At 42.7% G+C, this 230,686-nt stretch carries 225 protein-coding genes, 2 tRNA genes, 1 other RNA gene, 2 pseudogenes and 1 other annotated feature (2 of these 231 only partly in view); of the genes and pseudogenes, 194 read left to right on the top strand and 36 right to left on the bottom strand.

Annotated elements, in window-relative coordinates:
• From ptsP to I2C87_RS04895, 25 genes are all read left to right on the top strand, one after another.
• A protein-coding gene (gene ptsP, locus I2C87_RS05015; RefSeq protein ID WP_195324141.1) for a phosphoenolpyruvate--protein phosphotransferase crosses the window boundary here: on the top strand, positions 1-848 show its 3' portion. It extends 886 nt beyond the left edge of the window; the window shows 848 of its 1,734 coding nt (coding positions 887-1,734); the start codon falls outside the window, past its left edge; it ends in the stop codon at positions 846-848.
• A gap of 386 nt (positions 849-1,234) precedes the next feature.
• Positions 1,235-3,136 carry a 1,4-alpha-glucan branching protein GlgB gene (gene glgB / locus I2C87_RS05010; RefSeq protein ID WP_120702147.1) on the top strand — a complete coding sequence of 634 codons (1,902 nt, stop codon included), beginning with the start codon at positions 1,235-1,237 and terminating at the stop codon, positions 3,134-3,136.
• Between the two features lie 117 nt (positions 3,137-3,253).
• The gene (locus I2C87_RS05005; RefSeq protein WP_195324140.1) at positions 3,254-4,396 is read left to right on the top strand and encodes a glucose-1-phosphate adenylyltransferase; all 1,143 of its coding nucleotides are present in this window, start codon (positions 3,254-3,256) and stop codon (positions 4,394-4,396) included.
• Entirely contained in the window at positions 4,386-5,522 is a 1,137-nt protein-coding gene (glgD, locus tag I2C87_RS05000; protein WP_195324139.1) for a glucose-1-phosphate adenylyltransferase subunit GlgD, read from the top strand. The genes I2C87_RS05005 and glgD overlap by 11 nt, the downstream gene beginning before the upstream one ends.
• Complete coding sequence (glgA, locus tag I2C87_RS04995; protein WP_195324138.1) at positions 5,522-6,949, top strand: glycogen synthase GlgA; 1,428 nt, start codon at positions 5,522-5,524, stop codon at positions 6,947-6,949. Before glgD ends, glgA begins: the two co-directional genes overlap by 1 nt.
• Before the next feature lie 245 nt (positions 6,950-7,194).
• Complete coding sequence (locus I2C87_RS04990; RefSeq protein WP_195324137.1) at positions 7,195-13,122, top strand: ZmpA/ZmpB/ZmpC family metallo-endopeptidase; 5,928 nt, start codon at positions 7,195-7,197, stop codon at positions 13,120-13,122.
• A gap of 272 nt (positions 13,123-13,394) precedes the next feature.
• Positions 13,395-13,595, top strand: coding sequence for a F0F1 ATP synthase subunit C (locus I2C87_RS04985; protein ID WP_006596628.1), 201 nt, complete (start codon positions 13,395-13,397; stop codon positions 13,593-13,595).
• A gap of 32 nt (positions 13,596-13,627) precedes the next feature.
• On the top strand, positions 13,628-14,344 hold the full coding sequence (gene atpB, locus I2C87_RS04980; protein ID WP_048789648.1) for a F0F1 ATP synthase subunit A: 717 nt from the start codon (positions 13,628-13,630) through the stop codon (positions 14,342-14,344).
• 15 nt (positions 14,345-14,359) lie between these two features.
• Positions 14,360-14,854: a F0F1 ATP synthase subunit B gene (gene atpF, locus I2C87_RS04975; RefSeq protein ID WP_061563777.1), complete on the top strand. Its 495-nt coding sequence runs from the start codon at positions 14,360-14,362 to the stop codon at positions 14,852-14,854.
• Positions 14,854-15,390, top strand: a complete 537-nt coding sequence (locus I2C87_RS04970) for a F0F1 ATP synthase subunit delta (RefSeq protein WP_061563778.1) — start codon at positions 14,854-14,856, stop codon at positions 15,388-15,390. Before atpF ends, I2C87_RS04970 begins: the two co-directional genes overlap by 1 nt.
• A 15-nt stretch (positions 15,391-15,405) precedes the next feature.
• Positions 15,406-16,911: a F0F1 ATP synthase subunit alpha gene (atpA, locus tag I2C87_RS04965; RefSeq protein ID WP_195324136.1), complete on the top strand. Its 1,506-nt coding sequence runs from the start codon at positions 15,406-15,408 to the stop codon at positions 16,909-16,911.
• Positions 16,912-16,926: 15 nt separating this feature from the next.
• On the top strand, positions 16,927-17,808 hold the full coding sequence (locus I2C87_RS04960) for a F0F1 ATP synthase subunit gamma (RefSeq protein WP_195324135.1): 882 nt from the start codon (positions 16,927-16,929) through the stop codon (positions 17,806-17,808).
• 88 nt (positions 17,809-17,896) lie between these two features.
• The gene (atpD, locus tag I2C87_RS04955; protein ID WP_195324134.1) at positions 17,897-19,303 is read left to right on the top strand and encodes a F0F1 ATP synthase subunit beta; all 1,407 of its coding nucleotides are present in this window, start codon (positions 17,897-17,899) and stop codon (positions 19,301-19,303) included.
• Positions 19,304-19,316: 13 nt separating this feature from the next.
• Complete coding sequence (locus I2C87_RS04950) at positions 19,317-19,736, top strand: F0F1 ATP synthase subunit epsilon (protein ID WP_125335373.1); 420 nt, start codon at positions 19,317-19,319, stop codon at positions 19,734-19,736.
• 87 nt (positions 19,737-19,823) lie between these two features.
• Positions 19,824-20,054 carry a DUF1146 family protein gene (locus tag I2C87_RS04945; RefSeq protein ID WP_195324133.1) on the top strand — a complete coding sequence of 77 codons (231 nt, stop codon included), beginning with the start codon at positions 19,824-19,826 and terminating at the stop codon, positions 20,052-20,054.
• A 66-nt stretch (positions 20,055-20,120) separates the two neighbouring features.
• A complete protein-coding gene (gene murA, locus I2C87_RS04940; protein WP_006596619.1) occupies positions 20,121-21,404 on the top strand; it encodes a UDP-N-acetylglucosamine 1-carboxyvinyltransferase in 1,284 nt (427 codons plus the stop codon).
• Entirely contained in the window at positions 21,394-21,582 is a 189-nt protein-coding gene (locus tag I2C87_RS04935; RefSeq protein WP_006596916.1) for a DNA-directed RNA polymerase subunit beta, read from the top strand. The genes murA and I2C87_RS04935 overlap by 11 nt, the downstream gene beginning before the upstream one ends.
• 105 nt (positions 21,583-21,687) lie before the next feature.
• A complete protein-coding gene (locus tag I2C87_RS04930) occupies positions 21,688-22,500 on the top strand; it encodes a DNA/RNA non-specific endonuclease (RefSeq protein ID WP_195324173.1) in 813 nt (270 codons plus the stop codon).
• 166 nt (positions 22,501-22,666) lie between these two features.
• Complete coding sequence (locus I2C87_RS04925; RefSeq protein WP_195324132.1) at positions 22,667-23,386, top strand: matrixin family metalloprotease; 720 nt, start codon at positions 22,667-22,669, stop codon at positions 23,384-23,386.
• A gap of 2 nt (positions 23,387-23,388) precedes the next feature.
• Entirely contained in the window at positions 23,389-23,760 is a 372-nt protein-coding gene (locus tag I2C87_RS04920) for a hypothetical protein (RefSeq protein WP_195324131.1), read from the top strand.
• Positions 23,761-23,842: 82 nt separating this feature from the next.
• Entirely contained in the window at positions 23,843-25,750 is a 1,908-nt protein-coding gene (locus tag I2C87_RS04915; protein WP_195324130.1) for an ABC-F family ATP-binding cassette domain-containing protein, read from the top strand.
• Between the two features lie 204 nt (positions 25,751-25,954).
• Positions 25,955-26,311, top strand: a complete 357-nt coding sequence (locus I2C87_RS04910; protein ID WP_195324129.1) for a hypothetical protein — start codon at positions 25,955-25,957, stop codon at positions 26,309-26,311.
• Between the two features lie 4 nt (positions 26,312-26,315).
• Positions 26,316-27,191: an XRE/MutR family transcriptional regulator gene (locus I2C87_RS04905; protein WP_195324128.1), complete on the top strand. Its 876-nt coding sequence runs from the start codon at positions 26,316-26,318 to the stop codon at positions 27,189-27,191.
• 21 nt (positions 27,192-27,212) lie between these two features.
• On the top strand, positions 27,213-28,391 hold the full coding sequence (locus I2C87_RS04900; protein WP_048717216.1) for an MFS transporter: 1,179 nt from the start codon (positions 27,213-27,215) through the stop codon (positions 28,389-28,391).
• A gap of 108 nt (positions 28,392-28,499) precedes the next feature.
• Complete coding sequence (locus I2C87_RS04895) at positions 28,500-29,687, top strand: MFS transporter (RefSeq protein WP_195324127.1); 1,188 nt, start codon at positions 28,500-28,502, stop codon at positions 29,685-29,687.
• Positions 29,688-29,981: 294 nt separating this feature from the next.
• Here the strand turns inward: I2C87_RS04895 and I2C87_RS04890 are convergent, their stop codons facing one another.
• From I2C87_RS04890 to murT, 3 genes are read right to left on the bottom strand one after another with little or no spacing between them, the layout of a single operon-like run.
• Positions 29,982-30,272 carry a LapA family protein gene (locus I2C87_RS04890; protein WP_048717218.1) on the bottom strand — a complete coding sequence of 97 codons (291 nt, stop codon included), beginning with the start codon at positions 30,270-30,272 and terminating at the stop codon, positions 29,982-29,984.
• A gap of 9 nt (positions 30,273-30,281) precedes the next feature.
• The gene (gene gatD / locus I2C87_RS04885) at positions 30,282-31,070 is read right to left on the bottom strand and encodes a lipid II isoglutaminyl synthase subunit GatD (protein WP_195324126.1); all 789 of its coding nucleotides are present in this window, start codon (positions 31,068-31,070) and stop codon (positions 30,282-30,284) included.
• The gene (gene murT, locus I2C87_RS04880) at positions 31,070-32,410 is read right to left on the bottom strand and encodes a lipid II isoglutaminyl synthase subunit MurT (RefSeq protein WP_195324125.1); all 1,341 of its coding nucleotides are present in this window, start codon (positions 32,408-32,410) and stop codon (positions 31,070-31,072) included. Before murT ends, gatD begins: the two co-directional genes overlap by 1 nt.
• A 182-nt stretch (positions 32,411-32,592) precedes the next feature.
• Between murT and cdaA the strand changes: the two genes are divergently transcribed.
• The 11 genes from cdaA to whiA all read left to right on the top strand — a co-directional run bounded on the left by cdaA (position 32,593) and on the right by whiA (position 42,078).
• Positions 32,593-33,441 (top strand): diadenylate cyclase CdaA, encoded by an 849-nt coding sequence (gene cdaA, locus I2C87_RS04875; RefSeq protein ID WP_048717224.1) that lies wholly within the window; start codon positions 32,593-32,595, stop codon positions 33,439-33,441.
• On the top strand, positions 33,438-34,178 hold the full coding sequence (locus I2C87_RS04870) for a YbbR-like domain-containing protein (RefSeq protein ID WP_195324124.1): 741 nt from the start codon (positions 33,438-33,440) through the stop codon (positions 34,176-34,178). Before cdaA ends, I2C87_RS04870 begins: the two co-directional genes overlap by 4 nt.
• A gap of 27 nt (positions 34,179-34,205) precedes the next feature.
• Positions 34,206-35,561: a phosphoglucosamine mutase gene (gene glmM, locus I2C87_RS04865; protein WP_195324123.1), complete on the top strand. Its 1,356-nt coding sequence runs from the start codon at positions 34,206-34,208 to the stop codon at positions 35,559-35,561.
• A 42-nt stretch (positions 35,562-35,603) separates the two neighbouring features.
• The gene (locus I2C87_RS04860) at positions 35,604-36,917 is read left to right on the top strand and encodes an Ig-like domain-containing protein (protein WP_195324122.1); all 1,314 of its coding nucleotides are present in this window, start codon (positions 35,604-35,606) and stop codon (positions 36,915-36,917) included.
• 192 nt (positions 36,918-37,109) lie between these two features.
• A complete protein-coding gene (locus I2C87_RS04855; RefSeq protein ID WP_006596603.1) occupies positions 37,110-37,241 on the top strand; it encodes a DUF4044 domain-containing protein in 132 nt (43 codons plus the stop codon).
• 45 nt (positions 37,242-37,286) lie between these two features.
• Positions 37,287-38,600: a GTPase ObgE gene (gene obgE / locus I2C87_RS04850; RefSeq protein WP_129268828.1), complete on the top strand. Its 1,314-nt coding sequence runs from the start codon at positions 37,287-37,289 to the stop codon at positions 38,598-38,600.
• A 23-nt stretch (positions 38,601-38,623) separates the two neighbouring features.
• Positions 38,624-38,785: a hypothetical protein gene (locus I2C87_RS04845; protein ID WP_048717230.1), complete on the top strand. Its 162-nt coding sequence runs from the start codon at positions 38,624-38,626 to the stop codon at positions 38,783-38,785.
• Positions 38,786-38,801: 16 nt separating this feature from the next.
• Positions 38,802-39,179, top strand: a complete 378-nt coding sequence (locus I2C87_RS04840) for a RidA family protein (RefSeq protein ID WP_125335397.1) — start codon at positions 38,802-38,804, stop codon at positions 39,177-39,179.
• A gap of 111 nt (positions 39,180-39,290) precedes the next feature.
• Positions 39,291-40,187, top strand: coding sequence for an RNase adapter RapZ (gene rapZ / locus I2C87_RS04835; protein ID WP_195324121.1), 897 nt, complete (start codon positions 39,291-39,293; stop codon positions 40,185-40,187).
• Entirely contained in the window at positions 40,184-41,161 is a 978-nt protein-coding gene (locus tag I2C87_RS04830; protein ID WP_195324120.1) for a YvcK family protein, read from the top strand. The genes rapZ and I2C87_RS04830 overlap by 4 nt, the downstream gene beginning before the upstream one ends.
• A complete protein-coding gene (gene whiA, locus I2C87_RS04825; protein WP_195324119.1) occupies positions 41,158-42,078 on the top strand; it encodes a DNA-binding protein WhiA in 921 nt (306 codons plus the stop codon). The genes I2C87_RS04830 and whiA overlap by 4 nt, the downstream gene beginning before the upstream one ends.
• Positions 42,079-42,115: 37 nt before the next feature.
• Here the strand turns inward: whiA and I2C87_RS04820 are convergent, their stop codons facing one another.
• Positions 42,116-43,084 carry an NAD(P)/FAD-dependent oxidoreductase gene (locus I2C87_RS04820; protein ID WP_195324118.1) on the bottom strand — a complete coding sequence of 323 codons (969 nt, stop codon included), beginning with the start codon at positions 43,082-43,084 and terminating at the stop codon, positions 42,116-42,118.
• Between the two features lie 206 nt (positions 43,085-43,290).
• On the opposite strand from I2C87_RS04820, the gene gla reads away from it, so the two are divergent.
• From gla to rpsU, 3 genes are all read left to right on the top strand, one after another.
• Positions 43,291-44,160 (top strand): aquaglyceroporin Gla, encoded by an 870-nt coding sequence (gene gla / locus I2C87_RS04815; protein ID WP_195324117.1) that lies wholly within the window; start codon positions 43,291-43,293, stop codon positions 44,158-44,160.
• 81 nt (positions 44,161-44,241) lie between these two features.
• Complete coding sequence (locus tag I2C87_RS04810; RefSeq protein ID WP_195324116.1) at positions 44,242-44,553, top strand: hypothetical protein; 312 nt, start codon at positions 44,242-44,244, stop codon at positions 44,551-44,553.
• A gap of 147 nt (positions 44,554-44,700) precedes the next feature.
• Complete coding sequence (gene rpsU, locus I2C87_RS04805) at positions 44,701-44,877, top strand: 30S ribosomal protein S21 (protein ID WP_000048054.1); 177 nt, start codon at positions 44,701-44,703, stop codon at positions 44,875-44,877.
• Positions 44,878-44,978: 101 nt separating this feature from the next.
• On the opposite strand, the gene mscL is transcribed toward rpsU, so the two are convergent.
• Entirely contained in the window at positions 44,979-45,359 is a 381-nt protein-coding gene (gene mscL, locus I2C87_RS04800; RefSeq protein WP_195324115.1) for a large conductance mechanosensitive channel protein MscL, read from the bottom strand.
• A gap of 240 nt (positions 45,360-45,599) precedes the next feature.
• Between mscL and dnaG the strand changes: the two genes are divergently transcribed.
• The 11 genes from dnaG (at position 45,600) to lepB (ending at position 58,098) form a co-directional block, all read left to right on the top strand.
• A complete protein-coding gene (gene dnaG, locus I2C87_RS04795) occupies positions 45,600-47,387 on the top strand; it encodes a DNA primase (RefSeq protein ID WP_195324114.1) in 1,788 nt (595 codons plus the stop codon).
• Between the two features lie 2 nt (positions 47,388-47,389).
• Entirely contained in the window at positions 47,390-48,502 is a 1,113-nt protein-coding gene (rpoD, locus tag I2C87_RS04790; RefSeq protein WP_048689399.1) for an RNA polymerase sigma factor RpoD, read from the top strand.
• A gap of 345 nt (positions 48,503-48,847) precedes the next feature.
• Positions 48,848-49,177 (top strand): metal-sulfur cluster assembly factor, encoded by a 330-nt coding sequence (locus I2C87_RS04785; protein ID WP_006596590.1) that lies wholly within the window; start codon positions 48,848-48,850, stop codon positions 49,175-49,177.
• 155 nt (positions 49,178-49,332) lie between these two features.
• Positions 49,333-50,040 (top strand): ABC transporter ATP-binding protein, encoded by a 708-nt coding sequence (locus I2C87_RS04780; protein ID WP_006596589.1) that lies wholly within the window; start codon positions 49,333-49,335, stop codon positions 50,038-50,040.
• Positions 50,041-50,049: 9 nt separating this feature from the next.
• Positions 50,050-50,850, top strand: a complete 801-nt coding sequence (locus tag I2C87_RS04775; protein ID WP_048717241.1) for a hypothetical protein — start codon at positions 50,050-50,052, stop codon at positions 50,848-50,850.
• 76 nt (positions 50,851-50,926) lie between these two features.
• Positions 50,927-51,274: a transfer-messenger RNA gene (ssrA, locus tag I2C87_RS04770) on the top strand.
• A 132-nt stretch (positions 51,275-51,406) separates the two neighbouring features.
• A tRNA-Ser gene (locus tag I2C87_RS04765) sits at positions 51,407-51,494 on the top strand.
• Positions 51,495-51,623: 129 nt separating this feature from the next.
• Positions 51,624-54,725 carry a DNA polymerase III subunit alpha gene (locus I2C87_RS04760; RefSeq protein ID WP_195324113.1) on the top strand — a complete coding sequence of 1,034 codons (3,102 nt, stop codon included), beginning with the start codon at positions 51,624-51,626 and terminating at the stop codon, positions 54,723-54,725.
• An 84-nt stretch (positions 54,726-54,809) separates the two neighbouring features.
• Entirely contained in the window at positions 54,810-55,823 is a 1,014-nt protein-coding gene (pfkA, locus tag I2C87_RS04755; protein WP_023026651.1) for a 6-phosphofructokinase, read from the top strand.
• 60 nt (positions 55,824-55,883) lie between these two features.
• Positions 55,884-57,389: a pyruvate kinase gene (gene pyk, locus I2C87_RS04750; RefSeq protein ID WP_195324112.1), complete on the top strand. Its 1,506-nt coding sequence runs from the start codon at positions 55,884-55,886 to the stop codon at positions 57,387-57,389.
• Between the two features lie 151 nt (positions 57,390-57,540).
• Entirely contained in the window at positions 57,541-58,098 is a 558-nt protein-coding gene (gene lepB / locus I2C87_RS04745) for a signal peptidase I (RefSeq protein ID WP_006596584.1), read from the top strand.
• 90 nt (positions 58,099-58,188) lie between these two features.
• On the opposite strand, the gene I2C87_RS04740 is transcribed toward lepB, so the two are convergent.
• Positions 58,189-59,382: a cation diffusion facilitator family transporter gene (locus I2C87_RS04740; RefSeq protein WP_195324111.1), complete on the bottom strand. Its 1,194-nt coding sequence runs from the start codon at positions 59,380-59,382 to the stop codon at positions 58,189-58,191.
• 198 nt (positions 59,383-59,580) lie between these two features.
• Between I2C87_RS04740 and pcrA the strand changes: the two genes are divergently transcribed.
• The 3 genes from pcrA (at position 59,581) to I2C87_RS04725 (ending at position 64,313) form a co-directional block, all read left to right on the top strand.
• Complete coding sequence (gene pcrA / locus I2C87_RS04735) at positions 59,581-61,866, top strand: DNA helicase PcrA (protein ID WP_154852456.1); 2,286 nt, start codon at positions 59,581-59,583, stop codon at positions 61,864-61,866.
• Positions 61,867-62,234: 368 nt separating this feature from the next.
• Positions 62,235-63,509 carry a DUF2130 domain-containing protein gene (locus I2C87_RS04730; RefSeq protein ID WP_195324110.1) on the top strand — a complete coding sequence of 425 codons (1,275 nt, stop codon included), beginning with the start codon at positions 62,235-62,237 and terminating at the stop codon, positions 63,507-63,509.
• A 33-nt stretch (positions 63,510-63,542) separates the two neighbouring features.
• Positions 63,543-64,313: an alpha/beta fold hydrolase gene (locus I2C87_RS04725; RefSeq protein WP_195324172.1), complete on the top strand. Its 771-nt coding sequence runs from the start codon at positions 63,543-63,545 to the stop codon at positions 64,311-64,313.
• A 34-nt stretch (positions 64,314-64,347) separates the two neighbouring features.
• Here the strand turns inward: I2C87_RS04725 and I2C87_RS04720 are convergent, their stop codons facing one another.
• Positions 64,348-65,664, bottom strand: coding sequence for an FAD-containing oxidoreductase (locus tag I2C87_RS04720; RefSeq protein WP_195324109.1), 1,317 nt, complete (start codon positions 65,662-65,664; stop codon positions 64,348-64,350).
• Positions 65,665-65,844: 180 nt separating this feature from the next.
• On the opposite strand from I2C87_RS04720, the pseudogene truB (I2C87_RS04715) reads away from it, so the two are divergent.
• The 17 genes and pseudogenes from truB (I2C87_RS04715) to I2C87_RS04640 all read left to right on the top strand — a co-directional run.
• Positions 65,845-66,006: pseudogene (gene truB, locus I2C87_RS04715) on the top strand (tRNA pseudouridine(55) synthase TruB); the annotation flags it as partial.
• Positions 65,963-66,271, top strand: a complete 309-nt coding sequence (locus I2C87_RS04710; protein WP_229046209.1) for a hypothetical protein — start codon at positions 65,963-65,965, stop codon at positions 66,269-66,271. The pseudogene truB (I2C87_RS04715) and the gene I2C87_RS04710, both read left to right, overlap by 44 nt.
• Entirely contained in the window at positions 66,271-66,384 is a 114-nt protein-coding gene (locus I2C87_RS10155; RefSeq protein WP_324250045.1) for a DUF4176 domain-containing protein, read from the top strand. Before I2C87_RS04710 ends, I2C87_RS10155 begins: the two co-directional genes overlap by 1 nt.
• Positions 66,385-66,428: 44 nt before the next feature.
• Entirely contained in the window at positions 66,429-67,190 is a 762-nt protein-coding gene (locus I2C87_RS04705; protein ID WP_120702099.1) for a hypothetical protein, read from the top strand.
• A 165-nt stretch (positions 67,191-67,355) separates the two neighbouring features.
• A complete protein-coding gene (gene truB, locus I2C87_RS04700; RefSeq protein ID WP_120702098.1) occupies positions 67,356-68,252 on the top strand; it encodes a tRNA pseudouridine(55) synthase TruB in 897 nt (298 codons plus the stop codon).
• 4 nt (positions 68,253-68,256) lie between these two features.
• Complete coding sequence (locus I2C87_RS04695; RefSeq protein ID WP_195324108.1) at positions 68,257-69,174, top strand: bifunctional riboflavin kinase/FAD synthetase; 918 nt, start codon at positions 68,257-68,259, stop codon at positions 69,172-69,174.
• 127 nt (positions 69,175-69,301) lie between these two features.
• Positions 69,302-69,703: a Spx/MgsR family RNA polymerase-binding regulatory protein gene (locus I2C87_RS04690; RefSeq protein WP_040803090.1), complete on the top strand. Its 402-nt coding sequence runs from the start codon at positions 69,302-69,304 to the stop codon at positions 69,701-69,703.
• Position 69,704: 1 nt separating this feature from the next.
• Complete coding sequence (locus tag I2C87_RS04685) at positions 69,705-69,983, top strand: UPF0223 family protein (protein ID WP_023026658.1); 279 nt, start codon at positions 69,705-69,707, stop codon at positions 69,981-69,983.
• Positions 69,973-70,746, top strand: coding sequence for an inositol monophosphatase family protein (locus I2C87_RS04680; RefSeq protein WP_195324107.1), 774 nt, complete (start codon positions 69,973-69,975; stop codon positions 70,744-70,746). Before I2C87_RS04685 ends, I2C87_RS04680 begins: the two co-directional genes overlap by 11 nt.
• On the top strand, positions 70,743-72,047 hold the full coding sequence (locus I2C87_RS04675; RefSeq protein WP_195324106.1) for an RsmF rRNA methyltransferase first C-terminal domain-containing protein: 1,305 nt from the start codon (positions 70,743-70,745) through the stop codon (positions 72,045-72,047). Before I2C87_RS04680 ends, I2C87_RS04675 begins: the two co-directional genes overlap by 4 nt.
• Before the next feature lie 130 nt (positions 72,048-72,177).
• Positions 72,178-73,044, top strand: coding sequence for a phosphate ABC transporter substrate-binding protein PstS family protein (locus I2C87_RS04670; protein WP_195324105.1), 867 nt, complete (start codon positions 72,178-72,180; stop codon positions 73,042-73,044).
• A 17-nt stretch (positions 73,045-73,061) separates the two neighbouring features.
• Positions 73,062-73,973 carry a phosphate ABC transporter permease subunit PstC gene (gene pstC / locus I2C87_RS04665; protein ID WP_048717261.1) on the top strand — a complete coding sequence of 304 codons (912 nt, stop codon included), beginning with the start codon at positions 73,062-73,064 and terminating at the stop codon, positions 73,971-73,973.
• The gene (pstA, locus tag I2C87_RS04660; protein WP_006596570.1) at positions 73,963-74,847 is read left to right on the top strand and encodes a phosphate ABC transporter permease PstA; all 885 of its coding nucleotides are present in this window, start codon (positions 73,963-73,965) and stop codon (positions 74,845-74,847) included. The genes pstC and pstA overlap by 11 nt, the downstream gene beginning before the upstream one ends.
• An 11-nt stretch (positions 74,848-74,858) precedes the next feature.
• Positions 74,859-75,662: a phosphate ABC transporter ATP-binding protein PstB gene (gene pstB / locus I2C87_RS04655; protein ID WP_048689960.1), complete on the top strand. Its 804-nt coding sequence runs from the start codon at positions 74,859-74,861 to the stop codon at positions 75,660-75,662.
• A gap of 36 nt (positions 75,663-75,698) precedes the next feature.
• Positions 75,699-76,457 carry a phosphate ABC transporter ATP-binding protein PstB gene (pstB, locus tag I2C87_RS04650; protein ID WP_048717263.1) on the top strand — a complete coding sequence of 253 codons (759 nt, stop codon included), beginning with the start codon at positions 75,699-75,701 and terminating at the stop codon, positions 76,455-76,457.
• Positions 76,458-76,471: 14 nt separating this feature from the next.
• Positions 76,472-77,125, top strand: coding sequence for a phosphate signaling complex protein PhoU (phoU, locus tag I2C87_RS04645; protein ID WP_006596567.1), 654 nt, complete (start codon positions 76,472-76,474; stop codon positions 77,123-77,125).
• Between the two features lie 131 nt (positions 77,126-77,256).
• Positions 77,257-79,800, top strand: a complete 2,544-nt coding sequence (locus tag I2C87_RS04640; RefSeq protein ID WP_195324104.1) for a M1 family metallopeptidase — start codon at positions 77,257-77,259, stop codon at positions 79,798-79,800.
• A 54-nt stretch (positions 79,801-79,854) separates the two neighbouring features.
• Here the strand turns inward: I2C87_RS04640 and I2C87_RS04635 are convergent, their stop codons facing one another.
• Entirely contained in the window at positions 79,855-80,397 is a 543-nt protein-coding gene (locus tag I2C87_RS04635) for a biotin transporter BioY (RefSeq protein ID WP_195324103.1), read from the bottom strand.
• 209 nt (positions 80,398-80,606) lie between these two features.
• On the opposite strand from I2C87_RS04635, the gene I2C87_RS04630 reads away from it, so the two are divergent.
• From I2C87_RS04630 to I2C87_RS04610, 5 genes are all read left to right on the top strand, one after another.
• On the top strand, positions 80,607-81,203 hold the full coding sequence (locus I2C87_RS04630; protein ID WP_195324102.1) for a hypothetical protein: 597 nt from the start codon (positions 80,607-80,609) through the stop codon (positions 81,201-81,203).
• A 112-nt stretch (positions 81,204-81,315) separates the two neighbouring features.
• Positions 81,316-81,990, top strand: a complete 675-nt coding sequence (locus tag I2C87_RS04625; protein WP_023022847.1) for a response regulator transcription factor — start codon at positions 81,316-81,318, stop codon at positions 81,988-81,990.
• Complete coding sequence (locus tag I2C87_RS04620; RefSeq protein WP_195324101.1) at positions 81,980-83,353, top strand: sensor histidine kinase; 1,374 nt, start codon at positions 81,980-81,982, stop codon at positions 83,351-83,353. Before I2C87_RS04625 ends, I2C87_RS04620 begins: the two co-directional genes overlap by 11 nt.
• A 249-nt stretch (positions 83,354-83,602) precedes the next feature.
• Positions 83,603-83,989 (top strand): VOC family protein, encoded by a 387-nt coding sequence (locus I2C87_RS04615; RefSeq protein WP_195324100.1) that lies wholly within the window; start codon positions 83,603-83,605, stop codon positions 83,987-83,989.
• A 209-nt stretch (positions 83,990-84,198) separates the two neighbouring features.
• The gene (locus I2C87_RS04610; protein ID WP_229046207.1) at positions 84,199-85,569 is read left to right on the top strand and encodes a polysaccharide deacetylase family protein; all 1,371 of its coding nucleotides are present in this window, start codon (positions 84,199-84,201) and stop codon (positions 85,567-85,569) included.
• A 309-nt stretch (positions 85,570-85,878) separates the two neighbouring features.
• Here I2C87_RS04610 and I2C87_RS04605 read toward each other — a convergent pair whose 3' ends face one another.
• On the bottom strand, positions 85,879-86,967 hold the full coding sequence (locus tag I2C87_RS04605; protein WP_129268872.1) for a DEAD/DEAH box helicase: 1,089 nt from the start codon (positions 86,965-86,967) through the stop codon (positions 85,879-85,881).
• Position 86,968: 1 nt separating this feature from the next.
• Positions 86,969-87,946, bottom strand: coding sequence for a Gfo/Idh/MocA family protein (locus I2C87_RS04600; protein ID WP_048717272.1), 978 nt, complete (start codon positions 87,944-87,946; stop codon positions 86,969-86,971).
• Between the two features lie 207 nt (positions 87,947-88,153).
• On the opposite strand from I2C87_RS04600, the gene udk reads away from it, so the two are divergent.
• From udk to I2C87_RS04575, 5 genes are all read left to right on the top strand, one after another.
• Positions 88,154-88,789, top strand: coding sequence for a uridine kinase (gene udk / locus I2C87_RS04595; protein WP_048691384.1), 636 nt, complete (start codon positions 88,154-88,156; stop codon positions 88,787-88,789).
• Positions 88,790-88,855: 66 nt separating this feature from the next.
• A complete protein-coding gene (locus I2C87_RS04590; RefSeq protein WP_140813885.1) occupies positions 88,856-89,527 on the top strand; it encodes a YoaK family protein in 672 nt (223 codons plus the stop codon).
• A gap of 150 nt (positions 89,528-89,677) precedes the next feature.
• Complete coding sequence (locus tag I2C87_RS04585; protein ID WP_195324098.1) at positions 89,678-90,175, top strand: GAF domain-containing protein; 498 nt, start codon at positions 89,678-89,680, stop codon at positions 90,173-90,175.
• Positions 90,175-91,851, top strand: a complete 1,677-nt coding sequence (gene dnaX, locus I2C87_RS04580; RefSeq protein ID WP_195324097.1) for a DNA polymerase III subunit gamma/tau — start codon at positions 90,175-90,177, stop codon at positions 91,849-91,851. The genes I2C87_RS04585 and dnaX overlap by 1 nt, the downstream gene beginning before the upstream one ends.
• A gap of 38 nt (positions 91,852-91,889) precedes the next feature.
• Positions 91,890-92,102, top strand: a complete 213-nt coding sequence (locus tag I2C87_RS04575) for a DUF3272 family protein (protein ID WP_048690913.1) — start codon at positions 91,890-91,892, stop codon at positions 92,100-92,102.
• A 1,217-nt stretch (positions 92,103-93,319) separates the two neighbouring features.
• On the opposite strand, the gene birA is transcribed toward I2C87_RS04575, so the two are convergent.
• Both birA and I2C87_RS04565 read right to left on the bottom strand, forming a co-directional pair.
• A complete protein-coding gene (birA, locus tag I2C87_RS04570) occupies positions 93,320-94,261 on the bottom strand; it encodes a bifunctional biotin--[acetyl-CoA-carboxylase] ligase/biotin operon repressor BirA (protein WP_048717280.1) in 942 nt (313 codons plus the stop codon).
• A gap of 29 nt (positions 94,262-94,290) precedes the next feature.
• On the bottom strand, positions 94,291-95,292 hold the full coding sequence (locus I2C87_RS04565) for a LacI family DNA-binding transcriptional regulator (protein ID WP_195324096.1): 1,002 nt from the start codon (positions 95,290-95,292) through the stop codon (positions 94,291-94,293).
• A gap of 141 nt (positions 95,293-95,433) precedes the next feature.
• Here I2C87_RS04565 and I2C87_RS04560 point away from each other — a divergent pair, with 141 nt between their 5' ends.
• From I2C87_RS04560 to I2C87_RS04500, 13 genes are all read left to right on the top strand, one after another.
• Positions 95,434-96,600, top strand: a complete 1,167-nt coding sequence (locus I2C87_RS04560) for a galactokinase (protein WP_195324095.1) — start codon at positions 95,434-95,436, stop codon at positions 96,598-96,600.
• A gap of 9 nt (positions 96,601-96,609) precedes the next feature.
• Positions 96,610-97,269, top strand: coding sequence for an HAD family hydrolase (locus tag I2C87_RS04555; protein ID WP_195324171.1), 660 nt, complete (start codon positions 96,610-96,612; stop codon positions 97,267-97,269).
• Positions 97,266-98,738: a UDP-glucose--hexose-1-phosphate uridylyltransferase gene (gene galT / locus I2C87_RS04550; RefSeq protein WP_195324094.1), complete on the top strand. Its 1,473-nt coding sequence runs from the start codon at positions 97,266-97,268 to the stop codon at positions 98,736-98,738. Before I2C87_RS04555 ends, galT begins: the two co-directional genes overlap by 4 nt.
• Before the next feature lie 64 nt (positions 98,739-98,802).
• Positions 98,803-99,801 (top strand): UDP-glucose 4-epimerase GalE, encoded by a 999-nt coding sequence (gene galE / locus I2C87_RS04545; protein ID WP_195324093.1) that lies wholly within the window; start codon positions 98,803-98,805, stop codon positions 99,799-99,801.
• A 129-nt stretch (positions 99,802-99,930) separates the two neighbouring features.
• Positions 99,931-100,515 carry a DUF1307 domain-containing protein gene (locus I2C87_RS04540; RefSeq protein WP_126404078.1) on the top strand — a complete coding sequence of 195 codons (585 nt, stop codon included), beginning with the start codon at positions 99,931-99,933 and terminating at the stop codon, positions 100,513-100,515.
• A gap of 112 nt (positions 100,516-100,627) precedes the next feature.
• Positions 100,628-100,921, top strand: coding sequence for an ABC transporter (locus I2C87_RS04535; protein WP_129268908.1), 294 nt, complete (start codon positions 100,628-100,630; stop codon positions 100,919-100,921).
• A 163-nt stretch (positions 100,922-101,084) separates the two neighbouring features.
• Positions 101,085-102,368, top strand: a complete 1,284-nt coding sequence (locus I2C87_RS04530) for a PTS transporter subunit EIIC (protein ID WP_195324170.1) — start codon at positions 101,085-101,087, stop codon at positions 102,366-102,368.
• The gene (locus I2C87_RS04525; RefSeq protein ID WP_195324092.1) at positions 102,355-103,215 is read left to right on the top strand and encodes an alpha/beta hydrolase; all 861 of its coding nucleotides are present in this window, start codon (positions 102,355-102,357) and stop codon (positions 103,213-103,215) included. Before I2C87_RS04530 ends, I2C87_RS04525 begins: the two co-directional genes overlap by 14 nt.
• A gap of 168 nt (positions 103,216-103,383) precedes the next feature.
• A complete protein-coding gene (locus I2C87_RS04520) occupies positions 103,384-103,833 on the top strand; it encodes a MarR family winged helix-turn-helix transcriptional regulator (RefSeq protein WP_195324091.1) in 450 nt (149 codons plus the stop codon).
• Positions 103,834-103,851: 18 nt separating this feature from the next.
• Positions 103,852-104,706 (top strand): SDR family oxidoreductase, encoded by an 855-nt coding sequence (locus tag I2C87_RS04515; RefSeq protein ID WP_195324090.1) that lies wholly within the window; start codon positions 103,852-103,854, stop codon positions 104,704-104,706.
• On the top strand, positions 104,699-105,427 hold the full coding sequence (locus tag I2C87_RS04510; protein ID WP_195324089.1) for an ABC transporter ATP-binding protein: 729 nt from the start codon (positions 104,699-104,701) through the stop codon (positions 105,425-105,427). The genes I2C87_RS04515 and I2C87_RS04510 overlap by 8 nt, the downstream gene beginning before the upstream one ends.
• Positions 105,420-106,940, top strand: a complete 1,521-nt coding sequence (locus I2C87_RS04505) for an ABC transporter permease/substrate-binding protein (RefSeq protein WP_195324088.1) — start codon at positions 105,420-105,422, stop codon at positions 106,938-106,940. The genes I2C87_RS04510 and I2C87_RS04505 overlap by 8 nt, the downstream gene beginning before the upstream one ends.
• A gap of 225 nt (positions 106,941-107,165) precedes the next feature.
• Positions 107,166-108,104: an AEC family transporter gene (locus tag I2C87_RS04500; protein WP_195324087.1), complete on the top strand. Its 939-nt coding sequence runs from the start codon at positions 107,166-107,168 to the stop codon at positions 108,102-108,104.
• A gap of 48 nt (positions 108,105-108,152) precedes the next feature.
• Here the strand turns inward: I2C87_RS04500 and I2C87_RS04495 are convergent, their stop codons facing one another.
• Entirely contained in the window at positions 108,153-108,485 is a 333-nt protein-coding gene (locus I2C87_RS04495) for a glucuronide permease (RefSeq protein WP_195324086.1), read from the bottom strand.
• A 12-nt stretch (positions 108,486-108,497) separates the two neighbouring features.
• Positions 108,498-109,061, bottom strand: a complete 564-nt coding sequence (locus I2C87_RS04490) for a TetR/AcrR family transcriptional regulator (protein ID WP_195324085.1) — start codon at positions 109,059-109,061, stop codon at positions 108,498-108,500.
• Positions 109,062-109,197: 136 nt separating this feature from the next.
• On the opposite strand from I2C87_RS04490, the gene I2C87_RS04485 reads away from it, so the two are divergent.
• The 6 genes from I2C87_RS04485 (at position 109,198) to I2C87_RS04460 (ending at position 115,540) form a co-directional block, all read left to right on the top strand.
• Positions 109,198-110,100, top strand: a complete 903-nt coding sequence (locus I2C87_RS04485; RefSeq protein WP_195324084.1) for a cation diffusion facilitator family transporter — start codon at positions 109,198-109,200, stop codon at positions 110,098-110,100.
• A gap of 112 nt (positions 110,101-110,212) precedes the next feature.
• Positions 110,213-111,307: a ferrochelatase gene (gene hemH, locus I2C87_RS04480; RefSeq protein ID WP_195324083.1), complete on the top strand. Its 1,095-nt coding sequence runs from the start codon at positions 110,213-110,215 to the stop codon at positions 111,305-111,307.
• An 89-nt stretch (positions 111,308-111,396) separates the two neighbouring features.
• Positions 111,397-112,434 carry a zinc-binding dehydrogenase gene (locus I2C87_RS04475; RefSeq protein WP_195324082.1) on the top strand — a complete coding sequence of 346 codons (1,038 nt, stop codon included), beginning with the start codon at positions 111,397-111,399 and terminating at the stop codon, positions 112,432-112,434.
• 243 nt (positions 112,435-112,677) lie between these two features.
• Entirely contained in the window at positions 112,678-113,442 is a 765-nt protein-coding gene (locus tag I2C87_RS04470; protein WP_195324081.1) for a nucleoside phosphorylase, read from the top strand.
• A 31-nt stretch (positions 113,443-113,473) separates the two neighbouring features.
• Positions 113,474-114,856, top strand: coding sequence for a TrkH family potassium uptake protein (locus tag I2C87_RS04465; RefSeq protein ID WP_195324080.1), 1,383 nt, complete (start codon positions 113,474-113,476; stop codon positions 114,854-114,856).
• A 9-nt stretch (positions 114,857-114,865) separates the two neighbouring features.
• The gene (locus I2C87_RS04460) at positions 114,866-115,540 is read left to right on the top strand and encodes a potassium channel family protein (protein WP_048717318.1); all 675 of its coding nucleotides are present in this window, start codon (positions 114,866-114,868) and stop codon (positions 115,538-115,540) included.
• On the opposite strand, the gene I2C87_RS10200 is transcribed toward I2C87_RS04460, so the two are convergent.
• Entirely contained in the window at positions 115,452-115,640 is a 189-nt protein-coding gene (locus I2C87_RS10200; RefSeq protein WP_239681785.1) for a hypothetical protein, read from the bottom strand. The two genes, I2C87_RS04460 and I2C87_RS10200, sit on opposite strands and share 89 nt — an antisense overlap.
• 239 nt (positions 115,641-115,879) lie before the next feature.
• On the opposite strand from I2C87_RS10200, the gene I2C87_RS04455 reads away from it, so the two are divergent.
• From I2C87_RS04455 to I2C87_RS04440, 4 genes are all read left to right on the top strand, one after another.
• Complete coding sequence (locus I2C87_RS04455; protein WP_195324079.1) at positions 115,880-116,644, top strand: CPBP family intramembrane glutamic endopeptidase; 765 nt, start codon at positions 115,880-115,882, stop codon at positions 116,642-116,644.
• 135 nt (positions 116,645-116,779) lie between these two features.
• The gene (gene rexB / locus I2C87_RS04450; protein ID WP_195324078.1) at positions 116,780-120,058 is read left to right on the top strand and encodes an ATP-dependent nuclease subunit B; all 3,279 of its coding nucleotides are present in this window, start codon (positions 116,780-116,782) and stop codon (positions 120,056-120,058) included.
• Positions 120,055-123,738 carry a helicase-exonuclease AddAB subunit AddA gene (gene addA, locus I2C87_RS04445; protein ID WP_195324077.1) on the top strand — a complete coding sequence of 1,228 codons (3,684 nt, stop codon included), beginning with the start codon at positions 120,055-120,057 and terminating at the stop codon, positions 123,736-123,738. The genes rexB and addA overlap by 4 nt, the downstream gene beginning before the upstream one ends.
• Positions 123,735-124,040, top strand: coding sequence for a DUF4298 domain-containing protein (locus I2C87_RS04440; RefSeq protein ID WP_048717326.1), 306 nt, complete (start codon positions 123,735-123,737; stop codon positions 124,038-124,040). The genes addA and I2C87_RS04440 overlap by 4 nt, the downstream gene beginning before the upstream one ends.
• Before the next feature lie 318 nt (positions 124,041-124,358).
• Here I2C87_RS04440 and I2C87_RS04435 read toward each other — a convergent pair whose 3' ends face one another.
• Entirely contained in the window at positions 124,359-124,529 is a 171-nt protein-coding gene (locus I2C87_RS04435) for a DUF3042 family protein (RefSeq protein WP_003002781.1), read from the bottom strand.
• An 83-nt stretch (positions 124,530-124,612) separates the two neighbouring features.
• On the opposite strand from I2C87_RS04435, the gene miaA reads away from it, so the two are divergent.
• From miaA to I2C87_RS04385, 10 genes are all read left to right on the top strand, one after another.
• On the top strand, positions 124,613-125,503 hold the full coding sequence (gene miaA, locus I2C87_RS04430; protein ID WP_048717327.1) for a tRNA (adenosine(37)-N6)-dimethylallyltransferase MiaA: 891 nt from the start codon (positions 124,613-124,615) through the stop codon (positions 125,501-125,503).
• Positions 125,490-126,740 carry a GTPase HflX gene (hflX, locus tag I2C87_RS04425; protein WP_129822156.1) on the top strand — a complete coding sequence of 417 codons (1,251 nt, stop codon included), beginning with the start codon at positions 125,490-125,492 and terminating at the stop codon, positions 126,738-126,740. The genes miaA and hflX overlap by 14 nt, the downstream gene beginning before the upstream one ends.
• Positions 126,724-127,344 (top strand): cystathionine beta-lyase, encoded by a 621-nt coding sequence (locus tag I2C87_RS04420; RefSeq protein WP_416385291.1) that lies wholly within the window; start codon positions 126,724-126,726, stop codon positions 127,342-127,344. The genes hflX and I2C87_RS04420 overlap by 17 nt, the downstream gene beginning before the upstream one ends.
• 10 nt (positions 127,345-127,354) lie before the next feature.
• The gene (gene rnz, locus I2C87_RS04415) at positions 127,355-128,284 is read left to right on the top strand and encodes a ribonuclease Z (protein WP_195324075.1); all 930 of its coding nucleotides are present in this window, start codon (positions 127,355-127,357) and stop codon (positions 128,282-128,284) included.
• Between the two features lies 1 nt (position 128,285).
• The gene (locus I2C87_RS04410; protein ID WP_195324074.1) at positions 128,286-129,041 is read left to right on the top strand and encodes an SDR family NAD(P)-dependent oxidoreductase; all 756 of its coding nucleotides are present in this window, start codon (positions 128,286-128,288) and stop codon (positions 129,039-129,041) included.
• A 10-nt stretch (positions 129,042-129,051) separates the two neighbouring features.
• On the top strand, positions 129,052-129,762 hold the full coding sequence (locus I2C87_RS04405; protein WP_195324073.1) for a class I SAM-dependent methyltransferase: 711 nt from the start codon (positions 129,052-129,054) through the stop codon (positions 129,760-129,762).
• A 1-nt stretch (position 129,763) separates the two neighbouring features.
• The gene (locus I2C87_RS04400; RefSeq protein ID WP_195324072.1) at positions 129,764-130,168 is read left to right on the top strand and encodes a GNAT family N-acetyltransferase; all 405 of its coding nucleotides are present in this window, start codon (positions 129,764-129,766) and stop codon (positions 130,166-130,168) included.
• Positions 130,169-130,580: 412 nt separating this feature from the next.
• Positions 130,581-131,285 carry a hypothetical protein gene (locus tag I2C87_RS04395; protein ID WP_229046194.1) on the top strand — a complete coding sequence of 235 codons (705 nt, stop codon included), beginning with the start codon at positions 130,581-130,583 and terminating at the stop codon, positions 131,283-131,285.
• A gap of 307 nt (positions 131,286-131,592) precedes the next feature.
• Positions 131,593-132,753, top strand: a complete 1,161-nt coding sequence (locus I2C87_RS04390; protein WP_195324070.1) for a hypothetical protein — start codon at positions 131,593-131,595, stop codon at positions 132,751-132,753.
• Between the two features lie 621 nt (positions 132,754-133,374).
• Positions 133,375-134,733, top strand: coding sequence for a hypothetical protein (locus I2C87_RS04385; protein WP_195324069.1), 1,359 nt, complete (start codon positions 133,375-133,377; stop codon positions 134,731-134,733).
• A 221-nt stretch (positions 134,734-134,954) separates the two neighbouring features.
• Here I2C87_RS04385 and I2C87_RS04380 read toward each other — a convergent pair whose 3' ends face one another.
• A complete protein-coding gene (locus tag I2C87_RS04380) occupies positions 134,955-136,940 on the bottom strand; it encodes a Cna B-type domain-containing protein (protein ID WP_229046191.1) in 1,986 nt (661 codons plus the stop codon).
• A gap of 577 nt (positions 136,941-137,517) precedes the next feature.
• Here I2C87_RS04380 and recJ point away from each other — a divergent pair.
• The 5 genes from recJ to I2C87_RS04355 all read left to right on the top strand — a co-directional run bounded on the left by recJ (position 137,518) and on the right by I2C87_RS04355 (position 142,735).
• A complete protein-coding gene (recJ, locus tag I2C87_RS04375; RefSeq protein ID WP_195324068.1) occupies positions 137,518-139,731 on the top strand; it encodes a single-stranded-DNA-specific exonuclease RecJ in 2,214 nt (737 codons plus the stop codon).
• Entirely contained in the window at positions 139,731-140,324 is a 594-nt protein-coding gene (locus I2C87_RS04370; protein ID WP_195214001.1) for a TipC family immunity protein, read from the top strand. The genes recJ and I2C87_RS04370 overlap by 1 nt, the downstream gene beginning before the upstream one ends.
• 156 nt (positions 140,325-140,480) lie before the next feature.
• Entirely contained in the window at positions 140,481-140,993 is a 513-nt protein-coding gene (locus tag I2C87_RS04365) for an adenine phosphoribosyltransferase (protein WP_003002788.1), read from the top strand.
• A gap of 101 nt (positions 140,994-141,094) precedes the next feature.
• A complete protein-coding gene (gene metA, locus I2C87_RS04360; protein ID WP_195324067.1) occupies positions 141,095-142,039 on the top strand; it encodes a homoserine O-acetyltransferase MetA in 945 nt (314 codons plus the stop codon).
• Positions 142,040-142,048: 9 nt separating this feature from the next.
• Complete coding sequence (locus tag I2C87_RS04355; RefSeq protein WP_195213999.1) at positions 142,049-142,735, top strand: DnaD domain-containing protein; 687 nt, start codon at positions 142,049-142,051, stop codon at positions 142,733-142,735.
• A 37-nt stretch (positions 142,736-142,772) separates the two neighbouring features.
• Here I2C87_RS04355 and add read toward each other — a convergent pair whose 3' ends face one another.
• Entirely contained in the window at positions 142,773-143,792 is a 1,020-nt protein-coding gene (gene add / locus I2C87_RS04350) for an adenosine deaminase (RefSeq protein ID WP_195324066.1), read from the bottom strand.
• A 138-nt stretch (positions 143,793-143,930) separates the two neighbouring features.
• On the opposite strand from add, the gene yghU reads away from it, so the two are divergent.
• The 7 genes from yghU to rfbB all read left to right on the top strand — a co-directional run bounded on the left by yghU (position 143,931) and on the right by rfbB (position 150,413).
• Positions 143,931-144,722 carry a glutathione-dependent disulfide-bond oxidoreductase gene (gene yghU, locus I2C87_RS04345; protein WP_048717349.1) on the top strand — a complete coding sequence of 264 codons (792 nt, stop codon included), beginning with the start codon at positions 143,931-143,933 and terminating at the stop codon, positions 144,720-144,722.
• An 81-nt stretch (positions 144,723-144,803) separates the two neighbouring features.
• Complete coding sequence (locus I2C87_RS04340) at positions 144,804-145,493, top strand: tRNA (adenine(22)-N(1))-methyltransferase (protein ID WP_048717351.1); 690 nt, start codon at positions 144,804-144,806, stop codon at positions 145,491-145,493.
• Positions 145,480-146,277, top strand: a complete 798-nt coding sequence (locus I2C87_RS04335) for a Nif3-like dinuclear metal center hexameric protein (RefSeq protein WP_048717353.1) — start codon at positions 145,480-145,482, stop codon at positions 146,275-146,277. Before I2C87_RS04340 ends, I2C87_RS04335 begins: the two co-directional genes overlap by 14 nt.
• Before the next feature lie 6 nt (positions 146,278-146,283).
• Entirely contained in the window at positions 146,284-147,393 is a 1,110-nt protein-coding gene (locus I2C87_RS04330) for an NAD(P)/FAD-dependent oxidoreductase (protein ID WP_195324065.1), read from the top strand.
• Between the two features lie 241 nt (positions 147,394-147,634).
• Complete coding sequence (gene rfbA / locus I2C87_RS04325) at positions 147,635-148,504, top strand: glucose-1-phosphate thymidylyltransferase RfbA (RefSeq protein WP_048717356.1); 870 nt, start codon at positions 147,635-147,637, stop codon at positions 148,502-148,504.
• Positions 148,504-149,097 carry a dTDP-4-dehydrorhamnose 3,5-epimerase family protein gene (locus I2C87_RS04320; RefSeq protein ID WP_195324064.1) on the top strand — a complete coding sequence of 198 codons (594 nt, stop codon included), beginning with the start codon at positions 148,504-148,506 and terminating at the stop codon, positions 149,095-149,097. The genes rfbA and I2C87_RS04320 overlap by 1 nt, the downstream gene beginning before the upstream one ends.
• A 269-nt stretch (positions 149,098-149,366) precedes the next feature.
• Positions 149,367-150,413, top strand: coding sequence for a dTDP-glucose 4,6-dehydratase (rfbB, locus tag I2C87_RS04315; RefSeq protein WP_023026717.1), 1,047 nt, complete (start codon positions 149,367-149,369; stop codon positions 150,411-150,413).
• Between the two features lie 82 nt (positions 150,414-150,495).
• Here rfbB and I2C87_RS04310 read toward each other — a convergent pair whose 3' ends face one another.
• Both I2C87_RS04310 and I2C87_RS04305 read right to left on the bottom strand, forming a co-directional pair.
• A complete protein-coding gene (locus tag I2C87_RS04310) occupies positions 150,496-150,897 on the bottom strand; it encodes a DUF6556 family protein (protein WP_229046189.1) in 402 nt (133 codons plus the stop codon).
• 102 nt (positions 150,898-150,999) lie between these two features.
• The gene (locus I2C87_RS04305) at positions 151,000-151,563 is read right to left on the bottom strand and encodes a hypothetical protein (RefSeq protein WP_195324062.1); all 564 of its coding nucleotides are present in this window, start codon (positions 151,561-151,563) and stop codon (positions 151,000-151,002) included.
• Positions 151,564-151,801: 238 nt separating this feature from the next.
• On the opposite strand from I2C87_RS04305, the gene I2C87_RS04300 reads away from it, so the two are divergent.
• The 6 genes from I2C87_RS04300 to rpmA all read left to right on the top strand — a co-directional run bounded on the left by I2C87_RS04300 (position 151,802) and on the right by rpmA (position 156,071).
• Positions 151,802-152,944, top strand: coding sequence for a cysteine desulfurase family protein (locus I2C87_RS04300; RefSeq protein ID WP_195324061.1), 1,143 nt, complete (start codon positions 151,802-151,804; stop codon positions 152,942-152,944).
• A gap of 21 nt (positions 152,945-152,965) precedes the next feature.
• On the top strand, positions 152,966-154,186 hold the full coding sequence (gene thiI / locus I2C87_RS04295; protein ID WP_195324060.1) for a tRNA uracil 4-sulfurtransferase ThiI: 1,221 nt from the start codon (positions 152,966-152,968) through the stop codon (positions 154,184-154,186).
• A gap of 74 nt (positions 154,187-154,260) precedes the next feature.
• Positions 154,261-154,860, top strand: a complete 600-nt coding sequence (locus I2C87_RS04290) for a hypothetical protein (protein WP_195324059.1) — start codon at positions 154,261-154,263, stop codon at positions 154,858-154,860.
• Positions 154,861-154,966: 106 nt separating this feature from the next.
• Positions 154,967-155,053, top strand: a sequence feature (ribosomal protein L21 leader region).
• 33 nt (positions 155,054-155,086) lie between these two features.
• On the top strand, positions 155,087-155,401 hold the full coding sequence (gene rplU / locus I2C87_RS04285) for a 50S ribosomal protein L21 (RefSeq protein ID WP_003007734.1): 315 nt from the start codon (positions 155,087-155,089) through the stop codon (positions 155,399-155,401).
• Between the two features lie 15 nt (positions 155,402-155,416).
• Entirely contained in the window at positions 155,417-155,761 is a 345-nt protein-coding gene (locus tag I2C87_RS04280; RefSeq protein WP_006596492.1) for a ribosomal-processing cysteine protease Prp, read from the top strand.
• Positions 155,762-155,777: 16 nt separating this feature from the next.
• Positions 155,778-156,071 carry a 50S ribosomal protein L27 gene (gene rpmA / locus I2C87_RS04275; RefSeq protein WP_003002805.1) on the top strand — a complete coding sequence of 98 codons (294 nt, stop codon included), beginning with the start codon at positions 155,778-155,780 and terminating at the stop codon, positions 156,069-156,071.
• An 85-nt stretch (positions 156,072-156,156) separates the two neighbouring features.
• Here rpmA and I2C87_RS04270 read toward each other — a convergent pair whose 3' ends face one another.
• The 3 genes from I2C87_RS04270 to I2C87_RS04260 form a co-directional block, all read right to left on the bottom strand.
• A complete protein-coding gene (locus tag I2C87_RS04270) occupies positions 156,157-156,471 on the bottom strand; it encodes a tyrosine-type recombinase/integrase (RefSeq protein ID WP_229046186.1) in 315 nt (104 codons plus the stop codon).
• 117 nt (positions 156,472-156,588) lie between these two features.
• The gene (locus I2C87_RS04265; RefSeq protein WP_195324058.1) at positions 156,589-157,119 is read right to left on the bottom strand and encodes a hypothetical protein; all 531 of its coding nucleotides are present in this window, start codon (positions 157,117-157,119) and stop codon (positions 156,589-156,591) included.
• Positions 157,120-157,498: 379 nt separating this feature from the next.
• Positions 157,499-158,152, bottom strand: coding sequence for a hypothetical protein (locus tag I2C87_RS04260; protein ID WP_195324057.1), 654 nt, complete (start codon positions 158,150-158,152; stop codon positions 157,499-157,501).
• A 510-nt stretch (positions 158,153-158,662) separates the two neighbouring features.
• On the opposite strand from I2C87_RS04260, the gene I2C87_RS04255 reads away from it, so the two are divergent.
• The 6 genes from I2C87_RS04255 to proC all read left to right on the top strand — a co-directional run bounded on the left by I2C87_RS04255 (position 158,663) and on the right by proC (position 164,238).
• Positions 158,663-159,565 carry a LysR family transcriptional regulator gene (locus tag I2C87_RS04255; protein ID WP_048690250.1) on the top strand — a complete coding sequence of 301 codons (903 nt, stop codon included), beginning with the start codon at positions 158,663-158,665 and terminating at the stop codon, positions 159,563-159,565.
• A gap of 3 nt (positions 159,566-159,568) precedes the next feature.
• Positions 159,569-160,030: a signal peptidase II gene (gene lspA, locus I2C87_RS04250; protein ID WP_195324056.1), complete on the top strand. Its 462-nt coding sequence runs from the start codon at positions 159,569-159,571 to the stop codon at positions 160,028-160,030.
• Positions 160,020-160,910, top strand: coding sequence for an RluA family pseudouridine synthase (locus I2C87_RS04245; RefSeq protein ID WP_140813919.1), 891 nt, complete (start codon positions 160,020-160,022; stop codon positions 160,908-160,910). Before lspA ends, I2C87_RS04245 begins: the two co-directional genes overlap by 11 nt.
• A gap of 142 nt (positions 160,911-161,052) precedes the next feature.
• A complete protein-coding gene (gene proB, locus I2C87_RS04240) occupies positions 161,053-162,162 on the top strand; it encodes a glutamate 5-kinase (RefSeq protein WP_195324055.1) in 1,110 nt (369 codons plus the stop codon).
• 12 nt (positions 162,163-162,174) lie between these two features.
• The gene (locus I2C87_RS04235; RefSeq protein WP_195324054.1) at positions 162,175-163,419 is read left to right on the top strand and encodes a glutamate-5-semialdehyde dehydrogenase; all 1,245 of its coding nucleotides are present in this window, start codon (positions 162,175-162,177) and stop codon (positions 163,417-163,419) included.
• Between the two features lie 3 nt (positions 163,420-163,422).
• On the top strand, positions 163,423-164,238 hold the full coding sequence (gene proC / locus I2C87_RS04230) for a pyrroline-5-carboxylate reductase (protein ID WP_195324053.1): 816 nt from the start codon (positions 163,423-163,425) through the stop codon (positions 164,236-164,238).
• Between the two features lie 34 nt (positions 164,239-164,272).
• Here proC and I2C87_RS04225 read toward each other — a convergent pair whose 3' ends face one another.
• The gene (locus I2C87_RS04225; RefSeq protein WP_195324052.1) at positions 164,273-165,796 is read right to left on the bottom strand and encodes an ATP-binding cassette domain-containing protein; all 1,524 of its coding nucleotides are present in this window, start codon (positions 165,794-165,796) and stop codon (positions 164,273-164,275) included.
• A 319-nt stretch (positions 165,797-166,115) separates the two neighbouring features.
• Between I2C87_RS04225 and hemW the strand changes: the two genes are divergently transcribed.
• The 24 genes from hemW to merA all read left to right on the top strand — a co-directional run bounded on the left by hemW (position 166,116) and on the right by merA (position 189,718).
• Positions 166,116-167,246 (top strand): radical SAM family heme chaperone HemW, encoded by a 1,131-nt coding sequence (gene hemW / locus I2C87_RS04220; RefSeq protein ID WP_195324051.1) that lies wholly within the window; start codon positions 166,116-166,118, stop codon positions 167,244-167,246.
• A gap of 3 nt (positions 167,247-167,249) precedes the next feature.
• Positions 167,250-168,008 carry an acyl-ACP thioesterase domain-containing protein gene (locus I2C87_RS04215; RefSeq protein WP_048716761.1) on the top strand — a complete coding sequence of 253 codons (759 nt, stop codon included), beginning with the start codon at positions 167,250-167,252 and terminating at the stop codon, positions 168,006-168,008.
• Entirely contained in the window at positions 167,990-168,694 is a 705-nt protein-coding gene (locus I2C87_RS04210; protein ID WP_229046184.1) for a hypothetical protein, read from the top strand. The genes I2C87_RS04215 and I2C87_RS04210 overlap by 19 nt, the downstream gene beginning before the upstream one ends.
• Positions 168,684-169,454: a TIGR01457 family HAD-type hydrolase gene (locus I2C87_RS04205; RefSeq protein ID WP_195324050.1), complete on the top strand. Its 771-nt coding sequence runs from the start codon at positions 168,684-168,686 to the stop codon at positions 169,452-169,454. Before I2C87_RS04210 ends, I2C87_RS04205 begins: the two co-directional genes overlap by 11 nt.
• On the top strand, positions 169,447-170,070 hold the full coding sequence (locus I2C87_RS04200) for a TIGR01906 family membrane protein (RefSeq protein WP_195324049.1): 624 nt from the start codon (positions 169,447-169,449) through the stop codon (positions 170,068-170,070). Before I2C87_RS04205 ends, I2C87_RS04200 begins: the two co-directional genes overlap by 8 nt.
• A gap of 17 nt (positions 170,071-170,087) precedes the next feature.
• Positions 170,088-171,047, top strand: a complete 960-nt coding sequence (locus I2C87_RS04195) for a CPBP family intramembrane glutamic endopeptidase (RefSeq protein ID WP_195324048.1) — start codon at positions 170,088-170,090, stop codon at positions 171,045-171,047.
• A 430-nt stretch (positions 171,048-171,477) separates the two neighbouring features.
• Positions 171,478-172,479 (top strand): hypothetical protein, encoded by a 1,002-nt coding sequence (locus I2C87_RS04190; protein ID WP_129269012.1) that lies wholly within the window; start codon positions 171,478-171,480, stop codon positions 172,477-172,479.
• A gap of 62 nt (positions 172,480-172,541) precedes the next feature.
• Positions 172,542-173,387, top strand: coding sequence for a CPBP family intramembrane glutamic endopeptidase (locus I2C87_RS04185; RefSeq protein WP_129269014.1), 846 nt, complete (start codon positions 172,542-172,544; stop codon positions 173,385-173,387).
• Positions 173,388-173,505: 118 nt separating this feature from the next.
• Positions 173,506-175,338, top strand: coding sequence for an excinuclease ABC subunit UvrC (gene uvrC, locus I2C87_RS04180; protein WP_048716782.1), 1,833 nt, complete (start codon positions 173,506-173,508; stop codon positions 175,336-175,338).
• A gap of 95 nt (positions 175,339-175,433) precedes the next feature.
• The gene (locus I2C87_RS04175; protein WP_129269016.1) at positions 175,434-176,270 is read left to right on the top strand and encodes a metallophosphoesterase family protein; all 837 of its coding nucleotides are present in this window, start codon (positions 175,434-175,436) and stop codon (positions 176,268-176,270) included.
• Between the two features lie 79 nt (positions 176,271-176,349).
• Positions 176,350-176,955 carry a nitroreductase family protein gene (locus I2C87_RS04170; RefSeq protein ID WP_048788949.1) on the top strand — a complete coding sequence of 202 codons (606 nt, stop codon included), beginning with the start codon at positions 176,350-176,352 and terminating at the stop codon, positions 176,953-176,955.
• Positions 176,956-177,091: 136 nt separating this feature from the next.
• Positions 177,092-178,498 carry a dipeptidase PepV gene (gene pepV / locus I2C87_RS04165; protein WP_129269018.1) on the top strand — a complete coding sequence of 469 codons (1,407 nt, stop codon included), beginning with the start codon at positions 177,092-177,094 and terminating at the stop codon, positions 178,496-178,498.
• 52 nt (positions 178,499-178,550) lie between these two features.
• Entirely contained in the window at positions 178,551-179,144 is a 594-nt protein-coding gene (locus tag I2C87_RS04160; RefSeq protein ID WP_129269020.1) for a uracil-DNA glycosylase family protein, read from the top strand.
• 33 nt (positions 179,145-179,177) lie between these two features.
• On the top strand, positions 179,178-179,669 hold the full coding sequence (locus tag I2C87_RS04155; RefSeq protein ID WP_129269022.1) for a prolyl-tRNA synthetase associated domain-containing protein: 492 nt from the start codon (positions 179,178-179,180) through the stop codon (positions 179,667-179,669).
• 20 nt (positions 179,670-179,689) lie between these two features.
• Complete coding sequence (locus tag I2C87_RS04150) at positions 179,690-179,971, top strand: rhodanese-like domain-containing protein (RefSeq protein WP_129269024.1); 282 nt, start codon at positions 179,690-179,692, stop codon at positions 179,969-179,971.
• A 98-nt stretch (positions 179,972-180,069) separates the two neighbouring features.
• A complete protein-coding gene (locus I2C87_RS04145) occupies positions 180,070-181,326 on the top strand; it encodes a DUF6574 domain-containing protein (RefSeq protein WP_129269026.1) in 1,257 nt (418 codons plus the stop codon).
• A gap of 80 nt (positions 181,327-181,406) precedes the next feature.
• A complete protein-coding gene (locus tag I2C87_RS10055; RefSeq protein WP_229046182.1) occupies positions 181,407-183,200 on the top strand; it encodes a TcaA second domain-containing protein in 1,794 nt (597 codons plus the stop codon).
• 10 nt (positions 183,201-183,210) lie between these two features.
• On the top strand, positions 183,211-183,975 hold the full coding sequence (gene ldcB, locus I2C87_RS04135) for an LD-carboxypeptidase LdcB/DacB (RefSeq protein ID WP_195324047.1): 765 nt from the start codon (positions 183,211-183,213) through the stop codon (positions 183,973-183,975).
• Positions 183,976-184,702: 727 nt separating this feature from the next.
• Positions 184,703-185,326: a hypothetical protein gene (locus I2C87_RS04130; protein ID WP_195189789.1), complete on the top strand. Its 624-nt coding sequence runs from the start codon at positions 184,703-184,705 to the stop codon at positions 185,324-185,326.
• Between the two features lie 106 nt (positions 185,327-185,432).
• Complete coding sequence (locus tag I2C87_RS04125) at positions 185,433-185,897, top strand: hypothetical protein (RefSeq protein ID WP_195189790.1); 465 nt, start codon at positions 185,433-185,435, stop codon at positions 185,895-185,897.
• 11 nt (positions 185,898-185,908) lie between these two features.
• On the top strand, positions 185,909-186,481 hold the full coding sequence (locus I2C87_RS10050) for a hypothetical protein (RefSeq protein WP_229046180.1): 573 nt from the start codon (positions 185,909-185,911) through the stop codon (positions 186,479-186,481).
• Between the two features lie 86 nt (positions 186,482-186,567).
• Entirely contained in the window at positions 186,568-187,173 is a 606-nt protein-coding gene (locus I2C87_RS10045; protein WP_229046177.1) for a hypothetical protein, read from the top strand.
• A gap of 483 nt (positions 187,174-187,656) precedes the next feature.
• On the top strand, positions 187,657-188,049 hold the full coding sequence (merR, locus tag I2C87_RS04115) for an Hg(II)-responsive transcriptional regulator (RefSeq protein ID WP_049522735.1): 393 nt from the start codon (positions 187,657-187,659) through the stop codon (positions 188,047-188,049).
• Positions 188,050-188,077: 28 nt separating this feature from the next.
• Entirely contained in the window at positions 188,078-189,718 is a 1,641-nt protein-coding gene (gene merA / locus I2C87_RS04110; protein ID WP_001031935.1) for a mercury(II) reductase, read from the top strand.
• Between the two features lie 308 nt (positions 189,719-190,026).
• Here the strand turns inward: merA and I2C87_RS04105 are convergent, their stop codons facing one another.
• From I2C87_RS04105 to I2C87_RS04080, 6 genes are all read right to left on the bottom strand, one after another.
• Positions 190,027-190,200: a hypothetical protein gene (locus tag I2C87_RS04105; protein WP_195189792.1), complete on the bottom strand. Its 174-nt coding sequence runs from the start codon at positions 190,198-190,200 to the stop codon at positions 190,027-190,029.
• A gap of 102 nt (positions 190,201-190,302) precedes the next feature.
• On the bottom strand, positions 190,303-190,743 hold the full coding sequence (locus I2C87_RS04100; protein WP_195324046.1) for a hypothetical protein: 441 nt from the start codon (positions 190,741-190,743) through the stop codon (positions 190,303-190,305).
• A 10-nt stretch (positions 190,744-190,753) separates the two neighbouring features.
• Positions 190,754-191,935 carry a MobV family relaxase gene (gene mobV, locus I2C87_RS04095; protein ID WP_195324045.1) on the bottom strand — a complete coding sequence of 394 codons (1,182 nt, stop codon included), beginning with the start codon at positions 191,933-191,935 and terminating at the stop codon, positions 190,754-190,756.
• Between the two features lie 173 nt (positions 191,936-192,108).
• Positions 192,109-192,591, bottom strand: coding sequence for a hypothetical protein (locus tag I2C87_RS04090; RefSeq protein WP_195324044.1), 483 nt, complete (start codon positions 192,589-192,591; stop codon positions 192,109-192,111).
• Positions 192,592-192,595: 4 nt separating this feature from the next.
• Positions 192,596-193,420 carry a phage replisome organizer N-terminal domain-containing protein gene (locus tag I2C87_RS04085; RefSeq protein ID WP_195324043.1) on the bottom strand — a complete coding sequence of 275 codons (825 nt, stop codon included), beginning with the start codon at positions 193,418-193,420 and terminating at the stop codon, positions 192,596-192,598.
• A gap of 9 nt (positions 193,421-193,429) precedes the next feature.
• Complete coding sequence (locus I2C87_RS04080) at positions 193,430-193,711, bottom strand: DNA-binding protein (RefSeq protein ID WP_195324042.1); 282 nt, start codon at positions 193,709-193,711, stop codon at positions 193,430-193,432.
• 162 nt (positions 193,712-193,873) lie between these two features.
• On the opposite strand from I2C87_RS04080, the gene I2C87_RS04075 reads away from it, so the two are divergent.
• Both I2C87_RS04075 and I2C87_RS04070 read left to right on the top strand, forming a co-directional pair.
• The gene (locus tag I2C87_RS04075; RefSeq protein WP_195324041.1) at positions 193,874-194,425 is read left to right on the top strand and encodes a helix-turn-helix domain-containing protein; all 552 of its coding nucleotides are present in this window, start codon (positions 193,874-193,876) and stop codon (positions 194,423-194,425) included.
• Positions 194,426-194,486: 61 nt separating this feature from the next.
• The gene (locus tag I2C87_RS04070) at positions 194,487-195,647 is read left to right on the top strand and encodes a tyrosine-type recombinase/integrase (RefSeq protein ID WP_195324040.1); all 1,161 of its coding nucleotides are present in this window, start codon (positions 194,487-194,489) and stop codon (positions 195,645-195,647) included.
• 104 nt (positions 195,648-195,751) lie between these two features.
• Here I2C87_RS04070 and I2C87_RS04065 read toward each other — a convergent pair whose 3' ends face one another.
• The 3 genes from I2C87_RS04065 to I2C87_RS04055 all read right to left on the bottom strand — a co-directional run bounded on the left by I2C87_RS04065 (position 195,752) and on the right by I2C87_RS04055 (position 198,217).
• Positions 195,752-195,994, bottom strand: coding sequence for a type B 50S ribosomal protein L31 (locus tag I2C87_RS04065; RefSeq protein ID WP_023023047.1), 243 nt, complete (start codon positions 195,992-195,994; stop codon positions 195,752-195,754).
• Positions 195,995-196,215: 221 nt separating this feature from the next.
• Positions 196,216-197,100, bottom strand: coding sequence for a hypothetical protein (locus I2C87_RS04060; protein WP_195324039.1), 885 nt, complete (start codon positions 197,098-197,100; stop codon positions 196,216-196,218).
• A gap of 178 nt (positions 197,101-197,278) precedes the next feature.
• Entirely contained in the window at positions 197,279-198,217 is a 939-nt protein-coding gene (locus I2C87_RS04055; RefSeq protein WP_125329718.1) for a DHH family phosphoesterase, read from the bottom strand.
• A gap of 175 nt (positions 198,218-198,392) precedes the next feature.
• Between I2C87_RS04055 and I2C87_RS04050 the strand changes: the two genes are divergently transcribed.
• The 10 genes from I2C87_RS04050 (at position 198,393) to I2C87_RS04010 (ending at position 207,130) form a co-directional block, all read left to right on the top strand.
• A complete protein-coding gene (locus tag I2C87_RS04050; protein WP_023026746.1) occupies positions 198,393-198,836 on the top strand; it encodes a flavodoxin in 444 nt (147 codons plus the stop codon).
• Positions 198,837-198,969: 133 nt separating this feature from the next.
• Positions 198,970-199,242 carry a chorismate mutase gene (locus I2C87_RS04045; RefSeq protein ID WP_195324038.1) on the top strand — a complete coding sequence of 91 codons (273 nt, stop codon included), beginning with the start codon at positions 198,970-198,972 and terminating at the stop codon, positions 199,240-199,242.
• Between the two features lie 9 nt (positions 199,243-199,251).
• Complete coding sequence (locus I2C87_RS04040) at positions 199,252-200,463, top strand: chloride channel protein (RefSeq protein ID WP_195324037.1); 1,212 nt, start codon at positions 199,252-199,254, stop codon at positions 200,461-200,463.
• Between the two features lie 117 nt (positions 200,464-200,580).
• A complete protein-coding gene (gene rplS / locus I2C87_RS04035) occupies positions 200,581-200,928 on the top strand; it encodes a 50S ribosomal protein L19 (RefSeq protein WP_003003254.1) in 348 nt (115 codons plus the stop codon).
• Between the two features lie 43 nt (positions 200,929-200,971).
• A tRNA-Arg gene (locus tag I2C87_RS04030) sits at positions 200,972-201,043 on the top strand.
• Positions 201,044-201,243: 200 nt separating this feature from the next.
• Entirely contained in the window at positions 201,244-201,891 is a 648-nt protein-coding gene (locus I2C87_RS04025) for a DUF443 family protein (protein WP_195324036.1), read from the top strand.
• A 587-nt stretch (positions 201,892-202,478) separates the two neighbouring features.
• A complete protein-coding gene (locus I2C87_RS10040; RefSeq protein WP_229046175.1) occupies positions 202,479-202,640 on the top strand; it encodes a hypothetical protein in 162 nt (53 codons plus the stop codon).
• Positions 202,641-202,654: 14 nt separating this feature from the next.
• Entirely contained in the window at positions 202,655-202,786 is a 132-nt protein-coding gene (locus I2C87_RS10120) for a hypothetical protein (RefSeq protein WP_267471999.1), read from the top strand.
• Between the two features lie 523 nt (positions 202,787-203,309).
• A complete protein-coding gene (locus I2C87_RS04015) occupies positions 203,310-205,904 on the top strand; it encodes a TrlF family AAA-like ATPase (RefSeq protein WP_195324035.1) in 2,595 nt (864 codons plus the stop codon).
• 413 nt (positions 205,905-206,317) lie between these two features.
• Positions 206,318-207,130, top strand: a complete 813-nt coding sequence (locus I2C87_RS04010; protein ID WP_006596458.1) for a PrsW family glutamic-type intramembrane protease — start codon at positions 206,318-206,320, stop codon at positions 207,128-207,130.
• Positions 207,131-207,173: 43 nt separating this feature from the next.
• Here I2C87_RS04010 and mnmE read toward each other — a convergent pair whose 3' ends face one another.
• Positions 207,174-208,547, bottom strand: a complete 1,374-nt coding sequence (mnmE, locus tag I2C87_RS04005) for a tRNA uridine-5-carboxymethylaminomethyl(34) synthesis GTPase MnmE (RefSeq protein WP_195324034.1) — start codon at positions 208,545-208,547, stop codon at positions 207,174-207,176.
• Between the two features lie 162 nt (positions 208,548-208,709).
• Here mnmE and rpiA point away from each other — a divergent pair, with 162 nt between their 5' ends.
• From rpiA to I2C87_RS03960, 9 genes and pseudogenes are all read left to right on the top strand, one after another.
• On the top strand, positions 208,710-209,387 hold the full coding sequence (rpiA, locus tag I2C87_RS04000; RefSeq protein WP_040803071.1) for a ribose-5-phosphate isomerase RpiA: 678 nt from the start codon (positions 208,710-208,712) through the stop codon (positions 209,385-209,387).
• 126 nt (positions 209,388-209,513) lie between these two features.
• Positions 209,514-210,725, top strand: a complete 1,212-nt coding sequence (locus tag I2C87_RS03995) for a phosphopentomutase (RefSeq protein WP_006596455.1) — start codon at positions 209,514-209,516, stop codon at positions 210,723-210,725.
• A 1-nt stretch (position 210,726) separates the two neighbouring features.
• On the top strand, positions 210,727-211,269 hold the full coding sequence (locus I2C87_RS03990) for a DUF1697 domain-containing protein (protein WP_195324033.1): 543 nt from the start codon (positions 210,727-210,729) through the stop codon (positions 211,267-211,269).
• 12 nt (positions 211,270-211,281) lie between these two features.
• Positions 211,282-212,091, top strand: coding sequence for a purine-nucleoside phosphorylase (locus I2C87_RS03985; protein WP_195324032.1), 810 nt, complete (start codon positions 211,282-211,284; stop codon positions 212,089-212,091).
• Between the two features lie 5 nt (positions 212,092-212,096).
• Positions 212,097-213,356 (top strand): annotated as a pseudogene (locus tag I2C87_RS03980) (chloride channel protein).
• Between the two features lie 415 nt (positions 213,357-213,771).
• Positions 213,772-214,482 carry a purine-nucleoside phosphorylase gene (deoD, locus tag I2C87_RS03975; protein ID WP_040803271.1) on the top strand — a complete coding sequence of 237 codons (711 nt, stop codon included), beginning with the start codon at positions 213,772-213,774 and terminating at the stop codon, positions 214,480-214,482.
• Complete coding sequence (locus I2C87_RS03970) at positions 214,482-215,240, top strand: hypothetical protein (protein WP_195324031.1); 759 nt, start codon at positions 214,482-214,484, stop codon at positions 215,238-215,240. The genes deoD and I2C87_RS03970 overlap by 1 nt, the downstream gene beginning before the upstream one ends.
• A 10-nt stretch (positions 215,241-215,250) precedes the next feature.
• Positions 215,251-215,982 (top strand): NAD-dependent protein deacylase, encoded by a 732-nt coding sequence (locus I2C87_RS03965; protein WP_195324030.1) that lies wholly within the window; start codon positions 215,251-215,253, stop codon positions 215,980-215,982.
• A 126-nt stretch (positions 215,983-216,108) separates the two neighbouring features.
• Complete coding sequence (locus I2C87_RS03960) at positions 216,109-217,074, top strand: hypothetical protein (RefSeq protein WP_195324029.1); 966 nt, start codon at positions 216,109-216,111, stop codon at positions 217,072-217,074.
• A 30-nt stretch (positions 217,075-217,104) separates the two neighbouring features.
• Here the strand turns inward: I2C87_RS03960 and I2C87_RS03955 are convergent, their stop codons facing one another.
• Together I2C87_RS03955 and I2C87_RS03950 are read right to left on the bottom strand one after the other, a co-directional pair.
• Positions 217,105-218,037, bottom strand: coding sequence for a hypothetical protein (locus I2C87_RS03955; protein WP_195324028.1), 933 nt, complete (start codon positions 218,035-218,037; stop codon positions 217,105-217,107).
• Between the two features lie 9 nt (positions 218,038-218,046).
• A complete protein-coding gene (locus tag I2C87_RS03950) occupies positions 218,047-218,955 on the bottom strand; it encodes a LysR family transcriptional regulator (RefSeq protein WP_048689847.1) in 909 nt (302 codons plus the stop codon).
• 141 nt (positions 218,956-219,096) lie between these two features.
• Here I2C87_RS03950 and I2C87_RS03945 point away from each other — a divergent pair, with 141 nt between their 5' ends.
• From I2C87_RS03945 to I2C87_RS03890, 12 genes are all read left to right on the top strand, one after another.
• Positions 219,097-220,464 carry a DUF6688 domain-containing protein gene (locus tag I2C87_RS03945; protein ID WP_195324027.1) on the top strand — a complete coding sequence of 456 codons (1,368 nt, stop codon included), beginning with the start codon at positions 219,097-219,099 and terminating at the stop codon, positions 220,462-220,464.
• 191 nt (positions 220,465-220,655) lie between these two features.
• The gene (locus I2C87_RS03940; protein ID WP_195324026.1) at positions 220,656-221,462 is read left to right on the top strand and encodes a dihydroorotate dehydrogenase electron transfer subunit; all 807 of its coding nucleotides are present in this window, start codon (positions 220,656-220,658) and stop codon (positions 221,460-221,462) included.
• Between the two features lie 10 nt (positions 221,463-221,472).
• A complete protein-coding gene (locus I2C87_RS03935) occupies positions 221,473-222,411 on the top strand; it encodes a dihydroorotate dehydrogenase (RefSeq protein WP_195324025.1) in 939 nt (312 codons plus the stop codon).
• A 373-nt stretch (positions 222,412-222,784) separates the two neighbouring features.
• Entirely contained in the window at positions 222,785-223,477 is a 693-nt protein-coding gene (pyrF, locus tag I2C87_RS03930) for an orotidine-5'-phosphate decarboxylase (RefSeq protein ID WP_006596444.1), read from the top strand.
• 386 nt (positions 223,478-223,863) lie between these two features.
• Entirely contained in the window at positions 223,864-224,493 is a 630-nt protein-coding gene (gene pyrE / locus I2C87_RS03925) for an orotate phosphoribosyltransferase (protein WP_195324024.1), read from the top strand.
• Positions 224,494-224,555: 62 nt separating this feature from the next.
• The gene (locus tag I2C87_RS03920) at positions 224,556-225,425 is read left to right on the top strand and encodes a GNAT family N-acetyltransferase (protein WP_229046170.1); all 870 of its coding nucleotides are present in this window, start codon (positions 224,556-224,558) and stop codon (positions 225,423-225,425) included.
• 39 nt (positions 225,426-225,464) lie between these two features.
• Entirely contained in the window at positions 225,465-226,976 is a 1,512-nt protein-coding gene (locus tag I2C87_RS03915) for a glycosyltransferase family 39 protein (protein WP_195324022.1), read from the top strand.
• Between the two features lie 25 nt (positions 226,977-227,001).
• Positions 227,002-227,658, top strand: coding sequence for a uracil-DNA glycosylase (locus I2C87_RS03910; RefSeq protein ID WP_195324021.1), 657 nt, complete (start codon positions 227,002-227,004; stop codon positions 227,656-227,658).
• A 20-nt stretch (positions 227,659-227,678) separates the two neighbouring features.
• Complete coding sequence (locus I2C87_RS03905; RefSeq protein ID WP_195324020.1) at positions 227,679-228,143, top strand: NUDIX hydrolase; 465 nt, start codon at positions 227,679-227,681, stop codon at positions 228,141-228,143.
• Positions 228,144-228,154: 11 nt separating this feature from the next.
• On the top strand, positions 228,155-229,423 hold the full coding sequence (locus tag I2C87_RS03900; protein WP_195324019.1) for a dihydroorotase: 1,269 nt from the start codon (positions 228,155-228,157) through the stop codon (positions 229,421-229,423).
• 53 nt (positions 229,424-229,476) lie between these two features.
• Positions 229,477-230,316, top strand: coding sequence for an SGNH/GDSL hydrolase family protein (locus I2C87_RS03895; protein WP_195324018.1), 840 nt, complete (start codon positions 229,477-229,479; stop codon positions 230,314-230,316).
• Positions 230,288-230,686, top strand: partial view of a YpmS family protein gene (locus I2C87_RS03890; protein WP_195324017.1) — the 5' portion only. 258 nt of this gene lie beyond the right edge of the window; only the first 399 of its 657 coding nucleotides appear in the window; its start codon is at positions 230,288-230,290; the stop codon falls past the right edge of the window. Before I2C87_RS03895 ends, I2C87_RS03890 begins: the two co-directional genes overlap by 29 nt.

Below are 230,686 nucleotides of genomic sequence, written 5' to 3'. Positions count from 1 at the left end.
TCTACCGTACAGAATTCTTGTACATGGATTCTCAAGACTTCCCAACTGAAGATGATCAATACGAAGCATACAAAGCAGTTCTTGAAGGTATGAACGGTAAACCTGTTGTCGTTCGTACAATGGATATCGGTGGGGATAAAGAACTTCCTTACTTCGATCTTCCTAAAGAAATGAACCCATTCTTGGGTTACCGTGCTTTGCGTATCTCTATCTCTGAAACTGGTAACCAAATGTTCCGTACACAATTGCGTGCTTTGCTTCGTGCATCTGTTCACGGTAAATTGCGGATCATGTTCCCAATGGTTGCTTTGTTGACAGAGTTCCGTACAGCTAAAGGTATTCTGGAAGAAGAAAAAGCGAAATTGGTTGCTGAAGGTGTTGCCGTTGCTGACGACATCGAAGTAGGGATCATGATTGAAATCCCAGCTGCAGCGATGTTGGCTGACCAATTTGCCAAAGAAGTTGATTTCTTCTCAATTGGTACAAACGACTTGATCCAATACACAATGGCTGCTGACCGTATGAACGAACAAGTTTCATACCTTTACCAACCATATAACCCATCGATCCTTCGTTTGATTAACAATGTGATCAAAGCAGCTCACGCTGAAGGTAAATGGGCTGGAATGTGTGGTGAGATGGCTGGTGACCAAACAGCTGTTCCACTTCTTGTCGGAATGGGCTTGGATGAGTTCTCTATGTCAGCTACATCTGTCCTTCGTACACGTAGCTTGATGAAGAAACTCGATACTGCTAAGATGCAAGAATACGCTAATCGTGCTCTTACTGAATGTTCAACCATGGAAGAAGTGCTTGAACTTTCTAAAGAATACGTGAACGTAGACTAATTGATGTTAAAAATCTGATAAAAGTTATCACCTTGGAAGAGGTGGTAGCTTTTTTGTTTTAAACGTCTATTTGTTTCTTTAAATGAAGTAGCTGAAAAAAAATGGAGTTGTTGTCGTTATATCAAAACAAAAAATCTAAATTTTCTAAAAATTTTCGGAAATAGCTTTAATTACACTTATTTTTATAGTATAATATTGGAAAGATAGTTTGAAAGCTGAACAATTATGAATCTATTTTAGGAAATTTCAGAGAAATAATGGAAGTTTCAAATTCTTTTCATAAATTTTCATCGTATTATTCAAGAAAAAATCTTGAATATTTCAACTATTTATAGTAGAATAATACTAATAGGAAGCGCTTACATAAAAGCGAGAGAGGTGAGTGAATGGATACGAAACAAGCATTGTATACATTTGGAACTGGGGAGAACTTTCATCTTCAACATTATCTAGGGGCTCATAAAGAGCAAGTAGATGGTGTGGAAGGGTATAGTTTCCGTGTATGGGCTCCAAATGCTCAGGCAGTACACCTAGTAGGTGATTTTACCCAATGGGAAGAAAATGAAATTCCTATGGTGCGAAACGAAGCTGGTGTTTGGGAAGTTTTTACAACTGCACCTCAAGTTGGCGATATCTATAAGTTCCATGTTACAAGACAAAATGGCCACCGCTTGATGAAGGTGGATCCTTTAGCAGTCCGCATGGAAAAACGTCCGGGTACTGGAGCAGTCATTACGGAGATTCCTGAGCGGAAATGGAAAGATGGACTCTGGATGGCCAGACGGAGAAAACTTGGTTTTAGATCTCGTCCAGTAAATATTTATGAAGTTCATGCCGGTTCTTGGAAACGAAATGAAGATGGAAGTCCCTATTCATTTGCTCAGTTGAAGGAAGACTTGATTCCTTACTTGGTAAAAATGAACTATACCCATGTGGAGTTCATGCCAGTGATGGCTCACCCGCTTGGGCTTAGTTGGGGCTATCAATTGATGGGTTACTTTGCCTTAGAGCATACCTACGGAACACCGGAAGAGTTTCAAGATTTCGTTGAGGCCTGTCACTTGAATAACATCGGGGTGATTGTGGACTGGGTACCAGGACACTTTACCATCAATGATGATGCCTTGGCTTATTACGATGGAACACCAACCTTTGAATACCAAGACCATCATCGTGCCCACAACTATGGCTGGGGAGCTTTGAACTTCGACCTAGGGAAAAACCAGGTCCAATCCTTCCTCATCTCTAGTGTGAAGTTCTGGATTGAGTTTTATCATTTGGATGGAATTCGGGTCGATGCGGTCAGTAACATGCTTTACTTAGACTATGATAGTGGTCCATGGACACCAAATATCGATGGTGGAAATCTCAACTATGAAGGAATTCATTTCCTTAAGCGGATGAATGCTGTGATTAAATCAGAACATCCGGATGTCATCATGGTAGCGGAGGAAAGTTCATCTGGCACCAAGATCACTGGTCCAGAAGAGTATGGTGGTTTAGGATTTGACTACAAGTGGAATATGGGTTGGATGAATGATATCCTTCGCTTCTACGAGGAAGATCCTATTTATCGGAAATTTGATTTTAACTTGGTGACCTTTAGCTTTATGTATGCTTTCTCTGAAAACTTCTTGTTGCCATTCTCTCATGATGAAGTGGTTCACGGGAAGAAGAGTCTCATGCATAAGATGTGGGGAGATCGCTACAACCAGTTCGCTGGCTTGCGAAACCTCTTGACCTATCAGATTTGTCACCCAGGTAAGAAATTGCTCTTCATGGGTTCAGAGTTTGGCCAATTCTTAGAATGGAAGTCTGAAGAACAGCTAGAATGGTCCAATCTAGAAGATGACATGAACCGCAAGATGCAAGAGTTTACTTCACAGCTCAATCAATTCTACAAAGATAACAAGATGCTCTGGGAAATTGATGATAGCTATGATGGTATTGAGATTATTGATGCAGATAACCGAGATCAAAGTGTCTTGACCTTTACTCGTAAGGATAAAAAAGGAAATCATCTGCTATGTATCTTTAATATGGCACCAGTAGAGCGCAAGGACTTTACAGTCGGCGTCCCTGTTGCTGGAGTCTATGAAGAAATTTGGAATACAGAATTAGAGAAATGGGGAGGTGTCTGGAAAGAGCACAACCAGGAAGTGAAGACTCAAGAGGGATTATGGAAAGATTATCCACAAACCTTGACCTTCACCTTACCGGCTCTTGGAGCTAGTGTATGGAAAGTGAAACGAAAACTTCGTTCCAATGTGTCTAAAACAAAAAAATAGTTGTTGGTGATCTACTGATCGCAGTCTATGATCCCATTCCTAAGTCTGTAGAAGAGGCCACAGTGCCTCTCCTCAGAAGTGGGAAGAAGGTCTCGTCAATCCAAAAAGGAGTAATCAATGAAGAATGAAATGCTAGCTCTGATCCTTGCTGGTGGGCAAGGAACTCGCCTTGGAAAACTCACTCAAAGCATTGCCAAACCTGCAGTGCAATTTGGTGGACGTTATCGTATTATTGACTTTGCTTTATCCAACTGTGCCAACTCAGGTATCCACAATGTTGGCGTGATTACTCAGTATCAACCGCTTGCCTTAAACAACCATATCGGAAATGGTTCCAGTTGGGGTCTTGATGGTATTAATACTGGGGTTTCTATCCTTCAACCTTATTCTGCAAGTGAAGGAAATCGTTGGTTTGAAGGAACAAGTCATGCGATTTTCCAAAACATCGACTACATCGATAGCATCAATCCAGAGTACGTGTTGATCCTTTCTGGAGACCATATCTACAAGATGGACTATGACGACATGCTTCAGTCTCACAAAGATCACAATGCCAGCCTTACAGTAGCTGTATTGGATGTGCCTTTAAAAGAAGCTAGCCGTTTCGGAATTATGAATACGGATGCCAACAATCGAATTGTCGAATTTGAAGAAAAACCTGCAGAGCCAAAATCAACAAAAGCTTCTATGGGGATCTACATTTTTGACTGGTCTCGTCTTCGCAACATGCTAGTGGCTGCAGAGAAGAGTGACATCGATATGTCTGACTTTGGTAAAAACGTTATTCCAACTTACCTTGAATCTGGAGAAAGTGTCTATGCTTATGAATTCAATGGCTATTGGAAAGACGTGGGAACTATTGAATCTCTCTGGGAAGCAAATATGGAATACATTGATCCAAACAATGCCTTGGACAGCCGGGATCGTCACTGGAAGATCTATTCTCGTAACTTGATTTCACCACCAAACTTCTTTGGCGAACATGCCCAAATTGAAGATTCCTTGGTGGTGGATGGGTGCTGGGTAGATGGAACAGTAAAACGTTCTATCCTGTCTACGGAAGCACAAGTTCGTAAAGGTGCAGTCGTTGAAGATTCTGTCGTCATGAGTGGTGCCATTATCGGTCAAGGTGCTGTGATTAAACGTGCTATTATCGGTGAAGGAGCAGTTGTTTCAGAAGGTGTTGTCATCGATGGAACGGAAGAAGTACAAGTCGTTGGATATAACGAAAAAGTGGGGGTAGCAACAGATGAAGATTGATAAGTATTCAGCTATTTTAGGAAACACAGTAGGCTTCCATGATATGTCATCATTGACAGATCATCGTCCTGTTGCCAGTCTGCCATTTGATGGGAAATATCGCTTGATCGACTTCCCGCTTTCTAGCCTCGCTAATGCAGGAATCCGTAGTGTATTTGGTATCTTCCAGCAAGAAAACATCAGTTCTGTCTTTGACCATATTCGCTCTGGTCGTGAGTGGGGCTTGTCAACTCTTTTGAGCCACTACTATCTCGGTATCTACAACACTCCAGTAGAAAGTTCAAACGTTGGCAAGGAATATTATGAGCAACTCTTGACCTATTTGAAACGCTCTGGTTCGAACCAGACAGTCGCTCTTAACTGTGATATCTTAGTAAACATTGATTTGAACCAAGTCTTCCACTTGCACAATACCGTTGACAGACCAATCACAGTGGTCTACAAAAAGATGCATCATCGTGACATCTCTGAAGTAAATGCGGTTTTAGAAATCGATGAGACAGATCATGTGACTGGTCAAAAATTGTTTGAAGGCCAAGATCCAGAAGCTCTTTACAATATGTCGACAGATATCTTTATCGTTGATACACCATGGTTGATTGAAAAATTGGAGCAAGAGGTTCACAAAGAATATCCAGAAAAATTGCGTTATATCCTTCGTGATTTAGCAGTAGAACACGGGGCCTTCGCTTTTGAATACACTGGCTATATTGCCAATATTCATTCAGTTGAATCCTACTATCGTGCTAACTTGGATATGTTGGAAACCAATAAATTCATGTCTCTCTTCTCACCAAATCAAAAAGTTTATACCAAGGTGAAAAATGAAGAGCCAACTTACTATGCTCCTGGTTCGCAAATTAAGAATTCGCAATTTGCATCAGGAAGCATTGTCGAAGCTTTGGTACATGATTCTGTCATTTCTCGTCGTGTTCATCTACACAAGGGGGCAGAAATTCGTAGCAGTCTCTTATTCCCGGGAGTCGTTGTCCATGAGGGAGCTGTCGTAGAGCATGCGATTCTTGACAAGGGCGTCGTAGTTGAAACTGGCGTTACCATTCGTGGAACCAAAGAAGCACCTCTTGTGATTAAAAAAGGTGCTGTGATTACAGAGGATATTGGATAATGAAATTATTGTTTGTTGCCGCTGAAGGAGCTCCTTTTTCAAAAACGGGGGGCTTGGGAGATGTCATTGGGGCACTTCCTAAATCCTTGGCTAAAAAAGGTCATGATGTTCGTGTCGTCCTCCCCTACTATGACATGGTAGAGGCGAAATTTGGCGACCAAGTTGAAGATGTGCTACACTTTACTACAAAGGTAGGTTGGAGAAGTGAGTATGTTGGGGTAAAACGTATTTTTAGAGATGGTGTTACCTTCTACTTCATTGATAATCAAAAGTACTTCTTTAGAGGACATGTCTACGGAGATTTTGACGATGGGGAGCGTTTTGCCTTCTTCCAATTGGCAGCGCTTGAGATGATGGAACGTGTAGATTTCATTCCAGATATCGTCCACGCTCATGACTACCATACAGCCATGATTCCTTTCCTTCTTAAGGAAAAATACCGTTGGATTCAAGCTTACAATGGTATTAAGTCTGTCTTGACCATCCATAATCTGGAGTTCCAAGGGCAGTTTGACCCAGGGATGTTATGGGATTTGTTTGGAGTTGGATTTGAGCGATATGAAGATGGCACCCTTCGTTGGAAAGATTGCTTAAACTGGATGAAGGCTGGGATCCTTTATGCTGATCGTGTGACGACGGTTTCACCAAGTTATAGTTATGAAATCAGAACAGCTGAATATGGTTGTGGCCTCGATCAAATCTTACGCATGGAATCTGGTAAATTAACGGGGATTGTGAATGGAATCGATACAGACCTCTACAATCCTGAAACAGACCCGCTCTTGACCTATCATTTCAATAAAGATGATTTATCAGGAAAAGCAGCAAGTAAGCGAGCTCTTCAGGAACGTGTCGGACTTCCGGTTCGTGATGATGTTCCCTTGTTTGGAATCGTTTCTCGTTTGACCCGACAAAAAGGGTTTGATGTGGTGGTTGAAGAACTCCACAACCTTCTACAAAAGGATATCCAAATCGTTCTTTTGGGAACGGGAGATCCTGGTTTTGAACATGCCTTTTCTTGGTTTGCTCAAGCTTATCCAGATAAACTCTCTGCCAATATTATGTTTGATGTCCAGTTGGCGCAAGAAATCTATGCTGCTTCGGATGTTTTCTTGATGCCAAGTCGTTTTGAACCATGTGGACTATCTCAAATGATGGCTATGCGTTATGGTACGCTACCATTGGTTCACGAGGTAGGGGGACTGCGAGATACAGTACAAGCCTATAATGTGCTTGATGGCAGTGGTACTGGCTTTAGCTTTAACAACCTATCTGGTTATTGGTTGAATTGGGCTGTCGACCAAGCTTTGACAGTTTATACTCATGATAAGGATGCTTGGTACGGTCTCCAAAGAGAAGCTATGAGCCGTGATTTCTCTTGGGATACGGCTAGTCAACACTATGCGGATCTCTATCAGTCCTTATAAGATGAATGAAAACGCCTATTTTTAGGCGTTTTTTTCTTGAGGAAGTAAGAAGTTGCAACTAAAATATAGGGAATGAAATAAAGGAAAAAATCTAAGTAAAATAAGTTGCTAAAAGATACGAAAAAAGATAAGATAGATAAAGGTAAAAAATCACGGGAAGCTGGTTTAGGGAGAGTGTTGACCTTCTCCAAAAATAAATGAGACTTCCTATGATTTACAAATATTACTATGTAGGAAGTTATAGGATGAAACAAAGAAGACAAGCTTTTGAAAAGATTACCAAGTATTCGATTCGAAAATTATCCGTCGGAGTGGGTCCAGTTGCTATTGGAGCCCTTCTTTTTGCAGGAAGTGTATTAGGAGCGCCTTCTGTACAAGCTGATCAATTCACGGCAGAAGCGACGGTTCATATGGGGTATGTCACGGAAAATGAGTTGACTCCTGAGGAACAAGCGCAAGTAATTCGTGCTATTCCTGAAGAATATCAAAATGAAGATACCTTTTATCTGGTCTATAAGAAGAAAACACCTAGTCAAGGTCTACTGCCACAAACAGGGACGACCGAATTGGCGATTGCTGGCCTTAGTTTAGGGACTGCCTCTTTAGCAGTTCTTTTGCTGTCCAAAAAACACCGCAAAAAAGTAATGGGACTCCTATTAATTGGTTCCATGGGGCAAAGCCTACTCTTATCCATTGATGCCGCAGCCTTGCAAAATATTGAATTAGCAAGCTACAATCAGACTCTTTCAATTGCAAGCAGTAAAGAACTAGCAAATGGTGTCATCCAGATAGAAGGCTATGACTATGTTGGCTACCTTCGTTGTCCAGTTGATCCAAGAGCTACGGGCCAAGAACCTCATGTAAGAGTGGAGGAGAAGTTAGTATCCCAACCTGCAACAGAAGGAAAGACTCTATCGCAGGTAACACCTGAAGAGGGTCCTGCTTTTCCTATTGTGGACCAGCCAAACGTTGAAGTTTCAACAGAAACTATTCCGTTTGAAACGGTAGAACAAGCAGATCCTACTTTAGAAAAAGGTCAAACAAGGGTTCTAAGAGCTGGACAAAATGGTGAACAGACTGTTTTAACAGAAGTGAGTACGGTAAATGGTCATGAAGTTCGCAAGGTAGTTGAAAGCAAGGTTACTAAAGAACCAGTTTCACAAATTCTTGCTGTCGGGACCAAGGAGGATGTTCAACCAAGTCCACAACCTGCCCCAGTGGTCACAGCTAAGGGAACGCAGGAAGAAGGTCATGTGGGAGAAGCGTCTGTTCAGCCGGAAGTCCCAGCCTATACCGGTGTGGTGGAAGCTAAGGGAACCCAAGAAGAAGGTCATGTAGGAGAAGCGCCTGTTCAACCGGAAGCCCCAGCCTATACCGGTGTTGTGGAAGCCAAAGGGACCCAAGAAGAAGGCCATGTCGGCGAAGCCCTGGTTCAACCAGAGAACTCAGAATATACCGGTGTTGTTGAAGCTAAGGGGACCCAGGAAGAAGGCCATGTCGGCGAAGCTCCCATTCAACCAGAGACTCCAGCCTATACAGGCCTGGTGGAAGCCAAGGGAACACAAGAAGAAGGTCATGTCGGCGAAGCTCCTGTTCAACCGGAGAATCCAACCTATCAAGTAATAGAAGGGACGGTAACAGAGACAGAAACGGTGGCCCTCCCATATGCAACAGAGTATGTAACGGATGCCAATCGTTACACCGATGAAGAAAGCCTCCTTCAAAAAGGCGAGGCTGGTAGCCAGGAAATTCGCCGTGTCTATAAAACAGTCAATGGTGAGAAAGTTGGAGAGCCCCTCAGTACGACAACTGAAACTGTAAAAGCTCCTGTGACAGAAAAAATTAGTCGAGGAAGTAAGGCGATTGAAGGCCAAACAGAGGATGTTTCGTTTGAGGAAATTCCATTTAAGACGGTAACCGAACAAGATGCCACCTTGTTAAAAGGAAGCGAAAGGGTTTCTCAAGTTGGTAAGAATGGGAAGAAAAAAATCACTAAGGTCTATAAGACCATCAAGGGGGTTAAAACGGCGGATGCTCCTACTGTTTCTGAGGAAGTAGTTGAACAAGCACAAGATCAGATCATTCAAAAAGGGAGCAAAGAACTTGAAAAGCCTACCTTAACCTTGACCCAGGTCGATAAGGAAGAATTGAAGCGCAGTGCCAAAGCTACTTATCGTTTGGATAAACCAGACGGTGTGACCATCAAGTCTATCCAGGCTGTATTGAAGAAGGGCGATCAAGTGGTGAAAACTTTTGCCCTTTCTGAGACGGATTTAGCGGCTGCTTTAGCAGACTTAGACTACTACAAGGATTATACGCTCGCAACGACCATGGTCTATGACCGTGGAAATGGGGATGAAGAAGAAGTTCTTAAGGAAGAACCGCTAAGACTTGACCTTAAAAAAGTTGAAATCAAAAACATCAAGGAAACCAGTCTGATTAGCGTGGATGACCAAGGTTTTGAGACGGATAGCAGCCTCTTGACTGAAACACCGTCTGATGTGAAGCCATACTACTTAAAGGTTACCACCCATGATAATAAGGTCACAAAACTAGCCGTTGATAAAATCGAAGAAGTGACGGTAGATGGCACGACCCTCTACAAAGTAACAGCCAAAGCTCCAGATTTGGTCCAACGGACTGCAGACAACCAGTTCAGTGAGGACTATGTCCACTATATTGCCAAACCCAAAGCTCATGAAGGTGATGTCTACTACAATTTCAACGAACTTGTAAAAGCCATGCAAGCCAATCCGACTGGAACCTTTAAGATTGGTAGCAATATGAATGCAGCCAATGTCCAACCAGCAGGAAAATCTTATGTAACCAATGCCTTCAAGGGAATTTTGGAAAGTACGGATGGAAATACATTTGCCATCCATAATATCACGCGACCACTGTTTGGGAACATCGAAGGTGGCTCGGTTAAGAATCTCTTGCTTGAAAATGTTGCGATTGACCTACCTGGGACTGATCGAGTAGCCCCAATCGCAGGTATCATCAAAAACAATGCAACTGTTGAAAATGTTAAAGTAACAGGAAGTGTTGTTGGGAACAATGACGTAGCAGGGATTGTTAATAAAATTGATGGTAGTGGGAAGGTCAGCAATGTTGCCTTTATCGGGAAACTGCACGCTACTGGTAACAAAGGTGGCTATCTAGCGGGTGTTGTTGGCGAAAACTGGAAGGGTGTTGTTGAAAAAGCCTACGTTGACGCTGAAATTACTGGTAACAAAGCAAAAGCGGCAGGTCTTGTCTATTCCTCTCAAAATGGAGCAAATAACCATACAGTAGGCAAAGAAGGGGTTCTCAGAAATTCAGTTGCTAAAGGTTCAATTGAACTCAAAGAAGCGGTGCAATCTGGTGGATTACTAGGGACCAACTGGGCCTTGGGGACTATCGAAGACAACATCACGATGATGAAAGTCAAAACAGGTGAGATAGTATTTGGTCACTCAGATATAGACGCAGATGATTACTTCACCTATTCAAGAACCAAGCGCAATTACAGTGTGGAAGGCGTGAGTGAAGGGAAGAAAACCTTTAACAACTCCCGTAAAATTCCAAGTATCTCACTAGCAGAAGCTGAGCAGAAAATCGAAGCAATGGGAATCACTGCTGATAAATTCACCAGCAACAAACCTATTGAAGATACGCTCAATAACCTCGTTAACAAAGACGATCAATACAAAACAATCACGGGCTACGATGCCACTCGTGAGCTAGCTTACCGCAATATCGCTAAATTGCAACCTTTCTATAATAAAGAATGGATTGTCAACCAAGGTAATAAACTTGCTGCAGGAAGTCCTCTCTTGACCAAGGAAGTCTTGTCTGTGACCGCTATGAAGGGCAATGATTTTGTCACTGAACTAGCTGATGCCGACCACATCCTGATCCACTACGCAGATAAGACCAAAGATATCTTCAACATTACACCGAAAGTCTCTAAGGTCAAACAAGTGAAAGAGTACAGTGTAGCGGAGCTCGGTGAAGTAGTCTACACGCCGAATATGGTGGACAAAGATCGTAGTGATCTCATTAGTGCCATCGTAGGGAAATTAAGTCCTGTCGAATTGCAATCGGATCCAATTTACACACATCTTGGTAGAACTGGTCCAAACAAGGTCAATGCTATTAAGAACCTTTACCTCGAGGAGAGTTTCCAAGAAGTCAAGGACAATCTGACTCACTTTGTCAAACAACTGGTTGAAAACCAAGACCATCAATTAAACACAGATGAGGCTGCCAAACGGGCCCTTATCAAGAAAGTTGATGACAACAAGGCCGCTGTTCTTTTGGGTCTCTCTTACCTCAACCGCTATTATGGAGTGAAGTTTGATGATGTCAATCTTAAGCAGCTCATGTTGTTCAAGCCAGACTTCTATGGGAAGAATGTTGATGTCTTAGACCGTTTGATTGAAATTGGTTCAAAAGAAGACTACATCAAAGGGACTCGTACCCACGATGCCTTCCGTGAAGTTGTGGCTAAATCGACTCTTTCTGGTAACTTAAATGACTTCCTGAAATACAATATGGAGCTCTTTACAAGTGATACAGACTTGAATGATTGGTTCATCAAAGCAACCAAAGACAATGTCTATATTGTGGAACCTGAGACGACCAATCCAGCATTCGCGTCTGCTAAACACAGAGCCTATGAGGGCTTAAACAATGATGTTCACGGTAAAATGATCTTGCCACTCTTGAACTTAAAAGATGCTCATATGTTCTTGATTTCAACCTACAATACCATGGCCTATAGTTCCTTCGAGAAATATGGTAAGCACACCGAAGCAGAACGCAATGCCTTCAAAGCCGAAATTGATAAGGTGGCTAAAGGACAACAGAATTACCTCGATTTCTGGTCACGTCTAGCAACGGATAAGGTTCGCAATCAACTCTTGAAGAGCAATAATATGGTGCCGACCCCTGTCCTTGATAACCAAAACTACAAGGGCATTAGTACAGACCGTTATGGCCATACCAACAGTGGCAAAGATGTGGCTCCAATTCGGGAGTTGTATGGTCCAACCGATCGTTACCATGCGACAGATTGGCGGATGGGAGCAGTGGCGCGAATTTACGGAAATCCATATAAAGACGACTCTGTCTTCTTCATGGTGACCGATATGATCAGTGACTTTGGGGTCTCTGCCTTTACCCACGAAACGACGCACGTCAATGACCGTATGGTTTACTTGGGTGGTTGGAGACACCGCGAAGGAACAGATATTGAAGCTTTTGCCCAAGGCATGCTCCAAACACCATCCGTATCCAATCCAAATGGGGAATACAAGGCCTTAGGTATCAACATGGCCTATGAACGTCCTAACGATGGAAACCAATGGTACAATACTAATCCAAATGATCTCACTTCACGCGAGGACATTGATCGCTACATGAAGGGCTATAATGACACCCTCATGCTTCTGGATTACCTAGAAGGAGAAGCCGTCCTCAACAAAGGCAGTCAGGCATTAAACAATGCTTGGTTCAAGAAGGTTGATAAGCAATACCGAGGGGCAAACACCAAGAATCAATTTGATAAGGTGCGTCCTTTGAGTGATGAGGAAAAAGCCATCAACTTACATACAGTTGATGACCTCATCACCAACAACTTCATGACCAATCGTGGTCCTGGAAATGGGGTCTATAATCCATCTGACTTTGGTTCAGCCTATGTGACTGTACCGATGATGACTGGTATCTATGGAGGAAACACCAGTGAAGGGGCTCCTGGAGCTATGTCCTTCAAACACAATACCTTCAGACTCTGGGGTTACTATGGCTATGAAAAAAGCTTCTTAGGGTATGCTTCGAACAAGTATAAACAAGAATCCAAACAAGCAGGTCATGCGACTTTAGGGGATGATTACATCATTCAAAAGATTTCTGATGGAAAATTCAGTACCCTTGAAGACTGGAAGAAAGCTTACTTCAATGAAGTGGTGACCAGTGCCAAAAATGGAATGCAGGCTATTGAAGTTAATGGCACTACTTACAGCACTTATGAAGACTTGAAACGTGCATTTGCTGAAGCAGTTGATAAAGATAAGGCTACCCTAAGTAACGGCTCTGTTAAGTTTGACAATACGGTTTCACTGAAAGAAAAACTCTTTAAGAAATGGCTACAACAAACAGATAGTTTTAAAACATCTATCTTTAGATAGGAAGAATATACTCATCTGCTCGTCAGGTGAGTTTTTTCTATCCTTGGTAATAATGCTTCCTCTTCTGATAAAAATAATATAAATTTGTGTGAAATACAAAAATAGACAAAGTGTCTAAAGATAATGAGAATCTTTTGAACGCTAGTGGCAAGAGGAATTTTAAAAGTAGTGACAGAATTGCCGTAAAACGTTTTCTTTCTAAGCAAACATTTGACTATTATATCTTTTAGGAGTAAACTAAGGGAGTAAAATTAATTTAAGGAGAATTCATCATGAATTTAACATTTTTAGGTCTTTGTTTTGCCTGCTTCGGCGTGTCCATTGCTGAAGGATTGATTATGAGTAATCTTTTTAAAGCTGCTTCTCGTCAACCAGAGATTATCGGTCAATTACGTAGCCTTTTGATCCTTGGGATTGCCTTTGTAGAAGGTACCTTCTTCGTAACCTTGGCCATGGCCTTCGTTATTAAATAGACTTCTCTATTTAGGAAAGGAGGTGTCAAACCTTGGAAGAAAGTGTGAATCCAACCCTAAATATTGGACCAGTATCCTTTGATTTGACCCTACTTGCCATGTCTCTTGTAACTGTTTTGATGGTCTTTGCTTTTGTCTATTGGGCAAGTCGCAAAATGACCCTCCGTCCTAAGGGCAAACAAAATGCTCTTGAGATGATCTATGATTTTGTCATTAGTTTTACCAAGGGAAACATTGGAGAGCATTACATGAAGAACTATTCTTTGTTCTTGTTTTCTCTCTTTCTCTTTATCTTGGTGGCCAATAATATTGGTTTAATGGCAAAAGTCCAAACAACAAACGGTTATAACTTGTGGACTTCCCCAACGGCTAACCTCGGCTATGACTTATCTCTCTCCTTTATGATCACCTTGATCGCACATGTGGAAGGAGTTCGTCGTCGAGGCTTTAAGGAATACTTGAAGGCCTTTGCGACTCCTGGTTTTATGACCCCGATGAACCTCCTAGAAGAGGTGACCAATTTTGCTTCCTTAGCAATTCGGATCTACGGGAATATTTTTGCCGGTGAAGTATTGGCAGGCTTACTTTTAGCCTTGTCTCAACAAGCCTTTTATTGGTATCCAGCAGCCTTTATCGGAAGCATGTTATGGACAGCCTTTTCGATTTTCATTTCATGTATCCAAGCCTATGTATTTACCATGTTGTCATCCATGTACATAGGTAAAAAAATAAACGGTGAGGAAGAGTAAGTAGAGGAGTAGAAGATGGATTTAACAATTGGTACCATTATTGGTGACTTTATACTAATCGCTGGTTCCTTCCTCTTATTAATCTTTTTAGTAAAGAAATTTGCTTGGGGCAATATTACTAGTATTTTGGATGCGCGTGCTGAAAAAATTACCAATGATATTGACCAAGCAGAGGCGGCCCGTAAAAAGGCTGAGGAACTAGCTGCAAAACGCGAAGCGGAGTTGGCAGGTAGTCGTCAAGAAGCAACGACCATTCTTGAAACGGCTAAGGAAACAGCCGAAAAAAATAAGGCTCATATTCTCAGTGAAGCCAACCAAGAAGCCCTTCGCTTGAAAGAAAAAGCGCAATTAGAAATTTCGCAAAATAAAGAAGAAGCGATGAACAGTATCAAGGGAGATGTCGCAGATCTAACCGTCAACTTGGCAGGTAAATTGCTAAGCCAACAGTTGGACTCTGAAGGCCATCGCCAACTGATCGATCGCTACCTAAATGAATTAGGAGATGCCTAATGGACAAAAAGCAATTAATGGTAATTGAGAAATATTCCCAGCCTTTTGTTCAATTGGTATTTGAAAAGAATCAGCAAGATGACGTTTATGAACAACTAAGTCAAATAAAGGCTGTTTTTGAAGAAACAGGCCTTGCTGCATTTTTAGCTCATATCGGTGTAGAGGATGAAGAGAAGGCGAAAAGTCTGCGACTTTTCCAAAACTCGGATTCAGCATTACTAGACCATTTGATTGAAGTGGTTATTCTCAATCATCGTGAAGCCTTATTTTATGACATTGTCAAAGTGAGTATGGATCAAATTCAACAAGTGAGCAACTGTTTCGAAGTAACCGTTTCTTCGGTTGCAGGACTCGATCAGGCTCAAAAAGAGAAATTGATTCCTATTATTGAAAAGAAATTTGGTATCCAAGTTCGTTCGCTGAAAGAAAAATTGGATCCAGATTTGATTGGTGGTTTTGTGGTTTCAGCAAATCATAAGACCCTAGATACTAGTCTCAAACGTCAATTGCAAGTCATAAAAGCAAATTTGAAATAGAAAGTGGTGTGAATTTTGGCGATTAACGCACAAGAAATCAGCGCTTTAATTAAGCAACAAATTGAAAATTTCCAGCCAAATTTTGACGTCACGGAGACCGGAGTCGTTACCTATATCGGTGACGGGATTGCGCGTGCTCATGGCCTTGAAAATGCAATGAGTGGTGAGTTGTTGATCTTTGAAAACGGCTCATACGGAATGGCGCAAAACTTGGAAACGACGGATGTCGGGATTATCATCCTTGGAGACTTCACGGATATTCGTGAAGGAGACTCGATTCGTCGGACTGGTAAAATCATGGAAGTCCCTGCTGGGGATGCCTTAATTGGTCGGGTTGTCAATCCTCTTGGTCAACCAGTGGATGGCTTGGGAGACATCGTAACAGATACCTTCCGTCCAGTTGAAACACCAGCTCCTGGTGTTATGCAACGGAAATCTGTCTCAGAGCCCCTTCAAACCGGTTTGAAAGCCATTGATGCCCTCGTTCCAATCGGACGGGGCCAACGGGAATTGATTATCGGAGACCGTCAAACAGGGAAAACCTCCATTGCCATCGATACCATCTTGAACCAAAAGAATCAAGACATGATCTGTATCTATGTCGCAATTGGACAAAAAGAATCAACGGTTCGGACACAAGTAGAAACACTTCGCAAGTATGGAGCAATGGATTATACCATTGTCGTGACAGCATCAGCCTCACAACCGTCTCCATTGCTATTCCTTGCTCCATATGCAGGGGTTGCTATGGCCGAAGAGTTCATGTACAATGGCAAACATGTTTTGATCGTCTATGATGATTTGTCTAAACAAGCCGTTGCTTACCGTGAATTATCCCTTCTTCTTCGTCGTCCGCCAGGACGGGAAGCCTTCCCAGGGGATGTCTTCTACCTACACAGCCGTTTATTGGAACGTTCTGCCAAAGTATCAGATGAATTGGGTGGCGGTTCCATTACTGCGCTTCCAATTATTGAAACACAAGCAGGGGATATTTCCGCTTATATCGCGACCAACGTGATTTCGATCACAGATGGCCAAATCTTCTTGCAAGATAGTCTCTTTAACTCAGGTATTCGTCCTGCTATCGATGCGGGATCATCTGTATCGCGGGTTGGTGGATCAGCCCAAATCAAGGCCATGAAGAAGGTTGCGGGGACTCTCCGTATTGACCTAGCTTCTTACCGTGAGTTGGAAGCCTTCACCAAGTTTGGTAGTGACTTGGATGCGGCTACTCAAGCTAAGTTGAACCGTGGTCGCCGGACAGTAGAAGTCTTGAAACAACCGGTTCATGAACCATTAACTGTTGAAAAACAGGTTGTGATCTTGTATGCTTTGACACATGGATTCTTGGATAGTGTACCAGTTGATGATATCCTTCGCTTTGAAGAGGAATTGTTTGCCTTTGTAGAAGCACATCATGCAGATATCTTTGAAACCATTCGGACTACCAAAGATCTTCCAAGTGAAGAAACAATGGATGCAGTGATTACTGACTTTGTCAACCAATCAAGTTTCAAATAGAAATAGGAGTGGCAGATGGCAGTTTCTTTAAATGATATCAAAAATAAAATTGCATCGACAAAGAATACCAGTCAAATTACAAATGCTATGCAGATGGTATCTGCTGCCAAACTTGGGAAGTCTGAGCAAGCTGCCAAGGACTTCCAAATATACGCATCTAAGGTTCGTAAACTATTGACCGACCTCTTACATGGACACGAGGCTGAGAATGCTAAGTACCATCCATTTTTAAAGAGTCGTCCGGTCAAAAAGTCTGCTTATATTGTCATCACTTCTGACCGTGGGCTCGTGGGAGGCTACAACGCCTCTATCCTCAAGTCTGTCATGGAATTGAAGGAAGAATACCATCCAACAGGTGAAGATTTTGAAGTCATCTGTATTGGAAGTATCGGAGCAGATTTCTTTAGAGCAAGAGGCATCCAGCCGGTTTATGAACTACGTGGTCTAGCTGATCAACCAAGCTTTGATGAAGTACGGAAGATCATCACCAAGACAGTCCAAATGTATCAAAATGAATTGTTTGATGAATTGTATGTCTGTTATAATCACCACGTCAATAGTTTGACCAGTCAATTGCGGGTAGAGCAAATGCTTCCGATCATTGACTTGGACCCCAACGAAGCAGATGAAGATTATATCTTGAACCTGGAGTTGGAATCAGACCGCGATGCGATTTTGGATCAATTGCTTCCACAGTTTGCGGAAAGTATGATTTATGGGGCCATCATTGATGCTAAAACAGCTGAAAATGCTGCCGGTATGATGGCCATGCAAACCGCAACAGACAATGCCAAGAAGGTAATTGATGAATTGACCATTCAATACAACCGAGCTCGTCAGGCAACCATTACGCAAGAAATTACGGAAATTGTTGCAGGAGCGAGTGCGCTTGAGTAGTTGATTCGATGCACATTTTAACAATACAAACATAAGCTTGATGGTATGTATTCACAAGCTTAGAAACTTAATAGAATAGGAGAATGACATGAGTTTAGGCAAAATTTCTCAGGTTGTAGGTCCTGTCGTTGACGTAGCTTTTGCTGCGGGCGATAAACTCCCTGAGATTAATAATGCGCTTGTAGTCTATAAAAATGACCAACAAAAATCAAAAGTCGTTCTTGAAGTAGCTCTTGAACTTGGGGATGGTGTCGTTCGGACCATTGCCATGGAATCAACAGATGGCTTGACTCGTGGGATGGAAGTATTGGACACTGGTCGTCCAATCTCTGTGCCTGTTGGAAAAGAAACTCTTGGACGGGTCTTTAACGTCTTAGGAGACACCATTGACTTGGAAGAAGCATTTCCAGAAGATGCTCCTCGTGAATCCATTCATAAAAAAGCTCCATCCTTTGATGAGCTTTCTACTTCAGAAGAAATTCTTGAAACAGGGATCAAGGTCATTGACCTCCTTGCCCCTTACCTGAAAGGTGGGAAGGTCGGCCTTTTCGGTGGTGCCGGAGTTGGGAAGACTGTCTTGATTCAAGAATTAATCCATAATATTGCCCAAGAGCACGGTGGGATCTCTGTATTTACCGGAGTTGGAGAACGGACCCGTGAAGGGAATGACCTTTACTGGGAAATGAAAGAATCTGGCGTTATCGAAAAAACAGCCATGGTCTTTGGACAAATGAACGAACCACCAGGAGCACGGATGCGTGTTGCCTTGACTGGTTTGACCATTGCGGAATACTTCCGTGATGTCGAAGGTCAGGACGTTCTCTTGTTTATTGACAATATCTTCCGTTTCACCCAAGCCGGTTCAGAAGTATCAGCCCTTTTGGGACGGATGCCATCCGCCGTTGGTTACCAACCTACTTTGGCAACTGAAATGGGACAATTGCAAGAACGGATTACCTCAACCAAGAAAGGTTCTGTTACATCGATCCAGGCCATCTACGTGCCAGCCGATGACTATACCGACCCTGCCCCAGCAACGGCCTTCGCCCATTTGGACTCAACCACCAACTTGGAGCGGAAATTGGTTCAATTGGGGATCTACCCTGCCGTGGACCCATTGGCATCTAGCTCCCGTGCCCTTTCTCCAGATATCGTCGGAGAAGAGCACTATGCAGTGGCTTCTGAGGTCAAACGCGTCCTTCAACGCTACCACGAATTGCAAGATATCATTGCTATCTTGGGAATGGATGAATTGTCTGATGATGAAAAGACCTTGGTAGCTCGTGCCCGTCGTATTCAATTCTTCTTGTCTCAAAACTTTAACGTGGCGGAACAATTCACTGGTCAACCTGGTTCTTATGTACCGGTTGCAGAAACTGTACGTGGCTTTAAAGAAATTTTGGATGGGAAGCATGACCACTTACCTGAGGATGCCTTCCGTGGTGTCGGTTCGATCGAAGATGTGATTGCAAAAGCTAAAAAAATGGGATTCTAAGAAGAGGTGAAAGATGAGTCAAATGAACGTCCAAATCGTTACACCGGATGGACTGGTTTATGATCATCATGCCGCATTTGTATCTGTCAAGACAATTGATGGTGAATTAGGGATTTTACCTCGTCATATCAATACCATTGCGGTTTTGGCTGTAGACCAAGTAAAGGTTCGTCGAGTCGATGACGAAAAACACATTGATTGGATCGCCGTGAATGGTGGGATTATCGAAGTGGCAGATAATGTCATTACCATCGTAGCGGATTCGGCGGAACGCGCTCGAGACATTGATATTAGCCGGGCTGAGCGTGCAAAAATGCGTGCTGAAAAAGCCCTTGAAGAAGCCAAAGATCAACATTCTGTTGATATGGAGCGTCGTGCAAAAATTGCCCTTCAACGCGCTATTAACCGGATAAATGTCGGAAATCGATTATAAATACAAAAAGAAGTTGATTGGATCGACTTCTTTTTTTCGCATCTTAAGAATATGAAGGGAAACTTTGTCTTATGGTATAATAGAGGTATGATTCAAATGATTTTTACTTTTTGCAGTCACTTATTGTTTATTTCCTTTGCCTACCACCTTCTTTCAACGGTGGTTCAGTGGGAGCGTTTTTTAAAGGTAAGCGCCGATACAGCTGTGAAAATTCGACTTCTTATTTTATTCATAAGCATTAGTGTAGGCTATTTAACTAGTAGCTTCTTTATCAGTATTTACGAATTCAGTCGGCAACTGTTTAACGGGAACTTTTAGATTCTTTTTTGATGAATTTATGGTATGATAGTAGTCGTGACTGAATGAAATGGAGTAATAACGAGTATGGACAAAATTATTGTAAATGGTGGTCAAAATCGCCTAGTTGGAACTGTGAAAATCGAAGGAGCAAAGAATGCAGTTCTTCCTCTTTTAGCAGCAACTGTTTTGGCCAGTGAAGGAACAACAACTTTGACCAATGTTCCTGTTTTATCTGATGTCTTTACAATGAACAATGTCGTTCGTGGCTTGAACACACAAGTTACGTTTGATGAAGAAACCAATACAGTAGTCGTTGATGCGACGCAACCATTGACAGAAGAAGCGCCTTACAAATATGTCAGCAAGATGCGAGCTTCGATCGTCGTTCTAGGTCCTGTCTTGGCCCGGAATGGTCATGCCAAAGTTTCCATGCCAGGTGGCTGTACCATTGGAAGTCGTCCGATTGATCTCCACCTTAAAGGTCTGGAAGCCATGGGAGCGAAAATCACCCAAACGGCTGGTTACATTGAAGCAAAAGCAGATCGTCTTCGAGGAGCTCATATCTACATGGATTTCCCATCCGTAGGTGCCACCCAAAATATCATGATGGCAGCAACCTTGGCAGATGGAACGACGGTTATCGAGAATGCAGCCCGCGAACCTGAGATCGTGGACTTGGCCTCTCTGTTGAATAAGATGGGAGCTAAGGTACGTGGAGCAGGTACAGAAACCTTGACGATTGTTGGGGTGGATCGTTTGCATGGAGCGGTTCACAATGTCGTTCAAGACCGAATTGAGGCAGGAACCTTCATGGTTGGTGCAGCTATGACAGGTGGAGACGTTTTAATCGAGGATGCGATTTGGGAACACAACCGCCCTCTTCTTTCTAAGATGCAAGAAATGGGCGTTGAGGTAACGGAAGAAGAGAATGGCATTCGCATTCGCTCAGATGTTTCTAAATTGAAACCAGTGACGGTAAAAACTTTACCTTATCCAGGCTTCCCTACAGATATGCAAGCCCAATTTACTGCTTTGATGGCCATGGCTTCTGGTGAATCGACCATGATTGAAACGGTATTTGAAAATCGTTTCCAACACTTGGAAGAGATGCGTCGGATGGGCTTACATTCAGATATTATGAGAGATACGGCCCGTATCCAAGGTGGGGCTAGCTTACAAGGGGCTGAAGTAATGTCGACAGACTTGCGTGCTAGTGCAACCTTGATTTTAATGGGGCTTGTGGCTGAGGGAGAAACCAAAGTGAGCAAGTTAACCCACCTTGACCGTGGATATTTTAAATTCCATGAGAAATTGGTGGCTCTTGGAGCAGATGTACGTCGTGTGAAGGAAGATGATGATGAAAACTAAATTAAAAGCAATCGGAAAACAATTGGGAATCGTCCTATTGGTTCTTACTATCTTAGCGATTGTTTTCGCTCTTGGCTTGGTCATTGGATATGGTGTCATTGGTAATGGAAAGGATCCTTGGTCCATTCTCTCGCCAGATACATGGAAGGAAATCCTTCAGAAATTTTCAGGTAAGTAACTATTTATCAAAAAGAGGAGCTTGAGATCGTGATCCCAGGCTCTTTCCCATTCAGTAGAAACAGAGGAAACCAGTGTGGCAAACAATCAAAAGAAACCACTTAAAATGAAAAAATCAGGACAAACTCTACTGGGCTTGGTGGTGGCAGCAGCCCTTTCCATCGGTGGCTATTACTTTAGTCAACCCCAGCCAGTCGCTAGTCACTCTCAGGTTCAAACGGTTGTTACTTCGAGTCAAGAAGCAACACCGAGTAAGGAACTAGCGGAGAGTGTTCTGACAGATAGTGTTCGAGCTAAACTAGGAAAAAACATTCAATGGAATGAAGCAGGCGCTTTCATCATTAACCAGAATAAAACCAATCTGGATGCGGATGTTGCTAGTCTCCCTTATGCAGATACTAAGACAAAGACTGTAAAAGGACGAGAGATCCCAACAGTTGCCAACGCTTTGATGACCAAGGCGACTCGTCAATACCAAAAAAGAGAACAGACGGACATAGATTGGGCCCCTGCTGGCTGGCACCAAGTAACCAATTTAGCTGGAGAATATGACCATGCAGTTGATCGGGGTCATCTCCTCGGTTATGCCTTGATTGGCAACTTAGATGGGTTTGATGCCTCGATGACGAATCCTAAAAATATTGCGGTTCAAACAGCTTGGGCCAACCAAGCGCGTGACAGTTTTTCAACGGGACAGAATTACTATGAAACCCTTGTTCGGAAGGCCTTAGATAAAAATAAGCGGGTCCGTTATCGGGTGACTCTCTACTATGCTTCAGATGAAGACTTGGTGCCAGTTGGCAGTCAAATTGAAGCAAAATCGAGTGATGGCAGTCTAGAGTTTAACGTTTTTGTTCCAAATGTCCAGAGTGGGATTAGTTTGGATTATCGTACTGGAAAAGTAACAGTGCATCACTAAGCTGCGTATAAAAGAAGAAGCAGGATGAAAAGGATTCGGTTGGTTTTGCTGTCAACTGGATCTTTTTCCTTTCATGACGTCACCCTTTAGCTTATTTTAAGAAAACTGAGGTAAAATAACGTCTTCTAGACCTAAATAAAGGTCTTCCTAAGGAAAGGAGGAACTTGTGAGAACCATTATAGCCATGATTCGTTTTCTAATACGGGTTATTTGGAGTCTTGTTTGGGGCTTGTTTTGGACTCTCGCCCTTAGTTTTGCTTTGCTGGTTGCTACTTTGTTCTTTAGTGGCAAAACCGGTAGCGGAATTGATGGGGTCAGTCGCGCAGCCCAAACGGTTGTCACCCAGGTAGATGATTACTTTCATCGAGATGGTCCTCTACGGGGTCAGGGAAGTCCATCTGCTCAAGAGGACTTAGCAACAGATGGCCATACCTCTACAGGAGCAAGATGGGATCAGGCAACTGCAAAAGTTTATCTAGATCCTGAAATGGATGAGACCTTTACCCGTGCCTATGAGGAAGCTCTTGAGTCTTGGAATCAGACAGGAGCCTTCGCTTTCCAACTCGTCACCAGTGAAGAAGAGGCCGATATCCTCTTGACAGAGATGGATGATAGCACGGTTTCTGCAGCGGGTGAGGCCGAATCTCAGACCAATGTTTTAACCAATCGTTTCAAACGGGTGACCGTTCGCTTGAATCGCTATTACCTACTTAATAAGCAGTACAACTATTCCCATCAGCGGATTGTAAACACAGCTGAGCATGAACTAGGCCATGCGATTGGTTTGGACCATACTGAGGAAGAGTCCGTTATGCAGGCAGCTGGTTCCTTTTATAGCATTCAAGAGCGGGATATTGAGGCTGTTCGGCAACTATACAAGGAGTAAGAATGATCAAACGTATACTGTATATTATTCGAACCTTTCCAGAACAAGTGGCACTCTTTGTGTTTAACTCTGGAATCTTTCTATGGCTATCCCAAAAAGGGCAAGCAATTTCCCATGAATTAGGCATTCAACAGGCTTGGGAAAACTATGCTCCTGAGGGAGTCCGTCAATTTTTCGGGGACAATAAGGAAGCCGTCCAAGCTTTCTTCTCCCATTCGGCCATCACTTGGCTGATTGGCTCCATGATGATCCTGCTTGTGATTCGCTTTGTAAAGGGAGTCATCAAATGGGGCTTGCTTTTGCTGGTGATTGGCATCGGCCTTTTCCTCTCCTATCAGTACAGCCAAATGGCTTCCAACATTTCAACAATCTAAAAAGTGAGGACAGGTCAAGCGCATCTAGCGTTTGGCCTTTTCTTCAATTGTCAATTTGTCAAAAGTAAGGTACAATGAAACTATGATTATTTTACAAGCCAACAAAATTGAACGCTCTTTTGCAGGGGAGGTTCTTTTTGATAATATCAGCCTGCAAGTGGATGAACGGGACCGGATTGCCCTGGTCGGAAAGAACGGAGCCGGCAAGTCTACGCTCTTAAAAATCTTGGTGGGAGAAGAAGAGACGACTTCTGGGGAAATCAATAAAAAGCGGGACCTTTCTCTCTCTTATTTAGCCCAGGATAGTCGATTTGAGTCGTCCAATACTATCTACGATGAGATGCTCCATGTCTTTGACGATCTCAGAAAGACCGAGAAAACCTTGCGGCAGATGGAGCTTGCGATGGGGGAAAAAACTGGGGCTGACTTAGAAAAACTCATGCAGGATTATGACCGTCTATCAGAAGAATTCCGTCAGGCTGGTGGCTTTACTTATGAGGCAGATATCCGCGCCATTCTCAACGGCTTTAAGTTCGATGAGTCTATGTGGCAGATGAAGATTGAAGAGCTGTCTGGTGGGCAAAATACCCGTCTCGCTCTGGCCAAGATGCTCTTGGAAAAACCAAATCTCTTGGTACTGGACGAGCCGACCAACCACTTGGATATTGAGACGATTGCCTGGTTGGAAAACTATCTGGTCAATTATAGCGGAGCCCTTCTCATTGTCAGCCACGACCGGTATTTTCTCGATAAAGTTGCTACCATTACCTTGGACTTGACCAAGCATTCTTTAGATCGCTATGTCGGTAATTACTCCAGCTTTGTGGAGCAAAAAGAACAAAAATTGCTGACCGAAGCCAAGAACTACGAGAAGCAACAAAAAGAAATTGCAGCGCTGGAAGACTTTGTTAATCGCAATTTGGTGCGGGCGTCGACCACCAAACGGGCCCAGTCTCGGCGTAAGCAGTTGGAAAAAATGGAGCGTCTAGACAAGCCGGAAGCTGGGACCAAGTCTGCCCATATGACTTTCCATTCCGATAAGACATCGGGCAATGTCGTCCTGACAGTAGAAGAGGCAGCCGTCGGCTATGACGATCAAATCCTGTCAGAGCCCATCAATCTGGATATCCGCAAGATGAATGCGGTCGCTATTGTAGGACCAAATGGGATCGGGAAATCTACTCTTATTAAGTCTATTGTCGGGCAGATTCCTTTTATCAAGGGAGAAGCTCGTTTTGGGGCCAATGTCGAGGTAGGCTACTATGACCAGACTCAGAGTAAGTTAACCCCTCACAACAGTGTCTTGGATGAGCTCTGGAATGACTTTAAACTGACACCAGAAGTGGATATCCGCAATCGACTGGGAGCCTTTCTTTTCTCTGGGGATGATGTCAAGAAAACTGTCGGCATGCTGTCAGGTGGAGAGCGGGCGCGCTTGCTTCTTGCCAAGCTGTCCATGGAAAATAACAATTTCTTGATTCTCGATGAGCCCACTAACCACTTGGATATCGATAGCAAGGAAGTGCTGGAAAATGCCTTGATTGATTTTGATGGGACCTTGCTCTTTGTCAGCCACGACCGCTACTTTATCAATCGTGTAGCCACACAAGTCTTGGAACTCTCAGAAGAGGGCTCAACTCTTTATCTAGGAGATTATGATTATTATCTGGAGAAAAAAGCTGAGTTAGATGCTCTTGCAACAGCACAAGCAGAAGCTGTGCCTGTTTCTTCTACGGAGGAAGTCACCAGCAATGACTATCACTTGCAGAAGCAAAACCAAAAGGAACTCCGGAAAATCACTCGTCGCATTGAGCAATTGGAAGCAGAGATGGAAGTGCTGGATCAGAAAATCCAAGCCATCACCGAAACCATGCATAGCACCAACGATGCAGCTGACTTGGTTCAACTCCAAAGCGAGCTGGATCAACTAACTGTCCAGCAGGAAGCGGTCATGGAAGAGTGGGCAGAACTGTCAGAGCAGGTGGAATAGATGGAAGATTTGGGCAAAGTTTTCGTGAATTTCGAATCGGTAAAAATTATTCATTAAAAGAAGTTGCGGGCCACTGACGCTGGCGAACTCATGGAGAGCCAGTAGCAAATCGACCAGCTGACCACCGCCCAAGAAGAAGCCATGCTAGAATGAGCAGAACTAGCGGAGAAAGTGTAGTTTTCTAATTTGCATAAGGAGAACATTATGGCGACTGAAAATGATTGGTTTATGAAGCAGATTAAAGGTGTGGCAGACATGATTGGTACAACTCTGCGCCTACAGATTCAGAATTTAGATTTGGGGCAGTATGAAGATGAGGAAGGAAGACTCATCAACGGGGCTCACTATCTTCAGCAAGCTCTAGAAGAGCAGCGCTTTGCAGAGGCCATTTCTTTTGTTGAAGAGCAGATGAAACGCCTACCTCTTCATCAGTATGATCTATTGGTTGATTGGCTGATTTCTTACTTAAGACAATTAGATGTTTCCGTGAAAGAAGATCAAGGATTCTACGAAGGGTACTTGCAAGAGTTAGAAAGGCACTTAAAGGAATTTAAGTGGTAATCAAATGGAAGATTTAGGAAAAGTTTTTCGTGAATTTCGGATCAGTAAAAATTATTCGTTAAAAGAAGCTGCTGGAGAGGCCTGCTCGACCTCCCAATTATCCCGTTTTGAATTGGGGGAGTCGGATCTGGCTGCGTCGCGCTTCTTTGATATTTTGGACAATATCCATGTGACGATTGAGAATTTTATGGATAAGGCCAGAAATTTTCAACACCATGAGCATGTCGCTTTGATGGCTCAGATTATTCCACTTTACTATTCAAATGATATTGCGGGTTTTCAAAAGCTTCAAAGAGAACAACTTGAAAAAGCCAAACATTCCACCAATCCCCTCTATTTTGAATTGAACTGGATCCTGCTACAAGGCCTGATTTGCCAGAGAGATGCCAGCTACACCATGAAGCAACCTGATCTGGAAAAGGTGGCGGATTACCTCTTTCAAACGGAAGAATGGACCATGTATGAGTTGATCCTCTTTGGCAATCTCTACAGCTTTTATGATGTGGACTATGTTGCTCGCCTTGGGAGAGAAGTGATGGAGCGTGAAGATTTTTACAAAGAAATTGGTCGCCATCGCAAACTGGTCTTGATTCTAGCCCTGAATTGCTACCAGCATTGTTTAGAACACAATTCTTTTGAAAATGCCAGCTATTTTGAAGCCTATGTAGAAAAGATTATCGGCAAGAGCATCAAGCTCTACGAACGCAATGTCTTTCATTATCTCAAGGGATTTGCCCTGTATCAAAAGGGGCAAATAGAAGAAGGGCGGCAGCAAATGAGGGAAGCCATGCACATTTTTGATGTGCTGGGACTGCCAGAGCAGGTGGCCTATTATCAAGAACACTTTGATAAATTTGTAAAAAATGAATGTTCTAAATAGGACAGTGATAAAGGAGATTTAATGAACCGACATGCGGTCCAATTAATTAGTCGTGGAGCTATTAACAAAATTGGAAATATGCTCTATGATTATGGGAATAGTGTCTGGCTGGCGTCGATTGGGACTATAGGAAAGACGGTATTAGGGATCTATCAGATTTCTGAGTTAGTGACAGGGATTCTCGTGAATCCTTTTGGAGGAGTGATTTCAGACCGTTTTTCTCGTCGCAAGATTTTGATGACGACCGACTTGGTTTGTGGACTACTTTGTTTGGCGATTTCTTTTATCACAAATGATAGCTTGATGATTGCGGCCCTTATTTTTGCCAATATTGTTCAGGCCATTGCCTTTGGTTTTTCTCGACCTGCCAATAAAGCCATTATTACCGAGGTAGTAGAGAAAGAAGAGATTGTGACCTATAACGCTCACTTGGAGTTAGTCTTACAGGTTGTTAGTGTCTGTTCACCTGTTTTTTCTTTCCTAGTTCTACAATTTGCCAGTCTTCATATGACCCTCTTATTAGATGCGCTGACCTTTTTCATTGCCTTTGTCCTAGTGGCTTTCCTTCCGAAAGAAGAAGCTAAGGTGCAAGAGAGGAAACAGTTTACCGGGAAAGATATTTTTTCTGATATCAAGGATGGGTTAGACTATATCTGGCATCAGAAAGAGATTTTCTTTCTCTTATTAGTGGCTTCTAGCGTCAATTTCTTTTTTGCGGCTTTTGAGTTTTTACTTCCCTTCTCGAATCGTCTATACGGGGTCAAAGGAGCTTATGCGACCATTTTAACGCTGGGAGCTATTGGATCTATTCTAGGAGCACTTGTTGCCAATAAAATGAAATCAAGTATGAGAATTCTCCTGTTTTTCCTGATCATGGCAGGGATAGGAGTGTTCATAATGGGCTTGCCCCTTCCACCTTATCTTTCCTTTTCAGGAAATCTGGTCTGTGAATTTTTTGTGACCATTTTCGACATCCACGTTTTTACCCAAGTACAAACCAAGGTGGAAGATGATTATCTAGGTAGAGTATTGAGCACAATTTATACCTTGGCTGTTCTCTTTATGCCCATCGCCAAAGGGTTGATGACTTGGTTGCCAAGCGTCCGTATGGAATCATTTCTCTTGATTGGAGCTGGGGTTATTCTCTTTTCACTCTTGGCTCAGCTAGTAGCTAAGCAGCTTCAATCAAAAGAACAGTAGGGATCCTTTGATAAATTTGTAAACCATTATTTTTCCCAAATAGGGGACAAAATGAAAACCTCTTTCATGAACTGATACAATAGTTTCAGAAAATGAAGGAGGTTTTTTATGAATCGACATACTATCCAGTTGATTGCTCGTGGAGCAATCAATCGAATGGGAAATATGCTCTATGACTATGGGAACAGTGTTTGGTTGGCCTCGATGGGGACGGTAGGAAAGACAGTGTTGGGGATCTATCAGATTTCTGAACTTGTCACCTCCATTCTAGTCAATCCATTTGGTGGCGTGATCTCAGACCGTTTTTCCCGTCGCAAGATTTTGATGACGACCGACTTGGTTTGTGGTCTCCTTTGTTTGGGCATTTCCTTAATCAGGAATAATCGTTGGATGATTGCAGCCCTGATTGTTGCCAATATTGTCCAGGCCATTGCCTTTGCATTTTCTCGTACTGCTAATAAAGCTATTATCACAGAAGTTGTAGAGAAAGATGAGATTGTGACCTATAATGCCCACTTGGAGTTGACCTTACAAGTGGTCGGTGTCAGCTCACCTGTATTCTCTTTCCTTGTTTTACAATTTGCCAGTCTCCACGCGACCCTCTTACTGGATGCACTGACCTTTTTCATCGCTTTTGTCCTAGTGGCATTCCTTCCGAAAGAAGAAGCCAAGGTTCAGGAAAAGAAACAGTTTACGGGAAAAGATATTTTTTCGGATATGAAAAATGGACTAGATTACATCTGGCATCAGAAAGAGATTTTCTTTCTCCTCTTGGTGGCTTCCAGTGTCAATTTCTTTTTTGCGGCTTTTGAGTTTTTACTTCCCTTTTCGAATCGCCTTTATGGGGTCAAAGGAGCCTATGCGACCATCTTAACATTGGGGGCTATCGGCTCTATCATCGGAGCCTTGATCGCCAATAAATTTAAATCAAGCATGGAGATGCTTCTCTTCTTATTGATTTTAACAGGAGTAGGAGTCTTCATGATGGGCTTGCCCCTTCCGCCTCTTTTTTCCTTTTCTGGAAATTTAGTCTGTGAACTCTTTATGACAATTTTTAACATCCACTTTTTTACTCAGGTTCAAACCAAGGTAGAAGGAGACTATCTGGGCAGGGTCTTAAGCACCATTTTTACCTTGGCCATTCTCTTTATGCCGGTGGCTAAAGGTTTGATGACCTGGTTGCCAAGCGTCCGTGTAGAGTCTTTTCTCCTGATAGGAGCTGGCGTCATCCTCTTTTCACTCTTAGCACAAGTAGTCGCCAAGAAATTACAAACAAAAGAAGGTATATCAGCATGAAAAAGCATCGATTGATTTCAGATTAAAGACAAAGTTATGTTAGAAACTTTCCTTAGGTGAGTACGGGCGTCAGCGAACTTCGAAGAAGTTCCATGACTTAGTTTTGGACCTAAGGTTCCAAAACTCCCGAGTGCCGGAAACAATTGTGTTTCAGGCACTTTTCTCACAGCGGAAAGTTTCAGTATAACTTTTAGTAAGCCTAATTGAGTATCTACTTTTATTTTTTCGGCATCACCTCGGTTGTTTTATGAAAAACAGTTTGTCTACAACAAAAAAAGCACCAATTGGTGCTTTTTAGTTTTCGATTTGTTTGATTTTTTCTTCTTTTTCACCGGACATCTTTTGTCCTAGTTGTTTCTTTGCGGCTTTTAACTCATGTTTTAATGAGAAATTTTTTGGAAGGCTGACTAAGAAAGTCACCAGCGAACCGAGAAGGACACAGACCAGAATCAAAATGATGAGCGGGAGTTTAAATTGGACCAGCAAAAAGTTCACAGTCACCGTTTGCATATTGGCCAAGGAAATAATCGCAATGAGCAGTACAGAAATCAGTAGTGCAACATATTGTAGTTTTCGTTTATTCATTTTGTCTCCCTATTCTTCTAATTCAGCCTTACTTTTCACATCAGCGTATTCTTCCGCTTTTTCTAGACTTAAAATATCATCATAAGTCGCTAAGACGATGTCTTGTCCATATTTTTTCTTTAGAGCAGTTGTCACCAAGCGATAGGCCAAATTGGCGTTTCGAGATAAGATGGGACCGTGGAAGTAACTACCAAAGACATTCTTGTAATGAACCCCTTCGCAACCATCTTCTTTGTTGTTCCCATTTCCATAGATGACCTTGCCCAGTGGTTTTTCGTCCTTCGCCAAGAAGGTCCGACCTTGGTGGTTTTCAAAACCATAGTAGGTCTCGTTGAACTCTTCATTATGGATTTTGATGTCGCCAATGTAGCGATTGTTTTCTTGGTTAAGGGTATAGTGTCCCATAATACCAAGTCCCTCAATGCGCTTGCCAGAAGCTTCAATGTAGTATTGGCCTAGAAGCTGAAAGCCACCACAGATAGCAAGGACTACCCCATCGTCATGAATAAAGCGTTCGAGGTCTTCTTTTTTATCTGGTAGGTCCTCAGATACAATGGTCTGCTCGTAGTCTTGCCCGCCGCCGAAAAAGGCGATATCGTAGGCATCAGGGTCAAACCGATCTTTGAGAGAGACGATATCAACAGTGACATGGGCACCAAGCTTTTCCGCAACGTACTTGAGCATGAGGATATTGCCATTATCTCCATATGTATTCATCAGATTCCCATAAAGATGGGCAATTCTCAATTCGTATTGGTAGTTTTCCTGATCAGGGGATTGTAGTGAAGTATACGTCATTAATTCAGCTCCTTTTCAATCAGGTGTTCTTGAGCTAGCAATTCACGGAATTCTAGCATGGCTGTATAGGTGGCTAAAATATAGGCGTGAGGAGTAGCCTGTCCTTTAATCTGGGTAAAGACATCCTCTAATTTTGCATTTTCAGTAATCCGATCAGCCGGATAGCCAGTGACCCGAAGTCGCCGAGCAATTTCTGAGTGTCGCACCCCACCAGCATTGATTTCTGGGATGTCCATCAGGGTGATTTGCTCAAAGTCCGCATCCCAGATCCAGCTGGTATCGATCCCATCAGCATAGTTGGCGTTGAGAAGAACAGACAAGCTGAAGGGATACGGCGCTAGTTTGATCATTTCAATAGCCTGAGTAGCTCCAACCGGATTTTTGATCAGGACTAAGGTACATTCTTTATCCCCAATCTTAAAGGTTTCCTGACGACCAAAGACAGCCTTACTCTTATCGAAACCACGCTTAATGACGTCTGGGCTGACATCAAAATAATGGGCCACCGCAACTGCAGCGAGGGCGTTGTAAATATTATAGAGGCCCCCGATATTGATGTGGTAGTTTGTGCCGTTGATCTTAAATTGAGAAGAAGTATTGGTCAGCTCGGTCAATTCATCGACAGCAACCGTTAAAGGAGGACGGTGGAAACCACAACTTTCACAAATGTAATCCCCCAGATTTGCATAGGTATTCAACTGGTAGGTCAAGATGCCATGACATTCTGGGCAGACGATTCCTTCTGTATTGTAATGAGCGAGCTGTGGAGCAGTTTTTTCCGTATCAAAGCCAAAATATTGAACGGGATTTGGTAGAGGAAGGGTATGGAAAAGAGGACTATCCCCATTCATCAGAACAGTTGCCTGTGGCGCTTTTTTAATCCCATCCAAGATCATCCGATAAGTCGTGTAGATTTCTCCGTAGCGGTCCATTTGATCGCGGAAAATATTGGTGATCACAAACAAGGTCGGTGTGATGTAGTCACAAATCCGAGACAGGCTGGCTTCGTCAATTTCAAGAACAGCAATCGGACGACCAGAAGAACCTTTTGCGTTCAAGAAAGTAGTCGTAATCCCTGAAATCATATTGGCACCACTAGGATTGGTCACGATAGGTCCAAAAGCCTCCTGAAGAATGCCAACAGTGAGAGCCGTTGTTAGTGTTTTCCCATTCGTACCAGTGATGACTACAATTTCGTAGTTCTGGGCCAGGTGTTGTAAAATATCTTTATCAATTTGAAGGGCAATTTTTCCAGGAAGGGTAGAGCCACGTCCAAGCATACGCAAGAGGTGACTACTCATTTTTCCGGCAATAAGCCCCATACTAGTCTTAATCTTCATAATTCATATTTTATCACAAAAACCAACAGAAGGTTACAGAAAAATCTGTTGAAACATGATATAATGATGTAGAGTGGTTTGAACGCGCTATCCTTTTGATAGAAGCCTTGCTGTTGCTAGTAAGATTCTACAATTTGTTAGCCGTTCGATAAGCCTAGAAGAGAAGTGGTAGGTATGAGATTGTGAACATCCAACAACTGTCAAATCCCCAGTATTGGGCTAGTTTATTTCCCACTCCCTGGAGTGTGGTTGTCAACCTTATTGACATTGCCCTAGTGGCTTGGTTACTGTATTATTTTATCAAAGCCATTGTCGGCACTAAAATTATGATTTTGGTGCGTGGTGTCTTGACCTTTTTCTTATTTGAGTTAATTGCTAATATGATTGGTTTAACGACCATTTCTTGGTTAATCAACCAAATTATCACCTACGGGGTCATTGCTGCGGTAGTGATTTTCTCTCCGGAAATTCGGACGGGATTAGAACGATTAGGTCGAGCCACTGAATTTTTCTCGACCAACCAGATTAGTACAGAAGAAAAATTGGTTCAATCTTATGTAAAAGCAGTTGCCTATATGAGCCCTCGGAAGATTGGTGCCTTGGTTGCGATACAAGGAAGTAGAACCCTTCAAGAATACATATCCACAGGTATTCCACTTGATGCAGATGTGTCAGGTGAACTACTGATCAATATTTTTATCCCCAACACCCCACTTCATGATGGGGCTGTGATTGTCACCAATGATAAAATTGCTGTATCTTGTGCCTATCTTCCCTTAACAGAAAGCACGGGAATTTCAAAAGAGTTCGGTACACGGCACCGGGCAGCAATTGGCTTGTCTGAGGTAAGTGATGCCTTCACTTTTGTTGTTTCGGAAGAAACGGGTGGGATTTCTATCACGAGAAATGGGAGCTTTAGACACGATCTTAGTATCGAAGAATTCGAACAAGAGTTGCGTTCCTTCATTATTCCAGAAGATCAAGGGAAAAAAGATTTGAAATCAAGAATTTTTGGAGGACGTATTAAATGATTCCAAAAAGAAAAATTGCCTACATTGTGACCTCAGTCTTTTTCTCAAGTCTCTTATTCATCAATGCAACCTCTGTTAATTTCCAGAATAACAGTAGTGCACGCCAAGTGAGCTCTGAAACTTATACCAATACTCTTACCAATATTCCGATTGATGTAAAATACAACGATAGTAAATATTTTGTCAGTGGGATTAGCTCAGAAGTGACCGTCTTTCTGAAAGGGTCCAATCGTGTCGCCTTAGCATCAGAAATGCAGGCTAGTACTCGTAAATTTAAAGTGGTAGCCGATCTGAGCAATTTGAAAGAGGGTCAGCATGAAATCGCCTTAAAGGTGGAAAACTTACCTTCCGGTTTGACTGCTACCATCGAGCCACAAAAGGTCACTGCAAAAATTGGTAAGAAAAAGACGAAAAAGTTTGATGTTTCCGTCACGATACCAGACAAACAAATTGCCCCAGGTTGGAGTCTCTCACATGTTACTTTTTCTGAAGATAAGGTCTCTGTCACTAGCGACCAGGATACTTTAGCCAAAATTGATCATGTGGAAGCCATCTTCCCTGAAGGAGATCTTTTGAACAATACCTACACGGCAACCGTCTCCTTGAAGGCAGTCGATAGCGAGGGAAATGATTTACCAGTCATCATCTCTCCATCAGAACTATACATGAAGGTTGAGTTGAAACAGACAGGTTCTAGCTCGTCGTCATCCAGTTCCTCATCAAATAATAGCAATTAATAAAGATTCATCGAAAGGATTATCATAATGGGTAAATATTTTGGAACGGACGGAGTCCGTGGAGAAGCAAACGTCGAATTGACACCAGAGTTGGCCTTTAAGCTCGGTCGATACGGAGGGTATGTCCTCAGTCAACATGAAAAAGAAACGCCACTTGTTTTCGTAGGACGAGACACTCGTATTTCTGGTGAAATGTTGGAAAGTGCGCTTGTTGCGGGTCTCTTATCTGTAGGGATTAAAGTATACAAACTCGGTGTGATTGCGACACCAGGTGTAGCTTATTTGGTTCGTTCTGAAGGGGCAAGTGCTGGGGTCATGATTTCTGCCAGCCACAATCCAGCTTTAGACAACGGGATTAAATTCTTCGGGAATGACGGCTATAAACTGGATGATGACCGTGAATTAGAGATTGAAGCTTTATTGGATGCGGAGTCTGATACTCTTCCTCGTCCTAGTGCAGAAGGTCTTGGAACTGTGATGGACTATCCTGAAGGACTTCGTAAGTATCAAGAATACTTAGTTTCAACTGGAACCCAGCTTGAAGGAATGCACGTGGCTCTAGATGCTGCGAATGGTTCTGCATCTACAAGCGCCCGTCAAGTCTTTGCTGACCTAGGAGCACGTTTGACAGTTATTGGAGAAAGCCCAAATGGTCTTAATATCAATGACCAAGTAGGATCGACCCATCCTGAGGCTTTGCAAGAGGCTGTCCGAGAATCTGGTGCGGCTATTGGTTTGGCTTTTGATGGTGATAGTGACCGTTTGATTGCAGTTGATGAAAATGGGGACCTAGTTGATGGTGATAAAATCATGTACATCATTGGGACCTACCTTTCTGAGAAGGGCCTCTTAAAAGATAACACCATCGTAACGACCGTCATGTCTAATTTAGGCTTCCATAAGGCTTTGGATGCCAAGGGTATTAACAAGGTTGTGACTGCTGTCGGAGACCGCTATGTAGTTGAAGAGATGCGGAAGTCTGGTTACAATCTAGGTGGTGAACAGTCTGGTCACGTGATTGTCATGGACTACAATACCACTGGAGATGGTCAGATGAGTGCCGTTCAATTGACCAAGATTATGCAAGAAACTGGTCGTACATTATCAGACCTTGCATCAGAAGTTACCATCTATCCTCAAAAATTGGTCAATATTCGTGTTGAAAACAGCATGAAAGACAAGGCTATGGAAGTACCTGCTATTCGTGCAATTATTGAAAAGATGGAAGCTGAAATGGCTGGAAATGGTCGCATCTTAGTGCGTCCAAGTGGTACCGAACCTCTTCTTCGTGTCATGGCAGAAGCTCCGACTGATGAAGAAGTGGATTACTATGTGGATACAATTGCTGCTGTAGTCAAAGATGAAATTGGTCTTAAAGATTAAATAAAGAAGTGAACTCTCCAAGCGAGAGTTGAGGAGGTCAATATGAAATATTTACGTCGAATCATGTGGTCCATAGCCCTTGTTGCTACAGTCCTCTTTTCGAATGCCTTTGTTCAAACCATTCAAGCGTCAGAAGTCCTGTCTTATACGCAAACAGCTAGTCTGACCAAGGACAATCAAGCAGTAACCAGTGGAACCACAGTCTTAACAAACGAAAAATTGTCTGCTACCATCAATGTAGCCTTTCCAGATACACAAGCCATTCAAGCAGGTGACACCCTGACCTTGGCTTTGCCGAAAGAATTAACCTTCTATACAGCTCTCGAATTTGATGTGGTTGAAGAAGGTCAAACAAATGGTCAGACAGTCGGAAAAGCTGTTGTCAATACAGCAAACAAGACCGTAACCGTTACTTTTAACGATTACTTTGCTTCCCACCCACTCAATAAACGCGTAGTTTTGCGTTTTGATGTGAAAGTGGATCCAGAGGTTGTTACAAAAACATCCCCACTGACCTTTAAAATTGGCAATACAGATTTTTCATTAAACTACGAAAAAACGGATGGTCAAGCTGGTGACTATGAAATGAAATATGGCTACCAAGACCAAACAGATCCAACGATTGTAAAATGGCGGATTATCTTAAATGCTCGTCAAGATATCCTTCGTGGCATGGTCATTAAGGATCAATTTGGAGATGGTTTGACACTGGTAGAAGGCAGTTTCCGTGCGGTTCGCTTTAGTCCAGTAGAAGGTGGCATTAGAAATGAAGCCCATATTTTAAGTCTGCCAGTTTTAGACAATTTCAGTAAAAAAGCTGTCTTCGACAAGAATGAAGCTGGTCAGATTACAGGATTTACAATTGACTTTGGAGATAACTACAATTGGCCAATGTACATCGAATACTCTACTAAAGTAGCTCCTGGTACAAAAGTTGGTGATCTCGTTCATAACACCTTAACATGGAAAGCAACCAATTTCCCAGAGCCACGTAGCTTAACACGAGAAGTAAGATTGGAATCAGGTTCTGGAGAAGGATTGGGTGAGAAAGAACAAACGCCACCGACTTCAAGTTCTAGTTCTTCATCGAGCTCATCCTCTTCATCAAGTTCTAGTTCTTCATCGAGCTCATCCTCTTCATCAAGTTCTAGTTCTTCATCAAGTTCATCTAAGACAACAACGACATCAAAACCTTCCGATCCGACAACAACAGAAAGCAATGATATTCCAAAAACTGGGAAGAAAAAAGTCCTTCCTCGTACGGGTGAAAAGATGACGCCTGTGATTATCCTGGTTGGTATCTTGGGTTGTGCGGTTGGCTATACTGTGTTACGCTCTAAGAAGCTAACCAAATAATATTCGTTATTAAAAGGCTGGAATTTTCCAGTCTTTTTTGTTAGTTAGATGAAAAGGGATTTGAACAAGTGTGGAGGTTGAAAAATTTATTTCCTCCAAAGCTACCCTTACGTCTAGAGGTGGATGTTTGAAAAATGCCCTTATTCATGGTAAAATAGGGCTAATGAATTTATTGTAATTGAGGTAAAAAACGTGGCTTTTGGAGACAACGGAAAACGCAAAAAAACTTTCTTTGAAAAATTGACTATGCTGGTCATTGTAATTATGTTGATTGTAACGGTTGGAGCAATCTTTGCTGCAGCTTTGGGTGCACTATCCTACTAAGGGACTACCAAGCAACACTTGGTTATAAAAGGAAAACGATAAACTATGAGTATGTTTTTAGATACAGCCAAGATTAAGGTCAAGGCTGGAAATGGCGGCGATGGCATGGTGGCCTTTCGCCGTGAAAAGTATGTTCCCAATGGCGGCCCTTGGGGTGGTGATGGTGGACGCGGAGGCAATGTCATCTTCGTTGTAGACGAAGGCTTGCGCACATTGATGGACTTCCGCTATAACCGGCATTTCAAAGCCCAAAATGGGGAAAAAGGAATGACCAAAGGGATGCACGGACGGGGAGCAGAAGATCTCTATGTGCGAGTGCCCCAAGGAACGACTGTCCGAGATGCTGAGACTGGTAAGGTCATTACCGACTTGGTTGAAAATGGGCAAGAGTACATTGTTGCCCATGGAGGACGTGGAGGGCGCGGGAATATCCGTTTTGCCACTCCTAAAAATCCAGCACCTGAGATTTCAGAAAATGGGGAACCGGGTCAGGAACGCGAACTCGAATTAGAACTCAAAGTCTTGGCAGACGTTGGTCTGGTTGGCTTCCCATCAGTAGGGAAATCAACTCTTCTTAGTGTCATTACTTCTGCCAAACCAAAAATTGGGGCCTATCATTTTACAACCATCGTTCCAAACTTGGGCATGGTTCGGACGCCGTCAGGTGAATCCTTTGCAGTAGCAGACCTTCCTGGATTGATTGAAGGGGCTAGCCAAGGGGTCGGACTGGGGACTCAGTTCCTTCGTCACATCGAGCGCACCCGTGTCATCTTGCATGTCATCGATATGTCAGCCAGTGAAGGACGTGATCCTTATGAAGATTATGTTCAAATCAATAAAGAGCTTGAAACCTATAATCTTCGCTTGATGGAACGTCCTCAGATTATCGTGGCGAATAAGATGGATATGCCAGAGAGCCAGGAAAATTTGAAAGAGTTCAAGAAAAAATTGGCCGCCAATTACGACGAGTTTGATGAATTACCACAGATCTTCCCAATCTCTAGTTTGGCGCATCAAGGTTTGGACAACTTGTTAGAAGCAACAGCAGACTTGTTAGACAAAACACCAGAATTCTTGCTCTATACGGAAGAAGATATGGCACAAGAAGAAGTCTACTATGGCTTTGATGAGGATCAACCAGCCTTCGAGATCAATCGCGATGATGATGCTTCTTGGATCTTGTCTGGTGATAAGCTAGAGAAGCTCTTCAATATGACCAATTTTGATCGCGACGAGTCTGTCATGAAATTTGCTCGTCAATTGCGTGGAATGGGTGTCGATGAAGCTCTCCGCGCGCGTGGAGCCAAAGACGGAGATATCGTACGAATCGGTAAATTTGAATTTGAATTTGTTGACTAGTTAGATGTAAAGAGGAGAAGAAGATGGGAGATAAACCTATATCCTTTCGTGATAAAGACGGAAATTTTGTCTCTGCTGCAGACGTTTGGAATGCAGAAAAATTGGAAGAACTCTTTAATAAGCTGAATCCCAATCGTAAGTTACGGTTAGAACGGGAAAAATTAGCAACATCCAGTGAAAATTAGGAATCAGGAGAAGAAAATGGCAAAAACAATTCACACAGACAAAGCACCAGCAGCAATTGGACCTTATGTTCAAGGAAAAATTGTGGGCAATCTCTTATTTGCAAGTGGGCAAGTTCCGCTTTCACCAGAAACAGGTGAAATTGTTGGAGAAACCATCCAAGAACAAACCCAACAAGTATTGAAGAATATTGCTGCTATCCTTGAGGAAGCTGGAACGGACTTTGATCACGTAGTTAAAACAACCTGTTTCTTAAGTGATATGAATGATTTTGTACCTTTTAACGAGGTCTACAAAACAGCATTTTCAAGTGAATTTCCAGCACGTTCTGCAGTAGAAGTGGCTCGCTTGCCACGCGACGTCAAAGTTGAAATTGAAGTCATTGCAGAAGTATAGTCTGAATAGAGGAATGCATTCGGGAAATAAGAATGCTGGAGTGAGAGCCATCGACTGACCAACTGGAAAGATGATGGTCTCCTCCTTTTTTGTAAGGAAAAGGTGATTAGGATGACAGATACAGAAAAAACAATTCAACTGGTCATTGTGACAGGAATGAGTGGTGCAGGAAAGACTGTAGCCATTCAATCCTTTGAAGATATGGGCTATTTCACCATCGACAATATGCCACCAGCTCTCTTGCCGAAATTTATTGAGCTGATTCAATTGTCGATGGACAACAATAAGTTGGCTCTCGTTGTGGATATGCGGAGCCGGTCTTTCTTCGCAGAAATTCGCTCCATTTTGGACGAATTAGAGAACCACGAAGGAATTGATTTTAAAATTCTCTTTTTGGATGCGACCGATAGTGAATTGGTTGCGCGCTATAAAGAGACTCGTCGGAGTCACCCACTCGCAGCTGATGGGCGTGTCTTGGATGGGATTACGTTGGAACGGGAACTTTTGGCTCCGCTAAAAAACATGAGCCAAAATGTCATTGATACGACGGAATTAACTCCGCGTAATCTTCGTAAAGTGATTGCTGAACAGTTCTCTAGACAAGATAGTCAGCCTGAGTTTCGGATTGAAGTCATGTCCTTTGGTTTTAAGTATGGTTTGCCTTTAGATGCGGACCTGGTCTTTGATGTTCGTTTCCTACCGAATCCTTATTACCAACCATCGCTACGGAATCAAACGGGGCTAGATGATGATGTCTATAACTATGTCATGGATCATAAAGAATCAGAGGAGTTTTATCGTCATCTTCACGAGTTGATTGCTCCCATCTTGCCAGCATACAAACGAGAAGGCAAATCCGTATTGACGATTGCAGTTGGTTGCACAGGTGGCCAACACCGTTCAGTAGCCTTTGCAGCACGTCTTGGACGGGATCTATCGAATGATTGGACAGTTAATATGAGTCATCGCGACAAAGACCGACGGAAAGAAACGGTGAATCGTTCATGAGAAAACCAAAAATGACCGTCATTGGAGGCGGTACAGGGATTTCCGTCATCTTGGATAGCCTTCGGAAAAAGGATGTTGAGATTACGGCTATTGTGACAGTGGCGGATGATGGGGGTAGTTCTGGGGAACTTCGAAAAAATATTCATCAATTGACCCCGCCAGGCGACTTGCGAAATGTGCTAGTAGCCATGTCTGACATGCCTCGCTTTTATGAAAAAGTCTTTCAATATCGTTTTGCGGAAGACGATGGGCCACTAGCTGGTCATCCTCTGGGGAATTTGATTATTGCTGGGATTTCTGAAATGCAGGGCTCGACCTATAATGCCATGCAATTGCTGACTAAATTTTTCCATACGACAGGAAAAATCTATCCTTCCAGCGATACACCATTGACCCTGCATGCCGTCTTTATGGATGGGTCAGAGGTCGCTGGTGAGAGTGAAATCGCCCATCATGAGGGCATGATTGATTATGTTTATGTCACCAATACCTATAATGATGAGACGCCGAAAGCGAGTCGAAAAGTAGTAGATGCGATTTTAGAAAGTGATATGGTTATTTTAGGACCGGGTTCTCTCTTTACATCAATCCTTCCTAACCTAGTGATTGAAGAAATTGGACAAGCCTTGCTTGAGACAAAAGCAGAGGTTGCTTATGTCTGCAACATCATGACCCAACGTGGGGAGACAGAACACTTCACTGACAGTGACCATGTATCCGTCCTTCATAAACACTTGAAGAAGCCTTTTATTGATACTGTTTTGGTCAATATTGAAAAAGTCCCTCAAGAATACATGAACACGAATCGCTTTGATGAATATCTGGTTCAAGTGGAACACGATTTTGCAGGTTTAAAAGCTCAGGTGCCCCGAGTTATTTCAAGCAATTTCCTTCGCTTGGAAAATGGCGGAGCCTTCCATGATGGGGAAGCTGTTGTGGATGAACTGATGCAAATTGTACAGGTGATTAAATGAGTTTTACCATTAAAGTAAAAGAAGAGCTCTTGACCCGTCACCGCTTTGAGAAAAGTGAGTTATCTGCTCTGATTAAGATGTCAGGTAGTTTGGGCTTGAGTATGGGGGGATTAAGTTTGTCTCTGACAACGGAGAATGCTAAGATTGCCCGCCATATCTATGAATTAATTGTAGAGTTTTATCAGGTCAAATCAGACATTCGTCACCACCAAAAAACCAATTTGAAAAAGAATCGCGTCTATACTGTTTCTATTGATGAAAAAGTCGAAGAGATTCTTGCAGACCTGCATTTGGCTGATTCTTTCTTTGGGATTGAGACTGGGATTGACCCGAGAATCTTAGAAGAAGATGAAGCAAGTCGGGCTTATCTGAGAGGAGCTTTCTTAGCAAGTGGGACCATCAAGGACCCGGAATCAGGACGCTATCAATTAGAAATTAGCTCTGTTTATTCTGACCATGCCCAAGACTTGGCCAACCTAATGCAACACTTCTTGTTAGATGCCAAGACCATCGAACGCAAAAAAGGAGTCGTTACCTATTTGCAGCGGGCGGAGGATATCATTGATTTCCTCATCTTGGTAGAAGCTAAGCAGGCCTTGGAAGAATTTGAGTCTGTCAAGGTCATGCGAGAGGCGCGCAATGATCTCAATCGAGCCAACAATGCTGAAATGGCTAATATCGCGCGTACGGTCACAGCTAGTATGAAGACGATTAATAATATCGTTAAAATAATGGATACCATTGGTCTAGGTGGTCTTCCAGTCGAGCTTCAGGAAGTTGCTTATGTTCGAATTCAGAATCCCGACTATTCCATCCAGCAAATTGCGGATGCCTTGAAAACGCCCTTAACTAAAAGTGGTGTCAATCATCGCTTGCGGAAAATCAATAAGATAGCAGAAGAACTAGATGAACTATAAAAAAATCCTTTGAATCATTTAATTCAAAGGTTTTTTCTTATAAGCTAGTCGAGTGGACTGGTTGAACTTTCTTGTCTGGATAAATGTAGTTTATCGCATTATTTACCGCAGTCGGAGCCTCGCCTAATCCGATCGCGATTAAGTCGATTTTCCCTTCGTAGAAGCAACAATCGCCACACGCGTAGATTCCTTCGCGACTGGTTTCTTGTTTGCGATTCACGAGGATTTTATGACGTTGGAGATCCAAGCCCCATTCTTTTAATTTGCCGACTGAGGATTTGAAGCCGTAGTTGACAAAGAGTTCATCGATAGGGACTAATTGGGTTTCATCTGATTTGACCTTGGTGATTTCTAGATGGCTGGCACGGCCGTTTTCTCCGATTAACCGGCTAGGAACATGAGGAGTTTGAATAGAGACAGAAGAAGCCTTTAATTCTTCAACGCTATGTTCGAGAGCGCGGAAATTATCACGACGATGGACCAGAGTTGTCGGTGCGATTTTCTCAAAGGCCAGGGCCCAATCGACAGCAGAATCTCCTCCGCCTAGAATAGCAACTTGTTTGCCGGCATATTGTTGGATATTTGAAACATGGTAGTGGACGTTCTCGAATTCCTCAGCCCCGTCCACTTCTAAAGGACGTGGTTTAAAGGCACCACCGCCCATCGCAATAATAACAGCACGACTGAAATGCTGGCCTTTATTGGTTTCAATCAGGAAGTGATCTCCGCTTTTATGAATGTCTAAAACAGTTTCATTCAAGCAAATGTCGGTCTCGAAAGTGTTTAATTGATCGATCAACCGTTGGGACAATTCTTCCCCTGTTAGGTTGGTAAAACCAGGGACATCCAAGATTCGCTTTTCAGGATAGAGAATAGCAGGTTGACCACCTAGTTGAGGAAGGGAATCAATCAATTTCACTTTTACTTGACGCATATGGCCATAGAAGGCAGCAAAGAGCCCGACAGGGCCTCCACCGATAATAGTAATGTCATAGATTTCAGACATGAGATCTCCTTTGTGATGTGTAACTAATCCTATTGTATCATAATTCGGAGTTAAATAGAAAGTGGAGGAGAGTACAAGTATTAAAAAGGATGAATCAAGGGATTGAGATATATTTTTTAAAAATAATGTTCGGTTTATTTACAAGTGTTCGATAATCTGATAGAATAAATTATTATTATTTTTATTTATAAGGAGATTATTCAAAAATGCAATTTGATTTTTGGGTTAAAGTTGCGACCGAATTTATTGCAACAGCGTTATTGATTATTTTAGGAAATGGTGCCGTTGCAAACGTTGAATTGATGGGTACCAAGGGGCATCAAAGTGGATGGCTCGTGATTGCGATTGGCTACGGAATAGGTGTTATGATGCCAGCCTTGATGTTTGGTAACGTTTCTGGTAACCATATCAACCCTGCCTTTACGATTGGTCTTGCAGTTAGCGGACTCTTCCCTTGGGAAAATGTTTTATACTACATCGTTGCTCAACTTCTTGGGGCGATGTTTGGGCAATTGGTTGTCGTTGCGACTCACCGTCCTTACTACCTTCAAACGGAGAATCCAAACAATATCTTGGGAACATTCTCAACGATTTCTAGCTTGGATAAAGGAACTCCTGAATCACGTAAGGCTGCAACCATCAATGGTTTCATCAACGAGTTTGCAGGATCATTCGTCCTTTTCTTTGGTGCACTTGCCTTGACAAAACACTTCTTCGGCGCTGAGGTTGCTGGTCTAGCTCAAAAAGCAGCAACTGAGCAGGGAGGGATTTTTGATGCTTCTTCAACAGCTGCAAAATTGGCTTTGTCACAAGCACATGCTCCTGGTCTAGGTGTTGCTCACTTGGCACTTGGATTCCTCGTTATGGCTTTGGTGACATCACTTGGTGGTCCTACAGGACCTGGTTTGAACCCTGCACGTGACCTTGGTCCACGTTTGGTTCACGCCTTCCTTCCAAAATCTGTCTTAGGTGAACACAAGGGAGATTCAAAATGGTGGTACGCTTGGGTACCAGTTGTAGCACCAATCTTGGCTGCAATCGTTGCCATTGCCCTCTTTAGCTTCCTTTATATGTAAGATCAGAACACTTTTCGTAGGCATTACGAAAAGTGTTTTTATCTTTTGTTGAGTAAACAGTTTATATAAAAAGGAGTTGGGATGAAAGAAAAGAATTTAATAGAAGCTAATAGAAGAGCTGATCATTTTAGTTTTCTGTATTATTTGCATGAAAAGAAAGTGTTTCATTCGGAGTCACTGGCTGCTCTTTGTCAGTATCTAGTAGGATTGGAATCAGTTAGTATCGAGCAATTAAGGGATTTGCGCTGGATAGAAACTCAAATTTTGCGTCATCTGGTCTATTATTTTGATGAGAATGATCTAAGTGAAATAAGCAATCTCCCAACGAATTATTGGGAGGAAGTAGAAGCATTCGAACAAGTAGTATCAAACCTTTATGATTCTTATGAATGAAAGGAATTCTGGAAAGAATGAATCCTTGAACAGTTCTGATAAACGTTTAGCTAGTGACAAGAGGTGAATTCCTTTAACTTTTTCTTGACAATCTGTAGAATTCCGTGTAGAATAGAATAGATCTTGAACTTGAAGGGAGTGAAAAACATGTCAAAAACAGTAGTACGTAAGAATGAATCTCTTGACGATGCTCTTCGTCGTTTCAAACGCGCGGTTACTAAAGCTGGTACTCTTCAAGAAACACGCAAACGTGAATTCTATGAAAAACCTTCTGTAAAACGTAAACGTAAATCAGAAGCAGCTCGTAAACGTAAAAAATTCTAATTGAATACAAGAACAGACTTCGGTCTGTTTTTTGTTTCTCTAGAAAAATTGAAGACAAAAAAGCCGACCTTCTAGCTAGAAGATCGGATCTTTTTATCTGATTATTTGTTTGCAAGCAAGTCGCGGATTTCAGCAAGCAACTCTTCTTGAGTAGGAGCAGCAGCTTCTTCTTCAGCAGCTTCTTCTTTTTTACCAAGGTTTTGAGCTTTCTTAGCAGCTTTCACTACGAAGAAAAGAACAGTACCGATAACAAGGAAGTTGATTACAGCGCTCAAGAAGCTACCGTATGCAACACCGTTCCATGTCAATTCAGCAATTTTTTCAACACCAGCAGCTTTCAAAGCTGGGTTCAAAATAAGTGGAGTGATGATGTCGTTTACAAATGAAGTAACGATAGCTCCAAATGCAGCCCCAATAATCACAGCAACAGCAAGGTCAACAACGTTCCCACGAAGGAGAAAAGCTTTCAATTCTTTTAACATATCCTAAATATGTCCTTTCATAATAATTTTTTTACAGACCATAGTATAACCAAAAAGTTTGTCGAATTCAATGATTATGCTCAAATTTTTTAAAAAAGTTGATTTAAGCAAACTGTTGATGCTAGAAAGTATGGAAAGATTTGGAAAAATAAGATGAAAATCAACCTGAATGATTTACAATTGACAAAAATTAGTTTAAAATAGTTAATGATATTCTATGGTAAAATGGAGGCACTGTTTATGGTTGACAAACAACTGATTTCAGAAATAAAAAACAGTGTGAATATTGTAGATGTAATCGGAGAAGTCGTTCAATTGACAAAGGCAGGACGAAACTATTTAGGTCTCTGCCCTTTTCATGGTGAAAAGACGCCTTCTTTTAATGTGGTCGAGGATAAACAATTCTATCATTGTTTTGGTTGTGGCAAATCAGGCGATGTTTTTAAATTTATCGAAGACTATCGAGGTGTCTCCTTCATGGAAGCTGTTCAAATTGTTGGAGATCAGGTGGGCATTCAGGTGCAAACTCTTGCTCCATCCCAGTCCAGGGCACAACAAGCAGATGGGAAACAACCCTTTTATGAGATTCATCAAGAGGCTGCCAAATTCTATCATGCCATCCTGATGACGACAAAGATGGGAGAAGATGCTCGGCAATACCTTTATGATCGAGGGCTTGATGATGAGGTGCTTCGGCATTTTCAAATAGGCCTAGCACCAGCAGAAGGGAATTATCTGTATCAGAGTGTTTCTGGAAAGTTTTCAGAAACTATTATGGCCGAGTCGGGTCTCTTTCATATTAGTGATATGGGAACTATGTATGATGCTTTTCAAGATCGCATTATGTTTCCCTTATCGGACGATACTGGCCGAGTCATTGCTTTTTCTGGTCGACTTTGGCGTGAACAAGCTGAAGGGACAAAGCCTCAGGGGAAATATAAGAATAGCCGTAGTACGCTCCTCTTTAACAAGAGTTATGAGTTGTACCATTTGGATAAGGCCAAGCAGGTTGCGAAGAAGAACCATGAACTTTACCTGATGGAAGGATTCATGGATGTCATCGCAGCCTACCGAGCTGGGATAGAGAATGCGGTTGCTTCCATGGGAACCGCTCTGACCCGTGAACATGTAGCCCATCTAAGCAAATTTACCAAAAAGGTTATCTTGGCCTATGATGGGGATAAGGCGGGAAGGCTGGCAACAGCTAAGGCTTTAGAGGTTTTAGATAAACAGGAGGTAGAGGTTGTCCAAATTCCTGATCAGATGGACCCTGATGAGTATCTCAAAAAGAATTCACCGCAAGCTTTAGCAGACCTATTGGAAAAAACGCGTCTTAGTCGCATAGAATTTCTCATGGATTATTGGAAGCCAGACAATATTGAAAATTTGCAGGCGCAAATTGAATTTGTTGAAAAAATGGCTCCTTTAATTGCTCAGACTCCATCTGTAACGGCACAAAATACCTACATTTATAAATTAGCCGATCTCTTGGTTGACTTTGATTATTTGCAGGTTGAACAAACGGTTAATGCTAGTCGTCTTCAGATGCGGAGTCAGCGTCAGGCTCAAGGGCCAATTCAGACACAGGCTCCAGTTGCTAGTCCAACTATTGTACAGAAGCAGCTGCCTCGCCTGGTTCGGGCTGAGAATCATCTTCTTCATCGGATGAATGCTTTTCCTTATGTTTTGAATGAATATCGTCTTCGGACAGATTTTTCATTTGATACCCCTGCCTTGCAAACCTTGTACCAACTTCTTTGCCAAAATGGAGAAGTGACCTCGCAGGATTTGTCAGAGCAGACAGAGGAAGTCCAACGGGCCTGGTATCTGATGCTAGAAGAAAATTTACCGGATGAAATAGCGGATAATGAGCTGGAAGAAGTGGAAGAAACGAGAAATCGTGAGCTTCTCCGTAAAGAAAGTCAACAAATAGGAAAAAAAGTCCGAGAAGCCTCTCACAGTGGAGATGCGGATCAGGCTTTATTGGAACTCGAGCGACTAATCGCTCAAAAAAGAAGAATGGAGTAGGAATGGCGAAAGAACAAAAAGATATCACAACTTTAGATGTCCAAATTGCAGAGTTTATTCGTAGTCATAAGAAAAGTGGTACTGCAACAGATGATGAAATCAATGATCAATTGGTCATTCCTTTTACCTTGGATGCCGATGGGATTGATGATTTGTTGCAAAGGATTCAAGATGCTGGAATTTCCATCACAGATAAGGAAGGAAATCCAAGCGCGCGTGTCTTGAACAACGAAGAGGAAGAACCAGAGTTGACGGATGAGGAATTGCTTGGAAGCAACTCTGCTAAAGTCAATGACCCAGTACGGATGTACTTGAAAGAAATTGGGGTCGTTCCTCTTTTGACCAATGAGGAAGAACAAGAATTGGCCATCTTGGTGGAACAAGGTGATTTGGAAGCCAAGCAACGTCTGGCAGAAGCCAACCTTCGTTTGGTTGTTTCTATTGCGAAGCGCTATGTTGGTCGTGGGATGCAATTCTTGGATTTGATCCAAGAAGGAAATATGGGCTTGATGAAGGCCGTTGATAAGTTTGACTATACCAAAGGGTTCAAGTTCTCTACTTATGCGACTTGGTGGATTCGTCAGGCTATCACGCGTGCCATTGCAGACCAAGCCCGTACCATTCGGATCCCTGTCCACATGGTGGAAACTATTAACAAGTTGGTTCGTGAGCAACGCAATCTCTTGCAAGAATTGGGACAAGATCCAACACCAGAACAAATCGCTGAACGCATGGATATGACGCCAGATAAGGTGCGTGAAATCTTGAAAATTGCCCAAGAGCCTGTTTCTTTGGAAACGCCAATCGGGGAAGAAGACGATAGCCATTTGGGAGATTTCATCGAAGACGAAGTGATTGAAAATCCAGTAGACTACACCACTCGTGTGGTTCTACGTGAACAATTGGATGAAGTCCTCGATACTCTGACAGATCGGGAAGAAAACGTGCTTCGTCTCCGCTTCGGTTTGGATGATGGAAAAATGCGGACCTTGGAAGATGTGGGGAAAGTCTTCAACGTGACCCGTGAACGGATCCGTCAGATCGAAGCCAAAGCCCTCCGCAAACTCCGCCACCCAAGCAGAAGCAAACCATTACGTGACTTTATAGAGGATTAAAAAGATCCTGCGGATCTTTTTAACCCGAGCCCAGAAATTCGAAAGCGAGGAATGTCCAGTGGACATTTTTAACGGTCGCCTAGAAATATAAAAGCGACCCAAGTCCGGGGGACCTTTTTAACCCGAGCTAAGAAATTAAATAGCGAGGCTGGTCCGGGGGACCTTTTTAACCCGAGCCAAGAAATTCAAAAGCGAGGAATGTCCAGTGGACATTTTTAACGGTTGCCTAGAAATGGAAAAGCAACCTAGGTTCGGGTGCCCTTTTCTAGCGCCCTTTGAATCTAGGGCTTGCTGTAAATAAAAATATTCTTCATGGGGATGAACCGTGTGAAGAAGGAGTAAAGAATGAGTTATACGACAGAAGAAATCGAACAAATTAAAAACCGTATTCTTGAAAATCTAGAGCAGGTCATCGATCCTGAATTAGGTATTGATATTGTCAACCTTGGTTTGGTCTACGAAATTCGGTTTGATGGTGAAACCGGTGAAACAGAAATCGATATGACCCTAACCACCATGGGTTGTCCATTAGCAGACTTGCTGACGGATCAGATTTATGATGCCTTAACGGGAATGGAAGAAGTGACCAAGGTCGATGTGAAATTGGTCTGGTATCCAGCTTGGACGGTTGAGAAGATGAGCCGCTATGCGCGGATTGCATTGGGAATTAAATAAAATTGTTTTAAAGGAGGGGCAGATGTTCCTCTTTTTTAGTGAAGATGGTTTGGATGTCAAATAGTACGAACATTCTACCTTCTTTTACGATTATATCTTGCAATCACTTCTTAGTAAGGTTATAATAGAATCATTATTAAATTAAGGAGAAGATTATGAATCAGTACCCTTTGGTCTACTTAGACCATGTTCAAAAAGTGTATGGTAAACATATTGCCTTAGGTGATGTGAGTGTCAATATTCAACCGGGTCGTATCATTGGTTTGTTAGGACCAAACGGAAGTGGGAAAACTACCATTATTAAATTAGTGAATGGGCTCTTGCAACCAACTTCTGGTAATGTCTACATCCATGGCCAAGTACCTTCTGCAAAAACCAAACAAGTCGTTTCTTATTTGCCAGATACAACGTATTTGGATGAGAATATGAAAATTTCAGAAACCCTTCGTTTCTTCCAAGACTTCTATAAGGATTTCAATGCTCAACGTGCTTATCAACTGTTGAATGATTTACACTTGCACCCAGAGCAAAAATTGAAACAACTCTCTAAAGGGAATAAGGAAAAAGTTCAATTAATTTTGGTCATGAGCCGTGAAGCGGATTTGTACATTCTTGATGAACCTATTGGTGGAGTGGATCCTGCTGCGCGTGATTACATTCTTAGAACCATCATTCAAAATCGTCGTCCAAACTCATCAGTATTGATTTCAACCCACTTGATTGCGGACGTTGAACAAGTCTTGGATGAAGCGCTCTTTATCAATCAAGGACGTATTCTGTTGCATGAAAACACAACTGTTCTTCGCAACCAATACGGTAAATCGATTGATGAGATCTTCCGTGAACAATTTAGAATGTATTAGGAGGTTCTTATGTTTGGGAAATTAATGAAATATGAATTAAAAGCAACCTATAAGTGGTATCTCATTATTTCGGGTGTGCTTGCTATTCTCTCCATTTTTGCTGGTTTATTAGCTTCTAGTGTTATAACTGGGGCAGCGACTTATACAGCAGATACAACTTATACAATTGTGGGAATTATTGTCCTGGTTATTTTTGCAGGTTACATTGGCTTGACCTTGACCAACTATATTATTATTATTCGTCGTTTTTATAACAATATTTTTGGTCGTGAAGGTTATTTGACCTGGACATTGCCAACTGGATCTCATACTGTTTTACTTGTAAAAGTAACATCTGCTTTGATCTGGAGTATTTTCTGTTTTATTAGCTTGATTCTTTCTTTGCTTATTTTCTTAGGAGTGATCGGTCTTGCTCAACAACAGAATATCTTTGATGTGCTTGGTCCAGTGTTCGAACATATTGGGTCATCTCTTATTTGGCAAAGCTTGCTATTTCAAGTGTTAGCGACTATTTCAGGTATTTTAATGCTCTACTGTGCCATCTCACTGGGTCAGCTCTTCATTAACAATCGTATCGTGATGGCCTTCGTCTTTGGATTTATCCTTTGGGTTGTACTCAGTATCATTGGAAGATTGTTCCCTTCTATATCTATTTCAGAACTTTCAAGAACTGCAACTATGTCTTCTGATACCCTTAGTGATATCTTGGTTGTTAACTTTATTCCAGCCTATATCTATGAGCTAGTAAAAATTGTAGCTATGTACTTTACCGTTCATTATGTAACAAAATTCAAATTGAACTTGCAATAAGAATGAAAGAGGAAGGAATTCCTCTTTTTCTTTTGCCATTTTACCCAAAAAATGATACACTGGAGTATATCATTTTGGGGTCGTTACGGATTCGACAGGCATTATGAGGCATATTTTGCAACTCGTGTGGCGACGTAAACGCTCAGTTAAATATAACTGCAAAAAATAACACTTCTTACGCTCTAGCTGCCTAAAAACCAGCAGGCGTGACCCGATTCGGATTGCTCGTGTCTGATGACAGGTCTTAATTATAGCGAGATACGATCAAACTTTGTCTAGCAGTTTGATAAGAGATTAATAGACTCGCAGTTCCTAGGCTTGAGTTATGTGTCGAGGAGCTGTTAAAGCAATACATAACCTATGGTTGTAGACAAATATGTTGGCAGATGTTTGGACGTGGGTTCGACTCCCACCGGCTCCATTTTTATATATGCAAACGACAAATCCTTGTCGTTTTTTATTTCTTTAAAATCTATCAAGCAATGATATCTTGTGAGCGATTCCTAAATTTTTTGTTGACAGGAGGAGCGCTTTTCCGTATAATGGATACTAGTTTGGAAGATTACTCAAGAGGCTTAAGAGGCCGTGTTGGAAACGCGGTAGGCGTGTAACAGCGTGCGTGGGTTCGAATCCCATGTCTTCCGTTAGAGAAAGGAAAGCAGATCAGTTGATCTGTTTTTTTTTGTTAGGCAGGATTGGCAATGGGTAAGAGTGTCTTCTTTGGCGGATTTCCTGTATAATAGAAGGAAAGAACGGACGAAAAGGAGTGCAAGGTGATTACACAACTGGACACAAAATCGGTTTATACCTTTATGGACAGTTTAGTCTCTATTCGAGACTATATTCAGCGTGCCAAAGAAATGGGTTACCAACAAATTGGTCTCATGGATATAGATAATTTATATGGGGCCTACGAGTTTTTAGAAGAGTGCCAAAAAGCTGGTATCGGTGCTGTCCTAGGTCTTGATTTGGAAGTCGTGTTACCAGCGGGTCCTTTGTCTATCCGTTTGGTTGCATTAGGTAGCGTAGGTTATAAACATTTAATCAAGATTTCCAGCATGAAAATGATGGGGACAACTGACTGGTCGGCGTTTCAACACTTGTTGGATGATCTAGCCATCATCGTTCCCTATTTTGAAGGGATTGAGTATTTAGACTTGGGCCAAGACTTTGCGATTGGTGTCTTTCCAGATACTCCAGCGAAACAGTTTTCTCGTCCTGTTTTCCCCCTCCATACAGTCCGCTATTTTTCTACGAGTGATTTGGAGAGTCTTCAGATGCTCCATGCCATTCGTAATAATTGCAGTCTGAAAGAAGTGGGAGCTATTGACACTTCTATGATGTTACTGCCACCAGAAGAGTTGGAGCGGGCCTTTGCTCATAATTATCCAGAGAGTATTTCTTATCTAGAGAAGACCCTTGCGACTGTTCATTATGAGATTGATACGCAATTGAAGCTTCCTCGCTTCAATCCAGAGAAACCTGCAGTCGAGGAATTGCGTGAGTTGGCTGAGGAGGGCTTGAGAAGCAAGGGGCTGGACCAGACGGTTTACCAAGAGCGTTTGCGTCATGAATTAGCTGTCATCCATCAGATGGGCTTTGATGACTACTTCTTGATTGTCTGGGATTTATTACGGTTTGGACGAAGCCAAGGTTACTATATGGGGATGGGCCGTGGCTCAGCAGTTGGTAGTCTAGTAGCCTACGCCTTAGATATCACAGGGATTGATCCGGTTAAGAACAATCTCCTCTTTGAGCGTTTCTTGAACTTAGAGCGCTATACCATGCCAGATATTGATATTGATATTCCGGATGTCTATCGTCCCAAATTTATCCAGTATGTTAAAAATCGCTACCGCAGTCCTCATGTGGCTCAAATTGTGACCTTCTCAACTTTTGGAGCCAAACAAGCTATTCGAGATGTTTTTAAGAGATTTGGAACCCCAGAGTATGAGTTAACCAACCTCACTAAGCGGATTGGATTACGGGATACCTTAGCTTCTGCTTATGAAAAGAATGTAGCTTTTCGCCAAGCCATCCAAAGTCGCCCAGAATACCGGAAGGGTTTTGAAATTGCGAAGAGGATTGAGGGGCAACCGCGTCAGACCTCGATTCATGCGGCAGGTGTCGTCATGAGTGGAGAAGACCTCACCAATCAAATCCCGATCAAGATGGGCGAGGAGATGAATCTGACCCAATATGATGCCCATGGTGTTGAGGCCAATGGTCTGCTCAAGATGGACTTCTTAGGACTCCGAAATTTGACCTTTGCTCAACGGATGCAGGAAGCAGTAAAGGAAAAATATCAAAAGGATATTAAGATTGAGGATATTCCTCTAGAAGATCCGGTAACGATTGCTTTGTTTGCTGCGGGAAATACCAAGGGAATCTTCCAGTTTGAGCAAGCAGGAGCTATCCGTTTATTAAGACGGGTTCAACCCAACTGTTTTGAGGAGATTGTTGCGACTACTTCCTTGAACCGGCCTGGGGCTAGTGACTATATTGATAATTTCGTCAAACGCAAGCATGGCAAAGAGAAGGTCGATATGATTGATCCTAGTTTGGAAGGCATTCTAGCACCAACATATGGCATCATGCTCTATCAGGAGCAAGTCATGCAGGTGGCCCAGACCTTTGCTGGCTTTAGTCTAGGAAAAGCCGATATCCTCAGACGGGCCATGGGGAAAAAGAACGTGGCAGAAATGCATCGAATGGAAGATGACTTTATCAAGGGGGCTGTCGCGCTTGGGCACAGTGCAGAAAAAGCCAAGCAAGTCTTTGCCATTATGGAAAAATTTGCTGGCTATGGCTTCAACCGTTCCCATGCCTATGCCTACTCAGCCTTGGCCTTCCAATTGGCTTACTTTAAAGTCCATTATCCAGATGTCTTTTTTGACATTATGCTCAACTACTCTAGTAGTGATTACTTGACTGATGCGCTCCAATTTGACTTCCAAGTAGCTCCTTTGACCATTAATACCATTCCTTATAAGGATAAGTTCCAAGATCAGAAGATTTATCTAGGAATGAAAAATATCAAAGGTCTCCCAAAAGATCTATCCTATTGGATTATTGACCAACGTCCCTTTGAGAGCATTGAAGATTTTATCTTGCGCTTGCCTAGCCAGTATCACAAACTTCCTCTCTTAACGCCACTGGTAGAATTGGGCTTGTTTGACTGCTTTGAAAAGAATCGCAGAAAAGTCCTTCAGAACCTTCCTAACCTATTTGTCTTTGCGGATGAACTGGGTAGCTTATTTGGCCAAGCTAATTATTCCTGGATGGATGCCGAGGATTATAGCAAGGCTGAGAAGTATGAAATGGAGCAGAGGGTCATTGGTGTCGGTCTTAGCCCACATCCTCTGGTGGAAATTGTAGCTGCAAGTAGCAAACCGACTCGACCAATCGCCTCTTTAAGCGAAGGAGAACAGGCTACTATCCTGGTCGAAGTCCAATCGATCCGGACCATCCGAACAAAAAATGGGGAAAATATGGCCTTTTTACAAGTTTCCGACCTCCAAAAGAAGATGGATGTCACCCTTTTCCCAGATACTTATCGCCAGTATAGTGTGAAAATAAAAGAGAAGGGCTATTACTATCTCAAAGGAAAAGTGCAATCTAGAGATGGTCGTCTTCAGATGGTTTTAATGGAAGCAGAAGAAGCCACCAATCAGCGTTTTTGGATTCAATTGTTTGATCACCAAGAGGACCGGGCAGTCTTAGATATTTTAAAAGCTTATCCAGGTCCTTATCCTGTCGTTATTCGCTATGAAGAGGAGAAAAAGACCATTCAATTAAAAGGAGTTTCCGTCCAGAAAAACGAGAAGTTAGAAAATGAGCTGTCAAGTATTGCTATGAAAACGATTTATCGATAAAATCTACGGAAAATAGGAGAAATTTGAGCCTCTTTGTGTTATAATCATTTAGAATGTAAAAGAAAAAAAGGAGCAAATATCGAAATGAAACGTATTGCTGTTTTAACCAGTGGAGGAGATGCCCCTGGAATGAATGCTGCTATCCGTGCAGTTGTTCGCCAAGCAATTTCTGAAGGAATGGAAGTATTTGGTATCTATAATGGATACGCTGGTATGGTTGCTGGTGATATCCATCAATTGGATGCTTCATCAGTTGGAGATATTATTTCTCGTGGTGGAACAATGCTTCATTCAGCTCGCTATCCTGAATTTGCTGAACGCGAAGGTCAATTAAAAGGAATCGAGCAGTTGAAAAAACATGGAATCGAAGGTGTTGTCGTTATCGGTGGTGATGGATCATACCACGGAGCGATGCGTTTGACTGAACATGGTTTCCCAGCTGTAGGACTTCCTGGAACAATTGATAATGATATCGTTGGTACAGATTTTACAATCGGGTTTGATACAGCAGTTACAACTGTTATGGACGCGATTGATAAGATCCGCGATACCTCATCTAGTCACCACCGTACTTTCGTTATCGAGGTAATGGGACGTCACGCAGGGGATATCGCCCTTTGGTCTGGTATTGCTTCTGGTGCGGATGAAATTATCATTCCAGAAGAAGGCTTCGCTATCGAAGATGTCGTTGAGAGTATCAAGAAGGGCTACGAAAAAGGTCGTACACACAACATCATCGTTCTTGCTGAAGGTGTGATGTCAGCTGCTGAATTTGGTAAAGCCTTGAAAGATGCTGGAGATACAAGTGATCTTCGTGTAACAGAACTTGGACATATCCAACGTGGTGGTTCACCAACTGCGCGTGACCGTGTTCTTGCTTCACGTTTGGGTGCACATGCTGTTAAGTTGCTGAAAGCTGGTATCGGTGGCGTAGCCGTTGGTATCCGCAATGAACAAATGGTGGAAAACCCAATTCTTGGTAGTGCAGAAGAAGGTGCCCTCTTTAGCTTAACTGAAGATGGTAAGATCAAAGTGAACAACCCTCACAAGGCTGACTTGAACCTTGCAGAGTTGAACCGTAGCTTATCTTCTATTTAATATTTATTTGTTAAAATTTGTCTAAAAAGACAGTGTATTTTAAAAGGAGTCATAGAAATCATGAACAAACGTGTAAAAATCGTTGCAACCTTAGGTCCTGCGGTAGAAATCCGTGGTGGTAAAAAATTTGGTGATGATGGATATTGGGGTGAAAAACTTGACGTTGAAGCTTCAGCACAAAACATTGCTAAATTGATCGAAGCTGGAGCAAACACTTTCCGTTTCAACTTCTCACACGGTGACCACCAAGAACAAGGTGATCGTATGGCAACAGTTAAACGTGCAGAAGAAATCGCTGGTAAAAAAGTTGGTTTCCTTCTTGATACAAAAGGTCCAGAAATCCGTACAGAGTTGTTCGAAGGCGATGCTAAAGAGTACTCTTATACAACTGGTGAAAAGATCCGTGTTGCGACTAAACAAGGAATCAAATCAACTCGTGAAGTGATTGCCTTGAACGTTGCTGGTGCACTTGACATCTACGATGACGTTGAAGTTGGTCGCCAAGTATTGATCGACGATGGTAAATTGGGTCTTCGTGTTGTAGAAAAAGACGATGCAAGTCGTGAATTCATCGTTGAAGTTGAAAACGACGGTGTGATCGCTAAACAAAAAGGTGTCAACATCCCTAACACAAAAATTCCTTTCCCAGCTCTTGCTGAACGTGATAACGCTGATATCCGCTTCGGTTTGGAACAAGGTATCAACTTCATCGCGATCTCATTCGTACGTACTGCAAAAGACGTGAACGAAGTTCGTGCCATCTGTGAAGAAACTGGTAACGGTCACGTTCAATTGTTTGCGAAAATCGAAAACCAACAAGGTATCGATAACTTGGATGAAATCATTGAAGCTGCTGATGGTATCATGATCGCTCGTGGTGATATGGGTATCGAAGTACCATTCGAAATGGTTCCAGTTTACCAAAAAATGATTATCACAAAAGTGAACGCTGCTGGTAAAGTTGTTATCACTGCAACAAACATGCTTGAAACAATGACTGAAAAACCACGTGCAACTCGTTCAGAAGTATCTGACGTCTTCAACGCAGTTATCGACGGAACTGACGCTACTATGCTTTCAGGTGAGTCTGCAAATGGTAAATACCCACTTGAGTCTGTAACAACAATGGCAACTATTGACAAGAACGCTCAAACTCTTCTTAACGAATACGGACGTTTGAACTCAGATTCATTCGAACGTAACTCTAAGACAGAAGTTATGGCTTCAGCTGTTAAAGATGCTACAAACTCAATGGACATCAAATTGATTGTAACATTGACTAAGACTGGTCACACAGCACGTTTGATTTCTAAATACCGTCCAGATGCTGACATCTTGGCCTTGACATTTGACGAATTGACAGAGCGTGGATTGATGTTGAACTGGGGTGTTATCCCAATGTTGACTGAAGCTCCATCATCAACTGACGATATGTTCGAAATCGCAGAACGTAAAGCAGTAGAAGCAGGTCTTGTACAATCTGGTGACGATATCGTTATCGTTGCAGGTGTACCACTTGGCGAAGCTGTTCGTACAAACACAATGCGTATCCGTACAGTCCGTTAATCTAATCAATGAACAAACCTTGTTTTCTAAGTTTAAAGCTTGGAGACAAGGTTTTTCTTTTTAGAGCAATTTTCTGACAATTTGGGAATGTGGGCCTTTTTTATTGTCTAATAAAATGGTATAATGAAATGAGCTGAAAGGGGGGATAGGAATGTCGAAAAGGGATTTGATTCGGAATATTATCATCATTGGAATATTGGGCTTGGTACTTATTACTTTGCGCCTATTTGTTTTTCAACCATTGTGGGTATCTGATCAAATGGCCAATGCCTCCGTTAAGAAAGATGATTTAGTATTAGCGACTAAAAAGGGGAAAATTGATCGAACGGACTTGGTCCTCTACCATGTAAAAGAGAAACAATATCTTGGACGTGTCATTGCGATAGAGAGCGATGAGGTCAGCTATGTGGATGATGTCTTTTATCTGAATGGTGTAGCTACAGCAGAGCCGTATTTGGACAAGATGAAGACCAAACATTTGGCTGCCCCAAGTGGCGATTATTTTACAAATGATTTTTTCTCTAGAGAACTCAAGGGAACCAAGGCTGGAAAAGTACCTAGTAATAGTTACTTAGTCCTAAATGATGATCGCAACAATACCAAAGACAGTCGTGAATTTGGTTATATTCAAGCAGATCAGATTGAGGGTGTTGTCGATTTCAGATTGTACCCTCTAAATAAATTTGGTTTTATTAAAGAAGAAGAATAGTCCATGAGGACTATTTTTTCTTACAAAAAAGCTACTGCAGAAAGGAATTGCAGTAGCTTTTTGTTCTAGTTTAGATTGAGGGAGAGGGATCTATTTTTCCTGTTTACTTGTAATTTGGTGAAAGACCTTTTGCCAGTGTTCGTGACGTCGCCAGAGACTGGTATGGATCTGGTTATGCAATTCATAGCGAATCAACTTAGTCTTTTGACTAATGGATTCGATTTCGAAATTCTTAAAGGGAATTTGATGCTCTTCCTGCAAACGAACCAGGTCCTCTTTGTGGCTTTCTTGGCCGAATTCATTAATGAGGGTGAAGTTGTCTGCTAGGAGGGTTGAATATTCCTGCTGAGCCTGTAGGCGTTCTTCGTAGGTCTTTAACTTGAGAAGGACATTGTCCAGGATCTCATCTTCTGGGATAGAACTTGGCTCCACATGCACATCGATGTCAAAGACACCAAATTGTTCTTTGAGAAGGCGCTCGACCTCTTCAGTAATGGCATGACTCTCATAAACAGAAAGGTCAGGATTCATTTCGATGACAACATCCAGGTAAATATTGCTTCCGTAGGTCCGTCCCCGTTGGGATTTGACCCGGCTGACCTTTGGCAATTCCAGAATAGCCGCCTTGTATTTATCCAGGAGACTTTCATCAAAACCATCAGAGAGACTGAAGGAGGATTCGATGAAAATATCGTAGGCGGTTTTTAGGATAAAGAAGGTGATGACAATGGCCACCAATTGGTCCATAATGGGGTAGTTGAGAGCGCTAGCCCCAATCGCAACAGAAGTTCCCAAGGAAGTGACTACGTCAGAGAGGTTATCTTTGGCAGCTGCCTTGAGGGCCTTGGATTGGGCTTTCTTGGCTAAAGTGCGGTTATGAAGATAGACCGCAAACATGACAAGGGCTGACCCAACTCCAACAATGGCTCCTAAAGGATCAATAACAGTTGTTTCCCTGCTGAGAATTTTTTGAACCGTATCTCGTAGGACATCGAAGCCCACATAAAACATGATGATGGACGTCACCAGGCTAGCTAGATCTTCGATCTTCCAATGACCGAACCGGTGGTCACGGTCAGCTGGCTGGCGGGCTAAGCGAATGCCAATGAGAAGGGCGACGTTGCTGATAATATCGGATAAGTTATTAAAACCATCAGCGACCAAACTGGAGGAGTGAAGCAGGTGGCCTGTTGCTAATTTAGCTGCGGAAAGAATCAGGTAGGCGACAATACTGATCAGGGCTCCACGTTCGGCTAGTTTTAAATTACTTTGTGATCGATTCACTTAGACCTCCTCCAGACTTCTGTAGATTTCCTCCTAAGCGACAAACTTGGATCGTTGTTGATGAGGAAATATTCGTTCTTCTTAAGGCTTTATTATAGCTTTTTTGAGTACAAAATTCAAATGATGCCAACTGTTTCCAAAAGGAGAAAGGGCGAAAATGTGGTATAATAGAACGATTGAATGAATGAGGAGTATGAGATGAATCCTTTATTGAATGGTATGAATGATCGCCAAGCAGAGGCGGTCCAAACGACAGAAGGTCCCCTCTTGATCATGGCGGGGGCTGGTTCTGGTAAGACACGTGTCTTGACCCACCGCATCGCTTACTTGATCGATGAAAAAATGGTCAATCCTTGGAATATTTTGGCCATTACCTTTACCAATAAAGCCGCTCGGGAAATGAAGGAGCGGGCTTATCAGTTGAATCCAGCTACCCAAGATTGCTTGATTGCCACCTTCCACTCTATGTGTGTGCGCATCCTCCGTCGTGATGCGGATCACATTGGCTACAACCGCAACTTCACCATTGTCGACCCGGGTGAGCAACGGACCTTGATGAAGCGGATTTTGAAGTCCTTGAACTTGGATCCTAAAAAATGGAATGAACGGACCATCTTGGGGACTATTTCCAATGCCAAAAATGACCTGATCGATGAAGTGGCCTACGTCGCCCAAGCGGGGGATATGTATACCCAGATCGTCGCCAAGTGTTATGAGGCTTACCAAAAGGAACTCCGTCAGTCAGAAGCAGTGGACTTTGATGATTTGATCATGCTGACACTGCGTCTTTTTGATCAGCATCCAGATGTGCTGACCTATTACCAGCAGAAGTTTCAATACATCCACGTAGACGAGTATCAAGATACAAACCATGCCCAATACCAATTGGTCAAACTCTTGGCTTCACGTTTTAAAAATATCTGTGTCGTTGGGGATGCGGACCAGTCTATTTATGGCTGGCGGGGAGCAGATATGCAGAATATCCTGGACTTTGAGAAGGATTATCCTGATGCCAAGGTCGTCCTCCTAGAAGAGAATTACCGCTCGACTAAGACGATCTTGCAAGCAGCCAATGATGTCATCAAAAACAATCGTAACCGTCGACCTAAAAATCTTTGGACTCAAAATGAAAACGGGGAAGAGATTGTCTATTACCGGGCTAATGACGAGCAGGATGAAGCAGTCTTTGTTGCTAAAACCATTGAAGAGCTCAGTCGCGAAGCTGGCTACAAGCACCGTGATTTTGCTGTTCTCTACCGAACCAATGCCCAGTCACGGACCATTGAAGAAGCGCTGCTCAAGTCCAACATTCCCTACACCATGGTGGGAGGCACCAAGTTCTACAGCCGGAAGGAAATTCGGGATGTCATTGCTTATCTGAACTTGATTGCCAACCTCAGTGACAATATCAGTTTTGAGCGCATTATCAATGAACCTAAGCGGGGAATCGGGCCAGGTACAGTGGATAAGATTCGCGACTTTGCCCAAATGCAAGAGTCCTCACTCCTGGATGCTTCAGCCAATATTATGCTCTCTGGCATCAAAGGAAAGGCAGCTCAATCCATCTGGGACTTTGCCAATCTCATTCTTGATTTGAGAGAAAGATTGGACCAGCTGACCATTACAGAGCTGGTCGAAGAAGTCCTTGACAAGACAGGTTATATGACGGCCCTAACCAATCAGGGAAATTTGGAAAGTCAGGCCCGCATCGAGAATATCCAAGAGTTCCTATCTGTTACCAAGAATTTTGATGAAAATGGAGAGACCGTCGAAGACGAATCAGGTGTGGAAACCTTGAGTCGTTTCTTGAACGATTTGGCTTTGATTGCCGATACAGATGATGGGGCCCAAGAAACTTCAGAAGTCACCTTGATGACCCTTCACGCGGCTAAGGGATTGGAGTTTCCAGTCGTCTTCTTGATTGGGATGGAAGAAAATGTCTTTCCTCTTAGTCGTGCGGCTGAGGATCCAGATGAGTTGGAAGAAGAGCGTCGCTTGGCTTATGTAGGGATCACGCGGGCAGAGAAGGTTCTCTTCTTGACCAATGCTAACTCACGTTTGCTCTTTGGACGGACCAGCTACAACCGCCCGACGCGTTTCATCAATGAAATTAGCTCGGATTTATTGACCTACCAAGGATTAGCCCGTCCAGTTAATACCAGCTTTAAGGCTTCTTATAGCAATGGAGGCGGAACGACCTTTGGAAAAGGAATGAGCCTGTCACAAGCCCTTCAAGAGCGCAAGAGACAAGCAGCCCCAAGTGCTCTCACGTCATCAAGCCTCCCCTTTGGCAATAGCAACCGTTCTAGCGCCAAAGAAAGCGTCGCATGGGCCATTGGCGACATTGCCATTCACAAGAAGTGGGGCGAAGGAACCGTGCTTGAAGTATCTGGTAGTGGTAGTACCCAAGAACTCAAGATCAACTTCCCAGAAGTGGGTCTCAAAAAACTCTTGGCCAGTGTCGCGCCGATTGAGAAGAAATAAACTAAAGCCAGTAAGCTAAGTCCACTGTTTCAGATTATAAATAAGCAACATCTTTTCAGAAATCTAAAGTTATTACTGAATGAGACTATTGAAAAAAATATTTTGGAACTAGTGCAAAATAGATTGAGACTTTTCGCCGTGAGGAAAGCATCAGAAACGCATTAGTTTCTGGTGCTCGGTAGATTTGAGACGAAAGGCTCAAATCTAAGGTATGGAATCCCAAAGGGAGTCGCTACCGTCCGTCCTCACCTAAGGAAAGTCTCTATAAAAGAATGAATATTTACTTAAAACCAGCAAGCTTCGTTTGTTGGTTTTGATTTTACTGGTGGCATGATATAATATACTAAGAATAGAGAAAGAGGCATACTATGAACGAAATCAAGTGTCCCAACTGTGGGGAAGTCTTTACAGTCAATGAAAGTCAATACAGCGAACTCTTGTCACAGGTACGGACAGCAGAGTTTGACAAGGAAATTCATGAGCGAATTCGGCAAGAGTTGGCTTTAGCAGAGCAAAAGGCCCTTAATGAGCAGCAAGAGAAGTTAGCAAAGAAGGATCAAGAAATTGCTCAGTTACAAAACCAGATTCAACAGTTTGATACCGAAAAAGAATTGGCCAAAAAAGAGGTGGAGCAAACGGCTAGCCAAAGCCTGCTAGAGAAAGAAAAAGAAGTGCAAGCACTGGAGAATCAGTTAGCCACTTTGCGCTTGGAGCATGAGAATCAACTGCAAAAAGCTCTTTCTAGTATAGAGAGTGAACGGAAAGAACTGCAGCATCAATTACTTCTTCAAGAGAAGGAAAACGAACTGAACTTAGCTTCAGTTGAACGAGAATATAAGACTGAGTTAAGATTGGCTAATGAGCAAGTTGAACTGTACAAGAATTTCAAGGCTCAACAATCGACCAAAGAAATCGGAGAAAGTTTAGAAAGATATGCGGAAAGTGAGTTCAACAAGGTACGTAGTTTTGCCTTTCCAAATGCTTACTTTGAAAAGGACAACAAGGTTTCTGAACGTGGCTCTAAAGGGGACTTTATCTTCCGTGATTTTGATGAAAATGGCCTAGAATTTATTTCCATCATGTTTGAGATGAAAAATGAAGCCGATGGCACAAAAAGTAAACATAAGAATGCCGATTTCTACAAGGAGTTGGATAAGGACAGACGAGAAAAAAACTGTGAGTATGCAGTTTTGGTAAGTATGCTTGAAGCTGATGACAACTCCTTTAATACAGGCATTGTCGATGTTAGCCATGTGTATGAAAAGATGTATGTCGTCCGTCCTCAGTTCTTTATCCAGATCATTGGGCTCTTGCGCAACGCTGCCCTTAATTCCCTAAAATACAAACAGGAGTTAGCTCTCATTCGTGAACAAAATATTGATATTACTCATTTTGAGGAAGATTTGGATGCATTTAAGGTGGCTTTCGCTAAGAACTATAATTTAGCTTCTGACCACTTTAGCAAAGCCATTGATCAAATCGATAATACAATTAATAGTATGGAAAAAGTAAGAGATTTATTGATGAAATCAAAAAAACAACTTCACTTTGCAAATAATAAGCTGGATGCTGTTTCCGTTAAAAAATTGACTCGGAAGAATCCAACCATGAAGGCCAAGTTTGATGCTCTGAAAGGAGAATAATCTTTGTATTCAGCTAAGAACGCTACCTTGTCCATGAATGGGAAAACCATGGACTATGTGACATTTGGTAAAGGTAAGCAACCATTAGTGATCATACCAGGCTTGGGGGATGGGCTTCAGACCGTTAAAGGAAAGGCCCAGCTCTTTTCCCTCTCTTATCGTCTACTTGCTAAGCGCTATAAAATCTATGTTTTTTCTCGAATCAATGAGCTGAGACGGGGCTATACGACGCGAGATATGGCAGCAGATGTAGCAGAAGCAATGGAGACACTAAACCTAGATACCGCCTATGTCATGGGGATTTCACAAGGTGGAATGATTGCCCAATGGTTGGTGGCGGATTTCCCTGAAAAGGTTCAAAAGCTCATCTTAGCCGTGACCACTGCAAAACCTAGTCAACTTGCTAGAGAACGAATTGAGCATTGGCAAAAACTTAGTCAATCTGGAAATTTTAAGCATCTCATGCTGGATATTGCAAAGCATTCCTACACGCAAAAGAGTTATCAAAAGTGGCGGTTGCTTTATAATATCATGGGTCGCTTGGGACGAATGAAGGATGAGAAACGAATTGCCATTCAGTCTCAGTCTTGCCTTACTCATGATAGCCTTGAGGTCTTAAAAGAAATTCAATGTCCGACCTTGGTTCTTGGTACTCTTGAAGATGATGTGATTGGTGTGGACGGATCTAAGGAACTGGCAAAAGCGATTTCGGATTGTCAGCTCCTTATTCTAAAGCATTCTGGGCATGCTCTGTATGAAGAAAATAAAGCATTTCAAGAGGCTGTCTGTGGATTCGTAAACTAAAAAAGCTGGAATATTTTCCAGCTTTTTATGTTAGTTAAATCGCAAAGAGATCGTTTAGGTTTTCTGCCATGGTTGGGTGGGTAAAGATTTGTTTTGCGATGTAAGTATAAGGGATCTTGTTGTCCATGGCCATGGTGATTAGGTTGATAAGTTCGCCTGCAGCTTCTCCAAAGAGCGTCACTCCAAGAATTTCTTTAGTTTCTGGGTTGACCACGGCTTTGAAAGCACCTCGAAGGTCTGCATTGACGTGTCCGCGTGGCATAGCAGCAACTGGCAATTCTTTAACAGCAACTGGAAGTCCTTTGTCACGTGCTTCTTGCTCGGTCAAGCCGACTTGGGCAAGTGGAGGAGCAATAAAGAGTGTTGTCGCATAATTTCTACGAGTTTCAAGATTGTAGCTACCATCGCCTGTAAGGTAGTTGAAGACAATGCGGAAGTCATCGAGTGACATGTAGGTGAATTGAGGGCCACCATTGACATCGCCAACTGCAAAGACGCCAGGAACGCTGGTTTCCAAATGGCTGTTGACTTGGATCGCTCCACGATCAGTGACTTGGATATCTGTGTTTTCAAGACCAAGTCCAGCTGTGTTTGGCTTACGACCTGTTGCGAAGAGAAGGATATCGAAATCGAAGTCTCCCTTATCTGTGACAACCGTTAAGCTATGGTCACCATCTTTGATTTCTTGGGTATGAACGCCTTGCAAGAATTGAATACCATCTTCTTCCAGGTAGCCTTTTGCAAGAGCTGCGATGCTTGGCTCGATCCGTGGCAAGAACGTGTCCGCAGCATCCAATACTGTTACTTGGCTACCCAAGGTATTGTAGAGATGAGCAAATTCCAATCCGATTGGTCCACCACCAAGGACACCGAGGCGTTTAGGTAGGTTTTCCAAACGTTGAATACCGGTTGAATCCACAGCAAATTTACTTTCAGCTAATCCTGGGATCGGAAGGATAGTTGGCACAGCACCAGTATTAATAATAATGGTTTCAGCTGTCAATTCTTCCTTTTCATCTCCAGCTTGAATTTCGATGACCTTGTTGGAAAGGAAACGAGCTGTCGCATCGATGATGTCTACACCTGTTCCAGCAATCGTTGCGTAGTTCTTGCCATTGAGACGAGTAGTGACCGCATTTTTTTCGCTCATAGCTTGTTCAAAATCCAAGCCTTTTTCTGCTGCGACGATTAAGGTCTTAGTTGGAATACAAGCGATATTGATACAAGTACCACCATACATAGACTTGCTCTTTTCAATCAGAGCGACTTTTTTTCCTTGGCTTGATAATTTCGCTGCGAGTGTTTTACCAGCTTTACCAAATCCAATAACAATAACATCATACATTAACATATGTTACACCTTCTTTCGCTTTCTATTGTATCAAACCCATTTTAAAAAGTCTGAAATCTGCTACGGGTTTTTTTGGAAGCTCATGGGAAGTGGGAAAGAGGGACAAGAAGTCTCGTTTCATGGTATAATAAAGGGTCGGTGACTAGGGTGGTCACACATGAGTTAGAAAGAGCAAATCAGATGGACGGAATTACCAATGTAAAAAAAGAAGCGGGAATGACTTCGCATGATGTGGTCTTTAAACTGCGAAAAATCCTAGGTACCAAGAAGATTGGCCATGGGGGAACGCTAGATCCTGATGTGGTGGGAGTGCTTCCGATTGCAGTTGTTCAAGGCGCCAGATGCGAAAGACGGTAAGGCAAAACTCGTTGCTCAAGCCCATGCCATAAAGGATATCGTGTTTAATCAAGAAGTGAACGACTACTTCGACACCACCGAACCTGAAAATAAGCTAGCTCGAATCATGTTCTCTTATTACGGAGCCCTTAATGCTCAGTTAAAAGGAGACGAAACTCGTGCCCGTAGTTTGTTTGAAAGCATAGCTCATGAAAATCCAGAACTCTTTTATGTTCAGGAAGCTCAGAGATGTTTAGAAGTTGAAAACTGATGTCAGAACGTACTACTTTACCGATTGGGAGTGTTGTTCGAGTGAGAGAAGGTGTGGAACCTGTCATGATTGTTAATCATTGTTCAGATACTAAAAAGCAGAGGCAAAAATGAAACTAGGACCATTTGGATTGAGCTTATCAATAGTGGGGTAAAACATGGAAATACAATTAAAATTACGTGGAAACTCAGAAGGATTTATCCTTGAGTCAAAATTACCTGATGATGAACATTGGACTGAAAGAATTGAAATCGTTCAAGAAGAGGAAGGTTATCGTCTATATGCAAAAGATGTAGAAATTCTTGTCTTGAAAGAATCAGAATATATTTCTAAAAAGAAAAGAATAGTCGCAAGAGGGTTAAATAAGGATTTGATATATTATGAAGAAAAAAGATTTGAACATTTATGGGAACAAGCATACTGGCATGGAGTTTTTCAATTCAATTTAAATAACTATGAAATGAGGTGTGTAGGTTCAGGTAGTAAAGGAGATATTTTACCTGTCACAAAAGCTGGCATTCCGATTGCCGTTTATGCTGCAAGTAATATTGCAATTGCTGGAAAGAGAAACTTTTCTCTCTATACTGAAAATATTGACGAAATTGACAGTTTACTGATGTTTTATATAGTTGATTATATTAGGGGATATGACTTTTTAGATATTGATTCTTTATCTGCAAGATATCGTTACTTTTATCAATTCAGTGATCGCTCAGCTCTAACGAAGGAACATTTAGATATGCTTCCAGAGGCTAGAAAACCTTCTAAATTAGAGGCGTTTATCATCTATTTTTTATCAGCTTTGCTTGTTGTGGTTATCAGTTTGGTATCATTACGCTCTTGGTTCTTATTTATAGTATTACTACTGATACATTCTATTTATAATATCATAAAGAATTGGAGAAATAGAGATGAATAGTAGGGTATTTACCTATAGATTTATTATTGATGCTACATTAAAAGAAATCTTAAAAAAGTGCCAATAGCTTGATCAAAGGCATGAGAGAATGGTTTAAATGATACTGGAACGAGTTAATATAACTTTATTGACCACAACTGAAGAGAGGAAAATAGAAAGCAAGACATGAACGGTATTATCAACTTAAAAAAAGAAGCAGGCATGACCTCGCATGATGCGGTTTTTAAGCTACGTAAGATTTTAGGAACTAAAAAAATCGGTCATGGTGGGACCTTGGATCCGGAGGTTGTGGGTGTTTTACCTATTGCTGTGGGAAAGGCGACTCGCATGGTAGAGTTCATGCAGGATGAGGGGAAGGTCTACGAGGGGGAAATCACTCTGGGATATTCAACAACGACCGAGGATGCTAGTGGGGAAGTCGTAGAGCGGACCCCAGTGGAAGCCCCTTTAGATGCAACAGAGGTGGACCGCATGATTGCCCAGATGGTGGGAGAAATGGAGCAGATACCGCCTATGTACTCAGCAGTCAAGGTCAACGGACGTAAGCTCTATGAATATGCGCGGGCAGGAGAAGTAGTGGAACGCCCTGTCCGACAGGTGACGATTTATGACTTTACGCGCATCGGTGAGATTAGCTACGAGGAAGGACTAGCCCGTTTTCGCTTCAGGGTCAAATGCAGCAAGGGGACCTATATCCGGACCTTGTCGGTGGAATTGGGTCAAAAGTTGGGTTATGCAGCCCATATGTCTCATCTGACCCGAACCAGTGCTGCCGGTTTGTCACTGGATGATGCCCTGACCTTAGAAGAAGTAGCTGAAAAAGTAGGGCAAGGAGATTTGAGCTTCCTTCATCCACTTGAGATTGGTACCGGGGATCTGGAAAAAGTAGAGCTGACAGTTGAAGAAGTTGGCGAAGTCCAAGTGGGACGCTTTATTCCAGTTGAGAGCGAAGCCAGAGAGTTAGCTGCGTTTTACCAAGGGAAATTGGTAGCCATTATGGAAAAAAGGGAAGAACTTTACAAACCTCGCAAGGTTTTTCTGACAGAAAGTGTGTTACAATAAATTTATGAACATTTGTTATGTAACTAGTGAAAAAGAAATAAAAGCTCAAGCAGATACTGTTCTTGTCTTGGGCTATTTTGACGGTCTCCATCGAGGACATCAGGAGCTCTTTCGGACAGCTCGTACCATTGCTGATGATCAAGGACTTCGAGTAGCTGTTTTGACCTTTCCAGAATCTCCAAAGCTGGCTTTTGCCCGTTACCAACCAGAACTACTCCTCCACCTCCAAAACCCAGAGGAGCGCTTTAAACGAATGGAAGAACTGGGAGTCGATGATCTATATCTTATCGATTTTACCAGTGATTTTGCGGCTCATACGGCCCAAGAATTCGTTGCGGCCTACCTAACTGCACTTCGGGCGCGTGTCTTAGTGGCAGGCTTTGATTATAGCTTTGGTAGCGACAGGAAAGTTGCTAGTGATCTAGAAACCTATTTTAAGGGTCAAGTCATCGTCGTTCCACCTGTCCTAGACCAGGGAGAAAAAATCAGCTCGACCCGTATTCGGCAGGCGATTGCATCCGGCCAGGTTAAAGAAGCAGCTGATCTTTTAGGCTATCCCTTATCCAGTCGTGGCATTGTAGTCCATGGGGATGCACGGGGTCGCACCATTGGTTTTCCAACAGCCAATCTGGCGCCTATCGATCGCACCCATCTCCCTCAAGATGGTGTTTATGTCGTCGAAGTAGAAGTGCTAGGAAAACGTCACCGGGGGATGGCCTCTGTAGGGAAAAACTCGACCTTTGATGGGACGGAACTTCGCTTTGAAGCCAATATCTTTGATTTTTCAAAAGATATTTATGGACATACGATTCGGATTTTTTGGTTAGACAAGATTCGAGAAATGGTCAAATTTGACAGTGTAGAAGCCCTCGTCGAGCAACTGCATCAGGACGAGATCCTGGCTCGTCAATGGACCAGATAATTTTTGTTAGAAATTCTCCCTTAAGGGGAGAATTTTCTTTGTCTAAATTAAAAAATCACTATGCAAGCGCGGAATAATTTTGTATAATAGAGTCAGCTAAGTGTGTCCAAAAAAAGAAGAGAAGAACATGATTACATTATTTTTGTCTCCGAGTTGTACATCTTGCCGGAAGGCCCGGGCTTGGTTAGAAAAACATGAGGTTCCTTTTAAGGAACACAATATTATGACGAGTCCTTTAACAACTGAGGAGTTGCGTAATATTTTAGCTCTAACTGAGAACGGTACAGACGATATTATTTCAACTCGTTCTAAAATTTTTCAGAAGCTAAATGTTGATGTAGAGGATTTATCGATTTCTGCTTTGATCAAGTTGATTGAGGAAAATCCTAGTCTTTTGCGTCGCCCAATTATTCTAGATAAGAAACGGATGCAAATTGGTTTTAATGAGGATGAAATCCGTGCATTTCTCCCTCGAGGATATCGTAAGGAAGAGTTAAGATCTGCTACATTAAGAGCGGAGATCCATTAATATGAATAAGAATTATAGTTACCCACTCGATTTATCGTGGAGCACTGAAGAGCTTGCTTCGGTGCTTTCTTTTTTTAATCAGGTTGAACAAGCCTACGAACAAAAGGCAGATGCCCGCATCTACCTAGAAGCCTATAAGGCCTTTAAGAAAGTTGTCCCAAGTATTGGCGAAGAAAAGCGTCTGGGCAAAGAATTTGAAGAGGTCAGCGGCTACTCACTTTATCGTGCAACCAAAGTTGCGAAAGAAAAAGGGGAAGGATGGTTTTCGATTGATCAATAAATTAGAATTTGCTAAGACCATTGTCAAAGAAGCAGGAAGCTATCTTAGAGAACACCTGCATGACCAGCTAGCAATCACAGTCAAAACAAATCCGACGGATTTGGTGACTCAAATGGACCAAGAAGTGCAAGCAACCCTGGTTGGCAAGATTTTAGAAGCCTATCCAGAAGACCACATTTTTGCCGAAGAGGATGACCTTCGTGCACCTATTTGTTCCGGTAAGGTCTGGGTGATTGATCCCATTGATGGGACCAATAATTTTGTGACCCAAAAAGAAGACTTTGCTGTTATGGTTGCTTATTTTGAAGAAGGGATTGGCCAGTTTGGCTTGATTTATGATGTCATGCGGGATCATCTCTTTTTTGGTGGAAAGGATTTTGGAGTCTTTTGTAATGAGCAAGAACTGCAACCCTTTCAAAATCGTCCCCTTAGTGATTTATTAGTGGCTTCCAATGTTGGTATGCTCAAGTCCAACGCTTGGGGCATGGCGGATCTGGGGGCAGAATGCTTAGGAATTCGGGTTTATGGGAGTGCTGGTATCAGCTTTACCAAGATTTTATCCGGTGGTATTTTAGGCTACTTCAGCTATATCTGGCCATGGGACTATGCAGCAGCAGCCATCATGGGCGAGTGCCTAGGTTACTCTGTTTTGACTCTAGAAGGAAAAGAACCCAACTATGAGACCTTGGAGCCCATCATGATGGTGCCAACTTGTAAATTAGATGAGATTCAACCTTTTTTGACGAAAGGAACACACGCATGACCTTTCCTCAAGGATTTAAAGAAAAATATGATCAACTACTTGGAGAGGAGGCTGAGGCCTTCTTTCAAACCTTTGACGAGCCGGCCGTATCTGCCTATCGGACTAATCCATTAAAGGCGGAGCAAATCAGTGGAGATGACCCTATTCCAGGCATGCCTTGGAGTTACTATGGCAAGGTGTCGGGTAAATCGATTGCCCATGTCACTGGACTGGTCTATTCGCAAGAACCGGCTGCCCAAATGGTAGCCCAAGTAGCCCATCCAAAACCAGGTATGAAGGTCTTGGATCTTGCGGCAGCACCGGGTGGCAAGACAACCCACTTGCTCTCTTATTTAGACAATCAAGGACTCCTTGTTTCCAATGAAATCCACAAGGGGCGCTCCAAGATTCTGGTCGAGAATGTCGAACGCTTTGGAGCCCGTAATGTCGTGGTGACCAATGAATCAGCCAATCGCTTGGCTAAGGTTTTCCCAGCCTATTTTGATTTGATTGTTTTGGACGCACCATGCTCTGGTGAAGGAATGTTTCGAAAGCAGCCAGATGCTATGGACTATTGGCATCCTGATTATCCAGCCCAATGTGCTGGTCTCCAGAGAGAAATCTTAACAGATGCCCTCAAGATGCTTGCACCAGGGGGGCAGCTGGTTTATTCGACTTGTACCTGGGCACCAGAAGAAAACGAAGAAATTGTCTCTTGGCTCTTAGACGAATATGAGCTGGAATTGCTACCGATTGAAAAAATCAATGGCATGGTAGAAGGGATCGGCCATCCTGAAACAGCTCGGATGTACCCTCATCGTTTCAAAGGGGAAGGGCAATTTGTTGCTAAATTCCATTATCAGGGAGAGCCTGAAGTCAAGAAGATCAAGGAAGGCCGTTCCAATCTAACGGCTGAGCAGAAAAAGTTGTGGCAAGCTTTTGCCAAGGACTGCTTGGCCATGGACTTGGAGGGCCTCTACCAATGTTTTGGAGATCAGCTTTATCTATTGCCGGTTGGACTTCCTGATTTGAAAAAGGTCAAGATTGCTCGCAATGGCTTGCACCTTGGAACCTTCAAGAAAAATCGCTTTGAACCTAGCTTTGCCTTAGGCCTAGCTCTGAAGCCAGAGCAAGTGAAGAAAGCGGTCAGCTTATCAGATCAAGACTTCATCAAGTACGTAGCTGGGGAGACCATTCAACTGGAGCGGGACTATACCAATGGATGGTATCAAGTCTTAGCTGGAGGCAATGGTTTAGGCTTTGCTAAAGTAACGGGCCGTACCTTGAAAAATTTCTTTCCAAAAGGCCTGAGATTTAGATAAATTATTAGGAAATGCGGTCTTTCTATGTTATAGTGGAAATAGAGTGATTCTTGCTAGAATACTAGAAGATGACCAAGTGTTTAGAGATAAAATTTAAACGATATTTGATTATGATTCAAGGAGACTTACATTGAATAAATGCAAAAAGCTAGTCCTTGGGCTAGTAACAGTAGCACTTGCAGCTTCTCTATCTGCCTGTGCATCTTGGATTGACCGTGGAGAAGCGATTACAGCTGTTGGATCGACAGCTCTACAACCCTTGGTTGAAGGGGTAGTAGATCGTTATATTGAAGAGCATCCCGGTAAGATTGTCAATGTCCAAGGGGGTGGATCTGGTACAGGTCTGTCTCAGGTCCAATCAGGAGCTGTCGACATTGGAAATAGTGACCTCTTTGCAGAGGAAAAAGATGGCATCGATGCTTCTAGCTTGGTAGACCATCAAGTGGCAGTAGCGGGAACAGCTATCATTGCCAATAAGAATATTTCTGTAGACGATTTGACAACCGAACAATTGCGTAAGATTTTTACTGGTGAATATACCAACTGGAAGCAATTGGGTGGTGAGGATCTGGAAATTACCATTGTGAACCGGGCTGTAGGATCTGGTAGCCGTGCTGTGTTTGATGATATCATCATGAATGGGAAAGACCCAAAACAGGCTCAGGAACAAGATTCCAATGGAATGGTGAAAAACATTGTTTCCCAGACTCCAGGTGCCATTTCTTATTTGGCCTTTACCTACGTGGATGATAGTGTTAAAACCATGAAGTTAAATGGCTATGAACCAACTAAGGAAAACGTGGTGAACAATAACTGGCCAATCTGGTCTTACGAACATATGTATACCAAGGGGGAGCCAAGTAAATTGGCTAAGAAATTCTTGGATTACATGATGACTGATGAGGTCCAGCAGGAAATCGTTGGTAAGATGGGTTATATCCCAATCAATGATATGAAAGTCAGCCGTGATCTTGACGGTAACATTACGAAGAAATAAGAAGAATTAGGTAAAACATGAACGAAGTAGCAAAAAAAATGCTCGCAAAGTCCAATAATTCTCGGTTGGAAAAATTTGGTAAAACCATTACTTTCTGCTGTATGAGTTTGATTGTCTTTGTCGTAGCTTTGATTTTGATTTTTGTAGCCCAAAAGGGATTATCGACCTTCTTTGTCAACAAGGTCAATGTCTTTAGTTTCCTTTTCGGATCCACATGGAATCCATCAGGAAAAGAATTTGGGGCTTTGCCAATGATCTTGGGTTCCTTCATTGTAACCCTTTTGTCAGCCTTGGTGGCGACACCTTTTGCCATTGGTGCGGCAGTCTTTATGACAGAAGTTTCTCCTAAGGGAGCTCGCCTCTTACAACCAGCCATCGAATTGTTGGTAGGGATTCCTTCTGTTGTATACGGATTTATTGGTTTGCAAGTGGTGGTTCCATTTGTTCGTTCCATCTTTGGTGGGACAGGATTTGGGATCTTGTCAGGGGTCTTTGTCCTCTTTGTCATGATTCTTCCAACTGTGACCTTTATGACAACAGACAGCTTACGGGCAGTGCCTCGTCACTATCGGGAAGCGAGTATGGCTATGGGAGCGACTCGTTGGCAAACGATTTGGCATGTCACCTTAAAGGCGGCACGCTCAGGTATTTTTACAGCAGTTGTCTTTGGAATGGCCCGTGCCTTCGGTGAAGCCTTGGCTATTCAGATGGTGGTCGGAAACTCAGCGGTTGTTCCAAATTCTTTAACAACCCCAGCTTCCACCTTGACCTCTATCTTGACCATGGGTATCGGAAATACGGTTATGGGAACAGTTAACAACAACGTTCTCTGGTCACTTGCCTTGGTGCTCTTGCTGATGAGTTTGGCATTCAACAGCGTTATCAAATTGATCACGAAAGAAAGAGGTAAGAAGAACTATGCACGCTAAAAAAATAGATAAGATAGCGACAGGGGTTCTCTATGCAATTGCTGGAATTATTGTCACTATTCTTGCTTCTTTGATTCTCTATATCCTGGTTAGAGGGTTGCCGCATGTGTCTTGGACCTTCTTGACTAGTAAATCCTCTTCTTACCAAGCAGGGGGAGGAATTGGGATTCAGCTCTATAATTCCTTCTTCCTCTTAGTCATTACCTTGATTATTTCCTTCCCACTTTCATTAGGGGCAGGGATCTACTTGTCAGAGTATGCCAAGAAGGGCCCATTGACCAATTTGGTTCGGACCTGTATTGAGATCTTGTCTTCTCTCCCATCGGTCGTAGTTGGTCTCTTTGGTTACTTGGTCTTTGTAGTGCAGTTCCAATATGGCTTCTCGATTATTTCTGGGGCCTTGGCCTTGACGGTCTTTAACCTGCCTCAGATGACACGAAACATTGAAGATAGTTTGCAAAATGTCCACCATACACAAAGGGAAGCCGGCCTTGCGCTTGGAATTTCTCGTTGGGAAACCGTGATTCACGTGGTGGTACCTGAAGCCTTGCCAAGTATTATTACGGGTGTCGTACTAGCTTCTGGGCGGATCTTTGGGGAAGCAGCGGCCTTGATTTATACTGCTGGTCAGTCTGCCCCAGCCTTGGATTGGAGCAACTGGAACCTCTTTAGTGTCACCAGTCCGATCTCTATTTTCCGTCAAGCAGAAACCCTAGCGGTCCACATTTGGAAGGTCAATAGTGAAGGAACCATTCCAGATGCGATTGAAGTATCCGCTGGATCGGCTGCAGTCTTGTTGATCTTCATTTTGATTTTTAACTTTGGAGCGCGTAAGCTCGGTACTTACCTCCATAAGAAATTAACCTCAGCATAAAAGGAGAAGAAATGTCAAAGTACAATTGGGATGAGAAACATATCATTACTTTTCCTGAAGAAAAAGTGGTCCTTTCGACCAAAGACTTGCATGTCTACTATGGTTCAAATGAATCCATCAAAGGCGTGGATATGCAATTTGAGAAGAATAAAATTACAGCTTTGATCGGTCCTTCTGGATCTGGGAAATCTACCTATCTTAGAAGTTTGAACCGGATGAACGATACCATTGATATTGCGCGTGTGACTGGGGAGATCTGGTACGAAGGGATTGACGTTAACCGTCCAGATATCAATGTCTATGAAATGAGAAAGCATATCGGAATGGTCTTCCAACGACCAAATCCCTTTGCCAAGTCTATCTACCGCAATATCACCTTCCCCCACGAGCGGGCAGGTGTCAAAGACAAGAAGGTCTTGGACGAAATCGTCGAAAAATCTTTGAAGCAAGCAGCCCTCTGGGATCAGGTCAAGGATGACTTGCACAAGTCTGCTTTGACGCTTTCAGGTGGTCAACAGCAACGCCTTTGTATTGCCCGGGCTATCTCCGTTAAACCAGAGATTTTGCTCATGGATGAGCCAGCTTCAGCCTTGGATCCTATCGCGACTGCTCAGTTGGAAGAAACCATGCTAGAGTTGAAGAAGGACTATACTATTATCATCGTGACCCACAGCATGCAACAGGCAGCTCGTGCTAGCGATTATACAGGATTCTTCTATCTAGGTGATTTGATCGAGTATGATAAAACAGCCAACATTTTCCAAAATGCAAAACTGCAATCAACCAACGATTATGTATCTGGTCACTTTGGATAGGATTTGGCAACATTGAAATAACATAAGGATGAAAACATGACAGAACCAATTTTGCAAGTCAAGGACTTGTCGGTTTATTACAATAAGAAAAAGGCACTGAATAGTGTGTCACTGGATTTCACCCCTAAAGAAATCACGGCTTTAATCGGCCCGTCTGGATCTGGGAAGTCTACCCTGCTCAAAGCCATCAACCGGATGGGAGATTTGAACCATGAGGTGACAACAACAGGAACAGTCATTTACAATGGTCACAATATCTATAGTCCTCGGACGGATACAGTAGAACTTCGTAAGGAAATCGGGATGGTCTTCCAACAGCCCAACCCCTTCCCTATGTCTATCTATGACAATGTCACATACGGACTCATGATCAATGGGGTCAAGGACAAGCAAGTCTTGGATGAAGCAGTCGAAACCTCTTTGAAAAATGCTTCTATTTGGGATGAGGTCAAGGATCGTCTCCATGATTCAGCGATTGGTCTTTCAGGGGGACAGCAACAACGGGTTTGTGTGGCGCGTGTATTGGCAACCAGTCCTAAGATTATCCTCTTGGATGAGCCAACATCAGCTTTGGATCCGATTTCTGCTGGAAAGATTGAAGAAACGCTTTATGGATTGAAGGATCGTTATACCATGCTCTTGGTGACGCGCTCTATGCAACAAGCTAGTCGGATCTCGGATAGGACGGCCTTTTTCTTGGATGGGGACCTCATCGAGTATGATGACACCTCAAAAATCTTCTTGAACCCTGCTCGTAAGGAAACAGAAGATTATGTATCAGGGAAGTTTGGATAAGAAAGGGAAAGTAAATGTTACGTGTACAATTTGAAGAAGATTTAGAAAAGCTTCATAACCAGTTTTATGCCATGGGAAATGAAGTCTTGACCCAGATCAACCGCACGGTTCGAGCTTTTGTCACTCATGATCGTGATCTGGCACGTCAGGTGATTGAAGATGATGCGGAGATTAATGAGTATGAAGTGAAGTTGGAGCGCAAATCCTTTGAGATGATTGCCCTTCAACAACCGGTTTCTCAGGATCTTCGGATGGTGATGACTGTCTTAAAAGCTGTATCTGACGTGGAGCGTATGGGAGACCATGCGGTATCTATCGCCCGTGCAACCATCCGTATGAAGGGAGAACTTCGTAGTAAGGTTGTAGAAGAAGAAATCAGCAAAATGGGTCGAGAAGTCAAAGACTTTGTTGAAGCAACCTTGGAGCTCTACTTAAAAGGGGATGTTGAAACGGCCTATGAAGTAGCAACTCGCGATGAAAAAATTAATGAGTACTATGATCGTATTCAAGAGTTAGCAACGGAAGAAATCAAGCATAATCCTGACTTGATCATTACTGGACGTGATTACTTCCAAGTCATCAACTACTTGGAGCGTATTGGTGATTACGCTAAAAATATCTGTGAGTGGGTTGTCTACTTCGAAACTGGAAAAATTGTGGAATTATAAGAAAAGTAAGTCTGAGGTCATGATCTCAGACTTTTGTCTTTTTGTAGGTCTGGTTTTGCCCCCTCTTACCTTACAGTTAGTAGGATTTATGTTAGAATAGAAGATGAGAAAAAATGAAGAAGGAGTTACTCATGCAAGCAGTTGCACATTTTATTGATACATTTGTACCTGAGCACTACGATCTATTCTTAGATTTGAACCGCTCTAGTAAAACTTTCTCAGGGAAAGTGATCATTAGCGGAGAAGCAAAAGAGACTCGCATCTCTCTTCACCAAAAGGATTTGATCATCGAAACTGTACAAGTAGACGGGCAGGACTGTGCCTTTACAGTCAATGATGAGGAAGAGGCTGTCTTTATCGAAGTTCCTGCTACTGGAAAAGTAAACCTTACCCTCACTTATGCAGGTAAGATTACAGACAATATGACAGGAATTTATCCTTCTTACTACACAGTAGATGGTGTAAAGAAGGAAGTAATCTCTACTCAGTTTGAGAGCCACTTTGCACGTGAAGCCTTCCCAAGTGTGGATGAGCCAGAAGCCAAAGCGACCTTTGATTTGGCTGTGAAATTTGACCAAGAAGAGGGAGAAATCGTTCTTTCTAACATGCCTGAAATCGATGTGGAAAACCGTAAAGAAACAGGGATTTGGAAGTTTGATACGACTCCACGTATGTCTTCTTATCTCTTGGCCTTTGCGGCTGGAGACCTTCAAGGAGTGACAGCTAAGACCAAGAATGGAACCCTAGTCGGTGTCTACTCTACCAAAGCTCACCCATTAGAAAACTTGGACTTCTCATTGGATATTGCCGTACGTGCTATTGAATTTTATGAAGACTACTATGGCGTGAAGTATCCAATCCCTCAATCTCTTCATATCGCCCTTCCAGACTTTTCTTCAGGTGCGATGGAAAACTGGGGCTTGGTAACCTACCGTGAAGTCTACCTTCTTGTTGATGAGAATTCGACTGCCCAAAGCCGTCAAACAGTAGCTTTAGTGGTGGCTCACGAGTTGGCTCACCAATGGTTCGGAAACCTCGTGACCATGAAATGGTGGGATGACCTCTGGTTGAATGAAAGCTTCGCCAATATGATGGAATATGTCAGCTTGGATGCCATCGAACCAAGCTGGAATATCTTTGAAGACTTCCAAACAACTGGTGTGCCTGCTGCCTTGAAACGCGATGCTACAGATGGTGTTCAATCGGTCCATGTGGAAGTCAAACACCCAGACGAGATCAACACCCTCTTTGACCCAGCCATCGTTTACGCTAAGGGGAGCCGTCTCATGCACATGCTTCGCCGTTGGTTAGGCGATGATGCCTTCCGTAAAGGGTTGAAGATTTACTTTGAAAAACACCAATACGGAAATACCATCGGTCGTGACCTTTGGGATGCTCTTGGGCAAGCTTCAGGTCGTGATGTCGCAGCCTTTATGGATTCTTGGTTGGAGCAACCAGGATACCCTGTTGTCTCAGCTGTTGTAGAGAACGATACCTTGATCATCCGTCAAGAGCAGTTCTTCATCGGAGAAAGAGAAGAAAAAGGCCGTAAGTGGGTTGTTCCATTGAATAGCAACTGGACAGGTATTCCAGATACCTTGGAAACTGAAGTCTTAGAAATTCCAAACTACAGTGCCTTGAAAGCAGCTAACAGCGGAGCTCTTCGCTTCAATACAGAAAATACAGCTCACTATATCAGTGACTACCGTGGGGAATTGTTAGAAGACATCCTTGCTGACCTTGCTAACTTAGATAGCACTTCGAAACTACAAGTGGTTCAAGAACGCCGTCTCTTAGCAGAAAGTGGTCAAATATCTTATGCAAGCCTCTTGCCAGTGATTGAACATTTGACAGAAGAAAGTTCCTACTTGGTTGTTTCAGCTGTTTCGAGTGTCTTAGCTGGAATCAGTCTCTTTGTGGATGAAGGAACTGAAACAGAAGTGGCCTTCCATGAGTTGTTGAAACGCTTGAACCGTTACAATTTTGAACGCTTGGGACTGGAAGCTAAGCCTGGTGAATCAGAAGAAGACGAAAAAGTTCGTCAGCTAATGATTGCTAATATGATCAAGGCCAATGATGAAGCTGCAAAAGCACAAGCGAGCGCTATCTTCGAAGCGCACGCAGCTGATCTAGAAAAACTTGCAGCTGCCATTCGCTTGCAAATCTTGGTCAACCAAATCAAACACCAGGAAACCAAGGAACTTAGCCAACAATACCTGGATACCTATGTGAAGACAGTTGATGGAAACTTTAAACGCCAGTTGGCGGCTGCACTTTCTTATACCAAGGATAAGGAAACTTTGGAAGCTCTATTGAAAGAGTGGAAGAACAAGGATGTGGTGAAACCTCAGGACTTGGCTATGAGCTGGTACTTCAATTTCTTGCACCATGACTTTACCCAAGGTAGAACCTGGACTTGGGCGCGTGAAAACTGGGATTGGATCAAGAAAGCACTTGGTGGTGATATGAGCTTTGATAAGTTTGTCATCTACCCAGCTAACTGTTTCAAGACCCGTGAACGCTTGAATGAATACAAGGCCTTCTTTGAGCCTCAATTGGATGATATGGCGATCAGCCGTAATATCAAGATGGGAATCAAAGAAATCGCGGCTCGTATTGATCTCATCGAGCGGGAGAAAGCAGCTGTTGAAGCAGCCCTTCTAGCAACGAAATAAAGAAAAAAGCTCCTAGAGAGGAACCTGCAGGTTTGTAGGCCTCTCTAAGAGTTTTTATTTTGCTTTTTTGAAATATGGGAGATGTTTGAGATTGCGATAGAGAATAACTGCGAAAACCGTTGTCAAAGTCATCTTAATCAAATCTGGTAATACAAAAGGTAGGACGACCAGTTTTACGGTGAGATCCAAACTCTGGTGGGTAATGAGCATAAAACCTAAGGCCCCCCCAATAAAGAGAACGACTTCCCCTAAGGCGTTAGCAAGGAAGATGCGAATGGGTTGTCCCTTTTGGCCAGCGAAGATAGAAGTCACCAAAGCTCGAAGAGGGAAGAAGAAAAGGAATCCAGCAGTGGGACCGTAGAAGGCGCTGATGCCTCCGTGACCACCTGAAAAGACGGGAAGGCCAATAGCACCTAAGAGAAGGTAAATGAGAACAGAAAGAGTGGCTTCTGTAGGGCGATAGATGCTAGCAATCAAGCCGATTGCTAAAGTTTGAAGCGTGATTGGAATGGGGCCAAGGGGGATTTGAAATGGAGATAAGACAGCAATCAGTGCTGCTCCAAGGGCAATTAATGTCATTGATTCTATTTTTTTCAAAACAGTAAACCTCGCTTTATTTTTATGGTAACTATTCTACAAAAAAGAAGGCAAGCCTGTCAAGTCCTCTATTCAGCTGTGACAATTGTCTCCATCCTCATTTTAGGAAAATTTAAGAAAAAATTTAGTCACGATTAAGGAAGAATCGGTAAACTATCTCTATCTAAACAAAGGCCTTGTTTAAATAAATAATTTAAGGAATGGAAAGAATGCAAGCTTCGAATGAACAAAAGCAAGAAAGAACTGAAAAAATGATTGTCGTTAAGAAAAGTCCTAAGTGGTGGGCAACTGCTGCAGCAACAGGAGGACTCATCGTTGGGATGACTGGTGGATTTGGCTTGGGAATGTTGGCGACAGCCAATACAACTTCCCAACGCCAACAAGCAGCGGTAGCTACACAAAATAGTAACCAGCCTGCCCAAAATTCTCAAGGACAAAATGGCCAGGGGAATCATCAAGAACAAAATGGACCTTCTAACTCACAAGGTTTTGATGGACAAAATGGCGGACCAGGACAAGGACAAATGAATGGCCAACCACCACAAGGAGAGGGACCACAAGGTGGTCAAGGACAAGATGGCTTTGGTGGTGGACCAGGCGGTATGCCCCCGCAAGATGGCCAAAACGGTGGACCAGGACAAGGGAATAGGAATGGCCAACCACGACAAGATGGTGGGCCTCAAGGTCAACAAGACAAGCAACAAAATGGTAAACCGAGTAAAAAGTCCTCTAAGAAGTCCAATTCAAAAAAATCGTCTAGTAATACAAACAATTCATCAAAGGATGAGACAGGGACAGTAGGCTAAGAAAAAAGTTGAAATCGCTATCTGAATGCTACTGAATAAGGCCTTGTCATGTTATAATAGAGTAGAAAATACTCATCATCCTTGTGTGGAAGAATGAGAAGGAGAAGTACACATGATTAAGATTCTATTAGTCGAAGACGACCTCGGTTTGTCTAATTCAGTATTTGATTTTTTAGATGACTTTGCAGATGTCATGCAGGTCTTTGATGGAGACGAAGGCCTTTATGAGGCTGAAAGTGGCATCTATGACCTCATTTTGCTAGATCTCATGCTTCCTGAAAAAGATGGTTTCCAAGTTTTGAAAGAATTGAGAGATAAGGGTGTCTCCACTCCAGTATTGATTATGACAGCCAAAGAGAGCTTGGACGATAAGGGCCATGGGTTCGAGTTGGGGGCAGATGACTACCTGACCAAACCATTCTACCTAGAAGAACTCAAGATGCGGATCCAAGCATTGCTGAAGCGCTCTGGTAAGGTCAATGAAAATACCCTTTCTTATGGGAATGTAACCGTTAATCTTTCGACAAATTCTACGCTTGTTGAAGGGAAAGAAGTGGAGCTATTAGGGAAAGAATTTGATCTTTTGGTCTATTTCCTTCAAAATCAAAATGTTATCCTGCCCAAGACACAAATCTTTGATCGACTTTGGGGATTTGATAGCGATACGACTATCTCGGTTGTCGAAGTTTATGTTTCTAAGATTCGTAAGAAGTTAAAAGGAACAGAATTTGCAAAAAATCTCCAAACATTGCGTAGCGTGGGGTACATTCTGAAAGATGCTCAATAAAATAAAAAAAACTGTTAATGCGGATGACTTTTCTTATTTCATCCGCTATTTCGGACTCTTTACCTTAATTTTCTCAACCATGACCTTGATTATTATTCAAGTGATGCGGTCAAGTCTGTATACAACGGTTGATGAAAATTTAAAGATGCTGAGTAAAGATCGTTATTCTATTATTAGCTTGGCCAATCGTACCGGAAATGGGATGGGAAGAGACGAACCAGATGATGACCGACCAGAAGATGATGAACTTGGTCCCGAGAATGGCCCTAGACCATCGGTCACTTCTAATAGTACAGCCATCCTCTTGAATGATAATTTTGAAAATGTGACGACGGATAATGGTTTCCTGGATCTAAAAACAGTGACCTTTAGTCGCAGCTATTTAAACAAGATCAAGCAGATTCAAATTACCAATCATTATAAGCAGAAGGAAAGTTACCGGGCTTATTTGGTGGATATTGACCCTGATGATTATATCGATGGGGTGAAATATGCCGTGATCATGACCAATATTAGCCAGTTGGAGCAGACCAGTGAAAAACACGAGAGCCAAATCGCTTTGGTCATGATTTGCTTCTGGGGCATTTCCCTCTTTGCAAGTATCTTCCTGGCTAAAATGAGTGTGAAACCTCTCTTAGAGAGTATGAATCGGCAGAAGGCATTTGTCGAAAATGCTTCTCATGAATTGCGGACACCTTTAGCAGTTTTGCAAAATCGTTTGGAAACCCTGTTTCGAAAACCAGAGGCAACGATCATGGAATCCAGTGAGAACATCGCCTCCTCTTTGGATGAGGTTCGCAATATGCGCTTACTGACGACCAATCTCTTAAACTTAGCCCGTCGAGATGATGGGATTAAACCTGAGTTTTGTGAAATTCCTCCCTCTTTTTTCGACCAAACTTTTGCCAATTATGAAATCATTGCCGAGGAAAATGATAAAATCTTCGAGTATGAGAATCAGGTCGAAAGGAGTCTGGTGTCTGACAAGGTCCTACTGAAACAGCTGATGACCATTTTGTATGACAATGCCCTCAAATACACAGAGGAAGAAGGAAAGATACGGTTTGTCGCCCAATTCAAGGATCGCTATCTCTATCTTCGGGTAGAGGATAATGGACCAGGGATTTCAGACGAAGATAAAAAGCGGATATTTGATCGATTCTACCGAGTGGATAAGGCGCGGACCCGTCAAAAGGGTGGTTTTGGTTTAGGCCTATCCTTAGCCAAGCAAATCGTAGAAGCCTTTAATGGTACCATTACCGTTCGAGATAACAAGCCAAAAGGTGCTATTTTCGAGGTCAAACTAGCAACCAAGTCAGATAGTAAAAAGAAATCAAGTTCTAAATCAACGAAAAACAAGTAAGAGAGTGGGACAGAAATCGGTAATTCGTTAGAATTCGATTTCGTCGTCTCACCTCCGCACAGTTGAATAGGGCTGTAAAAGCTGATAAAATCAGCGTAGTAGAGCCCACTCAGCCACTGCGTCTTGCTCAATAATCCAAAGACAATTGAGAGGCTAGGACTTTTGTCCCAGCCTCTTTTTTATCTATTTCAAATAATCGCTATTTTCGTCTGACTAGTGTATAATAGTAAAAAAAGAAAGAGGTGTCGTATGGCTTCAAAAATGTTACACACTTGTTTGCGAGTGGAGAATTTAGAAGAATCAATTGCCTTTTATGCAGATGCATTTGGCTTTAAGGAATTGCGTCGCAAAGATTTTCCTGAATACAAATTTACGATTGTTTATCTTGGTTTAGAAGGGGATGATTATGAGTTGGAATTAACTTACAACTATGATCATGGTCCTTACATCATTGGAGATGGCTTTGCCCATGTTGCCTTGAGTACGCCAGACCTTGAAGCCCTTCATGCTGAGCATAAGGAAAAAGGTTACCAAGTGACAGATCCTAAAGGCTTGCCAGGAACTCTTCCAAACTATTACTTTATTGTGGACCCAGATGGCTACAAAGTCGAAGTGATTCGTGAAAAGTCCTTATAATCAGCACCATATAACTTGTAATAAAGAGCAGATGTGACTACATCTGTTCTTTTTTTCTGCTTGAAAGTTGCCGGTTCAAAGTGACAGGAGATAGGACTGAGCTACTTTAATTTTCCTTCCATATTTTAGTTTTTATTTTCTAGATTCTAGAGTTTTCTACTGTTTTTTGGTGATAAAATTGCTATAATAAGAGTATGAAGAAATCCTACTTGAAAATACTTATTCTCATCCTCCTCAACCTCCTTTTCATCGGGGGAATTTATCTTGCTTATCAGAAGATTGAGGAAGCACGCGCTATCAAAAATTATAATCAACAGTTTTCCAAAGCAATCCAGGAAGAAGAAGCAGTTGAAAAAGACAAAGATACCATTCTTCAAAAAGGAATGGTCGGTCAATCTTATGTTGCTGCCTACTACCCGAAAAATAACGAAGAACCTATCGCAGTGGTCAAAGAGAGAATTTTGGCTGACGTTGGCTCTCTTCCCCAAGAAGAAAAGAAGAACCAGCAAGCAAAAGAACTATTGTTCTATCATACCGAACGTTCAGAAGACCCATTTGTCGGGGTTCATCCTTATCAGGTGAAGAAGACCCAGTACAAGTGGAAAAACGGTAAGTTCATCAAAGATGGGATCGACAAACTTCCCCTCCTTTATCTAACGGATGAGGGGACGGTCTTCCAATTCTCCCAATTGTTTACGGATGCTGATCTAGCCAAAGAAACCCTCTTAACAGAGTTGCGCTCTCAGCTGGTCTTCCTACAGTTAGGGGAAGATCGAATTGAAGAGCTGATGCAAGCTGTCTCAGCAAGTGATATAGCAAGCTGGCAGTTCACCTACAATCAAGGTGTTCTTTCTATCACACTTCCAGTTACTATTGAGGGCATGGAAACCTTCGATATGCCCCTTTCGAAGCTCTATGATGTGATTGATTCTGCTCGCCTGAATCCTGGAGATCGGGAAGCTTATGAGGCCTACCAAACCCAACGTCACGCTAAGATGGTTGCCTTGACTTTTGATGATGGTCCAGATCCATCGACGACTCCTCAAGCCCTGGATATCCTCAACAAGTACCATGTTAAAGCGACTTTCTTTATGCTTGGGAAGAATGTCTCTGCCTATCCAGAAGTGGCTAAACGGGTCCGTCAGGAAGGACATGAAATCGGGATCCATACTTGGAACCACCCTGTCTTAACTAAGTTGCCTTTGGAGTCAGCTCAAAAAGAAATCATGGATACCAAAGAAGTGATTCAAAAGGTGACTGGAGTGCAAACGAAGATTACTCGTCCTCCTTATGGTTCGATTAATAGTGCCATTCAATATGCAGTGGATCAAGCCTTTATCATGTGGGATGTGGACACCTTGGATTGGAAGAGTCATAACACCGAAGCGATCTTAGCAGAGGTGAAAAAACAAGTCAAACCAGGATCAATTATCCTGATGCATGATATTCACCAAACTTCGATTAATGCTCTCCCAGCTGTGATTCAATACCTTCAATCGCAAGGCTACACCATTGTGACGGTTGATGAACTCTTAAACCACCAAGTGGAAAGTCATCGCCTCTATTACAATCGTAATTAAAAAAATCGTTCGTAAAAATACGAACGATTCAGATTGAAGATAAAGTAATTTTAAAAACTTTCCTTAGGTGAGTACGGACGTCAGCGAACTTCGTAGAAGTTCCATGACTAATTATTGAGCTTAAGGTCTCAATAATTCCGAGTGCCTGAAACGATTGTGTTTCAGGCACTTTTCTCACGGCGGAAAGTTTTTTTCACATTCTTAAATGACTAAAAATATAAGTTGTTTTTTGAAAATCATCCAGCTGTTTTATGTAAAACAATAGTTTGTCTACATTAAAAATCGTTCGTAATACTACGAACGATTTTCTTATTCTTCCCCTATATAGAGTTGAGCTCCCTTAAGGATCAAAGGACGAACAGGGGTTAATTTTTTCAAGCTTTTTAATTCTTCTGGATGGCTAACCAAGGTGATGACATAGCCTTCTTTGCCCATGCGTCCGGTACGCCCAGATCGGTGGATGTAGGTTTCGGCATCTCTTGGAACTTCATAGTTGACGACACATTCTAGTGAGTCGATATCGATTCCCCGCGCTACCAAATCTGTTGCCAGAAGGAGTGTCAGCTGATGATCCTTAAAGCGTTCCAGAATGACTTTCCGGAATTTGACGTTGACGTCACTAGCAAGTGAGACAGCGCTAACTTCTCGGTACTGGAGTTTTTCTTCAGCGCTCCCTAGATCGGACAAGCTATTGAAGAAAACGAGGCCACGAAAGTCTTCGACATTGGATAGTTTTCTGAGGAGTTCGACCTTTTCTCGCTTGTCCACTTCCATATAGAAGTGCTGGATATTGTCCAAGCTTTGCCCTTCTACCTGAATGGTCAGGGTATTGGGCTCGATTTGCTCTGGATCAAACTTGGTCGTTGCACTCATATAGATAAATTGATGATCTCGTGGCGCGTAGTGGCAAATCTTGTCGACAAAGTGATACTGAGAGTCGCTGAAAAGTTGGTCAAATTCGTCCAGGATGATGGTATCGACATTCATCATCTTGATTTTCTTGAGCTTGATCAACTCAAAAATACGGCCTGGAGTTCCGATGAGAATTTCGGGTCCTTTTTTGAGACGTTCGATTTGCCGTTTTTGACTAGAGCCAGAAAGGAAAAGTTGAGCACTTAGTCCAAGAGGCTCTGCCCATTGTTTAGTGACATCAAAGATTTGTCCGGCCAACTCTGTATTGGGGGAGAGGATCAGCAATTGTTGTGCTTTTTTAGGCTTTAGCTTGAGAAGACTAGGGAAGAGATAGGCCAGAGTCTTCCCAGTTCCTGTCGGGCTGACTCCAAGTACGTTCTCCCCTTGGGTGATCGGCTCAAAGAGGCGTTCTTGGATTTCAGTGAGTTGCTCAAAGCCGAGGGTTTTGAGTTGCTCTTGCCAGAGCGGTGGGAATGCTAGTGTCATATTAGTTTTCGTCCTTAAAGTGTATTCCAGCATCTTGGCGCATAGCATAGAGGGCTTGATGGACCATCTGTCCAGTTTGGAGCCAAGTCTGGTAAAGTATCTGGTCGCCTTCTGTCATCATACTAGCAAAGGCCTGGGCTTCTTCTAGCATGTTATGAGGGGCAGGAGTGATTAGAAGCTGGTAGCTGTTTCCAGAATGGTCTTGAAAAACAGCCTCGTTAACGGCTTCAATGCCACTCAGAAAGAGGGTGCCATCTGTTGTGTAGATTTCAGCAGGAAGATTGCTGGTCACATCTTTGCCGGCTTGAATGCCGATGACAAAGTCAGAATAAACCAAGTTACCATGTCCGTTCAAATCGATTGAATTAGGCAATTGCCGCGCCTGATAGGTTACTGATTCAGGTTGACCGAAGAGGCCGATTGCAAAGTAGAGGGGATAGACACCCAGATCCATAAGGGCTCCGCCTGCAAACTGGTCAGAGAAAATATTGGGAGTAGACCCTTTTAAGAACTCAGGCATCTTAGAAGAGTATTTGGCATAGGTCATGTGGCCACCCAAGATGGTCTTGTCTTTGAGAAAGTCTTGGATGGTCGCAAAGGCTTTTTCATGATAGTTGCGAGCTGCTTCAAAGAGATAGACCTGGTGCTCCTTGGCCAATTTGACCAACTCTTCCCATTCCTTGGGAGTAGTGACGGCTGGTTTTTCAAGGATGACATGTTTCTTAGCTAGAAGGGCTAACTTTGCCTGAGGATAGTGGAGTGAATTGGGACTAGCAATGTAGATGACATCCAGGTCACTATCTAAAAAGGCAATCAGATCATCATAGAGGGCCACTTGTCCATAAGGTTGGGTGAAACTACGAGCTTTCTCCAAGGTCCGTGAATAGACCGCTCTTAACTCATACTGGTCTGTTTCTTTAGCTGCAGCCAGGAAGGAATGGGAGATGGCACTGGTGCCGATGATACCGAGTTTTAGCATGGCAGCTCCTTTCAATCAGGTATTTACTGGTTTCATTATATCATGTTTCACCCTAAAAAGATGGAATGGGCCTTTCGAACTGGGACGGAAGGGGAAAGGAGATCCTTCTTTGATTTTGGATGAAAGCCATAGAAAAATGGTTCAAGTCGTGGTCAAGTGACCGCTTTTGTGATAGAATAAATAGGATTATAGAAAATGGAGAAGAAGATGCGAAACAGACCAATTATTATCGGTGTAACAGGCGGTTCTGGTGGGGGAAAAACTAGTGTTTCTCGGGCAATTTTGTCCCACTTCCCGGATGAGAAGATTGCCATGATTGAGCACGATTCTTATTACAAGGATCAAAGCCATTTAACCTTTGAAGAGCGGATTCAGACCAACTATGACCATCCTTTTGCCTTTGATACAGACCTCATGATCGAGCAAATCAATGAGTTGTTGGCTGGACGTCCGGTTGATATTCCAACATATGACTATGCAGCGCATACGCGTAGTGCTAAGACTTATCGCCAGGAGCCTCAGGATGTCTTTATCGTTGAGGGGATTTTGGTCTTGGAGGACAAGCGTCTTCGTGACTTGATGGATATCAAGATTTTCGTTGATACCGATGATGATGTGCGGATCATTCGCCGGATCAAGCGAGATATGGAAGAGCGTGGTCGGAGTTTGGACAGCGTCATCGAGCAGTACTTGGGAGTGGTGAAGCCGATGTACCATCAGTTTATCGAGCCAACCAAGCGCTATGCGGATGTCATCATTCCAGAAGGTGTGACCAATACTGTAGCCATCGATTTGATTACGACTAAGATTGAGAAGATTTTGAGCGAATCACGTGAAGGATAAGATAACAAGTGAGAGAGGTTAGGAAGTAGTGTCCCAGCCTCTTTTCCATGACAAATAGGGAGAAATATGAAAAAGTTAAGAAGGGAGTTTCACTCCAGAAGTAAGGCCTTTGCCTGCCTGCTGACTATGTGTGCGGGTTTTTCAGATGCCTACACCTTTATCGAAAGAGGAGGGACCTTGGCGGCTGGCCAAACGGGAAACGTGGTCTTTCTATCCGTTGGGTTAATCGGCCATGAAATATCTGATGTGGAGGTCAAACTAGCCACCATGTTAGCCTTTATGATCGGGATTTTTTTGATGACCGTCTTTCAGCGCTTCTTTAGTCATTCGGTTTGGCGGCTTAGTACCTTAGTTCCTTTGGTCCTGACGACCTTGGTGGCTGGCTTTCTGCCAAAAGAAGTGCCCAATGTTCTGATCGTGCCTTTCTTTGGACTGAGCTTGGGGATTGTAGCTATTTCCTTTGGAGAAGTCGATGGCTATGCTTACAACCATTCCTTTATGACAGGGAATCTCAAGAAGACCATGGTCGCTTACGGGAATTTTGTGCGGGATCGCAAGATGGAGTTTTTCTGGGAATCCCTCTTTATGACCTCCTTGATTGGGAGTTTTGTCGGAGGGGCTATTCTTTCGACCTTCCTCATCCAATATTATGGCCTTCGGACCATTTGGTTTGTTTCCCTTGTTCTGACCATCTTTCTGACATATCGGGCGATTCAATATGTTCGGAGAGACGCTTAAATGAATTTTTACAAAGTCAGGGACCTTGCTCCCTGGCTTTTTTATTGAGAACATTTGCTTGGTACTTCTGATGTCTAGTCGGGTTTTTATCAAGGCTTGCTCCGTGGTAAATACTTAATTTTCTAGCCAAAGTTTGGTATAATAAAGGGTATGAATACGCAAGAAAAAGAATCACATTACAAACTCTTACTAGCCCAGTTAGAAGCTCTTTTGGAAGGAGAGAGCAATGCCTTGGCCAATTTAGCCAATGCCAGTGCTCTGCTCAATCAAGCTCTACCTCATTCCGTCTTTGCAGGTTTTTACCTCTATGATCAAAAAGAGTTGATTTTAGGCCCCTTTCAAGGACAGGTATCTTGTGTCCATATCGCTCTAGGAAAAGGTGTCTGTGGAGAAGCAGCAGAGAAAAGAGAGACGCTGGTCATCGAGGATGTGACCCAGCATGCCAATTATATCTCTTGTGACAGTCGGGCCATGAGTGAGATTGTGGTCCCCATGGTCTTGAATGACCAGTTGCTTGGAGTGTTGGATCTAGATTCGGATCGGGTGGGAGATTATGACGACCTGGATCGTCTTTATTTGGAACGTTTTGTAGCCATCTTGCTCGAAAAAACAAATTGGAATTTTAGGATGTTTGGAGTAGTAGACTAATGTATCAAGCCCTCTATCGTAAATACCGAAGCCAGACCTTTGGCCAGCTTGTAGGGCAGGAGGTTATTGCGACGACCCTACGACAAGCTGTCGAACAGGGAAAAATTAGCCATGCCTATCTCTTTTCTGGCCCTCGTGGGACGGGGAAGACCAGTGTGGCGAAAATCTTTGCCAAGGCCATGAACTGCCCCAATCAAAAAGGGGGAGAGCCTTGTAACGAATGCTATATCTGTGAAGCCATTACCAATGGCAGTTTAGAGGATGTCATCGAGATTGACGCTGCTTCTAATAATGGGGTGGATGAGATCCGCGATATCCGCGACAAATCGACCTATGCGCCTAGCCTGGCCCCTCACAAGGTCTATATTATCGACGAGGTCCACATGCTCTCGACGGGAGCCTTTAATGCCCTTCTCAAGACCTTGGAAGAACCGACAGAAAATGTGGTCTTTATTTTAGCAACAACGGAATTGCATAAGATTCCAGCAACCATCCTTTCGCGGGTTCAACGCTTTGAGTTCAAATCAATCAAGACGCCAGCCATTCAAAACCACCTAAAAGCTGTTTTGGATAAAGAAGGCATTGATTACGAAGAAGAAGCTGTAGCCATTATTGCCCGTCGGGCAGAAGGTGGGATGCGGGATGCCTTGTCCATTTTGGACCAGGCCCTCAGCCTGACAGCTGGTGCCCAATTGACCACTGCGACGGCAGAAGAAATCACAGGCTCCATCAGTCAAGAAGCTTTGGATCTCTATGTGGCAGCCTTGGCAGCACAAGATGCAACAGCTGCCTTGGACCAGTTAAACTTCATCTTTGATAATGGGAAAAACATGGCCCGCTTTGTGACAGATCTCCTGCAGTATTTGCGGGATCTCCTGATTGTTCAGACAGGTGGGGAAAATCTCCATGTAAGTGAACGATTTAACCAGAATCTAGCCATTCCGCAAGCTACCCTCTTTGCTTGGATTGATCTTGCGACAAGGAGCTTAGCAGATATCAAAAACAGCCTGCAGCCCAAGATCTATACAGAGATGATGACCATTCGCTTGGCAGAATACAAAGGTGGGGGCTCTTCAGCTAGTCAAACGGCTTTTCCAGAAGATTTCTTGGCACAAATGGACCAACTCAAAAGAGAAGTGGAGTTACTGAAAAGTCAATTAGCTCAAGTAGGGAGCGGGGCTCCTGTAGCCAAGTCGGCTCCAGCCCGTCCTCAGAAGTCCAGCAAGGGATATCGAGTGGATCGCAATAAGGTTCAAGCCATCTTACAAGAAGCGGTTGAAAATCCAGATTTGGCCCGTAACAATCTCATCCGCCTGCAAAATGCTTGGGGGGAAATTATTGAAAGCTTAGCAGGGGCAGATAAGGCCTTGCTGGTTGGTTCGCAACCGGTTGCGGCAAATGAACGCCATGCGATTCTTGCTTTTGAGTCTGCCTTTAATGCCGAACAGACCATGAAGCGAGATAACCTCAATACCATGTTTGGCAATATTTTAAGCAATGCAGCCGGATTCTCACCTGAAATTTTGGCCATTTCCATGGAGGAGTGGACCCAGGTCCGGGCGGAATTCTCGAAGAAAGCGCGTGGTCACAAGGAAGAAGTCGAGGTAGCAGAAGAGTCTGTCATTCCGGAAGGTTTCGATTTCCTCTCTGACAAAATTACTGTTCAGGAAGACTAGGATGTGCTTTTTCCAGAAAATCGTGGTAGAATATCAATATGAATAAACGTCAATTTTGGACTATGGCTATCTTTACAGCCTTTGAAACCTATTTTTTCAATGATGCAGTGATGAGAGAAAGCTACCTTGCAGCTATCTTCTGGGCTCTCTTGATACTGAGAAATTTGCAAGTCAGCTATATCTTAGGGAAATTGGTCGAAAGTATCGATCAACAGCTCAATCAGAAAAAACGAGATAAGTATAAAAAATAAGCACCGACTGGTGCTTATTTTAGATTGAATATAAAGTCTACTTAAAAACTTTCCTTAGGTGAGTACGGACGTCAGCGAACTTCGAAGAAGTTCCATGACTAATTAAGATACAAAGGGCGTCTGCGGATAAAGTCAAAATAGGAAGTTTGACGCAGAATCTTTCGATTCTAGGATAACTTATCTTTTTGACACAATCCGCAGCCCGTGTTCAATTAGTTTTGAACCCTTCGCTCTTTAATTTCTGTGCTCAGGCTAAAACAGTTTCCCAAACTGTTTTACTCCCAAAACTCCCGAGTGCCTGAAACAATTGTGTTTCAGGCACTTTTCTCACAGCGGAAAGTTTTATATTTCCTTTCCTGACTCAAAAAATAGCTGTCATTTTTTTGAAGAGTAAACTGACTACTTTATGTAATTAGGAGTTTGTCTGCTTTCTAAAATAAGTATCAAGAGGCACTTTTTTTAGAGTCTCTATAATTTCTGTAGTGGGTAAACCAACGTCGGAATTATAGAGCCTATTTTGTTGTAGAAAAGGACTTAGTCCTGTGCAATACAGAACGAAATCCTTTGTGTCAATTCATTGTCTAACTTTTTGGGGTCAGTATACACGATGGGTGTTTTTTTATGTATACAATGCTTGAATTTTTAAGAACCTTAAGTTTATCATGCTGTTATCTAAAAAGTTAATTTTATAGAGTTTACTAAGATAGTTGCTGAGTTTTTTTGTTTATCATTCAAAGTTTATTATACCATAAATATTATTAGAAAAACAGACTTGAATTAATTTGAAATTGGTGTATGATGAAGATGTAAAAACGATAAAAATAGCCTGTTAGAAAGAGGAGGAAAAGAATGAATCAGGCTATATAAAATTGGTGATTGGTATTTAATGTTGTAAAACAAGAAAGGGTAAGGTAAAAAATGCAATTACATAAAAAAATTTTTATAGTGGCCTTGGTTTTATCCATTTGTATCTCACTATATTTTCTTATCAATCCGTCTAATATCTTCACCTTTCCGATCCGTGTGCATGAATTTGATGACACATTTAAATATTACATGTTTGTGAAGATTGGAATTGTATTATTATTTATCAAATTCTTACTGGATATATGCTTAGAGTATATCAAGAATTATTTTAAAAAGCTTTGATCTGTCTTCACACAAAAGAGTCTGAGAAATGTTTTGTCTCAGACTCTTTTTTGAGCTGTTGGTCTGCTTTACAGGTCCCACTGTTTGAGGGAAATTTCGCCACTGTTGAGCCAGCGTTCTTGGCCGTCCTCCAGTTGGACTAGTAGTTGTCCACTGTCTGAGATATCTCTGGCCAGACCTTGGTAGCTGGTCTGATTTTGTTCGAAACGGACTTCCTTACCTAGGACCAGTGAACGTTGTTTGTAGAGGTAGATCAACTCCTCTTCTGGAGTGGTGAAAAATTCCTTCCAAATCTCAGCAATCAGTTCATTGCGGGAAATGGGAGGCTGGGCACCAAAGAGGGACCCTGCCTTGTCTTTCAGTTCCTTTGGAAAATCAGTGATGGCAAAATTGAGGCCCACACCAATAATGACATCTGTGATAAGGCCTGTTTCGATGGAACTGATGGCTTCAGTCAGAATGCCTCCGACTTTTTTCCCCTTGTAGTAGATGTCATTAACCCACTTGATATCAATATCCAATAAGGCCAGATTTTTCAGGGCCTTGTAGATAGCAGCTGCGACCATGAGGGTATAGGCGGGAGCTTGATCAAAGGGGAGGTTGGGCTTGAGATGGAGAGACATGTAGATTCCCCCTTGAGAAGGACAGTAGTAGTCGCGCCCAAAACGTCCCTTACCAGCTGTCTGGAAAGGAGCCAGATAAAGAGTAGAAGATTGTCCACCAGCTTCCATGGCATTCTTGGCATCTAGCTGGGTGGATTGGCACTGGGTATTATAGGAGACTGTTAGAGGACAATGCTCCTCGATAACTTGGGGTATTAGGAGGTCTCCAGAAAGTATCTTGTAGCCTCGATTTTTGACGGACTCAATCTCGATGCCTTCTTTTTCTAGACGTTGAATAGCCTTCCAGATAGACGTGCGAGACAGCCCCATTTCTTGGGCTAGTTGCTCGCCGTTGACATAGTCTTTCGCTTGGGCTAAAGTCTGGTATAAAATTTCGTGTGTTTTCATAAATTCTTATTTTCTGAAAGGATAGAGGATCATCTATTCTTTGTACTTTCTCTAATAGTTAGCTTGGTTCCTAGCATAGTGAGGGTGGGTATTTCTCTCGGAGATAGGACTTGTTTATTTAGGACATCCATAGCGGTTCGTCCCATTTCTTCTGTAAAAACAGTGATGGTCGAGAGGGGAGGAAAGACTTGCTTGGCTAAACTGGTATCATTAAAGGAAATGAGTTGGATATCATCAGGGACCTTAATACCGGCCTCTTGAAAAGCCCGGAGAGCCCCGATGGCCAAACTATCACTCGCAGCAAAATAGGCATCTGGTAAAGGTGAGCCAGACTGAAGCTTAGAGGAAATGAGATCGTAGCCTGATTGAGCTGTAAAACTTCCTGTGAGGATGAGTTCAGGGTGATAAATACTTCTTTCAATACAATAGTTTCGATAGGCTCGTCGCCGAGGATCGGGAATACTTTCCAATAGGTCAGTTGTTTTTTCCTCACCGGTTAGGAGCCCAATTGTTTGACAGCCATGTTTTCGTAAATAGGAAAGGGCAGTCTGTACAGCATTTTCAAATTCAGTCGTGACACAAGGGTGTCCTTGGTTAAGCGTGTTACTATCGACAAAAACTAGAGGCTTGTCTAGCCTTTCTAGCTCGAGAATCTGAACCCTACTAAATTTTCCGATACAAAGGACCCCAATAACTTCCTCACCTAATCGAAAAGGAATATCATTGAAATAGCGGAGAATCTCATAGTCGAGATCCTGTGCTCTTTTTTCAATCCCCAAGCGAATGTTGTAGTAGTAGAGGTCGTCCAGCTCTCCCTCTTCACTTTTCCATTGGATGATGACAATTTGTTGTTTTTCTTTCTTAAAGTTCCCACTTTTCTGATGTCTGGTGTAGCCTAGTTCGTCAGCAACGGTCAAAATTCTGTGGCGGGTTTCCTCCGTTACAGAAAGACTAGTATCTTGATTCAGCACACGTGAAACAGTGGCGATGGATACGTTAGCGAGACTGGCAATATCCTTTAATGTAGCCATAAGTTTTCTCCTTCTGTCTTCTAGTATATCATAGCTTTGGCCTGGTTAGTGTATTTTACTAAAATTTTAGTAAATTAATTGATTTGCTTGATGAAAAGGGTTACACTAAAGATAAATAACTATATAAGTGAGGTAATCTCAATGAATACTCTAGAACTTCGGAACGCTTTTCAAACAGTCTTTGGAGCAGAAGCGGATCATACTTTTTTCTCACCAGGACGGATTAATCTGATCGGTGAACACACTGACTATAATGGTGGTCATGTCTTCCCAGCAGCCATCACACTTGGTACCTACGGAGCAGCAAGAAAGCGTGAGGATAAGGTCTTGCGTTTCTTCTCAGGAAACTTTGAAGACAAGGGGATCATTGAAGTTCCACTTGAAAATCTCCACTTTGAAAAAGAGCACAACTGGACCAACTATCCAAAAGGTGTGCTACACTTCTTGCAAGAAGCAGGTCACGTCATTGATAGCGGAATGGACGTCTATGTCTACGGCAATATTCCAAATGGATCTGGTCTTTCTTCTTCAGCTTCCCTTGAGCTCTTGATTGGCGTCATTGCTGAGAAACTATATGATCTTCAGTTAGACCGTCTAGATTTGGTCAAGATCGGGAAACAAACCGAAAATCACTTCATCGGAGTTAACTCTGGGATCATGGACCAATTTGCCATCGGTATGGGGGCTGATCAACGGGCTATCTATCTTGATACCAATACACTAGAATATGATCTGGTACCGCTAGACCTCAAAGACAATGTTGTGGTAATCATGAATACCAACAAACGCCGGGAATTAGCGGATTCAAAATACAATGAACGCCGTGCGGAATGTGAAACTGCCGTCTCTGAACTCCAAGAAAAACTAGACATCCAGACCTTAGGGGAATTGGACCTCTGGACTTTTGATGCCTACAGCTACTTGATCAAGGATGAAAATCGCATCAAACGGGCTCGTCATGCTGTACTTGAAAACCAACGAACCCTCCAAGCACGAAAGGCACTTGAAGCAGGTGACTTGGAAGGCTTTGGCCGTCTCATGAATGCTTCCCACGTATCCTTGGAGCATGACTACGAAGTGACAGGTCTAGAATTGGATACCTTGGTGCATACAGCCTGGGAACAAGAAGGTGTCTTGGGAGCTCGTATGACAGGAGCAGGCTTTGGTGGTTGCGCCATCGCCCTTGTAAACAAAGATAAAGTTGAAGCATTTGAAGAAGCTGTCGGCAAACGCTATGAAGAAGTTGTTGGCTATGCGCCTAGCTTTTATATTGCAGAAGTTGCGGCAGGGACACGGGTTTTAGACTAGGTGATAATAATAGAAGCTGTAATATTTGATTTAGATGGCTTATTAGCTGATACGGAAATCATTTCTCTAAAAGTTTATCAAGAATTGCTTAGAGATTTTGGAATTCCTTTCACAGAAGAAACTTATTCTAGAGACTACAGTGGACATAGGGAAGAGGAAAATGTTCAACGATTTTTGGATACCTATGATTTACCTTGGAATTTCGAACAAACCTTGGCTAAAGTCTATGAACTGGAAGCTAAAATCTTAGCCCAAGGTGTTCATTTAAAAAAAGGTGCTAAAAATTTGCTTTCTTTTTTGAAAAGAGAGGGCATTCCAATCGCCCTAGCAACTTCAAGTGTTGAATCTCGGGCTAGAATGATCTTGGATAGCAATGGGATACTGTCCCTATTTGACCATTTAGTTTTTTCAAAAGATGTCAAACGAAGTAAACCTTACCCAGATATATTTTTAAAGGCTTGTAGTGATTTGAATGCTTTTCCAGAGAATTGCTTAGTGCTAGAGGATAGTGAAGCAGGGATTGAAGCAGCCTATCAGGCTGGAATCCCAGTCATATGTGTTCCAGATTTAAAAGTACCAGCACAGTCTTTCTTAACTAAAGCAGAACAAGTTTTCCAGGATTTGGATGCTGTCAGAGACTATTTAAAACGTAAGAAGGAGAATCAATGAATCAGGGAATTTTGGATGCATTTGTCACAGCCGTCATTGCGACGAGTGACTACGAAGAGATGGATCGGATTTATCTAAAAAATCGCATCATGAGTCGCGTTGGAGAAGAAGGGCTAGACGCCCCAGCTCAAAAAGAAGACTTGATTGCGCTCAAAGATCAGCTGGTAGAGATCGCTGTTGCAAATAGCAAGATCCAAGACAGCATGGCCACCAAGGACAGCTTGGGTGCAGAGTTGATGGATTGGATCACACCTAGCCCTAGTCAGGTCAACCATCGTTTCTGGGAGACCTACCGTCAGTCTAAAGAAGACGCTATTGCGGATTTCTATGCCCTCTCTAAGCGCAATGATTACATCAAGGTAGAGGCCATTGCGCAAAATATTGCCTTTGAGGCAGAAACTCCCTACGGTTCTCTTGAAATCACCATTAATCTGTCAAAACCTGAAAAAGATCCTAAAGACATTGCAGCGGCCAAGCTTGCCAAAGCCAGTCATTATCCAGCCTGCCAATTGTGTTTTGAAAATGAAGGCTATCAAGGTCGCCTAGACCATCCAGCTCGCGCCAATCACCGGATCATTCGCTTTGATATGGACGATCATGACTGGGGTTTCCAGTATTCCCCTTATGCCTACTTCAATGAACACTGCATTTTCCTCGATAGCCAGCATGTTCCCATGGCCATTAGCCGCAAGACCTTTGAGCGACTATTGACCATTGTCGAGACTTTTCCAGGCTATTTTGCGGGCTCCAATGCAGATCTGCCCATTGTAGGGGGATCCATCCTGACTCATGACCATTACCAAGGCGGACGCCACACCTTCCCTATGGAGCTAGCTCCTGTGGAGGAAAGCTTTAGCGTTGAGGGCTTTGAGGCTGTATCGGTAGGAATTGTCAACTGGCCCATGTCGGTTCTCCGCTTGCAATCGGACGACAAGGCGCAATTGATTGCCCTGGCAGACCATATCCTAACAGCCTGGCGAGGCTACTCGGATCCAGCCGTTCAAGTCTTAGCGGCATCCGACGGTCAGCCCCACCATACCATTACCCCCATTGCACGGATTCGTGATGGGCATTATGAACTGGACTTGGTGCTCCGTGACAACCAAACCTCACCAGAGCATCCAGATGGTATCTATCACCCGCATGCAGATGTGCAACACATCAAAAAAGAAAATATCGGCCTGATCGAAGTCATGGGGCTAGCGATTTTGCCACCTCGTCTTAAGGAAGAACTCAAGCAGGTCCAAGACTATCTACTTGGACGTGAGAGCACGGTAGCGACCTACCACCAGCCTTGGGCAGATGATTTGAAAGCCACTCACCCATCCCTCACAGATGAAGCAGAGGCAGAAGCCCTTGTCCGTAAATCAGTCGGTCAAATCTTTGCGCGGGTGCTGGAAGATGCTGGTGTCTACAAGCGAACAGCAGAAGGCCAGACAGCCTTTAGACGCTTTGTTGCGACACTTTAAGTGTGGAGAAGAGGCAGAAATTTGGTACAATAAGAGAGAAAACAAAGAAGCGAAAGGAAAATAAATGGCAATACTCGTACTCGGAGGAGCTGGCTATATCGGTTCCCACATGGTGGACCGCTTGGTTAATGAAGGACAGGAAAAAGTCGTCGTGGTCGATAGCCTGGTCACAGGCCACCGTGCAGCGGTGCATCCAGATGCCGTCTTTTACCAAGGAGACCTAGCAGATCAAGACTTTATGCGCACTGTTTTTAAGGAACATGCAGATATTGACGCCGTCATCCACTTTGCGGCCTACTCACTGGTCGCTGAATCCATGGCAGATCCATTGAAATATTTTGACAATAATACAACAGGCATGGTTAAACTCTTGGAAGTCATGCATGAATGTGGGGTGCACTACATCGTCTTTTCTTCAACTGCTGCCACCTACGGCATTCCAGAAGAAATTCCGATTCTTGAAACCACTCCACAAAATCCGATCAACCCTTATGGTGAAAGCAAGCTCATGATGGAAACCATCATGCGTTGGGCTGATCAAGCCTACGGCATCAAGTATGTGCCCCTTCGTTACTTTAATGTAGCAGGTGCTAAGCCTGACGGATCCATCGGAGAAGACCATGGACCAGAGACCCATCTCTTGCCGATCGTCTTACAAGTGGCCCAAGGCAAACGCGAAAAGATCTCTATTTTTGGAGATGACTACCAGACACCAGATGGCACCAATGTTCGGGACTATGTCCATCCATTTGACTTGGCGGATGCCCATCTTTTAGCAGTGGAGTATCTGCGTAATGGCAACCCATCTACTGCCTTTAACCTGGGCTCGTCGACTGGATTCTCCAATCTTCAAATCGTAGAAGCAGCCCGAAAGGTGACGGGACATCCAATCCCTCTGGAGATTGCAGATCGTAGACCAGGAGATCCAGATACCCTGATTGCATCCTCTGAGAAGGCGCGTGCCATCCTCGGCTGGCAACCAAAATTTGACAATATCGAAACCATTATCCAAACAGCCTGGGCATGGCATTCCAGCCATCCAGATGGCTACAATGATCGATAAGTAGGGGACTGCGAACATCATTTTTGATGCTTTTCTAATAACATCTAAAACGACAGTTGATCCTGCAAAATGACTCGTTTCAGACATCCGTCATTTCCCTAACCATCATAAAAAAGTGAGGTATTCAAAATGAATAAAACCACAAAAATGTTAGCCGTCTTCTTGACAGCGGGTCTTCTTTTAGCTGGTTGCGCACAAAAAGAAAGTACAAAATCTACTAGTCCATCGTCCACTAAGGCGACTAGTAAAGCAACAAGCAAATCATCCGCTAAAGAGAAGACAAAAGAGTCATCAACGGATGAAAGCCAAAAAGAGGATGCACTAGCAGGTGCTCAAAAAACGGTTCTTGAATCGAGTGATGAAGCAGGTAAGTCCACTGTAACCTTGTATTACAAGGGAGATACCTTGTTAGTACAAGAAAAAGTTGATGATTACGACGTCTCAAAAGTTCCTGGTGAAAACCCTCTTGAATCCATGAAAGAAGCCGTTGCTAAGAGCCAAGAAATGTTCAAAGATTTGATGGGACAAGGATTTGAACTGACATCAGAATACAAAGATGGAATCTTTTATATCCGCAATACCATTGATTACACAAAAATAGATTTGAAAAAATTAAAAGAAATCGTACCAGGCTTTAATCCCCTAGATGACAAAACAGTTAGTTATTCAGTAACGAAAGACAGTCTTATCAAGGGCGGTATGGTAGAAAAATAAACTAAATGGAGAGCAGCTCAGTTTGCTGCTCTTTTTTAGTTTGGCATGAATTCATGGACATATTTTGGTAGAATAGAATTTAAGGAAAATAGTGAAATGGATAAACAGTAGTATGAAAGAAACTTTTTTAGAAGCGATCGATCATTTGTTGTCTATCATTGACAAATATAATATTAAAAATATTGGTCCACAAGTGGATGAGCTACATATTTTGAAAGAATATGTAAATACTAATAAAGAAATGAGTTTAAGAGATAAATTGACAATTTATCAAGCCCTTTTTCCACCACATGGGGGACTTTCTGATATTTATTATTGGGATAATGACTTTGAAAAAAGAAACCAGATTAACAATATCCTATCCTGTTCTAACAAGATAATTTCTGAGTATTTATTGAATCGATAAAGAGAGGTTTAAAATACCTCTCTTTTACTTTAACTACTCGATATAAGAAGTCTAGGTAAACCTGAGAAGGGTAAGGATATGCTATAATGAAGAAAACAGTAGGGTGTGCACGAGTAATGTCACCTAACGGGTCAATAAGGATAGTAGGAGCAAGAATGATAAAATATTGGTGCAAAAATTTCTCAGGTTTCGAGAGCGTGGATTTGTACAAATCACCCAGAAGACCTTGCTATCTCTCTTTCCATTTTTACTTTTCTCAGCAATTGTTCGCGTGATTTCCCAGTCCTTCTTTTCAGATAGAGGCTATATAAATATGCTCTTTTCTGTTTCGGACTGGTTCCCAAGGTTTCAGCTCACGGGTCAAGTCTTGTCCAATCTTTCTAATTTTACAAGTGGTTTGGCTGGACCTTTAGCAACCTATTTTGCAGGGAAATATACTGCTGGACATTATGGGAGAAGTACAGGGACGGCTGGTGTGACAGCTCTTATGGTCAGTTTTCTTGTTAGCTCACAGGGATTATTGATGAGTCCTCTTCGGGAAGGGCAACTATCTCACATCAATCTACCTGCGACAACCAATATTTTCTTAGCGATTTTTTTAGGTTACCTAATTGGCCAGATTTTTCGTCTTTCCAAAGCCAGTGACGACCAAATCGTCAATAAAGACTTTATTTATCAACCCAAGACTGTACGCCCGATTTTCTTGTCTCTGCTCTTAGGTGTCAGTCTAAATGGTCTCTTAGTCCTGGGCAATCAGTACCGTGTCTTTCAGACCATCGGTCAGTTTTTTAGTTCACTGACCGTGACCAGTCATCACCTCCTATCCACCTTTGTCATGGGACTCTTGAATAGCTTATCGGCTTGGGTAGGAAACAGTCAGGTTTTTTCCTTGAACTCGATTGCGGATGATAGTTTTGCCTTGGAAAATCTGACTTATGCCGTCACCAATCATACGACGACTGGCATTCCTCATCTCTACACCTTGACCAATTTGTACCGCAGTTATGGCATGGTGGCAGGAGTTGGTGCAGTCCTGGCACTTTTAGTTGCGATCTTACTGGTTTCACGAAGTCAAAAGGACAAGAAAGTTAGTTTCCTTAGTATCTTTCCAAGCCTCTTTAACAATGGCGCTCCTTTTATGGTAGGAATCCCAGTCCTCCTCAACCTGCTATATGTGATTCCCTTCTTATTGATCCCCTTGGTCAATATGGGAATGGCAGCTCTGGCTTTGTGCTTCAAACTGATGCCAGCAGCTGTCTATCCAGTGCCAGATGGGACACCAAGCATCCTTTATGCTTTTATTGGGACGGGAGGAAGCCTAAGAGCTTTAGCTGTGAGTCTCCTCTGCTTTGCCCTTGACGTGGCCCTTTATATTCCCTTTGTCCGTGTGGGCAACCAAGTTCGGAAAGATTTGCTAGAAGAAGGAGGAAGCCATGAAAATCTCTAAAAAAACAGCGCTGGTCTTCACCTTGGTCTGCCTTTTCTTGATTGGCTTGGCCGTGCCTTCTTATAGCTGGACTCGAACCAATGTTTCAAAAATCGAGAAATTTTATAATTCAAAATTGTCTCCCATCATCATGATCCCGGGAAGTTCCGCGACGGAAAATCGCTTTGATGGCTTGGTGACTAAGCTCAATCAAGACCGACAAGGAACCAAACACAGCCTGCTCAAGGTCAAGGTCTGGAATGATGGTACCATTACTTATAGTGGGAGTATCGATGCCAAGGACAATGAACCGATTATCGTCATTGGTTTTGAAAACAACAAGGATGGCTACAGCAATATTAAAAAGCAAGCTAAGATGGTCAACCAAGCCTTTGAAGCCTTGCAAGAAAAATACAACTTCAATAACTTTAAGGGACTGGCCCACTCCAATGGAGGCTTGATTTATACTGCCTTTATTGAAAATTATCTAGGGGAATATGATGTGGATCTCAAGACCCTCATGACCATTGGGACTCCTTATAATTTTACCGAGACCAACATCAAAAACAAATCAGAGATGTTGGCAGATTTTATCAAGAACAGAGAAGCTATCCCGACAACTCTCCATATGTATTCAGTAGCAGGGACCATTACCTATGACTCAGATGAGTTGGTTCCGGATGCTAGTGTATCGGCTGGTAAGTATATCTATCAAAATCAAGCAGCTAGTTATACAGAGATTACGGTGACAGGAGAGGATGCGCAACACTCAGACCTTCCGACCAATGATGAAGTGGTCGCCTTGATCAAGCAACACATTGAAAGTCAGGATCATCAAAATCGGTGGGAGCAGAAGAATCCGAATTAAATCGACTCCAGTCTATGGAAGTAGGATCATCAATCATCATCGAGAGTTTGGTCTTGGCCAAACTTTTTTTTAAAAAAAATAATATTTCGATATCGAAATAGTTGACAGATGTAATTTAGAGTGTTACAATTTATCAAAAAGTTCGATATAGAAGAATAAGGAGACGAAATGAATAAGGTGTTAGGGGGCTATCAAGCTCTACAGATTCGATTGTTAAATGGGCGTATCTTTCAAAAACTCTTGAGCAAGGAACCAGATGCTCAATACCGAAGTGAACAGGGGAAAATTTTAACGATTTTGTGGAAGCAAGAGTTGGGGTGCGCTACTGCGACCGATATCGCTCTTGCAACGGGTCTAGCAAATAATACATTGACCAGTATGGTTAAGAAATTGGAAGAACAAGGCTTGGTCACGATTCAACCTTGTACGCAGGATAAAAGGAAAAAATATATCTCTTTGACAGACCTCGGTTGGGCGCAAAAAGAAATTGGAGACCGCGTTAGTAAAGAGTTGGGTGAAATTTTCTACCAAGGTTTTTCAGATCAAGAAATCCGAGAATTTGAAGCCTATCAAGAGCGTATAATCTCAAATCTAAAAGCTAAAGAGAATGACATCTAGGGAAAGGAAGTAACAGTTATGATTGGAATAACAGGTGTAACAGGAAAATTAGGTTCTTATGTGGCTAATCTTGTCGATAAGAAAGGAATGGTTTCCGTACACTTAGCACGAAGTCCAGAGCGTGCAAAAGTCTACGCGTCTGCAGAAATCCGTAGAATGTCGTATACAAATACTCCAAAAGTGGTTGAGGCCTTAAAGGGGATCGATACCTTGTTGATGGTATCTGCTCGGGAAAATCCAGAGCGTGTCAAGGAGCACAAGGAGTTTTTAGATGCTGCAAAACTAGCAGGGGTGCAGCATATTGTTTATACCTCTTTTTATGGGGCAGATGAGAGGGCAACGTTCACTTTGTCTCGAGATCATGCCCAGACGGAAGCCTATATCAAGGAGTTAGGGTTCACCTATACTTTTTTGAGAGATAATTTTTACTTGGACTTCTTGATTGATATTGCACTTGAAAATGGAGAAATTCGTGGTCCGGCTGGCAGTGGCCTGGTATCAGCTGTTGCCCGTAAGGACACATCTAGGGTTGCAGCAGAGATTCTTTTAAATCCTAAGGAGTGGGAAAATCAAACCTTGAATCTGACAGGGCCAGAGGATCTTTCCATGGAAGAAATCGTAGCGCTTCTCTCAAAGGAGACTGGTAAGGACATCACGTATATAGATGAATCGGTAGAAGAAGCTTATGAGTCACGAAAAAAGTGGCCAGCACAAACTTGGGAGTACGATGCTTGGGTCAGTACTTATACAGCGATTAAAGTTGGCGAACAGGCTGGAGTTTCAACAGATATCGAAAAAGTCCTAGGGCATCCAGCAAGTAGCCTATTGGATATTCTTAGAGATAGAAAACTTATTGAGGAAGAACATGATTGAATACAAACATGTAGCCTTGCGCTACACGGATAAAAACATTTTAAAAGATGTCAATCTCCGCATTGAAAATGGAGAATTTATGGTGCTAGTGGGTCCTTCAGGATCTGGAAAGACTACCATGCTCAAGATGGTCAATCGTCTCTTGGAGCCAACTGATGGTAATATCTATATGGATGGGAAGCGCATCAAGGACTATGCTGAACGGGAGCTACGTCTCAGTACAGGCTATGTCCTTCAAGCCATTGCCCTATTTCCTAACTTGACAGTTGCTGAAAATATTGCTCTCATTCCTGAGATGAAGGGCTGGACTAAAGAACAAATCGCCTCTAAAACAGAAGAACTCTTGGCCAAGGTGGGGCTCCCTGCTTCAGAGTATGCAAATCGCATGGCTAGTGAATTATCGGGTGGGGAGCAACAGCGGATTGGCATTGTGCGGGCCATCATTGGGGAACCAAAAATTTTATTGATGGATGAGCCTTTCTCTGCTCTCGATGCCATTTCCCGCAAGCAGCTACAAGCTCTGACCAAAAAATTGCACAAAGAGTTTGGTATGACCACCATCTTCGTGACGCATGACACAGACGAGGCTTTGAAATTAGGCGACCGAATTGCAGTGTTGCAAGAAGGAGAGATTGTGCAGGTGGCGGATTCTAAAGCCATCCTAGCCCAGCCAGCCAACGACTTTGTCGCAGATTTATTTGGAGGTGCTCACCATGTCTAAACTACTTGCAACCTTTCAAGAACGCTTTGGGGACTGGCTCACTGCACTGGGTCAACATTTGCAACTGTCATTACTAACCTTGCTCCTTGCGATTTTTCTAGCTGTTCCATTAGCTATTTATTTAAGTACACGCAAGAGAGCCAGCAACTGGGTCTTACAGGTAGCTGGGATCTTCCAGACCATTCCTTCCATGGCTCTTCTCGGCCTCTTCATTCCCATTATGGGCATTGGGACGCTTCCGGCCTTGACAGCTCTCGTCATCTATGCCATTTTCCCCATCCTTCAAAATACCATCACTGGTTTACAAGGGATTGATCCAAGCCTTGAAGAAGCAGGGGTTGCCTTTGGGATGACCAAGTGGGAGCGCTTGAAGAAGTTCGAGATTCCCTTGGCTATGCCTGTTATCATGTCTGGAATTCGGACAGCAGCTGTGATGATTATCGGGACGGCTACTCTAGCTGCCTTGATTGGAGCTGGGGGTCTCGGTTCCTTTATCCTTCTAGGGATTGACCGCAATAATGCCAGTCTGATTTTGATCGGTGCCCTGTCTTCTGCCTTCTTAGCCATCGCTTTTAACCTTCTTCTCAAATGGATGGAAAAGGCTAAATTGCGGACCATCTTTGCGGCCTTTGCTGTCATGGTCCTTGGATTAGGAGCTTCTTATACGCCAAGTCTTCTTCCAAAACCGAAGAAAGAAAACCTGGTCATTGCTGGGAAGTTAGGACCAGAACCCGAAATTCTAGCTAATATGTATAAGATCTTGATCGAGGAAAATACGGATATGACAGTGACCGTCAAGCCGAATTTTGGTAAGACCACCTTCCTCTACGAAGCTCTGAAAAAAGGAGATATCGCAATTTATCCAGAGTTTACAGGGACCGTGACCGAAAGTCTCCTCAAGCCGGCGCCACAAGTCGGTCATGATCCAGGAGCAGTCTATCAAGCAGCACGAGATGGGATCAAACGACAAGACGACCTGGCCTTGCTCAAACCCATGGCTTATCAGAATACCTATGCTGTCGCAGTGCCTAGGAAGATTGCCCAGGAGTATGGACTTAAGACCATTTCAGATTTGAAAAAGGTGGAAGGGCAACTCAAGGCAGGCTTTACCTTGGAGTTTAACGACCGAGAAGATGGAAACAAGGGCCTGCAGAAGGTCTATGGTCTTAATCTACAAGTCTCCACCATGGAACCAGCCCTTCGCTACCAAGCTATCCAGTCTGGCGATATCCAGATAACAGATGCCTACTCAACAGATGCCGAGCTGGCTCGCTATGACCTGGTGGTCCTTGAAGATGACAAGCAACTCTTCCCACCTTATCAAGGGGCGCCCCTCATGAAAGAAGCCCTTCTTAAGAAACACCCTGAATTAGAAGGCATTCTGAATAAGTTGGCTGGTAAAATCACAGAGAAACAGATGAGCCAGATGAATTACCAAGTCGGAGTAGAAGGCAAGTCAGCTAATCAAGTAGCGCGTGACTTTTTGGTGAAAGAAGGGGTTATCAAAAAATAATGCGATTTTTAAATAGAAAAAAGTCACTTTATTTAAGTTACTTATTAAGGATTTCCCAATGAGTCGGAATTATTTAGTTGTTAAAGGTTAGTAAGAAGAAGTAGAACGGATGATCAACAGACTACTAGAGGTGGGCATTTTGCCCCACCTCTTTTTGTGATATACTAGAATAGTTTTTGAGACTTGTAGAAAAACTGTCATTTCAAAAAAGTAAGAGGAGAGAACATGGACATCTTTTTGAGGAGCATATCAGGGCTCCTCGTTATCCTGGGCATGATTTTAGTGGGCTTTGTCATAGGTGAAAAAGGCTGGTTTGATGACAAGTCACGTGGCTTGATCGCAAAATTAGTTACTCAAATCGCTCTGCCCTGCTATATGCTTTATACCATTACACAGCGTTTTACAGCGGCTGACCTCCTAAAAATGTTGCCAGCATTGCGGTTTCCTGCCCTGTCTATGGTCGTTTTGCTTGGAATAGCGACAGCAGTAGCCAGGATCTTTGCAGTGAGACAGGACCGCCGTGGCCTCTTTATTTCCATGTTCTTTAACTCCAATACGATTTTTGTGGGGCTCCCCATTAACCAAGCCCTTTTCGGGGATGCCAGTATTCCCTACGTTCTGATCTATTACATGTGTAATACGACCTTTTTCTGGACTTTGGGGACCTACTTGATCCAGCGAGATGGTGAGGGAGAAGCTCAGTTTGATCTCAAAACGAGTGTAAAAAAAGTCTTTTCACCTCCTCTGATGGGCTTCATCTTAGGACTAGTCATGGTGATGCTGCAGATAAAGCTCCCTGCATTTCTAGCCAGTGATTTGCAGTATCTGGGCAATTTAACAACCCCCTTATCCATGATTTTCATCGGTTTGTCGGTATCTCATGTAGGCGTGAAGCAGTTGGTGCTTGGAAAAGATCAGCTATTAATTTTATTAGGGCGCTTCCTGGTTGCTCCACTCCTAATGGCGACCATTGTTTACTGGGCACCTCTTCCAAGCTTGATGAAGCAAGTCTTTATCATCCAGTCCGCTATGCCAGTGATGACCAATGCCCCGGTCGTTGCTAGGCTCTACGGAGCTGATAGTGATTACGCAGCGGTCATGGTGACAGAGACGACCCTTGCAACCATGGTGGTGATCCCTATTCTCATGCTGTTGATGGCTTAACAAATAGCAAATACAAAAGCTCAAGTTTTTTAAAAACTTGAGCTTTTCTTATAACAAGGCTAACAAGATGGTAAGGACCAGAGCGATACCTACTCGAATAACATGATGAACTGGTTTGAAGTTTTCTTTGTGCTTGCCATTCCAATAGGCCCCGTAGCAAATCAAACCACAGCCAATCATCCAAAGGAATAAAGCAACAATCGGCAAAAAGAAGTAGAGGATAAGAGAAAAGGTCGCAAGGCAACTTCCAATGAACAGAAGCTGATTTCCTAGAGTATTCTTGCCCTTTCTTAATTCTGAAAGGCTAGCCAATAAATGAAGGAGGGGAAAGGCAAGGGCTAAGAAGGCTGTAAAAATACCAAGAAGAATAAGGAGGTTCATAAGATTTCCTTTCTAGCTAGAAAAATAATGTTTATCTTGTTTAGCTGTCATTTCCATGACATCTAAATAAAAGCTGACAACTTCTTTCTCGTTATAAGCTTTCCCTTTTCTCAACCACCAGGTCAAGGTTTCGATGAAGTTAGTAACAACAAAGTGCTTGAGGTAAGAAGTTGGAATCCTAGGATGAGCTGTTTTTAAATCATCTGCCACCATAGGATAGACATGGGCTTCTAATTCCTTATGAAGTTGACGGAGAAAATAATCATTTTTGGAGAGAAGGAGGCTGGTCACGTGGTCTTGATTTTCTCGGAAATGGAGAAAGATGTGAGCCAGGTAGTCTTCTGCAGCTAGGTGTGCCTCTCTCTCAAACAAGTGATGGAAGAGGTAGTGGCAGAGTTCGTCAAGTAAGAGTTCCTTGCTTTCATAATGACTGTAAAAGGTAGACCGCCCAACATCTGCCCGATCAATAATATCTTGAACAGTCGTCGCTTGGTAACCTTTACTATTTAACAGTTCTAAGAAGGCTGAATAGATCGCTTTTTTTGTTTTAGCAATCCGCCGGTCAGTTTGACTCATATAGACAATTCGAACAAACTATTCAATAACGTACACAAAGAACGGTTTGCTTCTATCCTTTCTAAGTAGAGTAGGAGATAATACTAGTGAGAGAATCATCTATTCCCATTATATCATATATTAAAGGAGGTCAAAAATGAGTTCAAAATTTGCTGTTTGGCTGGCTTTTGTCTTAAATTTTAGCTTTGCCATCATCGAATTTATCTTTGGCGGTCTCTTTGGCTCCAGTGCAATCTTAGCGGATGCTGTCCATGACTTGGGAGATGCCTTGGCTATTGGTATCTCAGCTTTTCTCGAAAGTATTTCAAATCGGGAGGAGGACATCCATTATACCCTAGGCTACAAGCGCTTTAGCCTCTTGGGGGCCATCCTGACAGCAGTCATCCTCATAACAGGCTCTAGTTTAGTTATTCTAGAGAATATCAGCAAACTTATCGAGCCTCAGCCGGTGGATCATGAGGGGATGCTTTGGTTGGGAGTCATTGCGATTGCCATAAATCTAACAGCCAGTCTCATCGTCCGTAAGGGGCAGACTAAGAATGAATCCATCCTGAGTCTCCATTTCCTTGAGGATACACTAGGTTGGTTGGCAGTGATTGTCGTCGCCATCATCTTGCGCTACACTGATTGGTACTTCCTTGATCCCCTCTTATCTCTTTTGATTTCCGCTTTCATCTTGTCAAAAGCCATTCCACGTTTTTGGAGCACGCTCAAGATTTTCCTTGATGCTGTGCCAGAAGGAGTGGATATACAGAAGATCAAGAGTGATTTGGAGCAGTTGGACCATGTGACTAGTATCAATCAGCTCAATCTCTGGACCATGGATGGCCTGGAAAAAAACGCCATTGTCCATGTTTGTCTAGAGCATGTCAACCACATGGAGGTTTGTAAAGAAGCGATTCGTACCTTGCTCAAAGATTGTGGCTTTCAAAACGTCACCATTGAGGTCGATGAAGACCTAGCAACCCACCGAGCCCATAAACGCAAGATCGAAGAGCTGGAAGCTGATCAAGGTCATGGGCATGATCATCATCATTAAGAATCGTTATGTAAACTCTTAGAGCTCAGAGCTAAGAGTTTTTTTGATACCAAGTCCCCTAAAGTAAGCCTTTTCATGGTAAAATAGAACAAACATGGAACAAGGAGTAGTTATGAGTAGAAGAGCTGTGTTGATGATGACTTTTGGGTCACCAGAAGAGATTACCTATGAAGGAGTAGCGGAATTTTTCACAAATATACGCCGTGGGGTTCGTCCTGAACCACATGAAATTCAGACTTTATATGACAATTACGTCCGAATCGGTGGAACCCCACTCCAAAGGATAACTAGAGAAGAAGTGGACATGGTTGCTACTGCTCTTGGAAATCAAGCGTCGGTTTACTTTGCCAACAAATTTTCCCGCCCTTTCATCACAGATGTGATCAAAGAAATGGAGTTAGATGGAATTAAAGAATGTTTGTGCTTGATTTTAGAGCCTCATTATTCCTACTATTCTGTCATGGGATATGAGAAATTTTTAGAAAGTGAGCAGATTAGGTTCCAAATTATCAAGGACTGGTACCGCGAACCTGACCTACTCCACTATTGGGCCGATGAGATTCGAAATATTTTAGATCAAATTAGAGATGATAGCTTTAAGGTGATTTTTTCAGCCCACAGTGTTCCAGTTTTGGCAATAGATTTCGGTGACCCCTATATCGACCAGATTTATGACAATAGTCGCATGATTGCAGAGATTTTAGGGCTTGAAGAGGATCAGTACACCAATACTTGGCAGAGTGAGAGTGATATAGGTATTCCTTGGATTAAACCAGATGTCTTAGAATATCTGCGAGATGAGAGTGAACATCCGAACCACTATATTTTTGTTCCGATTGCCTTTATTAGTGAGCATATTGAAGTTCTTTTTGATAATGATGTGGAGTGTAAGGAGCTATGTCAGGAGCTCGGAGTGGTTTATCACCGACCTCCTATGCCAAATAGCGATTCACGACTGATTAAAGCCCTTCTGTCAACTATTCAGTCTCATATAGATGGTGACTATAGTGACTATCAACCTCAGCTAGAGACTTTTGATGAGTTGGAAGCTCCTTCAAGTATAGGTCAGATTTTGGAAGCAGAAAAAGATATTCAGATGCCTGATTTCGTCAAAAAATTGATTGCTAAAAAAGGTCGAGAGAATGTCAAGATGCCCTATCTGATTAAGAAAATGCTTGAAAAGAAGTATGGAAAAAAATATGATTAAATGATGGAGTTTGAAAGCAGGAAGTGGGTTAGAGCTCGATAAAAAGTGTATACTATAGGTAAGTAAGCAATAGAAAGTAGGTCGTCCCTATGAAGAAAACAGTCTATACAAAAGCTGGGCAAGTGGGCCTTGTAGAAGTGGAGCGTCCACACATCGAAGTACCAGATGATGTCATTCTCCGCATCGTTCGCACCTGTGTCTGTGGATCTGATCTCTGGAGTTACCGCAATCCAGATATTGAAGCGGGTCATCAAAATAGTGGCCACGAAGCTATTGGGATCGTTGAAGAAATCGGAGAAGCTATTACAACGGTGAAACCGGGAGACTTTGTCATCGCCCCTTTCACTCATGGTTGTGGGGAGTGTGATGCTTGTAGTGCTGGCTATGACGGGACCTGTGACCGCCATATCGGCACCAACTGGTCTGATGGGGTTCAAGCAGAGTACATGCGCTTTGAATACGCCAACTGGGCCCTTGTCAAAATCCCTGGGCAACCATCTGATTATACAGAAGCCATGCTCAAATCCTTCTTGACGCTAGCAGATGTCATGCCGACGGGCTACCATGCAGCGCGTGTGGCTGATGTGAAACGGGGCGACAAAGTGGTTGTCATCGGGGACGGAGCCGTGGGGCAATGCGCTGTGATTGCTGCCAAGATGAGGGGAGCATCGCAAATTGTCCTCATGAGTCGGCATGAGGACCGTCAACAAATGGCTATAGAATTTGGTGCAACAGCGGTCGTAGCGGAGCGTGGGGAAGAAGGGATTGCCAAGGTTCGTGAAATCCTTGGTGGAGGAGCAGATGCCGCTCTTGAATGTGTCGGTACCGCGGCAGCTGTCGACCAAGCCCTTGGGGTTCTTCACAATGGAGGGCGCTTAGGTTTTGTCGGTGTGCCTCACTACAAGAACCGTGCTCTTGGTTCTACCTTTGCGCAAAATATTTCCGTGGCAGGAGGAGCAGCCTCTGTCACCACCTATGACAAACAGTTCTTGCTCAAGGCTGTTCTTGATGGCGACATCAATCCAGGACGCGTCTTTACCCATAGCTATAGCTTGGACGAGATTAATCAAGCTTACAAAGACATGGATGAACGCAAGACCATTAAGGCTATGATTGTGATTGACTAACGAAAAAATTCTAGTAGAAATTCTACTAGATTTTTTTGTAGTGAAATCAATTCTTATTTCAAATTCGACATCACTTGTTTCTTGGTGAAGGTGCGCTCTTGTTTGTTGGATAGTGCCTTGAAGTGAATATCACCTTTTTCATTTTGAACTGACTCATAAGCGAAATCGCCATTCTTGCAATCTCTTCTTGACACCGGCTAGATGGACTTATATAATGTTACAAACAAAGTTTGGAGGTAGCTGATGATCCATAAACATGAAATTCCTATTTTAGAGTTTGATGACAACCCACAGGCAGTTATTATGCCGACTCATGAAGGGTTAGACCTGCATTTGCCTGAAAAATGCGTTTATGCTTTCTTAGGGGATGAGATTGACCGCTTTGCCAAAGTTGGTGGAGCCAAACAAGTAGCTAGCTTTGTCTCAGCTACCAAGACCTATCCGGTTTATGTCATGGAGCACCAAGGAGAGGAAATCTGCTTGGTGCAAGCGCCAGTTGGATCTGCAGCTGCTGCCCAATTCATGGATTGGTTGATTGGCTATGGGGTGAGGAAAATCATTTCTTCAGGAAGCTGTGGCGTCTTGGTGGACATGGAAGAAAATGCCTTTTTAATCCCAACAAAAGCCTTGCGAGATGAGGGAGCTAGTTACCATTATGTGGCGCCATCTCGTTATATAGAAGTGGATCGTCGCGCACTGACTGCCATTGAAAGGGTCCTAAAACAAGAGTCCATTCCCTATCAAGAAGTGATGACCTGGTCGACGGACGGCTTTTATAGAGAAACGCCTGACAAGGTGGCTTATCGCATTGAAGAAGGGTGTAGTGTTGTGGAGATGGAGTGCGCCTCATTGGCAGCAGTAGCCCAGCTTCGTGATGCGGTTTGGGGCTTGCTCCTATTTACCGCAGATTCCCTTGCAGACCTGGAAAATTATGACCAGCGTGACTGGGGATCTGAAGCATTCGATAAAGCCTTAGAATTGTGCCTAGAAATGGTTCTTCACTTGTAAGTCTATTCTCTTTTTATGGTACAATGAAGCTATGTTAGTCAAATTATTATTTAAACAATGGCAGTCCAAGATGAAAAGTCTGTCTCCAGCAAGGAGGATCTTTTTCAGCTTTTTCTTGGTTATCTTAATTGGCTCCCTCTTATTGAGTCTGCCTTTTGTCCAGCAAGCAAGCTCAAAAGCAGGCTATGTCGACCACCTTTTTACAGCGGTCTCCATGGTCTGTGTGACAGGGCTCTTTACCCAGTCAGTAGCCTCGACCTACAATGCTTGGGGGCAGTTGATCTGTATGCTCTTGATTCAGATCGGTGGCCTGGGGATCTTGACCTTTATCGGTCTCTTCTTTATGGAAAGTCGTCAAAAGCTCAGCTACAAGGACCGACAGACCATTCGGGACAGCTTTAGCTTTAGCAATAACCAGAGCTTGGCCCGTTTTGTCCGTTCTATTTTCATTACCACCTTTACCATCGAAGGACTGGGGGCCTTGCTCCTCATGATTCGCTTCATTCCTCGCTTTGGTTGGGGCCATGGAATCTTTAACTCTATCTTTGTCGCGGTTTCCGCTTTCTGTAATGCGGGCTTTGATAATTTTGGAGGCGATAGTATGATGAGCTTCCAGACCGATTGGTTGGTCAATCTGACCTTGTCTGCCCTTATTATTACTGGGGGCTTGGGCTTCATGGTCTGGTTTGACCTAGCCACCAAGGCCCGCAATCAATCAGGACGGCGAACTCTTCGCTTCCATACCAAGGTGGTTCTCTGGTTAACAGCTGCGATCCTTCTCTTTGGGACCGTAACCAGTCTCTTGACTGAGTTTGATAATCCGGCGACCATTGGGTCCCTCCCCTTAGGAGAGAAAATTTTAGTCAGCTTTTTCCAAACCGTCAGCATGCGGACAGCTGGTTTTGCATCCTTAGATTATACAGCAGTCCGGCCAGTGACGCTCTTCGTCTATCTCTTGCAGATGTTTTTAGGTGGAGCACCAGGCGGGACAGCAGGGGGGATGAAGATCACCACCTTCCTAGTCCTCTTGCTCCTGGCTCGGAAGGAACTATTGGGGCTACCACATACCAATTTAGGAAAACGTACGATTTCACCAGACATTGTTCAACGTTCCTTTGGGACGGCGGTGATTTTCCAGTTGACCTTCTTAGTGGGACTATTAGGAATCTGTTTGGTGACGCCGGATGGCCAACGCTTTATTTATTTGGTCTTTGAGGTGGTATCCGCTCTAGCGACAGTTGGAGTGACCGCCAATGTAACCTCAACCTTAAATGGAGCGGGACTAGCCATTATCATGGTCCTCATGTTTATCGGACGGATTGGTCCCTTAACCCTCATGGTTAGCTTGAACAATTACCAAGCCGAGAAAGCAGATACCTTGCAGTATGCCAAGGCAGACATCATTATCGGATAGGAGAAACTTATGGCAAATCGAACCATTGGAATTCTGGGACTAGGAATTTTTGGACAGAGTGTCCTGAAAACTCTGCAGGACCAGGATGTGGATATTATTGCAATTGATGATCACGAAGATGTGATTAATCAGTATGAATCCATGATTACAACTGGAATTGTTGGAGATATTACGGAGTTGGACCTCTTGGATGCAGCAGATATTGGGAACTGTGATACGGTCGTTATCGCGACGGGAGAAAACCTGGAGTCCAGTGTACTGGCTGTCATGCACTGTAAGGCACTTGGCGTCGAAAACGTCATTGCCAAGGTCAAAAATGAAGTGACCAAGGAAGTCCTTGAGAAGATTGGGGCTGATTTGGTCATCCTACCAGAGGTAGAAGCGGGGATGTCCCTAGCTAAGATGATCCTTTTCCAACACGGGATTGAAGTCTTCCAGTTGGATGAAGCAGTGCTGGTGGTCGAGTTTACAGTTCCAGCTAGCTGGGTAGGAAAAAGCATCCGAGACTTGGAAATCAGAGACCAATATCAACTCAATATTATTGGCTATCGAGATGCGGAAGACCAGCCTTTGCGAAGTCAGATCAGTCCCGACTTTATCTGGCCAGAAGGCGTGCGCGTGATGGCAGTGACCGATAATCAGTATCTGGATAGAATCCAGGCCCTCTTAGAGGAATCGAACTAAGAGAGAGTGGGACAGAAATCGGTAACTCGTTAGAATTCGATTTCGTCGTCTCACCTCCGCACAGCTTCAACAGTCTGGGAGACTGTTGAAGGTTGCAGATAAAGGAAACTTTGTTTCCCTCATTAGGTCATATTTGGAGCTTAAAAAGCGAACAAAGATACCAAGCAACCACTGCGTCTTGCTCGACAATCCAAAGACAATTGAGAGGCTGGGACAAAAGTCCTAGCCTCTTTACTAATAGCATTTTATTACTAACTAAGAATTAAAGTTTCTTTAAGCATATTCTACTATAGTAGAACTATCAAAAACACTTCCATCATGGGAATAGAAGGATGAATGATGAACATTCTTAAATTTATACGACCTGAAAAGCCATTAAAAGAGCTCAAATGGTATGATATCGCTATTGTGACTGCGATCATGTTTGGGCAGTTTATTGTCTGGTCTACAGAACTCTTCCTTGCCAGTCTTCAACCAGTTGCGCAAACCGTTAGCACAGCCACGGAGACAGCTACCAATACAGCAACGGATGGGGCAGCCTACTCCAGTAACTTTACTTTACAGATTATCTTATTAGCTCTTGCCTTGGCTTACTTGCTGCTCAGGAATTTCGATTTTAAACAGCTTCCAATTCGATTTAAATGGTCCGTCCTCTTTTGGGTACCTTTGATCTTTGCCATTGTTGGTCTGTTTGGGGATATCGTGACAACGGTGAGTGGAGAGTACGATTACTTCAATATCAATCTCCTCCCTTATATCGATCCCATGCAGATTATTCACAAGTTCTTAGCGCTTAGTCCCATGGAGATTGCTTATGCCTTGCTGAATGGTTTCTACGAAGAGTTCTTCTTCTTGGGAGTCATGACATCTGTTAATGACAAGTACAAGTGGTGGGCACTGGCTTATTCGATCTTAATTCGGATTTCCTTCCATACCTACCAAGGTTTGCTTTGGGCAGTGGTCATTGGAGTTATCTATGGACTCTTCTACTATGTTCTCTACAAGAAGGTGATCAAAAACCTTTTGCCATTCTTCCTCATGCATGCTTTGGCCGATATGTTTGGCTCTAGCATACTCTATCTTTTAATCAATTGGGGAAGTTAAAAAAATAGTTGAAAAACTGGACGTTTTGTCCGGTTTTTTTATCTGCTTTGAATCTCTTGAATGATGGGAAAATCCCTGTAGAAAAGGCGCAAAGATGGTATAATAGAACTATCATTTTACAGGAATCAAAACATTATGAAATTAGTCTATACAGATATTCGAACCCCTTTAACCCAGGTCTTGGTGGATGAGGCCAATCGCTTGGTTGAAGAAGGGAAGCGGGTCTTTTATATCGCGCCCAACTCTCTATCTTTTGAGAAGGAGCGCAAAGTCTTGCAACTCATAGACGAGGAGGCTTCTTTTGCCATCACCATTACGCGCTTTGCTCAGATGGCACGCTATTTTACACTTAATGAAAACCACCAGCAACAAGCGCTAGATGATATCGGTCTTGGCATGCTCTTTTTTAAGGTGCTTTCTCAGATGCCGGATGAAGAGCTCAAGGTTTATGCACGTCTTAAGAAGGATCCCCAGTTTATCCAACAATTGATCCAGCTCTTTCATGAGTTGCAGACAGCCCAGATGACAGCATCCGACTTGGATGCCTTGCCAGATCAGGAAAAGAGAGAAGACTTGGTCCATATCTTGAAGGCTGTCCAAGACCAGTTAGTTTCAGGCGCCTTTGAGTCTGAGTCTAAGCTGGCTAGTTTTGCCTCTCACCTTATCAAGGGAGATTTGGATGAGGAGTTAAAGGATTTGGCCTTGGTGATTGATGGCTTTACCCGTTTCTCAGCTGAGGAGGACTACCTAGTTCATTTGCTGCATGACAAGGGCGTCGAGATCATTATCGGGGCTTATGCCAGTGAGAAAGCCTATCGCTCGAGCTTTCGTGAGGGGAATCTCTACCAGGCCAGTGTCGATTTCTTGCTAGACTTGGCTAGGACCTACCAGGTCACACCAAGCTACGTCGGTCAAGGAAAAGAGGATGCCTTTAGCCGTATGACGCGGATCTTGGAAGCTCGCTATGACTTTACAGAGGTCGATGTAGAGCTGTCTGATCAAGATCGAGAAGCCGTAGAGATTTGGACTTGTAATCATCAAAAGGAAGAGCTAGAAGCCGTTGCCCGCTCCATTCGCCAGCGCCTCTATGAGGGCGCACGGTACAAAGACATTCGGGTCCTCTTGGGAGATGTGGATGCTTATCAGCTCCAGCTCAAGACCATCTTTGACCAGTACCAGATTCCTTTCTATCTCGGAAAGAGCGAATCTATGGCCCAGCATCCCCTGGTCCAATGGGTGGAATCCTTGGACCGTCTTCGTCGCTATCGGTTTTTGACCGAGGATGTGGTCAATCTCTTGAAGACGGGGCTCTATGGGACGCTGACACGAGAGGATATCGACCATTTCGAACAATATGTTCGCTTTGCAGAGATTAAGGGTCTGGCTGCCTTTTCTCGTGACTTTACAGCCAACCACCAGGACAAATTTGACCTAGAGCGTCTCAATCAGATTCGCCAGCAAGTGATCAGTCCTCTGCAGGAATTTTATAAGACTAAGAGTCAGACCAGCCAGGGACTGCTGAAGAAGTTTGCCCAGTTTTTCCAGGAGGGTCAGTTGGCTCAAAATATGCAACAGTTGGCCGGTCGTGGTTCAGAGCAGGAGATGGAACGCTATGATCAAGTCTGGAAGTCCTTTAGCCATGTACTAGAGCAATTTGCCCAAGTTTTTGAACAGATGAAGGTGACTTTGGATGATTTCCTAAGCATCCTCTTATCAGGGATGTTGTTGGCAAGTTATCGGACGGTTCCAGCGACTGTCGATGTGGTGACAGTTCAGTCTTATGATTTGATCGAACCTCTATCAGCTCCTTATGTCTATGCCATTGGTTTGACCCAGGAGCGCTTCCCTAAGATTGCCAAGGACCAATCCTTGCTGACGGATGAGGAGCGCCAGGTCTTGAACCAAGCTTCAGACGAACAGGCCAATCTCCAAATTGCCAGTCAGGACAACTTACGGAAGAATCGCTTCGTCGCCCTGTCCCTCTTCAATGCAGCCACCAAACAGTTGGTCTTGTCCAGTCCTATTTTAGTCAACGAGGTGGATGACAAGATGTCCCCTTACTTGCTCGAGCTGACCAAGGCCCCCCTCAATTTATCTGTCATTTCGAAGAAGGCAACAGCCTCTAGTCAAGACATGGGTTCTTACCAGGCTCTCTTAGCTCGATTGATTGAATTGCACCAGGGAGAAATTGACCAGGAGTTGAGCAAGGAAGAAGCGACCTTCTGGGCGGTTGCTATTCGTGTCCTTCGGAAGAAATTAGCGTCAGAAGACTTGCACATCCCACAAATTAGCCAAAACTTGACGACCAAGGTCCTAGAAGATGAGACCCTTGAAGCCCTTTATCCTAAAGGTCAGGCTCTGTCTTTATCTGCTTCAGCTCTCAACACTTACTACCAAAACCAATATAGCTATTATCTCCACTATGTCTTGGGCTTGCAAGAGGAGTGGCACTTGCGACCAGATGCGAGAAGCCATGGGAATTTCTTGCACCGAATTTTTGAACGGGTGCTAAAAGATCCTTCAGAAGGAGATTTTGATGAGCGCTTGAACAAGGCCATTCGCGAAACCAGCCAGGAGACAGAGTTTGCCCTCCTTTATCAGGAGAATGCCATGGCTGCTTTTTCAAAAGAATTGCTTCTGGATACCGCTCGGGCAACGGGACGTGTCCTCGCTCACAATGATCGCATTGAAACCATTGGAGAAGAAGCTCTCTTCGGCCAGGCAGATCGTCCCTTCTTAACCCTAGAAGATGGTCGTCCGCTCTTGGTCAAGGGCAAGGTCGATCGGATTGACCGGCTGTCTGATACAGGAGCTTTGGGAGTGGTGGACTACAAGTCCAGTGAGACCAAGTTTAATTTTGAGAAGTTCTTTAACGGTCTCAACTCCCAATTGCCAACCTATCTGTCCGCTATCAAAGACTTTCAGGACTTTGATCCTGACAAGGGGATTTTTGGAGCCATGTACTTGCAGATGACGGATCCTTTGGTGCTTCTCAAGGATACCAAGGCGGTCGATGATGCTGTCCAAGCCGTTCTAAAAACCCAGCAATACAAGGGTCTATTCTTGGCAGATCAGGCTAGCCAACTTGACGAGAACTATGAGAAAAACAAGGCCATGCTCCTGAGTCAAGAGGAGCTAGACCTGCTCTTGCTCTACAATGCCCATCTCTATCAAGAAGCAGCAGAGGGCATCTTGTCGGGTAACTTTGCGATTAACCCTTATACTGAAAATGGACGAAGCATTGCTCCCTATGTAGAACAGTACAAATCGATTACTGGATTTGAAGCCAATCTTCATCTAGGACAAGCCCGCTTCTTGGAAAAATTGGATCCAAGTCAGTACGAGAAACGCCCGGTCGGTGACAAGCTCCGCCAGGCCTGGATAGAAAAAATGAGGGAGGAATTGAATCAATGAAACCAATTGAATTTTTAAGTCCTAAGCAGATTCAAGACCTCCAAGTCCAGGAGGCCCAGTCTGACAAGGAACAAAAACGGACCCCTGAGCAGATAGAAGCCATCTATTCATCAGGGACAAATATTCTAGTCTCAGCTTCGGCTGGATCTGGAAAGACCTTCGTCATGGTTCAACGGATCCTGGATCAATTGCATCGGGGGATTTCCATCCAGCAATTGTTCATCTCAACCTTTACTGTCAAAGCAGCAACCGAGCTTAAGGAACGGTTAGAAAAAGAGTTGGAGAAAAGTCTCAAGGCTAGCCAGGATGAGGAGCTCAAGCACCACTTGGCCCAACAAATTGCAGAATTACCAACTAGTGATATCGGAACCATGGATGCCTTCACGCAGCGCCTGGTTTCCAAATATGGCTATTTATTAGGCCTCTCGCCGACCTTCCGCATCCTCCAAAGCGCGAGCGAGCAGTACTTGCTCAAGAATGACTGTTTTGAACAAGCCTTTGAGCGCTTTTATGAGGAGCAAGGGACCGACCGCCTCTTTAGTTGCTTGGTCAAGAACTTTACAGGAAAGGGCAAGTCGCTAGCTGGTTTTAAGGACCAGGTTTATGCCTTGGTAGACTTCCTCCAATCCACTGCGGATCCCCAAGCCTGGCTAGAGGGGTCTTTCCTCAAAGGCTATCAAGATCTGGACTATGATGAAGCCTTGGACCAGTTGGCCCAAGAGGTAAAAGAGCAGCTCTTTGAACTGGAATCTTTCTTTACCTTCCACCTGGCTAATGAAGGCCAAGCCTTTTCAGGGGCCAAGTACCAAGAAAATGTCACCGCTATTCAAGACTTAATCGCTAGTCTCAATGAGAAATCGAGCCAGGAAGCCATCTTTGAGGTCTTGGAGCGGGTGGTCTTGATCTCCCGTGCCAGCGGAGGACGAAGCCTGACCATCACGACACGAAAAGAAGACCTGAAAGAGCTAGCTACGGCCTTCAATGACGAACGCAAAGAACGCATCGAAGCCTTGCGGGCAGCAGCTTCCCAGCACTACCAGCTAACCTATCAGATTCGCTTCAAGGATGAACCCTTACCTTTGCTGGTCTTGCTCAGGGACTTTGTCCAAGCTTTCTCCACCGCTTATTTGGAGCGCAAGAAGCAGGAAAATGCCTTTGAGTTTGGCGACATCAGCCATTTTGCTATCCAGATCCTTGAAGAATTCCCTCATATCCGCAGTCTCTATCAGGAGCGCTACCACGAGGTCATGGTCGATGAGTACCAGGATACCAACCACACCCAAGAGCGGATGTTGGAGCTCTTGTCTAATGGCCACAACCGCTTCATGGTGGGAGATATCAAACAGTCTATCTACCGTTTCCGTCAGGCGGATCCTCAGATTTTTAATGATAAGTTTAAGGCCTACCAAGAAGAAGGGGCTGATGGTAAGTTGATCCTGCTCAAGGAGAATTTCCGAAGCCACGTAGAGGTCTTAGAAGCGACCAATCATGTCTTTGAACGCCTCATGGATGAGGAAGTTGGGGAGATTCTCTATGACCAGAGCCACCGCTTGATTGCGGGCAATCCGGATAAGAAAGAGCCGACACCCGCCTATGAAACTGAGTTCCTGCTTTACGATGGCAGTCAGGATGTGGCTGAAGCAGCTGAAGACGAGGAGCAAGAAGGGGATAGCCTATCCTCAGGTGAAGTCCTTTTGGTCATCAAGGAGATCATCCGCCTCCACAACGAAGAAGGGGTTTCCTTTAAGGATATCACACTCTTGACGGCGTCTCGGACTCGCAACGACAAGGTGCTTTCAGCCTTTGAAGCCTATCAGATTCCTATCGTTGCAGATGGAGGAGAGGAAAACTACCTCCAGTCCGTTGAAGTCATGGTCCTTTTGGACACCCTCCGGACCATTAACAATCCCTTGCAGGACTATCCCTTGGTGGCCCTCATGAAATCAGCCATGTTTGAGTTTGATGAGGACCAGTTGGCTCGCTTAGCCTTACAGGGAGTTGAAGGAAAGAAGGCAGAGAATCTCTATGAGAAACTGCAACACGCCTTAGACCAGACAGGGAGTGCTCCTCATTTGATCAATTCCAGCTTGAGAGAGAAGCTCACCCGCTTTATGGAGACACTGGATGCCTGGCGTGACTATGCGCAGACGCATTCCCTTTACGATCTGCTTTGGAGGATTTACCAGGATCGCCACTATTATGATTATGTAGGTGCCTTACCAAACGGAGCTCAACGGCAGGCCAATCTCTATGCCTTGACCCTTCGGGCAAATGACTTTGAAAGCTCTAGTTTCAAAGGTTTGCCACGCTTTATCTCCATGATTGATAAGATTTTGGAAAACCAACACGACTTGGCCAATGTCGCCCAAGCAGTTCCTAAGGATGCTGTCCAACTCATGACCATCCATAAGAGCAAGGGACTTGAGTTTCCTTATGTCTTTATCCTCAATACTGACAAAAAGTTTGTCGGCAAGGAACTATCTACCAATGCTGTCATTAGTCGGAAAAATGGGGTCGGGATCAAGTATGTTGCGAATCTCCCCATCGAGTCTGATCAAGAGGGACTTCCCGAGTCGGTACGCTTGGTCATTGAGACCCTGCCTTACCAGCGGAATGTCGAGGAAATTCGTTTAGCAGCCTTGTCGGAGCAGATGCGCCTCCTCTATGTCGCTATGACCCGGGCAGAGCGCAAGCTCTATCTGGTAGGCAAGGGCCGGCAGGATAAGTTAGAAGAGAAAAAATGGGGAGCCAGTGTCAATGGACGCTTGAGTCCAGCCCTTCGTAAGGAGATCAATTGTTTCCAAGACTGGCTCTATGCCATCCAGGCAGTCTTTGCCCAGCAACACTTGTCCTATCAGACCCGCTTTGTGACCGACCAAGACTTGACGCCGGAGCAAATCGGTCACTTGGAGTTGAAGTCTTCTCTCCCAGTTGATGACCTCAAGGACAACCGCCAATCAGATGAGATCCGCCGAGCCTTAGATGTCTTAGAATCAGTGGACCGGCTCAACACCCAGTACCAAGCAGCCATCCAACTTCCGAGTGTGCGGACTCCGAGCCAAATTAAGAAATTCTATGAACCTATCCAAGATACCGAAGGAGTGGACTTCATGGAAAAAGCGGATCTTGCCTTACCAAGCTTTGACTTTCCAACCTTTGGCAAGGAAGAAGCTGTGACAGGAGCAGCAGTCGGTAGTGCCCTGCACGAATTGATGCAACGGATCCCATTGACGACGGTTCCAACCATGGAGAGCCTAGCAATGGTCCTCCAAGAAGTCAATGCCAGTCCGGCTGTCAAGAAGCGGATCGACCTCAAGAAGGTTTTGGCCTTCTTCCAGACCGACTTGGGCCAACTCTTGCTAAAAGAGTCCGACAAGGTCCATCGTGAAGCGCCCTTTGCCATGCTCAAGACAGATCCAGCTAGTGGCCAGGACTTTGTGGTCCGGGGGATCTTAGACGGCTACCTACTGTTGGAAGATCGGATTCTTCTCTTTGACTACAAGACAGACCGTTACCGGAACCCTCAAGAATTGCTGGATCGCTACCAAGCCCAACTGGAACTCTACGCAGAAGCCCTCCGCCGCTCATATGCTGTGGACCAGGTTGAATCCTATTTGATTTTACTGGGTGGCGAGCAGTTGCAAGTCGTTTCTCTAGCAGATAGAAAGGACAACTCATGACTCCAATTGAACGAATCCAAGAGATGGAAGGCCATCTCAACACCTACCAAGGTTTAATCGAAGAGCTCGAAGCATGTTTGAAACGGGTAGAAGCTGGCCAGTCTAGCTATATCGCCCTTCGTGATTACTACACTAGCCAGGTCTACATGGACGATGTCGAATTGTCCAACCAGCCAGACTTCCCTGAAGAGGTCTACTGTGGAGTCTTATCGGAAGATGCCGTCTACGATTTGTTGGACGAGCACTACCAAAAGGCGGTAGAGATGCTAGACCTTGCCACCAAGATGTTGAAAGAACGATAAGAACACAAAAAAACTCCGGTTTTCCGGAGTTTTTAGATTAAAGATAAATTCTTCTGAAAAACTTTCCTTAGGTGAGTACGGACGTCAGCGAACTTCTACGAAGTTCCATGACTTAGTTTTGGACCTAAGGTTCCAAACCTCCCGTGTGCTAGAAACAATCGTGTTTCTAGCACTTTTCTCACAGCGGAAAGTTTTTGACTTGCTTAAAATCTTAAATAATAAATAACTTTTTTGAAAAAATTATCTAGCTAGTAATGTAAAAATAGTTTGTCTACATTCACAAAAAAAACTCCGGTTTCCCGGAGTTTTTTCTTTTGATTAGTGTGATACACGACGACGTGCTGCTTTTTTGCGGTTTTCTTCGATGAAAGCTGCTTTTTGTTCTTCAGGCTCGATTACTTTTTTCTTGAATGTGTAAACTGCACCTGCTACAGCAGCAACTGTACCAGCAACACCAGTAACAAAACCTTTACCAAATCCTTTAGCCATGAGAATTTCTCCTTTTTAGAACTTTAAATTTTTATGTTATAATATATGGTAACGAAAAAATGCGATTTTTGCAAGGAAAAACGATGAAAAACAAGATAATTGTGATAGTGGGACCGACCGCTGTTGGGAAAACAGCCCTCGCTATCGAGGTGGCCCAGCGCTTTCAGGGGGAGGTCATCAGCGGAGATAGCCAGCAGGTCTACCGCACCCTAGATATTGGAACGGCCAAGGCTAGTCCAGAAGAGCAGGCAGCAGCTCCCCATCATCTGATCGATGTCCGCGAGGTGACAGATACTTACTCAGCCTACGATTTTGTGACAGAAGCCAGCCAAGCCATCGAGGAGATTCAAGAACGAGGCCACCTTCCTATTATTGCTGGAGGGACAGGCCTCTATGTCCAGAGTCTCTTAGAAGGCTATCACCTAGGAGGGGATGTTGCCCACGAGGACATTCTAGCCTATCGGGAGTCCTTGTCCCCTCTCACTGATGAAGAACTGTTTGATCGAGTAGCAAAAGAGGGAATTGAAATTCCGCAGATCAATCGTAGACGAGCAATGCGGGCCTTGGAAATCTCCCATTTCGGTCAGGACTTGGAAAATCAAGCTCCAGCCTATGAACCCTATATCATTTGTCTAGACGATGATCGCCAAGCCTTGTATGACCGCATCAATCGACGGGTGGATCTCATGGTTGAGCAGGGCTTGTTAGAAGAAGCCCAGTGGCTCTATGACAACCATCCTGAGGTTCAGGCTGCGAAAGGGATTGGCTACAAGGAGCTCTTTCCTTATTTCAAGGGGGGGCAAAGTTTAGAAGAGGCTCTTGAACAGCTCAAGCAAAATACGCGCCGTTTTGCCAAGCGCCAGTTGACTTGGTTTCGCAATCGGATGACAGTTCATTTTTACCAGATTGGAGAAGAAGGCTTCAAGGAGCGGGTTCTTCAAAATATAGAAAGATTTTTAGATGATAGAAACTGAGAAAAAACAGGAGCGGGTCCTCATTGTTGGTGTCGAGCTCCAAGGTATGGAGAACTTTGACATGTCCATGGAGGAGTTGGCCAGTCTAGCCAAGACAGCCGGAGCAGAAGTCGTAGGGATCTACACCCAAAAGAGAGAAAAGTACGATAGCAAGACTTTTGTCGGCTCTGGAAAGCTAGAAGAGATTGCCCAAATGGTCGATGCAGATGAGGTTTCGACAGTTGTCGTTAACAACCGTTTGACCCCTCGCCAGAATGTGAATTTAGAAGAAATCTTAGGTGTAAAGGTCATCGACCGGATGCAGTTGATTTTGGATATCTTTGCCATGCGGGCACGAAGCCACGAAGGTAAGCTCCAGGTTCATCTGGCCCAGCTCAAGTACCTCTTGCCCCGTCTCGTGGGTCAAGGGATCATGCTCAGCCGTCAGGCCGGGGGGATTGGTTCCCGTGGACCGGGAGAAAGTCAGCTGGAGTTGAACCGCCGGAGTGTCCGCAATCAAATCACCGATATCGAGCGTCAACTCAAGGTGGTCGAGAAGAACCGTGAAGTGGTACGGGAAAAACGCCTAGAATCCCCCATCTTTAAGATTGGCTTGATTGGCTATACCAATGCCGGCAAATCAACCATTATGAATGCCTTGACCAGTAAGACCCAATACGAGGCAGATGAACTCTTTGCGACCTTGGATGCGACCACCAAGAGTATTCATCTAACAGGCAATCTACAAGTAACTCTGACAGATACAGTCGGCTTTATTCAGGACTTACCGACAGAGTTGGTGACCAGTTTTAAGTCGACCCTGGAAGAAAGCAAGAATGTGGATCTCTTGGTCCATGTCATCGATGCCTCTGATCCCAACCATGAAGAGCATGAAAAGACAGTTCTTCAGATTATGAAGGATTTGGAGATGCTGGAGATTCCACGCTTAACTCTCTACAATAAAGCTGATAAAGTCGCGGACTTTACTCCGACTCAGACACCTTATCGCCTGGTTTCGGCCAAGGATCCCGATAGTCGGACTAAACTGCATGACATTCTACTTGAAAAGATGCAGGAGCTCTTCCATCCCTTTACGATTCAGGTTCCTTTTGATCAAGCCTACCGCATCCATGAATTGGAGACCATTGCCATATTGGCTGAGCGTTCCTATGAGGAAACTGGTGAGGTCATAACAGGCTACATCGCCCCTAAAAATGCATGGAGACTAGAGGAGTTTTATCATCATGGATTATCTTAATATCGCCCTCAGCTATGGAGGCTATACCAGTCTCGACAAGGTCTATTTGGAGCGGATCTTAGAGGGATTGACAGAAGAGCAAAAGCTCCAGTTTATCACGCCACCGCCCAGTGTGATCAATGCCTACTTCGCTGAGCTTTACCAAAAGAAGAGCCCCGAAGCAGCAACTGACTACTTTGAACAAGTCACTGAAGCCTTTGACCTCTATCAGACCAGTCCCAGCTTCGAGGAGGACAAACCCTTTGTCCGTCTCAATCTGTCTGGCAAGGCCTATGGCTTTTGCTATAGAGAAAAGGGATTGGCTCAAGTCTTTGCCCAGCAAGCAAAAGCCATCAGTATGGACCTCTTGTTTGAGATTGCGCAAATCTTCCCTCACTATCTGGTCTATGAAGAGGAAGGCTTAATCTTGATGCGTCCGGTGAACGATCAAGAGGTGGTGGAGACCAAGGAATTATCAGCTTTGTCTCAATTTGAAGAGTTAGCAGATGGCAGCATCCGCCTGACTGGCTACAACCAGGACGAATTGGCTCAATTAGCTAGGGCCTACCCAGGAAAAATCGCCGTTCGATCAAAAAATCGGACTGCTATGATCTATATTAGTTAGAAAGAATACAATGGAAATTCAATTTTTAGGAACGGGTGCGGGCCAGCCGTCCAAATCTCGTAATGTCTCAAGTCTAGCGCTCAAAATTTTGGATGAAATCAATGAAGTTTGGCTCTTTGACTGTGGAGAAGGGACACAAAACCAAATCTTAGAAACCAGCATCCGTCCTCGAAAAGTCAGCAAGATTTTTATTACCCACTTACACGGGGACCATATCTTTGGTTTGCCAGGCTTCCTCTCTAGTCGCGCCTTTCAAGCCAATGAAGAGCAGACCGATCTAGAGATTTATGGACCGGTTGGGATCAAAACCTTTGTCTTGACCAGTCTTCGGGTTTCTGGTTCCCGCCTGCCTTACAAGATCCATTTTCATGAGTTCGATGAAGGTTCACTTGGGAAAATCATGGAGACCGATAAGTTCACGGTCTATGCCGAGGCCTTGGACCACACCATTTTCTGTGTCGGCTACCGGGTCATGCAGAAGGATTTGGAAGGGACCCTCGACGCAGACAAGCTCAAGGCAGCAGGGGTTCCATTTGGACCACTCTTTGGCCAGGTCAAAAATGGCCAAGATGTTACCCTGGAAGATGGCACCAAGATCATTGCGGCGGATTATATCTCAGCCCCTCGACCTGGTAAGATCATCACCATCCTGGGCGATACCCGCAAGACCAATGCCAGCGTCAGACTTGCCGTCAATGCAGATGTTCTCGTGCATGAGTCTACCTATGGCAAGGGCGATGAGAAGATTGCTCGTAAGCACGGCCACTCGACCAATATGCAGGCAGCAGAAGTGGCGCGTGAAGCAGGGGCTAAACGCCTTCTACTCAACCATATCAGTGCCCGCTTCCTTTCCAAGGATGTCAGCCAATTGCGCAAGGATGCTGCGACTGTGTTTGAGAAGGTCCATGTGGTCAAGGACTTGGAAGAAGTGGAGATCTAAGATGCGAACTATCATCATCACAGGAGCGAGTGGAGGCTTAGCCCAGGAAATGGTCAAGCTCCTTCCTGAGGACCGGCTTATTCTCTTAGGCAGAAATCAAGAAAAACTAGAACAAGTCTATGCTGACCATCCTCAAGCCGAATGCATCGGGATCGATATCACAGATTCCTCAGCTGTCCAAGACTTGGTAGAAGACCTCTATCAGCGCTATGGGCAGATTGATGTCTTGGTCAACAATGCAGGCTATGGGATCTTTGAAGAGTTTGACCAGATTACCAATGAGCAGATCCATGCCATGTTTGAAGTCAATACCTTTGCCCTGATGAATCTCTCACGCTTAATTGGTGCCCGCATGAAGGAAGCAGGTAAGGGTCACATCGTCAACATCGTCAGCATGGCGGGTCTCGTCGCAACTGCCAAATCCAGCCTTTATTCGGCGACCAAATTTGCGGCCATTGGTTTTTCTAACGCCTTGCGGTTGGAACTCATGCCCTTTGGTGTCCATGTGACGACGGTCAATCCAGGCCCTATTCGGACCGCTTTCTTTGACCAGGCAGACCCCGATGGAAGCTATGTCAAGGCTGTGGATCGCTATATTTTGGAACCAGACTTTGTGGCCAAGAAGATCGTGAAAAATTTTGGAAAACCAAAGCGCGAGCTCAATTTGCCTTGGCTCTTGAACCTGACCCACAAGCTCTATACTCTTTTCCCCCGCATCTCAGACAAGCTAGCCAGCAAGATGTTTAATTTCAAATAGGAGGAACCGGATGGCAGCCAATATTCAAGCTTATTTAGAGAACCTCCGCCAACCCTGGGGACAAATCTATTATGATATCCTTTTTAAACAATTAAAAGACATCAAAGGTAAGCGAGTGCTTGATTTCGGCAGTGGCTTCGGCCTGGTGGCTAACCACTTGGCGCAAGACAATGACGTCCTTGCTGTGGAGCCCAATGAGGAAATGGTGGCCTTGCGGGTCCAAGACCATCCCTACCAGCAACTGGTCGGAAGTCTGGATCAGTTGGCAAGTCTTGGAGATGCCAGCTTTGATGTCATCCTTTGCCACAATGTCTTGGAGTATGTAGGGAATCGCAAGGTGACTCTCAAAGAATTCACCCGGCTCTTGAAACCAGGTGGCCTCCTCTCCATTGTCAAGCACAATGAAGTTGGGCGCGTCCTACAGACTGTCGTCTTTGAAAATGATCCTCAGAAGGCGCTTGATCTCTTAGCCGGCCAAGATTTGGAAACCCACTCCATGGGCTTGGCCCAGGCCTATGATTTAGATAGAGCAGTAGAAGACCTATTCCTCGAAATCCAGGACTACCAAGGAATTCGTGTCTTTTATGCCTTGCAGGACAATCGCTTCAAGGACCAAGAAGGATGGCGAGAGTCCATGCTTCAGATAGAACTGGCCGTTTGCCAGGAGTCCCCTTATCGGGATATGGCCTTTTTCCAGCACTATAGGTTAAAAAGGAGTTAAGATGTTAGAGTACAAACAAGAGATTCCAGTGATGACAGACCTAGTCGCGCTCTACAGCTCGGTTGGCTGGACCAATTATATCAACAATCCAACTATGATAGAAGAAGCTGTCAAAGCCAGTCTCTGGCAGTTGGCCGTCTATGATGAGAAAGAGCTCGTTGCCTACATTCGCTTGGTAGGAGATGGCCACTCGGTCCTTTTGGTGCAGGATCTCTTGGTGCGACCAGATCACCAGCGCCAAGGCATCGGAAGGAAACTTTTAAAAGAGGCTTTAGCGACCTTTCCAAATGTCTACCAACGACTCCTCGCCACGGAACGGAGCGAGAAGAATCTTGCCTTTTACCAATCCCTGGGCTTTGTTGAACTTTCAGAGCAAGCCTGTACAGGGATGATTTATAATAATTGACGGAGAGAGAGTGGGACAGAAATCGATAATTCGTTAGAATTCGATTTCGTCGTCCCACCTCCTCACAGTTGAGTAGGGCTGTAAAAGCTGATGAAATCAGCGTAGTAGAGCCCGCTCAACCACTGCGTCATGCTCGACAATCCAAAAACAATTAAGAGGCTAGGACTTTTGTCCCAGCCTCTTTTCTTGTTTTTCCTGACATTCCTTGTAAATAATGGTAGAATAGAGCTAGATAAATGAATACGTTGATGAGCATTTCAACTTGTGAGAATCTTTCATCCTATATAGTCCTCTATCTAACTTTTGGAAGTTTTCTATTTTTGGAGGTAGACCTATGAAAAACAAAGGTTATTCCCTTTTACTCCTAGTTCCCATTTTATTCTTAACGATGGTTCTAAGCAGTTGTAAGATCATGACATCGAGTGATTACAAAAAGGCTAAAGAAGTTGTTAGCAGTGAGCTTGCTCAAGCTGGTCTTCATGGAAAAGTAACCATCACCAAGTTATCTTGGACTGCCCTAGAATTCCCAACTTATCATGTAAGCTACACCTACTCTGAGAAAACCTACGATGATCAAACGGTACGATTGGAAAATGAAACAACTTTTCATGATGACTGGTCAAGTTCATCTATTATTTTTCTTCCAGACTATAAGAAAGTGTTTTTAGAGCAGAAATCCATAAAAAATATCGAGGAAAAACTAGAGAAGGAAATAAAGAAGCAATCTCTCGGCCTTCCAATTGAATTCTCTATCTTTTTAAGTAACTTTTATCAGGAAGAAAAAGAGGAAATCCTGGATAGCATTGCAAGTCAAAATCTCAAAGAAGGGAAAAAAGACTTTGCCGGCTACTATCAAATTCCTTTTCAAACCTTGATCGATCAAGAGTTAATCCGTATGACCATTTATGTAGATGATGACGTGTCCGTTAAGGAGCAAGACCTAGAAAAGGCAGCTAAAAAGCTAGATGCGAGCAAACTACCGAATGGTTCCTATAGTTTCTACTATTCCAATCATAAAGATGATTCGGAAGACACGCTCAGTTACTCCTTCAAAGTGAAAGATGGGAAAGTTGTTTTTTATGAAGATCAACAGGACGGAATGGAAGATCAAAACTAAAAAGAGACTTCTTGGGTATCCTAATAAGATTTAATAAATCTATTTTTATAATGCTACTTAAATGGAGGCTGGGACAAAAGTCCTAGCCTCTCAATTGTCTTTGGATTATCGAGCAAGACGCAGTGGTTGAGTGGGCTCTACTACGCTGATTTCATCAGCTTTTACAGCCCTACTCAACTGTGCGGAGGTGGGACGACGAAATCGAATTCTAACGAATTACCGATTTCTGTCCCACTCTCTATTATATATTTGACTGACAAAAGAGGGTATTGATGGTAAAATGAGGGTGAGATTAGGAGGCCATGGAATGAAGAAGATTTTGAAATCATTTAAGTTTTATCTATTGTTGGTTTTTCTCCTACTAATAGGGGGATTGCAGATACAGCATGAACTTCATAAACGGGAACTGACACAATTTATCAGTTGGAAACCTCGTCCTAAACTGGTTGAATCTCAATTTATAGGAGATGGAAAAGCAGTTGCAATCCAATGGGAAACTCAAAAAGAATTAGCTGAGGCTCTAGAGGCACAAGATTACGATAGGGAAATTAGTGTAGAGAGACCTATAGAGGGAAGTCATCGTGGAAATTATATTGCACAAGTAAGCTACAAGTTAAAAACAGATGCTTGGACTCCTGGGCGTAATAGAAAGTATCAAACTCTCGGTGGTTCTGGTATCGATAGTATCAATAATAGGAGTAAGCAACCGGAAAAAGGAGAATACTGGCTTATTGATATTTACGACACTTCAGATAATAGAATAAAAAAGAAAACATTTGATATGTTCAAAATTGTAAGAGATCTCAATAAAGATTATCTTCCATTGGCTACAAATACTGGCTCTTTATATTATGATAAGGATGATCAAGAAACCTATCTTTCTATCGGTATTTTAGTAGGATCGAAAGTTAAATATGTGTTTGATCCAGGCGATATTCATGTGGAGACGGAATACAATACCCAAGTCGGCTTAATGAATGTTAAAACAGGAAAGATTTCACTTACAACATCATCAGGAAAAGAGTATGATCAACTTCGAGATGATGATGAAAAAAACTATAAAGTAACTCATCCCTTTGAATCTAATCCGAATTATAATTTTGATTCGAAAATCTCTTTTTCTGATTCACGTTTAAGATATAAAATAAAAGATTATGAAAACGAGACGATTCCATTAAAGTCTACTTACCCGAAAGTCTATTCTATTTTAAGTAAGGGGCATAATGAGAGAACAGATGGAGACTATGAAAAGGGTGAGGAAGCCTACCTATACTTTCTTGGACCAGAAGATCTCAACTTTGATATATCTATCCTAGAGCTGTTCTATCCAAGGGCAGGTTCGGACACCTTCAAATTATTTTATAATTACAGGATTCCAGCAGAATATTCAAAAGATGGTCAGGAGCATGTTGTAAAGAATAAAGAAGAGTTTTTCAAATATTTCAAAGAGAGTTCCGATCAGAACTAAAATGAGAACACGCATTTTGTAAATTTCATAAGGAAGTTAGGATATGAAATGCAACTATTCCAAACTATTGGCGGGGCTTCTACTTTTTCTTTCTTGCCTTTGTAGTCACTAGCTGTAAGTGCATGACACCTAGTGACTACAAAAAGCCAAAGAGGTTGTCACAGAAGTGTGTAACAAAAATGATCTTCATGGAAAAGTAACCATATCAAATCCAACTCATCTAACCGTTTCAAATACCTCGAATTGTTCCAATGTCGAACTCTATGATGCCCAAGGAAAATCTGCTTATATGCTGAATAATACTTTAAATGACTACCAGCTAACAGTCCTTGAGGCGGAGGAGTCAGCTAAACTATTTAACAGATGGGGATGGAGCATCTAGAGCCGTTAATGATGACGCGAAATGGGTTATTCAAAAATAAGGAATACTTCTAGCAAGGAATTGATGGACTAGAAGAGTCGGTCCAGTCTCATGTTGGTTTACTTTGAGTTTTTCTATCAGACAGTATTCACTTAATGCAAGGATTTCCAAGAGTGGAAATCCTTTTTTTCAACCACTGACACTTTATAAGAATCATGGTAAAATAGTTGGTAGGAGCTAGTGAATAGGAGGAGTTGTTTATGCCCAAGTTATTTAAGTCAAAGTTGTTTTTATTTACTTTATTCGTCGTGGTGGTTGCCTCTGTGTACTCTATCAAAGAACAACTTCGTGAAAGAGAATTGCGTCAGTATGTTCAATGGAAACCGAGGCCAGTCATTAAGGACTATGAATTTATTCATAATGGGGAAGCACTAGTTATCGAGTGGGACGATGGTGATGAGAGAGAATTAATTGAAGAAGTTAATAAAGGTAAACCACAATTTGCGTACCAACTTAATACACATGATGGTGCAAGTGGTGAGCGCTATATCATGCAAGAAAGCTATAAGTTAAAAGCGAGTAGTGATAAGTTTTCACGCTATCGTACTGCACCAGATTCGGCGCCTTATCTAAGCTACAATGAGCCCAAAGAAGGGGAGTATTGGTTGATTGATGTATACGACACGAAGGATCGAAAACTAAAACCTAAAACCTATGATGTCTTTAAAATGGTGCGTGACTATAATAAGAAATATATCCCACTCGATATTTCAGGAGAAATATATGAAACAGAGGATAATGAAGCCTACTTTATTATTACTATGTTAGCACCCAAGGAATCAAAAGCAGTGATTGAAAATGGAACTATGAAAGTTGTTACGGAGGGGTTTAACGAGACTTCACAGTATCCGGTTGAGCTGGGGCTGATTGATGCAAAAACAGGAAAAATATCTAAAAAGAGTTCCTCTGGTAAAAGTGTTGAAGAAGTTAAAACGGAGTCAAAACAGAGACTTGAGAATAGACATCCATTCGCTCTTATGCCAAAAACGAGATTATCTGGTTTCGGAGGAAATGACTATATTTCTAGAGGATTACAACTTAGGTTTAATGAAAGTTTTAGGGAGACTGAAAGATACAAAATATCTCTAGCAGCAGCCTATCCAAAGGCCTATCAGATGTTGAAAAATCACTATCGCTCCGTTTTGTATTTCTTAGGCGAGGAAGATGTAGAGTTTCGTCTCTCCTTTTTAGAATTACTAACAAGTCCCTATAATTCATTTGTTGAAGATTTCACGCTTCCTGCTGATTATTCAATAGATGGGCAAGAGCACCTTGTTCAGAATAAAGAAGAATTTCTTCAATACTTCAAATCTCAGCCTCAAAAAAACAGTACTAATTTTGAGTTGGCTCTTATGAATATATTTTACGAAGAAACACCAGAAGGATACATAAGGAGAGATCTTTTTAAAAATTTAACCATTCCCGCCGAGTTTTCAAAAGATGGGCAAGAACATGTGATTCAAGATGTGCTCCAATTTCAAAAGGTCCTCAATATTGAAAAGATAGAAAATGAAAAATTAAGGAAGAAAATAATAGAAACATTCCCATATATGAAATAGACTGGAATATAAGTGAAGATACAAAAGAGCCTAGTGAAGTTTTCACAGGCTCTTTTATATAACCTCTAGGACAGAAAAATGAGAATGAGGTAGGACTTGGTTTTCTAGTTTATTCTATCGTCATAGGTCCATAAAAAAGAGAGAGAATGTGATTCTCTCTCGTGCTATTAGTGACTAGGAGGTGGAGCTAGTGCAAGCTAATAGTGGTTATCTGAACTGAATTAGTTATCAGTCATTTTACGTTTCAATACAACGGCACCGGCCAAGACCAATACTCCTGTAAGAACAAGACCTGTTGCGACAACTTCACCTGTACTTGGAAGAAGTTTCTTACGTCCGCCACCATTGCCTCCAGCGTTCGGTCCAGTTGGATTTTCAGGTGTAGTGGTAGTAGAACCATTCTTTTTAGGTCCTTTAGGTGTTGTACTAGGTGTTGTAGTAGGTCCTTCAGGTGTTGTAGTAGGTCCTTCAGGTGTTGTAGTAGGTCCTTCAGGTGTTGTAGTAGGTCCTTCAGGTGTTGTAGTAGGTCCTTCAGGTGTTGTAGTAGGTCCTTCAGGTGTTGTAGTAGGTCCTTCAGGTGTTGTAGTAGGTCCTTCAGGTGTTGTAGATGGTGTAGGTGGTGTTCCAGGTGTAGTAGTTACCGTAGTCTTAGGCTCACCAGGCGTAGTAGTTACTGTAGTCTTAGGCTCATCAGGCGTAGTAGTTACTGTAGTCTTAGGCTCATCAGGCGTAGTAGTTACTGTAGTCTTAGGCTCATCAGGCGTAGTAGTTACTGTAGTCTTAGGCTCACCAGGCGTAGTAGTTGTTGTAGTAGTGGTTGTAGTAGTAGTGGTTGTTGTAGTCGTTGTAGTCGTTGTAGTTGGTTTGTTTGATGTGTTGACGACCTTAATCACGTTTGCATCATCAATTTTTTCAACTTTAGAAGTGTAACCTTCAGGTGTATTTGTTTCCACTACTGAGTACTCAATCTTCTTACCGTCTTTGATACCTGGCAATTTCGTAAATGCTGCTTGCCAACCAGAAGCTTTTGTAAGAGTTTGTGTCATTCCTTCTAAAGCTTTGCCGTCAGCATACAATTGAACAGTGATATCTTTACGGTCAGCTTCTTCGTCACCAACCCACTCTTTCTGAACTGTCACAGTTGTATCACCAGATACCCAGAATTTCAACTCTGTATTGTTCCAGAATGCTGGGTCTGTTTGAGGTGTTGTGATTTCGTCAGCTTTCAAGGTAGCGTTGTTATCAACACGGATAGTTGTTTTAGGAATGATTGTTTGGTATTCAACAATGATTTCTTCATCTGAAGCTGTTTTAAAGACATCACTGACATCTGATAAGTTCACAGTAAATCCATTACCGTCTGGATCAAATGTCACATGTTGCCAGAAGTCCCATCCGGAAGCAACCACTTGTCCACCTTTTCTTAATGTGAAGGATGGTTTCAAGTAAGTTCCAACGAAGAATTCACTTGCAGCGTGATTAGCAGGTGTTTTAAAAGTGATTTTTGAGTAATCTACAGCTGAAGCTTGGATTTTATCTGATACAACAGGATTTGTGATGGCTTGTTTTTTACCATCGCCATTGATACGGATGAACCATTTTGTAAGGTAGTAGTCATCGCCAACGTTCATCCATGCATAGTTTTCTGATGCATCGAGTTTGAATTCTTTAGATACATAGTCACCAGTAAGGTTGTACTTGTTCAAAACAGATTCAAATACGCCAGGTCCATCAGGACGAGTGATGACAACGGATTCTGAACCAACTTTAGAAGTTGCGGTTTTGTTTCCAGGATTTCCTGGAGTACTATCCCACACTGCTTGGTATGAGAAACCACCCTTAACGTTTTGGTTCATGGATTCGATTGCTTTTTTAAAGGTAAAAGTAATCTTTTTGTCTGTCATCGACAAGGTAGCTACTTCAGCACCGTTTGCTTGAAGTGACTCCGTTGCAAGTTTGGTGATATTGACACCTTCTGGAGCGTCGATAGTAAACGTATCACCTTCCTTAACAGAAATACCTGTTAAGTCCCAGTCAAAAGAAAAATTGACCTTTTGACCAGATGTATCTGCTTTAAGGTTTGTAATGGTTGGTGTAACAGTTGCTGCAGAAACTGGCTTAATGATTGACAAGCCAAGAGCAACTACACTAATCATTGCTACAAACGCGAATAATTTTTTATAGAAAGTTTTCACTTGTTCCTCCATTCCTTTTTCCTGGTTTGGAAGTATATCACTTTTTTTCCACACATTTTAAGCGTGTCCAGTTCTATACCGACAAAAAGTCGGCTAGATGTTTATGACGGTTTTTCTGCTAGGACTGAATGGTAGAGACCATCGTTGTAGCCAGAGAAAAGCGAAAGTCGACTGTGACATCTTAAAATAAAAAACTGATTGTCCTTTCCACACACAGAATTAATAACTCCAATGGCCATAAAGTCAAGGATTCCAAACCAAGACGGCTGAAAAACCGAACGATCTTTTTCCCTATAATTTTAGGCCTCTTATATTATATTACAATCCTTTGCAGTGTCAAGTAATTTGTATCTAAATAATAAAAAATAGTAGGATTTTTTTATTGGGAGGTTTTTCGTAGGTTAAAAAGATTGAAAAGATTGGAAGAAGACTTGTAACAGACGCAGTTTGGGAGCTGGGCTAAGCTTGATTTTTAAGACCTGGGATAGAAGATTTTACCCCTACTGATTCAAAGCTAGCTTTCATTTTCCGGATTCCCGGCTTTCATGTTATAATATGCTGATAAGAAAAACAGGAGACAAGGACCGAGATGATCACGTCAAAATATGAATGGCAGTTTGCTGCGCCCTTTTCAGATGATACTTTTTTGGCGCAAGCAAAGAAGAGAGGATTAGAAGCATCTGCAGCCAAGTTACTGGGAGAACGAGGGATCCAGACGGAAGAGGCGCTGGATCGTTTTCTTGAACCTCGGCTAGAAGATCTGCATGATCCCTACCTGCTTCACGATATGGACAAGGCAGTGGATCGCATTCGCCAAGCCATTGAAGATTATGAACAAATCCTAGTTTATGGGGACTATGATGCGGACGGGATGACGGCCGCTTCTATTATGAAGGAAACCCTGGAGCAGATGGGGGCGGAAGTAACCGTCTATCTACCTAACCGCTTTACGGAAGGCTACGGTCCCAATGCCAGTGTCTACAAGTATTTTATTGAACAGCAGGGAATATCCCTCATTATTACAGTGGATAACGGGGTAGCTGGTCATGAAGCCATTGAATTGGCCCAAAGCATGGGAGTAGATGTTATCGTGACCGACCACCATGCCATGCCAGAAGTCTTGCCCGATGCCTATGCCATCATTCACCCCGAGCATCCAAATGCCGATTATCCTTTTAAGCACCTAGCAGGCTGTGGGGTTGCCTTTAAGTTGGCTTGTGCCCTCCTAGAAGAGGTGCCCCTAGATTTCCTTGATTTGGTGGCCATTGGGACCATTGCGGATATGGTCAGTCTGACAGATGAAAACCGCATTCTAGTCAAGTATGGCCTAGGTGTCCTTCGTCAAACCCAACGGATTGGCCTCCAGGAAATGCTCAAGCTGGCCTCCATCGCCCCTCAAGATGTAAATGAAGAAACAGTTGGTTTTCAGATTGCCCCTCGTCTCAATGCGCTGGGCCGCTTGGATGACCCAAATCCAGCGGTCGAACTCTTGACTGGTTTTGATGACGAAGAAGCGCTGGAAATTGCGCTGATGATTCAAGCCAAGAATGAAGAGCGCAAGGAGATCGTCCAAGCCATCTACGATGAGGCCAAAGCCATGGTGGATCCAAGCCTTCCTGTCCAAATCTTGGCAAAAGAAGGCTGGAATCCTGGTGTCCTAGGGATTGTGGCCGGTCGACTACTTGAAGAGCTCCATCAGCCTATCATCGTCCTCACCATAGACCAAGGCAAGGCCAAGGGAAGTGCACGAAGTCCCGAAAGTGTCCATATTTTTGAAGCCCTAGATCCGCATCGTGATCTCTTTATCGCCTTTGGAGGCCATGCGGGTGCAGCTGGTATGACTTTGGAAGTGGACAAGATCCCTCGTCTGACCGAGATTTTTTCTGACTATATTGTAGAAAAAGGGATTGACCTGACGGCCAAATCCACACTCTTTGTGGATGAGGAGTTGGACCTAGAAGAGCTGACTTTGGATACCTTGAAGAGTTTTGACCGTCTCGCTCCTTTTGGGATGGACCATAAGAAGCCAGTCTTTTACATTCGTGATTTTCAAGTGGAGTCTAGCCGGACTATGGGGGCCGGCAATAGCCATCTGAAGTTGAAGATTCAAAAAGGGGATGCCCGCTTTGATGTGGTGGCTTTTGGCCAGGGCCATTTGGAATTGGAGTACTCCCAAGCGAAAAACTTGGAGTTGGTGGTATCCTTGTCCGTCAATCAGTGGAATGGACAGACTACCCTGCAACTGATGGTGGTGGATGCCCGTGTAGAAGGAGTACAGCTCTATAATATCCGAGGGAAAAATGCTCCTCTCCCACAAGCTATTCCCCTCTTTAGTCAATTGGAAGAAGGGGAAGATTCCCCTGCCATTGTCATCGATCGCATACCCGATGACCTGGCTGACTTGAAAGCCCTCTTCCAAGAACAGAACTTCCAAGCGGTTTATTTTAAAAATCACCTAGACAAGGCCTATTACCTGACAGGCTACGGGAGTCGCGATCAGTATGCCAAACTCTACAAAACGCTGTATCAGTTCCCTGAGTTTGATATTCGCCATAAGCTCAGCCAACTATCTGACTACCTCAAGATTCCACAAGTTTTGTTGATTAAGATGATCCAAATCTTCCAAGAGTTAGGCTTTGTCCAGATTGAAAATGGCATCATGACGGTCAACAAGGACGCGGAGAAGAAGGAGATTGCCTCTAGTTCCATTTATCAGGATTTGGTGCAGACGGTCAAAGACCAGGAACTCATGGCTTTAGGATCTGTGCAAGAAATTTATGACTATTTAACGGAATCGATTTAATGAACAAAAAGAAAATATTTCTCTGGCTCAGCCCTTTCCTCCTTTTTGCCCTCTATTGGCTGGGGATCTACTGGAGTTTGAGAAATCCCATGGAAGAAATCAACTACGCTGAAAATGGCAGCTGGATGCGCTATGTGATGTTTAGGCCCTTTACAGAAACGATCGGGAGTGATCGCATCTGGAAGGAGGATGAAGGATTTCAAATGTACCCCTATTCAGATGACATCGTTGGTGGTCAGGAAGACCTATCTGTCATGATGTTTCGAGACAGTTCTGAATGGGTTTACTGGCATGAATACCATCTAAACGAAAATGCATCCATTCGGATGTCCTTCAAATACAATTCTAAAAAAAGAGCATTGATTCAAGAAAAAGTGTATCTTTACGAGGATAATCAAACAGTTGAAGGAAGTGATTTTTTACAGAAACTTGCTACCTACGGCAAAGACCTTACTTGGCTTCGAAACCAAAGCAAGAAGGTCGCCGAACAATACATCCTTGGTACCTGGTTCAAGAATGGAAGCTCGCGCTATTCTTTGAAAAATCTGGGCGATATGTCAATCCAGTACAATGAATTGGTAGAAGAGAAGTAAGAGATTTTTTCGAATCCAATCCCACATCTTTTTCGGATGTGGGATTTTGCTTTCTTTGCAGGAGGGTGGGAAAATGATTTAGTAAAAAATGATGCACGTTAGTAGAATTAATGGTATAATGGAATATAAAAATTTTTTTATGAAAGAAAGTTAACCATGAATTTAAAAGATTACATTGCAAGCATTGAGAACTATCCACAAGAAGGAATTACCTTCCGTGATATCAGCCCTTTGATGGCAGATGGCAATGCTTATAGTTATGCGATTCGTGAAATCGTTCAATACGCGACGGATAAGAAGATCGATATGATCGTCGGCCCTGAAGCGCGTGGATTCATCGTTGGATGTCCGGTCGCTTTCGAGCTAGGTATTGGTTTTGCGCCTGTTCGTAAACCTGGTAAATTGCCACGTGAAGTCATCTCAGCTGACTACGAAAAAGAATACGGTGTGGATACCTTGACCATGCATGCTGATGCTATCAAACCAGGTCAACGCGTTCTCATCGTCGATGACCTCTTGGCAACAGGTGGTACCGTTAAAGCAACCATCGAAATGATCGAAAAACTCGGTGGAGTGGTTGCAGGTTGTGCCTTCTTGATCGAGCTCGATGATCTCAAAGGCCGCGAAGCTATCGGAGACTACGATTACAAGGTCTTGATGCATTACTAATATAGTTTAGAGCTATATCTAGATAGAGAAAAACCATAATTGAAAACTATATGCTCCTGTCTTATAATAAGAGGTAACAACTTGTAAGATGGGAGCTTTTTATGCCAATTACCTTAGATAAGAAATTACCAGCAGTTGATATTCTTCGCTCAGAAAATATTTTTGTCATGGATGATATTCGGGCAACTCACCAAGATATTCGTCCGATGAATGTTCTGATTTTGAATCTCATGCCGACTAAGGTAGCCACTGAGACTCAACTGTTACGCCTCTTGGCCAATACTCCCTTGCAGATCAATGTGGATTTCCTCTATATGACCAGCCATGAGTCTAAGACGACAGCGGCAGAACATATGGAAGTCTTCTACAAATCCTTTGAGGATATTAAAGAGAACTATTATGACGGCTTGATTATTACGGGAGCTCCAGTAGAGAAATTAGCCTTTGAGGAAGTGGATTACTGGGAGGAGCTAACAAAGGTCTTTGCTTGGTCGAAACGCCATGTTTTTTCAACCCTGCATCTTTGTTGGGGTGCGCAAGCTGGTCTCTATTACCGCTATGGGATTGAAAAAGTAGCTCTCTGCGACAAGCTATCTGGGATCTATGAGCAAACAGTCATGAATCCTCAGAATCGCTTAATGCGTGGCTTTGACGATGCTTTTTTGGCCCCTCACTCACGTTATACAGATGTCCCCCTCAAGGAAGTGCTAGAGAAGAGTAACTTGCAAGTCCTGGCTCAGGGGGGTGAAGTAGGACTATCCATCCTGGCCAGTCCAGACCTTCGGGAGGTCTATAGTTTTGGCCATTTGGAGTATGACCGTGATACCTTGGCCAAGGAATACCAGCGGGATGTCAAAGCAGGCTTGAATCCAGATCTTCCGAAGAATTATTACGATCAGGATGATAGTAGTCGGGAACCTCGGATGCGGTGGAACTTAGCGGCAGCCAACTTCTTTAGTAATTGGATCAATTATGCAGTTTACCAAGAAACTCCTTATCGTTTGGAGGAGTTAGAAAAAGATATTTCATTTTATGGTTACCTATAAAGGGGTAGTATGACATATTCACAAGCATTTAAGTCGGGCAATTTGGTTTTACCAAGTGCCTTACTTTTCCATTATCACCATTTATTTAAAGACGCAGAGGATTTTCTGGTTTGGCAGTTCTTTTACTTGCAAAACACGACCAACCAATCCAGCCTCACACCTAATCAAATTGCAGATGCGATTGGCAAGTCGGTCACAGAAGTTAACCAGTCCATGTCTCGCCTGACCAACCAAGGTTTGCTCCAATATCGAACCATTGAGCTAGATGGGGAGATTGAAGTTCTTTTTGATGCGACCATTGCCCTCGAGCGCTTGGATGATTTACTTCAAAGTAAGACAGATACCGCACAGCGTGGGCAAGGCAAGCAAGCAGAAAATGAACTAGCTGATTTAGTCAAAACCTTTGAGCAGGAGTTGGGACGTTTATTGACGCCATTTGAAATCGAAGATTTGACGCAGACAGTCAAGCAGGATCAAACAGACCCTGATATTGTAAAGGCTGCCTTGAGAGAAGCTGTCTTTAATGGCAAGCCACACTGGAAATACATCCAGGCCATCCTGCGCAATTGGCGACGGGAGGGCATTACCAGTTTGACACAATTAAAAATCAAACAACAAGAACGGGAAGCCCTTCAGCCTGAAAATGTCACAGTTTCAGATGATTTCTTACAGGCGATGGATTTGTGGAAAGATTAAAAAAACTAGCTCTTATTTGAGTGCTAGTTTTTTTCGTTTATAAATAGTCCGCGTAAGCTTTTTCAAGTTTGGTAAGGAGTGATTGCTTTTCTTCGTCACTAGCAAAGGAAGCTTGGATGGCATCGACATTGTGCTGGTAAAAGTCAGCTGGCGTCGTATGGAAGTGGCGATGGTAGAGGGCATATTCTTTGGTCAGGTCGGTATTAGAGACGGTGCGGTTATCGGTATTGATACTGATATGGGCTTGTGCTTCCTTCATCTTGAGGTAAGGGAAGTCCGCCACAGTGGCAGCTGCCTTGGTTTGAAGGTTACTGGTCAAGCAGAGCTCACCGGTGACCCCATTTTTCACAAACTCTTTTAGAAGTTCTGGTTCATCCGCTAGCAAGGTCACATGACCATTTCGTTTGATGCCATAGGCCATGGATTGAACGACGTTGGCTGGGCAGTGGCATTCGCCAGCATGCAGGGTCATGGGACGGTTGTAACTTTTGACCTGTTGGATGAGGGCATCAATGGCTTGTGGGGGATAGTTGTGCTCATCCCCAGCGAAGTCAAAGCCAACAAAATCCTGATCCCTAACCTGGTTAGCTTCAGCAAGGATGCGAGAAGTGAGTTCTTGATCCGACTGGCGCATACCACAAACCAGGGCTTTCGCGACAATGCCAAATTCATCCTGGGCTTGGCGCAGTCCTTCACAGACAGCATCGATAGTTTCTGGGACAGTGAGCCCTTGGTCCATGGACAATTCTGGGGCAAAACGAACCTCAATGTAGACGACATTTTCGAGAGCAGCTTGCTTGGCCACATCGTAAGCAGCAAGGGTCAAGGCTTCCTTGGTTTGAAGGAGAGGGCGAATGTAGTCAAAGGCCTCCAAATAGTCCAAAAGATTCTCACAGTGGGCAGGTGCAGTGACATGGTGCTTGAGCTCTTCATCACTAGCAGGGAGGTCAATATTGGCCATGGCTGCCAATTGGCGAATGGTCGGAAGAGACAAGGAACCGTCTAAGTGGCAGTGTAGTTCTGTCTTTGCCAAACTATGAAAGTCGATCGTGGACATGTTTTTTCTCCTTCAAAATGTATTTTTTCTATACTATCATTTTGCCAAGAAATGTCAAGTAAAGCCAGCGTAGCAGATTTTTGAAAGTAGCGACTGGATTTGATATGCTAGTAGTAACATAGACAAAGGAGAAAAGAGATGTCAGATTATCAATTACCAGAAGTATGGGAAGCACCAAACCAAATGGGAGGAGCCTGGGGTGGCTTGAACCAACCAACAGCAGGTGCCCGCTTTGAACAAACTCTTCCAAAAGGGGATCATCCTTTCCAACTCTATACCCTTCCAACTCCAAATGGGATTAAGGTGACCATTATGCTGGAAGAATTAAAAGAGTTGGGAGTGGATGCAGGCTACGACGCTTATCGCATCAAGATTGGTGAGGGAGATCAGTTTGGTAGTGACTTTGTAGCCATCAATCCCAACTCAAAAATTCCAGCCATGTTGGATCAATCAGGCGACCGAGACATTCGGGTCTTTGAATCAGCCAATATTCTCTTGTATCTAGCGGAGAAATTTGGCCATTTAATCCCGACAGATCCTGCTAAGCGGACAGAAGTGCTCAACTGGCTCTTCTGGCAGACGGGTGCGGCACCATTCTTAGGTGGAGGCTTTGGTCATTTCTTCCACTATGCTCCTGAAAAAATTGAGTATGCCATCAACCGTTTTGCCATGGAAGCCAAACGCCAATTGGACCTGCTGGACAAGGAATTGGCGACCAAACCTTATATCGCAGGGGATGACTATACCATTGCAGATATTGCCATCTGGTCTTGGTATGGCCGTCTAGCCCAAGACAAGGTCTGGGATCGTGCCGGAATTTTCCTAGATGTGAAGGAATACAAGCATTTGCAAGCCTGGACAGAGAAAATCGCCAATCGCCCAGCTGTGAAACGTGGCTTGGAAGTGGACTATAAGGAAATTAATGCATAAGAAAAGGGCGCCGTCGCGCCTTTTTTTAATGGTGCAAACATGGTATACTAAGGGATGGAATAAAAGTTTAGAAAGTAGCACATGGAATTTACAAAATTATCAAATCGCTTGGACTTAGTGGCTAGCTTCGTCCCAGCTGGAGCGCGTCTGTTGGACGTGGGGAGTGACCATGCTTATCTACCAATCGCCCTCTTACAAGAAGGTAAGATTGAGGCTGCTATTGCTGGTGAAGTGGTAGAGGGACCCTATCAGTCTGCCCTGCAAAATGTCGCCGATAATGGCTTAGAGGACAAGATTGAAGTCCGCCTGGCCAATGGTTTGGCTGCCTTTGAACCAGCAGACGGCATTTCTTGTATCACTATTGCAGGTATGGGAGGACGCTTGATTGCGGATATCCTAGCGGCAGGCCTTGAAAAATTAGCCAATGTCTCCCGCTTGGTCCTCCAGCCCAATAATCGAGAGGATGAATTGCGGGCTTGGTTAGTAGACCATGATTTCCGCATTGTTGATGAAGCGATCTTGGAAGAAAATGAGAAGTTCTATGAGATCCTTGTAGTGGAACAGGGTTCTCAAGAGTTGACAGCTATGGAACTGCGCTTTGGTCCCTATTTGATGCGGGAACAAACTCCAGCCTTTGTCCAAAAGTGGTCCAAGGAAGTGGAAAAATTGGCCTTTGCCTTGGAGCAAGTCCCAGTTGAGAATCAATCTGCCAGAGCATCGTTAGAAGAGCGCATCGCACAAATCAAGGAGGTCCTAAATGCTAGCAAGTGAAGTCATCAAACGCTATGAAGCCTACTGTCCTCAGGAACTATCCATGGAGGGAGATGTCCGTGGTCTACAAGTCGGCACGCTGCATAAAGACATCCATAAGGTCATGGTAGCCTTAGATATTCGGGAGCAGACGGTGGCAGAAGCTATCGCCCATGGGGTAGACTTGATCATCGTCAAGCACGCACCGATTTTCCGTCCCATCAAAGATCTGGTAGCAGATCGGGCTCAAAATCAGATCTATATTGACCTGATCAAGCATGATATCGCAGTCTATGTCAGCCATACCAATATTGACATTGTCCCAGATGGTCTCAACGATTGGTTCTGCCAACTCTTGGACATTGAAGATACAGAGCCCCTCAGCATGACAGGGGAAGGACTCGGAATCGGCCGGATTGGTCAGGTGTCCGCCCAAACCTTTGGTCAGTTGGCTGAAAAGGTCAAAGAAACTTTTGGACTAGATGCTTTGCGCTTGGTCAGTTATGACCAGACTGATTTGGATCGGGTTGTTACGCGTGTCGCCATCTGTGGAGGAAGTGGCCAGTCCTTTTATAAGGATGCTCTCGCTAAAGGGGCTGAGGTCTATATCACAGGAGATATCTACTACCACACGGCTCAAGACATGCTGAGCGATGGGCTCTTGGCCTTGGATCCAGGGCACCATATCGAAGTTCTCTTTGTCTCGAAACTAGTAGAAAAGCTCAATCAGTGGAAGGCTGAGGAAGCGTGGGAGATTGAAGTGATTGGCAGTCAAGCTAGCACCAATCCTTTTTACCATATCTAAGGGGTCATGATGAAAGTAGCCATTATCGGTGCAGGGATCGTAGGATCCACTGCAGCCTATTATTTATCCAAAGAAGCACAAGTGGATGTGACTGTCTATGACCATGGAGTCGGCCAAGCAACTAAGGCAGCGGCAGGCATTATTAGCCCTTGGTTTTCCAAACGGCGGAACAAGGCCTGGTATCGCCTCGCTCGTCTGGGAGCTGATTTTTACCAAGAATTGGTAGAGGACCTAGCCAAGGACGGAATCGAAACAGACTTTTACCAGCAGACAGGGGTCTATCTCCTTAAGAAGAAGGAAGAGAAATTAGATGAACTCTATCAGTTGGCGCTGAGTCGACGGGAAGAATCTCCCTTAATCGGAGACTTATCGATTTTGACCACAGAAGAAGTGGCCCAACAATTCCCAGGTCTGCAAGGGTTTGAGAATCTCCTTTATGCATCAGGTGGGGCCCATGTAGAGGGAGCCCTTCTAACGGAAACCCTTCTAAAGGCAAGTGGGGCAAGAGTCATCAAGGAAGAGGTTGATCTCTCCGCCTCGGATCATGGCTATCAGATAGCAGGAGAAAGCTATGACCAAGTTATCCTAGCGACAGGAGCCTGGCTGAGTCAGGTGCTCGAGCCACTTGGCTACCAAGTAGATGTCCGTCCCCAAAAAGGACAGTTGCGGGATTATCAGCTAGACCTAGATACTGATGACTATCCTGTGGTCATGCCGGAAGGAGAGCTGGATATCATTCCCTTCCAAAAGGGCAAGATCAGTATGGGAGCCACTCATGAGAATGAGATGGGCTTTGACCTGACGGTGGATCAAGCTCTGCTCAATCAGATGGAAACAGAAGCCTTGGCCTACTATCCAGAACTAGCTCAAGCGACAGTTGTCGGCGAGCGCGTGGGAACACGGGCCTACACCAGTGACTTTTCACCATTTTGGGGAGCGGTTCCTAATCAAGCAGGCCTCTATGTCGCTAGTGGACTAGGTTCGTCCGGCCTCACAACAGGTCCCCTCATTGGGTGGCATCTAGCCCAACTAGTGGCAGGAGGAACGGTGCGCTTAGATCCAGCAGATTATCCAGTTGAACAATATGTGAAGAAGAGAGTGGGACAAAAGTCCTAGCCTCTCAATTGTCTTTGGATTGTCGAGCAAGACGCAGTGGTTGAGTGGGCTCTACTACAAGGTAAGGTTTTCAGACGGCTCAGTCAAGGAGCAGTAATCTATTTGAATTATGAGTAAGACCAATGCTAACAATTCTACAACTCTCATCTCCGGTCATCACCTTGCAACACAAATGCAAGGTGACTTTTTTATATAAACATGATAAAATAGGGGTAATGAATACGTAGAAAGGCCTAACATTATGAAAGGTATTATTTTAGCCGGTGGTTCGGGTACTCGTTTGTATCCTTTGACTCGTGCCGCTTCCAAACAGTTGATGCCCATTTACGACAAGCCAATGATTTACTACCCATTGTCAACTCTTATGTTAGCAGGGATCAAAGAAATCTTGATCATCTCAACTCCGCAAGATCTTCCTCGTTTTGAAGAGCTTCTTGGAGATGGTTCTGAACTTGGGATTTCCCTCTCTTATGCAGAGCAACCAAGCCCAGACGGCTTAGCACAAGCCTTTATCATTGGTGAAGAGTTCATTGGTGACGATCATGTTGCCCTCGTTCTTGGAGATAATATCTTCCATGGAAATGGCCTAACCAAGATGTTGCAACGGGCTGAAGCAAAAGAAAAAGGGGCGACTGTCTTTGGTTACCAAGTTAAAGATCCAGAACGTTTTGGTGTGGTAGAGTTTGATGCAGATATGAATGCTATCTCTATCGAAGAAAAACCAGAGCATCCAAAATCCAACTTTGCGGTGACAGGACTTTACTTCTATGACAATGATGTAGTAGAGATTGCTAAAAACATCAAACCAAGTCCTCGTGGAGAGCTTGAAATCACCGATGTCAACAAGGCTTATTTGGAGCGTGGAGATCTCTCTGTTGAGCTCATGGGTCGTGGTTTTGCTTGGTTGGATACAGGAACTCACGAAAGTCTCTTGCAGGCTTCTCAATATATCGAAACTGTTCAACGCTTGCAAAACGTCCAAGTTGCCAACCTTGAAGAAATCGCCTATCGCATGGGTTATATCACCAAAGAACAAGTCCATGAATTGGCGCAACCTCTTAAGAAAAATGAATACGGACAATACTTGCTCCGTTTGATTGGAGAAGCTTAATGACAGAACAATTTTTCGGAAAAGAATTAGCAGCCCGCAAGATTGAAGCGATTCCAGGTTTGATGGAGTTTGATATTCCAGTTCATGGGGACAACCGTGGTTGGTTCAAGGAGAACTTCCAAAAGGAAAAAATGCTTCCTCTTGGATTTCCTGAAAGCTTCTTTGCCGAAGGCAAGTTGCAAAATAACGTTTCTTTCTCGCGCAAGCATGTCTTACGTGGTCTGCATGCAGAACCTTGGGACAAGTACATCTCTGTGGCAGATGAAGGAAAGGTTCTTGGAACTTGGGTAGACCTTCGTGAAGGTGAGACCTTCGGGAATACCTACCAAACTGTGATCGATGCCTCTAAAGGGATTTTTGTTCCTCGTGGCGTAGCCAATGGTTTCCAAGTCTTGTCTGATAAAGTAGCCTACAGCTATTTGGTCAATGACTACTGGGCATTGGAGCTCAAGCCAAAATATGCTTTTGTCAACTATGCAGACCCAAGCCTAGACATCCAATGGGAAAACTTGGAAGCAGCAGAAGTCTCAGAAGCAGATAAGAACCACCCATTGCTCAAAGACGTCAAACCCCTAAAAGCAGAAGATTTGTAAAAATGAAGCTCTTAAAACAATCAAGACAATTATTATATAGTTTTTAGGTTTGCTATAAACGAGCGAAGCGAGCTATATGCTTAGCTTTCCGCCGTGAAAAAAGCACCTGAACCATTGTGTTTCAGGTGCTCGGAAGTTTTGAGACACTAGGCTCAAAACTTAGTCATGGAACTTCTTCGAAGTTCGCTGACGTCCGTACTCACCTAAGGAAAGCTAAAAAAAGATTGATTTAAGGAACGATAAAGAAAAAACAATTTTTTGGAGAAAAAATGACTGAATACAAAAATATCATCGTAACCGGTGGCGCTGGTTTCATCGGTTCAAACTTCGTACACTATGTCTACAACAACCATCCAGACGTGCATGTGACTGTCCTTGACAAACTCACTTACGCAGGTAACCGTGCCAACATCGAAGAAATCCTTGGGGACCGTGTTGAATTGGTTGTGGGTGACATTGCTGACGCAGCATTGGTTGACCAACTGGCTGCTAAGGCTGATGCGATCGTTCACTATGCGGCTGAAAGCCACAATGACAATTCATTGAATGACCCATCACCATTTATCCACACAAACTTCATTGGTACCTACACACTCTTGGAAGCTGCTCGTAAATACGATATTCGTTTCCACCACGTGTCAACAGACGAAGTGTATGGAGACCTTCCATTGCGAGAAGATCTTCCTGGACATGGGGAAGGTCCTGGTGAAAAATTCACTGCAGAAACCAAATACAACCCATCATCCCCTTATTCATCAACCAAGGCTGCTTCAGACTTGATCGTGAAGGCTTGGGTTCGTTCCTTCGGTGTTAAGGCAACCATTTCAAACTGTTCAAACAACTATGGACCATACCAACACATCGAAAAGTTCATCCCACGTCAAATTACCAATATCTTGTCTGGTATCAAACCAAAACTTTATGGTGAAGGCAAGAACGTCCGTGACTGGATCCACACCAACGACCACTCAACTGGTGTTTGGGCGATTCTTACTAAAGGCCGTATCGGTGAAACTTACTTGATCGGTGCCGATGGTGAAAAGAACAACAAAGAAGTGCTTGAGTTGATCCTTGAAAAAATGGGACAACCAAAAGATGCCTACGACCGTGTAACAGACCGTGCGGGTCACGATTTGCGTTACGCCATCGATTCAACAAAATTGCGTGAAGAATTAGGTTGGGAACCACAATTCACAAACTTCGAAGCAGGTTTGGAAGAAACTATTAAGTGGTATACAGATAACCAAGACTGGTGGAAAGCTGAAAAAGAAGCTGTCGAAGCCAACTATGCGAAAACACAAGAAGTGATCAAATAAAAACAAGCCTCTGTTGATCAGGATTTCTGACCGACAGAGGTTTTTCTATTTTAGAAACAAAAAAAGACCAAATGGTCTTTTTTTACTGGTTAGCAGATGATTCGGTATCAGTAGCAGATGGTGTTGTGTCTGCAGGTGCTTCACTGGCACTGGTTTCTGCCTGTGATGAATCAGTTTGTTCAGAGCTTGCTTCCGATGCTTGGCTGCTGCTAGCACTGGTATCTGTTCCTGTGGCACTTGAATCAGTAGCAGATCCATCCTTTTCATGGACAACCACAACGCTAGTGGAGCCATCTTTTTTCTCCTCTGTTTTAGCTGTTGGTTTCATGATACTGTAAATAGTAAAGGAAGTAACGATAATACCGAGAAGACTAGCAATCGTTGCGACAATCATCTGGAATAAAGAAAGGCTCTGTTTCACTTTTTCGCTTCTTGATGGTCTGTTGCTGTCTTGGTGTTTTTCTTTTCGTGAGTATTGTGACATAATCTGTTTCCTCTTCATTTCATATTTGGTTCTTTTATGTGAACACTTTAGTCATTATACGTTATTTTTATGAAAATGTCTAAGAAGAAATGGAAGAGGTTTTTAAAATTTCAAATTGCTTTCAAACTGGACGTTTTGAGTCTCGCTTGCTTCAGAGGACGTTGCAAAGTTTGCCTGTCCTTTTTCAGAGACGGAAATTGGTTGGTTTGTTTGACTAGGCTGGCTGATGATTTCATGGTTACTAAAACTAGAGGAGTCATTAGGAGAGATAAACTGGCCATTCGCCTGAATCTCTATCTTGTTTGGATCCGGGATAGAGTAGTCAATCTTACCCTTGAATTCCTTGGTTTTTGAAATCACTTTTACATCTTTGACACGGATGATACGACGGAACCAGCCATTATATTCGACCAAGCATTTGAATTCGATGTGGCTATCGGATTCACCAGGGATTGGTTGGATAAGGCTCATTTCGCGGAGGCTGCCTTCATCTTCCCTAAAGTATGGTGGCTTCTCCAAGGGCTGTTGTAGGTCACACTGTCCTTTACCGTGACAGGCTAGTCGGGCAGAAGGGAGGGCAAATGGAAGTGGTGGTAGGACAGTGAGTAGTCCTCCAAGAGCAAGACTTCCAGCTAGTGCAATGGAAAAATAGATCGGTCGTTTCATGCTTGTCTCCTTGTAACTTCAATCAGTTCCAGTTCTGGACTTGAGTAGGTCATAAAAAACAACAGGGGTTCTTGTAAGCGTTTTACAAAACTCTCCATCTTCATCATAAGCTATTTTGAGAAATTTACAAGTTTTCTGTCTGAAACTAGGAACAAAATGAAGCCTGCCAAATCCTTGTCCCTCCAACCTATAAATGTTACAATAAGATGATTGAAAATTGATTAGGAGAGAGTGGAAGATGATTTACTTTGATAATTCAGCAACAACCAAACCTTATCCCGAGGCCTTGGCTACCTACACGGAAGTCGCAAGCAAAATTTGGGGCAATCCCTCCAGCTTGCACAACCTGGGAAGTCAAGCGACTCGGATCTTGGAGGCATCTCGTAAGCAGATTGCTTCCCTCCTAGGCAAGAAAGCAGAAGAAATCTATTTCACCTCAGGTGGGACTGAAGGAGACAACTGGGCGATCAAGGGAGTTGCTTTTGAAAAAGCTCCTTATGGAAAGCATATCATTGTCTCAGCTATTGAGCATCCAGCTGTGAAGGAATCGGCCCTTTGGCTACAAGGTCAAGGATTTGAAGTGGATATTGCTCCAGTCGATGCGCATGGCTTTGTCCAAGTAGAAGAGCTGGAAAAACTCTTGCGTCCGGATACAACCCTCGTTTCGATCATGGCTGTCAATAATGAAGTGGGTTCTATCCAGCCGATTCAAGCTATTGCAGACCTATTGGCGGATCGTCCGACCATCACTTTCCATGTCGATGGGGTTCAGGCGCTGGCTAAGGTTTCAACCGCTCTCTATTTGCCAGAACGGGTGGATCTAGCGACCTTCTCCGGTCACAAGTTCCATGGACTTCGTGGGGTTGGTTTCCTCTATCTCAAAGAAGGCAAAAAGATTAGTCCCCTCTTAACAGGTGGCGGACAAGAAAAGGACCTTCGTTCGACGACTGAGAACTTAGCTGGAATTGCAGCGACTGCCAAGGCCTTGCGCTTGGCGATGGAGCGTCAAGAGGATTTTGAGCGTAAATGCCATCAGTTGAAGGAAGTCATTCGTGAGGAATTAACTCATTACCCAGATGTGACTGTCTTCTCAGGAGATGAGGGCTTTGCACCCCATATCTTAACTTTTGGTATTAAGGGAGTGCGAGGAGAAGTCATCGTCCACGCTTTCGAAGAGTATGAGATTTATATCTCGACAACCTCTGCCTGTTCTTCCAAGGCTGGCAAACCAGCTGGAACCCTGATCGCTATGGGAGTCGATAAGGCTCTGGCGCAAACAGCTGTCCGTCTTAGCCTCGATCTCGAAAATGACATGAGTCAGGTCGAGCAATTTTTGACCAAGTTCAAACTGATCTATGAAAAGACGCGAAAGGTGCGTTAAGGAAAAGAAAAGGAAGTTACTATGCCATTAACTTATTCAGAAATTATGATCCGCTATGGGGAGCTTTCTACTAAAGGAAAGAACCGGATGCGCTTTATTAATAAATTGCGTAATAATATCTCAGATGTCTTGTCCATTTACCCAGCTGTCAAAGTGACAGCCGATCGGGACCGGGCCCATGCCTATCTAAATGGAACGGATTATGAACAGGTAGCTGAATCCCTCAAACAGGTCTTCGGGATTCAAAATTTTTCACCCGTCTACAAGATTGAAAAATCTGTCCCAGCCTTGATTTCAGCCGTTCAAGAAATCATGCAGGAAATCTACCAGGAAGGGATGACCTTCAAGATTTCTAGCAGACGAAGTGACCATACCTTTGAGCTCGATAGTCGCGAACTCAATCAAACCTTGGGTGGCGCTGTCTTTGAAGTTCTTCCAAGTATCCAAGCCCAAATGAAAAAACCGGATATCAACCTCCAAGTAGAGATCCGGGAAGAAGCAGCTTATATCTCTTATGAAACCATTAAGGGAGCAGGTGGTCTGCCGGTTGGAACTTCTGGAAAAGGCATGCTCATGCTATCTGGTGGGATTGATTCTCCAGTAGCGGGTTACCTAGCCTTGAAGCGTGGTGTGGACATAGAGGCGGTCCACTTTGCTAGCCCTCCTTATACCAGTCCTGGTGCGCTGAAAAAAGCCCACGATTTAACTCGTAAATTGACCAAGTTTGGGGGCAATATCCAGTTTATCGAGGTACCTTTTACTGAGATTCAAGAAGAGATTAAAGCCAAGGCGCCGGAAGCTTATCTCATGACTCTGACCCGTCGCTTTATGATGCGCATTACAGACCGTATCCGTCAAATTCGTGGTGGCCTAGTCATCATCAATGGGGAAAGTCTTGGTCAGGTTGCCAGCCAAACACTGGAGAGCATGCAGGCCATCAATGCCGTGACCAATACGCCCGTCATCCGTCCAGTGGTGACCATGGACAAGTTGGAGATTATTGACATCGCCCAGGCCATCGATACCTTTGAAATCTCTATCCAGCCTTTCGAAGATTGCTGTACCATCTTTGCACCGGATCGTCCAAAGACTAATCCGAAACTCAAAAATGCGGAGCAGTATGAGCAACGTATGGATGTGGAAGCTTTAGTTGAGCGTGCGGTAGCAGGCATCATGATTACTGAGATCAGACCACAAGCAGAGACTGATGAAGTTGACGAGCTGATTGAAGGGCTGTTGTAGGAGTTTAGAAGTAGCTTTTTACTGAAAGAATCTGGAATTGTATCCATTAATGCTGAAGATAAGAGGGGGTATTTATGAACGAATGGGATTCCTTTTTGAGTGGGCTCATGGGAGCATTGTCTTGGAAAGATGGACAAGATAATGCTTTGCTGTTTGGAATGCCCAGTTGGACTTATTTACTTGGTCTCTTAGTTCATTTTCAGATTTTCCTGAGCTTGTATGCTCTCTTATTTTGGGGATTTCATTTAAGTATTAAGGAAGCTGGCTCTGTCAAGAGGGCCATGAGAAATAAATGGGAAATCATACGTCAAAGCCATAAAAGTAAGGGCAGAGCTATTTTTGTTACAATAATTGGCTCTCTTCCTATATTTATTATCTTTCCTGCTTATGAAGGATATCGTGTGACCAATGGTGTTTGGCGCTACAATTATTTTACTAATCAGACAACCGAGCTAAAAACGGCTTTAGTTACTGGTGTTGATACGGAGACAGGAGGAAGCAAGTCTACCTATTCTCGAATTACCTTCACTATTACGGTTGATGGGAAAGAGCGAAAGGTCAATGTTTCAGATAGTAATAAAAGTCTTGCCAGATCAGCTAAAAAACATTTGAAGCCTCCGATAGCTATTGAGGTTCATGTCAATCAAGAAGGGCAGATTGTATATTTGAAATAAATGGAAGTAAAGAATGAGGCTATTTACTTGAAAATCCGTTTTCATTAAATGAAATCACTTGCCAAAGGTTAGTAGAAGTGATATACTTAGAGAGTTGACTATGCACATGCCTGTGCAACCGCTCGATCATCGTTGCTCATCCTTTGAGCTTAAGTGGTTCGTCCCACGATGCTAGGCGAGTCTTCACAAAATACGGGGAAACCCAAAAATACATAGGAGGTGCATAATGAGCACATACGCAATCATTAAAACTGGCGGAAAACAAGTTAAAGTTGAAGTTGGTCAAGCAGTCTACGTTGAAAAATTGAACGTTGAAGCTGGTCAAGAAGTTACATTTAACGAAGTTGTTCTTGTTGGTGGTGAAAACACTGTTGTCGGAACTCCACTTGTTTCAGGAGCTACTGTTGTTGGAACTGTTGAAAAACAAGGAAAACAAAAGAAAGTTGTTACTTACAAGTACAAACCTAAAAAAGGTAGCCACCGTAAACAAGGTCACCGTCAACCTTACACTAAAGTTGTCATCAACGCAATCAACGCTTAATTTTTAGGAGAACACATGATACAAGCAGTCTTTGAACGAGCCGAAGATGGCGAGCTGAGGAGTGCAGAAATTACTGGTCACGCCGAAAGTGGCGAATACGGCTTAGATGTCGTGTGTGCATCGGTTTCTACGCTTGCCATTAACTTTGTCAACTCAGTTGAGAAATTTGCAGGCTATGAACCGGAACTAGAATTAAACGAAGAAGAGGGTGGCTTCATGCGGGTCACAATCCCGACAGACATTCCACCTCATCAAAGAGAAATGACCCAACTATTCTTTGAATCATTTTTCTTAGGGATGGCAAACTTATCGGAGAACTCATCAGAGTTCGTCCAAACAAGAGTTATCACAGAAAACTAACTGGAGGAAAACAATTATGTTGAAATTGAATCTTGCTAACTTGCAACTTTTCGCCCACAAAAAAGGTGGAGGTTCTACATCAAACGGACGTGATTCACAAGCTAAACGTCTTGGAGCTAAAGCAGCTGATGGACAAACTGTAACAGGTGGATCTATCCTTTACCGTCAACGCGGTACTCACATCTACCCAGGTGTGAACGTTGGACGTGGTGGAGACGATACTTTGTTCGCTAAAGTTGAAGGCGTAGTACGCTTCGAACGCAAAGGTCGCGATAAGAAACAAGTTTCTGTTTACCCAATCGCAAAATAATCGCTCTAAGCAGCATTAAATAAGGCTTTCCGAGTTTTCGGAGAGCCTCTTTTTTTGTTTTGATACCCACGCTGATACCCATATTTTAAAAACCAATGTAAGAAGCGAACTTGTCAGCTACTTCATCTTTTGCTTTTTGGGTGACGTGAGCATAGATGTCCATAGTGGTTTGAATATTCTTATGACCGAGTCTTTCCTGGACTTCCTTGATAGTAGCACCAGCTTCGAAGAGTAGTGAGAAGTGTGTATGCCTAAATCCATGAGGTGTGATTCGTTTGAAATCAGGGTACTTCCTCCAAACTAGATTCAGCAAGTTATTGACATGCACAATACTTTTAGGGCTGCCTGATTCATTTTTAAATAGTAAGCCTTTTGTACTGTATTTGTGCCAATCTTTCAAATTTTCAATAGTTTTTGGATCCAGCGATATTGTTCGCTGGCCTTTTTAGTTTTTGGAGTTTGGGAAATGATCTTATTATTTTTTCACTATGACTGTAAAAATCATTCTGAGATGAGGCTATCGTAGATCGCGTAATAAAGCCATGGTCGATTGTCTGATAGCTGTTGCAGGAGAGTCGCTATTATTGCTCTCGTTTACTGTGTAGAGCATTGCAGATGCCACGGTAGCATCAAGTACAAACTTATCTGTATATTTGTTTTTCCTTCTATCAGAGTAGGTAATTGTCAGTGTGATTCGACCTTTATAACCTTCTTGTATTGATGATGTAAATTTTTGTCCTGGAGCAATCATATTTCCGATGAGTGAGTCGAAGCGGTGAATAGAATTCAACGAATCCAATTCTCCATCTATCTGAATATTATCGATATATGCTGGAGTTTGGCCAAAGTTTTTAAAAACATAGGTACGTTGTTGATTTTTAACTGCATATGCATCTACATAAACATTAATATAAGGCTTTGCCATATCCTCTGTTGCTTTCTTTGTTTGCCAGAGTGAAATGGTATTTAAAATAAAACCGATTACAGCAATAATCACAGTTACATATAGTGTCCAAATTTGGACATTTTCATTAGTAATTGGCGACATAAAATTCACCTTCCTTTCTGCTTTTATTATAGCAAAAAGGAGAGAGAAATAGAGAGGAGAGAATATGAGCCAACAACATCAAAAATAGATTCAATTGGTCAAAGAGAAATTGAGTTCAGAAGGAATGACACAAACGCACCTCGCTCGTGCTTGCTGAGTGAAGAAGCCAACCATTTCAGAATTGCTGAAATATTGGAAGGGCAGTGACAGATTGAAGAACCGAGTGTGTGATGTCCTGGGCCTTGACGAAAGCGGGCTTGATTTAGGAGAATAGGAAGGGAATATGAAAAAAATGCCCTCAATGATATTTTGAGGACAATTATACTTTTAAACAGCAAAATTGAAGAAAATACTAAAAATCAACAATGGCAAAAACTAGTTATTTCTTATCTTCTTGGAATAATCGCGGAATCTGAATCTGAGAAATTCTAGAATTATCGTTTAAAGTCAGACCATTTTTAATTAACGAATTAGTTATACTATCTGAAAATGAATTGATACGAGGAGAATAATCACTTTTTTCCAAATAATTGATTATCTTATCTAATTTCTTGTTCATGTTTGAGTTGACAGTTTCTAAAGTCAGTAGTTCACGGGAATCTTTCTCAGGCATTTTGAAGTTTTCAAAACTTTTTATCTTAGCTTTAAGATTACTCTTTGATTCTTCTATTTTTGAGACATCTGTATCGTAAAAAACAGTACGAGTTGTGATTACATCGAAAGGTATCTTTCCTCCGCTCTCTATAATTGGAACAAGAGGAAGCTCAAGCGCTTGTCTAAAGCCTAGTTCATAAAAAGCATTTGGATTGTGGTCTGTCATATCTGCTATGACCATAGGAGCTGTCTTTAAATGATTGATAATAGTTTCATTGATATTATCTACTGCATTAACGTGATCAACGCGAATAGGTTTATAACCCAACTCCTCACAAACAGGAGCAATTAAATACTTATATACCTTATCAGAACGTTCTCTAGTTGGTGTACCAGATTCTCCGATAGCAGTCACAATAAAACAAATTTTTTCTGTCATAATTATACCCCGCAAACTTTATTATCTTTATTATATCAAATTTAGAAAGGAATACTATTAACGAACTTATCAATGAAACTTAGAATGATAGTCAGGAAACATCGGTGTGGGGTAGACAACTGACAAGGAGCTAGAAGTCAAAACCCAATATGCCGATTGGTTCGATCAAATGATTTACTATGGTTTTACAGAAATTTAAAATTTTATGATTCTAAAAAAATGAGTAGCAAAAGGGTCGAAGGCTAATAATATAGTCCAGAACTATCCACATCTAATTGATTTGAAAGTTGCTTGAAGTTTTGCACTTGCTTTCTGAGTTCAAAAATTTTAAGCTTATCATTGTATGATAATTTAACAATAAAAACACCCCAAAAAGTTAGATTTTCAGTCTAACTTTTTGGGTGCAGTGCCATCAGAGAGTTTTTTTGCTCTCTCTCGATTGATGTCCCCATCTTTTTTCATCTTCTAGATTATGGTATAATGGAGTGATATTGTTAGAAGGAAGAAGTCATGAATATTCAACAATTACGCTATGTTGTCGCGATTGCCAATAGTGGTACTTTTCGTGAAGCAGCCGAAAAAATGTACGTCAGTCAGCCGAGTCTGTCCATCTCTGTGAGAGATTTGGAGAAGGAACTGGGTTTTAAAATTTTCCGTCGGACTAGTTCAGGGACTTTCTTGACCCGCCGCGGGATGGAATTTTATGAAAAGGCCCAAGAATTGGTCAAGGGCTTTGATGTTTTTCAAAACCAGTATGCCAATCCTGAGGAAGAAAAGAAGGAATTCTCGATCTCGAGTCAGCACTATGATTTCCTTCCCCCTTTGATTACCCAATTCTCAGTCCTTTATCCGGAGAACAAAGACTTCCGAATCTTTGAGTCGACAACGGTTCAAATCCTGGATGAAGTGGCTCAGGGTCATAGTGAATTGGGGATTATCTACCTCAATAAGCAAAATACAAAAGGGATCATGCAACGGGTGGATAAACTGGGCTTGGAAGTCGTTGACCTGATTCCTTTCCAGACCCATATCTATTTGCGCAAGGGCCATCCATTAGCTAAGAAAGAATCCCTAGTGATGGAGGACTTGGCACACCTACCGACTGTTCGCTTTACCCAGGAAAAGGATGAATATCTCTACTATTCGGAGAACTTTGTCGATACGAGTAGCAGTTCCCAGCTCTTCAATGTGACGGACCGCGCAACCCTGAATGGGATCTTAGAGCGGACCGATGCCTATGCGACCGGTTCTGGCTTCTTGGATAGCCAGTCGGTGAATGGCATTACCGTTATCCCCTTGATCGATGATCTGAATAATAAAATGGTCTATGTCAAGCGGGAAGAGGTAGATCTCTCACCGGTAGCCGAGAAGTTTGTCCAAGTCATGGAAGCCTACTTTGATGAGAAGAGGTAGGTAATGAAGAGAAAAGTAAGTATTTTTATTAGTATCCTCATCTTGATTCTCCTAGATCAAGCGGTGAAAGGATATGTGGTCAAGGAGATCCCGCTAGGGGGGATGCGTCGCTTCATTCCCAAAGTGGTCAGTCTGACCTACCTCAAGAACTCTGGAGCGGCTTTCTCCATGTTAGAAAACCAACAGTGGTTCTTTACCATCATTACCCTGATTGCGATGGGGGCAGCCTTTGTCTATCTCTATCGTCATATCAAAGGTTCCATTTGGCTTTTGTTGGGGTTGACCTTGATTATTTCTGGTGGTATTGGCAACTTTATTGACCGGCTCCGTCAGGGCTTTGTCGTCGATATGTTCCACTTGGATTTTATGAATTTTGCCATCTTCAATGTAGCAGATATCTATTTAACCATCGGTGTGGGACTGCTACTGATTTATCTATTGAGAGAGGAGAGCCATGGAAGTTAGAGTAGAAGTCGCTGGAGCGCGACTGGATAAGGCCGTCTCAGAGTTGACTGAACTCTCACGTGGCTTGGCCAATGAGCAGATCAAAGAAGGAAAAATCCTCGTCAATGGTCAAGTCAAAAAGGCCAAATATACCGTAAAAGAAGGGGATGTTATCAGCTATGAAGTCCCTCAAGTGGAAGAAGTGACCTACGAGGCAGAAGATATCCCCTTAGAGATTGTCTATCAGGATGCGGATGTCGCAGTGGTCAATAAACCCCAGGGCATGGTGGTCCATCCTAGTGCCGGGCATACTAGTGGGACCCTGGTCAATGCCCTCATGTATCACATCAAGGACTTGTCAGGGATCAATGGGGAGCTTCGTCCGGGGATCGTCCATCGGATTGACAAGGACACCTCTGGCCTTCTCATGGTGGCTAAGAATGATGCAGCTCATGTAGCCTTGGCAGATGAGCTCAAGGCTAAGAAGTCCCTGCGCAAGTATTGGGCTATTGTCCACGGCAATCTTCCCAACGATCGGGGTGTCATTGAGGCGCCGATTGGACGGAGTGACAAGGACCGCAAGAAGCAGGCTGTGACAGCCAAAGGAAAACCAGCTCTGACCCGTTTCCATGTTTTGGAGCGTTTCGGGGATTATAGCTTGGTCGAGTTGCAATTGGAGACAGGACGGACCCACCAGATTCGGGTTCACATGGCCTACATTGGCCATCCGGTCGCTGGTGATGAAGTCTATGGTCCTCGCAAGACTTTGAAAGGCCATGGCCAATTCCTTCATGCTAAGACACTGGGCTTTACCCATCCACGGACGGGAGAAGTCATGGAGTTTTCAGTGGAGGTACCGGAGATTTTCCAAGAAACCTTGGAGCAGCTCCGTCAAGGATAAGCATTCAATCATCAAAACGAGTTTACCTCTTGTGGTTCAAACTCGTTTTTTTGTGGGGAAACGGCGCTCCTGGTCTGCTCTTAGTAATTTTTAAGGCTTTCATGGTATAATGTTACAATCGAATACTCTGGAGAATGAATGGATGAAGAATAAGCGAATTGTGTTTAAGGTAGGGACCTCTTCCCTGACCAATCAAGATGGGAGCTTGTCTCGGAGCAAGGTCAAGGCCATCACCCAGCAACTGGCTCTCTTGCATGAGCAAGGGCATGAATTGATTTTGGTCTCTTCGGGTGCGATCGCAGCTGGATTTGGTGCACTGGGCTTTAAAAAACGCCCAACCAAGATTGCGGATAAGCAGGCTTCTGCAGCAGTTGGCCAAGGTCTTCTGTTAGAAGAATATACCTCTAATCTACTGGTACGCGACATCGTATCTGCCCAGGTCCTCTTGACCCAGGATGACTTTGTCGACCAACGCCGCTATAAAAATGCCCACCAGGCTCTCTCTGTCCTCTTGCAAAGAGGGGCCATTCCGATTATCAATGAGAACGATACAGTTTCGATTGAAGAACTCAAGGTTGGAGACAACGATACCCTGAGTGCCCAAGTGGCGGCCATGGTTCAGGCAGATCTCTTGGTCTTGCTGACGGATGTGGATGGACTCTATACAGGGCATCCCCAAAAGGATCCGACTGCCAAGCGTTTGGAACGGATTGACTCAATCAGCAAGGACATTATCGAGATGGCCGGTGGAGCAGGCTCAAGCAATGGGACAGGAGGCATGCTGACAAAAATTAAAGCAGCCACCATTGCCACAGAGTCAGGAGTTCCTGTTTACATCTGTTCATCCTTGAAAGAAGATGCTCTTCTAGAAGCGGCAGAGAAAACTCAGGATGGCAGCTATTTTACAGCTCAGGATAAGTTTTTGCGCAATCAGAAACAATGGCTGGCCTTCTATGCGCCTAGTCAAGGGTCTGTATGGCTGGATCAAGGAGCGGTTAAGGCTGTTAAAGAAGAGGGCAAGAGTATCCTTGTGTCTGGTGTGGTAAAGGTTGAGGGAGCCTTCTCTTTCTCCGATATTATCACGGTTCATGATGCAGAGACTGGACAGGTCATTGGGAAAGGGCGTACCCGCTTAGGGGCTGCTGCCATTAAAGATTTGCTCCATGGTCAAAAGCCAAAGGGCATCGTCATTCACCGGGATGATTGGATTACCATCACACCTGAGGTAGAACTCTTATTTACAGAATTTTAAAGGAGGGATTAGATGGAGACGATCGATCAGATTCGCCTGGCTAAACAGGCCAAAAAAAGTATTAATACTGCAACGAGTGATGAGAAAAATAAAGCCTTAAGAGCGATGGCCAACTCCTTGGTTGATGCCACAGCTGACATTTTGGCTGCTAATCAATTGGATATGGAAGCAGCTCGGGGCCGGATTTCGGAGGTAATGCTGGATCGCCTACTTTTGACAGAAGAGCGGATTCAAGCCATGGCCGATGGAATTCTCCAAGTGGCAGCCCTACCTGATCCAGTGGGAGAACTCTTGGAGGAGCGGACCCTGGAGAACGGTTTGGTCATTCAGAAGAAACGAGTGGCCATGGGGGTCATTGGGATTATCTATGAAAGTCGTCCCAACGTGACCTCTGATGCAGCAGCCTTGGCCCTGAAAAGTGGGAGTGCTGTTGTCTTGCGCAGTGGTAAGGATGCCTATCAGACAGCCCATGCCATCGTTAACGCCTTAAAAACAGGCTTGCAAGCAACCACCATTGATCCGGCTGTCATACAGTTGGTCGAAGATACCAGTCGGGAGAGCAGTCTGGTTATGATGAAGGCCAAGGGGGATCTAGACCTTCTCATCCCACGTGGGGGTGCTGGCTTGATCCAGGCAGTTGTAGAGCAAGCAATTGTCCCTGTGATTGAGACAGGGACTGGGATTGTCCACGTCTATGTCGATCAGGTGGCAGATTTAGACAAGGCTCTCAATATCATCCAGAATGCCAAGACCAGCCGACCATCCGTCTGCAATGCAATGGAAGTTCTCTTGGTGCACGAAGCTATTGCTGGTGACTTTATGCCACTAGTGAAGAAAGTCTTGGTAGAAGAGGCTCCGGTACCAGTGGAGATGCGCTTGGATGCTAAAGCCCAGCAAATCATTAACGGTTCACCAGCTTCTGAGACTGACTTTGATACGGAATTCTTGGATTATGTCATGGCTGTCAAGGTCGTTCCTTCTGTAGAAGAAGCCATTGCTCATATCGAAGCCCACAGTACCCATCATTCAGATGCCATTGTCTCTGAAGATGCGACAGCCATTGAACTCTTTAGCAACCAGGTAGACTCGGCGGCTGTTTATGTCAATGCTTCGACCCGCTTCACAGATGGTGGAGAGTTTGGCCTAGGCTGTGAGATGGGCATCTCGACCCAGAAGTTGCATGCACGTGGTCCCATGGGCTTGCGTGAGCTGACCAGTTATAAGTATCTGGTCACTGGAAATGGTCAAGTGAGGTAAGTCATGAAAGTAGCATTTATCGGTCTTGGGAATATGGGAGCTAGTCTGGCCAAAGCGGTCGCAAAAGAAGTGGCCACCACAGACCTTCTCTTGGTCAACCGCTCCTCTCAAAAGGGGGAAGAATTCATCAGCCAGTATGGGGGAACAGCGTCTGATCTTGAAGAGGCTTTTAATGAAGCGGAGGTCATCTTCCTAGGAGTCAAACCCTACCAGATCTGTCCTCTCCTAGAAGAGTATCAAGGAATCTTGGCTCAACGCTCCAATCTCTTGCTGGTGTCCATGGCTGCAGGCCTGGAGCTAGAAAAAATGGCTGATGTGATCCAGAATGACCAGGTGGGTCTCATCCGCATCATGCCCAATACGCCCGTAGCCATTGGTCAAGGGGTTATCAGTCTGGCTCGCTCTCAAGCAGTGACAGATCAGCAAGTAGCCCAAGTCAACCAGCTCTTAGCAGGAGCAGGGGCTCTCTACGAAATCGAGGAAACATTAATGGATCCTGCAACTGCTGTTGCAGGCTGTGGTCCAGCCTTTGTCTATCAGATGATTGAAGCCATGGCAGATGCAGGAGTAAGCTTAGGGCTTACTCGACAGCAAGCCTTGCAAATGGCGGCCCAGACCTTCCAAGGAGCTAGTCAAATGGTCCTAGAGACAGGCGAGCACCCAGCCCGCTTGCGAGATGCAGTTTGTAGCCCAGGTGGCTCTACCATCGCAGGAGTCAATCGCCTGGAACAAGTCGGCTTACGGGGCGACATTATTGCAGGAGTGGAAGCAGCCTACAAACGTACCCAGGAAATGGGACAAGAGGTAGCGAAGAAATAGAAAAAAAGATTGGTTTTGGCCAATCTTTTTTACGTTAGAGAGCCTCCATCTCTACCAAACCATTTTCCGTCAGACGATAGATTTTTTGGCAGACTTCTTTGAGGAAGGTCCGGTCGTGAGAGACCGTGACTAGTCCGCCTGGGTAGTCTGCGAATAGGCGTCGAATTTCTGGTTGGGAAGTGGGGGAAAAATTGCGGGTAGGCTCGTCCAAGAGCAGAAATTGGGGACTTGTGAGCACTAGTTGTTGGAGAAAGAGTTTTCCTTGCTGGCCACCAGAAAGTTCAGAGATCGGATGGTGCATTTCAGAATAGGTAAAGTTGAGGGAGGCTAAATGCAATTGAATGGTGTTGATTTCTTCCCGGTCGCCTGAATGCTGTAGAAATTGAACGGGTGTTTGAGCTAAAGGGAGGCGCTCAGTGTAATCTTGAGGCATATAGGCAGTGCGGATACTTTCATTCTTCTGTAGACTTTTCCATATCATTTTTAGGAAAGTGGATTTCCCTACACCGTTGGAACCGATAATCCCTATCTTGTCCTGCCCTTGAAGAGTAAGGGAGAGGTTCTTGACCAGGACCCGATCACCAATTGCGAGCTCTTCCTGATCTAAGAGAAGGACTCGTTTTTGAGGAGACAAGGGAGTGAGGGGAGGGAAATGCAGATGGATGATTTCCTCATCATAGGGTTGGGAAGTCATGGATTGGAATTCTCTCTCGTAGCGCTTTTCTTGTGAGAGGAGGGACTTCATTTTCTTTGCCAGGAGACGTCCAGCGGTGCTATCCTTAGTGTTTCGTAAGGAGGTTTCAACTTGCTGACGGACGCGGCGATGCTTCTCCATTGTTTTCTTGTAGGTTCGTTGATCGTTGGCAGCTTGCTGAGTCTGTTGCTTGAATTGTTGCTCCCTCTGGCTACTGTAGTCTTGATAGCCTAGGTGCTCTACAATGGTTTCAGCCTCCTTGCGGTGTTTGATCTGTCTTAGATGGATGATCGTATCCGCAGTCTGCGTCAAAAAATCCTCATGATGGGAAATAAATAGAATGGTTTGGGGGCTCGTTTGGATCATCTGCTGGAGCCAGTCTAGGGTTTCCAAATCCAAATCGTTTGAAGGTTCATCTAAAAATAGTATTTCATGAGGACGACAAAGTTCGTGAAGAAGTTGGACTTTGAGGGCTTCTCCTCCAGATAGACTTCCAATAGCTTGGTCGCTTGCAAAGCGGTCGCTATCAAATTGCAATTGATCAGCCAGTCTGTAGAGGGTGGCATAATCTATCTCGTCTTCTCCAAAAAAATATTCTTCCAAGCTTTTTCCCTTCAAGGCTTCCGGCAAAGTCTGGGGAATATAGGCATAGGAGTGAAATGAAGTGGTGATTTCGCCCTCTATGGTCAGATAATCTGGTAGAGATTTTGGGGACATAAGGACGTGAAGCAAGGAAGATTTTCCATTTCCTTCTTCGCCAATAATAGCAACTTTTTCTCCTTCATGAATGGTTAGGGACAGATCGCGAACCAAATCGCGTAAATCTTTTGTATGGCGGATAGTGAGGTGGCATAGTTTTAGCATAAGATTCCTTTCTACTGGGACAAAAAAACAGCTCTACTTATTTAGTAGAGCTGTATTCAAGTGGAACCCAAGCAGAAAAAGACCTAATATAGCCAACAAGAAGTTGGACAATAGGCAAGAGGGTACACAAAAAGAGATAGAACAAGCAGTCCACTAAATAAAGTATCTTTTTTAACGAAACTTAGTTGTTCATATCTCCTTACCTCCGAATGTGATTAGCTTTATTCTATTCCTTTCATTCCTTCTTGTCAAGGAAATCCTTGCTTTACCCTCTCTTTTCTACTCGGGCTTTGGTGCGAAATGTGGTATAATAAAGGTTATGCAAGCTAAACCGTCCTCTGCCTATGTGCATATTCCATTTTGTACCCAGATTTGTTATTATTGTGACTTTTCGAAGGTTTTTATCAAGAATCAACCGGTCGATGCCTATTTGGAACACCTGATCCAGGAGACTCGGTCATATGAGATTGGCAAACTCCGGACCCTCTACATCGGTGGAGGGACGCCGACAGCTCTATCTGCCCAGCAACTGGCCTATCTCTTGACAGAATTGCCCAAGGTCATGGACCTATCGGAGGTAGAGGAGTTTACTATCGAGGCCAATCCTGGAGATTTGGATCCGGATAAGATCGCAGTCCTCAAGGACTCTCAGGTCAATCGGGTCTCTCTGGGGGTTCAAACCTTTGATAATAAGATGTTGAAGAAGATTGGGCGGAGCCACCAGGAGCAGGATATCTATGACAATATCCGCCACCTCAAGCAGGCTGGCTTTGACAATATTTCCGTTGACTTAATCTATGCTCTGCCGGGTCAGACCATGGACCAGGTCAAGGAAAATGTCGCCAAGGCGATCAATCTGGACATTCCCCACATGAGTCTCTATAGCTTGATTTTAGAGAATCACACGGTCTTTATGAATCGGATGAGACGGGGCAAGCTTCCTCTACCGAAAGAGGAGCTGGAAGCAGAGATGTTCGAGTACATCATTGAGGAATTGGAAAAAGCAGGCTTTGAGCATTATGAGATTTCCAATTTCTCCAAGCCAGGCTTTGAAAGTCGCCACAATCTGGTCTACTGGGATAATGCAGAATACTATGGTCTAGGAGCAGGAGCTTCTGGTTATGTGGATGGGATTCGCTACAAGAATCACGGGCCTATCCGGCATTATCTAGAGGCCGTTGAGGCAGGTAAGGCTCGAATAACAGAGGAACACCTGACACTAGAAGAGAAGATGGAAGAGGAGTTGTTCCTCGGTCTACGGAAAAAAAACGGTGTGTCCAAGGCACGTTTTGAAGAAAAATTCGGTGTCTCCTTTGACCAACGCTATGGACAAGTGGTGGCCAATTTGACGGAGCAGGGACTTTTGGTTCCAGATGACAAGCAAGTTCGGATGACCAAGAGAGGTTTGTTCCTTGGTGATACCGTAGCAGAGAAATTTATATTGGAGTAAACGATGGCTAAAATTTATCAGTATGACATGAAAGTTCCTTTTGATATGAGCGATGTGAATGGCTTTATCAAGATGCCACAGCTCATCCTCCTGTCCTTGCAGGTCTCAGGTATGCAGTCCATGGAGCTGGGTGTCAGTGACAGGGACCTGCTCGAACAGCGCAATCTAGTCTGGATCATCACTGACTATGACATCACGGTTCATCGCCTACCGGTCTTTGATGAACTGATTACCATTGAGACTCAAGCACTCGCCCACAATCGTCTCTTTTGCTATCGTTCCTTTGTCGTTAGAGACCAGAAGGGGGAAGCCATCGTCGAGATGGTGGCGACCTTCGTCTTGATGGACCGGGACAGCCGCAAGGTCCAATCCGTGCCGGAAGAGATCACAGAGCCATATGAGTCACCATTTGAGAAGAAGATCCGCCGTGGTCCACGCTATCCAGAACTCAATGGAGCCATGGAGCAGGACTACCATGTGCGTTTCTATGATCTAGATATGAACGGCCATGTCAACAACAGCAAGTATTTGGACTGGGTCTTTGAAGTCATGGGAGCGGAATTCCTAACCCAGCATATCCCTAAAAGGGTCCATCTTAAGTATGTCAAAGAAGTATTACCTGGAGGGATGATCACCTCTAGCGTCGAGCGGGAAGGGATGATCAGCAATCATGTCATCTCATCAGAAGGCCAAATCCACGCCCAAGCCCTGATCACTTGGGAAGAAATAGATAAGGAAACATTATGGAAAAACGAAGATTAAAACAGAAAAAAGAAGACTTGATGGAGGTTCAACGGCGGGTTGTTGCTTATGCTCGTCGTAAGAAAAACCCCCTCTATGTATTAGGAGATGGTTTCTTAACCTTAGTCGCAGCCTTTTATATCTTTATTGAAGAAGCGGTTCGTTTTGTCCGCTATCGGTTGAGTTTTGAAGCCTTTATGCGTTTTCTCAAGGAAGATGTTCGCTGGTATCGTGTCTGGATTCATTTGATTTTGGCCTTTATCCTGCCAGTCGTTGTCTTTTCCTTGAGTATTACCAGCCAATCGGGTAGTTTCTGGAGTAACTTCTTTGATAAGCTCTCCCAAGGTGTCCTCTTCAGTACGACTGTCAGCCTCGCAGCGACCTTAATGACAGATTTTATCGAGACCATGAAGCCTATCCAGGCAGGGAAAGAAAGCAATGAGGAAAAAGAGAGCGGCGTCTATACCATTACCATTGATCAAGCTAAGATCGGTGGCTTGATGGTGACTATCGTCATCTTGATGATTTCATCCTTCCTCTTTACTCAGGCTGGAAAAGCAAGTATCAATTTCTTCGGTTTGGTCCTTCAATTTGCCTTATATGGGGCTTGTTTGCTTCTGTATGGAGCAGGAGGCCAGTTTCAGGATCAGGACAAAGTAGCAGAGGAAGCAAGTGAAAAAGGAGACCAAGAATCCCATGACTTATAAGGGTTATTTAATTGACTTAGATGGAACCATCTACAAGGGGAAAGAACGGATCCCTGCTGGGGAAGCCTTTGTTCACGAATTGCAAGAGCGTCAGATCCCCTATCTCTTTGTGACCAACAATACTACTCGGACACCGGAAATGGTTCAAGAGATGCTGGCAGGCCAGTTCAATATCGAAACGCCACTGGATACCATCTATACAGCGACACTAGCAACCATTGATTATATGGTGGACATGAATCTTGGGAAAACTGCCTATGTCATTGGAGATGTGGGCTTGAAACAGGCCATTGCTGAAGCAGGCTTCGTCGAAGATACGGTAAATCCAGCCTATGTCGTGGTGGGTCTCGATTGGGAAGTGGACTATGAGAAATTCTCCATTGCGACCTTGGCTATTCAAAAGGGAGCCCATTTCATCGGGACAAATCCAGACCTTAATATTCCGACAGAGCGGGGGATGATGCCAGGGGCTGGTGCTCTAAATGCCCTGATTGAAGCGGCAACGCGCGTGAAGCCAACCTTTATCGGAAAGCCCAATGCCATCATCATGGATAAGGCCATCGCTCACTTGGGACTAGAACGCGAAGAAGTGGTCATGGTAGGTGACAATTACCTGACTGACATTCGAGCAGGGATTGACAATGGCATCCCTACTTTGCTGGTGACCACTGGCTTTACCAAGCCAGAAGAAGTACCAGACCTGCCCTTGCCACCAACGCACGCCCTATCGAGCTTAGCGGAGTGGGATTTCGATGCGTGATCGGTTGAAAGTAACGGGCTTTGTCCTCTGGCTCTTAGCAACGGTGATTTTGGGAACCATTCTACTAGCCTGGTTGATCTATCCCATGGAGATTAGCTGGTTACGAATTCAGAATCGGACCGGTTTGGCTCCAACAGTCATTCAGAAGAATTTTCAGATCCTCATGCGGTATTTGACCAGTCCCTTTACCTGGAAGCTGGAGATGCCGGACTTTCCATCTTCTCCCGATGGGCTCCATCATTTCCAAGCAGTCAAATACCTCTTTCACCTGACCCAGGTCTTATTCCTGATCTTGTTGCCAGTAGCTGTACGATTTATTCGAACAGTGATGCGTAAGGGCTACGCAGGCCTCTATCGCCCTTTATTTGGTGGGATGGTTCTCTTGCCGATTATCATAGGAGGAGTGACCCTCTTTATTGGCTTTGATAAATTCTTTACCCTCTTTCACCAAGTCCTCTTTGTCGGAGATGCTACCTGGCTCTTTGATCCTTATCGGGATCCGATTATTTTAGCGCTTCCGGAGGACTATTTCCTACATGCCTTTCTGATTTTCTTTGTATTGTATGAAGGGGCTTTTGGATGGTGCTACGGGTGGAGTCGAAAAGAAAAACAGTAGATTAGTGGAGTGAATGGATGAAACAGTTCAATCGATTTATAGACCCTAAAAAGGATTTGGGCAGCTTTTCAGGGATGGTTTGCCTCTATCTCTTGGTCATGGTCTTTGTCAGCATCATTTCGACCTTTACCATTACCCTCTTTATGTTTGGACGGTATGGATTGGAGATGGCAGAGAAGCAGGAGTATGTAGAAAAAATCATCAATGGAAATGGGATTAGCTACTTGATATCTGTCAGTATAGGTGTCCTCCTATTTGCCCTTTATCGGCAAGGATCACTCTTTAAAGGAGATGTGAGACAAAAGGGACGTAAGATGACCTGGCAGACTTTCTTAGTGTTCATTGCCTTCTTGGGGTTTGCCCAATTGGCTTCTAGTGCCTTATCGCAGCTCTTAGACCACATGATGGAAACCTTAGGCTTTTTCAAGCCTCGAGAGGACATGTCTGAGCAACTCAGCCAATCTTGGAGTCTCTTGCTCTATGCGACCCTGATCGGTCCCATCACGGAGGAATTGGTATTCCGGGCCGCTGGACTGAGAGCCTTAGAAAAGTATGGAAAAGTCTTTGCAATCGTCATGACAGCCTTGGCTTTTGGAATGTTCCATGCCAATTTTGATCAGTTGTTCTTTGCGACGATTATCGGCTTTGGCTTTGGCTACTTGACCTTCGAGTATTCGATCTGGTGGGCCATTTTCTACCATATCTTTAACAACCTGGTCCTCTCTCAAGGGCTTCATTACCTTGGTACGCATGTCAATATGAATGTAGCCGAGTGGGTTCAAATTCTAGTCTTTTTAGGTGGAACCATCGCCTTTACCATCGTCTTGATTTTAAAGAGAAAAGCTATTTTTCACTACATACAAGAAAACCGACCAGCACCAGGTGTCTTCCAAAGAAGCATGTATTCCTTCTGGTTCTGGGTCTTGGTCCTTGGGACAACCCTTATGTCCTTACTTCCTTACCTAAGAGGCTATTAATATCAAAGAGGAATCGTTTTAGATCTCTCTCAAATTGAAGATAAAATCTTCTGAAAAACTTTCCTTAGGTGAGTACGGACGTCAGCGAACTTCGAAGAAGTTCCATGACTAATTATTGAGCCTAAGGTCTCAATAATTCCGATGCCTGAAACAATTACGTTTCAGGCATTTTTCTCACAGCGGAAAGTTTTTGATCCTCTTAAACGAATAAAAGATTCAATTTTTTTATAAACATCTAACTGTCTTATATAAAATAATAGTTTGTTTCCATTCATGAAGGGATTATTTTGTATCCCTCTTTTTGCTATAATAGAGGTAGTAGAAGTGATGGTAAGCGATCAGGTTGATTGGGAATTGCTTGCTGCATCACCGCTTGGTCTAGATCTACTAAGAAGGATTCGAAAGAAATTGTCAATGAAATAGGAGTTTTATGGTTAAAGATTATAGAGAACTTAGAAAGCGTTACAATATTCCAGTGATCGTCCTACTGGTCATTCTAGCCCTACCATTTTTGTATATCGTACACGTGACCCAAAGTAAAAATATTGCAACCATTTGTTTTTTGATATACTTACTGATGGAGCTGGTTCTAGCTATCATTAAAGATACGCTTTTAATCAAAAAGTTGAATAGTCTCATCTATGAGGATATCAATCTTGACCTGATGGCAAGCTATATTCTGACTCAAAAAAGAAAGAGTATCAAAACGATTAAGCTGAGAGTACAGATTGCCACATTTTTCTATTATTATCGGATTGGTGACTTTGGATCTATTGAAGCAGTTGTAAAGGAACTCAAGGAGAATCAGAAGTTTACAGATGCTGAACAAGTTAAATTAAACGAAATTCTCTTGAATGCGAACCTATTTTCTATACCGGATTTGAAGGAGGGTGAGTTTGAGGAGTTACTCTCTAACTATTTAGCAGATGATGAACCACTCAAGATGGCTTACAGAGCCCGCTACGATATTCTGGTCAAAAAAGAAGCTAATGATGCCGTTCTAAAGGAAGTGACAAACAACAAGTTCTCACAATTGGAATCTATGTATCTGAAGGCAGTTAATGTATACCTTAAAGGGAATAGAAATGAGGCAATGGAGTTCTTTCGTACCATTGTGAAAGAAGATGAGAGACTTTATCTGGTCAGAATGGCTCAGGCCTATCTAGCTAGTTCAAGTTCAGAGGAGAAAAGTGTTTCGCTTGATGCAGGGCAAGAAGAAGTCACTGTGAAACTATTGCGAATGAAGCTAATAGAAGTGAAAACAGTCGAACGAGATACAGCAGCTAAATCTAATAAAGGGCTTGCTTTTTTCAGAGGCTGGAAAATCGCCCTTCTTTTAATTCCGCCATTTTTATTGTATGCGATGGTTTTAGTCGTAGTAGAAGTCGTCACAAGACTGGTTAAGTTCGTCCTATCGAAATTTGAAAAATAGATAATTGGACTGAGTGAGATATTGAAATTAACTTTTATAAAAGACTTTTTTGAAAGGAAGATATGCTAAATCAACTAATAAAGAAACCTATTTTAAGTTGTTCAATTATATTTGTTATCTGCTCAGTAGCAAGGCTAATTGAATACTTCTATATTAGGACGGATGAAACCTTCTTATCTGAGAATTTTCTACATAAGCTTTTTGGAATTCTTCTACTGTGGGGAATCCTTTCAATTTGTAAATTAAGATGGAAAGATATTGGTTTCAGTTCTGACGGAACCGTGAGTGGTATAGGGAAGGGCCTGCTCTTTGGTTTAGTTTGTTCCGTCTTTGCATATACAGTTGAGTGCATTGTTCTCTTGTTTCTTCATGGTAATGTTCACTTATCGTTTTACGCCAGTGGTTTTTCCTTAACAAACGAAAAAGTATCTCAAGCAGGAATCTTACTTATTCTCTCAAGTGTGTTGTTTAACCTGATAAATGTCTGGATGGAAGAAGGAATATTTCGTGGCCTTTTCACAAAAATTCTTGAAGGGCTTTCTTACCGCAAGAGTCTATTCTTTATAGCCTTCCTATTTGGAATATGGCACTTGGTAATGCCCTTAAGAGATTATCTTCAAGGAGAGTCGTCACTCGTAAATCTCATCGTCATGGGCATTGGCTATGTTATCTTAGCGGGAATGATGAGTATCAAATGGTCCTTACTCTACAAAATGACAGGTTCCTTATGGTTTGGGTTAGGAGATCATTTTTTCAACAATCTTGCTTCAAATCTAGTTCATGTGGTTTCAAATTCTGAAGCAGATAGTTTGCAGATAGTAAGAATCCTTCTGTGGCAGTTGTTGTCATTTGTAATTGTTTTGAGCATTTATACAAGCAAGTCAAAGACTTTAGATAACGAATTATAAATCTCCATTAGAAATTTCGAAACCCTTTAACAGTTTATGAAACGACGATTTAAAACGAATGATATGATATAACATTATAAGAGGAGCATAGCCTCCCTTTTTTGCTATAATAGAGAGTATGAATAACTTGATTAAATCCAAGCTCGAGCTTCTGCCGACTAGTCCGGGCTGTTACATTCACAAAGACAAGAACGGTACCATCATCTATGTGGGGAAGGCCAAGAATCTTCGCAATCGGGTGCGGTCCTATTTTAGAGGGAGCCACGATACCAAGACGGAAGCGCTGGTATCTGAGATTGTGGATTTTGAGTTTATCGTCACTGAGTCCAATATTGAGGCCTTGCTTCTAGAGATCAACCTCATCAAGGAGAACAAGCCCAAGTACAATATCATGCTAAAGGACGACAAGTCCTATCCCTTCATCAAGATTACCAATGAGCGCTATCCGCGCCTCATCATCACGCGCCAGGTCAAAAAGGACGGTGGTCTCTATTTTGGTCCCTATCCAGATGTGGGGGCTGCTAATGAGATCAAGCGGCTCTTGGATCGGATTTTTCCTTTCCGCAAGTGTACCAATCCTCCTTCCAAGGTCTGCTTTTACTACCATTTAGGGCAGTGTATGGCCCACACGGTCTGCCACAAGGACGAGGCCTATTTCAAGGGCATGGCCCAGGAGGTTTCTGATTTCCTAAAAGGACAGGATGACAAGATCATCGATGAGCTCAAGGTCAAGATGACTACCGCTGCGCAAAACATGGAATTTGAGCGGGCGGCCGAGTATCGGGATCTGATCCAGGCTATCGGGACCCTGCGGACCAAACAGCGGGTCATGGCCAAGGATTTGCAGAACCGGGATGTCTTTGGCTACTACGTGGACAAGGGCTGGATGTGTGTGCAGGTCTTCTTTGTCCGTCAGGGTAAGCTAATCGAGCGGGATGTCAATCTCTTCCCTTACTACAATGATCCGGACGAGGATTTCTTGACCTATGTGGGGCAATTTTACCAGGAGAAATCTCATCTGATCCCCAATGAAATATTGATTCCTCAAGATATCGATGAGGAAGCGGTCAAAGCCCTTGTGGATACTAAGGTACTCAAGCCCCAGCGTGGGGAGAAGAAGCAGTTGGTCAATCTGGCCATCAAGAATGCGCGGGTCAGTCTGGAGCAGAAGTTCAATCTCCTTGAAAAATCGATGGAAAAGACCCAAGGTGCCATTGAAAACCTTGGAAAACTCCTGCAAATTCCAACCCCTGTGCGGATCGAGTCTTTTGATAACTCCAACATCATGGGGACCAGTCCGGTCTCAGCCATGGTGGTCTTTGTCAATGGGAAGCCAAGCAAAAAGGATTACCGAAAGTACAAGATAAAGACTGTCGTCGGGCCAGATGACTATGCCAGCATGCAGGAAGTCATTCGCAGACGTTACAGTCGTGTCATGCGGGATGGCCTGACACCACCAGATCTGATCGTCATTGATGGGGGTCAGGGCCAGGTCAATATCGCTAAGCAAGTCATCCAAGAAGAGTTAGGACTGGATATTCCCATTGCAGGCCTGCAAAAGAATGACAAGCACCAGACTCACGAATTGCTCTTCGGCGATCCTCTTCAAGTTATCGAACTCTCTCGGACCTCGCAGGAATTTTTCCTCCTCCAGCGGATCCAGGATGAAGTTCACCGTTTCGCCATCACCTTCCACCGCCAGCTACGGTCTAAGAATTCCTTCTCCTCTCAGCTGGATGACATCGAAGGTTTGGGACCAAAACGCAAGCAGTTACTGATGAAGCACTTCAAGTCACTGACCAAGATCAAAGAAGCTACTGTGGATGAGATCGTCACAGTCGGCATCCCACGAGCAGTCGCGGAGGCAGTGCAAGTCAAGCTCCATCAAGGAAATCAAGCAGAAGCAAGTCCCTTGATGGAAGTGGCGGAGCCCTCCCAAGGATTTGAGTAATTGCACCATCCATTTTCATGGATGGTTTTTACGTTTTACTCCTAATTTTGTTATACTAGATTCAAATCTAATTAGATTTCAAATGAGGTGTAATAATGAACCATAGAATCGCTATTTTATCTGATATCCACGGAGATACGACAGCCCTGGAGGCAGTGATTGCGGATGCGCGTGCTCTAGGCGCGACGGAATACTGGCTTTTAGGGGACATTTTGCTTCCGGGGCCTGGAAGAGAGGACCTTTTTGACTTGCTGGATGCGATTCCGATTACAGCAGCTGTTCGTGGAAATTGGGACGATTGTCTATTAGAGTCCTTGGATGGCGAGTACGGGCTTGAGGATCCGCAGGAGGTTCAGCTGCTTCGTCTCACTCAGTATGTTATGGAAGGAATTGATCCTAAACGGATCGATTGGCTTCGCTCGCTTCCTCTAATGGAGAAGAAGGAGGTCAACGGCATTCGCTTTTCACTGACCCATAACTTGCCAGAAAAGAATTATGGTGGAGACTTGCGTCCAGCTAATGCGACGGAGAACTTTGACCAATTGCTCGATGACCAGACCGATGTGGCCATCTACGGGCATGTCCACAAGCAGTTGCTTCGCTATGGTAGTCAGGGTCAGCAAATCATCAATCCCGGCACCATTGGTATGCCTTATTTTGACTGGGAGCAGCTCCAAAATCACAGAGCCCAGTATGCGTTGATCGATGTTGAAGAAGATGGGGTGACCAACCTGCAATTTCGCAAGGTAGCCTACGACTATGAAGCAGAGCTCCAAGATGCTAAAGATAAGGGGCTTCCATTTATTGAGATGTATGAAGAATTGAGACGAGAGGATAATTATCGGGGCCACAACAATGAACTCCTCGCAAGGCTGAATAAGCAGTATGGCTATGACCAAGACGTCAAGAACTTCTATGATTTTCTTTCCTAAATGATCAATGAAAAAACTCTGCAAGCTCTTTCATTTTGTGTTAAAATAGAGGTAATAGAATTAGAAAAGGAAGTTGACTATGAAATTCCTAGAACTCAACAAAAAACGTCATGCGATCAAGCATTTCACAGACCAACCGGTCGATCCAAAGGATGTGCGGACAGCTATTGAAATTGCGACCTTGGCACCAAGTGCGCACAATAGCCAACCATGGAAATTCGTGGTCGTTCGTCAGAAAAATGCGGAATTGGCTAAACTAGCCTATGGTGGGAACTATGACCAAGTCATGGAAGCACCTGTGACCATCGCTCTCTTTACGGATACCGATTTGCAACGTCGGGCTCGGAAGATTGCACGTGTCGGTGGGGTCCAGAACTTCACAGAGGAGCAGTTGCAATACTTCATGCAAAACCTACCTGCAGAATATGCTCGCTACAATGAACAACAGATTAGCGATTACTTGGCATTGAATGCTGGATTGGTTGCAATGAACCTGGTATTGGCCTTGACGGACCAAGGGATCGGCTCAAACATCATCCTTGGCTTTGACAAATCAAAAGTCAACGAAGTCTTGGAAATCGAAGAGCGTTTCCGTCCAGAACTCTTGATCACGGTTGGTTACGCAGCAGAGAAGGTAGAACCTAGCTACCGCTTGCCAGTAGACGAAATCATCGAAAAACGCTAATAACAACAGAAAGAACCGGATGGTCCTCGTCTCGTACGATACAAGTCCGGTTTTCTAGAATCCTTTGGCAGGCTGATAGACAGTCGCTGAAGGGATTCTAGAGGATTCAATTTAAATCGAAATAACGGAGGAATGCATGACAACAATTGACTTTAAAGCAGAAGTAGAAAAACGTCGCGAAGAAATGATGGCTGATCTTTTCAGCCTCTTGGAAATCAACTCAGAACGGGATGACAGCCAGGCGGATGCGACTCACCCTTATGGACCTGGACCCGTCAAGGCTCTTGAGAAATTCTTGGAAATTGCTGAGCGTGATGGCTACGAAACAACCAATGTGGACAACTATGCTGGACACTTCACCTTTGGACAAGGGGAAGAAGAGCTCGGAATCTTTGCCCACATGGACGTGGTACCTGCAGGTAGTGGCTGGGATACAGACCCTTATAAACCTGAGATTATCGATGGCAAGCTCTATGCGCGTGGTTCATCAGATGACAAGGGGCCTACAGTAGCTTGTTACTACGGCTTGAAGATTATCAAGGATCTGGGATTACCTGTATCTAAGCGAGTGCGCTTCGTGGTCGGTACAGATGAAGAATCTGGCTGGGGCGATATGGATTACTATTTCAAACACGTCGGTCTTCCTGATCCAGACTTTGGTTTCTCACCAGATGCCGAGTTCCCAATCATCAACGGGGAAAAAGGAAATATTACCGAGTACCTTCACTTCGGTGGTCAAAATACAGGTCAAGCGCATCTTCATAGCTTCACAGGTGGCCTTCGTGAAAACATGGTACCAGAGTCAGCGACAGCAGTCGTTTCTGGGCAATTACCAGATTTAGCTGGTCTTTTGGAGGCCTTTGCTAATGAACACCAACTTCGTTATGAAGTGGCAACAGAGGATGATGGTAAATTTAAAGTCACCATTATCGGAAAATCTGCCCACGGTTCTACTCCAGAAGCTGGGATCAATGGAGCAACCTACTTGGCTCTCTTCTTGAACCAGTTTGACTTCGGTGGAGATGCCAAAGCATACTTGCAAGTGTCAGCATCTCTTCTTCATGAAGACTTTGCTGGTGAGAAGCTTGGCATTGCCCATGTGGATGAAAAGATGGGAGCTCTCAGCATGAATGCGGGTGTCTTCAACTTCGACGAAAACAGCTCAGATAACACCATCGCCTTGAACATTCGTTACCCTAAAGGAACAGATCCAGAAACCATCAAAGCTGGACTTGAAAAAGTAGAAGGAGTGGCATCCGTCAGCTTGTCTGCTCACGGCCACACCCCTCACTATGTTCCAATGGAAGATGAATTGGTCTCAACGCTTTTGCGTGTCTATGAAAAACAAACCGGACTGAAAGGTCATGAGCAAGTAATCGGTGGCGGAACCTTTGGTCGTCTATTGAAACGTGGGGTTGCCTTCGGTGCCATGTTCCCAGACTATGTGAACACTATGCACCAAGCCAATGAATTTGCGGATGTAGAAGATCTCTATCGAGCAGCTGCAATCTACGCAGAAGCCATCTACGAACTCATCAAATAAGACGCTACTCAGTCGGCACATGCTGGCTGAGTTTTTGCTTAGAGGAGGAGAAATGGAACAACTAGAGCGGATCAAAGAGGCCATCATGGCCGATCCACAAAACAAAGACTATACGGATAAAGGAATCGAACCCTTATTTGCGGCACCAAAGACTGCTCGGATCAATATTATTGGCCAAGCGCCTGGTCTCAAGACCCAAGAAGCAGGCCTTTATTGGAAGGACAAGAGTGGAGACCGTCTAAGGGAGTGGTTGGGAGTCGATGAGGAGACCTTCTACCATTCGGGACTATTTGCGGTCATTCCCATGGACTTTTATTTCCCAGGGCATGGCAGGTCAGGGGACCTGCCACCTCGCAAAGGCTTTGCGGAAAAGTGGCATCCTCAACTCCTCAAGGAGTGTCCGGATATTGAGCTCACCCTCTTGATCGGCCAGTACGCCCAAGCCTACTATCTCCATGAGAAGGTTAGTGGTAAGGTGACAGAGCGGGTGCGTCGGTACAAGGACTATCTGCCAGATTATTTCCCTCTGGTCCACCCTTCTCCCCGCAATCAGATCTGGATGGCCAAGAATCCATGGTTTGAGGCAGAAGTAGTGCCGGCCCTCCAGGCTCGGGTCCATCAGATTATAGCAGAGTTTAACAAATAATAATTAGTGATATTTACAGGAGGAGGTATTGCCATGGATGCATATCAAAAAGTCAAAGACAAATTGGACGAACTCGGGATTGAATTTGATGTGGTGGAGCATCCACCTGCCTTCACGACTGAGCAGGCCGATTCCTATATTGAAGGTTTAGAAGGTGTCCGGACAAAGACCATGTTTTTGACCAACAAAAAGAAAACCCAGTACTATCTGCTCATCATGGATGATCAGAAACCCTTGGACATGGATAACTTCAAAGAGCAAGTAGGAGCCAATCGGATCCGCATGGCTTCAGCTGAATCGCTAGCAGAAAAAATGCAATTACCAGCAGGGACGGTATCTCCATTTGGCTTGTTAAACAATGAAGAAAAAGATATTCTCGTCTATTTCGATCAGGACATTGTGTCAGAGGAGATCATGACCTTCCATCCGAACACCAATGAAAAGACCATCTTTGTCAAAACTCAAGACCTATTCCGCTTTTTAGAGTCCATTGACTTTAACTATGAAATACTAACACTTCCATAATAGAACCTATAGGAGAAATCATGAAAGAAATTCCATTTAATGACTTTGTAGCAAAGTACCAAGCAGGAGAAATTAACGTCGTCGATGTCCGTGAGCAGGAGGAATATGATGCTCTTCATCTGGACGGAGTGACCTTACTTCCCTTATCAGTGTTGGCAGAACGCTATTCAGAGCTGAACAAAGACCAAGCCTATTATGTCATCTGCAAGTCTGGTCGGCGCTCAGCCCGTGCCTGTCAATTTTTGGAAGAAGCGGGCTATGATGTAACCAACGTCCAAGGTGGCATGGATGCATTTGACTAGTTGCGAGATCGCAGCTTGTGAATTCCGGTAGAATATTGAATTCTAGTGGAAATTTTTATATAATATATCTGTACTTTGTTTTATAAGGAGATTATTTTATGATCAAACAGGATTGGCTTGATTACTTTGAAGCTGTGAACGGTCGTTCAGCAACTGAAGCAGAGATCGCTCAAGCGTTGGCTGCAGGTGAGTTCCAAGAAGAACAGGTAGCCCAAGAAGTTTCACAATTTGTAGGTGCTCCAGTAGCTCCAGACCAAGTAAACGCTGGCTTTGTTGCTGCTCCAGCTGCACCAGAAGAAGTGACTTCACAGTACGTTGCAGCACCAGAAGCACCAGTTCAAGAGGCACCACAATACACTACTGCACCAGAAGCGCCAGCTCAAGAAGCACCACAATACACTGCTGCCCCAGAAGCACCAGTGCAAGAGGTACCACAATACACTGCTGCTCCAGAAGCACCAGTTCAAGAAGCGCCACAATATACTGCTGCTCCAGAAGCACCAGTTCAAGAAGCGCCACAATATACTGCTGCTCCAGAAGCACCAGTTCAAGAAGTGCCACAATACACTGCTGCGCCAGAAGGACCAGCATTTGGTGCACAACCAAATAGCTTCCAACAAGCACCTCAACAACAGCCACAACCAGAATTTGGTCAACCATCTCCAGGTCAAGCTCCAGGTCAAGGCTTCCAGCAAGCACCTTATCCAGGACAACCTCAACCAGGTCAAGCCTATTATGCACAACCTGCTCAACCAAATGCCTTTGGTCAAGCAATGAAAGGATTCTGGTCATGGTTCGTTTCTGCTTTGGTTCGTCCAACAGTAGAAAATCAACCAAGAGTATTGAATGGTATCCTTCATTATGTCTTAACTGCATTTATCCTTAGCCTCTCACTTTTCTTCGTGGCGAGTGCCTTCCCTTACGCTGAAGTAGGATTTACGGCTTACCTATTGATTGTCATTGTAACTTTCTTTACAATTTATGCTACTCAATTAACTGGTTTCTTGGTTCGTAACCTTGTCTTGCAAGATAAAGAATACACCTATAAACGCTCATTCGATGAGTTTGCTCGCTTGTCTATCTACGCCTTGCCAGCATCCCTCATTGTCTTGGTTTTTTCTCTAGTCAAGTACTTTGAAGGATTTATCTTCCTTCGATCGTTAATCTTCGTTCTCTATTTCTTAGGCTTGCTCTATACTGTTTACCAAGGTTTGAACAGAACAAAATTCAAGGCTGACAAATTCTTGTTGCTCCTTGCTTCTTCAGCAGTCATTCTAGTCATCTTCACAATTGTTGGCATTATTGACAGACGTATTTTAGAACAAGTATCCGTCTATATCGCTTCCTTCTTCTAATTAGATAGGAACCTTGTCATAAAAATCTTGTTCATATACATATCGGATAAAAATATTTTAGGTTTTAGGAGAACATACCGATGAACAAAAAATGGGTAGAATTATTTGAAAAAGTGATCGGTCGCAAACCTACTCCTGAAGAATACATTGCCGGAAGAGATTCCGGCTTTGATTTTAAGGCAATCAAATCGATTGCTGGAGTAGCGATCGACCAACAAGTGGCTTCAGAAGGGCCTGCTTTAGGAGAGCAGGGGCCAGTAGAAGCGGTTGGAAATCCTCTTCAACTTGCTTGGGAAGAGCGCTTCGTCGCTCTCTATGGACGTGCACCACTTCCAGAAGAGATTGAATCTGCTCGAAGCCAGAATTTTGAAATCGTAGAAGCACCTGCTCCGACGATTGACTTGGAAGAGACCAATCAAACAACACAGGTCTTCGCACCAGTGGAGAGTCCATCAGAGGCCCCAGAAAGCCTGTCCCAGCCAGCTGAAGCCCTAGTGCCAGTAGAAGCGTCAGAGCAAGAAGAAGCTGGCAAGAAAGGCAAGAAAAAGAAAGAGAAGAAAGTCAAAAAAGAGAAAAAGGGCAAGAAAAAGAAAGTTTTCTTCTTTAGTATTTTGGCTTTGTTGGTCTTGGCCTTGTCTGGACTAGGCTATTACTTCTCGACAACTACGGGCCCACAGGTGACAGTAGACAAATTGGTCACAGCCATTGAACAAAAGGATTACCGGGAAGTGGCTAGCATCCTTTCTAGTGACAAGGACAAGTGGACCAAGGAAGAAGCTCAAGGCTTGCTTGACTACATGACTGCTCAGAAGATCGATGTCATTTACGAATTAGATCATATCGCCCAGTCTTCAAAAATAGGTATTGTCAAAGACAAAAAACAGAATCTGCTAATCGGGATTGAGAAGGCGGATAAGAAATTCGGTATCTTCCAAGAATACCGCATCGCGACCTATCCACTTGAAGTCACAGCAACTACGAATCTGGATGATGCCAAGCTTAAGACCAGCGAAAAAGACACGACTGTGCTCAAGAAAAACCAAACAACCAAACTTGGAAAGGTTCACTTTGCACCTCGAGACATGCAACTAGACGGTAAGACCGAAGTTGGAAAGATCTCTAGTGAGGTCAAGCTAGATCCAGCTCAAGCTTCGAAGAATAAGCTGGACTTGACCTTCAATTCTGAGAAACGACTTCTGGAGATTGAATTCCCAGATGAAGTCAGCAATCCAACGGATATCAAGGTAGCCGTGAATGGCAAGGAAGTCGGCACAAGTACCTTATTTGAAGTCGATGTCGTAGCCCATCAAGAAATCGAGGTCCATGCAGTCTTTAGTCTCAACAATGAGAGCTATACAACTGAAAAGGCCAAGGTTACGATTGGTGAAACTCCGGATGATGATGAAGTCATCACTTTGAAGCTTTCTAAGGATGTAGCCAAACGATTAAAAGATGCAGAAACAGCTCGTAAAGCCAAGGAAGAAGAAGCCAAGAAGGCAGAAGAGAAGAAAACTTCTATCACCTCCTTCCTCCAAGACTACCGGACAGAAATCTTCTCATCTGTTTCAAGTAGATCCAACACCTACTCCAAGTACTATGACACTTCAAGTGATGCCTACAAGGAAATGGTGGAGTGGACGACAGGTGGAGGCGTCAAGAAGGCTGAAATCGACTACTATACACCAGGTGTTTTCAACGTTCTCAGCGTTACCGAAGAGAACGGAATGATTATCGTGAAAACCCATGAAGAATATACTGTACACTATGTGACCAGCCGAAAAGATAGCCAGAGTAGCAAGGACAAGACCTATACTCTAAAACCAGTAGGGGATACCTACGTGATTACGGCTATCGCGGTCACGGCTGGTAATTAGGAGGTTTATGATGAAATTAAGCATGACAAAATGGACGCTTGCTGGCCTGGTTCTGTTGAGCCTAGGTGCTTGTGGCCAACAAAAGGAATCAAAGAGCTCGACGCCAAAAGAGCCTGCTTCCACTAAGCAAGTCGCTCAGTCGTCAGCCAGCAAAGAAACCAGTGCTTCTGAAGCTGATGATAGCAAAAAGTCAACGAAGAAGGCTGGCGAAGTCACAGTAGACCAAGGCGTTTCTTTCAATGGTTCTTATTACAGTGTTCAAGGGAAGTCTGGAGATATCGTCATCGCCAACAAGCACTATCCCTTAGCTGCAGACTACAATCCAGGTGAGGATCCAACAGCTGTTGCGGCCTTGCACGAGTTGATCGCAGCTATGCAGGCAGAAGGCTATGCTATCAGCGATCAGTACAGTGGTTTCCGCAGTTATGAGACCCAGGTTGATCTCTACCAAAGCTATGTCAATCAAGACGGAGTAGCTGCAGCAGATCGCTACTCAGCTCGTCCTGGCTATAGTGAGCACCAGACAGGTCTAGCATTTGACCTCATCGATACTAGTGGCAATCTGGTCCAAGAAGCAGGTGCAAGCAAATGGTTGCTCAAGAATGCTGCCAAGTATGGCTTTATCGTCCGCTATCAAGAAGGAAAAGAAGCGAGCACAGGCTATATGCCGGAAAGCTGGCACCTTCGCTATATCGGAGAAGATGCAAAAGATGTCGCAGCATCAGGAAAAAGCTTAGAAGAATACTTCAACTTTACTGGTGGCGACTACGAATAACAAGAAAACCGCTCTTTCAGGAACCTGAAGGAGCGGTGTTTTTGTGCTGGTCAGGACAAGAAAAAACCACTGCCAAGTGGAAGTGGTTTTGATGGGTTTCTTATTTGAGACCGTATTTTACAAGGAGTTAATATTATATGCTCAAATACCTTTTATATAGAGTATTTCACGAGGAAGTTTTATCATAAATGTTATTTGTATTATGTTACATATAAGTAATTAGGTACCAAAAAGGTACTAAATTTGAGGTTTCGGAGTTTATAAAATAAAGAAATTATAATGCTATTTGGATCCTTTAAAAGAATAAATTTTTATCACAAAATCTTTCAATGTCATTTTTATTAAACATAGATGTTTCGTATTCTTGATCTTCTAAATTTGCCATTTCTCTCTTCTTATAGATTTTTTATTATCAGTTTGATATAATTATATTGGTATTAAACGAAAGCCTCAGAGCGCTTTGTAGAGCTTTCTGAGGCCTTTTTCATATTCATAAGTCTACAAGTACTGACTATTATTCTATAATTTGTTTTTATATAATCATTTAGGTTTTAAGTCAATAAATAAGATAAGAATTGTTAGATGAAATAGTAGAATAACTGGCTTAAACCTTTGATTTGTCTTTTGAAATTATCAAAGGATGATGAACTAGAAGAAATTGTTAGTCTATTGTAAGAAAATGAATTAACAGTAAAAGAGAATAGTTCCTTACAAAAGGAGAAAGAAAATGACAAAAAGTAAATTAATTAGAGATATTGCTGAAGAATGTATTAGTTTAGAAAGCGCACTATTAAGATTAAGAGTAATTACATATTCATTAAAAAATTCTGAACTGCAAAAATGGATTGAAAATGAGTTGAGAGGATATAAGATAGATGATGAAATTCCTCAGTATAGGAAAGACATTTCATATAGTATAAGATATTCAGGGATAAATAGAAATTTTACAGTTAAGTCAGCACCACTGTCAGAATCATTTTTTACAGATGAAATAAAAAATTTTTTAAGAGCTCGACAAATTACTAATGGTATAGGTACGATTGAACGTAATTTATCAATCGAAATGAGCTATGACCTAATTGAATTTGCCCCAATGGTCTATAGTGCAAGTAAATGTGGTATTCAGTGTTATACATTAGAACAAGTCGTAAATAAAGCTAGTTTAGAGAATATCTTAAATAATGTGAAAATAATGTTGATTGATATATTGCTAGATTTAGAATCAAAGTTTGGTGAACTAGACCAGTTAGATATTGATGTGAAACATATTAGTAGTGAGGAACTACAAACAGTAAATGAAACATTGTTAGATAAAATTTATTATGATGGGAAAAGAGAAAACTATGAGTGAGTTCTTAAGTTACTTTTTGAATAATTCGACGTTATTAGGTGCGTTTATTTCAATAATATCTTCATCGATTACTCTGCTAATACAAGCATATATTAAGAAGTATTTGATGGAACAAGGGAAAACCAATATTTACTATAAAACAGTTTACAATAAGATTACATCAAATCCTTGGGGGTTTTATGAAGAAAATAATGAAATATATTTTGACCTACCATTATGGATTGAAATTCATAATACAAAAGGAACTAGACAGATTGTGAGAAATCTAAATTTATCTTTATATTCAGCTGGAAAATTTGTTTCTAAAACAAAACAGTCAACGCATTCTGGGGAAACTGTATTGGCAGATAACGGTTCATATTCATTCTTAGTTGATGCGGGCGAAATAAAAAGATATGACTTAGAATTCATTATAAAAGGGAAAGATATAGGCTTTCAAGATTTTGATGAAGTTAGATTATCTTATTTTGATACAAATGATAAGTATATAGAATATAAAATATTTGACATTGAAGATTCATGGAAACAGTCTAATTATAAAATAAGTGAGGACTGGAAAAAATTAAATTAGAGGTGGAAAAGATGAATTTTAAAATGTTTGAAGAAAAAAATTGGTTTCAACTAATCAGGAATAGAGTCCTCAGACTAAGTGATGGTAGTATTATAAAACAAGATTTATTGTCGACCTTGCTACTAATAAATGTTTTTGCTTATATCATTGGAACAATGAAATTAATTTGGAATAGCGGATTTGATAAATTTTTTCGATTTACGATCTCCTATATACTTTCGTTAATGTTCACTATTAATTCATTTTTGGATTTTATTCTTGGTAAAGTTGATAAACTTATTTGTTGGAAACCGACTGATGTTCCTCAATTTAGTTTTTTAAATATATTAAGTGATGCTGGTTTTGTATTAAGAGCTATCCCTTGCATGATTTTACTGTATTTCATAAATTTTGTGTTATTTTACCGAGAACGATTTATTAATGAAGTTATTAAACTGATTTTATCAATTCTCATACCAATTATGATATTTGGAGAGTATCAGTTTACTCTGATAGTTATATTGATGCTTGTACTAGTTTCATCGATACAATTTGGAAAGGGTAATTTGTTTAGAGACTATTTAGTATTTGTCTTCTATTTTTAACACCAACCTTAAATCTCGAGAAAATTGAAAAATCAGAGCAAAGTATTAGTGAGATTAAAATTTTCCTTTGGATCTTTTCTTGGCTTATGATTTCTAAAATTATTTCTATATGGTTTGAAATTCCTTTGGAAGTTGCTGTCCTGTTAGTGATAGTTTTAATGGTAAGGTTTAGTTTACAATTGCAAACTAAGAATCCACGTTTAGAAATTTTGATAAAAGGAGCTATTTACTTTTTAGTTTTTTTATCCGTATTAATCTCTAATAATACAACTGATGAGATGATAAGTTTTGCTACTGTATCGATTGCGATATATTTTGCGGTAGATAGATTCTTTAGTTTATTTAAGGATATTGAGACACTTGTTCAAAACGATGAAATTAATTATTATCTTTACTTTGATAATTCAATAGATGTTTTAAAACAGAAATTTTTACCAGATGAGTTTTTATCTTCTGTGATAAAAGATATGGATGACCAAGAATTATATGGACAGCTGATAATAAGAGCTGAACTTGGAATGAAAGATAGTTTTGAAAAAATATTATCATTAGTTAAAACACAAAGAGAATATAAAAGTTACGAAATGTTATTATTATCACTTGAATATAAATTACAGAAAAAAGATAATAAAGAACTTAGTATAGTTAATTTTATTGAAGATAATGTGCATAATGAGATCTTATATGATTAACAAATGATTCTTCCAATTGAATTTTAGTTTTATATGGTGAAGAGTTAAAAGAAAATAACTACTATGAACAAGCTCGTTATTATTTAAGTTTCTCAGAATATTATGATTCTTATAAATATATAAATAGTTATTTTGACTGCATAAGAATAATTAAAGATGAAAAAGAATTAAACCGTCTTCAAAAAAAATATGTATTACATTGAGTTAAATTGTCGGTATATTTTATTTTTGCCAAACAGACGACTTTTATTGTTTTTTAAAAAATACGGGTCTTCGGAATATATAGTGGAATTACTTTCTTAATAGTTTAAAAACAACTGGTGTTTAAATCGGATTTTCTGGTGGGATGTTAGGATAATCAATAGTATTATATAAAAGTATCAATCACATACGAGTGATACTTTGGGAAAAAAATAAAATAGTCCAATTTACTTGACCGTGTACTATGGTACATGGTTTATAATATTCAGGGGGTGAAATAAGATGATTTATCGCATTAGTGAGTTTGCAGATAAATGTGGAGTTAATAAAGAAACGATCAGATATTACGAGCGAAAAAATTTATTACAAGAACCTCACCGAACGGAAGCTGGTTATCGGATATATTCATATGATGACGTTAAGCGTGTTGGGTTTATTAAACGAATACAGGAACTTGGTTTCTCTTTAAGCGAGATTTATAAATTAGTTGGTGTTGTAGATAAAGATGAAGTTCGTTGTCAAGATATGTTCGAATTTGTTTCTAAAAAACAAAAGGAAGTGCAAAAACAAATAGAGGATTTAAAACGAATTGAAACTATGTTAGACGACTTAAAACAACGATGTCCAGATGAAAAGCAATTACATTCGTGTCCAATAATAGAGACATTAACATGAGAGATTAATTAACGAAAGGAGCTTTTTTATGAATAAATTTAAGGTAAACATTTCAGGAATGACTTGTACGGGTTGTGAAAAACACGTAGAATCAGCACTTGAAAAGATAGGTGCTAAAAATATTGAGTCTAGTTATCGTCGTGGTGAAGCAGTATTTGAACTGCCCGATGATATTGAGGTTGAAAGTGCAATAAAGGCGATTGATGAAGCAAATTACCAAGCCGGAGAAATTGAAGAAGTATCATCACTAGAAAACGTGGCGTTAATTAATGAAGACAATTATGACCTTCTTATTATTGGTTCTGGTGCTGCTGCCTTTTCTTCGGCAATTAAAGCTATAGAATACGGTGCAAAAGTTGGAATGATTGAGCGTGGAACGGTTGGGGGAACCTGTGTGAATATTGGCTGTGTTCCGTCAAAAACTCTTCTTAGGGCAGGGGAAATCAATCATTTATCAAAAGACAATCCGTTTATAGGTTTACAAACATCCGCTGGAGAAGTGGATTTAGCTAGTTTAATCACGCAAAAGGATAAATTGGTGAGCGAACTTCGGAATCAAAAATATATGGATTTAATTGATGAATATAATTTTGATTTAATTAAAGGTGAAGCAAAATTCGTTGATGCTAGTACGGTTGAGGTCAATGGGGCAAAGTTATCTGCAAAACGCTTTTTAATTGCAACAGGTGCATCGCCTTCGTTGCCCCAAATTTCAGGACTTGAAAAAATGGACTATTTAACTAGTACAACACTTCTTGAGTTAAAGAAAATACCAAAACGATTAACTGTAATTGGTTCAGGATACATTGGAATGGAGCTTGGACAACTATTTCATCATTTAGGTTCAGAAATAACGCTTATGCAAAGAAGTGAGCGACTTTTAAAGGAGTATGATCCTGAGATTTCAGAGTCAGTTGAAAAAGCGTTAATTGAACAGGGTATAAACCTTGTCAAAGGGGCAACTTTTGAGCGTGTTGAACAAAGTGGAGAGATAAAAAGGGTTTACGTAACAGTAAATGGCAGTAGAGAAGTCATTGAATCAGATCAGTTACTTGTTGCCACTGGAAGAAAACCAAATACGGATTCTTTAAATTTAAGTGCAGCAGGTGTTGAAACTGGAAAAAATAATGAAATCCTGATCAATGATTTTGGTCAAACAAGTAATGAAAAGATTTATGCAGCAGGAGATGTGACTTTAGGACCACAATTTGTATATGTAGCAGCCTATGAAGGTGGAATTATTACTGATAATGCTATTGGTGGATTAAACAAAAAAATAGATTTATCGGTAGTTCCTGCTGTTACGTTTACGAATCCGACGGTTGCAACGGTTGGTTTAACAGAAGAACAAGCAAAAGAGAAAGGGTATGATGTGAAGACATCTGTATTACCTTTAGATGCTGTTCCAAGAGCAATTGTAAACCGTGAAACAACCGGTGTATTTAAACTAGTAGCAGATGCAGAAACACTAAAAGTATTAGGGGTTCATATTGTATCTGAAAATGCAGGAGATGTCATCTATGCAGCATCATTAGCTGTTAAATTTGGCTTAACGATAGAAGATTTAACAGAAACCCTAGCACCATATTTAACAATGGCTGAAGGGCTAAAATTAGTTGCACTTACGTTCGATAAAGATATTTCGAAATTATCTTGTTGTGCAGGCTAAGGGAACTTTTTTACAACTCCCTATTCAAGTGAACCAGCTAATGCTTTAAGGGATTTTCTAAGTGAATTTGTGGTCACAAAAATAATTTAACACTGATGATTTCGACATTACAGACAACTTAGGTGTCGATTTTTCCACACTTATTAAGAATTTGGAGAAGGGTGATTTATAAGCCCTTTTCCACCATAAAATCCGAATACCCAAAAATACTAAAGAATATTGATTAATCAGTATTCTTTTTTATTTCAATCAGTTTCTTGAAAATAGAAAAAGGATGCTATTTGCATCCTTTAATTAAAATATTGAAATTACTGGCCCAAACAAGAATTAACCTTAATTACAGTATAACCGTAATCGTTTTCTAGGATTAACTTAGCTTGTTCCCTGGTAACTCTTCCTGGAAGTGAAATTTTACCTTTTTTGGCGATTTTACTATCTTGAAGATATTTAAAAAATACAATAGTTTCTTTTACTGTACTCATTTCTCGACTCCTCCTTTCTTTTTTTATCTTTATAATTTTATTATGCCACAAAAACGATGAAAAACTGAAATATTCCAACAAAAAAGCTTCAAAATAATAAAATTATTTTCTAAGTATTTCGATTTCTGCCCTCATAGCCATTTTGTGTTTTTCTATTCTTTCTTTAAGGCTTAATCTTTTTTCAGTTAATTCTAAATGATCAACTAGTTCTTTTGTAGTAAATGTCTCAAGAAGATAGAATGAGATATTTTCACGAAATCTAGTAATATCAGTTACAATTAAGTATAGATCCTTAGTGTTATTATCAATACTTTTGATTGCAATTTTTACCCCTAATTGATTGAAAAGGTGATCTTTTAGGTTTGTTATATAGATTTTTTTTATTAGGAACTGTCTATAAATTGAATTATTTAATAAAATTTGTGGAAGTTCGTTAGCATACTCAACTCTTAGTTGTTTTGCAATTGAGATTAGTAGTGAGGAAATGTATTTACCAGTGAGTTCTCCAGAGTAAGTTAGTTTAAAACCTTTATTTTCTGTCATTTTTTTCTCCTTACATATTTTTATCCATAACCTTATTTATTTGTTGAACAACTGAAACTATTAATTTAATTGGATTTAGTGAATTAACTATGAGTAACTGGCTTTTGAAAAGAGGAGTAGAAGTATGTTTTTTTGCGAATTCCCGCCACCGTTTTGATTTGACACACATTATTCTGAATCTTTCCAGAAGCTTTTTATACTTATTCTGTAAAGCTTGTTGCTTTTTAGTAAGTTCAGAAATGTGCCGATCCTTTGAGATTACTATATTTCTATATTTTTCTCCCTTTGATTTCTCTATTATCATCTCATTTCTTAATTTAAATATATCTTGTTCAAGTTTAGCTACTTTCATTTCCTTGTCCAAATAACTTGATTTAATCTTATTATAGGATTCAGGATCTATTACAATCTGCTCTTTACCAAAGGGGATTTTTTTCTTTTTTATAGCTAATTCATTATCCCAATTTTGCTGAATCTTATCATTTGATTCTAGTACTTTGCTAAGTTCCCCAAGCTCTCTTTTATTTTTTACGAGTTCGTTTTGTATGTTTGCTAATTCATGTTTAGCATCATTTACTTTTTCTGTTTTTTCTTCTAACTGACTTTGTAAATCTTTATATTCTTTTACTGTAAGGTGTTTAGCAGTGCTACCTTCTTTCCCCCTATGAATATCATATCCATTTTCATTTAAATATTTTGGTAAATCATTTTGAATTTTAAGAAGTTCTTCTCTGTTAAACATCTGTTTAGAAGATAATTTCCCCTCTACCATTGGAACTATACCTAAGTGCATATGAGGAGTACTTTCATCCATATGAACACTAGCAAATGCAATATTTTCCTTGCCATATTTCTTTTCAAAAAAATCTTTAGAGGTTTCAAAAAAGCATTTAATTTCTTCATTATCTAATTTTTTGAAAAAAGAACTGTCAGATGTTATGATCCATTCATTGCACATTACCGCATCCTTTCGAATAGATCGACTGCTTACTTTATTTTCATCAATGAAATCAGTGATTTGCTTTTTATATGTTAGTTCTTTGTTACGATCAGTTAGTTCATAATTTAGATGAGTTTTTGAAGGATCAATCTTTTTATTGCTATGATTTTTAAATATACGTTCATTATGATAGTAGATTCCACCTAAATTAGAACTTTTTAGCTTTTGCATTCGTGCTACAATTTGGCTCATTTTTTGCTCCTTTTAAATATCTTATAAGTATTTAAATAGATTATATAAATTAAAATAAACAGCTATTTAAGATCAGAAATCTATTTAAGATCCAGCATACTTTCAAGTGAAGTATAACGCACTATACTTTACCAAATGGTAAAAGTGCGTTACACATGCAAGCATGTCGAGAATCACATAGATTCTATTAAACTATCCAGGAAAGAAGAGGCAGATTTATAATTGTTTTCTTTTACCAATTTTTCCAATTTATCTCTATTTGATGGTTTTATAATAAACTGGTATTGTTTTTTCTTTTCCGTTTTATGATAATTGTTTTCATTAACTGAATGTGTAATGGACTGTTCGATCATATTTGTACCTCCGTTAATAAGTGATTCAAAATCGATAGATAATCTATAACTTAAATAATCATTATCATAGATATCTACATAATCAAAAATATTTCGTTCCGAGATAACTAATTTGTTTCCAAAATAAACTGGGTAATAAAATTTCTTTCGTTTCATTTGGAATACCAAATCATAAATAGATTCATTTGAGAAAAATAATATTTCTTTAATTTCTTGCAATTCAATACAAATTGAATTGTTATTGGAAAACTGTAGTGACTTATTAACTAAGAATTCGATTAATTCATTGCATTTTATATTCATGATGTTATGATCCTTCTTTGTAATGATCAGAAGCAATCTTATGTGCTCTTATTTTTTCTTCTTGTCTTCTCTCTTGAATGAGATTTTCTATCATCTTAAACAAATAAGCTAATGGACTTTCTGTGGTTGAAGGAATCCTGTCAATTAAATCCATGATCTCATTACTTTGTATATAATTTGATTCAAGGTATTTTCCAATCTTCATTTTTTGAGAGTGTTTTAAAACAAAACCTTGGGGATACATAAAACGATCGTTATATTTATCAGCAATGACCTGAACTAAGTTATAGAAATTTTCACCTATAAAATTTTTCTTTTTTGAAGAATTATTTTTAGGCTCTTCTAGAACTAAATATCTATTCTCTAATCTCTTATCTCTAATCTCTAGACTCTGGTGGAGATTTGTCGGACTTTTGTCGGACATTTGTCCAGATAATAAAATATTTTGTTTTTCGTTAGCAATTCGATTTCTATATTCTCTTTTGCGATCGGCTTCTGTTGTTGTTTTCCCGATAAAGTTTTGAATATCCATCATATAGATTGCACCATTGTCCAACACCTCGATTAACTCAAGCTCCTGGAATAAATGTAATGCTTTTTCGACAACAGCAACGGGTTGCCTTGTCATAGTAGCTATTAACCATGGATTGTAGGGAATCCTATCTCTATACATTAATTTACCCTCATTCTTTAAACTTTTTAAATATAACTTCAAAAGGATATTTGAGTACTTTTCGCCATCAGGTTGATTTTCCAAGAGAAGTAGTTCTTCAGTATCAAAAAAATCTTCTTTCAACCTCATGTAATAATATTTTTTCGAATCAGACATACAGAACCCTCATCTTTCATATTTTTTTAACCATTCAGTCACTTTATGTTTATCATATAAAGTAACTCCATCAATAACAATATGAGGCATCCCTTCACGTTGCCATTTGTTAATAGTAGTAGTAGTAGAAACGTCTAACCATCTACATAAACCGGCCATTCGAACCATTGGTTTATATAGTTCCTTATCTTCAAATGCTTTTTCTACGGCTTTTTGAAGCATATTATCATATCTGGCAATTAACATTTTTTCAGTTGCTTTTGGTAAACTGATAGTGAATTGATCTGACATATAGTACCTCTTTCTTTATTTTATAAGCTCCTCTGTTACAAGAAACTTGTAACTTGTAAATATTATATTACAAAATAATTGTAAAAGCAAGAGATATTACAATTTTTTTGTACATTTTATTTTTTTATGGTAAAATAATAATTAAATGAAGGAGGAAGTATTTTGGATAACAAGGTAAAAGAGTTACGAAAGCAAGTTAATAAAACAATGAAAGAATTGTCTTCCGAAACTGGTATAGGCTTATCAACGATTTCTAATTATGAAAACGGATATTCAAATCCTAAAAAAGATAATGCTAAAATATTAGCAGATTACTTTGGTGTTTCAGTACCTTATTTATTGGGACTTGATGAAAACCCAAATCTAAGAAATCCTAAAAATGAATCAATTTTAAAGCATCTTCATACTAAAATCAAAAAAGGCACCTTAATAAGTAATAAAATTGATGAATGGACACCTTACAAAGATGATTTAGCTTTCATGCTTGCAGATTTAATTAATTCTGGAGTATTGGAGAATTATATCGATTTTATCTCAAAAGATAAGAATTACAATCCTGTTTTACTTAAAGCTTTTAAACAGTTTATATCTGATGAAGAAGGTAATTTTTTGTATTTGATTAATAGTTCTGGTAAAGAAGATTCCTCTTATCATTATGTATGGGAAGATTGGGTCAATTCTGACGAATACAAGCAATCAATTAAGAAAAAATAATTGACTTATATTTCTTTATTTTATAAGCTCCGAAACCATATAAAATAAAGGAGAAATTTAGATGTCAATTATTAAATATAAGGCTAAAAAATCAAAGACAGGCTACCTTTATAAAGTTAGAATTTATAGAGTGATAGACGGGAAGCGTCATGACTATTTTAAAAGCGGTTTTAAGACACTTAGGGAAGCGAAGCAGTACGAAACATTGATGATGCAAAAGAAATACTCAGGGGAGCTCACAGAGCTCCTGAGTGCTTCAAATAAGTCCTTTATAGATGTTTTTGAAGAATGGTTTAAAACATATCAAGATACTGTTGAGTTGACTACAAGTGTGCGTACGGATGATTTATTTAGGCTTCACATTCTTCCGAGTTTAGGTGAATTTAAAATTTCCAAAATTACACCATGGCAATGCCAAGAGCTAATTACCGAAAAAGGTAAGACTTTTAGGAATATTAAGCAGATTAAATCATACATTAGTCAAATTTTTGAATTTGCTATTAAAATGAAATTGATTAGTGATAATCCAGTAAAAGGAGTGATTCTTCCAAAAAGGGAGAAGATTGAATCACAGAATTATTTTACAGTTCAAGAGCTACATCAATTTTTAAAAATTGTAAAAGAAGAAGAGCCTTACAAAAATTATGCTTTATTCAGATTATTAGCTTATAGTGGGTTACGAAAAGGAGAATTGTATTCATTGAGGTGGTCTGATTTAGATTTTGATAATCAGATACTATCAGTGAGTAAGAACCTAGGTAGAATTAATGGAAAAGCACTAGAAAAAAGCACCAAGAACAAATTCTCGGTGCGTCAGATAAGGTTAGATCAAGATACAGTAGATATACTTTCTGAATGGAAACGACAATCATTAAGAGAAAAAGGGAAATTAACTGTCACTCCTTTAAATCTTGGTGAATCATATATGTTTACTTTTATTAATCGAAACGGTGAGGAAGAACCGCTTTATCAGGATTATATTAATAGTATTTTAAAAAGAATTATTGATAAACATGGTTTAAAGAAAATCACACCTCATGGTTTTAGGCATACTCATGCTACACTAATGATTGAAATCGGTATTGATCCAGTTAATACAGCGAAAAGATTAGGTCATGCAAGTAGCCAAATGACTTTAGATACATATAGTCATACAACAGCAGTTGGTGAAGTAAAAGCTATTAATAAGTTTGCAAATTATATGAACGGGTGGAAAGACTAATTTACCAAGACGGTACCAAAGACGGTACTAAAAAGAAAAAAGCCAATTCCAATTTCTTGGAAAAGGCTTTATTTTCAACGTTTTTAAATTCGTTATGCGGTTTCTTATTTGAGACCGTATTTTTTGTTGAAACGATCCACACGTCCATCTGCTTGAGTGAACTTTTGACGTCCAGTGTAGAATGGGTGTGAGTCTGATGAAATTTCAACACGGATCAATGGGTAAGTTTCACCTTCGAATTCAACAGTCTCATTAGAGTACTTAGTTGAACCACTAAGGAACTTATAACCAGTAGTAGTGTCCATGAAGACAACAGGGCGATATTCTGGATGGATATCTTTTTTCATTTTGCAATAATTCCTTTCTGCCATGGTCTCTTTCCGAGCCATAGATTGTTACTAAGTTAGTTTATCAAAAACAAAAGAGTTTGGCAAGGATTTTTACCAAATTTTTCGCATTTTATAAAGAAAAAAGTGGGAGAAGCTCATCCTGTTAGGTAAGCTTTTCCCACTCTGTCTATCAGTCCTAGAAAGGAAATGTTAGACATGCAAGATCAATAGAAATCATTTTATTCTTGACCAGGTTCAGTAGTTGGCTGTTCTGGTTGTTGAGGTTGCTGTTGCTCTTGTGGTTGCCAAGCTTGTTGAGGCGCTTGTTGGAAGCCTTGTTGAGGCTGTTGAGGCGCTTGTTGGAAACCTTGTTGAGGTGCTTGTTGGAACCCTTGCTGAGGCTGTTGAGGCGCTTGTTGGAACCCTTGTCCTGGAGCAGGTTGACCAAAGCCTTGTTGCGGTTGTTGCCATTGTTGTTGATTAGGTTGACCAAACCCTTGTTGAGGAGCTTGTTGGAATCCTTGTCCTGGAGCAGGTTGACCAAAGCCTTGTTGAGGCGCTTGTTGGAATCCTTGTCCTGGGGCAGGCTGACCAAACCCTTGTTGCGGTTGTTGCCATTGTTGTTGTCCAGGTTGACCCGGTTGTTGTGGTGATTGGACAGATGATGCAACAGACTGTGCGAATCCTCTACTTGTTGATGCAAGTTCTTGGAATGTCCCTTTAGTGATTTTACCACCAGACATAGCAAGGAGTCCTGTGACCACAATAGCAATACTTGCAATTACAGCAATAATCAAACCAAAACCAATAGAAAAGCCATCACCGAATTGAGATGAAGCACCAAAGACTCTAAACATAGTGATGATCGTAATTAAGCTTTCAAGAATACCGATAGCAATGACACCAATGGAAAAATTCTTGTTCATTGGTGGAGCAATGTTTGGAAGACAAGCTAGAACGATAGCACCAATAGCTAGGACAACGATGACCCATCCAAATTCACCTTGAATTCCACTGAAAGAATAACTTCCGAAGGATCCACCATTTAATGTACTCCATGGCAAAAAGGTAGAAATGGCAGTAAGAGCTGCTGCGACGATGATAAAAATACGATGTTTATGCATAAAACGTCTCCTTTTTTTGTGATTATTATAGCATAAATAAGCTCAAACTGGAATGGAAATGTAAGAAATCGTTCACATTTTTCTAAATGTTATTAAAATTCATTCGTTTTTGTGAAAATGAAAAAAGGTCCATCGTCTCCACTAGAAACGACTGACCTGATTGCTTGATTTTCACTATCTATTTGGCCTTGGCAACTTCCTGTAGTTCTCGATAGATTTGCTCGTTTTCTTCTAAAGAATAAGAATTGGCTCCACTAGCGAGGGGGTGGCCTCCACCATCGTGGCGTTTTGCAATCTCATTGATCACCAGAGCCTTACTTCTCATACGGACGCGGTAGTGGCCATCAGCTTGCTCGACAAAGATAGCCCAGACGCTGACGTCTTCGATCCGACCAGGTGCTGAGACGATTGCAGCGGTCTCGGCATCAGTAATCTGGTAGTGTTTGAGAAGTTCTTGGGTCAGGGTTACGCGACTAGCTCCATTTTCATCGATTTCGAGATGATCATAGACATAGCCTTGAAGCTTGGCAATCTTAGAGCTCATGCTGTCCATCTGACGAGAAAGACCAGCAAAGTCAAAGTCAAAACTACGAAGGTGGGCAACCATCTCGAAAGTCCGGCTAGTCGTCGAAGGGTAGAGGAAGCGTCCAGTGTCTCCGACAATACCAGCATAGAGGAGACGGGCTGCTTCTGGACTGATCTCAAGCTGTTGTTCAAGAGCGAAGAGGGTGATGAGCTCACTCGTAGAGCTTGAATCTGTGTCTACCCAGAGGAGATCTCCGTAGGCATCATCATTTGGATGGTGGTCGATTTTGATCAGATAATCGCCACTCGTGTATCGTTTATCATCGATGCGAGGGGTGTTAGCAGTATCGCAGACAATGACCAGGGCACCTGCATAGTCTTCATCTGTGACAGTATTCATGCTAGCCATCCAAGCAAGAGTGGGCTCGTTAAAGCCGGTAGCTAGGACTCTTTTGTCTGGGAAGTTGCTCTGGATGATCTCTTTCAGACCGACCTGGCTTCCAATCGCGTCTGGATCCGGATTCATATGGCGGTGAAGGATAATGGTATCGTAGTGGTTGATTTTCTCTAAAATGTCCTGTGTGATCTGCATATAGTACCTCATTTATTCTCTTTCAATTTTAGCATAAGGAGGGCATTTGGAAAAGAAAAAGGTTGTCTAGCCTCAGGTGGACAATTTCCGAACAATGCCAGGCTCCCAGTACTTCCCTATGCAAAATGCGCGCGAAAGTGGTATAATGTCATAAGATTATTATTTGGAGGGAATTATGACATTAGCAAAGATTGTTTTTGCAAGTATGACAGGAAATACAGAAGAGATTGCTGATATCGTAGCAGATAAGTTTCGTGATCTTGGTGTCGAAGTAGAAGTCGACGAATGTACAACAGTAGACGCAGAGGACTTTCTTGAAGCTGATATTGCAGTCGTAGCGACCTATACCTACGGTGATGGTGAGCTTCCTGATGAAATCGTAGACTTTTATGAAGACTTAGCTGGTCTTGACTTGAATGGTAAGATCTACGGTGTTGTTGGATCTGGTGATACCTTCTACGACGAGTTCTGTAAGGCAGTCGATGACTTTGATCGTGTCTTTGCAGCGACTGGTGCGGTTAAAGGTTCTGAGTGCGTCAAGGTAGACTTGTCAGCTGAAGATGAAGATATTGAAAAATTAGAAGCTTTTGCAGAAGAAGTCGTAGCAAAAGTGGGCTAATCCCTAGCTAAGAAAGGTGTTTGCATGTGGCAGGCACTTTTTTTATGACTGAAAACCTTCAATAGCTAGATAGGGCTAGTAAGATTGCCCGATTTTTGATAAAATGGGTAGCAAAAAGTGAGGAGGCCAGTGTATGGAACTAGAGAAGATTCGCCAAGAGATTGACAGTATTGATAAAGAATTGGTCCGTCTGTTAGAACGCCGGATGCACTGTGTGGAAGATGTCATTCGCTACAAAGAAACCCATCAAAACCCTGTCTTGGACCGGGCCAGAGAGGAAGAAGTCTTAGCCAATGTAGCCGGCTTGGTCCAGGAAAAACGCTATGAGGAAACCATCCTTGCCACTTATCGGGATTTGATGAAGCGCTCCAGAGGCTACCAGGCCGATCAGTTAGATGCGGACTAGGGTGCTGAGATGACGATATTTAAAAGAACCTTAGTGTATACCCTAGATGCCCTCATAATCGGGGCAATCGTTGGAGTGATTGATACCCTCTTTGGCCGTGTCTTGATCGGGATTGGAGAAGTTCGTACAGACTATCTCCTCTATCTCTTGCCCTTTCTGGCTCTAGCAGGTATCTTGATCACCTATCTCAATCGCACCTATGGGGGCAAGAGTCAAAAAGGGATGGAGCTCCTCTTTGAAGTGGGTGAGGAAAAGGAGAAAGACATTCCCAAGCGCTTGATCCCCTTGACCATCCTCTCCACTTGGATGACGCATCTCTTTGGTGGATCCGCTGGTCGCGAAGGAGTGGCGGTCCAGCTCGGTGGGACAGTCGCCCATGCTCTACGAAGAGAGGGACTTGGCCCAGATGCTTCACGGATCTATTTGGTCACTGGGATGGCAGCTGGCTTCGGTGGCCTCTTTCAGACGCCTCTAGCCGCAATCTTCTTTGCTATGGAGGTCCTAGTGGTTGGGAGACTGGAGTGGCGGGCTCTCTATCCTGCGACCATTGCAGCCTTTGTCGCTAGTTGGACCTCTCACACCTTGGGGCTAGAGAAGTTCACCCAGGTCATCTCAGATAAGCTCTCCCTATCGCCTCTAGTAATCTTGCAGTTGCTGGTCTTAGGAGTCATCTTTGGTCTGACAGGTAAGCTCTTTGCCTATCTTTTGGGGCAGTTAAAAACTAGCTTTGCCAAGGCCTTTGTCAATCCTTATGTGCGGATCGGAGTGGTCGGTCTCGGACTGAGTATTCTCTTGTATCTGATTGGGACAGGTCGCTATACAGGACTGGGGACCAATTTGATCTCCCAAAGTTTTGCGGGAGCTGAAGGCAAGAGCTTGATCACTGGAGCAGACTGGTTCCTCAAGCTCCTCTTTACGGTATCAACCATTGCTGCAGGCTATAAGGGAGGAGAAGTGACCCCGCTCTTTTCTATCGGGGCAAGTCTAGGTGTCTGGCTAGCTCCTTTCTTTGGACTGCCGGTTTATCTTGTAGCAGCCTTGGGCTATGCTGCAGTCTTCGCCGGAGCAACCTCAACGACCATTGGTCCCATCTTGATTGGGTGTGAGGTCTTTGGTTTTCAGCATTGGCCAGCCTTTCTCTTGGTCTGTCTGGTCGCTACGCGTCTCTTTCCAGCCCTGTCTATCTATAGTGGACAAAAAGTTGCGAAAAAGTTGCAATAATCCTTTACAAACGGACATTCTTTTGGTATTATAAACTTTGTGCGTAATGGAAGCACAAAAATACAGTTTATCCGCTGGGGGAGTAGCCCTCAAGATTGACGAAGATAGGAGAATAAAATGAATCCATTAATCCAAAGCTTGACTGAAGGTCAACTTCGTACTGATATCCCTGCATTCCGTCCTGGTGACACTGTTCGTGTACACGCGAAAGTTGTCGAAGGATCTCGTGAACGTATCCAGATCTTTGAAGGCGTTGTTATCGCTCGTAAAGGTCAAGGACACACTGAAATGTACACTGTTCGTAAAATCTCTAACGGTGTCGGTGTTGAACGTACATTCCCAGTACACACTCCACGTGTAGAAAAGATTGAAGTTGTACGTTACGGTAAAGTACGTCGTGCGAAATTGTACTACCTTCGTGCATTGCAAGGTAAAGCAGCTCGTATTAAAGAAATCCGTCGTTAAGACGAATAAGGAGGCGGGAGTGATCTCGCTTCTTTTTTTATAGGTCCCCTTAGTTCAATGGATATAACAACTCCCTCCTAAGGAGTAGTTGCTGGTTCGATTCCGGCAGGGGACAGAAGTAGAAAGAAAACACTGGATAACCAGTGTTTTTTCTTTGACCAAATTTTAAACATTTAATATGATATCCATGGTGTGGTATAATGTATGTAGAATGTTTAGGAGAAAGAGTTGAAAAAAGCCTTATTTTGGGTTGTTAGTGTTATGATAATACTTTCTATACTTTTGCGCTGAATAGGTGTAGTTTAGGTGGTAAATATGGAATTAAAATTTAAATATTCGAATATAGCAGTTTTTAGAATCGTTGAGTTTAAAAATAAAAAATATATCTTAGATTCTACTAGTATAAAAGGGAAATCCTATTTTTTTGGTTTGCTTCCTAAAGAGGTTTCTGCTGAAATGGTTGACCTATCTCCATCAAACGATAGTTTTGAAATAAAACCTAAGACACCCTTGAACGCATCTACTGCTTTAGTCATCATGGTTCAACCACTTGTGGTTTTTTCTCATAGATTGATGAAAGATGCATTTATTTGTTGGGGAATTAGTGAGCAATTTTTACTGAAATTAGTGTTGTTTGCTTTCTCTGTATTTTTGTCTTATCTCATGGCTGTCTGGTATGAAAAAGCTGCAGTACGAAAGTTCGAATCAAGAATCCAGCCAAATAGTAAACGTTGTCGACTTGTTTTTGAGCCAAAAGGGAAAAGAATGTTTGATTGGTGGTACATTATGCTTGGTATTAATACTGTTTGTTTATCATTTTTTATGGGACTTAATAGTGGTTATGAAAGTGCTATGTTGGTGATAAATGGCATGATTTCGTGGTGGTTCTTTGTGATATTGAGAATGCCGCAAATCCCTGAGTACTATAAAACAATGACGTTGACTGAGATTGAAGAGTTGTAAATAGTGATGTTTTGCTTTTCGTAGCAGATTGTTTTGATACATTTGGTCGAAGAGATTTCTATTTTAATGTGTATTTAGAAACTAAAAAATGGATAAATAACCTATTTGGGAATTATTTACTCAGGAGGAGATTGAAAAATTAATTCCGATTGCTGAACAAAAATTGATTGACTGGAGAGGGTAAGTTCCAGAGGATGATGTATCGCCATTGAAATAGCTTGTAAATTCGTAAATCATATGGAAATGTGGCAGATAGATCGAAAGGAGTAGGCCATGGGAAAAATGAATCAGTCAGCCAAGACGCGAACACAAAAGAAAGGCTCGATTGGAGCCTTAATTGTGAGGAAATTTCTCTCTGATTTTCTTGTGTACGGATCGACCATCTTCTGGATTTTCTTTCTGGTGCCATCGTTATTCTTACTGAGTTTTCTCTTCTTGTTTTTCACTGGTGAGTCCAATGCAAAAGGCTCAGACTTTCTAATTTTTCTCACTATATCTTTATCATCCTCTTTTTGATCCTGATCCTGGGCTTGCTTTGGCTAGGATTCAAGTATCTGAAAGGATTTGATAGCTACCTAAGAAGAAGCTTGATAAAAGATGTCAGTGACCAAGAGTTGCTGGCCAAGCTGGAGATAGCAGATGAGGGCGAGCGCTTCAGAGCCTTGACTCAATGCTTGATCCATGAAAGCTACCAAGCTCAAGTACGAGTAGGGAGTATCGATGTAAGGGAAGAAAAAGCTGGATCGTAAAGAAATAGTATCGAATGACGGTCGTTACAGACTGGGGACCTTTTAAGAACATCCCTCTCCAAGTCGTCCAAGTAGAGAAGGTGGAAAAAGCGATCCATCAGGATGATGCCTTTGCAGAAATTAACCAACTAAAATGGGAAGATTAAAAGCGTGAAATCACGCTTTTTTTGTTTTGACTATGAAGGAATGGGGGGATTTAGAGCTAGTAATAAATTAGTAAAATATTCCAGACAATTGCATATAATGGTTTGATTTTTTAGGAAAGAAGGGGTAAAATTGTATTAATATAATAATCGATAGGAGGTCTGATTAAGAATGGTTTAGTTTTGGAGTTATTAACTGTTAAATAATAACCTAAAATATTTATATAAAACTCATTAATTACATAGGTCTATGATAATGTTTCATGGCATATTTTTATAGAACCTAAAGGAAGTCAATTTTTAGATTCAGAAGGTACATTTGTAAACGGTAAAGAAGGTTGGAAGGAAGAGTTCTTGCGTCAAATTTCTGAGCGAGACGAAGCGAAAACTCTCATAGATGATGATCGGTACCGAATCGTTGGCTTACCATTCTTTAACGAAGAGGTAAGTAAGGATGAAGTTAGGGAAAGATTGAGAGAGATGTAATCACTTTAATAAAATTAGTATGATAAATTGGAGGATAAAAGTGTCAAACAGAGGATCAGAATATAGAAAATGGGATATGCATATCCACTCTCCATATACTATGGTAAATAATCAGTTTGGATTATCAGATGGTAAAGGAAAAATATTTGAAGATAAATTTATTCAAAAAATAATAGAAAGTAATATTTCTGCAGTTGGATTGACGAATTATTTTAATTTTACTGAGGAAGACTTTAGGTTAAAAAATAAGTTAAACAATATAGGTATAGCAACTTTCTTAAATCTTGAGGTAAGACTTTCATACATCAATAAACATGACCAACTTTTTGATTACCATATAATTTTTGATAATGAGTTAGAAGATGTAACTATAAAAAATATACTTGCACAATTAAAAGCTAATATTGGTAGCACAGATAAATCTTTTAATACTCTAACAAATAGTGAAATTGAAAATGTTGCAAATATTGATTTCAGTACATTGATGAACGTGTTAAATTACGATAATGATTTAGGTGGTAGGTTTTTGACTGGTTTTCTTGCTAGAGGTCACGGTAGTGCTACTAGCGACTCTGATCCTAAAAATATGGCAGTTTATGAAAATATCTGTGTTAAATCAGATTTTCTGATTCATTCGAGTTGTGATGATCCAGCAACTTGTAAAGATAAAAAATGTGCTCATAATAATATCATGAACGATAGAGAATACTGGCTGAATCATTCACCATATGTTAGGCCATTACTTCAATCTTCAGATGCTCATTCATTAGAAGAAATCGGAACAAAATATTCTTGGGTTAAAGCTGATTTAACTTTTGAAGGTTTAAAGCAAATAAAATATGAACCTGAGTATCGTATTTGTGTTAAGAAAGATAAACCAATTCTTGAAAAAGATGAACTTGTCATTGACAGCGTCCATTATAAGAATTGTAACATATATTTATCTGAAAATTTAAATGCAATTATTGGGGGACGTTCAACTGGTAAGTCAACTTTATTAAATTCAATTGCGAAAAAATTGGGACATGAATTGAGTACTAAGGCCTACTCATTTGAAAATTTGGATGATTTTCAAATTATTTGGAAAGACCAACAAGAAGAAAATTCTAGACGCATTGAGTATATACCTCAAGAGCATATGTATACTTTAGCTAGAGAAAGGGAGAAACTTAAGGATTTAGTGGGAAGTATTATTCAGTCAAAAGATATGGACCTTGAGCTAAAGAAATATGAGCAAAACTGTAACAATTTGCGAATTGAAATTATTGAGTTGCTTGAAAATTATAAAGAGAATCAAAATTCAATTAGTGAGTTGGTTAAGCCTGAAGCAGAGGAGCAAGCTACGAAAAATCGAATAGAAAACTATGAGGCTAATATAAAAATATTAATGAATGATAGTAAGATATCTGAAATGGAGGGTAAGTTATTTGAAACTCAAAATAGAGAATTACAAGAGTTAAAAAACAAAAGAGCCATTTATGAATCCGATTTAAAATATTTATCTAGTATACCACCAATTACATTTGAAATTAAAAGTTATGATAATACATTGTCGCCTTCACCAGATTTGAGAATCGAGATTGGTAAACTGAATGCTAGATTACAAGATACATTTAGAAAACAACAAGAATATGAAATTGGAAGAATTAAATTAAATAAAGAAGATCAAATTCGAATTAATGAAAATAAGATAAATAGTATAGAAAATGATAGTACTTATAAAAGATGTATTGAGGCTACTAAAAATAATTCAGAAATAGCAAGATTAAATTCTCTTATTAAGGGTGAATATGATAATTTATCTAGGATTGAAAAATTCAAAAATAGAAAAAATGAACTTGATAAAGAGAATATAGATATCAAGAATAAAATTATTTCAAAATATAAAGTTTATTCCAAATATAGAGAGGATTTGTTAAGTTCTTTTAAAATTGAAGATGACGATAGTTTAAAAATCTCAATTGAATTTAATTTAAAAGATCTTGAACTGGAATTTGATTACATCAGTGCCCGTGGTCGTTCAAAACAAGATTTTATAGATAAACTAACAAATTCTTTTGATGAGGTAATTGACTCAATATTTGAAGATGATAATCTCACATTTAATGGTAATAGAAATAAGTTAAACCATATAGAGCATTTTTTTACAACAAATTTTTATGACTATCAATTTGAAATCGAATATCAAGGTGATAAGTTTGATCAAATGTCTCCTGGGAAAAAAGCATTTATAGTATTAAAATTAATATTGGAATTTTCGGATAGTAAAATCCCAGTATTAATTGACCAGCCTGAAGACAGTTTGGATAATAGAGCAATATATAATCAACTAACGCAGTATATTAAACAAACCAAACTAAAACGGCAAATAATAATTGTTACTCATAATCCCAATATAGTTGTAGCTGGAGATGCAGAAAATATTATTGTAGCAAATCAACAATCTGATGATTTTCCAAATCAAAATGGTGAGAAGTTTGACTATATAAATGGAGCATTAGAGAATAATAAGAACAATTTAGAATCTCAATTTATACTTCAAAAACAGAGTATTAGAACACATGTTTGTGATATTCTAGAGGGTGGAGAAGATGCATTTATTAATAGAGAAAATAAATATAGTTTTAATCACTAGAAAATATTAATTTTATACATTTCATCTTGATTCTTAAACTTATATTGATTCAAGATAGCAGATCTATTATATGTTTTTAAGAGCCTTTTACTAGTTTAAATAAGTCAAGACTGAAGTCTAGAACTGATAACACTGGGGGCGAACTATTTAATCGCAATTCCAGTTGTTTAGAAACCGAAGTTTCAGGGATAGCACTGAAACCCGATGAGTAAAAACTCAACCTGATTTTCCTGACAATGTTATGTCTTATGTTTTATCATGTAGAATTCTTCATCGCAAGTATTGGCAATAACCAGCACTCGCTATTTCCCGTAGCCATTTATTGTTTTTTTAAGCTTTTATTGTTACAATATCCATATAGACAAAAAGACTGGGATTCCAGCCTTTTTAATTGTTATAAAGAAAGGTTTTTTATGAAACGCAAATCGATTTTGTTTCTATTTTTATTCTTGCTCTCGATTGGTCTGGCCTATGAGACGCAGTCTATCACAGCTGGTTGGATGACAGGCAGTCAGTATGGGATTATTGGTATCTCTGTCCTCTTGCTCCTAGTTTATGCGATTCCTGCTGTTTGGGCTCTCTTTCATTTCGCCAAGAAGTGGAAGTTGTCCTGGATTCCGGTTCTTTTTTCTCTCCTAGGTGGGGGCTTTATAGCAGGTTGGTTATCTAGTTTTGCCAATACCTATTTCCATGAGATGATTCAAGCGGTAGCGCCAAATAGCGATTTTTGGAACCAGTATGAGAGTGCCATTGCAGGACCCCTCTTTGAGGAACCCTTCAAGTTGATTCCGATCTTCTTTGTCCTCTACTTGTTCAATGTACGTCGGATCAAATCTATCTTCCTTTTAGCGATTGCATCTGGTCTTGGTTTCCAGATTGTGGAGGACTTTGCCTATATCCGTCAAGACATGCCAGAAGGCTTTTCATACGCAGTATCTGGTATCCTAGGTCGGATCATGAATGGGGTCGTATCACACTGGGTCTACACAGCCCTATTCATGGTGGGTCTCTTCTTGATCGTCCAAGCGACAAAAGGTCGCAAGGAGTTGATGCTGACGGGTTGGTTCTATTTTGTATCTGGTTTTGGCCTTCACTTTGTCGGCAATTCACCATTTGGCCAAATCGAGACAGAACTCCCTCTCGCTATTCCATTCTTAACAGCAGTAGGACTCTTCTTGGTCTACCAAGCCTACCTCACTGTCCAAAGTCTGGACCAAGGAAATTAACAATAAAAAATCGTATGTTTGCAACATACGATTTTTTTGATGATTATTTTCCAAGACAGAACTGGCTGAAGAGTTGGGTGATGAGCTCGTCTGGTGCAGCATCCCCTGTGATTTCTCCGAGAATTTCCCAGGTGCGTGTCAGATCGACTTGGAGTAGATCTACTGGCATGCCCATAGCCAGGCCTTCGTTGACTGCTTGGAGGCTTTCAACTGCTTTCTCAATGAGAGAGATGTGGCGAGCATTGGAGAGGTATGTAGCATCTTGCTCGACCAGGCCAGCATTTTCGAAGAAGAGGGCATTGATCCGGTCTTCGATCTGGTTGATATTTTGATTTTTCAGGACAGAAATTTTGATATGATCAGCAGGAATCTCGTCCAACTCGATTTGCTGCGGGAGGTCGACCTTGTTGAGGAGGATGATGCGGTTACTGTCTTGAGAGATTTCCAGCAACTGGCGATCCTGATCGGTCAAGGGTTCACTGGCATTGAGGACCAGAAGGACCAGGTCGGCTTCTTTAAGGGCTTTGCGAGAGCGCTCCACCCCAATGCGTTCGACGATGTCCTCGGTCTCGCGGATCCCAGCTGTATCGACCAGCTTGAGAGGCACCCCGTTGATGTTGACGTATTCCTCGATGACGTCCCGGGTTGTCCCTTCGATATCGGTCACGATGGCTTTTTCCTCACGCAGGAGGTTGTTGAGAAGGCTGGACTTACCGACGTTTGGACGACCGATGATAGCAGTAGAGATCCCTTCGCGGAGGATCTTACCACGGCGAGCTGTCTTAAGGAGATTGGTCAAGAGGGCTTCAAACTCCGTTGTCTTCTCACGGATGATCTCGGTCGTTGCTTCCTCTACATCGTCGTACTCAGGATAGTCGATGTTGACTTCGACCTGAGCCAGGGTATTGAGGATCTCTTGGCGGGTGTTGTTGATGAGGTCAGATAGGGATCCGTCCAACTGTTTGACAGCGATGTTCATAGCCTTGTCAGTCTTGGCGCGGATAATATCCATGACCGCCTCAGCCTGGGTCAAATCGACACGACCATTGAGGAAGGCCCGCTTGGTAAATTCCCCTGGTTCAGCTAATCGAGCGCCTTCGCGGATCACCAATTGTAGGATTTCGTTGGTCACCGCGATCCCACCGTGGGTATTGATCTCGATGATGTCTTCGCGAGTGAAGGTCTTAGGAGAGCGCATGGCTCCGACCATGACTTCGTCGAGGATCTCATTCTTATCTGGATCCACGATATGGCCGTAGTTGAGGGTATGGCTAGCCACGCTATTCAAGTCTTTACCCTTGAAGATCTTTTGTGCGATTTTAAAGCTGTCTGTTCCGCTCAAGCGGACGATTCCGATAGCCCCCTCACCGAGCGGAGTCGAGATAGCAGCGATAGTATCAAATTCTCTAGTAATCATGTATCTTCTCTTTTCCTGTGTATTCCCTTCTATTCTATCGTAAACTAGCAAGAGGGGCAAGATATTGCTTTTAGAAGGAGGAGTTGAAAAGGTTTTCAGTTAAGAAGTGAAATCTGTCGGCCAATATGCTATACTAAATATGAATAGAAATGGAGGTCTATGATGGTAAACCTAAAAGAACAGGTAGGCATTAAGGCGGCTGAGTTTGTTACTGACGGCATGATTGTCGGTCTTGGTACAGGGTCAACTGCTTATTATTTTGTGGCTGAATTGGGGCGTCGTATCAAGGAAGAAGGCTTGAAGATTACTGCTGTAACGACCTCAAGCGTGACCTATGAACAGGCAGAAGGCTTGGGAATTCCTCTCAAAGCCATTGATGATGTAGAAGTGGTAGACTTGACCGTAGATGGTGCGGATGAAGTAGACCCTGCTTTGAACGGCATCAAAGGTGGGGGCGGTGCTCTCTTGATGGAGAAAATCGTTGCGACCAACTCAAAAGACTGCATCTGGATTGTCGATGAGTCTAAACAAGTGGAGACGCTTGGTGCCTTTAAACTGCCGGTAGAAGTGGTTCAATACGGAGCAGAGAATCTTTTCCGTCATTTTGAAAAGAAGGGCTATTCACCAGCTTATCGTGAAAAAGATGGCCAGCGCTTTGTGACCGACCAAGGGAACTTTATTATTGATTTGGATTTGAAAGTGATCCCAGATGCTGAAGCCTTAGCAGAAGAGTTGGACCGGACTGTCGGTGTTGTCGATCATGGTCTCTTTTTAGGAATGGTTTCCAAAGTCATCGTAGGGACACCAGAAGGTCCAAAAATCATTAGCAAATCACTTTAAAAAGGGCATTTTGTCCTTTTTTCTACGGATATAAAACTTATTTATAAAATTTTATATGAAAGCGTTACATTTTCAAAAAATTGTGTTATACTGTATTCAGTTTAAATTATAAAGGAGACATTCAAAATGCCAAAATTTAATCGTATGCATTTAGTTGTATTGGATTCAGTAGGGATCGGAGCAGCTCCAGATGCTAATAACTTTGTCAATGCCGGTGTACCTGATGGCGCATCTGACACACTTGGACACATTTCAAAAGCAGTTGGTTTGAATGTACCAAACATGGCAAAGCTTGGTCTTGGAAATATTCCGCGTGAACAACCCTTAAAGACTGTACCTGCTGAGAGCAATCCAACTGGTTACGCAACGAAGTTAGAAGAAGTCTCTCTTGGAAAAGATACCATGACAGGTCACTGGGAAATCATGGGTCTTAATATTACAGAACCGTTTGATACTTTCTGGAATGGATTCCCAGAAGAAATTATTACTAAGATTGAAGAATTCTCAGGTCGTAAGGTCATCCGCGAAGCTAACAAACCTTATTCTGGTACAGCGGTCATCGATGACTTCGGACCACGTCAAATGGAAACAGGCGAGTTAATCATCTATACATCAGCTGACCCAGTTCTTCAAATCGCAGCCCACGAAGAGATTATTCCTTTGGATGAACTCTACCGTATCTGTGAATATGCTCGTTCTATTACGTTGGAACGTCCAGCACTTCTTGGACGGATTATTGCTCGTCCATATGTTGGGGAACCAGGAAACTTCACACGTACGGCCAACCGTCGTGACTTGGCTGTTTCACCATTTGCGCCAACTGTTTTGGACAAATTGAACGAAGCTGGTATCGATACTTACTCAGTTGGAAAGATCAGTGATATCTTCAATGGTGCTGGTATCAACCACGATATGGGCCACAACAAATCAAACAGCCACGGTATTGACAACTTGATCAAGGCTATGAAATCAGAAGACTTTAAACATGGATTCTCATTCACTAACTTGGTAGACTTCGATGCCCTTTATGGACACCGTCGTGATCCACACGGTTACCGTGATTGCTTGCATGAGTTTGATGAGCGCTTGCCAGAAATCATCGCTGCTATGAAAGAAGATGATCTCTTGATGATCACGGCTGACCACGGAAATGACCCAACTTACGCTGGTACAGACCATACGCGTGAATACATCCCATTCTTGGCTTATAGCCCATCCTTCAAAGGTAGTGGCTTGATCCCTGTTGGACACTTTGCGGATATCTCAGCTACAGTGGCGGACAACTTCGGTGTGGAGAAAGCCATGATCGGTGAAAGCTTCTTAGATAAATTGGTCTAAGATGACGCGATTTGCCTTACTCGTAAGAGGAATCAATGTTGGCGGCAAGAATAAGGTGGTCATGGCGGATCTGCGTCAGCAATTGACGGTTCTAGGCCTCGGCCAAGTGGAAACCTACATCAATAGTGGCAATATCTTCTTTACGACGGATCTTTCGCGGACTCAATTAGTGGAGGGGCTGTCGACCTTCTTTGGGAACCATTATCCCTTTATTGAGCGCTTTTCTCTCTTGAGTCGAGAAGACTATGAAGCAGAATGTGCGAACTTACCGGAATGGTGGACAGAAGAGATGGCTCGTAAGGATGTCCTCTTTTACACCGAGGGTTTGGGTAGGGAATCCGTAGAAGAGAAGCTGCTGGCTTTAGATTTAGGAGAAGAAGTGCTCCACTTTGGCAAGCTAGCGGTTTTCTGGGGGAAATTCTCAGAAGAAAGCTATGCTAAAACGGCCTACCACAAACACCTGATGAAGATGCCTTTCTATCGCCAGATGACTATTCGCAACGCCAACACCTTTGACAAAATCGGTACATTACTTAAAAAATAAAAGGAGAACACAATGACATTATTAGCAAAAATCAATGAAACAGCAGCATTTTTGAAGGGCAAAGGAATCGAAGCTCCTGAGTTTGGTTTGATCCTTGGATCAGGTCTTGGAGAATTGGCTGAGGAAATCGAAAATGCCGTCGTAGTAGACTACTCTGACATTCCAAACTGGGGTCAATCCACAGTAGTCGGACACGCTGGTAAATTGGTTTATGGTGATCTTGCTGGACGTAAGGTATTGGCACTTCAAGGTCGTTTCCACTTCTACGAAGGAAACCCATTGGAAGCGGTGACTTTCCCAGTTCGTGTCATGAAAGTTTTGGGCTGTAAAGGAGTGCTTGTAACCAACGCTGCTGGAGGTATCGGCTTCGGTCCTGGTACCTTGATGGCTATTACTGACCACATCAATATGACAGGTCAAAACCCATTGATCGGTGAAAACTTGGATGACTTTGGTCCACGCTTCCCTGATATGTCCAAAGCTTACACTCCAGAATACCGCGAGACTGCTCATCGAGTAGCGGACAAATTGGGTATTAAATTGGATGATGGAGTTTATATTGGTGTGACTGGTCCTACCTACGAAACTCCAGCTGAAATCCGTGCGTATAAAACACTTGGTGCAGATGCTGTTGGTATGTCAACTGTTCCAGAAGTCATCGTTGCAGCACACTCTGGCTTGAAGGTTCTTGGTATTTCATGTATTACCAACTTTGCAGCTGGTTTCCAAGAAGAGCTCAACCACGAAGAAGTAGTCGAAGTGACAGAACGCGTTAAGGGCGACTTCAAAGGATTGGTAAAAGCGATTCTTGCTGAATTGTAAGAACCTTGGAAAGAATTGTGAGATCTCTTCAAACAATTCCCTATAAACGAAGACTAGTCCTAGCAGCTTGTCTGCTAGGGCTCGTTTCGGGTTTAGCGGGTATCCTGCTTCATTACCTTTTAGAGTTAGTGGAAGGATTGGCTTTTGGGCGTTCAGAGCACCAGTTTGGCTTTTTGACAGATGGAGTTCCGCCTTCACGGATTTGGACCAGTCTGTTTCTTGTTGGTGCCAGCTCAGCCTTGGTCTGGTATCTCCTACAGCGAAAGGGAAACATTCTTTCTATCAAAGGCCAGATGAAGGAGGAGCCTTCACGTCCTCGTCTTCATTTCTGGGAGCAGATGCTCCATTCCACCTGGCAAATCATTGCCGTAGGAGCTGGTGCACCAGTAGGAAAAGAAGGAGCACCACGGGAGATTGGTTCCTTGTTGGCGCCTCCTCTTGGACGAGTACTAGACTTATCGTTTCAGGACCGCATCTTTCTGATCGCTTGCGGGGCTGGCGCAGGCTTGGCAGCGGTCTACCAAGTGCCACTAACCAGTGTCTTTTTTATCTTTGAAACCTTTGGGCTGGCTTTTTCGATGAAACGCTTTGTCTTGGCCGGGATTACCACTTATGTGGCTGCTTATACAGCAGGCTGGGTCATCTCAGATCGGGCCCTCTACCAAGTGTCTGAAATAACTTGGTCCCCTACTGTCTTATGGCAGATGGTTATCTTCATTGCCTTACTGACTCCAGTCGCCTGGCACTTTGCCCGTTTCACAAAGAAGGCATCCATTTATCGAATTAAGGACAAACGAATTCTTATCACTTTGCCATTAGCATTTGTTTTCCTAGCTGGTCTAGCAAGCTTCCAGCCCCACCTGCTTGGAAATGGGCGGATGATGGCTCAGGAAATCCTCAATGGGGGCACATGGCAGACAATCTTTCTTCTATTAACCCTAAAAGCTCTAGTCGTTCTGCTTACCTTTTGAGCAGGTGCCTATGGAGGGACTCTGACGCCTTCCTTTGCACTGGGAATGGCAGGAGCAGCCCTCATCTCTTTGGTACTTGGTGTTGGAAATACTCCAGCTTTCTTTCTCCTAGGTTCGGTTATCTTCTTGACAGTGACCTTAAAAGCTCCCTTATCTGCGACGGGCTTGGTCCTTGGGTTTACTGGACAAGGGTTAACAGCTCTACCCTATCTCTTGCTGACAGCTTTTCTAACTGTTGGTTTCTCCAAAGGATTGGATCATCTGATGGGGAAAAAATCAAGGAGTCTCCAGTAGATAAGATTCAGTAGTTTTTATATAGGGGATTTACCCTACAAGCTAGATGAAACCTATCTTCTTATGGTATAATTTAACTAAGCATATAAGGAACCAGGCTTGTTAGGGCTGGAATAAACCTCACTTTTGATGCCTGGCCTCTATGATGAATCCAGAAAGCTAGAGTTTGTGTTGCGATGTAAACATGAGCAGAAAGTTTTTCAAAAAAATACACACAGAAAGGTAGAGCATGTGTTCTGATTTGAACACGAGCGGAAAGCTTTTCAAAACAAAAAATGAAAGGAAGGGTAGTTCGGGTTTGAATTGAACCCGGGCTAGAGGCTGTGTAAAAAAGATAAATCCTTCTAGATGCGTAGCATCTTTGTCGGATTTCCTATTTTTACTTTGCCTCTTTAACGCCCTTGGTATCTTAATTATGTCTATCCATATTGCTGCTAAGCAAGGTGAAATTGCTGATAAAATTCTCCTTCCTGGAGATCCTCTTCGTGCGAAATTTATCGCTGAGAACTTCCTTGAAGATGCTGTTTGCTTCAACGAAGTCCGTAACATGTTTGGTTACACGGGTACTTATAAAGGTCATCGTGTTTCTGTCATGGGAACTGGAATGGGGATGCCATCGATCTCCATCTATGCGCGTGAGTTGATAGTAGACTACGGTGTGAAGAAATTGATCCGTGTGGGTACAGCTGGTTCTTTGAATGGCGATGTCCACGTCCGTGAATTGGTCTTGGCGCAAGCTGCCGCAACCAACTCAAACATCATTCGCAACGACTGGCCTCAATACGATTTCCCACAAATCGCAAGCTTTGATTTGCTAGATAAGGCCTACCACATTGCCAAAGACCTTGGCATGACCACTCACGTTGGTAATGTCTTGTCTTCTGATGTCTTCTATTCAAACTATGGTGAAAAGAACATTGAACTTGGTAAGTGGGGTGTCAAAGCTGTAGAAATGGAAGCAGCAGCTCTTTACTATCTTGCTGCTCAACACCATGTTGATGCGCTTGCTATTATGACTATTTCAGACAGTTTGGTCAATCCAGATGAAGATACAACAGCTGAAGAACGTCAAAATACTTTCACAGACATGATGAAAGTTGGTCTTGAAACCTTGATCGCAGACTAATGACAGAATACCTTCATGATGAGTGGCTCTACGACCTTCAGACCTACCAGTATAGTCGGGCCCTTCGCTCTGCAAAGAAGCAGAAAGGCGTGCCAGAGCTGGTCTTGATCTTATTGCAGCTAATGGCGGAGCGTCGAGAGCTCAATATCCAACCGGTCATGAACCCAAAGTTGAAAACCGAGTTGCTAGAAGTGACTGGTTTTCAGCTTTTTTGGCATGAGGACCCAGAAGAGGAACAGTTGGCTAACTATCTGTATGATTTAGAGGCCAAGCTTCGCAATGAGCAGATCATCGACTTCATTCGGGCGGTGAGTCCTGCTATCTATCGGATCTTTATGCGCTTGATTGAGATGCAAATCCCAGATATTGCAGACTACATCCACAACTCCAAGGAGTCCAGCTATGACCATTGGAAGTTTGACAAGATTCGGGCCTCTGACAATCCAGCCTTGCAACAATTCCATAGTGAGAGTGCGGTCAATTCGTCCAGTTTGACGGAGTTGATCTTACACTTGGACTTGACAGATTCCACCAAGGATGCGGCCAAGCAACTGCGGGAGTTGGAGAAATCTGTCCGCAATCCTCTAGCTCACTTGATCAAACCCTTTGATGAAGAGGAACTCCACCGGACGACTGGATTCTCTTCCCAGCATTTTATGGAGCTCTTGGTGAGTTTGGCTCAGGATACGGGGATTGTTTACCAGCGAGAACCTTTTTATTTCGATCAGGCCAATGCTGTTATCGAGGCACTCTTGTAAGGAGGTAGACATGGATAAACTGAAAGAGTTGCAAGAAATCATTGATCAGAGTCAACGGATCGTCTTTTTCGGTGGGGCAGGCGTCTCTACAGAATCCAATATTCCAGATTTTAGAAGTTCGGACGGCGTCTATAGCGTCACATTGGGGCGCCATTTTACGGCTGAGCAACTGGTCTCTCATACCATGTTTGAGCGCTATCCAGAGGACTTTTTCGACTTCTATAAGAAATACTTGCTCTATCCAGATGCCAAGCCCAATGCAGCCCATCGCTATCTGGCTTGGCTGGAAGAGACCGGTAAGCTCAAGGCAGTGGTGACGCAAAATATTGATAGTCTCCATGAAATGGCAGGGTCTAAAAAAGTCTTGAAACTCCATGGTAGTGCCGACCGTAATTACTGTACGAGTTGCCAGCGATTTTATGATCTGCAAGGCTTTCTAGCTTTAGAAGGCCCAGTTCCACACTGTCTCGATTGTGGTAAGGTGGTTAAACCGGATGTAACCCTCTACGAGGAACCTCTCGATATGGACGTCTTTAGCCAAGCAGCCCAAGCCATCCAAGAAGCTGATTTGCTGATTATCGGTGGTACCTCCCTCGTCGTCTACCCAGCAGCCAGCTTGATCCAGTATTTCCAAGGGAAGAAGCTGGTCGTTATCAATAAGACTAGTATCCCACAGGACAAGCAAGCAGACCTGGTCATCGAAGGGAAAATTGGGGAAGTGTTTTCGAAATTAAGACAATAAAAGAACACCTGAGAGAAGTGGAAATCCACTTGTTTCAGGTGTTTTTATTGATCATTCTCTCATTAGCAAGTCTATAATAATGATGGTGATTATGATATAATGAAATAAATTTCCCAGGAGGTGAGTATGAAGAAGGTGAAGATTAAGAGGAAATATGTCCTTCTGGCTTTAGTTGGTTTGTTTATTGGCTATATCGGTCTTCGTTATTACATCAAGCCTGAGTGGTTTGATTCAGAACATATCTATCATAAGGTTTATAATTATAAGGTCAGTGACGTCAAACCTCAAAAAAAGGTCATTCAAGATATCAACATCGAATTTATCTATGATAAAGATGTTGAGAAACCTTCTGATGGTCAGTGGGAAGAGTCCACAAGAACAGATGTAAGATTATATGATAATGATTCTGTATTACATGTAACCTTTACTGATAAAAGTAAAGCAACTATTCCAATCTTTACCTCTAGAAGTGGCCCGGCTTTTAGTGAGGAAAGTATCGATTCACGACTATTTAAAAAACTATCTTATCGCTTTCCTGAATTGCATGTGAATGAGAAAAGTAGTACGATTGAACTTGGCTCTGTCTTGATGCTCTATCAAGGCGATACCTTGTTTCAAATTTCTGAAGCAAGTACAGAGATTCAGTTTCAGCTGAAGAATACGAAGACAGGGAAATTGCAAACCTATTATCAGTATGGCGGTGCACCAGATTTTAATTATTTCCGCCCGGTATTTTTTCTACAGTATCAATCAAACTCAACAGCAGAGAATCAAGCATTCTTTGATGATTATGATACTTCAAAAGAATTAAATTATTGGGATACACGCTATGATTTGGGTTCCAATACGCTAGATGTGAAGCAAGATTATGCTTTCTATAATTTATTTTATTCAAATCAATTCTCCAATCTTCCAGTCGGTATTAGTACAACCGGTGACACCTTTAAAACAACGATTACTGAAACCTATGTTATAGAGGATGTTGATGGAGGAGATAAGGCGGTCAAAGTTATATCAAGGTCAAAAACCTACACGGACAAGATGACCTATACCACTGAAGTTCTTGATAAAAAACTAAACAACTCCAGGTAGCCAATTGAGCTATCTGGAGTTGTTGTGCGTTTAAGGATATATTTCTTCAATTGTGTTAAGAATATCTTCCAACCCAATGATCCTTAGTCTATCAGAAGTCTTGTCTAATGATGGAGAATCACGATTAAAGCTTAAGGAAGCTGTCTGCTCTTCTGTTTCTTTCCGAGGTGTCTCCTTGATCATTTCTGGCAGTTCTGAAACAACTGTTTTGAATACTTTTTTTGGATCATTCTTGAATTCTTTTTTTAGTTGGTCTTCACGATCATTTATTTTTTTGTTCAGCTCGTCCATATCTGGCGGTGACCATTTATAACGGATAAGAAAACGGAAAGCAGAAGCATCAGCTTGATAGAATTCCAGAGTATAGGTCATGGATGAGTCCCAATAGGCATCAGCAATGGCCTTTTTCTCCTCATCAGTTGGAGTATAATAAGGGGAAATATTGGTCCAGTTAGAATTTAGTTTACTATATATTTCTGTTTGGAGGTTCGTTTTCAGATAGTTAGCAAGTAGATTCTCTCCTTCTTTTCGAACTTCCTTAAATACAGTTCTATTTGAAGGTGTGGTGAAAGAGGATTCTGCTTTGGTATCTGAAAAACGATCTTCATAACTGAGTTTGTACTTGGTATTTGGTTTTCCCGCGAACCAGAGGGTGTTCTCTCCTTCTGAGTCGTTTTCAAATGTCAAAATACTTTGTTCCTTGTTATCTTGATCCAGGATTTTGACATCATCTAAAGATACGCGGTTGATGCCTTCGATACTAAATGTTAATGAATACCTATTTTCGGCTTCTTTATCTTCCTTTAATGGATACTCAGAATCAAAATAGCCATTAAAATCGGAACTCAAGGTAACTTGAGGGGGGATTTCGAATAGAGTCGGTATAGGATGAACATTAAAAAAAGCAATCAAACCAATAACAAGAGCTATACTGATAACAATAAGGGTTTTCTTTACCTTCATAGTCCCTCCTTATTTATCAAATTGGACTTCCTCAAGTAAGTATTCGATAAATTTTTCACCCATTTTAGAGAGGCTAGCTTTTTCGTGTTGGATGTAGACTAGCTCGATTGGGTCATCAATATCTAGCGGGATGGAAACGATATTGTCTCCGTTGAGGTTGCTGTTAAGGATACCGGTCGCAATGGTGTAGCCGTCCAGACCAATCAAGAGATTGAAGAGGGTGGCACGGTCACTGACAACGATGGACTTCTTGTGATGCTCTTGGGAGAGGATCTCTTCTGAGAAGTAGAAGGAGTTGTGGGTCCCTTGGTCGTAGCTGAGATAAGGGAAGTCTTCTAGATCTTCTAATTTCACCACCTCTTTGTTAGCTAGAGGGTTAGTCTTGCTGACGAAGATATGAGGTTGGGCAGTGAAGAGGTGGGTTGCCTTGAGGTGGCTGTCATCCAGCATTTTGGAGAGGACATCCCGGTTATAGCCGTTAAGGAAGAGGACACCGATCTCACTACGGAAGTTCTTGACGTCATCGATGATTTCCCAGGTTCTGGTCTCCCGTAGGAAGAGCTCGTATTTCTCCATATCGCTTTTCTTGAGGAGAGAGACGAAGGCTTCGACTACGAAGGCATAGTGCTGGGAGGATACGCTAAAGAGCTCCCGATTGGCTACTGGATTTTTATAGCGTTCTTCTAGGAGTTGGGTCTGCTCGACGACTTGACGGGCATAAGAAAGGAACTCCATCCCATCCTTGGTCAAAGTGATTCCTTTGGGATTACGGATGAAGATATCAATTCCCATTTCTTTTTCCAAGTCCCGCACAGCATTGGACAAGCTTGGCTGGGTGATGAAGAGTTGCTTGGACGCCTCATTCATAGAGCCTGTTTCGACGATTTTGATAATGTAATGTAATTGTTGGATTCTCATGCTTATATTTTAACATACTTTTGACAGAAAATCCCAGCTAGTATCAGTCTCTAGAAGGATTTTTCCCTATAAAACAGGTTAAGAATTGAAGGATTGAGTGTGGCTTGATAGAATGATGACAAATAGTGCTTAGGAGGCTTTATGAAAAGAATTGCTCAATGGTACAAAAAATGGAATCAGGAACTGGAGACCAAATTTTTATCCAGTTTAGTAAAGATAAACTTTATGACCAATTTACTGATTTTTCTTGGTTTGTACGTCTTTTTAATTCTAGGGAGCTTGCCAGGAAATATCCAATCTTTGGGTTTCTGGAATGCTATTTTTGGAGTCGCAATATACAGTGTTACAATTCTTGTTCATGCTCTAGGGGTTAGTTATTTTGTTCCCAATATCTTTGTGATTCTGTATGCTATATCTCGCTGGTCTACGATTCAGGCCCAGACCTTGGAAAAGGAACTGGTCGGTGTCTATGAAGAGAAAGAAGAAGAAAAAATTAAACGAAGGGTTAACAATCGCAAGTACTTTGTGATCCTTTGGATAGGAGTCTTTGGCTGTATTCTGGAATCCTTCGTCATCTATTTAGTAAAGGATTTGACAAATTATGATTGGACCAAACAGCTCATCAATGAGCAGAAGCATACCATGATTTGGTCGGAGGCTCTCCCGACGATTCTTGCTTTGGCACTGATTTCCTTCCTAGCTCTGGTCATTTATTCTTACCGAGATGCCAATTCCTTGTCTCCACTTTTAAATATCTTTTGTATTAGTGGGATATTAATGGGATTGGTATTGTTAGCAGTATTTGACATCCAGGTGCAAGTCATCGGTTGTCACACGGTCTTCTTGTTGGTTTATTCCATTAGTCTCCTGCGGACCAGGATAAAGGAGTGGGAGGGTGCTGATCCTATTAGGGTCTATGACAATCCAATTCTCCAGCGCTTTCACCTGATCCTCCATCAATCCAAACACTGGCCTTGGTTGGCAGTCGTCTTTGCCCTCCCCTTGTTAGCGCTATTGGTCATGGTTCTCATGCTCTTTGGTCAACGTCCTGATAGCTTGGTCAAGGCCTGGACCAATACGGCAGATTGGACCTTCTCGGAAAAGATCCCTCCTCAGAATCTCATCATGGATGAGCACTATCTCTGTACGGTTGCGGCTGGTGGCCATGAAAAAGTTGTCAAGCCCCAACGGATGGGAGTCCGGCACGGTCATCCTGTTGTGGTGAATCGCCAGCTCTGTATCGCCAATGCCTTTGAGCAGGTCTTAGAAGAAAAGACGCCACGTTTCCATCGTTTCCTACGTTGTAATTATGATCGCTATGGCTATCCCTTTGCCAAACATATCAAGAAGAAATGGGCCATGGATGTCATTTACTATCTGATGAAGCCCCTGGAATGGATCTTCTTGTTGGTTCTCTACTTGGTCGATCGCAAGCCTGAAAATCGCATCGCTTTACAGTATATCCCACCGGTACCAGAAGGGTTTTCTCCTGAGACAGATGGGAAATGAGCGGAGCCATCGGGCTTCTACTTGACAAGCGACAAGGAGAGCGATATAATGAGACAAATTTAACCTTTAAGGGGTCCAGAGAGGCCTGCAAGGAAAGACAGAAAAAAGATCAGCGGACCGAGTCTAGCTGATCATTTGTAGGACCTTGCTTTCGCGAGGTCTTTTTTGCTGGAAGAAAGAAGAGGAAACCAATGGTCAGTGACAGCTGTAAGAAACGGTTTGGAAAAATCATGATGGAAGACATGGAGTTAATCGCTCAAGAAGAGATTGCGCCACGGATTTTTTCAATGGTCTTGAAGGGGGAAATGGTGGAGCAGATGCTACCGGGGCAGTTTCTCCATATTCGTGTACCGGATGACTCCAAGCTCCTCCGTCGTCCTATTTCCATCTCAGAGATTGATCCAGACAGCCAGACCTGTCGCCTCATCTATCGGGTAGAAGGGGGAGGGACAGCCATCTTTTCTCACTTGCCTGTCGGTAGCTTCCTCAGTGTCATGGGTCCTCAAGGAAATGGCTTTGACCTAAAAGGTCTTGGTCAAGGGGCGCGTGCCTTGATCATCGGCGGTGGGATTGGAGTACCTCCTTTGGTCCAAGTGGCTAAACAGCTACATGAACAGGGAGTAGAAGTCCATTCTGTTCTTGGATTTGCCAATAAAGAAGCGGTTATTCTCGAAGAAGAATTGAAACAGTACGGCCAAGTCACCATTACAACAGACGATGGTTCTTATGGCACTGAGGGCTATGTTTCTACGGTCATTGATCAGATGGACCAGGAGTTTGATGCTATCTATTCTTGTGGGGCACCTGGCATGCTCAAATATGTCAATACCAAATTCCATGACCATCCCCGCGCCTACATTTCTATGGAATCGCGTATGGCTTGTGGGATGGGTGCTTGCTATGCCTGTGTGGTGCATTTAGAAAATGAAAGCCAAGCAGCCAATAAGCGCGTGTGTGAAGATGGACCGGTCTTTGAAACTGGTACGATTGTGATGTAGGGAGGAAAGTATGACAAGTAATCGATTAGCTGTATCCTTACCAGGATTAGACTTAAAAAACCCCATCATTCCAGCTTCCGGCTGTTTTGGCTTTGGTCAGGAATATGCCAAATACTATGATTTAGACTTATTAGGATCCATTATGATCAAGGCGACAACTGCTGAGGCTCGCTTCGGAAATCCTACACCACGCGTTGCTGAGACGCCTGCAGGCATGCTCAATGCCATTGGGCTCCAAAATCCAGGGGTAGACGTGGTCCTAGCAGAGAAACTCCCTTGGTTGGCTCAGCATTATCCAGATCTACCGATTATCGCCAATGTAGCTGGCTTCTCTAATGAAGAGTATGCGACGGTATCGCGGAAGATCTCGCAAGCGCCAAATGTTAAGGCCATCGAGCTTAATATCTCTTGTCCAAACGTAGACCATGGCAACAATGGGCTCTTAATCGGACAGGTTCCTGAGTTGGCCTATGATGCAGTAAAAGCAGCGGTAGAAGCCTCATCCGTTCCTGTCTACGTTAAGTTGACCCCTAGTGTGGCAGACATTACTCAAGTCGCCAAGGCTGCAGAGGATGCAGGGGCTAGTGGATTGACCATGATCAACACGCTGGTCGGAATGCGCTTTGAACTAAAGACTGGTAAGCCCATCATTGCCAATGGCACAGGTGGTATGTCAGGGCCAGCTATCTTCCCAGTAGCCTTGAAACTCATCCGCCAAGTAGCCCAATCGACCAAACTGCCAATTATTGGCATGGGTGGTGTGGATTCAGCGGAAGCAGCCCTCGAGATGTTTATTGCTGGTGCCTCTGCAATCGGAGTCGGAACTGCTAACTTTACAGATCCATATGCTTGTCCGACCATTATCCAATACTTACCAAAGGTCATGGATCAGTATGGAATAACTAGCTTGGAAGATTTGCGTCGGCATGTCCGAGAAAATCTATTATAAGGATTATCAAGAAAATAAAAATGCCTGCTGGCTACAACCCCAACAGGCTACTGAGTAAGCTACAACTAAACAACCCTTACTCAGCATACAAAAATTTTACAGGAAAATCGGATCTTCGTCAAGAATTTGACATGTTTGTGAATCTTCCCTAGTCGAAAGATGAAAAAAACAGATTGAATCCGAACGTTTTATGATTATTTCTTGACTTTTCTTTCATATCGTACTACAATGTAGAAAAACCTTTAAAGCGGTCCAGAGAGGCTCCTAAGGTCTAGACGGTGAATCAGGGTAGATACTACCTAATTTTCGTGTAACCTTGCCTCGGGCAAGGTTTTTTTGTGGAAAAAATGTCAGCCATAAAAAGGAGAAAACCATGCGTGAAGAACGTCCCATCATCGCCCTTGACTTTCCAGCTTTTGAAGATGTCAAAAACTTTCTAGAACATTTCCCAGAAGATGAAAAACTTTTTGTAAAAATCGGAATGGAATTTTTCTATGCAGTCGGCCCAGAAATTGTTCACTATCTGAAAGGTCGTGGCCACAGCATTTTCTTGGACCTAAAATTGCACGACATCCCAAATACGGTTAAGTCAGCCATGTCTGTCCTAGGCACATTTGGTGTGGATATGGTGACAGTTCATGCAGCCGGTGGTGTAGAGATGATGCGCGAAGCCAAAAAAGCACTTGGACCAGGAGCTAAGTTGGTGGCGGTGACTCAGTTGACCTCTACCAGTGAGGAAGACATGCGTGATTGCCAAAACATCCAAACCACTGTCCAAGAATCAGTTGTTAATTATGCCCGTAAGGCGCAAGAAGCTGGCTTGGATGGCGTTGTCTGCTCAGCCCATGAAGTTGATTTGATCAAGAAAGCTACCTCAGAAGAGTTTGTCTGCGTAACCCCAGGGATCCGTCCTGCGGGAGCAGAAATTGGCGACCAAAAACGGGTCATGACCCCACAAGAAGCCCATGCCATCGGTTCAGACTACATCGTGGTTGGACGTCCGATTATCCAAGCAGAAAACCCATGGGATGCTTATCATGAAATTAAGAGACAATGGAATGCGTAAGAGCTACTAAAAGTGAAACTTTTGTAGCTCTACGGGAAGTCCGATAGGACCTTCCCTAACGCATTCACTAGATCTCAGAAGAGAAAATTATCGTTTCTCTTCTGAGATCGTCGGAATAATAAATGCAAGTAAAAGTAAAACTTTTGTAGCTCTACGGGAAGTCCTATGGGACCTTCCCTAACGCATTCACTAGATTATGAGAATGAAAATTATCGTTTTATCCTCTAAATCGTCGGAATAATAATTGCAATTAAAAGTAAAACTTTTGTAGTTCTACGGGAAGCCCGATAGGGCCTTCGCTAAACTATTCACTAACCTGTACAGTCATTTAAAAATCAATTATTGATTTAATTCGTATTCGATTAAAATCGTAAAAAGGAGTTATCATGTCATTAGCTAAAGATATTGCCAGCCATCTTCTAAAAATTGAAGCCGTTTATTTGAAACCAGAAGAGCCTTTTACTTGGGCTTCTGGGATCAAGTCCCCTATTTATACGGATAACCGCGTGACCCTCGCTTATCCAGAAACTCGTACCTTGATTGAAAATGGCTTCGTGGACAAAATCAAGGAAGCTTTCCCAGAAGTAGAAGTGATTGCTGGAACGGCAACTGCGGGGATTCCTCATGGTGCCATTATTGCGGACAAGATGAATTTGCCATTTGCCTACATCCGTAGCAAACCAAAAGACCATGGAGCTGGAAATCAAATTGAAGGCCGTGTACCACAAGGTCAAAAGATGGTGGTAGTGGAAGACTTGATTTCAACTGGTGGGTCTGTTTTGGAGGCTGTCGCAGCTGCGAAGCGTGAAGGAGCAGACGTCCTTGGTGTTGTGGCCATCTTCACCTATCAATTGGAGAAAGCCGATAAGAAATTTGCGGAAGCTGGCGTTCAACTTGAAACCTTGTCTAACTACACTGAATTGATTCATTTGGCAGAAGAACAGGGTTACATTACTTCTGAAGGTTTGGATCTGTTACGCCGTTTCAAGGAAAACCAAGAAACCTGGCAAGACTAAAGTATAATGGAGGAGGGCCAACGCTTGGCTCTCCTTTTGTTTTTGTGATGAAAGGAAATTTTATGGAGCTTAAAAGACGGACTCGTCTGAGTCTAGAAGAAAAGAAGCAGTGTGAGCAGCTTGTGAGAGCCTGTCACCAAATTGACCATACCTATCGCTTGCCCTATTTGGATAATCTCTACAATGCTGATTTAATGATGCCAGCTTTTATTCTTGCATTGGTGGAGGGACAGCTGGTTGGATTTTTGTCCATCTATGCGGATGAACCCAAAGAAGCTGAGGTTCAGCTCTTTGTGACACCTTCTTTTCGTAGACAAGGGATTGCTCGTTTTTTATGGGAAGACTTTATGGACTTGGCCAAGGATTATCAGCTAGACGATAGACTGTATGTATCAGAACTTCGCTTTTTGGACCAGCACCCAGAGTTACTTAGCCATTTTCATTTAGTGGAGGCAGAGGAGGAAGACCACGAACTGTGGTTGGAGGCCCCATGCCAGGTCACCAATCATGAGAAGAGAGAAGGACTGATGGTATTGGAAGCTGAGGAGTCCATGCTCCAAGAAATCGCGCATTTTCAATCCAAGGCTTTTGATACGGATCTTGACTATGCCCTCAAGTATGCGACCGAGTCCTTAGAGGGGCAGGATACCCGTCTCTTTGTCTTGCGTGACCATGAGCAAGTACTTGCTTCTGTTACGGTAGATCTATCTCAGGGTACGACCTATTTCTTTGGATTAGCCGTTGACCCGGATCATCTCCGCAAAGGGTACGCACGTTATCTCTTACGAAGTGTGATGAATCAGATGGCTACAGAAGTGGAGCAGCAATTTCAGATTGTCGTTGAAAAAGAGAATCAAGCAGCCCTGAGTCTATATCTAGGGCTTGGCTTCACCATCCAAACTGAGGTCCTCTATTTGATGGAGAGCCGATAGAATCCAGCGAAATCCCTATTTTTTTGCTATAATGGAGCTATGTTAGTAAAAAGTAAAAATGCCTTATTTGGATTGCTCCATCTGGTCATGTTGCTCCTGATGGTGCACTGGTTTGTCATTAGCATCGTATACCTAAAAGATATTTCGGGATGGGACCTTGTATTTGGGGGACTTATCTTTCTCCTAGCTTATGTTGGTCGCTCCTATCTCAAAAGAGCCTTTGCCTGGTTGATGAAACACAAGACTGGATTGATGCTGGGAGCGATTCTAGTTCAGATTGTTTTTATGCTGTCTGCGGAACTCTTTATCCGACGAGATGCCGCGGTGGTCTATACGGGAGCCTTTGGCCTTCTAAAAGAGTCCTCTATCTCTAGCTACCTGAGCCGGAATCCCAATAACCTTCCCTTGTTCTTGTACGAACGCTTTTTCTACCAAATCCTTGGTGGGGCAGGCCTCTGGGTCATGCAAGTCCTCAACATGGTCTTTGTGAATGCAGGAGCCATCCTCTTGTATCGTTTAGGGCTGAAACATTATGACCAAAAAGTGGCAGACTGGGTGTATACCCTCTATGTGCTCTTAATCTGTTATTCCCCTTATTTTTACTCCATGTACACGGATATTCCGCCTCTTCCTCTCGTCGCCTTGCAATTAGGGCTAGCCTTGGATCTCTTAAAAGGGAGCGACAGTGGTGCACAATGGAAGACATCCTTGTGGCTTGGCCTCTTATCAGGGCTTACTATGCTGATTCGTCCGACGACTATTATTGTCGTGATAGCCTTTTGGATGGTCCTCTTCTTTAAAGGGCAGTGGAAGGTCTTTGGAAAAGTCTTTGCTTTAACCCTTTTATCAACTGGTCTGATCTTTGGAGCTCTGAATACAGCTGTCAAACACCAAACAGCTGTCCCTATTTTAAAAGGGGAAGGGCTGGCTAAAGGACCGCTCTTGTTTATTAACTTGGGCTTGACGGATATTGGGTACAACCAAGCAGATATGAAAGAAGGGCTCTTGAAATATGTCGACGAAGATAAGCGAGACGAGTACAATAATGGGATGTTCAAGAACGAATATATCATTAAAGAAATCAAACGGCGCTTGAAGGAATATGGTCCGATTGGACTCCTGGGACATCTTTATACCAAGCAATCCTTAACGGTTGCAGAAGGGACACTTGGTTGGCTCTATCGGGATGTTGAATACGAAAAGACTCCGGTCATTAACCCTCTTTACGAGCCTTATACCAAGGATTTACCAGTTGCCAAATGGATTCGTACCTACTTCTTAAGTACAGATCGTCCTCAGTATCGTTATTATGAGTTCGTCAAACAGTTGGTTTGGATTGTGATGGCAGCTGGCCTGGTCCTTGTCTATCTCAAGAAGAAGAACGATGACGAACTCCACTTCCTATCGCTTGCTGTCTTTGGTGGTCTTCTCTTTTTGACCATCTTTGAAGGTGGCAAGACTCGTTATCTGATCCAATTTCTACCACAAATTCTCTTGTTAGCCTCTATTGGTTTGGCTGCCGGTCCAAGAAAATCTCAAGAGAACGGTTAATTATTTTATGCTGTAAGGAGAAGCGATGGAACATTCAAGATGGCACCAATTGCTTAAGGAGCAGCTTCCAGAGGGCTACTTTAAGCAAATCAATCAATTTTTAGACAAGGTCTATGCATCAGGGACCATCTACCCACCTCGTGATAAGGTATTTCAGGCCTTAAAGACAACGAATCTGGAAGTGGTTAAGGTCGTGATTCTGGGTCAGGATCCCTATCACGGTCCTGGTCAAGCACAGGGGCTCAGCTTTTCTGTACCGAATGACATCCCAGCACCTCCATCCTTGCAAAACATTTTAAAGGAGTTGGCGGAAGATATTGGGATAAAGCCTTCCCATGACTTGACGCCTTGGGCAGAGCAAGGGGTTCTCTTACTCAATGCCTGTCTGACAGTGCCTGCTGGCCAAGCCAATGGGCACGCTGGCCTGATTTGGGAAAAGTTTACAGATGCAGTTATTCGCCTAGTCAGTCTAGAGGAGGAGCATGTCGTCTTTATTCTGTGGGGTGCCTATGCTCGGAAGAAGAAGTCTTTGATTGATGCAAGCAAACACTTGATTATTGAAAGTGCCCATCCCAGTCCCTTATCGGCCTATCGCGGTTTCTTTGGCTCCCGTCCTTTTTCAAGGGCTAACGCTTATTTAACGGAGATGGGTCGCGAGCCGATTGATTGGCTGCGAAGTTAGGAAAATAGAAAGAAGAAATAATGCCACAGTTAGCTACAATTTGCTATATCGATAATGGAGAAGCGTTTTTGATGCTTCATCGCAATAAAAAGCCCAATGATGTCCATGAAGGCAAGTGGATCGGAGTTGGTGGAAAATTGGAACGCGGGGAGACTCCTCAAGAGTGTGCTGCTAGAGAAATCCTTGAAGAAACGGGTCTAGTTGCTAAGCCAGTTCTAAAAGGAATTATCACCTTCCCTGAATTTACACCTGACCTGGACTGGTACACCTATGTCTTCAAGGTGACCGAATTTGAAGGGGAGCTCATCGAGTGTAACGAAGGGACACTGGAGTGGGTGCCTTATGATCAAGTCTTAAGTAAGCCAACTTGGGAGGGGGACCACACCTTTGTCGATTGGCTCTTGGAGGATAAACCCTTCTTTTCAGCTATGTTCCGCTATGATGGGGATCGCTTGCTAGAGACCCATGTTGATTTCTATGAATAAAGGAGTAGAAGATGTTAGTCATTAAAAATGGTCGGGTAATGGACCCAAAAACTGGTTTGGACCAAGTATGTGATCTTTTGGTAGATCAGGGGAAAATTGTGGAAATAGGTCCATCTCTTTCTTATGAAGGAGTCCAAGTCATCGATGCGAGTGGCAAGGTGGTAGCGCCAGGTTTGGTGGACATTCACGTTCACTTCCGTGAACCAGGTCAGACCCACAAGGAAGATATTCACACTGGGGCTCTTGCAGCTGCAGCTGGTGGTTTTACGACAGTCGTCATGATGGCCAATACCACTCCAACCATCTCGGATGTCGAGACCTTAAAAGAAGTCTTGGATTCTGCTGCTAAGGAAGCCATCCATGTTAAAACCGTAGCGACGGTTACCAAGAACTTTGATGGCCAAAATCTCACCGACTTTGAAGGCTTGTTACAAGCTGGAGCAGTTGGTTTCTCAGATGATGGGATTCCGTTGCAAAGTACCAAGGTAGTCCGTCAGGCCTTGGAAGAAGCCAAACGTCTGGGGACCTTCATTAGTCTCCACGAAGAAGACCCAGAGTTGAACGGCATTCTGGGACTCAATGAGCACATTGCTCGGGAGCATTTCAAGGTTTGCGGAGCGACTGGTGTGGCAGAATATTCTATGGCAGCGCGTGATGCTATGATTGCTCACGCGACAGGTGGCCACCTCCACATCCAACACCTCTCTAAAGCTGAGAGTGTCAAGGTTGTCGAGTTTGCCCAAGCGATCGGTGCTCCTGTTACAGCAGAAGTAGCTCCTCAGCATTTCTCTAAGACTGAAGACCTCTTGCTGTCTAAAGGAAGCAATGCCAAGATGAATCCGCCTCTTCGTCGGGAAGAGGACCGTCTCGCAGTCATCGAAGGCTTGAAGTCAGGAGTCATTACCGTAATCGCGACAGACCACGCGCCTCATCATGCGGATGAAAAGAACGTAGCCGATATCACCAAGGCTCCTTCCGGCATGACAGGATTAGAGACCTCTTTATCGCTTGGTTTGACCTATTTGGTCCATGCAGGAGAGCTCAGCTTGATGGAACTCTTAGAAAAAATGACCTATAATCCCGCTAAATTATATAACTTTGAAGCGGGTTATTTGGAAGTCGGTGGACCAGCGGATATTGTGATCTTTGATCCGGATGCTGACCGTTTAGTGTCTAATCATTTTGCTTCTAAGGCAGCCAATTCACCGTTTGTTGGTGAATCCCTCAAGGGACAGGTGGCCTATACTATCTGCCAGGGCAAGATTGTCTACCAAGCCTAAACCTGACTTAAAAATAATAAAGTCAAATTGAAAGCTGGACGAATGAGGAGTATATGAATAGTAGAAAAATACTAGAGATGATCTTGTATTGTTTGGTCACTTTTCTGGTCTGCTTTTTTCTGGTCAATTGGCTCCTTCCTTCGGCAGAACCAGTGATGACCAAACCGTCAACAAGTGCCAAAAAGAAGGTAGTCACCTATGTAGCGATTGGGGATTCCTTGACCAAAGGTGTAGGAGATAGCACCAATCAAGGAGGTTTTGTCCCTCTGCTCGCTCAGAGTTTGACCAATGAATCAGGTCTTGAATTCAAAGCGATCAACTATGGTGTTTCTGGTAACACGAGCGGTCAAATTTTGTCACGTATGCAGGAGAAAAAGGAGATTCGAAAGGACCTGAAGAAGGCTCAGTTACTGACCATTACTGTCGGGGGCAATGACCTGCGAAAGGCCATTCTTGAGGATACCAGTAACTTAGATCTGGACCGCTTCGAAAAAGCATCGAAGACCTATGAGAAAAATCTCAAACAGATTATCGAATTTGCCCGCAAGGACAACCCTGATCTGCCTATTTACGTGGTGGGGATCTATAATCCCTTGTATCTCAATTTCCCCGATCTAACGGAATTGCAGACCCTTGTCGATCAGTGGAACCAAAGAACGGAGGAGACCCTCTCTGCCTATCAAGGCGTCTACTTTGTTCCGATCAATGACCTCCTTTATAAGGGCATTGATGGTAAGAGTGGGGTGACAGAATCCGAATTAGGAAAAGAGACTGTGACCAATGATGCCTTGTATGATGAGGATAGTTTCCATCCCAATAATACAGGCTACGAGATCATGAAAGAAGCCGTACTGGAGAAAATACATGCAACTGAGAAAAAATGGTTCGAGTGAGAAGAAGGTTAAGCCAGCAACCACAGGACCTCATTTTAAGGAGAGACGGGAGAAAACGCCGGTTAACATCTGGAAATGGCTCTTTCTAGGCTTGGTCAGTTTCTTGTTGGCAACAAGTCTAGTCGTATGGACTCGTTTCTCAACGGTACGAGAGGATGTCCGGCAACTACAGACTCCTAGCCAAGGAGGAGATGTCAAGATCGGCAGTATGACCACAACTAGGGCTCAACTAAATGAAACCATCAAGGTCATGCTTAAAAGTTATCATTTGAGTGATTATCAACTGTATGCAGACAATCAACAGATGTTACTAGAGGGAAAGATGGACTTTTTAGGAAAGGAGTACCCGCTCTATATCTATTTCCAGCCA

It is taken from the genome of Streptococcus sp. 1001283B150225_161107_H12, assembly GCF_015552665.1.
Taxonomy (GTDB): domain Bacteria; phylum Bacillota; class Bacilli; order Lactobacillales; family Streptococcaceae; genus Streptococcus.
Note: the sequence above shows the minus strand (reverse complement) of the source record. Positions and strands in the feature narration are given on the sequence as shown.

Bases quoted from the DNA above. Each gene is read 5' to 3' on its own strand.
- ldcB (WP_195324047.1), top strand. From the start codon at position 183,211: ATGAAATTAAGCATGACAAAATGGACGCTTGCTGGCCTGGTTCTGTTG.
- I2C87_RS04125 (WP_195189790.1), top strand. From the start codon at position 185,433: ATGGAACAAGGGAAAACCAATATTTACTATAAAACAGTTTACAATAAG.
- I2C87_RS03910 (WP_195324021.1), top strand. From the start codon at position 227,002: ATGGAACATTCAAGATGGCACCAATTGCTTAAGGAGCAGCTTCCAGAG.
- I2C87_RS04525 (WP_195324092.1), top strand. From the start codon at position 102,355: ATGAAAATCTCTAAAAAAACAGCGCTGGTCTTCACCTTGGTCTGCCTT.
- I2C87_RS04775 (WP_048717241.1), top strand. From the start codon at position 50,050: ATGTTTGGGAAATTAATGAAATATGAATTAAAAGCAACCTATAAGTGG.
- I2C87_RS04640 (WP_195324104.1), top strand. From the start codon at position 77,257: ATGCAAGCAGTTGCACATTTTATTGATACATTTGTACCTGAGCACTAC.
- I2C87_RS04710 (WP_229046209.1), top strand. From the start codon at position 65,963: ATGTGGTGGGAGTGCTTCCGATTGCAGTTGTTCAAGGCGCCAGATGCG.
- I2C87_RS04495 (WP_195324086.1), bottom strand. From the start codon at position 108,485: ATGAACCTCCTTATTCTTCTTGGTATTTTTACAGCCTTCTTAGCCCTT.
- I2C87_RS03995 (WP_006596455.1), top strand. From the start codon at position 209,514: ATGCCAAAATTTAATCGTATGCATTTAGTTGTATTGGATTCAGTAGGG.
- I2C87_RS04050 (WP_023026746.1), top strand. From the start codon at position 198,393: ATGACATTAGCAAAGATTGTTTTTGCAAGTATGACAGGAAATACAGAA.
- I2C87_RS04410 (WP_195324074.1), top strand. From the start codon at position 128,286: ATGCGAACTATCATCATCACAGGAGCGAGTGGAGGCTTAGCCCAGGAA.
- recJ (WP_195324068.1), top strand. From the start codon at position 137,518: ATGATCACGTCAAAATATGAATGGCAGTTTGCTGCGCCCTTTTCAGAT.
- galT (WP_195324094.1), top strand. From the start codon at position 97,266: ATGAATCAGGGAATTTTGGATGCATTTGTCACAGCCGTCATTGCGACG.
- atpD (WP_195324134.1), top strand. From the start codon at position 17,897: ATGAGTTTAGGCAAAATTTCTCAGGTTGTAGGTCCTGTCGTTGACGTA.
- I2C87_RS04290 (WP_195324059.1), top strand. From the start codon at position 154,261: ATGAACGAATGGGATTCCTTTTTGAGTGGGCTCATGGGAGCATTGTCT.
- add (WP_195324066.1), bottom strand. From the start codon at position 143,792: ATGTCCACGATCGACTTTCATAGTTTGGCAAAGACAGAACTACACTGC.
- I2C87_RS03965 (WP_195324030.1), top strand. From the start codon at position 215,251: ATGGATAAACTGAAAGAGTTGCAAGAAATCATTGATCAGAGTCAACGG.
- I2C87_RS04910 (WP_195324129.1), top strand. From the start codon at position 25,955: ATGGCGACTGAAAATGATTGGTTTATGAAGCAGATTAAAGGTGTGGCA.
- galE (WP_195324093.1), top strand. From the start codon at position 98,803: ATGGCAATACTCGTACTCGGAGGAGCTGGCTATATCGGTTCCCACATG.
- I2C87_RS04915 (WP_195324130.1), top strand. From the start codon at position 23,843: ATGATTATTTTACAAGCCAACAAAATTGAACGCTCTTTTGCAGGGGAG.
- I2C87_RS03990 (WP_195324033.1), top strand. From the start codon at position 210,727: ATGACGCGATTTGCCTTACTCGTAAGAGGAATCAATGTTGGCGGCAAG.
- I2C87_RS04475 (WP_195324082.1), top strand. From the start codon at position 111,397: ATGAAGAAAACAGTCTATACAAAAGCTGGGCAAGTGGGCCTTGTAGAA.
- I2C87_RS04690 (WP_040803090.1), top strand. From the start codon at position 69,302: ATGATTACATTATTTTTGTCTCCGAGTTGTACATCTTGCCGGAAGGCC.
- I2C87_RS04060 (WP_195324039.1), bottom strand. From the start codon at position 197,100: ATGCATAAACATCGTATTTTTATCATCGTCGCAGCAGCTCTTACTGCC.
- I2C87_RS04565 (WP_195324096.1), bottom strand. From the start codon at position 95,292: ATGGCTACATTAAAGGATATTGCCAGTCTCGCTAACGTATCCATCGCC.
- dnaX (WP_195324097.1), top strand. From the start codon at position 90,175: ATGTATCAAGCCCTCTATCGTAAATACCGAAGCCAGACCTTTGGCCAG.
- I2C87_RS04130 (WP_195189789.1), top strand. From the start codon at position 184,703: ATGACAAAAAGTAAATTAATTAGAGATATTGCTGAAGAATGTATTAGT.
- uvrC (WP_048716782.1), top strand. From the start codon at position 173,506: ATGAATAACTTGATTAAATCCAAGCTCGAGCTTCTGCCGACTAGTCCG.
- I2C87_RS04695 (WP_195324108.1), top strand. From the start codon at position 68,257: ATGAACATTTGTTATGTAACTAGTGAAAAAGAAATAAAAGCTCAAGCA.
- truB (WP_120702098.1), top strand. From the start codon at position 67,356: ATGAACGGTATTATCAACTTAAAAAAAGAAGCAGGCATGACCTCGCAT.
- I2C87_RS04310 (WP_229046189.1), bottom strand. From the start codon at position 150,897: ATGTCACAATACTCACGAAAAGAAAAACACCAAGACAGCAACAGACCA.
- I2C87_RS04505 (WP_195324088.1), top strand. From the start codon at position 105,420: ATGTCTAAACTACTTGCAACCTTTCAAGAACGCTTTGGGGACTGGCTC.
- glgA (WP_195324138.1), top strand. From the start codon at position 5,522: ATGAAATTATTGTTTGTTGCCGCTGAAGGAGCTCCTTTTTCAAAAACG.
- I2C87_RS04150 (WP_129269024.1), top strand. From the start codon at position 179,690: ATGAAAGAAATTCCATTTAATGACTTTGTAGCAAAGTACCAAGCAGGA.
- I2C87_RS04605 (WP_129268872.1), bottom strand. From the start codon at position 86,967: ATGACACTAGCATTCCCACCGCTCTGGCAAGAGCAACTCAAAACCCTC.
- I2C87_RS04830 (WP_195324120.1), top strand. From the start codon at position 40,184: ATGAGAAAACCAAAAATGACCGTCATTGGAGGCGGTACAGGGATTTCC.
- I2C87_RS03905 (WP_195324020.1), top strand. From the start codon at position 227,679: ATGCCACAGTTAGCTACAATTTGCTATATCGATAATGGAGAAGCGTTT.
- mobV (WP_195324045.1), bottom strand. From the start codon at position 191,935: ATGAGCCAAATTGTAGCACGAATGCAAAAGCTAAAAAGTTCTAATTTA.
- rfbB (WP_023026717.1), top strand. From the start codon at position 149,367: ATGACTGAATACAAAAATATCATCGTAACCGGTGGCGCTGGTTTCATC.
- I2C87_RS04085 (WP_195324043.1), bottom strand. From the start codon at position 193,420: ATGTCTGATTCGAAAAAATATTATTACATGAGGTTGAAAGAAGATTTT.
- rpmA (WP_003002805.1), top strand. From the start codon at position 155,778: ATGTTGAAATTGAATCTTGCTAACTTGCAACTTTTCGCCCACAAAAAA.
- I2C87_RS04810 (WP_195324116.1), top strand. From the start codon at position 44,242: ATGAAAGAAAAGAATTTAATAGAAGCTAATAGAAGAGCTGATCATTTT.
- I2C87_RS04400 (WP_195324072.1), top strand. From the start codon at position 129,764: ATGTTAGAGTACAAACAAGAGATTCCAGTGATGACAGACCTAGTCGCG.
- I2C87_RS04535 (WP_129268908.1), top strand. From the start codon at position 100,628: ATGAAAGAAACTTTTTTAGAAGCGATCGATCATTTGTTGTCTATCATT.
- I2C87_RS04090 (WP_195324044.1), bottom strand. From the start codon at position 192,591: ATGAATATAAAATGCAATGAATTAATCGAATTCTTAGTTAATAAGTCA.
- lepB (WP_006596584.1), top strand. From the start codon at position 57,541: ATGTCGAAAAGGGATTTGATTCGGAATATTATCATCATTGGAATATTG.
- obgE (WP_129268828.1), top strand. From the start codon at position 37,287: ATGAGTATGTTTTTAGATACAGCCAAGATTAAGGTCAAGGCTGGAAAT.
- I2C87_RS04260 (WP_195324057.1), bottom strand. From the start codon at position 158,152: ATGACAGAAAAAATTTGTTTTATTGTGACTGCTATCGGAGAATCTGGT.
- miaA (WP_048717327.1), top strand. From the start codon at position 124,613: ATGAAAAACAAGATAATTGTGATAGTGGGACCGACCGCTGTTGGGAAA.
- udk (WP_048691384.1), top strand. From the start codon at position 88,154: ATGCGAAACAGACCAATTATTATCGGTGTAACAGGCGGTTCTGGTGGG.
- I2C87_RS04265 (WP_195324058.1), bottom strand. From the start codon at position 157,119: ATGTCGCCAATTACTAATGAAAATGTCCAAATTTGGACACTATATGTA.
- I2C87_RS04040 (WP_195324037.1), top strand. From the start codon at position 199,252: ATGACGATATTTAAAAGAACCTTAGTGTATACCCTAGATGCCCTCATA.
- I2C87_RS04820 (WP_195324118.1), bottom strand. From the start codon at position 43,084: ATGTCTGAAATCTATGACATTACTATTATCGGTGGAGGCCCTGTCGGG.
- I2C87_RS04330 (WP_195324065.1), top strand. From the start codon at position 146,284: ATGATGAAAGTAGCCATTATCGGTGCAGGGATCGTAGGATCCACTGCA.
- I2C87_RS04010 (WP_006596458.1), top strand. From the start codon at position 206,318: ATGAAACGCAAATCGATTTTGTTTCTATTTTTATTCTTGCTCTCGATT.
- I2C87_RS04170 (WP_048788949.1), top strand. From the start codon at position 176,350: ATGAAATTCCTAGAACTCAACAAAAAACGTCATGCGATCAAGCATTTC.
- I2C87_RS04160 (WP_129269020.1), top strand. From the start codon at position 178,551: ATGGAACAACTAGAGCGGATCAAAGAGGCCATCATGGCCGATCCACAA.
- I2C87_RS04395 (WP_229046194.1), top strand. From the start codon at position 130,581: ATGACATCGAGTGATTACAAAAAGGCTAAAGAAGTTGTTAGCAGTGAG.
- I2C87_RS04585 (WP_195324098.1), top strand. From the start codon at position 89,678: ATGAATACGCAAGAAAAAGAATCACATTACAAACTCTTACTAGCCCAG.
- I2C87_RS04935 (WP_006596916.1), top strand. From the start codon at position 21,394: ATGAAAACTAAATTAAAAGCAATCGGAAAACAATTGGGAATCGTCCTA.
- I2C87_RS10045 (WP_229046177.1), top strand. From the start codon at position 186,568: ATGATTTCTAAAATTATTTCTATATGGTTTGAAATTCCTTTGGAAGTT.
- I2C87_RS04720 (WP_195324109.1), bottom strand. From the start codon at position 65,664: ATGTTAATGTATGATGTTATTGTTATTGGATTTGGTAAAGCTGGTAAA.
- I2C87_RS04080 (WP_195324042.1), bottom strand. From the start codon at position 193,711: ATGTCAGATCAATTCACTATCAGTTTACCAAAAGCAACTGAAAAAATG.
- I2C87_RS03985 (WP_195324032.1), top strand. From the start codon at position 211,282: ATGACATTATTAGCAAAAATCAATGAAACAGCAGCATTTTTGAAGGGC.
- I2C87_RS05005 (WP_195324140.1), top strand. From the start codon at position 3,254: ATGAAGAATGAAATGCTAGCTCTGATCCTTGCTGGTGGGCAAGGAACT.
- rnz (WP_195324075.1), top strand. From the start codon at position 127,355: ATGGAAATTCAATTTTTAGGAACGGGTGCGGGCCAGCCGTCCAAATCT.
- I2C87_RS04970 (WP_061563778.1), top strand. From the start codon at position 14,854: ATGGACAAAAAGCAATTAATGGTAATTGAGAAATATTCCCAGCCTTTT.
- I2C87_RS04515 (WP_195324090.1), top strand. From the start codon at position 103,852: ATGATTGGAATAACAGGTGTAACAGGAAAATTAGGTTCTTATGTGGCT.
- gatD (WP_195324126.1), bottom strand. From the start codon at position 31,070: ATGACGTATACTTCACTACAATCCCCTGATCAGGAAAACTACCAATAC.
- I2C87_RS04195 (WP_195324048.1), top strand. From the start codon at position 170,088: ATGAAACAGTTCAATCGATTTATAGACCCTAAAAAGGATTTGGGCAGC.
- hemW (WP_195324051.1), top strand. From the start codon at position 166,116: ATGCAAGCTAAACCGTCCTCTGCCTATGTGCATATTCCATTTTGTACC.
- I2C87_RS04600 (WP_048717272.1), bottom strand. From the start codon at position 87,946: ATGCTAAAACTCGGTATCATCGGCACCAGTGCCATCTCCCATTCCTTC.
- mscL (WP_195324115.1), bottom strand. From the start codon at position 45,359: ATGTTAAAAGAATTGAAAGCTTTTCTCCTTCGTGGGAACGTTGTTGAC.
- I2C87_RS04105 (WP_195189792.1), bottom strand. From the start codon at position 190,200: ATGAGTACAGTAAAAGAAACTATTGTATTTTTTAAATATCTTCAAGAT.
- I2C87_RS04435 (WP_003002781.1), bottom strand. From the start codon at position 124,529: ATGGCTAAAGGATTTGGTAAAGGTTTTGTTACTGGTGTTGCTGGTACA.
- I2C87_RS04145 (WP_129269026.1), top strand. From the start codon at position 180,070: ATGATCAAACAGGATTGGCTTGATTACTTTGAAGCTGTGAACGGTCGT.
- I2C87_RS04500 (WP_195324087.1), top strand. From the start codon at position 107,166: ATGGACATCTTTTTGAGGAGCATATCAGGGCTCCTCGTTATCCTGGGC.
- pyrE (WP_195324024.1), top strand. From the start codon at position 223,864: ATGTCATTAGCTAAAGATATTGCCAGCCATCTTCTAAAAATTGAAGCC.
- I2C87_RS04920 (WP_195324131.1), top strand. From the start codon at position 23,389: ATGATCAAACGTATACTGTATATTATTCGAACCTTTCCAGAACAAGTG.
- proB (WP_195324055.1), top strand. From the start codon at position 161,053: ATGAAGAATAAGCGAATTGTGTTTAAGGTAGGGACCTCTTCCCTGACC.
- I2C87_RS03950 (WP_048689847.1), bottom strand. From the start codon at position 218,955: ATGAGAATCCAACAATTACATTACATTATCAAAATCGTCGAAACAGGC.
- birA (WP_048717280.1), bottom strand. From the start codon at position 94,261: ATGAAAACACACGAAATTTTATACCAGACTTTAGCCCAAGCGAAAGAC.
- I2C87_RS04340 (WP_048717351.1), top strand. From the start codon at position 144,804: ATGGAATTTACAAAATTATCAAATCGCTTGGACTTAGTGGCTAGCTTC.
- rpiA (WP_040803071.1), top strand. From the start codon at position 208,710: ATGGTAAACCTAAAAGAACAGGTAGGCATTAAGGCGGCTGAGTTTGTT.
- I2C87_RS04070 (WP_195324040.1), top strand. From the start codon at position 194,487: ATGTCAATTATTAAATATAAGGCTAAAAAATCAAAGACAGGCTACCTT.
- I2C87_RS04950 (WP_125335373.1), top strand. From the start codon at position 19,317: ATGAGTCAAATGAACGTCCAAATCGTTACACCGGATGGACTGGTTTAT.
- I2C87_RS04385 (WP_195324069.1), top strand. From the start codon at position 133,375: ATGCCCAAGTTATTTAAGTCAAAGTTGTTTTTATTTACTTTATTCGTC.
- I2C87_RS04460 (WP_048717318.1), top strand. From the start codon at position 114,866: ATGGCAAATCGAACCATTGGAATTCTGGGACTAGGAATTTTTGGACAG.
- I2C87_RS04465 (WP_195324080.1), top strand. From the start codon at position 113,474: ATGTTAGTCAAATTATTATTTAAACAATGGCAGTCCAAGATGAAAAGT.
- pstB (WP_048717263.1), top strand. From the start codon at position 75,699: ATGACAGAACCAATTTTGCAAGTCAAGGACTTGTCGGTTTATTACAAT.
- rplS (WP_003003254.1), top strand. From the start codon at position 200,581: ATGAATCCATTAATCCAAAGCTTGACTGAAGGTCAACTTCGTACTGAT.
- addA (WP_195324077.1), top strand. From the start codon at position 120,055: ATGAAACCAATTGAATTTTTAAGTCCTAAGCAGATTCAAGACCTCCAA.
- I2C87_RS04575 (WP_048690913.1), top strand. From the start codon at position 91,890: ATGAATAAACGTCAATTTTGGACTATGGCTATCTTTACAGCCTTTGAA.
- proC (WP_195324053.1), top strand. From the start codon at position 163,423: ATGAAAGTAGCATTTATCGGTCTTGGGAATATGGGAGCTAGTCTGGCC.
- I2C87_RS03945 (WP_195324027.1), top strand. From the start codon at position 219,097: ATGAAAAGAATTGCTCAATGGTACAAAAAATGGAATCAGGAACTGGAG.
- pstA (WP_006596570.1), top strand. From the start codon at position 73,963: ATGCACGCTAAAAAAATAGATAAGATAGCGACAGGGGTTCTCTATGCA.
- I2C87_RS04985 (WP_006596628.1), top strand. From the start codon at position 13,395: ATGAATTTAACATTTTTAGGTCTTTGTTTTGCCTGCTTCGGCGTGTCC.
- I2C87_RS04210 (WP_229046184.1), top strand. From the start codon at position 167,990: ATGGAAAAACGAAGATTAAAACAGAAAAAAGAAGACTTGATGGAGGTT.
- pstB (WP_048689960.1), top strand. From the start codon at position 74,859: ATGTCAAAGTACAATTGGGATGAGAAACATATCATTACTTTTCCTGAA.
- hflX (WP_129822156.1), top strand. From the start codon at position 125,490: ATGATAGAAACTGAGAAAAAACAGGAGCGGGTCCTCATTGTTGGTGTC.
- rpsU (WP_000048054.1), top strand. From the start codon at position 44,701: ATGTCAAAAACAGTAGTACGTAAGAATGAATCTCTTGACGATGCTCTT.
- I2C87_RS03935 (WP_195324025.1), top strand. From the start codon at position 221,473: ATGACAAGTAATCGATTAGCTGTATCCTTACCAGGATTAGACTTAAAA.
- I2C87_RS04620 (WP_195324101.1), top strand. From the start codon at position 81,980: ATGCTCAATAAAATAAAAAAAACTGTTAATGCGGATGACTTTTCTTAT.
- I2C87_RS04370 (WP_195214001.1), top strand. From the start codon at position 139,731: ATGAACAAAAAGAAAATATTTCTCTGGCTCAGCCCTTTCCTCCTTTTT.
- I2C87_RS04200 (WP_195324049.1), top strand. From the start codon at position 169,447: ATGCGTGATCGGTTGAAAGTAACGGGCTTTGTCCTCTGGCTCTTAGCA.
- I2C87_RS04300 (WP_195324061.1), top strand. From the start codon at position 151,802: ATGATTTACTTTGATAATTCAGCAACAACCAAACCTTATCCCGAGGCC.
- I2C87_RS04365 (WP_003002788.1), top strand. From the start codon at position 140,481: ATGAATTTAAAAGATTACATTGCAAGCATTGAGAACTATCCACAAGAA.
- I2C87_RS03940 (WP_195324026.1), top strand. From the start codon at position 220,656: ATGGTCAGTGACAGCTGTAAGAAACGGTTTGGAAAAATCATGATGGAA.
- whiA (WP_195324119.1), top strand. From the start codon at position 41,158: ATGAGTTTTACCATTAAAGTAAAAGAAGAGCTCTTGACCCGTCACCGC.
- I2C87_RS04860 (WP_195324122.1), top strand. From the start codon at position 35,604: ATGAAATATTTACGTCGAATCATGTGGTCCATAGCCCTTGTTGCTACA.
- merA (WP_001031935.1), top strand. From the start codon at position 188,078: ATGAATAAATTTAAGGTAAACATTTCAGGAATGACTTGTACGGGTTGT.
- I2C87_RS04725 (WP_195324172.1), top strand. From the start codon at position 63,543: ATGAATGGGAAAACCATGGACTATGTGACATTTGGTAAAGGTAAGCAA.
- I2C87_RS04205 (WP_195324050.1), top strand. From the start codon at position 168,684: ATGACTTATAAGGGTTATTTAATTGACTTAGATGGAACCATCTACAAG.
- pfkA (WP_023026651.1), top strand. From the start codon at position 54,810: ATGAAACGTATTGCTGTTTTAACCAGTGGAGGAGATGCCCCTGGAATG.
- I2C87_RS04930 (WP_195324173.1), top strand. From the start codon at position 21,688: ATGAAAAAATCAGGACAAACTCTACTGGGCTTGGTGGTGGCAGCAGCC.
- I2C87_RS04895 (WP_195324127.1), top strand. From the start codon at position 28,500: ATGAATCGACATACTATCCAGTTGATTGCTCGTGGAGCAATCAATCGA.
- I2C87_RS04245 (WP_140813919.1), top strand. From the start codon at position 160,020: ATGGAAGTTAGAGTAGAAGTCGCTGGAGCGCGACTGGATAAGGCCGTC.
- I2C87_RS04490 (WP_195324085.1), bottom strand. From the start codon at position 109,061: ATGAGTCAAACTGACCGGCGGATTGCTAAAACAAAAAAAGCGATCTAT.
- rpoD (WP_048689399.1), top strand. From the start codon at position 47,390: ATGGCGAAAGAACAAAAAGATATCACAACTTTAGATGTCCAAATTGCA.
- I2C87_RS04255 (WP_048690250.1), top strand. From the start codon at position 158,663: ATGAATATTCAACAATTACGCTATGTTGTCGCGATTGCCAATAGTGGT.
- I2C87_RS04355 (WP_195213999.1), top strand. From the start codon at position 142,049: ATGACATATTCACAAGCATTTAAGTCGGGCAATTTGGTTTTACCAAGT.
- I2C87_RS04845 (WP_048717230.1), top strand. From the start codon at position 38,624: ATGGGAGATAAACCTATATCCTTTCGTGATAAAGACGGAAATTTTGTC.
- dnaG (WP_195324114.1), top strand. From the start codon at position 45,600: ATGGTTGACAAACAACTGATTTCAGAAATAAAAAACAGTGTGAATATT.
- I2C87_RS04905 (WP_195324128.1), top strand. From the start codon at position 26,316: ATGGAAGATTTAGGAAAAGTTTTTCGTGAATTTCGGATCAGTAAAAAT.
- I2C87_RS03970 (WP_195324031.1), top strand. From the start codon at position 214,482: ATGACAGAATACCTTCATGATGAGTGGCTCTACGACCTTCAGACCTAC.
- I2C87_RS04100 (WP_195324046.1), bottom strand. From the start codon at position 190,743: ATGACAGAAAATAAAGGTTTTAAACTAACTTACTCTGGAGAACTCACT.
- I2C87_RS04335 (WP_048717353.1), top strand. From the start codon at position 145,480: ATGCTAGCAAGTGAAGTCATCAAACGCTATGAAGCCTACTGTCCTCAG.
- I2C87_RS04900 (WP_048717216.1), top strand. From the start codon at position 27,213: ATGAACCGACATGCGGTCCAATTAATTAGTCGTGGAGCTATTAACAAA.
- I2C87_RS04625 (WP_023022847.1), top strand. From the start codon at position 81,316: ATGATTAAGATTCTATTAGTCGAAGACGACCTCGGTTTGTCTAATTCA.
- I2C87_RS04175 (WP_129269016.1), top strand. From the start codon at position 175,434: ATGAACCATAGAATCGCTATTTTATCTGATATCCACGGAGATACGACA.
- I2C87_RS04540 (WP_126404078.1), top strand. From the start codon at position 99,931: ATGAATAAAACCACAAAAATGTTAGCCGTCTTCTTGACAGCGGGTCTT.
- merR (WP_049522735.1), top strand. From the start codon at position 187,657: ATGATTTATCGCATTAGTGAGTTTGCAGATAAATGTGGAGTTAATAAA.
- I2C87_RS04730 (WP_195324110.1), top strand. From the start codon at position 62,235: ATGAACGAAATCAAGTGTCCCAACTGTGGGGAAGTCTTTACAGTCAAT.
- glmM (WP_195324123.1), top strand. From the start codon at position 34,206: ATGGGTAAATATTTTGGAACGGACGGAGTCCGTGGAGAAGCAAACGTC.
- I2C87_RS04455 (WP_195324079.1), top strand. From the start codon at position 115,880: ATGAACATTCTTAAATTTATACGACCTGAAAAGCCATTAAAAGAGCTC.
- rapZ (WP_195324121.1), top strand. From the start codon at position 39,291: ATGACAGATACAGAAAAAACAATTCAACTGGTCATTGTGACAGGAATG.
- I2C87_RS04990 (WP_195324137.1), top strand. From the start codon at position 7,195: ATGAAACAAAGAAGACAAGCTTTTGAAAAGATTACCAAGTATTCGATT.
- I2C87_RS10050 (WP_229046180.1), top strand. From the start codon at position 185,909: ATGAATTTTAAAATGTTTGAAGAAAAAAATTGGTTTCAACTAATCAGG.
- I2C87_RS04155 (WP_129269022.1), top strand. From the start codon at position 179,178: ATGGATGCATATCAAAAAGTCAAAGACAAATTGGACGAACTCGGGATT.
- I2C87_RS04470 (WP_195324081.1), top strand. From the start codon at position 112,678: ATGATCCATAAACATGAAATTCCTATTTTAGAGTTTGATGACAACCCA.
- pyk (WP_195324112.1), top strand. From the start codon at position 55,884: ATGAACAAACGTGTAAAAATCGTTGCAACCTTAGGTCCTGCGGTAGAA.
- I2C87_RS04305 (WP_195324062.1), bottom strand. From the start codon at position 151,563: ATGAAACGACCGATCTATTTTTCCATTGCACTAGCTGGAAGTCTTGCT.
- phoU (WP_006596567.1), top strand. From the start codon at position 76,472: ATGTTACGTGTACAATTTGAAGAAGATTTAGAAAAGCTTCATAACCAG.
- I2C87_RS04190 (WP_129269012.1), top strand. From the start codon at position 171,478: ATGGTTAAAGATTATAGAGAACTTAGAAAGCGTTACAATATTCCAGTG.
- I2C87_RS03920 (WP_229046170.1), top strand. From the start codon at position 224,556: ATGGAGCTTAAAAGACGGACTCGTCTGAGTCTAGAAGAAAAGAAGCAG.
- pyrF (WP_006596444.1), top strand. From the start codon at position 222,785: ATGCGTGAAGAACGTCCCATCATCGCCCTTGACTTTCCAGCTTTTGAA.
- murT (WP_195324125.1), bottom strand. From the start codon at position 32,410: ATGAAGATTAAGACTAGTATGGGGCTTATTGCCGGAAAAATGAGTAGT.
- I2C87_RS04870 (WP_195324124.1), top strand. From the start codon at position 33,438: ATGATTCCAAAAAGAAAAATTGCCTACATTGTGACCTCAGTCTTTTTC.
- rexB (WP_195324078.1), top strand. From the start codon at position 116,780: ATGAAATTAGTCTATACAGATATTCGAACCCCTTTAACCCAGGTCTTG.
- I2C87_RS04065 (WP_023023047.1), bottom strand. From the start codon at position 195,994: ATGAAAAAAGATATCCATCCAGAATATCGCCCTGTTGTCTTCATGGAC.
- lspA (WP_195324056.1), top strand. From the start codon at position 159,569: ATGAAGAGAAAAGTAAGTATTTTTATTAGTATCCTCATCTTGATTCTC.
- I2C87_RS04440 (WP_048717326.1), top strand. From the start codon at position 123,735: ATGACTCCAATTGAACGAATCCAAGAGATGGAAGGCCATCTCAACACC.
- yghU (WP_048717349.1), top strand. From the start codon at position 143,931: ATGTCAGATTATCAATTACCAGAAGTATGGGAAGCACCAAACCAAATG.
- I2C87_RS03895 (WP_195324018.1), top strand. From the start codon at position 229,477: ATGAATAGTAGAAAAATACTAGAGATGATCTTGTATTGTTTGGTCACT.
- I2C87_RS04510 (WP_195324089.1), top strand. From the start codon at position 104,699: ATGATTGAATACAAACATGTAGCCTTGCGCTACACGGATAAAAACATT.
- I2C87_RS04280 (WP_006596492.1), top strand. From the start codon at position 155,417: ATGATACAAGCAGTCTTTGAACGAGCCGAAGATGGCGAGCTGAGGAGT.
- I2C87_RS04840 (WP_125335397.1), top strand. From the start codon at position 38,802: ATGGCAAAAACAATTCACACAGACAAAGCACCAGCAGCAATTGGACCT.
- hemH (WP_195324083.1), top strand. From the start codon at position 110,213: ATGAGTAGAAGAGCTGTGTTGATGATGACTTTTGGGTCACCAGAAGAG.
- I2C87_RS04025 (WP_195324036.1), top strand. From the start codon at position 201,244: ATGGAATTAAAATTTAAATATTCGAATATAGCAGTTTTTAGAATCGTT.
- I2C87_RS03960 (WP_195324029.1), top strand. From the start codon at position 216,109: ATGAAGAAGGTGAAGATTAAGAGGAAATATGTCCTTCTGGCTTTAGTT.
- pepV (WP_129269018.1), top strand. From the start codon at position 177,092: ATGACAACAATTGACTTTAAAGCAGAAGTAGAAAAACGTCGCGAAGAA.
- I2C87_RS04685 (WP_023026658.1), top strand. From the start codon at position 69,705: ATGAATAAGAATTATAGTTACCCACTCGATTTATCGTGGAGCACTGAA.
- I2C87_RS04405 (WP_195324073.1), top strand. From the start codon at position 129,052: ATGGCAGCCAATATTCAAGCTTATTTAGAGAACCTCCGCCAACCCTGG.
- I2C87_RS10055 (WP_229046182.1), top strand. From the start codon at position 181,407: ATGAACAAAAAATGGGTAGAATTATTTGAAAAAGTGATCGGTCGCAAA.
- I2C87_RS04235 (WP_195324054.1), top strand. From the start codon at position 162,175: ATGGAGACGATCGATCAGATTCGCCTGGCTAAACAGGCCAAAAAAAGT.
- I2C87_RS04390 (WP_195324070.1), top strand. From the start codon at position 131,593: ATGAAGAAGATTTTGAAATCATTTAAGTTTTATCTATTGTTGGTTTTT.
- I2C87_RS03900 (WP_195324019.1), top strand. From the start codon at position 228,155: ATGTTAGTCATTAAAAATGGTCGGGTAATGGACCCAAAAACTGGTTTG.
- I2C87_RS04630 (WP_195324102.1), top strand. From the start codon at position 80,607: ATGCAAGCTTCGAATGAACAAAAGCAAGAAAGAACTGAAAAAATGATT.
- glgB (WP_120702147.1), top strand. From the start codon at position 1,235: ATGGATACGAAACAAGCATTGTATACATTTGGAACTGGGGAGAACTTT.
- I2C87_RS03915 (WP_195324022.1), top strand. From the start codon at position 225,465: ATGTTAGTAAAAAGTAAAAATGCCTTATTTGGATTGCTCCATCTGGTC.
- I2C87_RS04520 (WP_195324091.1), top strand. From the start codon at position 103,384: ATGAATAAGGTGTTAGGGGGCTATCAAGCTCTACAGATTCGATTGTTA.
- rfbA (WP_048717356.1), top strand. From the start codon at position 147,635: ATGAAAGGTATTATTTTAGCCGGTGGTTCGGGTACTCGTTTGTATCCT.
- mnmE (WP_195324034.1), bottom strand. From the start codon at position 208,547: ATGATTACTAGAGAATTTGATACTATCGCTGCTATCTCGACTCCGCTC.
- atpF (WP_061563777.1), top strand. From the start codon at position 14,360: ATGGATTTAACAATTGGTACCATTATTGGTGACTTTATACTAATCGCT.
- I2C87_RS04380 (WP_229046191.1), bottom strand. From the start codon at position 136,940: ATGGAGGAACAAGTGAAAACTTTCTATAAAAAATTATTCGCGTTTGTA.
- metA (WP_195324067.1), top strand. From the start codon at position 141,095: ATGCCAATTACCTTAGATAAGAAATTACCAGCAGTTGATATTCTTCGC.
- thiI (WP_195324060.1), top strand. From the start codon at position 152,966: ATGCCATTAACTTATTCAGAAATTATGATCCGCTATGGGGAGCTTTCT.
- I2C87_RS04215 (WP_048716761.1), top strand. From the start codon at position 167,250: ATGGCTAAAATTTATCAGTATGACATGAAAGTTCCTTTTGATATGAGC.
- I2C87_RS04615 (WP_195324100.1), top strand. From the start codon at position 83,603: ATGGCTTCAAAAATGTTACACACTTGTTTGCGAGTGGAGAATTTAGAA.
- rplU (WP_003007734.1), top strand. From the start codon at position 155,087: ATGAGCACATACGCAATCATTAAAACTGGCGGAAAACAAGTTAAAGTT.
- I2C87_RS04045 (WP_195324038.1), top strand. From the start codon at position 198,970: ATGGAACTAGAGAAGATTCGCCAAGAGATTGACAGTATTGATAAAGAA.
- glgD (WP_195324139.1), top strand. From the start codon at position 4,386: ATGAAGATTGATAAGTATTCAGCTATTTTAGGAAACACAGTAGGCTTC.
- I2C87_RS10155 (WP_324250045.1), top strand. From the start codon at position 66,271: ATGTCAGAACGTACTACTTTACCGATTGGGAGTGTTGTTCGAGTGAGA.
- I2C87_RS04705 (WP_120702099.1), top strand. From the start codon at position 66,429: ATGGAAATACAATTAAAATTACGTGGAAACTCAGAAGGATTTATCCTT.
- I2C87_RS04560 (WP_195324095.1), top strand. From the start codon at position 95,434: ATGAATACTCTAGAACTTCGGAACGCTTTTCAAACAGTCTTTGGAGCA.
- pstC (WP_048717261.1), top strand. From the start codon at position 73,062: ATGAACGAAGTAGCAAAAAAAATGCTCGCAAAGTCCAATAATTCTCGG.
- I2C87_RS04320 (WP_195324064.1), top strand. From the start codon at position 148,504: ATGACAGAACAATTTTTCGGAAAAGAATTAGCAGCCCGCAAGATTGAA.
- gla (WP_195324117.1), top strand. From the start codon at position 43,291: ATGCAATTTGATTTTTGGGTTAAAGTTGCGACCGAATTTATTGCAACA.
- I2C87_RS04225 (WP_195324052.1), bottom strand. From the start codon at position 165,796: ATGCTAAAACTATGCCACCTCACTATCCGCCATACAAAAGATTTACGC.
- I2C87_RS03955 (WP_195324028.1), bottom strand. From the start codon at position 218,037: ATGAAGGTAAAGAAAACCCTTATTGTTATCAGTATAGCTCTTGTTATT.
- I2C87_RS04185 (WP_129269014.1), top strand. From the start codon at position 172,542: ATGCTAAATCAACTAATAAAGAAACCTATTTTAAGTTGTTCAATTATA.
- I2C87_RS04675 (WP_195324106.1), top strand. From the start codon at position 70,743: ATGACCTTTCCTCAAGGATTTAAAGAAAAATATGATCAACTACTTGGA.
- deoD (WP_040803271.1), top strand. From the start codon at position 213,772: ATGTCTATCCATATTGCTGCTAAGCAAGGTGAAATTGCTGATAAAATT.
- I2C87_RS04785 (WP_006596590.1), top strand. From the start codon at position 48,848: ATGAGTTATACGACAGAAGAAATCGAACAAATTAAAAACCGTATTCTT.
- pcrA (WP_154852456.1), top strand. From the start codon at position 59,581: ATGAATCCTTTATTGAATGGTATGAATGATCGCCAAGCAGAGGCGGTC.
- I2C87_RS04945 (WP_195324133.1), top strand. From the start codon at position 19,824: ATGATTCAAATGATTTTTACTTTTTGCAGTCACTTATTGTTTATTTCC.
- I2C87_RS04590 (WP_140813885.1), top strand. From the start codon at position 88,856: ATGAAAAAGTTAAGAAGGGAGTTTCACTCCAGAAGTAAGGCCTTTGCC.
- I2C87_RS04960 (WP_195324135.1), top strand. From the start codon at position 16,927: ATGGCAGTTTCTTTAAATGATATCAAAAATAAAATTGCATCGACAAAG.
- I2C87_RS04485 (WP_195324084.1), top strand. From the start codon at position 109,198: ATGAGTTCAAAATTTGCTGTTTGGCTGGCTTTTGTCTTAAATTTTAGC.
- I2C87_RS04780 (WP_006596589.1), top strand. From the start codon at position 49,333: ATGAATCAGTACCCTTTGGTCTACTTAGACCATGTTCAAAAAGTGTAT.
- I2C87_RS10120 (WP_267471999.1), top strand. From the start codon at position 202,655: ATGACGGTCGTTACAGACTGGGGACCTTTTAAGAACATCCCTCTCCAA.
- I2C87_RS04055 (WP_125329718.1), bottom strand. From the start codon at position 198,217: ATGCAGATCACACAGGACATTTTAGAGAAAATCAACCACTACGATACC.
- murA (WP_006596619.1), top strand. From the start codon at position 20,121: ATGGACAAAATTATTGTAAATGGTGGTCAAAATCGCCTAGTTGGAACT.
- I2C87_RS04890 (WP_048717218.1), bottom strand. From the start codon at position 30,272: ATGAATAAACGAAAACTACAATATGTTGCACTACTGATTTCTGTACTG.